The organism is Paraburkholderia aspalathi (assembly GCF_905220735.1).
Classification (GTDB): Bacteria; Pseudomonadota; Gammaproteobacteria; order Burkholderiales; family Burkholderiaceae; genus Paraburkholderia; species Paraburkholderia aspalathi.
Genome location: NZ_CAJNBA010000001.1, coordinates 1380429 through 1611114 on the forward strand (window position 1 = coordinate 1380429; position 230686 = coordinate 1611114).

General features: G+C 61.8%; 207 protein-coding genes and 2 pseudogenes (1 of these 209 running past the window's edge). 133 read left to right on the plus strand and 76 right to left on the minus strand.

Features of this window, described 5'->3' with window-relative positions:
- Positions 1-338: 338 nt before the first annotated feature.
- The 7 genes from KHO30_RS06110 to araD all read left to right on the plus strand — a co-directional run bounded on the left by KHO30_RS06110 (position 339) and on the right by araD (position 8398).
- Positions 339-1280, plus strand: a complete 942-nt coding sequence (locus tag KHO30_RS06110; RefSeq protein ID WP_211700338.1) for a dihydrodipicolinate synthase family protein — start codon at positions 339-341, stop codon at positions 1278-1280.
- A gap of 84 nt (positions 1281-1364) precedes the next feature.
- Entirely contained in the window at positions 1365-2309 is a 945-nt protein-coding gene (locus KHO30_RS06115) for an SMP-30/gluconolactonase/LRE family protein (RefSeq protein ID WP_211700339.1), read from the plus strand.
- Between the two features lie 285 nt (positions 2310-2594).
- The gene (locus KHO30_RS06120; protein ID WP_211700340.1) at positions 2595-3764 is read left to right on the plus strand and encodes an extracellular solute-binding protein; all 1170 of its coding nucleotides are present in this window, start codon (positions 2595-2597) and stop codon (positions 3762-3764) included.
- 20 nt (positions 3765-3784) lie between these two features.
- Positions 3785-4864, plus strand: coding sequence for an ABC transporter ATP-binding protein (locus KHO30_RS06125; RefSeq protein WP_093637280.1), 1080 nt, complete (start codon positions 3785-3787; stop codon positions 4862-4864).
- Positions 4865-4872: 8 nt separating this feature from the next.
- On the plus strand, positions 4873-5739 hold the full coding sequence (locus KHO30_RS06130; protein WP_200619580.1) for an ABC transporter permease: 867 nt from the start codon (positions 4873-4875) through the stop codon (positions 5737-5739).
- Positions 5739-6662, plus strand: coding sequence for an ABC transporter permease (locus KHO30_RS06135; RefSeq protein WP_211700341.1), 924 nt, complete (start codon positions 5739-5741; stop codon positions 6660-6662). Before KHO30_RS06130 ends, KHO30_RS06135 begins: the two co-directional genes overlap by 1 nt.
- Positions 6659-8398 carry an L-arabinonate dehydratase gene (gene araD, locus KHO30_RS06140; RefSeq protein WP_211700342.1) on the plus strand — a complete coding sequence of 580 codons (1740 nt, stop codon included), beginning with the start codon at positions 6659-6661 and terminating at the stop codon, positions 8396-8398. Before KHO30_RS06135 ends, araD begins: the two co-directional genes overlap by 4 nt.
- A gap of 15 nt (positions 8399-8413) precedes the next feature.
- On the opposite strand, the gene KHO30_RS06145 is transcribed toward araD, so the two are convergent.
- Complete coding sequence (locus KHO30_RS06145; protein WP_211700343.1) at positions 8414-9019, minus strand: short chain dehydrogenase; 606 nt, start codon at positions 9017-9019, stop codon at positions 8414-8416.
- A gap of 207 nt (positions 9020-9226) precedes the next feature.
- Positions 9227-9679: a DUF3005 domain-containing protein gene (locus tag KHO30_RS06150; protein ID WP_093637766.1), complete on the minus strand. Its 453-nt coding sequence runs from the start codon at positions 9677-9679 to the stop codon at positions 9227-9229.
- A gap of 324 nt (positions 9680-10003) precedes the next feature.
- On the opposite strand from KHO30_RS06150, the gene KHO30_RS06155 reads away from it, so the two are divergent.
- From KHO30_RS06155 to KHO30_RS06165, 3 genes are all read left to right on the plus strand, one after another.
- Positions 10004-10237: a hypothetical protein gene (locus KHO30_RS06155; RefSeq protein ID WP_013590843.1), complete on the plus strand. Its 234-nt coding sequence runs from the start codon at positions 10004-10006 to the stop codon at positions 10235-10237.
- A 125-nt stretch (positions 10238-10362) separates the two neighbouring features.
- Positions 10363-11298, plus strand: coding sequence for a serine O-acetyltransferase EpsC (epsC, locus tag KHO30_RS06160; RefSeq protein ID WP_211700344.1), 936 nt, complete (start codon positions 10363-10365; stop codon positions 11296-11298).
- 174 nt (positions 11299-11472) lie between these two features.
- A complete protein-coding gene (locus tag KHO30_RS06165; protein WP_244863961.1) occupies positions 11473-12276 on the plus strand; it encodes an AraC family transcriptional regulator in 804 nt (267 codons plus the stop codon).
- Between the two features lie 315 nt (positions 12277-12591).
- Here the strand turns inward: KHO30_RS06165 and KHO30_RS06170 are convergent, their stop codons facing one another.
- From KHO30_RS06170 to KHO30_RS06180, 3 genes are all read right to left on the minus strand, one after another.
- On the minus strand, positions 12592-13098 hold the full coding sequence (locus KHO30_RS06170; protein ID WP_093637260.1) for a metal-dependent hydrolase: 507 nt from the start codon (positions 13096-13098) through the stop codon (positions 12592-12594).
- A gap of 166 nt (positions 13099-13264) precedes the next feature.
- On the minus strand, positions 13265-13615 hold the full coding sequence (locus tag KHO30_RS06175) for a sugar ABC transporter ATPase (RefSeq protein ID WP_211700346.1): 351 nt from the start codon (positions 13613-13615) through the stop codon (positions 13265-13267).
- 294 nt (positions 13616-13909) lie between these two features.
- Positions 13910-15061: a porin gene (locus KHO30_RS06180; protein ID WP_093637254.1), complete on the minus strand. Its 1152-nt coding sequence runs from the start codon at positions 15059-15061 to the stop codon at positions 13910-13912.
- A 628-nt stretch (positions 15062-15689) separates the two neighbouring features.
- On the opposite strand from KHO30_RS06180, the gene KHO30_RS06185 reads away from it, so the two are divergent.
- Together KHO30_RS06185 and KHO30_RS06190 are read left to right on the plus strand one after the other, a co-directional pair.
- Positions 15690-16262, plus strand: coding sequence for a hypothetical protein (locus KHO30_RS06185; RefSeq protein ID WP_093637251.1), 573 nt, complete (start codon positions 15690-15692; stop codon positions 16260-16262).
- 190 nt (positions 16263-16452) lie between these two features.
- Complete coding sequence (locus KHO30_RS06190) at positions 16453-18411, plus strand: PhoX family protein (protein ID WP_211700347.1); 1959 nt, start codon at positions 16453-16455, stop codon at positions 18409-18411.
- A gap of 30 nt (positions 18412-18441) precedes the next feature.
- Here the strand turns inward: KHO30_RS06190 and KHO30_RS06195 are convergent, their stop codons facing one another.
- Positions 18442-18876, minus strand: a complete 435-nt coding sequence (locus KHO30_RS06195; RefSeq protein WP_211700993.1) for a hypothetical protein — start codon at positions 18874-18876, stop codon at positions 18442-18444.
- 241 nt (positions 18877-19117) lie between these two features.
- On the opposite strand from KHO30_RS06195, the gene KHO30_RS06200 reads away from it, so the two are divergent.
- From KHO30_RS06200 to ggt, 6 genes are all read left to right on the plus strand, one after another.
- Positions 19118-19813, plus strand: a complete 696-nt coding sequence (locus KHO30_RS06200) for a CDP-alcohol phosphatidyltransferase family protein (RefSeq protein WP_093637243.1) — start codon at positions 19118-19120, stop codon at positions 19811-19813.
- Positions 19810-20640, plus strand: coding sequence for a HalD/BesD family halogenase (locus KHO30_RS06205; protein WP_200652939.1), 831 nt, complete (start codon positions 19810-19812; stop codon positions 20638-20640). Before KHO30_RS06200 ends, KHO30_RS06205 begins: the two co-directional genes overlap by 4 nt.
- On the plus strand, positions 20637-21656 hold the full coding sequence (locus tag KHO30_RS06210; RefSeq protein ID WP_054040708.1) for a flippase-like domain-containing protein: 1020 nt from the start codon (positions 20637-20639) through the stop codon (positions 21654-21656). Before KHO30_RS06205 ends, KHO30_RS06210 begins: the two co-directional genes overlap by 4 nt.
- A gap of 26 nt (positions 21657-21682) precedes the next feature.
- Positions 21683-22447, plus strand: coding sequence for a phosphocholine cytidylyltransferase family protein (locus KHO30_RS06215; RefSeq protein ID WP_200652941.1), 765 nt, complete (start codon positions 21683-21685; stop codon positions 22445-22447).
- Positions 22448-22707: 260 nt separating this feature from the next.
- A complete protein-coding gene (locus tag KHO30_RS06220) occupies positions 22708-24111 on the plus strand; it encodes an MFS transporter (protein WP_211700994.1) in 1404 nt (467 codons plus the stop codon).
- A 233-nt stretch (positions 24112-24344) separates the two neighbouring features.
- Positions 24345-26078 carry a gamma-glutamyltransferase gene (ggt, locus tag KHO30_RS06225; RefSeq protein WP_093637232.1) on the plus strand — a complete coding sequence of 578 codons (1734 nt, stop codon included), beginning with the start codon at positions 24345-24347 and terminating at the stop codon, positions 26076-26078.
- Between the two features lie 141 nt (positions 26079-26219).
- Here the strand turns inward: ggt and KHO30_RS06230 are convergent, their stop codons facing one another.
- The gene (locus tag KHO30_RS06230; protein ID WP_093637229.1) at positions 26220-27266 is read right to left on the minus strand and encodes a S1C family serine protease; all 1047 of its coding nucleotides are present in this window, start codon (positions 27264-27266) and stop codon (positions 26220-26222) included.
- Positions 27267-27383: 117 nt separating this feature from the next.
- Between KHO30_RS06230 and KHO30_RS06235 the strand changes: the two genes are divergently transcribed.
- Positions 27384-27773, plus strand: a complete 390-nt coding sequence (locus tag KHO30_RS06235) for a VOC family protein (protein WP_200621760.1) — start codon at positions 27384-27386, stop codon at positions 27771-27773.
- 193 nt (positions 27774-27966) lie between these two features.
- Positions 27967-28893: a polyphosphate kinase 2 gene (ppk2, locus tag KHO30_RS06240; protein ID WP_093637223.1), complete on the plus strand. Its 927-nt coding sequence runs from the start codon at positions 27967-27969 to the stop codon at positions 28891-28893.
- A 103-nt stretch (positions 28894-28996) separates the two neighbouring features.
- Here the strand turns inward: ppk2 and KHO30_RS06245 are convergent, their stop codons facing one another.
- Positions 28997-30583, minus strand: a complete 1587-nt coding sequence (locus tag KHO30_RS06245) for an inorganic phosphate transporter (RefSeq protein WP_211700348.1) — start codon at positions 30581-30583, stop codon at positions 28997-28999.
- 415 nt (positions 30584-30998) lie between these two features.
- Here KHO30_RS06245 and KHO30_RS06250 point away from each other — a divergent pair, with 415 nt between their 5' ends.
- On the plus strand, positions 30999-31868 hold the full coding sequence (locus KHO30_RS06250) for a CHAD domain-containing protein (protein ID WP_200621761.1): 870 nt from the start codon (positions 30999-31001) through the stop codon (positions 31866-31868).
- Between the two features lie 73 nt (positions 31869-31941).
- On the opposite strand, the gene KHO30_RS06255 is transcribed toward KHO30_RS06250, so the two are convergent.
- Positions 31942-32976, minus strand: coding sequence for a VTT domain-containing protein (locus KHO30_RS06255; protein WP_200621762.1), 1035 nt, complete (start codon positions 32974-32976; stop codon positions 31942-31944).
- 344 nt (positions 32977-33320) lie between these two features.
- Here KHO30_RS06255 and KHO30_RS06260 point away from each other — a divergent pair, with 344 nt between their 5' ends.
- A complete protein-coding gene (locus tag KHO30_RS06260) occupies positions 33321-34226 on the plus strand; it encodes a DMT family transporter (protein ID WP_211700349.1) in 906 nt (301 codons plus the stop codon).
- A gap of 48 nt (positions 34227-34274) precedes the next feature.
- Here KHO30_RS06260 and folE read toward each other — a convergent pair whose 3' ends face one another.
- Both folE and KHO30_RS06270 read right to left on the minus strand, forming a co-directional pair.
- A complete protein-coding gene (gene folE, locus KHO30_RS06265; protein WP_054040621.1) occupies positions 34275-34913 on the minus strand; it encodes a GTP cyclohydrolase I FolE in 639 nt (212 codons plus the stop codon).
- A gap of 124 nt (positions 34914-35037) precedes the next feature.
- Positions 35038-35967: a LysR family transcriptional regulator gene (locus tag KHO30_RS06270; protein WP_200652946.1), complete on the minus strand. Its 930-nt coding sequence runs from the start codon at positions 35965-35967 to the stop codon at positions 35038-35040.
- Positions 35968-37121: 1154 nt separating this feature from the next.
- Between KHO30_RS06270 and KHO30_RS06275 the strand changes: the two genes are divergently transcribed.
- The 6 genes from KHO30_RS06275 (at position 37122) to pcaC (ending at position 41475) form a co-directional block, all read left to right on the plus strand.
- Positions 37122-37826: a 3-oxoacid CoA-transferase subunit A gene (locus KHO30_RS06275; protein WP_054043283.1), complete on the plus strand. Its 705-nt coding sequence runs from the start codon at positions 37122-37124 to the stop codon at positions 37824-37826.
- Between the two features lie 10 nt (positions 37827-37836).
- Positions 37837-38496 carry a 3-oxoacid CoA-transferase subunit B gene (locus KHO30_RS06280; RefSeq protein WP_093647594.1) on the plus strand — a complete coding sequence of 220 codons (660 nt, stop codon included), beginning with the start codon at positions 37837-37839 and terminating at the stop codon, positions 38494-38496.
- A gap of 33 nt (positions 38497-38529) precedes the next feature.
- Positions 38530-38730, plus strand: coding sequence for a hypothetical protein (locus KHO30_RS06285; RefSeq protein ID WP_211700350.1), 201 nt, complete (start codon positions 38530-38532; stop codon positions 38728-38730).
- A 176-nt stretch (positions 38731-38906) separates the two neighbouring features.
- Entirely contained in the window at positions 38907-40286 is a 1380-nt protein-coding gene (locus tag KHO30_RS06290; protein ID WP_211700351.1) for a 3-carboxy-cis,cis-muconate cycloisomerase, read from the plus strand.
- Between the two features lie 5 nt (positions 40287-40291).
- Positions 40292-41083 (plus strand): 3-oxoadipate enol-lactonase, encoded by a 792-nt coding sequence (pcaD, locus tag KHO30_RS06295; protein WP_211700352.1) that lies wholly within the window; start codon positions 40292-40294, stop codon positions 41081-41083.
- The gene (gene pcaC / locus KHO30_RS06300) at positions 41080-41475 is read left to right on the plus strand and encodes a 4-carboxymuconolactone decarboxylase (RefSeq protein WP_054043292.1); all 396 of its coding nucleotides are present in this window, start codon (positions 41080-41082) and stop codon (positions 41473-41475) included. Before pcaD ends, pcaC begins: the two co-directional genes overlap by 4 nt.
- 119 nt (positions 41476-41594) lie before the next feature.
- Here the strand turns inward: pcaC and KHO30_RS06305 are convergent, their stop codons facing one another.
- Entirely contained in the window at positions 41595-42296 is a 702-nt protein-coding gene (locus KHO30_RS06305) for a TetR family transcriptional regulator (protein WP_200652948.1), read from the minus strand.
- 402 nt (positions 42297-42698) lie between these two features.
- Between KHO30_RS06305 and KHO30_RS06310 the strand changes: the two genes are divergently transcribed.
- The 11 genes from KHO30_RS06310 (at position 42699) to KHO30_RS06360 (ending at position 56783) form a co-directional block, all read left to right on the plus strand.
- Positions 42699-44306 (plus strand): 6-hydroxynicotinate reductase, encoded by a 1608-nt coding sequence (locus tag KHO30_RS06310; RefSeq protein ID WP_200622090.1) that lies wholly within the window; start codon positions 42699-42701, stop codon positions 44304-44306.
- 49 nt (positions 44307-44355) lie between these two features.
- Positions 44356-45297, plus strand: a complete 942-nt coding sequence (locus KHO30_RS06315; RefSeq protein WP_093647601.1) for a UPF0280 family protein — start codon at positions 44356-44358, stop codon at positions 45295-45297.
- The gene (locus tag KHO30_RS06320) at positions 45273-45863 is read left to right on the plus strand and encodes an amino acid synthesis family protein (protein WP_093647603.1); all 591 of its coding nucleotides are present in this window, start codon (positions 45273-45275) and stop codon (positions 45861-45863) included. The genes KHO30_RS06315 and KHO30_RS06320 overlap by 25 nt, the downstream gene beginning before the upstream one ends.
- Positions 45864-45943: 80 nt before the next feature.
- Positions 45944-46528, plus strand: a complete 585-nt coding sequence (locus KHO30_RS06325) for an amino acid synthesis family protein (protein WP_093647605.1) — start codon at positions 45944-45946, stop codon at positions 46526-46528.
- An 18-nt stretch (positions 46529-46546) separates the two neighbouring features.
- On the plus strand, positions 46547-48487 hold the full coding sequence (locus KHO30_RS06330) for an ABC transporter permease (RefSeq protein WP_211700353.1): 1941 nt from the start codon (positions 46547-46549) through the stop codon (positions 48485-48487).
- A complete protein-coding gene (locus KHO30_RS06335) occupies positions 48484-49293 on the plus strand; it encodes an ABC transporter ATP-binding protein (RefSeq protein WP_093647609.1) in 810 nt (269 codons plus the stop codon). The genes KHO30_RS06330 and KHO30_RS06335 overlap by 4 nt, the downstream gene beginning before the upstream one ends.
- Positions 49290-50003, plus strand: a complete 714-nt coding sequence (locus tag KHO30_RS06340; protein ID WP_054043304.1) for an ABC transporter ATP-binding protein — start codon at positions 49290-49292, stop codon at positions 50001-50003. Before KHO30_RS06335 ends, KHO30_RS06340 begins: the two co-directional genes overlap by 4 nt.
- 73 nt (positions 50004-50076) lie before the next feature.
- Positions 50077-51276 (plus strand): amidohydrolase family protein, encoded by a 1200-nt coding sequence (locus KHO30_RS06345; protein ID WP_200622096.1) that lies wholly within the window; start codon positions 50077-50079, stop codon positions 51274-51276.
- Between the two features lie 31 nt (positions 51277-51307).
- Positions 51308-51814 carry a (2Fe-2S)-binding protein gene (locus tag KHO30_RS06350; RefSeq protein ID WP_211700354.1) on the plus strand — a complete coding sequence of 169 codons (507 nt, stop codon included), beginning with the start codon at positions 51308-51310 and terminating at the stop codon, positions 51812-51814.
- Complete coding sequence (locus KHO30_RS06355; protein WP_211700355.1) at positions 51811-55422, plus strand: molybdopterin cofactor-binding domain-containing protein; 3612 nt, start codon at positions 51811-51813, stop codon at positions 55420-55422. Before KHO30_RS06350 ends, KHO30_RS06355 begins: the two co-directional genes overlap by 4 nt.
- Positions 55423-55574: 152 nt before the next feature.
- Positions 55575-56783: an ABC transporter substrate-binding protein gene (locus KHO30_RS06360; RefSeq protein WP_200565275.1), complete on the plus strand. Its 1209-nt coding sequence runs from the start codon at positions 55575-55577 to the stop codon at positions 56781-56783.
- 879 nt (positions 56784-57662) lie between these two features.
- On the opposite strand, the gene KHO30_RS06365 is transcribed toward KHO30_RS06360, so the two are convergent.
- Positions 57663-57914 carry a hypothetical protein gene (locus KHO30_RS06365; RefSeq protein ID WP_093634903.1) on the minus strand — a complete coding sequence of 84 codons (252 nt, stop codon included), beginning with the start codon at positions 57912-57914 and terminating at the stop codon, positions 57663-57665.
- Positions 57915-58091: 177 nt separating this feature from the next.
- On the opposite strand from KHO30_RS06365, the gene KHO30_RS06370 reads away from it, so the two are divergent.
- Complete coding sequence (locus KHO30_RS06370; protein WP_211700356.1) at positions 58092-58616, plus strand: DUF6496 domain-containing protein; 525 nt, start codon at positions 58092-58094, stop codon at positions 58614-58616.
- A gap of 77 nt (positions 58617-58693) precedes the next feature.
- On the opposite strand, the gene aptA is transcribed toward KHO30_RS06370, so the two are convergent.
- A complete protein-coding gene (gene aptA / locus KHO30_RS06375; protein WP_211700357.1) occupies positions 58694-60022 on the minus strand; it encodes an omega-aminotransferase AptA in 1329 nt (442 codons plus the stop codon).
- 222 nt (positions 60023-60244) lie between these two features.
- On the opposite strand from aptA, the gene KHO30_RS06380 reads away from it, so the two are divergent.
- Positions 60245-61660 carry an aminotransferase-like domain-containing protein gene (locus KHO30_RS06380; protein WP_054040324.1) on the plus strand — a complete coding sequence of 472 codons (1416 nt, stop codon included), beginning with the start codon at positions 60245-60247 and terminating at the stop codon, positions 61658-61660.
- Positions 61661-61672: 12 nt separating this feature from the next.
- Here KHO30_RS06380 and KHO30_RS06385 read toward each other — a convergent pair whose 3' ends face one another.
- The 6 genes from KHO30_RS06385 to KHO30_RS06410 form a co-directional block, all read right to left on the minus strand.
- Positions 61673-62296, minus strand: a complete 624-nt coding sequence (locus KHO30_RS06385) for a LysE family translocator (RefSeq protein ID WP_054040326.1) — start codon at positions 62294-62296, stop codon at positions 61673-61675.
- A 124-nt stretch (positions 62297-62420) separates the two neighbouring features.
- Positions 62421-63977 carry a DHA2 family efflux MFS transporter permease subunit gene (locus KHO30_RS06390; RefSeq protein WP_093634900.1) on the minus strand — a complete coding sequence of 519 codons (1557 nt, stop codon included), beginning with the start codon at positions 63975-63977 and terminating at the stop codon, positions 62421-62423.
- 73 nt (positions 63978-64050) lie between these two features.
- The gene (locus KHO30_RS06395) at positions 64051-65211 is read right to left on the minus strand and encodes an HlyD/EmrA/EmrK family protein (RefSeq protein WP_093634899.1); all 1161 of its coding nucleotides are present in this window, start codon (positions 65209-65211) and stop codon (positions 64051-64053) included.
- A gap of 65 nt (positions 65212-65276) precedes the next feature.
- On the minus strand, positions 65277-66785 hold the full coding sequence (locus tag KHO30_RS06400; protein WP_093634898.1) for an efflux transporter outer membrane subunit: 1509 nt from the start codon (positions 66783-66785) through the stop codon (positions 65277-65279).
- 129 nt (positions 66786-66914) lie between these two features.
- Positions 66915-67349, minus strand: coding sequence for a MarR family winged helix-turn-helix transcriptional regulator (locus tag KHO30_RS06405; protein ID WP_093634897.1), 435 nt, complete (start codon positions 67347-67349; stop codon positions 66915-66917).
- Between the two features lie 139 nt (positions 67350-67488).
- Positions 67489-68397 carry a LysR family transcriptional regulator gene (locus tag KHO30_RS06410; protein WP_200619310.1) on the minus strand — a complete coding sequence of 303 codons (909 nt, stop codon included), beginning with the start codon at positions 68395-68397 and terminating at the stop codon, positions 67489-67491.
- A 244-nt stretch (positions 68398-68641) separates the two neighbouring features.
- Here KHO30_RS06410 and KHO30_RS06415 point away from each other — a divergent pair, with 244 nt between their 5' ends.
- From KHO30_RS06415 to KHO30_RS06430, 4 genes are all read left to right on the plus strand, one after another.
- Entirely contained in the window at positions 68642-69208 is a 567-nt protein-coding gene (locus KHO30_RS06415) for a TetR/AcrR family transcriptional regulator (RefSeq protein ID WP_054040330.1), read from the plus strand.
- Between the two features lie 219 nt (positions 69209-69427).
- On the plus strand, positions 69428-69853 hold the full coding sequence (locus tag KHO30_RS06420) for an organic hydroperoxide resistance protein (RefSeq protein ID WP_200619263.1): 426 nt from the start codon (positions 69428-69430) through the stop codon (positions 69851-69853).
- A gap of 37 nt (positions 69854-69890) precedes the next feature.
- Complete coding sequence (locus KHO30_RS06425; protein ID WP_211700358.1) at positions 69891-70919, plus strand: alpha/beta hydrolase; 1029 nt, start codon at positions 69891-69893, stop codon at positions 70917-70919.
- Positions 70920-71092: 173 nt separating this feature from the next.
- Complete coding sequence (locus KHO30_RS06430) at positions 71093-71803, plus strand: hypothetical protein (RefSeq protein WP_211700359.1); 711 nt, start codon at positions 71093-71095, stop codon at positions 71801-71803.
- A gap of 255 nt (positions 71804-72058) precedes the next feature.
- On the opposite strand, the gene KHO30_RS06435 is transcribed toward KHO30_RS06430, so the two are convergent.
- On the minus strand, positions 72059-74539 hold the full coding sequence (locus tag KHO30_RS06435; RefSeq protein ID WP_211700360.1) for a phospholipase D-like domain-containing protein: 2481 nt from the start codon (positions 74537-74539) through the stop codon (positions 72059-72061).
- A 160-nt stretch (positions 74540-74699) separates the two neighbouring features.
- Between KHO30_RS06435 and KHO30_RS06440 the strand changes: the two genes are divergently transcribed.
- The 3 genes from KHO30_RS06440 to KHO30_RS06450 all read left to right on the plus strand — a co-directional run bounded on the left by KHO30_RS06440 (position 74700) and on the right by KHO30_RS06450 (position 77219).
- Complete coding sequence (locus KHO30_RS06440; RefSeq protein WP_200653807.1) at positions 74700-75290, plus strand: TetR/AcrR family transcriptional regulator; 591 nt, start codon at positions 74700-74702, stop codon at positions 75288-75290.
- Positions 75291-75466: 176 nt separating this feature from the next.
- Positions 75467-76444 (plus strand): zinc-binding dehydrogenase, encoded by a 978-nt coding sequence (locus KHO30_RS06445; RefSeq protein WP_200653806.1) that lies wholly within the window; start codon positions 75467-75469, stop codon positions 76442-76444.
- A 163-nt stretch (positions 76445-76607) separates the two neighbouring features.
- Positions 76608-77219 carry a glutathione S-transferase family protein gene (locus KHO30_RS06450; protein ID WP_211700361.1) on the plus strand — a complete coding sequence of 204 codons (612 nt, stop codon included), beginning with the start codon at positions 76608-76610 and terminating at the stop codon, positions 77217-77219.
- Between the two features lie 42 nt (positions 77220-77261).
- Here the strand turns inward: KHO30_RS06450 and KHO30_RS06455 are convergent, their stop codons facing one another.
- Positions 77262-77603, minus strand: a complete 342-nt coding sequence (locus tag KHO30_RS06455) for a hypothetical protein (RefSeq protein WP_200619270.1) — start codon at positions 77601-77603, stop codon at positions 77262-77264.
- A 222-nt stretch (positions 77604-77825) separates the two neighbouring features.
- On the opposite strand from KHO30_RS06455, the gene KHO30_RS06460 reads away from it, so the two are divergent.
- From KHO30_RS06460 to KHO30_RS06470, 3 genes are read left to right on the plus strand one after another with little or no spacing between them, the layout of a single operon-like run.
- On the plus strand, positions 77826-78653 hold the full coding sequence (locus KHO30_RS06460; protein ID WP_200619271.1) for a MipA/OmpV family protein: 828 nt from the start codon (positions 77826-77828) through the stop codon (positions 78651-78653).
- Between the two features lie 10 nt (positions 78654-78663).
- On the plus strand, positions 78664-79359 hold the full coding sequence (locus KHO30_RS06465; protein ID WP_200619272.1) for a response regulator transcription factor: 696 nt from the start codon (positions 78664-78666) through the stop codon (positions 79357-79359).
- A gap of 21 nt (positions 79360-79380) precedes the next feature.
- A complete protein-coding gene (locus KHO30_RS06470; protein WP_211700362.1) occupies positions 79381-80739 on the plus strand; it encodes a sensor histidine kinase in 1359 nt (452 codons plus the stop codon).
- A 51-nt stretch (positions 80740-80790) separates the two neighbouring features.
- Here KHO30_RS06470 and KHO30_RS06475 read toward each other — a convergent pair whose 3' ends face one another.
- Positions 80791-81120: an ArsR/SmtB family transcription factor gene (locus KHO30_RS06475; protein ID WP_211700995.1), complete on the minus strand. Its 330-nt coding sequence runs from the start codon at positions 81118-81120 to the stop codon at positions 80791-80793.
- 87 nt (positions 81121-81207) lie between these two features.
- Here KHO30_RS06475 and KHO30_RS06480 point away from each other — a divergent pair, with 87 nt between their 5' ends.
- The gene (locus KHO30_RS06480) at positions 81208-82305 is read left to right on the plus strand and encodes an NADH:flavin oxidoreductase/NADH oxidase (protein WP_200619274.1); all 1098 of its coding nucleotides are present in this window, start codon (positions 81208-81210) and stop codon (positions 82303-82305) included.
- A gap of 140 nt (positions 82306-82445) precedes the next feature.
- Here KHO30_RS06480 and KHO30_RS06485 read toward each other — a convergent pair whose 3' ends face one another.
- Together KHO30_RS06485 and KHO30_RS06490 are read right to left on the minus strand one after the other, a co-directional pair.
- A complete protein-coding gene (locus tag KHO30_RS06485) occupies positions 82446-83216 on the minus strand; it encodes a DUF4410 domain-containing protein (RefSeq protein WP_093634930.1) in 771 nt (256 codons plus the stop codon).
- A 592-nt stretch (positions 83217-83808) separates the two neighbouring features.
- Positions 83809-84255, minus strand: a complete 447-nt coding sequence (locus KHO30_RS06490; protein WP_211700363.1) for a hypothetical protein — start codon at positions 84253-84255, stop codon at positions 83809-83811.
- A gap of 352 nt (positions 84256-84607) precedes the next feature.
- Between KHO30_RS06490 and phaP the strand changes: the two genes are divergently transcribed.
- The 3 genes from phaP (at position 84608) to KHO30_RS06505 (ending at position 87354) form a co-directional block, all read left to right on the plus strand.
- Positions 84608-85036 carry a phasin family protein gene (gene phaP / locus KHO30_RS06495; protein ID WP_093634883.1) on the plus strand — a complete coding sequence of 143 codons (429 nt, stop codon included), beginning with the start codon at positions 84608-84610 and terminating at the stop codon, positions 85034-85036.
- Between the two features lie 582 nt (positions 85037-85618).
- A complete protein-coding gene (locus tag KHO30_RS06500; protein WP_093634882.1) occupies positions 85619-86068 on the plus strand; it encodes a DUF2844 domain-containing protein in 450 nt (149 codons plus the stop codon).
- Positions 86069-86079: 11 nt separating this feature from the next.
- Entirely contained in the window at positions 86080-87354 is a 1275-nt protein-coding gene (locus KHO30_RS06505) for a DUF3443 domain-containing protein (RefSeq protein WP_093634881.1), read from the plus strand.
- Positions 87355-87467: 113 nt separating this feature from the next.
- Here the strand turns inward: KHO30_RS06505 and KHO30_RS06510 are convergent, their stop codons facing one another.
- Together KHO30_RS06510 and KHO30_RS06515 are read right to left on the minus strand one after the other, a co-directional pair.
- Positions 87468-88718 carry a zinc-binding metallopeptidase family protein gene (locus KHO30_RS06510; RefSeq protein WP_093634880.1) on the minus strand — a complete coding sequence of 417 codons (1251 nt, stop codon included), beginning with the start codon at positions 88716-88718 and terminating at the stop codon, positions 87468-87470.
- An 83-nt stretch (positions 88719-88801) separates the two neighbouring features.
- Entirely contained in the window at positions 88802-89011 is a 210-nt protein-coding gene (locus KHO30_RS06515) for a hypothetical protein (protein ID WP_200619277.1), read from the minus strand.
- 20 nt (positions 89012-89031) lie between these two features.
- On the opposite strand from KHO30_RS06515, the gene KHO30_RS06520 reads away from it, so the two are divergent.
- From KHO30_RS06520 to KHO30_RS06610, 19 genes are all read left to right on the plus strand, one after another.
- Positions 89032-92505 carry a transglutaminase family protein gene (locus KHO30_RS06520; RefSeq protein ID WP_093634878.1) on the plus strand — a complete coding sequence of 1158 codons (3474 nt, stop codon included), beginning with the start codon at positions 89032-89034 and terminating at the stop codon, positions 92503-92505.
- A 45-nt stretch (positions 92506-92550) separates the two neighbouring features.
- The gene (locus KHO30_RS06525; protein ID WP_211700364.1) at positions 92551-95217 is read left to right on the plus strand and encodes a circularly permuted type 2 ATP-grasp protein; all 2667 of its coding nucleotides are present in this window, start codon (positions 92551-92553) and stop codon (positions 95215-95217) included.
- Positions 95214-96104, plus strand: a complete 891-nt coding sequence (locus KHO30_RS06530) for a transglutaminase family protein (RefSeq protein WP_093634876.1) — start codon at positions 95214-95216, stop codon at positions 96102-96104. The genes KHO30_RS06525 and KHO30_RS06530 overlap by 4 nt, the downstream gene beginning before the upstream one ends.
- 213 nt (positions 96105-96317) lie before the next feature.
- Positions 96318-97067, plus strand: coding sequence for an IclR family transcriptional regulator (locus KHO30_RS06535; protein WP_200619279.1), 750 nt, complete (start codon positions 96318-96320; stop codon positions 97065-97067).
- A gap of 82 nt (positions 97068-97149) precedes the next feature.
- The gene (locus tag KHO30_RS06540) at positions 97150-97905 is read left to right on the plus strand and encodes a transporter substrate-binding domain-containing protein (protein ID WP_093634874.1); all 756 of its coding nucleotides are present in this window, start codon (positions 97150-97152) and stop codon (positions 97903-97905) included.
- Positions 97906-97922: 17 nt separating this feature from the next.
- Positions 97923-98591 (plus strand): amino acid ABC transporter permease, encoded by a 669-nt coding sequence (locus tag KHO30_RS06545; protein ID WP_175048863.1) that lies wholly within the window; start codon positions 97923-97925, stop codon positions 98589-98591.
- A complete protein-coding gene (locus KHO30_RS06550) occupies positions 98588-99361 on the plus strand; it encodes an amino acid ABC transporter ATP-binding protein (RefSeq protein WP_093634872.1) in 774 nt (257 codons plus the stop codon). The genes KHO30_RS06545 and KHO30_RS06550 overlap by 4 nt, the downstream gene beginning before the upstream one ends.
- On the plus strand, positions 99358-100362 hold the full coding sequence (hutG, locus tag KHO30_RS06555) for a formimidoylglutamase (RefSeq protein ID WP_211700365.1): 1005 nt from the start codon (positions 99358-99360) through the stop codon (positions 100360-100362). Before KHO30_RS06550 ends, hutG begins: the two co-directional genes overlap by 4 nt.
- Before the next feature lie 117 nt (positions 100363-100479).
- A complete protein-coding gene (locus tag KHO30_RS06560) occupies positions 100480-100902 on the plus strand; it encodes a MarR family winged helix-turn-helix transcriptional regulator (RefSeq protein ID WP_054040360.1) in 423 nt (140 codons plus the stop codon).
- Between the two features lie 80 nt (positions 100903-100982).
- Positions 100983-101405 carry a MarR family winged helix-turn-helix transcriptional regulator gene (locus KHO30_RS06565; RefSeq protein ID WP_211700366.1) on the plus strand — a complete coding sequence of 141 codons (423 nt, stop codon included), beginning with the start codon at positions 100983-100985 and terminating at the stop codon, positions 101403-101405.
- 87 nt (positions 101406-101492) lie between these two features.
- A complete protein-coding gene (locus KHO30_RS06570) occupies positions 101493-102581 on the plus strand; it encodes an HlyD family secretion protein (protein ID WP_200619282.1) in 1089 nt (362 codons plus the stop codon).
- A gap of 6 nt (positions 102582-102587) precedes the next feature.
- Positions 102588-104159: a DHA2 family efflux MFS transporter permease subunit gene (locus tag KHO30_RS06575; RefSeq protein ID WP_200619283.1), complete on the plus strand. Its 1572-nt coding sequence runs from the start codon at positions 102588-102590 to the stop codon at positions 104157-104159.
- Between the two features lie 10 nt (positions 104160-104169).
- Positions 104170-105600, plus strand: coding sequence for an efflux transporter outer membrane subunit (locus tag KHO30_RS06580; RefSeq protein WP_211700367.1), 1431 nt, complete (start codon positions 104170-104172; stop codon positions 105598-105600).
- A 48-nt stretch (positions 105601-105648) separates the two neighbouring features.
- The gene (locus tag KHO30_RS06585; RefSeq protein ID WP_211700996.1) at positions 105649-106833 is read left to right on the plus strand and encodes a thiolase family protein; all 1185 of its coding nucleotides are present in this window, start codon (positions 105649-105651) and stop codon (positions 106831-106833) included.
- Positions 106834-107026: 193 nt separating this feature from the next.
- Positions 107027-108304: a NupC/NupG family nucleoside CNT transporter gene (locus KHO30_RS06590; RefSeq protein WP_211700368.1), complete on the plus strand. Its 1278-nt coding sequence runs from the start codon at positions 107027-107029 to the stop codon at positions 108302-108304.
- Positions 108305-108324: 20 nt separating this feature from the next.
- A complete protein-coding gene (locus tag KHO30_RS06595; protein WP_054040364.1) occupies positions 108325-108714 on the plus strand; it encodes a cytidine deaminase in 390 nt (129 codons plus the stop codon).
- A complete protein-coding gene (locus KHO30_RS06600) occupies positions 108711-109676 on the plus strand; it encodes a nucleoside hydrolase (protein ID WP_211700369.1) in 966 nt (321 codons plus the stop codon). Before KHO30_RS06595 ends, KHO30_RS06600 begins: the two co-directional genes overlap by 4 nt.
- A gap of 289 nt (positions 109677-109965) precedes the next feature.
- The gene (panE, locus tag KHO30_RS06605) at positions 109966-110901 is read left to right on the plus strand and encodes a 2-dehydropantoate 2-reductase (RefSeq protein ID WP_200652523.1); all 936 of its coding nucleotides are present in this window, start codon (positions 109966-109968) and stop codon (positions 110899-110901) included.
- Positions 110902-110960: 59 nt separating this feature from the next.
- Complete coding sequence (locus KHO30_RS06610) at positions 110961-111260, plus strand: hypothetical protein (RefSeq protein ID WP_093634862.1); 300 nt, start codon at positions 110961-110963, stop codon at positions 111258-111260.
- Here the strand turns inward: KHO30_RS06610 and KHO30_RS06615 are convergent, their stop codons facing one another.
- The 7 genes from KHO30_RS06615 to KHO30_RS06645 all read right to left on the minus strand — a co-directional run bounded on the left by KHO30_RS06615 (position 111261) and on the right by KHO30_RS06645 (position 118171).
- A complete protein-coding gene (locus tag KHO30_RS06615; RefSeq protein WP_093634861.1) occupies positions 111261-112307 on the minus strand; it encodes an ABC transporter substrate-binding protein in 1047 nt (348 codons plus the stop codon). It abuts the gene before it with no gap.
- A gap of 85 nt (positions 112308-112392) precedes the next feature.
- Positions 112393-113520, minus strand: a complete 1128-nt coding sequence (locus KHO30_RS06620) for an NAD(P)/FAD-dependent oxidoreductase (RefSeq protein WP_211700370.1) — start codon at positions 113518-113520, stop codon at positions 112393-112395.
- Positions 113513-114946 (minus strand): NAD(P)/FAD-dependent oxidoreductase, encoded by a 1434-nt coding sequence (locus tag KHO30_RS06625; protein WP_211700371.1) that lies wholly within the window; start codon positions 114944-114946, stop codon positions 113513-113515. Before KHO30_RS06625 ends, KHO30_RS06620 begins: the two co-directional genes overlap by 8 nt.
- Complete coding sequence (locus tag KHO30_RS06630) at positions 114943-115362, minus strand: (2Fe-2S)-binding protein (RefSeq protein WP_406550457.1); 420 nt, start codon at positions 115360-115362, stop codon at positions 114943-114945. The genes KHO30_RS06625 and KHO30_RS06630 overlap by 4 nt, the downstream gene beginning before the upstream one ends.
- Positions 115362-116156, minus strand: a complete 795-nt coding sequence (locus KHO30_RS06635) for an ABC transporter permease (protein ID WP_211700372.1) — start codon at positions 116154-116156, stop codon at positions 115362-115364. The genes KHO30_RS06630 and KHO30_RS06635 overlap by 1 nt, the downstream gene beginning before the upstream one ends.
- Positions 116157-116172: 16 nt before the next feature.
- Complete coding sequence (locus KHO30_RS06640) at positions 116173-117087, minus strand: ABC transporter permease (RefSeq protein ID WP_211700373.1); 915 nt, start codon at positions 117085-117087, stop codon at positions 116173-116175.
- On the minus strand, positions 117080-118171 hold the full coding sequence (locus KHO30_RS06645) for an ABC transporter ATP-binding protein (RefSeq protein ID WP_093634857.1): 1092 nt from the start codon (positions 118169-118171) through the stop codon (positions 117080-117082). Before KHO30_RS06645 ends, KHO30_RS06640 begins: the two co-directional genes overlap by 8 nt.
- 303 nt (positions 118172-118474) lie before the next feature.
- On the opposite strand from KHO30_RS06645, the gene KHO30_RS06650 reads away from it, so the two are divergent.
- The 4 genes from KHO30_RS06650 to KHO30_RS06665 all read left to right on the plus strand — a co-directional run bounded on the left by KHO30_RS06650 (position 118475) and on the right by KHO30_RS06665 (position 123345).
- On the plus strand, positions 118475-119353 hold the full coding sequence (locus KHO30_RS06650; protein ID WP_200619290.1) for an IclR family transcriptional regulator: 879 nt from the start codon (positions 118475-118477) through the stop codon (positions 119351-119353).
- Between the two features lie 385 nt (positions 119354-119738).
- Positions 119739-120236, plus strand: a complete 498-nt coding sequence (locus tag KHO30_RS06655) for a sorbitol dehydrogenase family protein (RefSeq protein ID WP_208620657.1) — start codon at positions 119739-119741, stop codon at positions 120234-120236.
- Positions 120237-120271: 35 nt separating this feature from the next.
- Positions 120272-121915: a GMC family oxidoreductase gene (locus KHO30_RS06660; RefSeq protein WP_093634854.1), complete on the plus strand. Its 1644-nt coding sequence runs from the start codon at positions 120272-120274 to the stop codon at positions 121913-121915.
- A 2-nt stretch (positions 121916-121917) separates the two neighbouring features.
- Positions 121918-123345 (plus strand): cytochrome c, encoded by a 1428-nt coding sequence (locus KHO30_RS06665; RefSeq protein ID WP_211700374.1) that lies wholly within the window; start codon positions 121918-121920, stop codon positions 123343-123345.
- 115 nt (positions 123346-123460) lie between these two features.
- On the opposite strand, the gene KHO30_RS06670 is transcribed toward KHO30_RS06665, so the two are convergent.
- From KHO30_RS06670 to KHO30_RS06700, 7 genes are all read right to left on the minus strand, one after another.
- A complete protein-coding gene (locus KHO30_RS06670) occupies positions 123461-125059 on the minus strand; it encodes an OprD family outer membrane porin (protein ID WP_211700375.1) in 1599 nt (532 codons plus the stop codon).
- A 177-nt stretch (positions 125060-125236) separates the two neighbouring features.
- Complete coding sequence (locus KHO30_RS06675; protein WP_211700376.1) at positions 125237-126265, minus strand: ABC transporter ATP-binding protein; 1029 nt, start codon at positions 126263-126265, stop codon at positions 125237-125239.
- Positions 126262-127257, minus strand: a complete 996-nt coding sequence (locus KHO30_RS06680) for an ABC transporter ATP-binding protein (RefSeq protein WP_200572543.1) — start codon at positions 127255-127257, stop codon at positions 126262-126264. The genes KHO30_RS06675 and KHO30_RS06680 overlap by 4 nt, the downstream gene beginning before the upstream one ends.
- Before the next feature lies 1 nt (position 127258).
- Positions 127259-128173, minus strand: coding sequence for an ABC transporter permease (locus KHO30_RS06685; protein WP_211700377.1), 915 nt, complete (start codon positions 128171-128173; stop codon positions 127259-127261).
- A 3-nt stretch (positions 128174-128176) separates the two neighbouring features.
- Entirely contained in the window at positions 128177-129115 is a 939-nt protein-coding gene (locus tag KHO30_RS06690; protein WP_093634849.1) for an ABC transporter permease subunit, read from the minus strand.
- 16 nt (positions 129116-129131) lie between these two features.
- A complete protein-coding gene (locus KHO30_RS06695) occupies positions 129132-130748 on the minus strand; it encodes a peptide ABC transporter substrate-binding protein (protein ID WP_200619295.1) in 1617 nt (538 codons plus the stop codon).
- A gap of 181 nt (positions 130749-130929) precedes the next feature.
- On the minus strand, positions 130930-131502 hold the full coding sequence (locus tag KHO30_RS06700) for a cupin domain-containing protein (RefSeq protein WP_054040392.1): 573 nt from the start codon (positions 131500-131502) through the stop codon (positions 130930-130932).
- A 945-nt stretch (positions 131503-132447) separates the two neighbouring features.
- On the opposite strand from KHO30_RS06700, the gene KHO30_RS06705 reads away from it, so the two are divergent.
- The 7 genes from KHO30_RS06705 to KHO30_RS06735 all read left to right on the plus strand — a co-directional run bounded on the left by KHO30_RS06705 (position 132448) and on the right by KHO30_RS06735 (position 141496).
- Positions 132448-133989: a peptide MFS transporter gene (locus tag KHO30_RS06705; RefSeq protein WP_211700998.1), complete on the plus strand. Its 1542-nt coding sequence runs from the start codon at positions 132448-132450 to the stop codon at positions 133987-133989.
- 191 nt (positions 133990-134180) lie between these two features.
- Positions 134181-135659, plus strand: coding sequence for a MocR-like pyridoxine biosynthesis transcription factor PdxR (gene pdxR / locus KHO30_RS06710; RefSeq protein ID WP_211700378.1), 1479 nt, complete (start codon positions 134181-134183; stop codon positions 135657-135659).
- A 472-nt stretch (positions 135660-136131) separates the two neighbouring features.
- Complete coding sequence (locus tag KHO30_RS06715; RefSeq protein ID WP_007177969.1) at positions 136132-136584, plus strand: HU family DNA-binding protein; 453 nt, start codon at positions 136132-136134, stop codon at positions 136582-136584.
- Between the two features lie 412 nt (positions 136585-136996).
- Positions 136997-138406, plus strand: a complete 1410-nt coding sequence (locus KHO30_RS06720) for a circularly permuted type 2 ATP-grasp protein (RefSeq protein ID WP_054040394.1) — start codon at positions 136997-136999, stop codon at positions 138404-138406.
- Positions 138407-138579: 173 nt separating this feature from the next.
- On the plus strand, positions 138580-139530 hold the full coding sequence (locus KHO30_RS06725) for an alpha-E domain-containing protein (RefSeq protein WP_093634845.1): 951 nt from the start codon (positions 138580-138582) through the stop codon (positions 139528-139530).
- A gap of 13 nt (positions 139531-139543) precedes the next feature.
- Positions 139544-140371, plus strand: a complete 828-nt coding sequence (locus KHO30_RS06730) for a transglutaminase family protein (protein WP_093634844.1) — start codon at positions 139544-139546, stop codon at positions 140369-140371.
- Positions 140372-140623: 252 nt separating this feature from the next.
- Complete coding sequence (locus KHO30_RS06735) at positions 140624-141496, plus strand: proteasome-type protease (RefSeq protein WP_093634843.1); 873 nt, start codon at positions 140624-140626, stop codon at positions 141494-141496.
- 280 nt (positions 141497-141776) lie between these two features.
- Here KHO30_RS06735 and KHO30_RS06740 read toward each other — a convergent pair whose 3' ends face one another.
- On the minus strand, positions 141777-142964 hold the full coding sequence (locus KHO30_RS06740) for a porin (protein WP_093634842.1): 1188 nt from the start codon (positions 142962-142964) through the stop codon (positions 141777-141779).
- A 439-nt stretch (positions 142965-143403) separates the two neighbouring features.
- A complete protein-coding gene (locus KHO30_RS06745; protein ID WP_211700379.1) occupies positions 143404-144729 on the minus strand; it encodes a YihY/virulence factor BrkB family protein in 1326 nt (441 codons plus the stop codon).
- Positions 144730-144937: 208 nt separating this feature from the next.
- Here KHO30_RS06745 and KHO30_RS06750 point away from each other — a divergent pair, with 208 nt between their 5' ends.
- Together KHO30_RS06750 and KHO30_RS06755 are read left to right on the plus strand one after the other, a co-directional pair.
- Positions 144938-145477, plus strand: coding sequence for a YbaK/EbsC family protein (locus KHO30_RS06750; protein ID WP_093634840.1), 540 nt, complete (start codon positions 144938-144940; stop codon positions 145475-145477).
- A gap of 198 nt (positions 145478-145675) precedes the next feature.
- Positions 145676-147235 carry a methyl-accepting chemotaxis protein gene (locus KHO30_RS06755; RefSeq protein WP_211700380.1) on the plus strand — a complete coding sequence of 520 codons (1560 nt, stop codon included), beginning with the start codon at positions 145676-145678 and terminating at the stop codon, positions 147233-147235.
- A 192-nt stretch (positions 147236-147427) separates the two neighbouring features.
- On the opposite strand, the gene KHO30_RS06760 is transcribed toward KHO30_RS06755, so the two are convergent.
- Both KHO30_RS06760 and KHO30_RS06765 read right to left on the minus strand, forming a co-directional pair.
- Positions 147428-148018: a BPSL1445 family SYLF domain-containing lipoprotein gene (locus tag KHO30_RS06760; RefSeq protein ID WP_093634838.1), complete on the minus strand. Its 591-nt coding sequence runs from the start codon at positions 148016-148018 to the stop codon at positions 147428-147430.
- A 215-nt stretch (positions 148019-148233) separates the two neighbouring features.
- On the minus strand, positions 148234-149622 hold the full coding sequence (locus KHO30_RS06765) for an FAD-binding oxidoreductase (protein WP_211700381.1): 1389 nt from the start codon (positions 149620-149622) through the stop codon (positions 148234-148236).
- Between the two features lie 422 nt (positions 149623-150044).
- Here KHO30_RS06765 and KHO30_RS06770 point away from each other — a divergent pair, with 422 nt between their 5' ends.
- Positions 150045-151031 carry a zinc-dependent alcohol dehydrogenase family protein gene (locus KHO30_RS06770; RefSeq protein ID WP_211700382.1) on the plus strand — a complete coding sequence of 329 codons (987 nt, stop codon included), beginning with the start codon at positions 150045-150047 and terminating at the stop codon, positions 151029-151031.
- 26 nt (positions 151032-151057) lie between these two features.
- Here KHO30_RS06770 and KHO30_RS06775 read toward each other — a convergent pair whose 3' ends face one another.
- Complete coding sequence (locus tag KHO30_RS06775; protein WP_200652511.1) at positions 151058-151819, minus strand: 3-oxoacyl-ACP reductase; 762 nt, start codon at positions 151817-151819, stop codon at positions 151058-151060.
- Between the two features lie 985 nt (positions 151820-152804).
- On the opposite strand from KHO30_RS06775, the gene KHO30_RS39495 reads away from it, so the two are divergent.
- Positions 152805-153707 carry a hypothetical protein gene (locus KHO30_RS39495; RefSeq protein ID WP_280531431.1) on the plus strand — a complete coding sequence of 301 codons (903 nt, stop codon included), beginning with the start codon at positions 152805-152807 and terminating at the stop codon, positions 153705-153707.
- A gap of 237 nt (positions 153708-153944) precedes the next feature.
- The gene (locus KHO30_RS06785; protein WP_093634834.1) at positions 153945-154811 is read left to right on the plus strand and encodes a carbon-nitrogen hydrolase family protein; all 867 of its coding nucleotides are present in this window, start codon (positions 153945-153947) and stop codon (positions 154809-154811) included.
- Between the two features lie 76 nt (positions 154812-154887).
- On the opposite strand, the gene KHO30_RS06790 is transcribed toward KHO30_RS06785, so the two are convergent.
- Positions 154888-156177: an NRAMP family divalent metal transporter gene (locus tag KHO30_RS06790; RefSeq protein ID WP_211700383.1), complete on the minus strand. Its 1290-nt coding sequence runs from the start codon at positions 156175-156177 to the stop codon at positions 154888-154890.
- A 269-nt stretch (positions 156178-156446) separates the two neighbouring features.
- Here KHO30_RS06790 and KHO30_RS06795 point away from each other — a divergent pair, with 269 nt between their 5' ends.
- From KHO30_RS06795 to KHO30_RS06855, 13 genes and pseudogenes are all read left to right on the plus strand, one after another.
- Positions 156447-156794 (plus strand): FKBP-type peptidyl-prolyl cis-trans isomerase, encoded by a 348-nt coding sequence (locus tag KHO30_RS06795; RefSeq protein ID WP_233465191.1) that lies wholly within the window; start codon positions 156447-156449, stop codon positions 156792-156794.
- A gap of 352 nt (positions 156795-157146) precedes the next feature.
- Positions 157147-158220: a DUF6765 family protein gene (locus KHO30_RS06800; protein ID WP_211700384.1), complete on the plus strand. Its 1074-nt coding sequence runs from the start codon at positions 157147-157149 to the stop codon at positions 158218-158220.
- Positions 158221-158518: 298 nt separating this feature from the next.
- Positions 158519-158857 (plus strand): hypothetical protein, encoded by a 339-nt coding sequence (locus tag KHO30_RS06805; protein WP_093634831.1) that lies wholly within the window; start codon positions 158519-158521, stop codon positions 158855-158857.
- Positions 158858-159036: 179 nt separating this feature from the next.
- The gene (locus KHO30_RS06810) at positions 159037-159834 is read left to right on the plus strand and encodes an H-NS family nucleoid-associated regulatory protein (RefSeq protein ID WP_211700385.1); all 798 of its coding nucleotides are present in this window, start codon (positions 159037-159039) and stop codon (positions 159832-159834) included.
- Positions 159835-159856: 22 nt separating this feature from the next.
- Positions 159857-160342, plus strand: a complete 486-nt coding sequence (locus tag KHO30_RS06815) for a hypothetical protein (RefSeq protein WP_093634829.1) — start codon at positions 159857-159859, stop codon at positions 160340-160342.
- Positions 160343-160654: 312 nt separating this feature from the next.
- On the plus strand, positions 160655-161917 hold the full coding sequence (gene cls / locus KHO30_RS06820) for a cardiolipin synthase (protein ID WP_211700386.1): 1263 nt from the start codon (positions 160655-160657) through the stop codon (positions 161915-161917).
- A 490-nt stretch (positions 161918-162407) separates the two neighbouring features.
- Positions 162408-163244: pseudogene (locus KHO30_RS06825) on the plus strand (alpha/beta fold hydrolase); the annotation flags it as partial.
- Between the two features lie 131 nt (positions 163245-163375).
- Positions 163376-163945: a methyltransferase family protein gene (locus tag KHO30_RS06830; RefSeq protein ID WP_211700388.1), complete on the plus strand. Its 570-nt coding sequence runs from the start codon at positions 163376-163378 to the stop codon at positions 163943-163945.
- Positions 163946-163954: 9 nt separating this feature from the next.
- Positions 163955-165280: a glycosyltransferase gene (locus KHO30_RS06835; protein WP_211700389.1), complete on the plus strand. Its 1326-nt coding sequence runs from the start codon at positions 163955-163957 to the stop codon at positions 165278-165280.
- 98 nt (positions 165281-165378) lie between these two features.
- Complete coding sequence (locus KHO30_RS06840) at positions 165379-166890, plus strand: DHA2 family efflux MFS transporter permease subunit (RefSeq protein ID WP_244864001.1); 1512 nt, start codon at positions 165379-165381, stop codon at positions 166888-166890.
- Positions 166891-166900: 10 nt separating this feature from the next.
- A pseudogene (locus KHO30_RS06845) lies at positions 166901-167797 on the plus strand (glycosyltransferase family 2 protein); the annotation flags it as partial.
- A gap of 134 nt (positions 167798-167931) precedes the next feature.
- Positions 167932-169476 carry an efflux transporter outer membrane subunit gene (locus KHO30_RS06850; protein ID WP_211700392.1) on the plus strand — a complete coding sequence of 515 codons (1545 nt, stop codon included), beginning with the start codon at positions 167932-167934 and terminating at the stop codon, positions 169474-169476.
- The gene (locus tag KHO30_RS06855; RefSeq protein ID WP_211700393.1) at positions 169477-170715 is read left to right on the plus strand and encodes an HlyD/EmrA/EmrK family protein; all 1239 of its coding nucleotides are present in this window, start codon (positions 169477-169479) and stop codon (positions 170713-170715) included.
- Here the strand turns inward: KHO30_RS06855 and KHO30_RS06860 are convergent.
- The 7 genes from KHO30_RS06860 to KHO30_RS06890 all read right to left on the minus strand — a co-directional run bounded on the left by KHO30_RS06860 (position 170712) and on the right by KHO30_RS06890 (position 178373).
- On the minus strand, positions 170712-171539 hold the full coding sequence (locus tag KHO30_RS06860; RefSeq protein WP_244863963.1) for a hypothetical protein: 828 nt from the start codon (positions 171537-171539) through the stop codon (positions 170712-170714). The genes KHO30_RS06855 and KHO30_RS06860 overlap by 4 nt on opposite strands.
- 119 nt (positions 171540-171658) lie before the next feature.
- Positions 171659-172456, minus strand: a complete 798-nt coding sequence (locus KHO30_RS06865) for a MetQ/NlpA family lipoprotein (protein ID WP_408286052.1) — start codon at positions 172454-172456, stop codon at positions 171659-171661.
- Complete coding sequence (locus tag KHO30_RS06870) at positions 172450-173532, minus strand: formylglycine-generating enzyme family protein (RefSeq protein WP_211700396.1); 1083 nt, start codon at positions 173530-173532, stop codon at positions 172450-172452. Before KHO30_RS06870 ends, KHO30_RS06865 begins: the two co-directional genes overlap by 7 nt.
- A gap of 7 nt (positions 173533-173539) precedes the next feature.
- Positions 173540-175489, minus strand: a complete 1950-nt coding sequence (locus KHO30_RS06875; protein ID WP_211700397.1) for an arylsulfatase — start codon at positions 175487-175489, stop codon at positions 173540-173542.
- A gap of 173 nt (positions 175490-175662) precedes the next feature.
- Positions 175663-176217, minus strand: coding sequence for a hypothetical protein (locus tag KHO30_RS06880; RefSeq protein ID WP_211700398.1), 555 nt, complete (start codon positions 176215-176217; stop codon positions 175663-175665).
- 96 nt (positions 176218-176313) lie between these two features.
- Complete coding sequence (locus tag KHO30_RS06885) at positions 176314-176961, minus strand: response regulator (protein ID WP_054041920.1); 648 nt, start codon at positions 176959-176961, stop codon at positions 176314-176316.
- Positions 176958-178373, minus strand: coding sequence for a cache domain-containing protein (locus KHO30_RS06890; RefSeq protein ID WP_211700399.1), 1416 nt, complete (start codon positions 178371-178373; stop codon positions 176958-176960). Before KHO30_RS06890 ends, KHO30_RS06885 begins: the two co-directional genes overlap by 4 nt.
- A gap of 250 nt (positions 178374-178623) precedes the next feature.
- Here KHO30_RS06890 and KHO30_RS06895 point away from each other — a divergent pair, with 250 nt between their 5' ends.
- Positions 178624-178821, plus strand: a complete 198-nt coding sequence (locus tag KHO30_RS06895; RefSeq protein ID WP_093634922.1) for a DUF3311 domain-containing protein — start codon at positions 178624-178626, stop codon at positions 178819-178821.
- Positions 178818-180299 (plus strand): monocarboxylate uptake permease MctP, encoded by a 1482-nt coding sequence (gene mctP / locus KHO30_RS06900; protein WP_211700400.1) that lies wholly within the window; start codon positions 178818-178820, stop codon positions 180297-180299. Before KHO30_RS06895 ends, mctP begins: the two co-directional genes overlap by 4 nt.
- Before the next feature lie 353 nt (positions 180300-180652).
- Here mctP and KHO30_RS06905 read toward each other — a convergent pair whose 3' ends face one another.
- From KHO30_RS06905 to motA, 3 genes are all read right to left on the minus strand, one after another.
- On the minus strand, positions 180653-181336 hold the full coding sequence (locus KHO30_RS06905; protein WP_211700401.1) for a Pr6Pr family membrane protein: 684 nt from the start codon (positions 181334-181336) through the stop codon (positions 180653-180655).
- Between the two features lie 104 nt (positions 181337-181440).
- The gene (motB, locus tag KHO30_RS06910; RefSeq protein ID WP_211700402.1) at positions 181441-182430 is read right to left on the minus strand and encodes a flagellar motor protein MotB; all 990 of its coding nucleotides are present in this window, start codon (positions 182428-182430) and stop codon (positions 181441-181443) included.
- Positions 182431-182444: 14 nt separating this feature from the next.
- Positions 182445-183314 (minus strand): flagellar motor stator protein MotA, encoded by an 870-nt coding sequence (gene motA, locus KHO30_RS06915; protein ID WP_093634921.1) that lies wholly within the window; start codon positions 183312-183314, stop codon positions 182445-182447.
- Positions 183315-183745: 431 nt separating this feature from the next.
- On the opposite strand from motA, the gene KHO30_RS06920 reads away from it, so the two are divergent.
- Positions 183746-184759 carry a hypothetical protein gene (locus tag KHO30_RS06920; RefSeq protein ID WP_093634814.1) on the plus strand — a complete coding sequence of 338 codons (1014 nt, stop codon included), beginning with the start codon at positions 183746-183748 and terminating at the stop codon, positions 184757-184759.
- A 74-nt stretch (positions 184760-184833) separates the two neighbouring features.
- Positions 184834-186246: a DUF2252 domain-containing protein gene (locus KHO30_RS06925; RefSeq protein WP_211700403.1), complete on the plus strand. Its 1413-nt coding sequence runs from the start codon at positions 184834-184836 to the stop codon at positions 186244-186246.
- A gap of 62 nt (positions 186247-186308) precedes the next feature.
- Here the strand turns inward: KHO30_RS06925 and KHO30_RS06930 are convergent, their stop codons facing one another.
- Positions 186309-187163 carry a polysaccharide deacetylase family protein gene (locus KHO30_RS06930; protein ID WP_211700404.1) on the minus strand — a complete coding sequence of 285 codons (855 nt, stop codon included), beginning with the start codon at positions 187161-187163 and terminating at the stop codon, positions 186309-186311.
- Between the two features lie 244 nt (positions 187164-187407).
- On the opposite strand from KHO30_RS06930, the gene KHO30_RS06935 reads away from it, so the two are divergent.
- From KHO30_RS06935 to KHO30_RS06965, 7 genes are all read left to right on the plus strand, one after another.
- Positions 187408-188172 (plus strand): SDR family oxidoreductase, encoded by a 765-nt coding sequence (locus tag KHO30_RS06935; protein WP_200621282.1) that lies wholly within the window; start codon positions 187408-187410, stop codon positions 188170-188172.
- Between the two features lie 77 nt (positions 188173-188249).
- Positions 188250-188480, plus strand: coding sequence for an oxidoreductase-like domain-containing protein (locus KHO30_RS06940; RefSeq protein WP_200652600.1), 231 nt, complete (start codon positions 188250-188252; stop codon positions 188478-188480).
- Positions 188481-188530: 50 nt separating this feature from the next.
- Positions 188531-189400, plus strand: coding sequence for an NAD-dependent protein deacetylase (locus KHO30_RS06945; RefSeq protein WP_200652601.1), 870 nt, complete (start codon positions 188531-188533; stop codon positions 189398-189400).
- Positions 189401-189503: 103 nt separating this feature from the next.
- Positions 189504-190109 carry a pyridoxamine 5'-phosphate oxidase family protein gene (locus tag KHO30_RS06950; RefSeq protein ID WP_211700405.1) on the plus strand — a complete coding sequence of 202 codons (606 nt, stop codon included), beginning with the start codon at positions 189504-189506 and terminating at the stop codon, positions 190107-190109.
- A 12-nt stretch (positions 190110-190121) separates the two neighbouring features.
- Positions 190122-190772 (plus strand): DUF938 domain-containing protein, encoded by a 651-nt coding sequence (locus tag KHO30_RS06955; RefSeq protein ID WP_211700406.1) that lies wholly within the window; start codon positions 190122-190124, stop codon positions 190770-190772.
- Between the two features lie 231 nt (positions 190773-191003).
- Positions 191004-192413, plus strand: a complete 1410-nt coding sequence (gndA, locus tag KHO30_RS06960) for an NADP-dependent phosphogluconate dehydrogenase (RefSeq protein ID WP_200621285.1) — start codon at positions 191004-191006, stop codon at positions 192411-192413.
- A gap of 265 nt (positions 192414-192678) precedes the next feature.
- Positions 192679-192996 (plus strand): DUF4148 domain-containing protein, encoded by a 318-nt coding sequence (locus KHO30_RS06965; protein ID WP_093634806.1) that lies wholly within the window; start codon positions 192679-192681, stop codon positions 192994-192996.
- 131 nt (positions 192997-193127) lie between these two features.
- On the opposite strand, the gene KHO30_RS06970 is transcribed toward KHO30_RS06965, so the two are convergent.
- Together KHO30_RS06970 and KHO30_RS06975 are read right to left on the minus strand one after the other, a co-directional pair.
- A complete protein-coding gene (locus tag KHO30_RS06970; protein WP_211700407.1) occupies positions 193128-193892 on the minus strand; it encodes a DUF2968 domain-containing protein in 765 nt (254 codons plus the stop codon).
- A 168-nt stretch (positions 193893-194060) separates the two neighbouring features.
- Positions 194061-194381, minus strand: coding sequence for a hypothetical protein (locus KHO30_RS06975; RefSeq protein WP_093634804.1), 321 nt, complete (start codon positions 194379-194381; stop codon positions 194061-194063).
- Positions 194382-194629: 248 nt separating this feature from the next.
- On the opposite strand from KHO30_RS06975, the gene KHO30_RS06980 reads away from it, so the two are divergent.
- From KHO30_RS06980 to ltaE, 3 genes are all read left to right on the plus strand, one after another.
- Positions 194630-194941, plus strand: a complete 312-nt coding sequence (locus KHO30_RS06980) for a cupin domain-containing protein (RefSeq protein ID WP_054041883.1) — start codon at positions 194630-194632, stop codon at positions 194939-194941.
- Between the two features lie 146 nt (positions 194942-195087).
- Positions 195088-195852 carry a murein hydrolase activator EnvC family protein gene (locus KHO30_RS06985; RefSeq protein WP_200621288.1) on the plus strand — a complete coding sequence of 255 codons (765 nt, stop codon included), beginning with the start codon at positions 195088-195090 and terminating at the stop codon, positions 195850-195852.
- Between the two features lie 168 nt (positions 195853-196020).
- Positions 196021-197028, plus strand: a complete 1008-nt coding sequence (gene ltaE / locus KHO30_RS06990; RefSeq protein WP_200621289.1) for a low-specificity L-threonine aldolase — start codon at positions 196021-196023, stop codon at positions 197026-197028.
- Between the two features lie 60 nt (positions 197029-197088).
- Here the strand turns inward: ltaE and KHO30_RS06995 are convergent, their stop codons facing one another.
- A complete protein-coding gene (locus KHO30_RS06995) occupies positions 197089-198456 on the minus strand; it encodes an MFS transporter (RefSeq protein ID WP_211700999.1) in 1368 nt (455 codons plus the stop codon).
- Positions 198457-199211: 755 nt separating this feature from the next.
- Between KHO30_RS06995 and KHO30_RS07000 the strand changes: the two genes are divergently transcribed.
- Complete coding sequence (locus KHO30_RS07000) at positions 199212-201665, plus strand: glycogen/starch/alpha-glucan phosphorylase (protein ID WP_093634800.1); 2454 nt, start codon at positions 199212-199214, stop codon at positions 201663-201665.
- Positions 201666-201766: 101 nt separating this feature from the next.
- Here the strand turns inward: KHO30_RS07000 and KHO30_RS07005 are convergent, their stop codons facing one another.
- The 3 genes from KHO30_RS07005 to KHO30_RS07015 form a co-directional block, all read right to left on the minus strand.
- Positions 201767-202870 (minus strand): hypothetical protein, encoded by a 1104-nt coding sequence (locus KHO30_RS07005; RefSeq protein ID WP_211700408.1) that lies wholly within the window; start codon positions 202868-202870, stop codon positions 201767-201769.
- A gap of 264 nt (positions 202871-203134) precedes the next feature.
- Positions 203135-203476, minus strand: coding sequence for a hypothetical protein (locus KHO30_RS07010; protein WP_211700409.1), 342 nt, complete (start codon positions 203474-203476; stop codon positions 203135-203137).
- Positions 203477-203625: 149 nt separating this feature from the next.
- Positions 203626-204015, minus strand: a complete 390-nt coding sequence (locus KHO30_RS07015; RefSeq protein ID WP_211700410.1) for a DUF6232 family protein — start codon at positions 204013-204015, stop codon at positions 203626-203628.
- Positions 204016-204172: 157 nt separating this feature from the next.
- Here KHO30_RS07015 and KHO30_RS07020 point away from each other — a divergent pair, with 157 nt between their 5' ends.
- Positions 204173-204424, plus strand: coding sequence for a hypothetical protein (locus KHO30_RS07020; RefSeq protein WP_063499892.1), 252 nt, complete (start codon positions 204173-204175; stop codon positions 204422-204424).
- Complete coding sequence (locus KHO30_RS07025) at positions 204414-204737, plus strand: type II toxin-antitoxin system HicB family antitoxin (protein ID WP_200652609.1); 324 nt, start codon at positions 204414-204416, stop codon at positions 204735-204737. The genes KHO30_RS07020 and KHO30_RS07025 overlap by 11 nt, the downstream gene beginning before the upstream one ends.
- A 117-nt stretch (positions 204738-204854) precedes the next feature.
- Here KHO30_RS07025 and KHO30_RS07030 read toward each other — a convergent pair whose 3' ends face one another.
- Entirely contained in the window at positions 204855-205997 is a 1143-nt protein-coding gene (locus KHO30_RS07030; RefSeq protein ID WP_211700411.1) for a porin, read from the minus strand.
- 299 nt (positions 205998-206296) lie between these two features.
- Between KHO30_RS07030 and KHO30_RS07035 the strand changes: the two genes are divergently transcribed.
- The gene (locus KHO30_RS07035; protein ID WP_093634794.1) at positions 206297-207103 is read left to right on the plus strand and encodes a MetQ/NlpA family ABC transporter substrate-binding protein; all 807 of its coding nucleotides are present in this window, start codon (positions 206297-206299) and stop codon (positions 207101-207103) included.
- A gap of 159 nt (positions 207104-207262) precedes the next feature.
- Here the strand turns inward: KHO30_RS07035 and KHO30_RS07040 are convergent, their stop codons facing one another.
- Positions 207263-208378: a succinylglutamate desuccinylase/aspartoacylase family protein gene (locus KHO30_RS07040; protein WP_200621560.1), complete on the minus strand. Its 1116-nt coding sequence runs from the start codon at positions 208376-208378 to the stop codon at positions 207263-207265.
- A 311-nt stretch (positions 208379-208689) separates the two neighbouring features.
- Entirely contained in the window at positions 208690-209472 is a 783-nt protein-coding gene (locus tag KHO30_RS07045; protein WP_093634793.1) for an ABC transporter substrate-binding protein, read from the minus strand.
- Positions 209473-210177: 705 nt separating this feature from the next.
- Between KHO30_RS07045 and KHO30_RS07050 the strand changes: the two genes are divergently transcribed.
- Positions 210178-211311 carry an ABC transporter substrate-binding protein gene (locus KHO30_RS07050; RefSeq protein ID WP_425312881.1) on the plus strand — a complete coding sequence of 378 codons (1134 nt, stop codon included), beginning with the start codon at positions 210178-210180 and terminating at the stop codon, positions 211309-211311.
- Positions 211311-213104 (plus strand): GGDEF domain-containing protein, encoded by a 1794-nt coding sequence (locus KHO30_RS07055; RefSeq protein ID WP_211700412.1) that lies wholly within the window; start codon positions 211311-211313, stop codon positions 213102-213104. Before KHO30_RS07050 ends, KHO30_RS07055 begins: the two co-directional genes overlap by 1 nt.
- Before the next feature lie 11 nt (positions 213105-213115).
- On the opposite strand, the gene KHO30_RS07060 is transcribed toward KHO30_RS07055, so the two are convergent.
- Positions 213116-214606, minus strand: a complete 1491-nt coding sequence (locus tag KHO30_RS07060) for a mannitol dehydrogenase family protein (protein ID WP_211700413.1) — start codon at positions 214604-214606, stop codon at positions 213116-213118.
- A gap of 226 nt (positions 214607-214832) precedes the next feature.
- Here KHO30_RS07060 and manD point away from each other — a divergent pair, with 226 nt between their 5' ends.
- The 9 genes from manD to KHO30_RS07105 all read left to right on the plus strand — a co-directional run bounded on the left by manD (position 214833) and on the right by KHO30_RS07105 (position 223627).
- The gene (gene manD / locus KHO30_RS07065; protein WP_211700414.1) at positions 214833-216041 is read left to right on the plus strand and encodes a D-mannonate dehydratase ManD; all 1209 of its coding nucleotides are present in this window, start codon (positions 214833-214835) and stop codon (positions 216039-216041) included.
- A gap of 92 nt (positions 216042-216133) precedes the next feature.
- Positions 216134-217492 carry an MFS transporter gene (locus tag KHO30_RS07070; RefSeq protein ID WP_211701001.1) on the plus strand — a complete coding sequence of 453 codons (1359 nt, stop codon included), beginning with the start codon at positions 216134-216136 and terminating at the stop codon, positions 217490-217492.
- A 31-nt stretch (positions 217493-217523) separates the two neighbouring features.
- Complete coding sequence (locus KHO30_RS07075) at positions 217524-218570, plus strand: L-idonate 5-dehydrogenase (RefSeq protein WP_211700415.1); 1047 nt, start codon at positions 217524-217526, stop codon at positions 218568-218570.
- A 112-nt stretch (positions 218571-218682) separates the two neighbouring features.
- Positions 218683-219975: an MFS transporter gene (locus KHO30_RS07080; RefSeq protein WP_211700416.1), complete on the plus strand. Its 1293-nt coding sequence runs from the start codon at positions 218683-218685 to the stop codon at positions 219973-219975.
- 96 nt (positions 219976-220071) lie between these two features.
- Positions 220072-220902 carry a GntR family transcriptional regulator gene (locus tag KHO30_RS07085; protein ID WP_200621556.1) on the plus strand — a complete coding sequence of 277 codons (831 nt, stop codon included), beginning with the start codon at positions 220072-220074 and terminating at the stop codon, positions 220900-220902.
- Positions 220903-221292: 390 nt separating this feature from the next.
- The gene (locus KHO30_RS07090; RefSeq protein ID WP_234476751.1) at positions 221293-221601 is read left to right on the plus strand and encodes a hypothetical protein; all 309 of its coding nucleotides are present in this window, start codon (positions 221293-221295) and stop codon (positions 221599-221601) included.
- 14 nt (positions 221602-221615) lie between these two features.
- Positions 221616-221966, plus strand: coding sequence for a hypothetical protein (locus KHO30_RS07095; protein WP_234487041.1), 351 nt, complete (start codon positions 221616-221618; stop codon positions 221964-221966).
- A 98-nt stretch (positions 221967-222064) separates the two neighbouring features.
- Positions 222065-222490 (plus strand): lytic transglycosylase domain-containing protein, encoded by a 426-nt coding sequence (locus tag KHO30_RS07100; RefSeq protein ID WP_093634916.1) that lies wholly within the window; start codon positions 222065-222067, stop codon positions 222488-222490.
- Between the two features lie 129 nt (positions 222491-222619).
- Positions 222620-223627: a lysylphosphatidylglycerol synthase transmembrane domain-containing protein gene (locus tag KHO30_RS07105; RefSeq protein ID WP_211700417.1), complete on the plus strand. Its 1008-nt coding sequence runs from the start codon at positions 222620-222622 to the stop codon at positions 223625-223627.
- A 66-nt stretch (positions 223628-223693) separates the two neighbouring features.
- Here KHO30_RS07105 and KHO30_RS07110 read toward each other — a convergent pair whose 3' ends face one another.
- Complete coding sequence (locus tag KHO30_RS07110; protein ID WP_200652615.1) at positions 223694-224464, minus strand: glycosyltransferase family 2 protein; 771 nt, start codon at positions 224462-224464, stop codon at positions 223694-223696.
- 95 nt (positions 224465-224559) lie between these two features.
- Between KHO30_RS07110 and KHO30_RS07115 the strand changes: the two genes are divergently transcribed.
- Positions 224560-224850 (plus strand): hypothetical protein, encoded by a 291-nt coding sequence (locus tag KHO30_RS07115; RefSeq protein ID WP_093634783.1) that lies wholly within the window; start codon positions 224560-224562, stop codon positions 224848-224850.
- Positions 224851-224858: 8 nt separating this feature from the next.
- Here the strand turns inward: KHO30_RS07115 and KHO30_RS07120 are convergent, their stop codons facing one another.
- From KHO30_RS07120 to phnG, 7 genes are all read right to left on the minus strand, one after another.
- Positions 224859-225992 (minus strand): alpha-D-ribose 1-methylphosphonate 5-triphosphate diphosphatase, encoded by a 1134-nt coding sequence (locus KHO30_RS07120; protein ID WP_211700418.1) that lies wholly within the window; start codon positions 225990-225992, stop codon positions 224859-224861.
- A gap of 106 nt (positions 225993-226098) precedes the next feature.
- Entirely contained in the window at positions 226099-226878 is a 780-nt protein-coding gene (gene phnL / locus KHO30_RS07125; RefSeq protein ID WP_211700419.1) for a phosphonate C-P lyase system protein PhnL, read from the minus strand.
- Between the two features lie 8 nt (positions 226879-226886).
- Positions 226887-227657 carry a phosphonate C-P lyase system protein PhnK gene (gene phnK, locus KHO30_RS07130; RefSeq protein WP_054041997.1) on the minus strand — a complete coding sequence of 257 codons (771 nt, stop codon included), beginning with the start codon at positions 227655-227657 and terminating at the stop codon, positions 226887-226889.
- The gene (locus KHO30_RS07135) at positions 227654-228577 is read right to left on the minus strand and encodes an alpha-D-ribose 1-methylphosphonate 5-phosphate C-P-lyase PhnJ (RefSeq protein ID WP_200621549.1); all 924 of its coding nucleotides are present in this window, start codon (positions 228575-228577) and stop codon (positions 227654-227656) included. The genes phnK and KHO30_RS07135 overlap by 4 nt, the downstream gene beginning before the upstream one ends.
- Positions 228574-229719 carry a carbon-phosphorus lyase complex subunit gene (locus KHO30_RS07140; protein WP_093634779.1) on the minus strand — a complete coding sequence of 382 codons (1146 nt, stop codon included), beginning with the start codon at positions 229717-229719 and terminating at the stop codon, positions 228574-228576. Before KHO30_RS07140 ends, KHO30_RS07135 begins: the two co-directional genes overlap by 4 nt.
- A complete protein-coding gene (phnH, locus tag KHO30_RS07145) occupies positions 229719-230330 on the minus strand; it encodes a phosphonate C-P lyase system protein PhnH (RefSeq protein ID WP_200652618.1) in 612 nt (203 codons plus the stop codon). The genes KHO30_RS07140 and phnH overlap by 1 nt, the downstream gene beginning before the upstream one ends.
- Positions 230330-230686, minus strand: partial view of a phosphonate C-P lyase system protein PhnG gene (gene phnG / locus KHO30_RS07150; RefSeq protein WP_093634777.1) — the 3' portion only. Its footprint extends 129 nt past the window's final position; 357 of the gene's 486 nt are visible here — the last part of the coding sequence; the start codon falls outside the window, past its right edge; it ends in the stop codon at positions 230330-230332. The genes phnH and phnG overlap by 1 nt, the downstream gene beginning before the upstream one ends.

The window sequence follows — 230686 nt, forward strand, 5'->3', positions numbered from 1 at the left end:
CGATAAAGTGGGTAATTTTCTCGTAGCGGCGTTTTTGATGCTTTTGATTTGCAACATTATTGTCAAACCACTTTGAATGACTGCGCGTGTCGAGATTCCGGACAAAACCACGCCAATTATCAAATTGACAATTTCCACCTGGCCCTTCTCTATTCTCTAACAGCGGCCTGTCACCGTCTATTGTCATACGAAAGCGACACGCCGCGCTTTGCCAGCTTCGGCTCCTTCGCATCGAATTCGACGTGAGATCTCGCGATGACAACCATACGTAGGTTGTTTGACAACATTGCGAACCCGATGCTAACTTGAACACCCGGTCCCCGTATGTTTGAGGCGTCATGAACGAATCCCCGATTCTCGACAGTGAGTTCGTCGCATCGGTGATGGCCGTGCCGCCGCTCGCCCGCCGTGCCGACTACACGCTGGACGTCGCCGAAAACCGTGCTCTGATTCGCCACATCGAGGCTGGCGGCGTGCGCACCTTGCTGTACGGCGGCAATGCGAACCTCTACCACGTGGCCGTCAGCGAGTATCGGGACTTGCTGGATATGCTGGCGGGCGCAGCCAGTGCAGGCACGCGCGTGATCCCGTCAATCGGTCCCGACTACGGGAAAATGCTCGATCAGGCCCGTATCCTTGCGCAAACCCGCTACCGTACGGCGATGGTGTTGCCGCTGAGCGGATTTACGACGTCCGAAGGCGTGGAGGCCGGGCTCACGCGCATCGCCGAGGCGGCGGGCATGCCGCTCACTCTGTACATCAAGAGCGAAAACTACGTGGAGCTCGACACGCTCGCGCGATTGATCGAGCGTGGCACGCTGCTGGCCGTCAAATACGCGATCGTCCGCGACAATCCTGCGGAGGATCCGTATCTGCGCCGACTCGTGCAATCCGTGCCTGCGGCCAAGGTGGTGTCGGGCATGGGCGAGCGGCCAGCGCTCGTCCATTTGCGCGAGTTCGGTCTGGCCGCATGGACGACGGGTTCGGGATGCATTGCGCCACGTATGGTCATGGCGTTGCTGCAAGCCGTCAGAATCGGCGATGCCGACACAGCGCAGCGTCTCTATGAGGCTTTCCTGCCGCTCGAAACGCTGCGTGACGAAATCTCGTTGATCCGTGTGTTGCATGATGCAGTCACGTTTTCAAAGATTGCCGACATGGGGCCGATCTTGCCGCTACTCAGTTCGACGCCGCCCGAACATCATGCGAAGATCGATCATGCGACGCAGATTCTGCTTGCCTTGGAGCGTCAGCTCGCGCAGAAGCCGGCGTCGCATTGACCTCGCAGCGGCCGCGGTTACAAGTGCGTGCGCGGCGCGCTGCGCCCCATCTTCCCCTCAACCTCCATCGTCCAAAGCCTACGCATGACCGACACCAGCCGACGCTATCCCGATCCCTCCATTCGCGTTCTCGATCCGCGCTTCACGTCGCTGATCCTGGCGTCTGCTTCCGTCGAGTGCCTGTATCAGGGCGCGCGCTGGTCAGAAGGGCCGGTCTGGTTCGGCGACGGCCGCTATCTGCTGTGGAGCGATATTCCCAATGACCGTATCCTCCGCTGGGACGAAACTAGCAGCGCGGTGACCACGTTTCGCCAGTCGTCGAACAATGCGAACGGCCACACGCGTGATCGCCAGGGCCGCCTCGTGACCTGCGAGCACCTGACACGGCGCGTCACGCGGACCGAGTACGACGGCTCGATTACCGTGCTCGCCGACCGTTACCTCGGCAAGCGTTTCAACTCGCCGAATGACGTGATCGTGAAGTCGGACGGTTCGATCTGGTTTAGCGATCCGACCTTCGGCATCGACAGCTTTTATGAGGGCGAGCGGCAGGAGTCGGAATTGCCCGCGTGCGTGTACCGGATCGACGGCCAATCGGGCGAGGTGACGATGGTCGCCGACGACGTGCTGGGTCCGAACGGCCTCGCGTTTTCGCCGGATGAGTCTGTGCTGTACATCGTCGAATCGCGTGGCGTGCCGCGCAAGATTCGCGCGTTCGATGTCGACGTCAGCAGCAAGGGCGCCGTGCTGTCGAACAACCGCGTGCTGATCGATGCCGGTCCGGGCACGCCCGACGGCTTTCGCGTCGACACACACGGCAATCTCTGGTGCGGCTGGGGCATGGGCACCGACGAACTCGACGGCGTGCGCGTCTTCACGCCGCAAGGCGAGCCGATCGGCCATATCGCGTTGCCGGAGCGCTGCGCGAACGTGTGCTTCGGCGGACGTCATCGTAACCGGTTGTTCATGGCGGCGAGCCACGGCTTGTATTCGTTGTATGTGAATACGGAGGGCGTCCAGGGCGGGTGAGGGCGCAAGGCGTGCGGGCAGCTTGAATGCGCAGTGCACGTTCTGGTTGCCTGACAACTAACTACACGGCTCGCTCTCAAACTCCGGGTTTGCCCTTGGATTACGCGCGAAAACCGTTGAACTACAAGGATTCCGCGCAAAAATAGCCAATTTTTGAGGTAAAACCCAGTGGTGAGTATTTGCTTGACATCGGCAGTTCCGCTTCGCTATGTTCCATTGGTAGAGAGACACCGCCAGCAGCACATCTGGCCGGCGGACTTCCATACCAAGAAGCGAGGAGACGCAATGACTGTTTCAGGCAGGTTGGCGCTCAGGCTGGTGTCCGTATGTCTCGTGGCAAGCGCCGCATTGGGGTCCACCGCGCATGCGGCCGATCCGGTAACGCTCAATATCGTCGATGTAGCCGGCGACCTTCAACTCACGCAGAAGGGCTTCGAAGCCTTCAAGGCGAAGTATCCGAATCTCGTCGCCAATCTCACGTTCACCAACGCGCCCGCGCCGCAGTTGCCGGGCAAGATCAAGGCAATGCAGGCCGCGGGCCGCTCCGACATCGATCTCGTCCTGACGGGCACCGACGCACTGGCTGCCGGCATCGAACAGAATCTGTGGATGAAGTTATTGCCGGACAATGCCGCGGCCTTCCCAGGCGTGCTCGACAAATACGCGCCCGGTCCGCGCAAGATGCAGGACCTTGCTCAAGGCTTTGGTCTCGAGGTCGCCTATATGCCGGCCGGTCCGTTGCTCGAATACAACCCCGCCAAAGTGACCGATCCGCCCAGAACGCCTGAGCAACTCCTGCAATGGTGCAAGGCGCATCCGGACAAGCTGATCTACGCGCGGCCGGCGAACTCCGGTCCCGGCCGCACGTTCCTGATGGGCCTGCCTTATGTGCTTGGCGACAAGGATCCGCAAGATCCGATTCACGGCTGGGACAAGACGTGGGCCTTTCTCAAGCAGCTGAACGATTGCATTCCTTACTATCCTGGCGGCACCTCGGCGGTGATGAAAGAACTCGGCGAGGGTACGCGCGACATGACCGTGACGGTGACCGGCTGGGACATCAACCCACGCGCGCTCGGCATCGTTCCGGCGGAATTCCGCGTGCAGGCATTTGACAACATGACGTGGGTGAACGACGCGCACTTCATGGTGATTCCGAAGGGCGTGCCGAAGGAAAAACTCGACGTGATCTACAAGCTGATGAACTTCATGCTCGAACCGGCACAGCAAGCCATGACCTATGACGACGGTTATTTCTATCCCGGGCCGGCAATCAAGGGCGTAAGCATCGAGCAGGCGCCCGCGCACAGCCAGGATGTGCTGAAGAAATATGGGCGGCCGGAGTATGCAAAGCTGCTGGCTGAACGTCCGCATGTTTTGCCGCTGAACGCCACCGCAATGGTCGCGGCCTTCAAGAAATGGGACAGCGACGTCGGCGCGCAGAAGACCAAGTAGCCGCGTATCAGGAAACCGCCATGAAGCATCACTTTGAGCAGTTGCGGCTCGATTCGGTGAGCCGCAGTTTCACGAATGCGGAGGGCCAGGCGGTCGCAGCGCTGCAAGGACTCGATTTGAACATCCAGCGTGGCGAGTTCATTGCGTTGCTCGGACCTTCGGGTTGCGGCAAATCGACGGCGCTCAATTGCATCGCCGGCTTGCAGCCCTTGAGCGGCGGCGGCATCTGGCTCGACGATAAACGCATCGACGTGCTGCCGCCGGAAAAGCGCGGCTTCGGCATGGTGTTCCAGAACTACGCGCTGTTTCCACATATGAGCGTGCTGGATAACGTCGGCTTCGGCTTGAAGATGCGTGGTGTCGGTAAGAGCGAGGCCATGCGCCGGGCGCGCGAAGCATTGCAGCTCGTACAGCTGGTCGGTCATGAGCGCAAGCTACCCGGACAACTGTCGGGCGGTCAGCAGCAGCGCGTGGCAATTGCGCGCGCAATCGTGATCGAACCGCCACTGATTCTGATGGACGAACCGCTGTCGAATCTCGATACGAAACTGCGCATCGAAATGCGTGCAGAGATTCGCCGCATCCATAGCCAGCTCGAACGCGCAACGCTCTATGTGACGCACGATCAGGACGAAGCGCTTTCCATGGCCGATCGCATCGTCGTGATGAAAGAGGGTGTGGTGCAGCAGGTCGGCACTCCGAAAGAGGTCTACACGCGGCCGCAAAATTTGCACGTCGCGCGTTTCATGGGCTATCGAAACGTAGCCGAATTCACGCTCGAAAGCACGCAAGGCGATGGGGTTGCCGTGAGCGCGAATGGTGTGCGTCTGATCGGCACGCCGATGGCCGGTTTCAACAGCAAGCGCGTGAGCGTTGCGCTGCGCCCTGAAGATATGGAGCGCGCAGCACCTGGCGTGGAAAACGCCTTCGACGCGTTGGTGACCACCGTGGAATACGGCGGGCACGATTCACTGCTGCGGGTGGAGACCGCTTTCGGCGATTTGTGGGCGCGCGTCGCGGGCGAATTCGAAGAGGGCGAGCGCATCAGTCTGCGTGTGCAGCCGTCACGTGCGCTCGTCTATGACGGAGAGGCTGCTTGAACACGCCCATGCTGTCGCCGCCGCTCGCACCGCGCGATGCCAAGGCGTGGCTGGTCGCGCCGGCTTTGATTTTCATCGTGGCGTTGTTCATCTATCCGTTTGCGTATGGTTTGGTGCTGTCGTTCCGGCCGATGAACGGGGGCGGCCTGTGGGCCAACTATCTGACGTTCTTCACCGACACGTCGATGTGGCCGACCATTCTCGTCACGCTCAAGCTCGCCGTGCCGGCGACGCTGATTAACGTTGGCGTGTCGGTTCCGGTGGCGTTCGCGCTGCGCCGCAATTCGCCCTATCAGAAGCTCATCACGACGCTGCTGGTGATTCCTGTCACGCTCGGCACCGTGCTGATCGCCGACGGCATGCTCACGTACTTTGGCCCGAATGGCTGGTTTCCGCAGGCGTTGCACGGATTGCATCTGTACACGAATGAAGTGCGCCTCACGCATAACTTCTGGGGCGTGTTGATCTCGCTGATCGTGTCGGGCTTTCCGTTTGCGTTTCTGCTGACGCTGTCCTACGTGACCGGCATCGATCCGACGCTCGCGAGCGCTGCCGCCACGCTCGGCGCGAGTCCGTGGCAGCAGTTCCGTCGAATCTATTTGCCGCTGCTGGTGCCTGGTTTAACGATGGCCGCCTGTTTGTCGTTCGTGCAGGCGTTCTCGGTGTTTCCGTCGGCGGTGCTGTTGGGCGCCCCCGCGGGTCCGACGCGCGTGATGTCGATCGCCGCAGCCGAAGCCGCGTTCGAAAGCTACGACTATTCGCTTGCTTCGGCGATCGCGATGGTGATGGGCTTCGTCCAACTGCTGGTGGTCGTCGCAATGCTCGGCGCGCGCCGCTTCTTCTATAGCGGTCCGGTGACGGGAGGCAAAGGCTGATGGCTAGCGATCACCACGCCGCGCATCCTTCGTGGTCCGCGACGAAGGAAAACAACGACGGCGCCCAGCAACCCAGCAAGCGCGTGAAGCAGCGCGCCAGCGTGCCGGGCCGCATCTGGCAGGTGCTGGTGTGGGGCGCGATGGTGTTTTTTCTCGTCAACGTGGTGCTGCTGATTGCGACCGTCGCGGTGAATTCGCTGGCGACCCGCTGGTTCGGCACCTTGTTGCCGCAGGGCTTTACTCTGCATTGGTACGCACAGGCGTGGAGCGATTTTCAACTGGCGAGCGTGTTGTGGGTCACCGTCGAAGTGGTCGGCGCGGTGGTGGTCTTGTCGGTTGTACTCGGCGTGCCCGCTGCGTATGCGCTCGCCCGCGTGCAGTTTCGCGGCAAGCGCATGGCGATGCTGATTTTCCTGTTGCCCCTGATGGTGCCGCCCGTGACCTACGGCATTCCGATGGCCACCGTGATGTACAAAGTCGGCCTTGCGGGAACATTGAGCGGCGTGATTCTTGCGAATCTCGTGCCGGCGCTTCCGTTCGTGATTCTGGTGATGACGCCGTTCATCGAGCAGATCGATCCCAATCTCGAAGCGGCGGCGCGCATTTTCGGCGCGAACACGTTTCGCTATTTCCGCTATGTTCTGCTGCCCCTGCTGGTGCCCGGCATGCTGGCGGCCGGGCTGCTCGTACTGGTGCGCACCATCGGCATGTTCGAACTGACATTCTTTACAGCGGGCCCCGCGACGCAAACGCTCGTGGTCGCCTTGTACTACGCTGTATTTTCAACCGGCGTGCGCGCACCGCAATCGATCGACGCGATGGCAATGATCTACATGGCGATCACGTTGATCTGGGTGCTGATCGCGCTGCAATTCGTCAGCCCGACGCAGATCGTGTCGCGCGTGAAGGAGCAAAGACGTTGACGAAGAGAAAGAAACCCGAGGAACTGCGCAGTCACCGCTGGTACGGCTTGAACGATCTGCGCTCGTTCGGCCATCGCTCGCGTACCGCGCAAATGGGCTATAGCCGTGAGGAATACGCGGGCAAGCCGGTGATCGCGATCCTCAACACATGGAGCGAGATCAATACTTGCCACACGCATTTCAAGCAGCGTGTGGAGGAAGTGAAACGCGGCATCTGGCAGGCAGGCGGCTTTCCGGTCGAATTGCCCGTGCAGACGCTCGCGGAGCCGTTCCAGAAGCCCACCACGATGCTCTATCGCAACTTCCTCGCCATGGAAGCCGAGGAGACGCTGCGTTCGTATCCCGCCGATGGCGTCGTGCTGATGGGCGGATGCGACAAGACCACGCCCGCCTTGCTGATGGGCGCGATCTCGATGGATCTGCCGGCGATCTTTCTGCCGGCCGGTCCGATGCTGCGCGGCAACTGGAACGGTGTGACGCTGGGTTCCGGATCGGACAGCTGGAAGTATTGGGCCGAGTTGCGCGCGGGCACGATCACTGAATCGGACTGGCAATGTATTGAAGGCGGCATTGCGCGCTCGCCGGGGCATTGCATGACAATGGGCACCGCGTCGACCATGACGAGCGCTGCCGAAGCGCTCGGCTTCACGCTGCCAGGTTTCGCTTCCATTCCTGCCGTGGATTCGCGGCACGCGCAGATGGCGGCGAAAACCGGCATGCGTATCGTCGAGATGGTGTGGGAGGACTTGAAGCCTTCCGATCTGATCACCGCAGGTTCAATCGATAACGCGGTGACCACCTGCCTCGCGCTCTCTGGCTCGACCAACGCGATCGTGCATATGATCGCGCTCGCACGCCGCGCCGGGATCGAACTGACGCTCGATCGCTATGACGACATTTCGCGCCGCACACCGGTGCTGGCGAATATTCGTCCGACCGGCGCGTATCTGATGGAGGACTTTTTCTACGCGGGAGGTTTGCCGGCCATGCTCGCCGAACTGGGCGACCTGATCGACCGCTCGCAGAAAACGGTGAACGGCCGCACGCTCGGCGAGAACCTCGAAGGCGCGACGATTTTCAACGACGAGGTGATCCGCCGCCGCAGCGCGCCGCTCCTGCCCGATAACGGCCTTGCGGTGCTGCGCGGCAATCTCGCGCCCGACGGCGCCGTGATCAAGCCGGGCGCCGCCGAGCCGCGCTTGCTCGTGCACACCGGCCGCGCCGTGGTGTTCAAGGACTACAACGACATGGCCGCGCGCATCGACGACGAAGCGCTCGACATCGACGAGACCTGCGTGATCGTGCTGCAGCACGCGGGGCCGGTGGGTGCACCAGGCATGCCCGAGTGGGGGCAATTACCGATCCCGCGGAAACTGTTGCAAAAGGGCGTGCGCGATATGGTGCGTATCTCTGATGCACGGATGAGCGGGACGAGCTACGGCGCGTGCGTATTGCACGTCGCGCCGGAGTCGTTTGTCGGCGGCCCGCTTGCGCTCGTGCAGAGCGGCGATCTGATCGAACTGGACGTGCCGCGGCGCAAGCTCAACATGCTCGTAGCGGAGGAAGAACTGGCGCGCCGCAAGGCCGCCTGGGTCAGACCCGAGCCGCGGTTTACGCGCGGCTTCGGCGCCTTGCATCAGGCGCACGTGCTGCAGGCGAACAAAGGTTGCGACTTCGATTTCCTGCAGCGCGGCGGCGCGCAGACGGATGCAGGAGGCGAGCCGGAGATTCACTGAGAGCTTGCTGAAGGCTCAATACCCCACGCGATACACACGGCCCGTTTGCGCGCCTTCCACGCTGCGCAGATAGGCTTGCGCGGCACGTTCGGCGGTGACCGGCTCAAAGCCACGGAAGTAGGGCGCATAAGCACCCATCGCTTCGGTGAGCACGGTCGGGCTCACCACGTTGATGCGGATGCCGCGCGGCAATTCGATCGCGGCGCCGCGCACGAAACCTTCCAGGGCCAGATTGACCGTCGTTGCATTCGCGCCTTCGCGAATCGGCTCGTCGCCGACAATGCCGCTCGTCAGCGTGAACGAGCCGCCGTCGTTCACGTATTGCTGGGCGCCCAGCACCACATTGATCTGACCCATCAGCTTGTCGCGCAGGCCGACCCAGAACTGCTCGACGCTCATCTCCGGCAGCGGGCCGAAATGCAGCTTGCCGGTGGCGGTGACGATGCCGTCGACTTTACCAATCTCGCCAAAGAGCCGCTCGATGCTGGCCGGGTCGGTGCTGTCCACGCGATACTGGCCGCGCGTCGCGCCCACTTCGATGACTTCATGGCGTGCTTTCAATGCTGCGCTCACTGCCTGGCCGATCGTGCCGGTTGCGCCTATTACGACAATCTTTTTCATCTGCTGCTCCGTTTGGTATTGGACGTGCAGTCAATTGTGTCGGCCAACGATCGGCGGAAAAAGCCCGTTCGACTTGCAGGTCCTGCAACCCTGAGTTTCTAATCCGTAACGAAACGCGCACCGTCATTCAAACGGTGCGCACTTTGGAATGGACTGATTAATCGGCGCTGGCGGCGTATTTCAAACAAATACGCGCCGCGCGAATAGTTACTTCACCCGAAGTAATTCAATCACACGCGTGGGACGCAGATGATTGAGGGCGAAATGCATGCGGCCACGTTCGCGGCGGCTGCGGATCGGGCGCGGGTCGTCGAACAGATCATCTTCCGAATCGACGCCTTGCGGCGCGACCATGCCTTTGTCGATGACCGTGCAGCCCGGCTCGAGTGCCAGCAGCAGATGATTGCCGCCAACCCGGCTGTCGAAGCCGGCCATGCCGTCGTGCGCCTCAGGCACGCTGTTGACCAGGGTCGCGTTGGTCGTCGTAATCTCGTCCGGCGAGATCGGACTGTGACCGGCTATGCGGGCGGCCTCGAGATTCTTGCCGTCGGTGTCGACCGTGCTGTCATGCGTGCGGTCGTTATGCAGTTCCGTTGTGCTCGGGCCGGTGGTGCGCGGCTGCTTGCCGGCGTCTGCCGGCTTGTTGATATCGCTGTTCATCATGCATTCTCCATTGAAGAGGACATGGTTGAAGTGCAGCAAAACCTGTTCCGCCTCGCACAACCTCTTTGTGTGCGTGAGTTGTACCGCGGTTGCCTCGCAGTTTATGTGCAATGACATATGCGGGCATTTCACGTGACGATTGCGTCCGCGATTCTTTTCGTTTTTTTTAATGGACGCCTATTTTCTACAGAGTATGATCTTACTCCGACGAGCGAAGCGCGGTTAAATCGGCGACATGCGTCCGGCTGTTTTTACATAGCCGGCAACGAACAGACGCGCGCTACTCAAAACATCTTACGGGGCCGTCAGGGCGGGTGACACATGCATTTCGATGCTGCATTCACACATCGCGGCTACTTGCTGAATTGCGCACCGGCGCGCGCGGGCGACGGCAGCTGGCAACCTTATGTGGTCATCTCCCGCTCGAGCGACGGCGAACTGGTCGCCAACCGTTTTTTCCCCACCGACTTGCGCTTCCCTGACGAGGCCACCGCCATCGCGCACGCGCGCGACTGGGCCGTGCGCTGGATCGATGCGAGCAGCGTGACCATCTGAACCGCCCGCCACGCGCGGCCCTGCATACCGGGCAGCAGCGCGACGTTGCGCGAGCCGCGGCAAAACGCGGTAATCTCTTGGGACAATCACTCTGAACCGCGCCTATCGCGCGGCGCTGTCCTTTTATGCCTAATGTGCCTGCCCACAACTGGGGTCTCGAACAGATCGTCGAGGACCTGCGCGCGTCGCGTGAAGAACTGCATCGCACGCGGCATCCGCTCGGCATTCGCGAGCTGCCGTCGCGCGAGGCGGTGATCGGGATTGTCACCGGCTTGCGCGCCGCGCTGTTTCCCACGCATTACGGCGCCCCCGATCTAACTGACGAAACTGTCGACTACTACGTCGGCCACACGCTCGAAAGCACGTTGCGATTGCTTGCCGAACAGATTCGCCGAGCCTTGCGCTTTCTGCCTGAGTTCGGCGAAACGCCCGATGCGGATTTGAAGGAGCGCGCGTTCAACGTCGCGCGCGAGTTCGGCACGCAGTTGCCCGGTATTCGCGCGTTGCTGGTCAGCGATATTCAGGCCGCGTTCACCGGCGACCCGGCTGCGCAGCACATCACTGAAATTCTGCTGTGTTATCCGGGCGTGTGGGCGATGACGCACCATCGTCTTGCGCACGCGCTGCACCGCCTCGGCGTGCCTTTGCTCGCGCGCTTCATCAACGAGATCGCGCACTCGGCGACCGGCATCGACATTCACCCGGGCGCGACCATCGGCCCGAGTTTCTTTATCGACCACGGCACGGGCGTTGTGATCGGCGAGACCGCGATCATCGGCGAGCGCGTGCGCGTCTACCAGGCCGTGACGCTCGGCGCGAAGAGCTTCGCTGCGGATGTAGACGGCACGCTGGTGAAGGGCAACGCACGCCATCCGATTGTTGAAGACGACGTCGTGATTTACGCCGGCGCGACGATTCTCGGCCGCGTGACGATCGGACGCGGCTCGGTGATCGGCGGCAATGTGTGGCTGACGCACAGCGTGCCGCCGGGCAGCAGCGTATCGCAGGGCAAGATCCGCGAGGGCGAGCGTACGGGCACGGACGAGGGGGGCGGTAGATGAGCGGGTTGGCTCACGCGTCATCTCGCACTGTGTCGCGTGGACTAGTGCGCGGGGTGCTCTGGCGATCAGCATACGGCTCGCTGCGTGATTCAGCGTGCACACCGCCGCGTGTTGTGCCGCGCGAAACGCAAGTTAACTTTTGAGCGGCGTCCCATGTCACGCGGCCGCGTTCACATGCCTCGCTGCGCGATCGCCGGCGTCGAAGCGACGATAGCCGAAACGACGCATTCGTTTCCGCGCCACTCGCACGACCGCTTCGGGGTAGGCGTGATCCTCACGGGCGGACACCGCTCATCGAGCGGCCGCGGCGTAGTAGAAGCACGAGCGAACGACGCGATCATGGTGAACCCGGGGGAGGTACACGACGGCAGCCCGCTCGACGAGCGCGGCCGCGCATGGCGCATGCTGTATTTCGAGCCGTCGATGCTAAGCGACGCAGCGATCGAGTTAAGTGGCACGGCCACACACGAGATCGAACTAACGCAACCGGTGGCACACGACCCGCAACTGAAGATACTCTTCGAGCGCCTGTTCACAGTATCGGTGGAAGCGCAATCCGTGCCGGACGACTTGATCCGAGAGGAGACGATGCTCGAGTTGCTTGGGTATCTACTTCGAACTCACGCGACGACGCACACACGTCCGAGGTTGGCACAGACCTTGAGTCCGATTGCGAGAGCGAGGGCTAGGATCGACGACGACCCTTCATCACCGCTTACGTTGACCGACCTTGCTACTGAGGCCGGCATGAGCCGCTTCCAGCTACTGAGGGGCTTTGCGTATGAGATGGGATTACCACCGCACGCATACAGAATGCAGCGCCGGGTAATACTTGCGAGACAACTGGTCGCACGCGGCACGACATTGGCAGACGCGGCAGCTGCAGCGGGCTTTGCCGACCAGAGCCATATGACCCGAGCATTCGTGCGATTGATGGGCATGACCCCTGCCAACTACGCAGCCGCGAAGCGGCGATAAAGCGTACCAAACGGGGTTAAGAACAACGCTTCGGCGCGCGCAGCGCCGCCGGAAGAATGACACCCTTGTCACTGGCGCATGCAGGTGCACGAACCCAGATTCCAGTCGCACCACTACCCTGCGCAAACCACGGCCCCCACTTAGCATTAGCGGTTTGAGCCGCTTTCTTTTGCCTACTTTTCTTTGCGGCGGCAAAGAAAAGTAGGTGCCGCCCCGCACAGGGGCAACGCTAATAGACCACTAACAAACCAAGGAAAGGCCAAAGCCCCAAGCACACAGACAAAAAGCGCCGCGCAGGCAAAGAAAAGCCGACAACTACCCCACCCTCAAAAACCGCAAAACCGAAACCCCATGCAACCAGACATGCTCACTAACAAACCACGCGGCGACCCAAGAACCCGCAACAACAATCAAATCACACCGCCCACTATTCCAAAGATTCAAAGAATGCCGCGCAGCGACCCACGGCACTCCCAAAGGATTCGGCCAATCGGCCAACAGATGCATCACCCCTCCACAAGCAAACCCAAACGCCGCGGCAGCATAAACCGAATGCCCAAGCCAATGATAGGAACCCACGAGCAACGCGACCCACCCCACACCCCAATGCGTCAACGTACGATGGGTAATCCACAGCCTTCGCGCGCGTGACCACCACGCCACTTCCAGCCAGTCCGGCGCTGTACTCCCCGCCACCCCGGCGATGAAACTCAACAGCACGCCGATATGAAACGAACCACCGCCGCCGACGCGTGCGACAACCGCCGCCGCGATAACGCCGGCCGCAAACCCAGTCGCGTGATGTGCTTTGTTGGATGCCATCGAACCTCACGACGCAGCGCGCCGGATAAAAGCCAAGGGGCGGCTATGTTCGCAGATGAGCAGATAAAAAAATAGCCGACACGCGAGATAAAAAATCGCGCATCGGCGTGGCCTTCGATGTGGTCCTCAGTGTCGTCCTCAACAACGCCGCCGAGTGACCCGAAACTCAGGTCGCACAGCGCGCAATATCGACGCGCATTTCCGGTTCAGGTGGATCGTCCGGCGCATTCGCGGGATGCATCACCTTGATCACCGAGCCCGCGTTGTGCGGCGTCAGCGTGACGAAATACGAGTTGTTCGAATCGGAACCAACAGCGATCTCGGTCGCGTCGCCGACGCGCGACATTCGCACGCGTGACAGCTTGCTTTCGAGGCAATCGGCGATATAAGCAGGGGCGCGCTGCGAAGACACGTACATCATCGGCTGGGACGCGTCGCGGGTGGGACCGCTGGAACCACAGGCAGCGAGAAAAGCAGTGAGGGCAGCAGCGGGAGCAAGCAGGACAAGTCTTTTCATGGTCCGATCGTCGGCGTCCCCGATCGTGCACGGGAACTTGGGGCGCGGGCGAAGCGCAACGCGATTGAACACAACGTCATGCTTCGCGACGAAGCAGCCGTTCAACCGCAACGACGTTACGGCAAGGAAGGCAGCCGACCTCAGTATACCCACGGCATGCTTGTGCCGTCACTATCGCTACGCCGAAACGTAAGAACGTAAGCACCATGAAAAAAAACCCGCGCGTGATCGTGCCACGTGCGGGTTCAGTTGCAGAGCGGCCGGTACCCGCTCTGCACGTGCCATTGGAAAAACTTAGAAACGGTGACGCAGGCCGACGGCCGCAGCAACCTGGTTGCCGGTCGACGACGGCGCCAGCGTGTTGATCGCCGCCACGTTCGCGCCGAAGTTGCCGAGTTCGCCCGATGCGTGCTGATACACGCCTTCCACGTACACGTCGGTACGCTTGCTCAGCGAGTAGTCGCCTTGCAGCGATACCGTGTGCCACTTCGGATCACCCGAGCCGTTCGAACCTGACATCTTGCCGTCGGTGAACGTGTACGAAGCGGCGAGGCTCAGTGCCGGCGTCAGTGCGTACTTGCCGTTCAACTCGTAGTTGTCCAGATGCAGGTTGGTGCCTGCCACACCCGGCAGCGTTACGCCGCCGACGTCCACGCCCGTGATGCCGTCCAGTTGCGTATGCGTGTACACGAAGCCAGCCGTCGCCGGGCCGTACGTGTAGTTGATGCCCGCACCGAACGTGCGTTGCAGGTTCGCCGCGACAGCCGCGGTGCCGTCGCCTTGCGAGACTGCGCCGCTCAGGTTCGAGCTACCCGAGTTGTTCAGTTGCAGGTAAGCGGCGGCTACGCTCAGCGGACCGTTGTCGTACGAAGCGCCGGCGCTCCATGCGCGGTTGTTCGAGAACTGGCCGGCCGAATTGCTGAAGCCGTACAGGCCGCCGAATTTGAGGCCGGCGTAGTTCGCGCTCGTGTACTTCACGGCGTTCTTGATCGAGAACGAGTTGTCCAGATTGTCGTTATCGAAAGGGTGAGCGGCGAGATTGTTGCCGAAGCCCGCGCCCGCTTCGGACAGCGGCGCGAGGTAATCGACCACGGAGTCGTACTGACGGCCGAGCGTCAACGCACCGTATTGATCGCTCTGCAGACCGACGAACGCCTGACGATTGAACATCGTGCCGTTTTCCGAGTCCTGGCCGTTGTTCAGATTGAAGCCGTTTTCCAACGTGAAGATGGCGTGCAGACCGCCGCCAAGGTCTTCGCTGCCGCGCAGGCCGAAGTAGGTGTTCGACACCGAACCGCTGCCTTGTTGCCAGTTGCTGTGGCCGCCCTGGTTGTTCGAGTAGACGAGACCGGCGTCCAGCGTGCCGTACAACGTAACGCTGCTTTGTGCGTGAGCGGTGATGGCAAACGCGCCCATGAGGCCTGCTGCGATGAGGGTTTTTTTCATGTTTAGATAACTCCGGGACAGTGCGTAGAGAATCGCATTCCAGTGCTAACAGCCGATTGCGCCGGCTGCCTGACGATCCGCTGCGAAGTGTATGCCTGCTATTTATATCTTTAAGCGTGTATGGCGCAACAATGCATTTTCTAATTCGAAATAGCGGATTGAGAGTTGTGTAAGTGCGGATAAATAAAGAAAAAAATATTTGTGCGCGATGGCGTTGTAATTGTTCGTCAAATTATCGGTGTTGCTCGATCGCGACGCTCCCGCTGTGTCATATTCAGTAAGGATTTGAGCGCGATGTTGCCTGATTTTCGAATCATTCTGATTTCTGCAATGGACTCTTCCAGTTCGTATGCTCTATCCCGGCGAATTACAGTTCTACAATTCGTTTCACCCCCTGACCAGGGGTGTCTTTTTCATCTCTTTATACGCGGCTTTCGGGCCGCGTTTTTTTCGAATGTTTTATTATCGGTTTATAAGTTCCCGCGAATAACGAAATGCACTATTTCGATTGACGAGGAGCGCGCCCTGGCTTGTCCGTTCGTCAGAGGGCCACGTCCGGTGGGTGTGGGGCGGGTAGAATCGCAGGCTTGAGTTGTGTTTCCGCCCCGCGAACGTGAGTAAACCTGTAATGACCAATTCCCCCCTTCCATCGTCCGACACCGCTGCTGACTCCCCGACGGAAGGCGCGTCCGAAATCCACGCAACCTCGCTCGAGCATCTGGAAGAAGCGCTGCCCGAAATCCAGCACGAAGCGCGTCTGTGGCGCGATGACGGCTGGACCGCGCGCGTCATCAAGAACGAAGACGACGAAGGCTGGGCCGTCGCCATGATCAAGGACGGCGAAGCGGAACCGGCGCTCGTCGGCCCGTGGACGATGGGTCGCAACAAGAAAGATCCGAAGCCGCTGGACACGTCGGCATTCAACACGCTGGTGAAAACCGCATCTGAAGTGTTGCGCCGCCATGAGCAGCAACTGCGCGCCCAGTTGCACAAAGAAGTGCGCGTGGCCAGCGCGGACGGCAATGACGAACTCGACATCACGCTCGACATCGTTCCCGACGAAGACGAGCCGTACGCGCTGCTGACCGCGCTCGATACGTTCGGCGAACAGCTCGCGCAAGTGCAGGTGGCGCCGAACTTCAAGCTGAGCAAGGCGAGTGCTGCGGCGTGGGTCGAAAACGAATTCCGCCGTCCGGGCTAGATCGGCGGCGACAGGTTTCAGCTAACGAATAGCTGAATTTAATATTACTAAAGCCTGTCAATATACTTTCACATTCACTTCATAGAATCCTCGCGTCATAGCGGCGCGAGCGTGAACCATGCGGTTTTGGGTCTGAGTGCGTGCCGGCTGTGCATTCACCCACGCTACCCAAACCCTGGATCACGACAACATGGCAGAGCCGTTCGACCTTTCCCGCCGCAAGGCCCTGAAACTCCTCGCCGGTGCGCCGATGCTGCCGCTAGGCGGCCTTGCAACGGCGTCGATGCTGACCGCGTGCGGCGGCGGAGGCGACGGGCTGGCGGCGACGCCGGTCAAGCCGGTGGCCAACTTCGTCTCCGCGGCATTCAGCGGCATGGCCGCGCCGACGCTGGCGGACCCCGCCGCGATGGCGAAAACCACGGTCGCCTCGACACTCTCGGTGCAACTGAGCGACGGCAGCAGCCGTACCTTCAAGCTCGCGTACCAGCCGTTTTTCGTGACCGGCGACGTGGTGCCGAACATCAAGGGTGGCACGATCCTGGCCGGCGGCTACTTCGATATCAACAATCAGCCGATCGTCGATAAATCGGTGGCGGGCAAAGAGCGCCAGTTCTATTCGGACTGCCCGGACGGCAGTTCGCTGATTCGTCTCGACAAGCCCACGGTGAAGGGCCTTAAGGGCAATGCGGTATTCGCCGTCGTGCAGTTCGAATACGCGACCCGCGATCAGAGTCTGAAGTCGATGTATGGCCAGTTGCCGTCGCCGATCGCCGTGCTCACGCTCGATCAGGACCCGGCCACGGGCAAGCTCACGCTGGTGGGCTACCACAACGTCGATACGTCGAAGGCGCATGGCTTGTGGATCACCTGCGGCGCGAGCCTGTCGCCGTGGAACACGCATCTGTCGAGCGAAGAGTACGAGCCGGACGCCGCGACGATCGCAAGCAACAGTCAGTTCAAGGGCTTCAGCCGCAGCCTTTACGGTGACGAAACCACCGCCAACCCCTATCACTACGGCCATCTGCCGGAAGTGACCGTCAATCCCGACGGCACCGGCACGATCAGGAAACACTACTGCCTCGGCCGCATCTCGCACGAACTGATTCAGGTGATGCCGGATAAGCGCACCGTATTGATGGGCGACGACGCGACCAACGGTGGCCTCTTCATGTTCATTGCCGATCGCGAGGCCGATCTGTCGGCGGGCACGCTGTATGTCGCAAAGTGGACGCAGGTGTCGTCGAGCGGGGCTGGCGCGGCAACGCTTTCCTGGATCAATCTGGGCCACGCGACCAGCGATGAAATCGAGGCGCTCGCCAATCAACTGAGCGCGAGCGACGTCATGGACGTCGCGACCAAGGACCCGGTCGATTCGACCTACACGAAGATCAACTACAACGGCACCTTCAACTGGGTGCGCGTCAAATCGGGCATGACGAAGGCGGCGACCTTCCTCGAAACCCATCGCTACGCAGCGTTGGCGGGCGGCAGCATGGGCTTCACGAAGCTCGAAGGCACGACGGTCAATATCAAGGACAAGGTGCTGTATTCGGCGATGTCACGCATCGAGAAATCGATGGTGCGCGGTCATGCCGCATCGACCGATGTCGCCGTCGACAAGGCGATCAACGCCGGTGCGGTTTACGCGCTGAACATGAAGGGCGGCCAGCGCGACCGCAGCGGCAGCGCGATCAACAGCGACTGGGTGCCGGTGGATATGGCCGCGCCTGTTGCGCTGGTCGGCGAGGATCTGTCGTCCGCCGACGTGCTTGGCAATACGGCGAACCCGGAGCGCATTGCGAATCCGGACAACCTGAAATTCTCGGAGAAACTGCGCACGCTCTTTATCGGCGAAGACAGCGGCATGCACGTCAACAATTTTCTGTGGGCTTACAACGTCGATACGAAAACGCTCGCACGTGTGTTGTCGTGCCCGGCGGGCGCGGAGTCGACAGGTCTGCATGCGGTCGACGAAATCAACGGCTGGACTTACGTGATGAGCAACTTCCAGCATGTCGGCGATTGGGAAAGTCCGTTGCACGACAAGATCCAATCGACACTCGATCCGCTCGTGCGGGCCAACTATAAGGACCGCTTCGGCGCGACGGTGGGGTATCTGACGGCGGATCCGGCGGGGATCAAGTTGTAGGGGGCGAGTGAGGCGGCGCGACCCGCCGCCTCAACTCCGCTTGCAGAAAATCGCCGTCACGAGCGGCGCCACCCGATGCACGATCGCTGTGCTGCCGGCCTCGGTGAGCGCGGCCTGGACCTTGGATTCGCCGCCGAACACCACGACGCCATAGGCGGAGCGGGCCACGGGTTCACCGTCGCCGACGCGAAACATCGGGTCGTCTTTTTCGTAGCCGACCACCGCGAAAACGTGAAAGCCGAATGCGGTCAGGTCGGCGCCCTGCGCCGGCGAAAACGCATTGATCGAGTTGCTTTCGACCCGCATTGGCTTCGGATCGATCAACTGCTGCTGGGCGAGATCGGCAATGAACTGATGACCACTCTCATTGCAGGCGAGCGGTGCGTCGAGAGCGGCAGCATGACTGCTGAGCGGCAGCGCGGCGGCAGCCAGCGCAAGGAGTACGGACGAAAAGAAGCGTTTCATATACGTGAATGGCGGCCCGCGTTCGATGTAGTGAGTTCGCAACGGGTGGCGGCGATGCACCGCACCTCTAAAAGACATTGCGCATCGAACTAATCGGGCGTGACAGGCGCAACTGGATTCGCACTTTAACGTGATTCGGCATATCTTGCCCGGCGTCTGACACGTATCGGCAACAATAAGCGCTTAAGAAAACGTTAAGGAAGGAAGCAAGGTTTTACGATCCCGTATATATTTCCGGGTTATGAATTCGCGACCATCAATTCCAATTAACGTTCCGGCCCCCAGAACATGGGATGCGAGGCTCGCCCGCCGACTAGTCACGCCGCTCGTCAACACGTGGGTCACGCCGAACCATCTGACCACGCTGCGCCTGCTGATCGGGCTTGCCGGCGCGCTCTGTCTCGCCCACGGCGGATTTGCCTGGGCCAATGCGGGCGCCTTTCTGATCGTGCTGTCGAACTTTGTCGACCACACAGATGGCGAACTCGCGCGCATCGGCGGAAAGTCGAGCCGGATCGGTCATTTTTACGATCTGGCGTGCGACGCGCTCGTGACCGTGATGTTGTTCGTCGGCATGGGTGTCGGTTCGGCGCAGGTCGGCTCATTGAAAGTTTCACCCGGCTGGCTGGGTGCCGTGGCGGGCGTTGCGGTCGCGCTGATTTTCTTCCTGCGCATGCGCATCGAGGAGATGGCGGGCAAGGCAGGGACCAAGCAGGCAACGGTCGGCGGTTTCGAAACCGAAGACGTGCTGTACCTGCTTCCCATCGTCACGCTGACAAGCGTCGTCATGCCGTTCGTTGTGGTCGCGTCGATCGGCGCGCCGCTGTTTGCCGTCTGGGTGGTGGTCGATTACTGGCGCGTTGCGCGCCGCGCCGCACGCTCGGCGGTTGCCCCCGTCAAGGCGTCTGAAACCAGTCAAATGTGGGCCAGTGAATGAGTATGCACGCCGAAGACGACGTGATCGCAGCAAATTCAGTTGAACGTTCGCCGGCCTCTTCGTTGGCATCGTCGGCCGTGCCCGCGCCGAATGCCGATCGCGCCGTAGCGAGCCGCACGCGCACGTTCGACACACGCCGTCTCTCAAAGGATTTCACCGATCAGGGCGCGTTCCTGTATCTGGAAGATTTCCTTGCGCCCGAAGTCACCGCCCAGCTCGTGCAGAGCGCGCGCGGTCTCCTCGACGAAGTGAACCGCAACTATCTGCCGGGCCACAAGCAGGGCGGCAGCGTCAGCCGTCATACGATCGATCGTCTCGCGCCGTTCATCGCCGAACTGTATCGCTCGAAGGAGCTGATCGGCTGGCTCGAGCAACTCAGCGGCGACAAGCTGCAAGTGTCGCCTGCGGACGATCCACACGCTTACGCGCTGTACTACTACACGCGGGCCGGCGACCACATCGGCTGGCACTACGATACTTCGTACTATGACGGCCGCCGTTATACGCTGCTGCTCGGTGTGATCGACGAATCGTCATGCCGGCTCGATTACGAATTGCATACGCGCAATCCGGACGTGCCGGATCAACCCGGCTCGGTGCAGATTCCGCCGGGCGGCCTGGTGTTCTTCGACGGCGACAAACTGCGTCATCGCATCACGCCGGCCGGCGCAAACGAAATGCGTGTGTCGCTTACCTTCGAATACGTCACCGACCCGAACATGCGGCCGTGGCGCCGTTTCATCTCGAACATGAAGGACGCGATCGCGTACTTCGGTTTCCGCCAGGTTTTCCGTCAGATGACGAAACGCCGCAAGGACCCCGCATGACACGCGCGGCCCTGATTCTGCTGTCGATCGGAACGGCGCTCTTTGTCGGCCTGCTCGCGTGGCAGGGTTTCGGCTCCGTGGCCTCGGCGCTGGCCGCGGCCGGCTGGGGACTCGTGCTTGTCGCGGCGTTTCACCTCGTGCCGCTGGTGCTCGACGCCGGCGCAATCTCGGTGCTGTTCCAGCGTCAGCATGACGGCGTGCATCACAACGCGACGGTGCGCGACGCATTGTTCGCACGCTGGATCGGCGAATCGGTGAATAGCCTGTTGCCGGCTGGCCAGATCGGCGGCCCGGTGGTGATGGTGCGGCAACTGTCCCAGCGCGGCATGCGCATGCGTGACGCGGCCGCAGCCGTTACCGTCAGCACCACGGCACAGGCGGTCGCGCAAATCGTCTTCGCGTTGCTCGGGCTGCTGCTGTTCGGTGCCTACGCCGCGCACGGCGCGCTTCACGATTTGCGAACCGCTACGCTGATTGCCACTGGCGTTCTGGGCGCGATGATCGCGGGCTTCTACTATGCGCAGCGGCACGGCCTGTTCGGTCGATTGCTGGGCGTGGTCTCGAAGCTGTTCGGCAAGCGCGACTGGTCGTCGCTGATGACGCGCGCCGAAGCCGTCGACACTGCCGTGCAGGGCATCTACCGCGAGCGCGGCCGCGTCGCGGCAAGCTTCGCACTGAGTCTGGTGGGCTGGATCGTCGGTACGGTCGAGGTGTGGCTCGCGCTGCGCTTTCTCGGCCATCCGGTCGACTGGGTCGACGCACTGCTGCTCGAAAGTCTCGGCCAGGCAATTCGTGGCGCGGCGTTCATGATCCCGGGCTCGCTCGGTGTGCAGGAAGGCGGCTATCTGTTGCTCGCGCCGCTCGTGGGTTTGCCGCCGGATGCGGCGCTGGCGTTGTCGCTCGCCAAGCGCGCACGTGAAATTCTGCTCGGTTTGCCTGGACTACTGGTGTTGCACTTCAGCGAACGAAGCTGGCAACGGCGGCGCGCCACGGGGCGCGTTCCGGCTGTCGATTAATCTCCGAATTCTTTAAAGGACTGTGCATGCGTGCCATCATCCTCGCAGCGGGCCTCGGCCTGCGTCTCCAGCAACCGCCGCAGGCACAGTTCCCGAAGTGCCTGTTGCAGTTCGACGGCATGAGCCTGCTCGAACGGCATCTGCAAATGCTGGAAACCGCCGGCGTGACCGACGTCGTGCTGGCGCTCGGTTTTCAGCCGGAATCGGTGCAGGCGGAACTGGAGCGGATCAATTGGCCGCATAAGGTGGAAACGGTCCTGAACTCGCGTTACGACCTGGGCAGCGTGTTGACGGTGCACACGGTGGCCGAGGCGCTGACGCGCGGCGGCGACGTGCTGCTGATGGACGCCGACGTGCTCTACGACGAGCGCATTCTGAACGCGCTGGTGAAGGGTGAGACGGTCAACCGCCTGTTGATCGACCGTGACTTCGAAGCTGGCGACGAACCCGTCAAGCTGTGCCTGAAAGACGGCGTGCCGGTCGAATTGCGCAAGCAGCTCGCTGTCAATCTCGACTACGACACCATCGGCGAATCGGTTGGCTTCTTCCGCTTCCGTCAGGAAACCGCGCAACGTTTTGCGGAGATCGTTGCGGGCTACGTGGATAGCGGCCGGGCCAACATGCCGCACGAAGAAGCGGTGCGCGACCTGCTGCTGGAACGCAGCCAGGTGTTCGACACGGCCGACGTGACCGGCGCGCCGTGGATCGAGATCGACTTCCCGAACGACGTCGCTCGCGCAAGCACCGAGATTCTGCCGCAGCTGCAACCGCTGGTCAGTGCATCGCGCTAAGTCTCGTCAAGTCTCGCTTCTGAATTACCGCTGTATTGCATGGTGAGCCGACTGTATGCCGGCTCACCATCGCGTCGATTTTCTCCCCTTCTGTTTTTTCGCAATCAACTCAGCTTCGTTGCGCGCTCAACTATTGGGCGGCAGATAGCAATGCGTCGTCTGTGCAAGTACGAAAAGGCTTCACTTAACAACATCTGTTGTCGATGCGATGCCATAATCGCAGCTTTACACCGACGGCCTTGCAACCCGTCGTCATGCCAATGCCTCTCGCTTTAGGCACTTTCATCGTTCCGCTGATCGTCGCGTGTGCGATGTTCATGGAAAACGTGGACGGCACGGTCATCGTGACGTCGCTGCCCGTTCTGGCGCGCGATCTCGGCCAGGACCCCATCACCCTCAAGCTCGCCGTGACGGCTTATGTCATCGGCCTCGGCGTCTTCATTCCGATTTGCGGCTGGGTTGCTGACCGCTTCGGTTCGCGCACGGTGTTTCGCACGGCAATCGGCGTCTTCATGGCCGGCTCGCTGATGTGCGCGGCGTCCACGTCACTCGGCACCTTCGTGGTTGCGCGCTTCGTGCAAGGCCTCGGCGGCGCGATGATGGTGCCGGTAGGGCGCATCATCATTTTTCGCTCGGTGCCGAAGTCGGACTTCATTCGCGCGGTCAACTATCTGACGGTGCCCGCGTTGCTCGGGCCGGTAGTCGGGCCGCCGCTGGGCGGCTTCATCACGACGTACTTGCATTGGCGCCTGATCTTCTTCATCAACATTCCAATCGGCCTGCTGGGTATCTGGCTCGCGAACAAGCACATCGCCAACGTGCGTGAAGCGCATCCCGGCCGGCTCGACTGGACCGGCTTCGTGTTGTCGGCGAGCGGGGCGTCGCTGTTCATGCTGGGGCTCTCGCTGGTAGGCGGCGAACTGGTGTCCAACACGGTATCGATCAGCATGTGCGTGATCGGCGTGCTGCTGCTGGTGGTGTACGTGCTGTACGCGAATCGCGTCGAATTGCCGGTGCTCGATTTGCGGCTATTGCGCATTCCGAGTTTTCACGCGAGCGTGGTGGGCGGCTCGCTGTTTCGCATTGGCCTCGGCGCGGTGCCGTTTCTGTTGCCGCTCGCCTTGCAGGAAGGTCTGGGCATGACCGCGTTCAAGTCGGGGTCGATCACCTGCGCGTCTGCATTCGGATCGATCTTCATGAAAGCGGCTGCGTCGCGCATTCTCGAACGGTTCGGTTTCCGCACGGTGCTGATGTTCAATGCCGGTTGCGCGGGACTCGCGATTGCCGTCTACGGTCTGTTCTTTCCCGGCACGCCGCATTGGTTGATCTGGTGTGTGGTGCTGTTCGGCGGCTTCTTCCCGTCCTTGCAATTCACTTCGCTGAATACGTTGGCGTATGCGGATATTCCAAGCCGCGACGTTGGCCGCGCGACGAGCGTCGCGAGTGTGATCCAGCAAATCTCGTTGGGGCTCGGCGTGACGATTGCCGGCATCGTGCTGCAAATCTCGCATAACGTGCAGGGTCATTCGACGATCGTGTTCTCCGACTTCTGGCCGGCGTTTCTCGTGGTCGGCTTGTTCTCGTTCCTGTCGATTCCGGTGACCGCGCGCTTGCCGCAAGGCGCCGGCGACGAAATCGCACGCGGCAGCCGCGGCAGCGCCTGAGTGTTCAACCCAGCGTGCGCTGCGCTTCGTGGTGCGGCGCACCGATTGTGTTCGACGCCGATTCGAGCACGGCTACTCGCGGCAATTAGCGTCGTTAGATAGGGTAATTTTTGTGTGCTGCAACATGCACCATATGCGTGCAACAGCTTCGCAATTGACGGACCGGCATGTTATAAGCCCAAGGCAGCTTTTATTATCGTCAGATGAAGAAGTCGTCTTGGGGGATATAACCAATGAAGTTGTTTCACAACGCCAAGCCGTCCGTTAGCGGACTTGCGCTGGTCGCACTCATCTCCGTTTCGAGCGGTTTTCTCGAAGCTACTCCAGCCTTTGCCAAAGCGCCCGAGAAAGCGCAGCCGGCAGTTCTCACGGCGTCCGCCATTGCAGTGGCCGACAAGTACAGCGCCGACGCTGCGGAACAGATCTTCAAGGAAGGCGGTAACGCTGTCGACGCGGCAGTCGCGATTGCCTTCACGCTTGCCGTGACGTATCCGGAAGCGGGCAATATCGGCGGCGGCGGTTTCATGACGCTGTATGTCGACGGCAAGCCGTACTTCCTCGACTATCGCGAACGCGCCCCGCTGGCCGCGACGAAGAACATGTACCTCGACGACAAGGGCGAGGTCATCAAGGGTATGAGCCTGTTCGGTTATCGCGCGGTGGGTGTGCCGGGCACCGTTGACGGCATGTGGCAAGCGCAGCGCCGCTTCGGCAAGCTCAAATGGAAGCAGGTGCTCGCACCGGCCATTCATTACGCACGTGACGGCTTCGAAGTCAGCGAGCAGTTGCAGCAACGCCGCGACGACGCAGCGAAAGACTTTGCCGGCAAGACCAACTTCGATACCTACTTCGGCAACCTGAAGCAGGGCGTCAACTTCAAGCAACCGGATCTCGCCGCGGTGCTGCAGCGTATTTCGGATCAGGGCGCGAAAGACTTCTACCAGGGCAAGACGGCTGATCTGATCGCGGCGTCCATGCGCGGTCACGGTCTGATTACGAAGGCCGATCTGCAACAGTACAAGGCGGTCTGGCGTCAGCCGATCCAGGCGGACTGGAACGGCTATCGCGTGATTACCGCGCCGCCCCCGAGCTCGGGCGGTATCGGTCTCGTGCAGTTGCTGAAGATGAAGGCCGACATTGCGCCCGACTTCAAGGACGTCACGCTTAATTCCGCGCAATACGTGCACCTGATTGCTGAGATCGAGAAGCGCGTGTTCGCCGATCGCGCGCAGTATCTCGGCGATCCGGACTTCTACAAGGTGCCGGTCGCGCAACTGACCGACGACGCGTACATCGCCAAACGTGCCGCGGAAGTGAACCCGAATACGCCGTCGGATACGAAGAGCGTGCAGCCGGGTCTGGGCACAACGATGCCGGAGAAAGCGGAAACCACGCACTTCTCGGTGATCGACAAGTGGGGTAATGCGGTGTCGAACACGTACACCATCAACGGCTACTTTGGGTCGGGTGTGGTGGCGGATCGCACAGGCATCGTGCTGAACGACGAGATGGACGACTTCTCTGCGAAGCCGGGTGTCGCGAACATGTTCGGCGTGGTGGGCAGCGACGCGAATTCGATCGAACCGAAGAAGCGCCCGTTGTCGTCGATGAGCCCGACGATTCTGACGAAGGACGGCAAGGTGTCGCTCGTGATCGGCACGCCGGGTGGCTCGCGTATCTTCACGTCGATCTTCCAGGTGATCAACAACATCTACGACTTCAACATGCCGTTGCCGGAAGCCGTGGGCGCGATGCGCTTCCATCACCAGCTGTTGCCGCCGAACACGATTTTCTGGGAGCCGTACAAGCCGATCGACGGCGAGCTCGCCAAGCAGATCGAAGCCAAGGGCTACACGCTGAAGGGGCAGGATTTCAGCGGCGACATCCAGGCGATCAAGGTCAATGGCGATACGCCGGAAGCGGCAGCCGATCCGCGCGGCCGTGGTGTGACGCGGGTGATCCAGTAAGCGGTTGGCTTCAATCGCTTAGGTGCAGTTGAAAGTGCAGTTGAGCGGCGCGTCTTTGCTGATGCGCCGCATGCAGAAAAAAGCCTCGCGCTTAATTGAGTGCGAGGCTTTTTTATTTTCCACCACTGCCAGTCGAGTGAATCAGCTCGTCTGCTCCACCGGCGTCAAGGTCAATTCGAGCCGTTGCGCGCCGCGTAACACGGTCACGTTAACCGGCTTGTCGATACGCGAAACATCGAGCGTGCGTTGCAGGCTATCGACATCTTGCACCGCGAGCGCATCGATCGCGACGATCGTGTCATCGGTGCGCAGACCGCCGAGCGCGGCCGGGCTGCCTTTGACGATTTCCATGACGTGCACGCCGCTCTCCGAACTCAGGCCGAAATAGCGCTGCACGCGGCGCGACAGCGGCCTCGTGGTGCCGGCCACGCCGATGTACGCGCGCCGCACGCGGCCGTGCGCGAAGATCTGCATGATGACCCACTTGGCCGTATCGATCGCGGTGGCGAAGCAGATCGCCTGCGCGCCGGGAATGATCGCGGTGTTCACGCCGATCACCTGGCCGGCCGAATTAATCAGCGGGCCGCCCGAATTGCCGGGATTGAGCGCGGCATCCGTCTGGATCACGTCGTAGATCATGCGGCCCGAATTCGAACGCAGCGAGCGGCCGAGTGCGGAGACGACGCCGGTCGTCACGGTTTGCGCGAGGCCGAGCGGATTGCCGACCGCGATCGCGATCTGGCCGACGCGCAGTTTCGACGATTCGCCGAGTTCGACATGTGGCAAGGGCTCCGGCGAGCCGATGCGCAGCACGGCCAGATCGCTGCCGGGGTCGTCGCCGACCAGATCGGCATCAAATTTAGCGCCGTCGGCGAGCGTCACGGTGATGTGCGTGGCGCCGTGCACGACGTGGCTGTTGGTGAGCAGATAGCCGTCCGGCGTGAACAGAAAACCCGAACCGGTGCCGCCGCGTGCGCCGCGGCTGTCGCGCCCGGACGGCGCGCCGGGCAGTCGGCGTTCAACGGAAATGAAGGCGACCGCCTGCTGAACGCGTTCCAGCGCGCCGATCACGGTGCGGGAATAGGCGTCGAGCAGGGCGTCGTCGGATAAAGCGGTGAGTGGATCGGACCCGGGGGCGTCGGATGCGGCGCGCGACAGGTCATCGATGAAGCGTGGACGGCTTCCCATGGCGATGCTCCGGATAAACGGGAATCCAGATGCGGGGCGGCGGGCGGGTTTTTCAAGTGCGGACACACGCCATGCGAACCTGTCTGGCGCTACCATGCCAACAAGGAGATAGCCGCCATGAACTCGCCCGCAGCGTCGACAGAGTCACTCGAACCGCGCATTGAATCCCTCAGCGCCATCACGCTCGCCACCGGCAATATGCCCCGCGCGGTGCTATTTTACGAAGCGCTCGGTTTTCCGATCAAATTCGGTGGTGCGCAGGAAGCGTTTACCTCGTTTGCATTCGGCGGTTCGTATCTGAACTTGATTGTCGATACGCGTGCGCCAGTCAACTGGTGGGGCCGCGTGATCATTTATGTCTCAGATGTCGACGCGCTCTACCGGAAGGCGCTGGCAGCGGGTTTAAAGCCGTCGCTCGAACCGTCCGATGCGCCGTGGGGCGAGCGCTATTTCCACATCACCGATCCCGACGGCCACGAACTCAGCTTCGCGAAACCGTTGCGTTAGCGCCGGGTGGCCGCGCTAAACTCGCTATCATGGCTGAGCTATAAGGCGCGCAAACCGCCGGCGAGCGTCCGTCGCCCCAAGGCGTGGCGGCCGCGCTGGTAACACGGTTGACACTTCGCGCTTCGATAATCGAACCCGTTCGCGACGCGTATGCGCCGCGCGCCTAACCATTTCCGTTGCCAGGAGAGTCGCAATGAAAGAGCTGGATCCGAGACCCGAGGCCGAAGTCATGGCAGAACGGCAGCGCCGTTTCGAGGAGGACCTCATCGATGCCTACGACGAGGAACTCGAAATGGAGGTCGACGACCGTATCATTGACGGCGCGGACGGCTTCACGCCCGAGCATCGCGAGGCGCGCAAGGTGTACTTCCGCGAGCTGTTCCGTTTGCAGGGCGAGCTTGTCAAACTGCAGGACTGGATCGTGCAGACCGGCCATCGGCTGGTGGTGATTTTCGAAGGGCGCGACGCGGCGGGCAAGGGCGGCGCGATCAAACGCATCACGCAGCGGCTCAATCCGCGCGTGTGCCGCGTGGCGGCGTTGCCGGCGCCGAACAACCGTGAACGCACGCAATGGTATTTCCAGCGTTACGTGTCGCATCTGCCGGCGGGTGGCGAAATGGTGCTGTTCGACCGCAGCTGGTACAACCGCGCGGGCGTCGAGCGCGTGATGAATTTTTGCAGCGACGACGAGTACGAAGAGTTTTTCCGCTCGGTGCCGGAATTCGAAAAGATGCTGGCGCGAAGCGGCGTGCAGATTCTCAAATACTGGTTTTCGATTACGGACGAAGAACAGGAAATCCGCTTCCAGAACCGCATCCACGACCCGCTGAAGCAGTGGAAGCTGAGTCCGATGGATCTGGAAAGCCGGCGCCGCTGGGAAGCCTATACGCAGGCGAAGGAAGTCATGCTGCAGCGCTCGAATATTCCCGAGGCGCCGTGGTGGGTCGTGCAGGCGGTCGACAAGAAGCGCGCGCGCCTGAACTGCATTCACCATCTGCTGAGCCAGGTGCCGTACCACGAGATCGAGCACCCGCTCATCGAATTGCCGGCGCGGGTCTATCACGACGAATACAGCCGCCAGCCGGTGCCGTCGTCGATCATCGTGCCTGAAATTTATTGATCGATCTTCGGCTCGATTGAATGAAAAAAGCGCGGCACATGCCGCGCTTTTTTTAACTTCGCTGGCGCCGGACTTGCGCCCGGCACCAGCGATTTCAGCAGTTTCAGAACACCATCCGGAACAGCCAGTACAAGGCGCCCGCCAGCGCGATCGAGACCGGCAGCGTCAGCACCCACGCGAGGATCAGGCTGCGCACGGTGCCCCATTGCAAGCCGGAACCGTTGGCCGCCATGGTGCCGGCCACGCCTGACGACAGCACGTGTGTCGTCGAGACCGGCAAGCCGTACATGTCGGCCGCGCCAATCGTCAGCATCGCGACCAACTCAGCCGAAGCACCCTGTCCATAGGTCAGATGCTGCTTGCCGATCTTCTCGCCAACGGTGACAACGATCCGCTTCCAGCCGACCATCGTGCCGAGACCCAGTGCGATAGCCACCGCGACCTTCACCCACGTCGGAATGAACTTGGTGGCGTGATCGGTCTGCGTCTTGAAGTTGTCGATCGCCTTGGCGTCTGCCGGCGAGAAAGCCGGCTGCTTGCTTTTCTCCATCAGACGAATGGCTTCGGACGCGACATACATGTTGTTGCGCACGTTATCGACGATGTTTTGCGGCACGGTTGCTATCGATCCCGACTCGCCGACCTGCTGGCCGATCAGGTCGGTCAGTTGCTGCAAGGCCGGCACCGTGGCGGGCGTCAACTGACGCGTGCGCACATAGGCTTCGACATCGCCACGCGGATCGGCGGACGGCGCCACGCCTTGAGTGTATTTGGCGAGCGTGGCCGAGGCCTGGTGCGCGACCGCGAGATATGTCTGCGTTTCTGCCGGTGTGACGGCCTTGTTCAGTGCGTACGCCGTCGGCACCGTGCCGATCAGGATCAGCATGATGAGGCCCATGCCTTTTTGCCCGTCGTTCGAACCGTGCGCGAACGAAACGCCTGTGCAGGTCAGAATCAGCAAGCTGCGAATCCAGAACGGGGGCGGTTCCTTGCCTTTAGGCTCGGCATACAACGCCGGAACCCGCACCACCGCCTTCAGGATCAGCAGCAGCAAGCCGGCCGCGAGAAAGCCGACCAGCGGTGAAAACAGCAGCGACTTGCCGACGCCGAGCGCCTGATTCCAGTCCACGCCACTCGTGCCGTTGGCGCCGTGCATCAGCTGATTCATCAAGCCAACGCCGATGATCGAGCCGATCAGCGTATGCGAGCTCGACGACGGTAGTCCGAAATACCACGTGCCCAGATTCCAGATTATCGCCGCGATCAGCAGCGCGAAGACCATCGCAAAGCCCGCGCTGCTGCCCACTTGCAGAATCAGTTCGACAGGCAGCAGCTGCAGGATGCCGAATGCCACTGCGCCCGATGAAGTCAGTACACCGAGGAAATTCCATCCGCCGGACCAGACCACCGCAATGTTCGGCGCGAGCGAATGCGTATAAATCACGGTGGCGACCGCGTTGGCCGTGTCATGAAAGCCGTTGACGAATTCGAAGCCGAGTGCGATCAGCAGCGCGAAGCCGAGCAGGAGATAGGGCAGGAACGAGGCTTCGCGAACCGGTTCTAGATCGGTTGCCAGATGCACGGCGCAATAAGCAGCGCCGATCGCAATCACGACGAGGAAAACGATGAGGCTGAGATGACGCCCTTTTCCAGTTGCGGCGCCCGGTTGCGGGTACGAAAGTTCCGGCATGGCTTGAGCCCTAAAGTTTGTCGCGGAACTGCCGATCCTGCGGTGCCTGTGTGTCGTAATGATGACAATGGCGTGACCGTTATGCGGGACGGGCGTTCGCGGAAAGGTATATACAGATTGGCGCTACGGGAAAGGCTGCCGTCTGCGCGGCGCGGTGGAACGATAAGCAGTCCGAAAAGAACTACGCGCGAAGCGCGCCTCGGCAACGGAACGGATTTGCCGGTTCAACTGCCGCCGGGGTCGCAAATGAACTCGCGCGACCTAAGTGTTCGCTACAAATGCGACGGATTGCGGTCCATGCAACGCGCATTTGTCTTGCGGCCATCCTGGTGCAGTTTAGGCGACGCGTCGGCGGATATCCACCAGGACCTTTTTTTGCTAGGCTGACATCAAAGGGCCATCTGAAGGACATTCGATGAAGCGGGCGAGCCGGAAAATCGACAAACAGGCTGCGGACAGCAAGCCGGCCGGCGTGGAACCCTCAGCGGAGGCAGCCTTTGCGTCGTACGCGGCGCCCCTTGTCGATGACGCGATCGAACTCGCCAATGCGGTGCGCGAAGACGCATCGCCGGAAGCGCTGCACAAACTGCGTGTGTCGCTGCGGCGCTTGCGCTCGTTGTGGTGGGCGTTTGAACCCTTGCTGGACAAAGGCGAAAATACGCGTCAGCGGGCGCTGTATAAGTATTTGGCAACTGCCGCCGGCAAGACGCGGGATTGGGACATTCTGATCGAACTGATCGCGCAGGAGGAGCGCGTTGCGCATGAGATGACGCCCACGCTCCAGGCAGCGCGCGGCGGCGCGTTGGAGACGAGCCGCGAAACGCTTTCAAACGCGGACGTCAAACATTTGCTGCAAGACGCCTTGACCAGCGCCAATAAGGAATTGAACACCGCCCGTGAGCGCGTGCCGCTGCAAAAATTTGCCGACAAGCGCGTGACCGCTTCTGAACGTTCGCTTAAGAAACGTATAAAACGTGCGTCTCGAGCGAAGCGCTCCAACTACACCGCATTTCACGACGTCAGAAAGGCGGGCAAGAAAGTGCGCTATCTGCTCGAGTTTTTCGAGCCGGTTCTGAGCGGCAGCCACAAACGCACCCTGAAGCGGTTAAAGCAGATCCAGAAGCGTTTCGGCACGCTGAACGATATCGTCGCAAGCGAAATGTTGCTACGCGACAATACGGACTTGCTTGCTGGGTCCGGCGACACCGATGCAGCGCTTGACTGGCTGAAGAAGGAGCGCAAACGCAGGATGCGCGCGGCGGCAGGACTGTTGCGCAAACTGTGATGCGGCTTGAAGGGCGCTCGCACGCAAGCCGTTTTCTCAGGCGGGGCGATCACTCAGGACTTGCCCAGGTGCTTTAGCCGCGTCGTGGGGCAAACCCGCGCAGCGTTACCGCGCCGCGAACTTCACCGTAGGGCTCCGGCTTGCTTTTGCGGGTGGTCTCATCCGTTTGCGGAAGAGGTTCGACGGGAAACCCGCGCCTTTGCCAGGCGTCGAGGCCGCCCCTCAGTGCACGGATCCGCGTGTAGCCGTTCAGGCGCATCCGTTGCGTGATCTCCATGGCGGTCGCGCTGTCCGGGCAAATGCAATAAATCACCATGTCGTAGACGAGCAGCGCGCCGTCGATCTGTTCAGGCGAGTGCGGGTCGAGCGCCAGCACACCCGGGATGGCGCGCGGCGCTTCACCAGCTGAGGCGGGTGGGCGGGCATCCAGGACCTTGGGTGGTGTGATGCGCCGCCATCCAGCGAGTGTCGCTTGCGAAGCAGCCGCGGAGGCCGCGTCCGCGAGACGGCGTCGTTCGCGGCGTCGCTGCTGCAGGCGGTACACCAGATAGGCCAACGCTGCGGCCAGCAGGATGTCGAGTACCGTGCCGCCACGTGCTTTGACGAACGCGAGCAGCATATGCAATTGTCTTTCCGCCGCGGCGCCGCCGAGTAGCCAGAAGGTGGCCCACACCAGGGCGCCGACGAGGTCCCATAAAGCGTAGATGCGGCTGTCCACCGCGGTCGTGCCCATGAGCGGCGGCGTGATGAGTCCGAGGCCGGGGACGAACTTCGAGATCGACACGAGCGCTACGCCGAAGCGCTCGAATAGCGAGCGGGCCTTGTCGACCCTGGAATCGATCGCCGGGGAGATCCGGCCCAGGGCGGCGATCAGTTTGCGGCCGTAGATGCGGCCTGCGGTGAACCACGCACCGTCGCCGATGAGCGCGCCAAGCACGGCGGCAAACAGGATCGGCCAGAAAGACAGCGTGCCGGCGGCAATCGCCGAGCCCGCGAAGAGCAGCACGGGGACCGCGGGGATCGGCAGGCCGAGCCGAGTCAACAGGACGTTCACAAAAACGAACACGCCGCCCCAGGTTGACACCGCCGACGACGGAAACTCTACCAATTGCGGAACTCCTGTTGTGACGGTTGGGCCGCGCTGCGGCGGGAGCGTGTTTTGCCGGGTTGCAAAGTGCGTTCCTGAGAGCGTTTATCTATGCGCGCGTTCGGTTCGTGTCCAGGGTGGGATTCTATTTCGATCAGGATACTCGATGAGCCTGCGGGCAGCGCCGGGCTGTCCTGCCTGAGCGTAAGCCGGATTCGCGCAGGTGTTTCGTGCAGACAGATTCCTGTTCGATCTGATGGCGCTCCTTGTCTCTTTGGCGGGTGCCTTCTCTGCAATTTCGTTCAAGACTGCACGTGTCCGTCGCCGCTAACGTGTCTGCTCGTTCAACGGAACAGGACAGTAGCATGAGCTCACGGTACGTCGGATACCTGTTTTGCGCGCTGGCGATGATCGGCGTCGGCAGCACGGTGGTCGTCAGCAAATCGATCGCAAGCGGACTGCCGCCGTTCAGCGCGACCGCACTGCGCTTTGCCATCGCGTTTCCCCTATTTGTGCTGGTGATGCGCTGGCGTGGCGTACGCTGGCCACGTCTCGATCGACACGATACGTTGCTCGTGATCGCCCAGGCGGGGGCGGGCAGCGTCGGTTATACGGTGTTGCTCATCAGTGGCATGAAGCTCGCCTCGGCCGCCGATGCCGGCGTGATTGCCGGCACCCTGCCGGCTGTGTCGGCCGTGGTCGCCATGCTCGCGCTGGGTGAGCGCCCCGCGCCCGCGTTGATCGGTGCGATTGGCCTCGCCACCCTGGGCGTGCTGGTGTGCACCGTGCGTATCGACGATTTCACCACGCCGCATGCCGCCAGTTCGCTGGCAGGTAACGCGCTGGTGTTCGCGGCGATCGTGTGCGAGGCGCTCTTTATCCTGCTCAATCGCAAGTTGCACACGCCGGTCGCGCCGCTGCCGCTATCGGCGTTGATGTGCGGCATCGGCTTCGCGGTGGCGCTCGTGCCGGCGTGTTTCGAAAGGCCTTGGGGTATGCCGTTCAATGCGAGCGCCCTGAACGGTGTGCTGTACTACGCGCTCGTGCCGACCGTGGCTGGCTTTGTGCTCTGGTATGCGGGGGCGGCGCGCATCAGCGGCGCGGAAGCTGGGCTCATGACCGCGCTCGTGCCGGTGAGCGCGGTGGCGTTGGCTGCTGTCGTGTTGCGGGAGCCTGTGAGTGCGGCGCAGCTTGCGGGCGTTGCATGCGTGCTTGGCGCGGTGTTGCTGGCCACCTTCGGCCAGATGCGTACCGCGCACAGCACGGCGTGAGGCGGCAGCTAATGCCGCAGCCTGATTCGCGGTGCGACCGAAGTGCTGTCAGGTATTGGCGACCGCCACCACGCCCGGATTGCCCACGATCGACAAAAACTCGCGACGCGTCGACGGATCGGTACGGAACGTACCCAGCATGCGCGAGGTGACCATTGTGACGCCGGCCTTGTGCACGCCGCGGGTGGACATGCACTGATGGGCGGCTTCGAGAATCACGCCGACGCCTGCCGGTTGCAGCACTTCGTTCAACGTATCGGCGATCTGCACCGTCATCTTTTCCTGGATCTGCAGGCGCTTGGCGAATGCATCGACGAGGCGCGCCAGCTTCGAAATACCGACCACCCGATGCTCGGGCAGATAGGCAACGTGTGCGCGCCCAATGATCGGCACCATGTGGTGTTCGCAATAGCTTTCGAAGCGGATATCTTTCAGCACGATCATTTCGTCGTAGCCGTCCACTTCGGAAAAGGTGCGCGCGAGGATCTCACGCGGATCGATCTGATAACCCGCGTAGAACTCCTCATAAGAGCGCACGACGCGAGATGGCGTATCGATCAGGCCTTCGCGCTCGGGATTGTCGCCGGCCCAACGCAGCAGCACGCGTACTGCTGCTTCAGCTTCTTCACGGCTGGGGCGGTCTACTGCGGCCGCGGGTTTGGTTTTCTTCGCTTTGCTGCTGGCCATCCGTCGCTCCTCTGGGATTGCGCGTCGACGCTCAACGGAGCGCGCGGGTTCAATGAGTGCGGCCATTGTTCCATGTTTTAGGTCGCATCGTGTCGATGCCCCCTCTCGCGGTCAGGGCGTGTGCTTACTTTGGCCACTCGTCCATGTCGTCGTTGAAGAGTTCGGCGACGATACCGCGCAGCCAGCTCGCCCGCGGGTCGTTATGAAACTTGCGATGCCAGTGCTGCCGCAGATCGAAGCGCGGCAACGGCAGCGGCGGCTCGACCAGCGTGATCGACGCGTGCTGCGACACGTACGCGAAGCCGATGGCGTGCGGCACTGTGGCGAGCAGATCGGTGCGCGCGAGGATGAACGGCAGACTCATGAAGTGCGGTGTTTCGAGGACGGCGCGGCGCTTGATGCGCTTCTTTTCCAGGTAATGTTCGAGGACTTCCTGACTGCGTCCTTCGGCGCGCACGACGGCGTGGCCCGACGCCACGTACTGAGCCAGTGTGAGGGGCGCCTTCGCAAGGGGATGCCCCGTGCGCATCAGGCAGATGAACCGATGGGTGAAGAGCCGTTGCTGGAAGAAGTTATTGCCCGACAGATCGGGGAAATAGCCCACGGCGAGATCGACGTCGCCCGATTCGAGTCCACGTTCCACGTGCGAGGGCGAGAGCGACACCGAGCGCAGATTCGCATGCGGCGCGCGTTCGGCGAAGAGTTGCAGCAGCCGCGGCAGGAAGACGATTTCGCCGACGTCGGAGAGTGCGAGGGAGAAGGTATGGGTGCTGGTGGCCGGATCGAAGTCCTGCACGTCGAGCATGCCTTTTTCGATGCGCAGGAGCGCATCGCGGGCGGCGGGGAGGATGGCGAGCGCGCGGGGTGTGGGTTCCATGCCCTTTGAGGTCCGCACGAAGAGCGGATCGTCGAAGTATTCCCGCAGGCGGCCTAACGCGGTGCTCACTCGGGGTTGGCTGACGCCCAATTGCTCCGCCGCGCGGCTGACGTTGCGGGTGTCTTCCATTGCTACCAGGTAGGGGATTAGGTTTAGGTCCAGGTTTGTGTCGGACATGGAGGTTTTTTGCCTGCGGCGCTTTTGGGAGGTATTTGGAATCTGGATAGAGGGTAGTTTAATAATCTTGGTTTGGGATAGTGGGTTTTTGCCTGATCGGCGCTTTTTTGGCCGTGTTCTTAGGGCGTTGGCCTTTCCTTGTTCTGGCTTTGGTGCCTTTCCTTGAATTGTTAGTGGTCTATTAGTGTTGCCCCTGTGCGGGGCGGCACCTACTTCTCTTTGCTGCTGCAAAGAGAAGTAGGCAAGAGAAAGCAGCTCAGACCGCTAATGCTAAGTGGGGCCCGTGGTCTGCTAGGGGTAGTGGTGCATCTGGAATCCGTGCCCTCCCGCATTCAGCCGTAGTGACAAAGGATTCATCAGCTCCCACTCCGCACTGCGTGCGTCGCGGACGGGTATGCATGGGAAACCACGGGCTTCGATGAAGGTCTGTGGGAGCCGTCGGCTTCGCCTCGGCGAGGCGCCTCTGCGCTCACCCGGGAACCCCCACTTCAAACGAATTGTCGGTGCCCCGCAATCACGGTCACGGCTGCGGCGGCGGCGGTGCAAGGACGAGCCACGGCCCGTTGGCGAGGCGTGGGCGTTAAAACGTAGCGGGTGGTTTTATGAACGGCTCTTCGGCGCGCGCAGCGCCGCCGGAAGTATGACGCCCTTGTCACAAGCTTATGCACGGGAACGGACCCAGATTCCAGATGCACCACTACCCTGTGTGGGCTGCGGGACCCGCTTAGCAGGGGCTTCTAGCCGCTTTCTTTGCTTATCTTTCTTTGCGGCGGCAAAGAAAGTAAGTGCCGCCCCGCACAGGGGCAACACTAATAGACCACTAACAAAACAAGGAAAGGCCAAAGCCCCAAGAACACTGACAAAACGCCGAGCAGGCAAACAACACGAAGAAAAAGCCCCAAAACAAGCAAAAGCGACCCCGCGGGGCAGGCCGAATCCTATCCTTAGGGGGAATCCCCCGCCTTGACAACCAACCCAAACCACAACCATAATCGCCCTGAACGTTCGCTAATCGAATCCATGTTCATATATCGAACAAATCGGAAGTGAACAAACGCAAGAGCAAGCCCCGGCCCGGAGACCGTCCCGCACAAGCCCCTGCCTGCAAAGGCAAAGAGCCTGGCGATACGCAGCGCCCCAAAAGGAAATTCGACATGATCAACAAGATTTTCGAGTCACTTCAGTCGGCCGTCGCCGATGTCCACGACGGCGCGACCGTCATGATCGGCGGCTTCGGCACGGCCGGCATGCCGTCCGAGCTGATTGACGCGCTCATCGAACAGGGCGCGCGCGAACTCACCATCGTCAACAACAACGCCGGTAACGGCGATATCGGCCTCGCGGCGCTGCTCAACGCCAAACGCGTGCGCAAAATCATCTGCTCGTTCCCGCGCCAAAGCGATTCATATGTGTTCGACGCGCTCTATCGCGCCGGCGAAATCGAACTCGAACTGGTGCCGCAAGGCAACCTCGCGGAACGTATTCGCGCAGCAGGCGCGGGCATCGGCGGGTTCTTCACGCCCACTGGTTATGGCACCAAACTCGCTGAAGGCAAGGAAACTCGTCTGATCGACGGCAAGCATTACGTGCTGGAGTCGCCGCTGCATGCGGACTTCGCGCTGATCAAAGCATTCAAGGGCGACCGCTGGGGCAATCTGGTCTATCGCAAGACTGCGCGCAACTTCGGTCCGATCATGGCAAGCGCGGCGAAAACGGCCATCGTGCAAGTGTCGAAAGTGGTGCCGCTCGGCGAACTCGATCCGGAAAACATCATCACGCCCGGCATCTTCGTGCAACGCGTGATCGAAGTGCCGCAAGCTGCGCATCAAGCCGAACTTGCATCTGCGAACGCCGCCTGAGGAGACCGACATGAAAAAACTGACCCGCGATGAAATGGCCAAACGCGTTGCCCAGGATATCCCTGAAGGCGCTTACGTGAACCTCGGCATCGGCGTGCCGACGCTGGTGGCCAACCACCTTGGCGCCGACAAGGAAATCTTCCTGCACAGCGAAAACGGCCTGCTCGGCATGGGCCCGGCCCCCGCGAAAGGCGAGGAAGACGACGAACTGATCAACGCCGGCAAGCAGCACGTCACGCTGCTGACGGGCGGTGCCTACTTCCATCACTCGGATTCGTTCGCGATGATGCGCGGCGGCCATCTGGATTTCTGCGTGCTCGGCGCGTTCCAGGTGTCGGCGAAGGGCGACCTGGCGAACTGGCACACCGGCGCGCCCGACGCGATTCCGGCGGTCGGCGGCGCCATGGACCTCGCAATCGGCGCGAAGCAGGTCTACGTCATGATGGAACACCTGACCAAACAGGGCGAAAGCAAGATCGCAGCGGAATGCACGTACCCGGTCACGGGCGTGAACTGCGTCGACCGCATCTATACGGACCTGGCGATGATCGACGTCACCGACAAGGGCCTCGTCGTGCGCGAAATCTTCTCGGACATCGACTTCGATGCGTTGCACAAACTGACCGGCGTCCCGCTGATCGACGGCACCCAGGCGGCTCGCGCGGCCTAAGCACGGGCGCGGCGGCTGTCCGTACGAAGGCCCGTGGCGAAGTCAAACCGCTGGCCGGGCGATGGCAATGCGTATGCCGCGCATCGTGCTGCCACCAATGTGCGCGTGCGCAACGTGCTGTCGCCGATGCGCACGCCGGGCAGCGTGCAGTGTGCAGCCGCCAATACGCGGGCCGCGCAAACCGTGCAGCCGCCACTGTCCGCAGCGCTCATGAGGCAAACTTCATGCGCGTGACCCGATGTCACGAGGCCACGTTGCAAGAGCGAGCCTGCGCAGCGGCATTCGAAGCAGAATGCACCGCATCGCCGTGTGCGGTACGCTCTCGATAGAAAGCGCCAGGGGCGCGCCTCGCAGCACGCCCGGATCGCCGTGGCGAAACCTTCACTTCCGACACCCTCATCGACGCCATCATGCTCGACTCCAGCGCCCGTCTGACCGGCCTTCTTTGCGGCACACAGCCGATGAACGACATCTGGGCGCCGCGTGCCACGCTGCAACGGATGCTCGATGTCGAAGCAGCGCTCGCGCGCGCTTCGGCTGCTCATAACGTGATTCCGCGCAGCGCGGTGGCCGCGATCGAGGGCGCCTGCCAGGCCGATCAACTCGACGCCGATGCACTCGCGCGCGACGCGGCGCTCGGCGGCAACCTTGCGATTCCCCTCGTCAAACAACTCACCGCACGTGTCAAAGCGGCGGACGCCGAAGCATCGAAGTACGTCCATTGGGGCGCGACAAGCCAGGACATCATCGATACGGCAACGGTGCTGCAATTGCGCGACACCTTCGACCTGCTCGACAGCGGCTTGCAAGCGACATGCGATGCCGTAGCGAAACTCGCAGCGACCCATCGCGCGACGCCGATGATCGGCCGCACCTGGTTGCAGCAGGCGTTGCCCATCACGCTCGGCCTGAAGTTCGCGCAATGGCTCGACGCGTTGCTGCGTCATCGTGAGCGGCTCGATGCGTTGCGCGCGCGTGTGCTGGTGCTGCAATTCGGCGGCGCAGCGGGCACGCTGGCGAGTCTGCGTGACGCGGCGCCGCAAGTGACGCAATCATTGGCGCAAGAACTCAAGCTCACTGTGCCCACCTTGCCGTGGCACACACAGCGCGATCGCATCGCTGAAACAGCGGCGCTGTTCGGCATGTTGATTGGCACACTCGGCAAGATCGCGCGCGATATCTCGCTGCAGATGCAAACCGAAATCGATGAGCTGGCCGAGCCCGCCGCGGCAGGCAAGGGCGGTTCGTCGACAATGCCGCACAAGCGCAACCCGGTCGGCTGCGCCGCGGTGCTGACGGCAGCAACACGTGCGCCGGGGCTGGTGGCCACGGTGTTCGCCGGCATGGTGCAGGAGCACGAGCGCGCGCTTGGCGGCTGGCAAGCCGAGTGGGACGCGTTGCCGGATCTCGCGCGCCTTGCAGGCGGCGCGCTCGCCAACATCGAACAGATCGCCGCGGGTCTCAATGTGAATGTCCCGCGCCTTGCCGCCAATCTCAACGTCACGCACGGATTGATTCTCGGCGAAGCGGTGATGCTTGCACTTGGCGACAGCATCGGCCGGCTCGATGCGCATCATCTGGTCGAGCGCGCATCGAAAGCCGCCATTGCCGAGCGCAAGACGCTCTTCGACGTGCTCTCGGCAGACCCCGCCGTGACCGAACACCTTTCGCTCGAGCGCCTCACGCAACTGCTCGATCCCGCTCAATACGTCGGCCAGGCGCACGCTTATGTGGACGCTGCGCTGGCCCTTCATCACGCGCGCGCGAGGCGCGCTACTTCCAAGGAGTAACCGGCATGCCCTACGCCGCAGTCAACGGTACCGAGCTGCACTATCGAATCGACGGGGACCGTCACGGCAATGCACCGTGGATCGTGTTGTCGAATTCGCTCGGCAGCGATCTGTCGATGTGGACGCCGCAAGTCGCGGCGCTGTCCAAACACTTCCGCGTGCTGCGCTACGATACGCGCGGTCACGGTCACTCGGAAGCGCCGAAGGGTCCGTACACGATCGAACAACTGACCGGTGACGTGCTCGGCCTGATGGATACGCTGAAGATCGCGCGCGCGAATTTCTGCGGCCTGTCGATGGGCGGCCTCACCGGCGTCGCGTTGGCCGCGCGTCACGCGAATCGGCTCGAACGCGTCGTGCTATGCAATACGGCAGCACGCATCGGCTCGCCGGAAGTGTGGGTGCCGCGCGCCGCGAAAGCCCGTACGGAAGGCATGCTCGCGCTGGTCGACGCGGTGTTGCCGCGCTGGTTCACCGCCGACTACATCGAACGTGAGCCAGTGGTTCTGGCAATGATTCGCGACGTGTTCGTGCATACCGACAAGGAAGGCTACGCATCGAATTGCGACGCGATCGACGCCGCCGATCTGCGGCCCGAAGCTCCTGGCATCAAGGTGCCCGCGCTGGTGATCAGCGGTACCCACGATCTGGCCGCAACGCCGGCACAAGGCCGCGAACTGGCGCAAGCGATTCCGGGCGCGCGTTACGTCGAACTGGATGCCTCGCATATTTCCAACATCGAGCAGGTCGAGGCCTTCACGAAAACTGTGCTCGACTTCCTGACGGAGCAAAAATGAACGACGAAGACCGTTACGAAGCCGGACTCGGAGTGCGCCGCGCGGTGCTGGGCAGCGCGCACGTCGACCGGTCGCTTGCGAACCGCACCGAGTTGACGGAGGAGTTCCAGAACTTTATTACCCGCTATGCGTGGGGCGAAATCTGGACGCGTGAAGGCTTGCCGCGTCACACGCGCAGCCTGCTGACCATCGCGATGATGGTTGCGCTCAATCGCAGCGAAGAACTCGCATTGCACTTGCGCGCCGCGAAGAACAACGGCGTGACGCGCGAGCAGATCAAGGAAGTGCTGCTGCAAACCGCAATCTATTGCGGCGTGCCGGCGGCCAATTCGGCCTTCCACCTGGCCGATAAACTGTTCCGCGAAGACGACGCCGCAGCGGCAAAGCCGTAACGACGTTCGGCTACGGGTGCGGCGTGTAACCACGCCGTCCAGCGAATCCCGCCTACGCCGAAACGAAGCAGCTCAAAACGCGACGCGGAGCCTGAAGCGTACGTCAGACGAAACGCGCTTCAGGCCGTGCTGCTTACATCCATCACGACCGTGTCCACCGGCGACTGCAAGCGCACGGCGCGCAACACCGTGTCCTTGATGACCTCGCGCCAATGCGCGAGTGCGGCCTTGTCCATCAGCGGTTCACCGAGAAACGCCCCGAGCGTGTACTGATTGGCGTTATAGAAATAACCGAGCGACGCGATTATCAGATACACGTCACGCGCTTTGACGTCGGCGCGAAAGACGTTTTGTACCTTGCCCGCGTCCAGCAACTTCTGCACGACCGAAATCGCATAGCCCGAAATCTCCTTCAGCTTTGACGATTTTTTCGCGTGCTTGCCCTGATGCAGATTCTCGCTCGACAGCAGGGTGACGAACTCGGGGTGATCGAGGTAATACTGCCAGACGAATTCGACCATCTGCTCGAGACCGTGCACGGGATCGTCCAGATCGAGATCGAGCTTGCTTTCGGCCTCGTTGAACTGCGTGTAGATGGTCTCCAGGACTTCGACAAACAACTGTTCCTTGCTGCCGAAGTAGTAATAGATCATCCGGTCGTGCGAACGCGCGGCCTTCGAAATACTTTCGACCCGGCCGCTTGCATAGCCTTGCTTTGCAAAGACCTTGATTGCCGCTTTGAGAATCTTGGCGCGCGTGTCTTGCGCCTGCTTCGCTCGGATGCCGATAGCGCCCGGCTTGCGGGCAGCAGTGGGACTCATGGCGGTCTCGGATCTCTTTGTTAGCGTCAGGTTGAACGGCATGCGCCGCAGCCGCTTGGTGCGCTCAGGCATGGCGCGCCTTCATCATACAGCCCATATCATGCGCAACGAAATGCCCTGCAAAGTCATGTGCTTCGGCGTAGATTGATTCGTAATTCCTGCGGGGATGCCGCGCCGCAGCATTCAGACGGGTACCGGGAAACTGCGGGGAAACCACCGGGAAACTCGTTGCGCAGTCTATTTTGATCGAGTAGATTTCAAGCAAGTTTGGTGTAGTGGATGCTACACGAACGGTGAGTGGCCGCAACATGAAAAAAGCGGGTCACGCAAAAGTGCCTTTAAACAGGGACTATTTGTCAGCCGGGCAGGACCGATTGTAATGTCGTCGTATGGAACCCCACCATGACAGAACATACGAAGGTCGATTTCGGTGCGGAGCGCGTCGACGGCGAAACCGCCTCGACGCCGGGTCCGACCGTGCTCGAGAAAGCGGCGCCGCGCAGCGAGCGGATGGCGTCGAACAAGATCGAATGCAATGCGTGCCCGGTGTTGTGCCAGATTTCGGAAGGCCGCACCGGCGCGTGCGATCGTTATGCGAATGCGGACGGGCGGTTGATTCGCGTCGACCCTGTAGTGTTTCTTTCACGCGCCGCGGGTTCGCCTGAAGCGATCGCAAGCAATGCGGATACCACGGTCGAATTTGGTGCATCGTCCGAGGTGCACGATCCCGTCGCGGAACAGGCGCTGTTCGTTACCGGCGTTGGCGCATCGTCCACGTATCCCGACTACAAGCCCGCGCCTTTCATCGTTTCCTCGAAGTTGGACGACGTTGACATGATCACCGTCGTCACCGAGGGCATTTTCAGCTATTGCAGCTTCAAGGTGAAGATCGATACCGACCGCTTTCTCGGGCCGGAGCAATCGAACGTGCGGTGCCATGGCGAAATCGTCGGTCATGTGACTACGGCTGAGTACGGCTCGCAGATGCTGAGTCTCGGCGGTGTTCACCATCTGACGGGCGGCAGCAAGAAGGAAGGCCGCGTGACGTGCGACATGATGCGCGCGCTCGGCAACAAGGAAGCGGTGGAGTTGACCATCGATGGCGGTGCGAGTCTGGTGATTCGTGCGGGGGCGGCACCGATTGTCGATGGCGTCGAAGAACAGCGTATGCGGGTGGGTTGTGGGTCGGCCACCATCGGCATCTTTGCGAAACAATGGTTCGGTCACGCAGACGAAGTGGTGGTGGTCGACGATCACATCACCGGCGTGCTTACAGAACACCAGGCGGGCCGCTGCCTTGGCATGACGCCCTCAGGTCTGAAGATTCGCGGACGCAAGTCGACGCCCGGCCGTTATTTCCAGGTGGCGAATCCCGGCACCGGCTGGGGCGGCACCGACATTCAGGACCCGCTGGCGATTGTCGAAAGCTTCGATCCTGCGGTGGCGAAACCGGGCATGCGCTTGCTGATGGTGTCGACCACCGGCGAACACGCGCAGTGGTATGAACTCGATCAGAACCTCGTGCCGCGCATCGCAGCCATGCCGGACGCCGTGCGCAGCACGGTCGAACGAATCGGCGAGAACTGCGAGCCGTCGCTTGCTACGGTACTGTTTCTCGGCGGCGCGGGCGGCAGCCTGCGAGCGGGGGCCACGGAGAACCCGGTCCTGCTCACCCGCGCAATCAAACAGAGGCTGGTGAACGTAACATGTGGTGGCGCGCCAACCTATGTGTGGCCAGGTGGTGGCATTACCGTGATGGTGGATGTCTCGCGCATGCCCGATCGATCGTTCGGCACGGTGCCCACACCCGCGATCGTCGCGCCGATCGAATTCACCATGACATATGACGCGTATCGCGATCTCGGCGGCCATCTCGACGCGGTGCGTTCACTGGAAAGCGTGCTGGCGAATGGACCGGAACATACAGAAGGGGCACCGCTCGCGCGCAGGACTATCGCGCGTTATCCCGACAATCCGTGGCCGCCGGCCATGCCGCCAATGCCAGGCTAACGGCGGCGCCACCACCGGCACAATCGACACGACGAACGCGACGCGCACGATGAACCCAACCCGAACCCGGCTCGACGCGGCCCGCTGGCATTGGCAGCACGGCCCGATCGATCTGATCCTCAGCGCGGACGGCGAGCCTTCGGCCGTGCAGGCTGCTTACGAGGCGTGCTGGACGCGTTTTGTGGACGTATTGCCCGAGTTGGTCGGCGAGTTGAAGCTGCTTCGGCAGCCTGTGCCGAGCGACGCGGCGCATAGCGATTGCACGTTGAAGGGCGCTGTGGCCCGGCGCATGTGGAGCGCGTGTTATCCGCACCGCGTGCGGTATATCACGCCGATGGCGGCTGTTGCAGGCAGCGTCGCGGACGAATTGATCACGGCGTTTGCACGCGAAGGCATCTCGCGCGCCTTCATCAACAACGGCGGTGACATCGCACTCTATTTGACTGAAGGGCAGCAGTACCGCGTGGGTGTGTTCGCCGATCTGGCGGCGTTCTCCGGTGAGAAGGCGCCAGGCGATCTGGCTTTGGACGCAAACTTGATGCTCAACGCCGCCATGCCGATTCGCGGCGTCGCGACAAGCGGCTGGCGCGGCCGCAGCTTCAGCTTGGGGATCGCCGACAGCGTGACCGTGCTCGCCCGCAATGCCGCCGCCGCTGATGCCGCCGCCACGATGATCGCCAACGCCGTCGATCTGGAGCATGCGGGCATCGTGCGCAGGCCGGCTTCCTCGTTGAAGGACGATAGCGATCTCGGTGACCTGCTCGTGACCGTCGACGTGCCGTCCTTGCCGCAAACGCTGATCGATTTCGCGCTGGCACGCGGTGTCGACGCCGCGCAGCGTTTGCACGAACAAGGTTTGATCGAAGGCGCCGCGCTGTTCCTGCAAGGTCGGGCGCGCGTGACCGGTGGTACCTATGAGAATGGCGCGTTATTTACGCAGCGCGCCCGGATAACAACGGAGGCTCCGTGTTCGAAATACGCCGCGTGCTGACGCACGTCGAAGACATTTTCCATGAGTTCGGTCCCGCGCCTGCGCAGCCGCTCAGGCGCGGCGCGATTGCCGCGGTGATGACGAATCCGTTCGCCGGCCGCTACGAAGCCAGAATCGAACACGCCATGGAAGCGCTCAAGCCGATCGGCTTCGACATGGCGCAACGGCTGCTGGCGGCGATGGCCGTGCCGCACGCGGCGATCGAAAGCTACGGCAAGGGTGCAATCATCGGCTCGCGAGGTGAACTCGAGCATGGCGCGCTGTGGCACGTCCCCGGCGGCTATGCGATGCGCGAACTGCTGGAGAAAAACGGCGTGCCGACCAACGCGATCGTGCCGTCGACGAAGAAAGTCGGCGCGCCTTCCACCGCGCTCGATGTGCCGCTAACGCATGTCAACGCGAGCTACGTGCGCAGCCATTTCGATGCGATCGAAGTGCGGGTGCCCGGCGCGCCCGCCGCGGATGAACTGGTATATATCCTCGTGATGAGCACGGGCCAGCGCGTGCATGCGCGCGTCGGCGGCCTGGCGAAAGAGGCGATTGTGGGCAAGGACGGCTTGCGCTGAGCGGCGCGTGATCCACGCAATGCGTTGAGGCGAGTAAGCGGAACACTAAGCAGAACATGCATCGAAACCCGGAGATCGAAATGGCAATCAAGCTTCGCAAGCTGGTCGTGCAGGTCGATGAAACACGCATTGAAATGGGGCAGGCCATCGAGCCGCCGACACGCCGCGCAGTCGCGATTGCGGTGATCGATAATCCTTACGCGGGCCGCTATGAGGCCAAGCTCGACGCGCTGATCGAAGCCGGTGAGGAACTGGGCGCGTTGCTCGGCAACAAGTGCGTCGAAGCCCTGGGTATCAAACCGGGCGACGCGCAAAGTTACGGCAAGGCGGCGATCGTCGGCGAAGCGGGTGAACTCGAACATGCGGCGGCGATCCTGCACCCCAAGCTCGGTGCTCCGCTGCGGGTAGCAGTCGAGAAGGGCGCGGCGCTGGTGCCGTCGGCGAAAAAAATGGGTACGCTTGGCACCGCGATCGATGTCCCGCTGGGACACAAGGACGCGGCCTTCGTGCGGAGCCATTTCGATGCAATCGAAGCGCGCGTATCGGACGCGCCGCGCGCCAACGAAATTGTCGTGGCGGTCGCGGTGACGGCTTCGGGCCGGCCGTTACCGCGTATCGGCGGCTTGCAGGCGAGTGAGATCAAAGGCGAAGACGGTTTGCGCTGAGTTACTTTAAGGGTCGCGATGCTTTCGAATTTGCTGGTACAGCTGGTCAACGGACTCGCCGACGCGTCGACACTGTTTCTCGTCGCCGCCGGTTTGTCGCTGATCTTCGGCGTGACGCGCATCGTCAACTTCGCGCACGGCTCGTTCTATATGTTCGGCATCTATGTCGCGTATAGCATCGCGAGCCGTTTCGGCCATACGGCGGGCGGGTTCTGGTTGTCGGTACTGGCTGCCGCGCTGGTGGTTGCGGTGCTTGGTGCGCTGGTCGAAATGATCGTACTACGGCGCATCTACCAGGCCCCCGAGTTGTTCCATTTACTGGCGACATTCGCGCTGGTGCTGATCTTCCGCGATGCCGCGCTGTGGCTATGGGGCCCGGAGGACCTGTTCGGGCCGCGTGCGCCGCATCTGGCTGGCGCAGTTAATTTTCTCGGCCATCCGCTGCCGACCTACGATATCGCGCTGATCGTGATCGGGCCGGTGGTGTTGCTGCTGCTCTGGTATGCGTTGACGCGTACCCGTTGGGGCACGCTGGTGCGCGCCGCGACGCAGGATCGTGAGATGCTCGGCGCACTCGGCATCAATCAGGCGTGGCTGTTCACCGGCGTGTTTTTCGTCGGCGCGTTTCTCGCCGGCCTGGGCGGCGCGTTGCAAGGGCCCCGGATGTCGGCGAATCTGTCGTTGGATCTGGAGACTATCGGCAATGCGTTTGTCGTCGTGGTGGTCGGCGGCATGGGGTCGATTCCGGGTGCGTTCGTCGCGGCGTTGCTGATCGCCGAGATCAAGGCGCTGTGTATCGGCATCGGCCATGTTTCCGTATTCGGTATCGATCTGTCCTTGAGCCGCTTTACGCTCGTTGCGGAATTTGTCGTGATGGCGGTGGTGCTTGTGGTGCGGCCTTGGGGTTTGCTAGGGAAGGCGAGCGCTGCAGTGCGAGGCATGGCCGCGCCTGAAGCGCCGTTGCGGCCCGCAGGCAAGCGCCTGAAGTGGCTGGCGGCAATCGCGTTGTTGGCGCTGGTGCTCGCGCCGCTTGCTGCTAATGCGTTTCCCTACATGCCTGTGCTGCTGGTTGAGATCCTGATCGCCGTATTGTTCGCGACGAGTCTTCATTTCATCATGGGCCCTGGCGGCATGCATTCTTTCGGCCACGCGGCGTACTTCGGTTTGGGCGCATACGGCGCCGCGCTGTTTCTCAAAGTTTTGAATCTACCGATGGAAGCGGCGTTGCTGCTCGGCCCCTTGCTTGCCGTGGCAGGCGCGCTCGTGTTCGGCTGGTTCTGCGTACGTCTCTCAGGCGTCTACCTCGCGATGCTGACGCTCGCGTTCGCGCAGATCGTCTGGTCGGTCGTGTTCCAGTGGGACGACGTGACGGGCGGCAGTAACGGCATTCTCGGCTTGTGGCCGTCGAACTGGTTGGCGTCGCCGGTCGCTTTTTACTATCTGACGCTCGTCTGCGCTGTGATCGGCGTGTGGCTGTTGCGCAAGATGCTGTTCTCGCCGCTTGGCTACGCGATGCGGGCGTCGCGTGATTCTGTGTTGCGGGCCGAGGCGATCGGCATCGACGTGAAACGCGTGCAGTGGGCGGCTTTCGTCGTCGCGTCATTGTTTTGTGGCCTCGCCGGATCGCTTTATGCCTTCTCCAAGGGGACGATTTCGCCGGAGGTGATCAGCGTCAGCCGCTCAGTAGATGGCCTCGTGATGGTGCTGCTTGGCGGCTTGCAGACGTTGACTGGACCGATCGTCGGCGCAGCCGTGTTCACGTGGCTGCAGGACACCGTCGCGCGGCAAACCGATTATTGGCAGGCGTTGCTGGGCTTCGCGATCCTGCTGCTTGTGATTGCGTTTCCGCAGGGTATCGTCGGTTTCATTCGCGAGCGTTTCGGCGACGATACGGTGGATAAGGCGGAAGAGCGTACTCCATCGCCATCGCAAGGTACGGCGATCAAGGAGGGGCTATGAGCTTGCTGCGCGTCTCCGGCCTCTCCAAATCATTCGGCGGCCTGAAAGCGGTCGACGATGTTTCCTTCGATCTCGAAGCCGGCCAACTATTGGCGCTGCTGGGTCCGAACGGCGCGGGCAAGTCGACCTGCTTCAACATGGTCAACGGGCAACTACAGCCGTCGTCCGGTTCGATTCGTCTCGACGATCATGAACTGGTCGGCATGCGGCCGCGCGATATCTGGCGGCTGGGCGTCGGCCGCACGTTTCAGATTGCCGCGACCTTCAATTCGATGACCGTGCTCGAGAATGTGCAGATGGCGCTGGTCTCGCGTGAACGGAAGACTTTTGGTCTCTGGAAACCCGCAGGCTCGCGCTATGCCGATGAAGCCATGACCCTGCTCGAACAGGTCGGCATGGGCGCCGATGCGAACCGCGCCTGCGGCGTGCTTGCATACGGCGACGTCAAACGCGTTGAACTCGCTATCGCATTGGCAAACCGGCCGAAGCTACTACTGATGGACGAGCCCACTGCCGGTATGGCGCCAAAGGAGCGCAACGAACTGATGGCGCTCACCAAGCGGCTCGTCACCGAACACCAAATCGGCGTGCTGTTTACCGAGCACAGCATGGACGTTGTATTCGCGTACGCCGATCGCATGATTGTGCTCGCGCGCGGCAAGTTGATCGCCGAGGGCGACGCCGAAACGATCCGCAGCGACGCACGCGTGCAGGAAGTTTATTTCGGCACCGGCAAGACCTTCCAGCCACGCGCGCCGCTGCATGAAGCGGCAGGCGGCCATCAAGGACAAGGAGCGCTGCAATGAGCGAGCCGATGCTGAAAGTCGCCGGCCTCAATGCGTTCTATGGCCGCGCGCACATTCTGTTCGACGTCGGCCTCGAAGTCGGCCGCGGCGAAGTGGTCGCGCTGATGGGCCGCAACGGCGCGGGCAAATCGACGACGATGAAAGCGGTGATGGGTTTGCTGCCGCGCCGTCAGGGAGAGGTCCGTTTTCGCGGGCAAAACATCGCGGCGTTGCCGCCGTATCGGATCGCACGCATGGGCATGGGTTTCGTCCCTGAAGATCGCCGCGTGTTCTCCGATCTGACCGTGATGGAGAACCTCGATACAGGCCGTCAGCCGCCACGCGAAGGCGCGCCTGAGTGGACGCCGGAAAAGTTGTTCCGCCTGTTCCCCAATCTCGGTGAAATGCCAAAACGCCCCGGCGGCCAGATGAGCGGCGGCGAGCAGCAGATGCTTACCGTCTCGCGCACGCTGATGGGCAATCCGTATCTGGTGCTGCTCGACGAACCGTCCGAGGGCGTCGCGCCCGTGATCGTCGAGCAGATGGCCAACATGATTCTCGAACTCAAGCGCGAAGGGCTGTCGATTCTATTGTCGGAGCAGAATCTGCATTTCGCCGAGCTGGTCAGCGACCGCGCGTACGTCCTTGAAAAAGGGCAGATCCGCTTCAGCGGCACGATCGGCGAACTCGCAAAGAACGAAACGGTCAGGCGCGCTTATCTGAGCGTGTGATTCCATTGGCGCCGCATGCGTGCAGGGTGTGCACGCATGCGACGCCGGGCAGTCGGTGCGAAAGGAGAAGCAGATGGCAGCAGAGACGTTGACAGGCTTGTCGGGCAAGGTCGCGGTAACGAACATCGGTTTGCTGTTATCCGGCGACATCGACCAGCCGATTCTCGACGCGGACACGCTGGTGATCGACGACGGCGTGATCGTCGCGATTGGCCGCGAGAAAGATTGCGACCTCGAAGGTGCGCGGACCACGGTCGACTGTAAAGGCACCACGGTCGCGCCAGGCCTGATCGATTCGCACGTGCATCCGGTGTTCGGCGACTGGACGCCGCGCCAGAATCAGATGGGCTGGATCGAATCGAATCTGAACGGCGGCGTGACGACGATGATTTCCGCCGGCGAAGTGCATTTGCCCGGCCGTCCGAAAGACGTGGTCGGCGTCAAGGCGCTTGCCATTACCGCTCAACGCTCGTTCGAAGGAATGCGTGGCGCAGGTGTGGGCGGTGGTGTGAAAGTCATGGCGGGTGCGCCGGTGATCGAGAAGGGCATGGTCGAGGAGGACTTCAAGGAGCTCTCGGAAGCGGGCGTGAAGCTGCTCGGCGAAGTGGGACTCGGCAGCGTCAAAGGCGGCGAGGAAGCGGCGCAGATGGTCGCCTGGGCCCGCAAGTACGGCATTCAAAGCACGATTCACACGGGCGGCCCGTCGATTCCCGGCTCGGGCCTGATCGATCGGGACGTGGTGCTCGCCGCCGATGCGGACGTGATCGGTCACATCAATGGTGGCCACACGTCGCTTTCCTATCGGCACGTATGCGATCTGTGCGAGCAATCGAGCCGCGCGCTGGAGATCGTTCACAACGGCAACGAACGCATTGCGCTGCTCACCGCACGTCATGCGATCGAGTTGAAGTGTCCACATCGGATCATTCTCGGCACCGATAGTCCGGCGGGTTCCGGCGTGCAGCCGCTCGGCATTTTGCGGATGATTGCGTTGATCTCCAGTCTCGCCGATGTCCCCGCGGAAATTGCCTTCTGCTTCGCCACAGGCAATACCGCGCGGCAACGCAATCTGCGGCAAGGACTGATCGAAGTGGGCCGTCCCGCCGACCTCGTTTTCATGGACCGTGCGCAGCACACGGCCGCCGATACGCTGCTTGAGAGTGTGCAGCTCGGCGATATTCCCGGTGTCGGCATGGTGATGATCGACGGCTTGATCCGCTGCCGGCGCAGCCGCAATACGCCACCGGCGACCGAAGTGCCGGTGGTGCTTTGAACACGCGCCGTACGGCGTGGCCGGCATTGTCATGAACCGCCTGGCGCCGCTTACGCTGAATGTCAACGGCGTGACGCATCTTGTCAACGCCAGCGTGGACACGCCCCTGCTTTACCTGCTGCGTAACGACCTCGCGCTAAACGGTCCGAAGTTCGGCTGCGGACTTGGCGAATGTGGTGCGTGTACGGTCCTGCTCGACGGTATGCCGACGCGTTCCTGTGTGACGACCGCGAAGGTTGCCTTGGGGCGTGAGATCACTACGCTCGAAGGATTGGGCACGCGTGTCGCACTGCATCCAGTGCAGCAGGCGTTTATCGAAGAACAGGCCGCGCAGTGCGGCTATTGCCTGAACGGCATGATCATGACCGCCAAAGCGTTGCTCGATCGCGATCCGCATCCGAGCGTCGAGACGATCCGGCGGGAGCTGTCGCGCAACCTCTGCCGGTGCGGCACACATGTCGAGATCGTGCGCGCGGTGCAGCGCGCGGCAGAACTGCTCGCTGCGCAGACCGCCGTGCGTGAAGGAGTGCGCGCATGACAGGGCCGGATTTCAGCGTCGATCGACGTTCCGCACCGCTGTCACGACGGCAGCTCCATGACGCGCAGAGCGTGCTCATCATCACGCGGCCGCCGCAGGCGCCGGTGAAGCCTGCGATCGGTCAGCCGGGGTCGCGTTCGTCGTTCGTGCCGACCGAGGGGGACATGTTTCTCGTGGTGAGTGACGACGGCAGCGTGGTGGCGTTCAACGGCCACGTCGATCTCGGCACCGGCATCGGCACCGCGCTCGCGCAGATCGTTGCGGAAGAACTGGATGTGCCGTTGACGCGTGTGTCGGTTGTGCTCGGCCACACCAGCGAGGCGCCGAATCAGGGGCCGACGATTGCAAGCGCGACGATCCAGATATCGGCGGTGCCACTCCGCCATGCAGCGGCGCAAGCGCGTCAGTTCCTTCTGGCGGAAGCAGCCGCACGTTTGAACGTCAGCACAGAGCAGCTCGACGTACGAGACGGCGTGGTTTTCACGCGCGACGGCGGGACGGAAAAAAGCATTGGCTACGGCGAATTGATCACCGGGCGGCGCATCGAATTGGACCTTGCCACCGATGCGCCTTTGAAATCGCCGGACGCGTACAAGGTCGTCGGCAAGAGCACACCGCGTGTCGATATTCCGGCAAAGGCAACCGGTGAATTGAGTTTCGTGCATGACGTGCGTGTGCCTGGCATGCTGCATGGGCGTGTTGTTCGTCCACCTTATGCCGGTGTCGCGCAGGGCGACTTCGTGGGCAATAGCCTGCTGCATGTCGATGAAGCTTCAGTTAGCGATTTGCCTGGAATCGTCAAGGTCGTGGTGATCCGCGATTTTGTCGGCATCGTGGCTGAACGCGAAGAGGTCGCGCAGCAGGCGGTGAAGCGCTTGCATGTGCAATGGAAAGCGGTAGAGGGTTTGCCCGCGCTCGAAACCAGTGAAGAAGTGGAAGCAGCGCTAAGAGCGAATCCGGCCAATCGGCGCGATCTGGTGATCGAAGGTGACGTCGACGCAGCACTCGCGCAAGACTCTGCCCGAACGCTGGAACGCACCTATGTATGGCCGTTTCAGATGCATGCGTCGATTGGACCGTCGTGCGCGGTGGCCGACTACCGGGATGCGAAGCTGAAAGTCTGGTCGGGCACGCAGAACCCACATTCGTTGCGTGCGGATCTCGCCTTGCTGATGGCGCTCGACGAAGCGCACATCGAAATCGTGCGCATGGACGCAGCGGGTTGCTACGGCCGCAATTGTGCGGACGATGTCGCCGCCGACGCCGCGCTGCTATCGCGCGCAACAGGCAGTCCGGTGCGTGTGCAACTATCGCGTGAAGACGAGCATGCATGGGAGCCAAAAGGCGCTGCGCAGTTGATGGACGTGCGCGGCGCTTTAGATGCCGAAGGCGAGCTCGCCGCGTACGACTTCGCGACGCGCTATCCATCGAACGACGCTCCCACGTTGGCGTTGCTGCTGACCGGCACCATTTCCGCACAGCCGCAGGTATTCGAAATGGGCGACCGCACATCCGTGCCGCCATACGACTACCGGACCATGCGCATTGTTTGCGACGACACGCCGCCGATCGTGCGCGCGTCCTGGCTGCGGGGCGTGTCGGCCTTGCCGAACACCTTCGCGCATGAATCCTTTATCGACGAACTCGCGGCTGAGGCGGGCGTAGATCCGGTCGAGTTTCGTTTGAAGCATCTGACCGATCCGCGTGCGATCGATCTTGTGAAGGCAGTGGCCGAGAAAGCTGACTGGCAGCCTCTTAACATCGCCTTGAAAAATGATCAGGAAGAGGGCGACATTGCGCGCGGTAGAGGTTTTGCCTACGCCCGTTACGTGCACAGCAAATTTCCCGGCTTCGGCGCGGCATGGTCCGCGTGGGTCGCTGACATCGAAGTCAATCGCAAGAGCGGCGAGCTCGCCGTGACGCGCGTGGTGGTCGGCCAGGATACCGGCACCATGGTGAATCCTGACGGCGTGCGTCATCAGATACACGGCAACGTGATTCAGGCGACCAGCCGTGCGCTGAAAGAACGCGTGACGTTCGGCGATAACGCGGTCACGAGTCAGGAATGGGGCGCGTATCCGATTCTGACGTTCCGTGAAGTGCCGGTGATCGAAGTCGTGATGATGCCGCGGCACGGCGAGCCACCGATGGGCACAGGCGAATCGGCGTCGCTGCCTGGCGCCGCGGCGATTGCCAACGCGCTGTACGACGCGACAGGTGTGCGTTTTCGCAGACCGCCGTTCACCCCGGAGACGATTCGCGCAGCGCTCGCCGATGCGCAAGCGGAAGAAGCGGCGGCGCGCAAAAAGAAGCGCTGGCGGCTCGGTTTTCTCGGCGCAATTGCGGCGGGCGCTGCCGGCTGGCTCGGTGCATTGGCTTTGACGCCACAAGCCATTGCGCCGATTACGCCGCCACTCGCGAGCGCGTTTGCGCCTGAGCTGGTGGCGCGCGGCAAACTGCTGGCGGCGCTGGGTAATTGTGCGGTTTGCCATACCGCGCACAACGGCGTGCCGAATGCCGGCGGCAAACCACTCGATACGCCATTCGGCACCATCTATAGCACGAACATCACGCCTGACGGACAGACCGGGATCGGCACATGGTCGCTCGACGCATTCGTGCGGGCGATGCGGCAAGGTATCAGCCGCGACGGCCATCATCTGTATCCCGCGTTCCCGTACACGTCGTTCAGGAACACGTCCGACGACGATCTGAAAGCGCTCTACGCGTATCTGATGGCGCAAACGCCGGTGCGTTCCAGGCCACCGGAAACGAAGCTGGCCTATCCATTCAGCGTGCGTCCGTTGATGGCTGCATGGAACGGGCTGTTCCTCGGACGCAATACGTTTACCGCCAGTGGGACGCAAAGTGCGCAATGGAACCGCGGGGCGTATCTCGTGAACAGCCTTGGCCACTGCAGCGCATGCCATACCCCGCGTAATGCATTCGGTGCCGAGAAAACCGGCGCCGCGTTCATGGGCGGCGGCATGGCGGAAGGCTGGGAAGCGCCCGCGCTGTCGAGGCTGTCCAACGCGCCGGTACCCTGGAGCGAAGACGAACTGTTCAGTTATCTGCGCTACGGTCATGCGCCACTGCATGGCGTCGCGGCCGGGCCAATGGCGCCGGTCGTCAACGATCTGGTGGCGTTGCCCGACAGTGACATTCGCGCGATGGCCACCTATCTGGCGTCTTTGAGTCCGCTGGAGCCGAATGCGGATCCTGCGGCGATGGCGCGTCAATACGAGCAGGCCAGCACGATTACGGGCACCGCAACAGGTCTTGGTGCGCGTCTTTTCGACGGCGCATGTGCAGCCTGTCATCACACGGGCAGTGGACCGCAATTGTTCGGTGCGCATCCTTCGCTGGCGCTTAACACGAATCTGCATAGCACGACGCCTGATAATCTGATTCGCGTGATTCTCGATGGTATCGGCTCGCCTGCACGGCCCGAACTCGGTACGATGCCGGCTTACCGCGACAGTTTCAACGACGCCCAGGTCGCCGAACTGGTGACCTATCTGCGTCAGCAATTCGCCGGCGGCAAGCCGGCATGGCAGGACGTCACGGCGAGCGTTGCGAGAATTCGCGCGACGCCGCAGGCAGAGTGAAATCGCGAAACGTTTTGCATGACTCGCAGCATCGCTCGTAGCACCACTGGCAGCACAATTCGCAATACGGTTCGCCGAACGAATCGTCAAACGCTTCAACGCTTGATAAAAACGACCGCATTCCCGCAATCCTTTTGATAACGGAGAAACGCATGACCACGCGCGCAGGATGGATCTCTCGCCTCACGGTTTCAACGGTTCTATCGCTCGCGGCCGTTGGCGCGAGCGCACAGCAGACCATCAAGGTCGGCGAAATCAACAGCTACAAGGCGCAGCCGGCCTTTCTCGGGCCTTACAAGAACGGCTGGAATCTCGCGCTCGAGCAGGTGAACGCGGCGGGCGGCGTACTCGGCAAGCAGCTTGAAGTGGTGTCGCGCGACGACAACGGCAACCCGGGCGACACCATCCGCGTCGCGCAGGAGTTGATTGCACGCGAGCAGGTGCAATTGCTGTTCGGCGGCTTCCTGTCGAACACGGGCCTCGCATTAACCGACTTCGCGAAGCAGAAGAAGATTTTCTTCCTCGCGGCCGAACCGTTGACTGACAAGATCGTTTGGGCCGACGGCAACAAATATACGTACCGTCTGCGTCCTTCGACGTATATGCAAGTGGCGATGCTGGTGCCGGAGGCGGTGAAGCTGAAGAAGAAGCGTTGGGCGCTTGTGTATCCGAACTACGAGTACGGGCAATCGGCGGTGGCGACGTTCAAGAAGCTGATGACGGCGGCGCAGCCGGACGTGGAGTTTGTCGCCGAACAGGCGACGCCGCTGGGCAATGTCGATGCGGGCGCGGTGTCGCAGGCGATCGCCGACGCGAAACCGGATGCGATTTTCAACGTGCTGTTTGGCGCCGATCTCGGCAAGTTTGTGCGTGAGGGCAATACGCGTGGCTTGTTCAAGGATCGCAGCGTGGTGTCGTTGCTGACGGGCGAGCCGGACTATCTCGATCCGCTGGGAGCGGAGGCGCCGACGGGTTGGATCGTGACAGGCTACCCGTGGTATTCGATCGATACGGCGGCGAACAAGAAGTTTGTCGATGCGTATCAGGCGAAGTATCACGATTATCCGCGACTGGGGTCAGTCGTTGGGTATTCGGCGTTGATGTCGATTGCGGCGGGGATCAAGAAGGCTGGATCTACCGATCCGGATAAGCTCGCCGCCGCGTTCAAGGGGCTAGGGGTGGAGACGCCCTTCGGGCCGATTACTTATCGGGGGCAGGATAATCAGTCGACCATGGGCGCTTTTGTTGGGGTTACCGGTCTTAAGGACGGTAAGGGGGTGATGACTTCTTATCGTTACATCGATGGGGGGAGTGTGCAGCCTTCGGATGCTGAGGTTAAGAAGTTACGGGCGGCTGAATAAGGGTTCTTTTTTGCCTGTTGCGGCGGCATTGGCCGTGTTCCTGGGGCTTTGGGCTTTCCTTGTTCTGGCTTTGGTGCCTTTCCTTGATTTGTTAGTGGTCTATTAGTGTTGCCCCTGTGCGGGGCGGCACTTACTTTCTTTGCCGCCGCAAAGAAAGATAAGCAAAGAAAGCGGCTAGAAGCCCCTGCTAAGTGGGCACCGTGGTCTGCTGCGGGTAGTGGTGCGACTGGAATCCGTGCTCTCGCACATTCGGCGTTAGTGACAAAGGAGTCATCAGCTCCCACTCCGCACTGCGTGCGTCGCGGACGGGTCTGCATGGGAAACCATGGGCTTCGGTTGAGGTCTGTGGGGGCCGTCGGCTTCGCCTCGGCGACGCGCTCTGCACTCGGCCGGGAACCCCTATTTAAAATCATATGTCGGTGTGCCGCAATCGCCGCCTCAGCCACAGCCACAGCCACAGCCACAGCCACAGCCACAGCCACAGCCACAGCCACACCCACACCCACAGTTGCGGTTGCAATCACAGTGGCTGTGCAATAACGAGCCGCGGCTCGTTGGCAAGGCATGAGCGCCAAAACGCAGCGATCGGTTTTAAGAAGTACTCTTCGGCGCGCGCAGCGCCGCCGGAAGTATGACGCCCTTGTCACTGGCGTATGCACGGGCACGAACACAGATTCCAGATGCACCACTACCCGTAGCAAACCACGGTGCCCACTTAGCAGGGGCTTCTAGCCGCTTTCTTTGCTTATCTTTCTTTGCGGCGGCAAAGAAAGTAAGTGCCGCCCCGCACAGGGGCAACGCTAATAGACCACTAACAAATCAAGGAAAGGCCAAAGCCCCAGGAACACGGCCAAACAAGCGCCGCGCAGGCAAAAAAACCTACTCCTCCGCATCATGCTCAATCACAAACCGCCGCAAATAAGCCAGCACAGCGGCTTCCATCCCTCGATGATCAGCGGTGCTCTTAGACCCCGCATTTTCCTCATCGCCGAACAACGAGGACGGCGCATTATGCACATCCACTTCCTGGCCTTCGCGGAACACACGAATCTCGTGAACGTCTTCAGCGTACTCGGCAACCCAATGCACGCCTTCGATATGCGCGCCTGCGCGAACGGTAGGTATCTTCATGGACGTCTCCCGTCGGGCCGGACCAAGGCGCCAACCCTTGCTCTCACCATACGCCGTCCAGTTGCCAGGCGCGAGCCTTGTCGCCCAATTTCCTGAAGTTTCGCTGCGCCGCAGCGAACGCCCCCCGGCACACGCGTTGCTGCATGTCCAAAGCCAACAGCCAACCGGAGGACCGTCATGCCCGAACAGAAAACCATCAAGCGTGCCCAAGCCGACAAGCGTGCCGGCAAGGCATCGAGCACCCAGGCAGGGGAATTCGTCAAGGAACAGATCGATAAGGTGCGCGCCGGCAAGCACGGTGTCAGGTCGGCCAAGCAGGCGATTGCAATCGGCCTGTCCGAAGCGAGGCGTGCAGGCGTCGCCGTGAAGTCGCCAAAAAAGGGCGCCGCGAGTGAGGCGACCCGCAAGAAAGCGCAGAAGGACAACGCCGCGGGCCAGCACAAGAGCACGGCGAAGAAGAGCGCGAGCAGCGAATCGACAGCCAGGCGTTCACGTGCCGCGACCAATGCATTGAAGCGCGAAAGCACCGAGGGGGCATCGCACAAGGCTTTGTCGAAACAGACGAAATCGGCAGCGGCCAAACGGCCGGCGGCCAGTCGTTCTGCCGCTGCGAAGAAGGCCGCAGCGACCAAGGGTGCTTCAGGGCGCTCGGCCGCAGCTAAAAAGGCCGCACACACGAGGGCTTCGCGCGCGCATCGCTGACGCTATCGCTTGAGAGGGTGTGATACGGGCAACCAAAACGCGGCGCGCGCCACCCACGCGCGCCACATCTCTCAGTCTTACTGCACCGTTGCCAGTACGTCGCCCACCGTCTTGAAGATGTGCGCGATCTGCTCTTCATCGATGATGAGCGGCGGCGAGAACGCGAGGATGTCGCCGGTAAAGCGCACCAGCACACCCGCCTCGAAGCACTTCACGAACGCTTCGTAAGCACGCGCGCCCGGCGCACCGTCGCGCGGCTCGAGTTCGACGCCCGCGATCAAGCCGAGGTTGCGAACGTCCTTCACATGCTTCGCGCCGCGCAGCGAGTGAGCGGCGGCTTCGAACTTCGGCGCCATCGTTGCCGCGCGCTCGAACAGGCCTTCGCGGCGATACAGGTCGAGCGTCGCGACGGCGGCCGCGGCCGCAGCCGGGTGGGCCGAATACGTGTAGCCGTGGAACAGCTCGATCGCGCCCTGCGCGCCGGCGTTGACGATCGTGTCGTGGATCGTGCGGCTCGCGGCCACTGCACCCATCGGGATCGCGGCGTTGTTGATTGCCTTGGCCATCGTGATCAGGTCCGGCGTCACGCCGAAGTATTCGCTTGCCGTTGCTTTGCCGACGCGGCCGAATGCGGTAATCACTTCGTCGAAAATCAGCAGGATGCCGTGCTTCGTGCAAATTTCGCGCAGCTTCTGCAGGTAGCCTTGCGGCGGAATCAGCACGCCCGTCGAGCCGGCCACCGGTTCGACGATCACGGCGGCGATCGTCGATGCGTCGTGCAACGTGACGATGCGCTCGAGTTCGTCGGCGAGATGCGCGCCCCAGGCGGGCTGGCCCTTCGAAAACGCGTTGTGTTCGAGGTTATGCGTGTGCGGCAAATGATCGACCGCCGGCAGCAGCGCGCCGGAGAAGGTCTTGCGGTTCGGCGCGATGCCGCCAACCGAAATGCCGCCGAAGCCCACGCCGTGATAGCCGCGCTCGCGGCCGATCAGACGCGTGCGCTGGCCTTCGCCGCGCGAACGGTGGTACGCCAGTGCGATTTTCAGCGCGGTGTCGACCGATTCCGAGCCGGAGTTGGTGAAGAAGATGCGGTCGAGGCCGTTCGGCATCAGTTCGGCGACTTTGGTGGCCGCTTCGAACGCCAACGGGTGGCCCATCTGGAATGTCGGTGCGAAGTCGAGCGTGGACAGTTGTTCGGTGATCGCGGCGACGATTTCGTCGCGGCCGTGGCCGGCGTTCACGCACCAGAGACCCGCGCAGCCGTCGAGCACTTCACGCCCGTCCGTGGTGCGGTAGTACATACCCTTGGCCGATTCCAGCAGGCGCGGCGCAGCCTTGAACTGGCGGTTGGCGGTGAAGGGCATCCAGAAAGACGACAGGTCGTCGATGACGGGGCGCGAAGTCATGATTTTCTCCTCGAAGTGATAGCGAAACTGTAGCGTCCGCGGTTTAATGGCGGCATAAACAGTTGACGCAGTGTGGTGCTAACTGTGTTGGTGGATTTGCGCTAACTGTGTCGATCGCGCGATGATGGCGCGGTGACTTAACTTGACGCTTTATCTGACGCTTTCCGGGCCACCTTTCTGGCAACGCAGCCGGCCGTCGCGGCCGGCCTTTCAGTCCGAACCATGATCGAACTACAACTTGAGCGCGACCGACGCGCCGCTCCCACGCTCGTCGAGCAGGTCGTGCAGGGATTCGCGCGCGCCATCGAGGCGCAGTCGCTGCGTGCCGGCGCGCTGCTGCCCTCAGTGCGGCAGTTGGCGCAAAGCCACGAACTGAGTACTTTCACGGTGACCGAGGCCTACAACCGTCTCGTTTCGATGGGGCTCGTGGTAGCGCGGCGCGGTTCCGGTTATCGAGTGGCGGCGCGCGCGCAGTCCGCGCGGGCGGCCCCGACCGACTGGCAGCCGCCGAGCCTGACCGCGACCTGGCTGCTGTCGGACGTGTTCGCCGATCACTCGGTGCCGATCAAGGCAGGCGGCGGCTGGCTGCCGAACGAGTGGATCAACGAGACGGGTTTGCAGCACGCGCTGCGTGCAATGAGCCGCGTGCCGGCGGCGCGTCTCGGCGACTACGGGCATCCATACGGCTTCGCGCCGCTGCGCGAGCGGATCGCCGAGCAGCTCGACCGGCGCGGTTTGCCGGTGGACGTCTCCAACGTATTGCTCACGCAGGGCGCGACGCAAGGGCTGGATCTGATCGTCCGTACACTGCTGCGCGCGGGCGATGCCGTGATCGTCGAAGATCCCGGTTACTGCAATCTGCTGCAGATTCTCAAGCTGGCGGGGCTGGTGGTGCATGGCGTGCCGCGCACCCCGGCCGGCGTCGATACGGACGTGCTCGAAGCGCTGGTCGCGCAGCACAAGCCGAAAGCGATTTTCGTCAACACCACGCTGCAGAATCCGACCGGCGCGACCTTCGGCATGTCGGCGGCGTTCCGTCTGTTGCAGATCGCCGAGCGTCAACGCATGTGGGTGATCGAAGACGACGTCAGCCGCGAACTGGCGCCGTCGGGCGCGCCTTTGTTTGCCGCCATGGAAGGCTTGCAGCGCGTGCTCTACGTGGGCGGTTTTTCGAAAACGGTGACGCCGGGGTTGCGTTGCGGCTACGTGGTCGCCGAGCGGGCAGTTCTGCGCGAACTGGCGCGCACGAAGATGGCGGTGGGTTTGACCTCGTCGGAAGCGATCGAACGGATCGTCGACAAGGTGTTGCTCGAAGGGCGCTACGCGCGTCACGTGGAAGCCGTGAACGAGCGGCTCAAGCTCGCGCATGCGACCGTCGAAGAGCGACTCGATTCGCTCGGCCTGGAACTGTTTCATCGGCCGCGAGCCGGTCTGTTCCTGTGGGCTCGCCTGCCGATCGAAGCGGAGCGCGCGGGCGAGGTGGCGACCGCCGCGCTCCAGCATGGCATCTGGCTCGCGCCTGGCTCCTATTTCCGTCCCGACGACGCCCCGAGCGCGTGGTTCCGCTTCAACGCGCCGTACTCGACCGACGACGCGTTGTGGCGCTTCATCGAGCGAGTCGGGCAGGGTGCGATCTAGCCGGGCTCGATCTTAAACGGACTGGCCTAGCAGCTTGAGCGCGATCGGATACAGCGAGAGCACCAGCAGCAGCGCCATCGCCACATTGAAGATGCGCAGCCGCTTCGGGTCCGACAGCACTTTGCGCATCGCGGTGCCGAAACCCGCCCACAGGCAGATGCACGGAAAGCCGATCACGTAGAAGATCACCGCCATCGCGATGGCATTCACGCTGGCGCTCTCGCTAAGGTGGATCGTGGTGGCGGCGGTCAGCACCATCATCCACGCTTTCGGGTTGACCCACTGGAAGGCAATGGCTTCATGAAACTTCATGGGCCGGCGCTCGCCTTTCTTGACCTTCAATTCACCCGACGTGCCGATTTTCCACGCGAGATACAACAGGTACGCGACGCTCGCGACTTCGAGCACCGTGTACAGCACGGGGAAGTGTACGAAGGCTTCGCCCAGACCAATCCCAACCGACAGCATCAGCAGCACGACCCCGGCGCTGATTCCCGAAAGATGCGGCAGCGTGCGGCGAAAGCCGAAGTTGACGCCCGAGGCGAGCAACATCGTGTTGTTCGGACCAGGCGTGATCGTGGTGACGAGCGCGAACAGAATGCCGGCGGGGAGCGCGCTGAGACTGAGGTAGGACATGGACATGGGTGGCTCCGAGGTTGGTCGACAAGACCCTCGGAGCATTCTAGCGAACCACGCCGGTACAGTACCTATACGGTTTGTGGGATGGTGCCCGGTACGGACGACGGTACCCAGCCGTCTTTCAATGCGCAGCCGCGGCCGCGTCGCTCGAACCGCCCGCCTTGCCTGGCTTCGTGATCCAGATGAGCGGAATAATGATGATCATGATGAGCGCGGCTCCGTAGAACACGTCATTCAGCCCTAACATGGCCGCCTGCGACTGCACCGTATGGTCGAACAGCGCATACGACGCTTGCTGGCTCAGGCCAAGCGCTGAGTGGTAGGTGTTCATTTGCGCATTGAATATCGGGTTGGTCGGACTCGACTGCTGCGTCAGGATTTCATGGTGCATGATCGTCCGGTTGTTCCACACGACGCCCGCGATCGATGTGCCGATGCCGCCAAAGAACATGCGTCCGAAGGTGGACAGGCCGGCAGCGGCTGGCACTTTTTCGGGCGGTTGCCCTGACAGGATGATCACGGTCAGCGGCGCGAAGAACAGTGCCATCGGAATACCCTGCAGGAGGGTCGGCAGAATGATGTACCCCTCGCTGAGATCCGTATAGAAATACGAGCGCATGTAGTAGACGATCGCGAAGCCAATGAACGCGAATGTGCCGATGATGCGCGCATCGGAGCGCGGCAGGATCTTACCCATGATCGGCGCACCGATCACCGCGAAAATGCCCAGCGGCGCCGTTGCGAGTCCCGCATCGACTGCCCGGTAACCCAGGTACTCCTGCATCCACTGCGGAAGCAACACCAGCGTGCCGAAGAAGATGCCATACGCGACAGCAATCGAAACCGTGCCTCCAAGAAAGTTGCGCTGCTTGAAGAGGGTAAGGTCGACGATAGGGTTTTTCTCTGTTAGCTCCCAGACAATGAAAAGCGCAAGGCCCACCGCGGCAACGATAGTCAGAACGATGATTGTGTTCGAAGAGAACCAGTCGAGATCTTTGCCCTTGTCCAGCATCACCTGAAGCGACGCGACCCAGACGATCAGCAGCACCAGCCCGACAACGTCGATCGGCAGCTTTCTGGCCGGCGTATCGCGCTTGCGATAGAGAAGCCAGACCATCGCGGCAGCGAATAGGCCGACCGGGATGTTGATATAGAAGATCCATGACCAGCTGTAGCTGTCCGTGACCCACCCGCCAAGTGCCGGACCCACAATCGGCCCGGTCACCACAATCATTGAGAATAGCGAAAGTGCCAGTGAAGATTTCGCTTTCGGCCACGAACTGAGCAGCAGTGCCTGGGACATTGGAATCAGCGGTCCGGCCACGGCGCCCTGCAACACACGCGCAAGAAGCAGGATCGGCAAGGTTGGCGCGATGCCGCACAACCAGGATGCGAACACGAACAACAGTATCGAGCCGACGAACAGCCGGACCTGCCCCAGCCTCTGCGTCAGCCAGCCAGTCAAGGGAATCGCGATTGCATTCGCAGCGGCAAAGACGGTGATGACCCACGTGCCTTCGTCGACTGATACGCCGAGGTTGCCGGAAATGGTTGGAATGGCGACGTTGGCGATCGACGAATCGAGCACGGTCATGAAGCCCGCGAGACCAACGCTCAGGGAACCCAGAGCGAGTGTCGCCCCGGTCAGCGGCGGATGATTGGGATGGTTGGTGGTCATGGTGATACGGCTGTCCTGTGTCTGGCGAGAAAGGCGCGGCATCTTTCACGTGCCGCGGTCCAATGAGCGGCGGTCATTCGTTTTCGGCGATGATTCGTGCGATCGCGGCATCGGCCTCGTCGCCGTACTTCGCGAAAACGTCGGTCTTATAGGCGGACGTAGACTGCGTACCGAGTTGGGCGCCGGCAGGGTCCTTGACGTTGACATCCACGTTCATTGAAAGACCCACACGCAGCGGATGCTTTTCCAGTTCCGCAGGCGGAATCTCGATGCGTACCGGGAGCCGCTGCACGACCTTGATCCAGTTGCCGGTCGCATTCTGCGCAGGCAACAGCGCCAGTGCCGATCCGGTGCCCGGCGTAAAGCCCACCACCTTGCCGTGATAAACGACGGAGGAGCCGTAGACATCGGCTGTCAGCTCAACAGGCTGGCCAACCCGGATGTGACGAAGCTGCCATTCCTTGAAGTTCGCATCGACCCAGACCTGTTCCAGCGGCACTACCGACATCAGCGCTGCGCCGGGTGACACGCGCTGCCCGACCTGAACCGAGCGCTGTGCGATATATCCGGTCACGGGGGCCGGCAACGTGGTGCGCGCATAAGCCAGGTAGGCGTCGCGAACGTGGGCGGCGCTTGCCAGTACGTCCGGATGCTTCTCGACCGACGTGTTGGCCGTCAGCGCGCGATTGGCGCCAAGCTGCTGCCGGGCTGCTTCAAGCGAGGCCTGAGCCGAGCGGACCGCGTCACGTGCGTGTGAGATTTCCTCGTCCGACACCGCCCCCGTCATGCCAGTGGCAAGCCGGCGCTTCAGATCGTCCTGCGCTTTCGAAAGATCCGATTGGCGTTCAGCGATATCGGCGCGGTATCTGTCGTCGTCGGCATACAGGCCATGCACTCTGCGAACGGTTTGGCCCAGATTCGCCTCGGCCTGTTGCAACGCAATCCTGGCGTCCGCGGGATCGATCTGGACGATCGGTTCGCCCTTCCTGACGATTTGCGTGTTATCCGCATTGACCCCGATGACGGTTCCCGTGACCTGCGGCGTAATTTGGACGACGTTGCCGTTGACGTAGGCGTCGTCCGTATCCACGTGATGACGGGCTTCGACGAAATAGAAAGCGCCATACGCAGCGCCTGCGATCGCGAGCGAAGCGGCAAGCAGCGAGAGCAGGAGTTTGCGTTTGCCGGGCTTCTTTTCCGGCTCTTTATCCGACGATGACTGAGGTGCGTTCATGGGTAGCTCCAATAAAGTTTGATGGTCGCGCTCAGGCCGATACGCCCGAGTGCCGATCTGGTCGTTCAGTGAGTTGCCGTGCTGCCGGACGGCGCAGGAATCGGTGTCTCCGTGTTTGCGGCAAGGCCAGCCTGCGAAGCATCGAATCCGCCGCCTAGTGCCTTGATCAGCCCGATTTGCATGCCGCGGCGATTCATTTCGAGGTTCACGACAGCTGTTTCGGCTGCGAGCCGGTTGTCGTCGGCGTTCAGTACCTGCAGTTGCTGATTCAAGCCAGCCTTGTATCGAACGAGCGCCAGTTGGTAGGCTTTGGTCTGTGCATCCAGGGCCTGCTGCGCATCGACCAGTTGACGGTCGGCCGAGTGGATCTGCGTGACCTGCGTGGCAACATCGGATAAAGCGCTGATCAACGTCTGGTTGTACGTCGCGACGTCGTAATCGAAGTCCGCGTAGCGGCCCTTCAGTTGGGCGCGCAGCGCACCAGCGTCGAAGATAGGAAGATGAATCGCGGGTCCTGCCTGAAGTTGGCCGCTTCCAGCCGTCAGGAATCGCCCCCAGCCAAACGCGTCCAGTGCAGCTGATGCGGAAAGATTGACGTCCGGAAAGAACTCGGCCTTTTTTTCCTTTACATCGTGGATTGCTCCATCCACCTGCCAATAGGCCGCAACGATGTCCGGGCGCCGCGAAATCAGGTCGGCGGGCAGGTTGTCGGGAAGCGCGACGCCGGCGCCCTCTCCAAGCGATGGGTTGGCGATCTTGAGGCCGCCATCCGGTCCTTCGCCGAGCAGGGCACCCAATTGGTAGCGGACGGTTGTGATCTGTCCATCGAGGTCACTGACGCTGGAGCGGCTCGTTGCGGTTTCGCCGTATGCGGTCTGCCGCTCAACGTTGGTGTCGAGCCCCGCACCCACGCGCCCATCCGTGATTCGGCCGATATCCTCGCGATTCTTCACTTCGCGAGCCTCGATATCACGCAACGCATAGAGCTGCGCAAGATGGTTGTAGGTGCTGGCCACCGACGCGGCCAAAGAGATGCGCACCTGCTCGGCTTCGGCTTCGGCGACCTTCTCCTGCGAGACAGACTGACGAAGCCGTTCGCGATTCTTGCCCCACAGGTCGAGATCAAACGAAGCACTGGCGAGCACGTTGTTCTCGCTCTGCCAGGTGCCGTTGACCGGCGGTGGAGCGGACCCATTGTCGCTATAGCGCTCGCGCGTCCATGAATAGCTTCCCGTCACGTTTGGATAGAGTGCGGAATGGGCCGTGCCGACTGAGGCAGAGGCTTTCTCAATGCGTGCACGTGCCTGATCGATCGTTGGATTGCCGGCCAGTGCCTCGTCGATCAGCCTGGGCAGCTGCGCATCGCCGAACTGCTTGGCCCAATCCATTGCAGGCCACTGTCCGCCCTCGGCAGGCAAGCTCTCCTTCGTTTCATACTGGGTGGGCGGGGCAATCTGCTTGTCGCTCTTGATACCGGCGTAGTTGACGCATCCGGCGAGGCCAAGCGCCGCCACCGCCGAGGCTATCGTGGCAGCCCATGCGCTCGTTCGGAGCTGGGGTCGGTCGTGGTTCATGATGGTTTCCGTTTTCCTTTGGCTGATCTGGGTTGTATGGCTTTGCATTGCTTAAAGTGCATATGCACACAATAGCGTTCAAATATTTGCGTATCGATCTACGAGGTGAATAAGTCTGTTGCGTTGTGGTTATCTTTCGGACAGGTAGCTCGTCATGCGAAACAGTTCACTTCGCAGATGCGCTGCCTGTTGCTGGCCAAAACTACGTTCGAAGCTGGCCTGCGCTGTTGCCCAATGAGCGGCCGCTTCGTCGAGCTTCGTCAGTCCTCTTCGGGTGAGTACGACTCGCAGCCGCCGATTGCTTTGCGGTTCGGCAGGAGCAAGCACGAGGCCGCGCCGGAGCAGGGGTTTAAGCGCTCGAACGAGAGTCGTTCTGTCCATCACCATCGCTTTGGCCAACTCGGCCATCGTCAGATTCGTACAACGACTCAGTGTTCTGAGGACGCTGAACTGCGTGGGCGTGATGCCGGCCTCAGACAAATGACGCTCGTAAAGCTTCGAAATATGTCGGGATGCTTGACGAAGAGCAAAGCAGTCGTCGTCCGGAAGATCGTTTGAGTGCATACGCACAGAGTAATGCGGCCCCCGTCTGGAAGCGATGCTGGCTGGATTATCAGTTTGTTGTCGTTTCGTGCACCAATCGACTCATCCCGCCCTTTTATTCTTCCGGCGCGCTTCGCCGGTTGTTTTCGTCGGCGCTGAATTAGCGCGATGTCGCCAGCGTTTCGAAGAAGGCAGCCGCATAGTCAATAAACGCACGCACTTTGGCAGGCAGCAGGGTCCGGTTGCTATAAGCGAGCTGGATTTCGACGCTGTCGTCGACAAGCTGCGAACCGGTGAGCAACTGGACGAGCTTTCCCGAGGCCAATTCGTTCTCTACAAGGGCTGCCGGCACGACACCGATTCCGAAACCCTGCAGCACCATTTCCAGGTTGAAGGCGGGGCTGTTCGACGAAACATCGAAACGAAGCGGAACGCTCAGTTCGTCCTCGCCAAGCCGGAAGCCGATGGCGGGGCGACGAATGGACGGCGACATCGGCACAAAAAGGTGGCTGGCCAGTTCCGACGGATCTCCCGGCGTTGACGACGCCTGCAGATACTGCGGCGTCGCGACGATGACAACCGGAATGCGTTCGAGCAGACGCACGACCGTCGTTTCGCTCGTCAGCATGTACGGAAGAATGAGGCCAAGGTCGAACCCGTCGCCGACCAGGTCGACGGGCCGTTCAGTCAGCGTCACGTCGAGCGTGACCTTCGGATGGGCTCGCTTGAATCCGGCGATCAGGGGAACCAGCCGGCTTACCGTCGCCGTCGTATGAGCGACGAGGCGTAAGACGCCACCCGCTTCGCGTGTCTGGTTGGCTACGTCCGCTTCGAGTACGTCCAGATCGTCCAGGATACGCACGCAGCCTTCGTAGAATCGTTCCGCGGCTTCGGTGAGTGAGACCTGCCGGGTCGTCCGGTTTAACAGCCGGCATCCGATCCTCTCTTCCAGCCCCGCGATTGCCCGCGACACTGCCGGCCGGGCCAGCCCATGAATATCCGCCGCGCGGGTGAAACTCTTCAGTTCGACCACCGACCGGAAAATGCGTAGGCTTTCGATATATTCCATGATGAGATCTCGTCGACCAACTGGAACAAAGGATGGACGGAATGCCGTTTTCAGCGCCACTGGAAGTGCCTGTTGCGGGCTCTGTCTCCCACGGTACTTCGCAGGATAGGCAACGGTTGAGCCGGCGACAGAAAACAGTCTATGCCACAGCGGCTCTGCCTTCATGTCTGATAACCACGTCGCATCGACTGAAAAATTGCGAAGCCGCTTGACAGTCTATCTACGAGTAGATAAAGTTCAGTCCATGGAACCGACAACGACAGTGCGCGAACAGATCCTCGACCACGCAATCACGCTCATCATGCTGCGTGGTTACAACGGGTTCAGTTACCGTGATCTGTCCAGTCTGGTCGGCGTCAAGACCTCGAGCATCCATTACTACTTTCCGTCGAAAGACGATCTGGTTCTGGAGGCGGTGAACGCGTATAGCAACGAGGTATTGGGCGCGCTCCATGGCATTAACGCTTCATTGGCAGCGGACACAAAGCTGAGCAAGTACGCGAAGCTGTTCGGCAGGACTCTCGGTGATGGCAATCAGATCTGCCTGTGCGGCATGCTGGCTGCAGACATCGAATCACTGCCCGACAACATCCGCCAGGCCGTGCAGGCGTTTTTTAAAGCGAACGAAAACTGGCTCGCCAAGGTTCTCGCGCAAGGCGTGCAGGAAGGGACGCTGGCGGTGAACGGCAAACCGGAAAACGCGGCGCGGGCGTTGTACGCGGCTTTTCAGGGCAGTGTGCTCGCAAGCCGTCTGTTCCACACCAAGGCCCGGCTCGAAGACGTCGAGGCAACGGTGCGGATCGCGAAGTGAAGCTCACACCGCGATAGTCAGGTAATCAGGTATGAGGCGGTACGCCGCCTCTTTGTTTGGCCCACCCATCTATCTTCAAGTAGATAGATGGGTGGGGAATAAAGCGGGGAATATGACGTAGCCAGGAAAAGCCTGGTTTGTCTGTTTAATTTTTTGCGGATGAATCTATCTAGTAGTAGATAGCAAGTCCAATCACTCACTCTTGTAAGGAGCTTCACCATGTCACTCGAAAAAGTCCTCTACCGTGCCCAAGCTCATGCCACCGGTGGCCGCGATGGCCGCGCCGTGGTGCCTGCAGGCAACCTCGATTTCAAGCTGACCACGCCGAAAGAACTGGGCGGTGCGGGCGGCGAGGGCGCCAATCCGGAACAGCTCTTCGCGGCCGGCTATAGCGCCTGTTTCCTCGGCGCGATGAAATTCGTCGCGGCCCGCGACAAGATCGCCATCCCCGCGGACGTCTCGATTGATGGCAGCGTCGGCATCGGCCAGATCCCGAATGGCTTTGGCATTGAAGTGGAACTGAAGATCTCGCTGCCCGGCATGCCGCGCGAAGCGGCACAAACGCTGGTCGACAAGGCGCACGTCGTTTGCCCGTACTCGAACGCGACCCGCGGCAACATCGACGTCACCCTGACGATCGTCTAAGCCTCAGCCTCTCACCGTCACGAACCTGGAAAACATCATGAAGACCCTCAAGCCTTTGCTGCTGGCCACTGTACTTGCAACCAGCGCGACCCTCGCCGTTGCCGCAAGCCCGGCAACACCCGCCTCGCCCGATCTGGTGACCAGCCAGTTCCTGCATGCGTTGAACAGCGGCACAGGACCGGCAATCAACACGTTGACACCGGCGCAGGCGCGTCAGGTGCTGGTCGGCGCGCAGAACAGCGTCAAGGTTGACCTCTCCGGCATCGATGTGTCGAACAAGACCATCGAGCAGGACGGCATCAGCGTGCCGATCACGATCGTACGGCCGCAAGGCGCAACGGGCACGTTGCCGGTGTTCATGTTCTTCCACGGCGGCGGTTGGATACTTGGGGACTTCCAGACGCACGAGAGGCTGGTGCGCGACCTCGTCGTGCAATCCGGGGCTGTGGCGGTGTTTGTCAATTACACGCCGTCGCCCGAAGCGCGTTACCCGGTAGCGATCAATCAGGCGTACACGGCCACCAAATGGGTCGCGGAACATGGCAGTGAAATCGGTGTGGACGGCAGCCGCCTTGCAGTAGTGGGCAACAGCGTCGGCGGCAACATGGCCGCGGTTGTATCCCTGATGGCGAAGAACAAGCAGGGCCCTGCAATCCGCTTTCAAGGCCTGATGTGGCCGGTGACGGACAACAATTTCAGCGACGGCTCGTACAACGCCTATCCGGAAGGTCACTTCCTGACCCGGCCGATGATGAAGTGGTTCTGGGACGCGTACACCAAGGATCCGAAGCAGCGCAATGAGATCTACGCGTCGCCGCTGCGCGCGTCAGTGGAGCAGTTGAAGGGTCTGCCGCCAGCGCTCATCCAGGTCGCGCAATTCGACGTACTGCGCGATGAAGGCCAGGCCTATGGTCGCAAGCTCGATACAGCGGGCGACGAAGTCACGACGGTTCGCTACAACGGCACGATCCACGACTTTGGCTTGCTCAACGCGCTCGCCAACGACGCGCCGACCAAGGCTGCAACGAGACAGCTTGCCAACGAATTGCAAGCGCGTCTGAAGTAAGCCGTCCCGCCTTGATCGCGGCGTGTTGCATGACAGCACCGCGCCGCGGTTACCAGCGTTATTTCCCGCCGTATGCAAGTCGATTGCCGAACCGGCAGCCTATGGCGCTCCATGTCCGATAGCAAAATAAACGGTATATACTGTTTATACGGTTATCAACACGGAGAGACCACATGACAACACCCGTTACGAAAGAGCACACCAAGAAGGCGTTCCACTTCCCCAAGAGTTCGTCCAGGCACGCAGTAGATGGCGCCGAGCCGGTAGTTGCGGCGGAGCAGCCGGCGCAAGCGGCGCCTGCCGTCGAAAAAGCGTCCAAAGCGAAGCGCGCAGCCGCTGCGGAAGCAACGCCGGTCGTCAAGAAAGCAGCGAAAAAAGTGAAACGCGCGGCGACTGCGGAAGCGAAGCCCGCCGTCAAGAAGCCGGCCAAAGCAAAGCGCTCGGCAACTGCGGAAGCGGCCTCTGTCGTCAAGAAGGCGGCTAAAGCGAAGTCCTCGGCAGCGGCGGAAGCAAAGCCTGTCGTCGAGAAAGCGGCCAAAACCAAGCCCGCGGCCACTGCCGAAGCGGCGCAAACCACCAGGAAAGCAGCCAAGCCGAAGCGTTCCGCAACTGCGGAAGCCACGCCTGTCAGCGCTCCGGAAGCCAAGAAAGCCAAGCAGCCGAAGAAAGAAAAAGTCGTGCGCGACAGCTTCACGATGCCGAAATCGGACTACGACATGATCGCGTCGCTCAAGCAGAAGTGTCTCGACGCCGGCGTGCCGGTGAAGAAGAGCGAGCTGTTGCGAGCGGGCCTGATGATGCTGGAGTCGGCTTCGCCACAGCGCCTGCTGGCTGCGGTGTCGTCGCTCGAGACGGTGAAGACAGGGCGTCCCGCGAAGGGTTAAACCTTGCCGATGCAGGGTTTAGAAGAAAGCGTGCCCGCCCGGGCGGTGTCGGACTGCAGCACATCCGGCTGCAAGTTCTCGAGCCGCAGGGGCGGGTACGAAGCATCATCATGCCATCGCCAAATTGTTGGTAGGTGACGGACAAATTACGTCGAATCGCCAGCAGCTTGCCACCGAATCCGCCTGGCACGTTGTGCCGCCTCCGTTTTACAGAGCCGGTTTCCAGAACCGCATAGGCGTGCGTCGCCAGTCTCCTCAGCTCCCCACCGGCGAAGCCAGATAATTCCAGTCGTGCAGGAAAATCTGCTCGAAGTAAGCCGCGGCATCGGCGCTATGAATGATCAGGCCCGCATCGCGATTGCGCAGCGTGCCGTCCGCCGACCAGTTCTGGCTGCTGACCATGACGACATTTCCATCGACCACGATTCCCTTGTTGTGAACGTTCGCCTGCCGGCGCAGCACCGACGACGGGACGCCCGCCGCGACCAGCTTTTCGACCCATGCGTCGTTCTGAAACTGACTGGTGATGAGACGCACGTCGAGTTTGCGGTCGATGAGCGTCTTCACGGCCGCAATCAACGCATCATGTTGTGCATCGTCCGGGCGTCCGCTCGGATGGATATATTGGGTCTGCATGTAGAAGCGCTGCTGGGTGGACTCGATGAGCGCCTGAACATGCGGCTGATAGTTATCGGGCGTGAGTAGCGGCTGGATTTGTACGGTTTCGCTCAACGTTCTGGGCGCGAAGAACTGGCGCGGGGCTTTGCCGGCTGCAAACGCTTCGATCGGAACGTCGAGAGCGGCGTTTCCGGCTCCCGGAATATCCAGCCCCTGTGCCTTGGCATCAGTTATCGCGTCGTGGGAGACCGCATAGTCGTGCTGCAGGAATGCGCGGAACGTGCTGGCCAACGCCTTGCTCGTGACAATCACATGCCAGTCCCGATCGCTTTTCTCGGCGAGCTTGCGCGCGGCTGCCACATCCGACAGATCGATCTCCGGCTGATTGCTGTTGTTCCAGTTGCCCGAGGAGAGCCAGAAGGTATCGTCTTCGCGCACAGCGACCTTGATGTGATACGCGTTTGGATAGATCCAGACTGGTGCCTTCGGGTCGGCATTGGTGAGCGCCCATGTGCCGGCGAAGCGTTCACCGAGCTTCTTCGATAGATCGGTCTGGGTTTGCTCGTCGGTCTGGTCGGCGGTGGGATTCTTCGCGGGATGATCGAGCGTGAGCGTCAGCTTCTGGTCCCCGGCAAACGCGGACTCGACTGCGGTGAGGATGTGCTCGGACGTGAAGTCGTACATTCCCACCACCAGTTCTTCGCGAACGCCGGCGATGAAATTCGATAGCTCCGCCCATCCGGCATCGGGACTCACGTGCAGGACCAGGGAGACCTGCTCCGTCACCGCATCGAGATTCGCATCGGGCGCCGGTGTGTACGGAATCTCCACCTTGCGCGCGCGGGCAGCGACGAACGCCTGGAGCGGCGCAGGCGGACTCGCGAGTGCGTTGCCTTGTCTATCGAAGAACACCTGGTCCGCGAAATCGGGTTGCCGCAGTTCATGGCGGGCTTCAGCTAGTGCGCAATATCGCGACGGATCTAGCGTCTGCATCGATTCCATGGTGTCGGCTGCGCGTACATCGACGGGTACGCCGTCGATCTGCTTCGGCAACGCGGCTTGCAGCGCTGTGAGCCTGTCCGCCGTCACGGTGACGACAATGGCACGCATCACAGCGCGCCCAGGCGTCGCCCATTGCAAGCCGCTACGCACGGACAGCACGCCCTCTTGCCGGAACGACTCGGCGTGCGTGTCGAGCATGGTCCGGATGTTGATCGCTGGGGTTTCCCGCGCAGAAACGGTGGTGTCGGCAGGGTCCGTCTTGAGGCGAGCGAGCGCCGCCGAGAAAAGAGCCGCGCCGGTTGGCAACGCACTGGCGAATATCATGCGGCGCGCGTCCCGCCGTTCCACCGCCGGTGCGCTGGCTTTCAATTGCGAGAGCGGCTGGGGCAACTGTGTGAGGCCATCGACGAAGCTGCGCAACGACCGTCCCCCCGTCAGCGATCCGCCACCGGGTTGCCCGGATGCGAGATCGATAATTTCGGGCGCGCCGAAATGCCTGACCTGCTGCAACTTGTTGTTCTGCGGGTTGAACCAGGTGAGATAGCCATTAGGCAGCACCTGACGGGGTCGCGTGATCTTGCCACTGAAACTGTAGCGTGCGCCCGACGTGCCGGCAGGGTCGAAATAATTGGGCGTGTAGAAGTCCGAGACCAGCACGTCGTCGATCAGATAGGCGCAGGTTGCGTCTTCGGGCGGATCGCAAATCTCGACCAGGTATTCGACCTTGCCGTCACCGTCCTGCACTTCGTTGTCGATGATCGTCACCGCATTGGCCGCGGTGAGGCGGTTGCCGCCCGGATCGACCAGCATTTCAAGTATCTCGTGACTCGCCGATAGCGACCACGTATTGCCGGCCAGGACAACCGCGAACGGCTGGTTGTGCTCGGTCAGGTGAAAGCCGGCGGCCCCCGCTTGAACCTCGTCCACTACGTAAACCGGCCAGACGCCTGGATCGAGATGGTCAGTGGACTCGAGCGCGACGACCGTGCCCGACACGTTCCAGATCGGGGCGAGATCGCGGCTGATCTGCAGGTTGAGTGCCTGCGCGACACGGACGACATCGGTGTAAGGTACGGCGGCGGATTGCGATACGATTCCAACGCGGGCGGTCAACATGGCATGTCTCCTGGGTGAGGACGGAACAGCTCATACCAGCGTGACGCGTTGTTATGGCGTGGCCATGACAGCAGTGTGTCCGTCCCGCAAAGCGGACACGAACGAGTCACACATTTGCGCTCTAGACGACTGGTCTAATTGAGGCCATAATCCGGTTCCTATGAGAGCTAGCCACCCCCACATTCGCCGCCACATCCTCGACGCCGGGCGCGCGCTGATCGCGCGCAAAGGTTTTGTCGCGGTTGGGTTGAACGAGATTCTGACGACTGCCGAGATTCCGAAGGGCTCGTTCTATCACTACTTCGGCTCGAAGGAATCGTTCGGCAGCGAGTTGCTGCGGCAATACGTTGCCGACTACGCGGTGCGTCTCGACGAGCTGTTCGGTCGGCCCGGCGTCAACGGTCGTGACAAGCTGCTGAGCTATTGGGCTGCCTGGCAGCAGGAGCAACTGGATCAGGACGGCGACGAAAAGTGCCTGGTGGTGAAGCTGAGCGCGGAAGTCGGCGACCTGTCCGATGAGATGCGCGTGGTGCTGCGCGACGGCGTCGACCGCCTGATGGTGCGTCTTGCTTCCGTGATCGAAGAAGGCCAGGCAGACGGCTCGCTTTCGCCGGAGATCCGGGCTCGGGAGGCGGCCGAACTCCTGTACCACATGTGGCTCGGCGCGGCGCTCGTCACCAAGCTGCGGCAGGATGGAAGCGCGATGGCGCAGGCCATGGCGGTCACACAGAGCGTCCTGCGCGCGGTATGACATGGCTGTGGCCAAGGCTCTGATGCTGATGAGGTTCCTCGAACAGCAGCATCAACCGAAGCACTCAGAAAACCATTTGCAGAAGCACCCGGAGAAGCACCCAAAAAAGCACTTGCAGAACCCCTCACTCCGCGCAGAACGGAGCCCTCATCGTTGCACATTCCAGGAGATCGACTTTGCGTAGCGTTATCTATTCCTCTTTCGGCAATCCCGCCGAGGTACTGCAGGTCGCGGAACGTCCCACGCCGAATCCCGGCGCGGGCCAGGTGCGCATCAAATCGACCTTGTCGCCGATTCACAATCACGACCTCTGGACGATTCGCGGTCAGTATGGCTACAAGCCGAAACTGCCGGCCGTGGGCGGCACGGAAGTCGCCGGCGTGATCGACGCGATCGGCGAAGGTGTCGAACACCTGAAGCCCGGTCAGCGCGTGGTGGTGGCCGGCATCTACGAGGGCTGGGCCGATTACGTTCTGGCCCCGGCGGCAGCGGTGGTCCCGCTGCCTGACGCGATCAGCGACGAAGTAGGTTGCCAACTGATCGCCATGCCGTTGAGCGCGGTCATGTTGCTCGAATATCTGCACCTCGAACCCGGTCAGTGGTTCATCCAGAACACGGCGAACGGTGCGGTCGGTAAGACTCTGGCGATGCTCGCCAACGCGCGCGGCATCAATGGGGTCAATCTGGTCCGGCGCGAGGCGGGTATTGCGGAATTGGCCGAGGTCGGTATCGGCAATGCGGTGTCGACCGAAAGCGACGGCTGGAAGAAGCGGGTTCGCGAGATCGTCGGCGATGCACCGATTATGGCGGGTGTCGATTCGGTGGGCGGCGACGCCAGCGGTGACATCTTCGGTCTGCTTGGCGAAAACGGCACCCTGGTGTCGTTCGGCGCGATGTCCAATGAACCGATGCGCCTCAGTTCCGGCGATGCGATCTTCAAACAGGCGACCGTCAAGGGTTTCTGGGCGAGCAAGATTTTCGAGGTCACTTCGGGGGCGGATAAAGCGCGAATGATCGGCGAATTGCTGAGGCTCGCTGCGTCGGGTGAACTGAAGCTGCCGGTGGAAGCCGTCTTCGACGTCGAGAACGTGGCGCAAGCTGCAGCGGAGAGCGGGAAGAGCGCTCGCAAGGGCAAAGTGCTGTTGCGGTTCTAACGAGCAGAGGCGTGTTGCTGCATCGACGCACAAGTTTATGCCGTGCAGTGTCACGCTGATGCCCGTTCGCAAGATCCTTCCAATGCCTGCCCACGTGAATCGTCGAACGGTTTCGGGGCAGGCGTTGTCCGCGCTTTCTCTCACCGACTCAACAACCCACTCCATGATCGAAGTCCATCACCTCAACGAATCCCGTTCGCGCCGCATTACCTGGTTGCTGGAAGAACTCGGCCTCGACTACACGCTCGTTCAATATCAGCGGAATCCGCAAACCCATCTCGCTCCGCCGGAACTGATGGCGATCCATCCGCTGGGCAAGGCCCCTGTGATTCGCGACGGCGAGAAAGTGATTTTCGAGTCGGGTGCGATCGTAGACTATCTGATTCGCCGCCATGGCAACGGCCGCCTCGCCCCTGCATACGGAACCGACGAGTACGATCGTTACGCGCAGTTTCTGCACTATGCCGAAGGCTCGGCCATGCTGCCGCTGATGCTGAAGGTGTACACGGCGCGTCTTGGCGAAGGTGCGGCTCCGTTGCAACCGAGAATCGAAAGTGAGTTGCAGAATCACCTCGGTTTTCTGAATCAGGAATTGGCCGGCCGCGATTACCTGATGGGCGATGAATTGACGGGTGTCGATATCCAGCTCTCGTTCGTCGCGCAAACGTGCCTCAAGTTTTGCGGACGCGACGCGTTCCCGAATATCACTGCGTTTGTCGATCGCCTCGAGGCACGCTCCGCGTACCAGCGTGCGATGGAGAAGGGCGGCGTGTAAGCGACTGGGGGCCGCCGCTCTCCCAGCGCAGTCCCAGATCAATCAATCGATACAGTGACGCCCCTGCAGTTCCACATGTAACTGGACGAGCCACGCACGCGCGCAGTACGCGTCGATCGATGCCTGGTCGGCGGGCTCGTCGAGCAATCTGACCTGGTGTGCCGCTAAAGCCGCATCGAACGCGCGGCGTGCGCCCCATCGCAACGAAAACATGACGAGCAGTGCGAGTGCGATCGTGGCCCCGTGGTAGGGCAGCGAGGGCGGGTTGTCGTCGAACAGGCCGAACAGCACCGAAAGGGTCAGGCTCGGTATGATGGCGACGCACGTCGAGAGGCAGAGGAGCACGGCGTTTGCGCGCAGTGCGGTCGTAGTGGTGAGTTTCATCGAGTGAGATCCCGCAATCGGATAGCGGTCTCGATGCTGAACTCGCATGACTTACCTGATACTTACGGTCGGCGGGCTTTTCTGAGGCATGTGCTGCCGCGATCGTTCCCTATCCCGTGTGCTGCAACCCAATACGTCCGTTCCCACCGCTTCGAGTAAGTAACGAGTAAGTCCAGTGGTTCTAGAGTCGATGCCGCCTCATCCATCAACTCAGGACTCGACGTGAAAAAAACTCTTCGCCGTGAGCGCAGGCTGTTACTGGCTATCGCATCGTTCGCATCATTCTGGGCGTATTCGGGCACGGCCTGGGCCGACGGCCAGAGTCCGGAGCCGCCCACGGCGGACGACACAGGTTTCACCGTGCTGAACAATTCCACCAACGTGACGCATTGGGGTCTGGGCGTGGGCGCGGGCATCGAGCAGGCGCCTTACAAAGGCTACGGCACGAAATACACACCGATTCCGCTGATTTCGTTCGACAACAAATGGGTGCATGCATTTGGCACGGCTGTCGATCTGAAGATCGGCAAGTGGAGCAACGTGAGCCTCGCCTTGCGCGGACAATATGCCATCGGCGACGGCTACAAGGCGTCGGATGCGCCGATCCTGAGCGGCATGCAGAACCGCAACGGCGCGTTCTGGTACGGCCCGGCGCTTGCATGGCACACCGCATACGGCACGCTCTCGGGCGATTTTCTGGAGGGCGGCAACAAGGGCCAGAAAGCCACGATCGATTTCAGCAAGACCTTCGAGTACGGCAAATTCGAGTTCGAACCGCACGCCGGCGTGGATTGGTTGAGCAGCAAATATGTCGATTACTATTACGGCGTACGCTCGTCCGAAGCGCGCGCCGGGCGCCCGGAATATGCCGGCAAGGCGACCTACGACATCTCGGTCGGAACGCGTATCGACTACAAGTTCACGCGTCATCAGATCCTGATTCTCGACGTCGGCGTCGCGCACCTGGGCAGCGGCATCACCGACAGTCCGCTGGTGGGCAAACGCTATATTCCGCAAGCCAGGGTCGGCTACCTTTACGAATTCAACTGAGCACCACCGCATGTCGCGTGTCGCACTGATCGAAGACCACGAGCGCCTGGCCGGCATGATCCGTCAGGCGCTTTCCGCTGCAGGCATCGAGACCGATGTGTTCGGCACCATTTCGGAGGCGCATTATGGTGTGAGCCGTGCCGACTATGCGGTGCTCATCATCGATCGCGGGTTGCCGGATGGCGACGGCCTGACTTTTCTGCGGACGTTGCGCACGGCAGGGCAGATGACGCCCTCGCTCATGCTGACCGCGCGCGACGCGCTGCATGACCGCGTCGACGGATTGGAAAACGGTGCGGACGACTACGTGACCAAGCCCTTCGCCATGAGTGAACTGGTCGCGCGGGTGCGTACGCTGATGCGCCGGCCGGTGGCGCTGACGGATCTGGTGATTTCGTTCGGAGACGTCACGGTCGATCCGCAGCAACGCGCCATGCGCTGCGGCGCGCAGTCTGTTCTGCTGGCGCCTGCCGAGTTGCAGATCGTGCTGTGCCTCGTGAAGGCGGCGGGCGCCACCGTCCGGCACGCGGCGCTCGAACATGCCGCGTGGGGACTCGGCGAAGCCGTCACGCCCAATGCGCTCGAAGTCACGCTGCATCGCCTGCGTAAAAAGCTGACCACGCTCGGCGCGACGACACGGCTCGCCAATATTCGCGGCGCGGGCTTCGCGCTTCAGGTTGCGGCCGGCTCCACCGGGCAGCACTAAATCAACGGCCCATTGCTCACCATGCTCAAACACTGGATTCGCAGTTTGTCCGCGCGGCTTTGGGTGACCAGCATTGTTGCTCTCGCGATCAGCCTGACCGTGCTGGCGACGGCCGCTACCTATGCGTTCAGTCACTTCCCTCAGCAGATGCTCGGGTTGCACGAGGAAATGGAAAGCGCCACGGCGATTACCAGTGGACTCCGGTTCGACGGTGCCGGCCGTCTGGTTTCCGTGGCGCTTCCTTCGCAGAAGGCCTGGCTTTTCGAGGTTGCGCCGACGGAACTGAAGTACCGGGTACTCGACGAACGCGGCAACGTGTTGCTGGCGTCGGAAGGTGCCCAGGGGAGTGAAGCATGGATTGCGGGTGATCTATCCAGGGCCGTTGGCAATGTTCGGCGGGCGGAGATAGGGGCGAAGCCATTCGAAGTCCTGACGCTGCGGGTTGTGCGCGGCCCGGCAGTTTTCTATACCCAGACCGCAACGTCGGAGCGCTTCGTCGACGCGCTTATCGACGCCAAGGTCAGGCCGATGCCGGCGATCATCAAGACGATCATTGTCGTGGCCACGATCATTTTTGGCCTGACTTTCCCATTTACAGTGCATCGGGTGCTCAAGCCGCTCAGAGAGGCGTCGCGCGCGGCTGCGCGGATTACGCCGCGCAACCTCACGACGCGGCTCTCCGTCGAGGGCGTTCCGAGTGAAATCAAGCCGTTGATCCATGCCTTCAATGAAGCGCTCGACCGACTCGAAAACGGCTTCGCCGTGCAGCAGCAGTTTCTCGCGTCAGCCGCGCATGAATTGCAGACGCCGCTCACCTTGATCCGCGGCCAGATCGAACTGCAGCCAGGGATCAACGACAAGGAATTGCTGTTTCGCGAAATCGATCTAATGGCGCGTCAGGTTCGGCAACTGTTGCATCTCGCCGAAGTTAGCGAGTCGCAGAATTTCAGTTTCGGCGAGGTGAATATCGTCGACGTGGTGCAGGACGTGGTCGCTTATCTTGCGCGCAAGGCCGACCGCAAGAATGTGACGCTCCGGCTCGAAACCACGGTCGCGTCGCCGTCGATCTGGGCGGATCGAAGTGCGTTGTTCATTCTGCTCAAGAACATCGTTGAGAACGCGATCAATGCGTCGCCGGCGCATAGCTCGGTCGTGCTGATCGTCGATGCCGTCTCGGTGCAGGTTCAGGACGAAGGACCGGGCATCAGGCAGGAGTATCTGCCGTTTCTCTTCAAGCGGTTCTGGCGCGCGCCGGATGCCCGGCATGACGGCGCCGGACTCGGTCTCGCGATCTGCAAGGAGATCGCGACGGCTCACGAATGGCGCCTGACCGTGAGCAGTCTGATGTCAGGCACACGCTTCGCGGTGTGGTTCTCGTAGCGCCGCGCCCGTTGCGCTTGTATCGATCTTCAGCCGATTTTCAACCGGCCATCAAGCCGGTTCACTCAACGCCGGTTCATTAGCGATCTGTTTGATGATCGCCTCCATCAAGCCCGGAAAGCGGGCATCCAGCTCGTTACGCCGCAGCGAATTCTGATGCACGGTGCCGGCAACGCGCGTGCGTACCAGCCCCGCTTCACGCAGGATCCGGAAGTGATGGGAGACGCTCGACTTGGGGCGGCCACCGTCAAGGTCGCCGCAGGTGGCCTCGTCGACCGTTGAAAGCTGACGGACGATCTCGAGGCGCACGGGGTCGCTAAGAGCATGAAAGAGCCGTCCGAGCGTGAAATCCTCGGCGGCAGGATGGGTATAGGTGCGCATTGTGCAGATGATAAAGGTTTCTGCCATACTCCATAGTTCGATGTTTGTCGAACTACCGTACAAGCATGGCCACAGGAGTTTAGCCCGATGTCAGCATTATTTCAGCCCTACAAGCTCAAGGACGTTTCCTTGCGCAACCGGATCGCCATTCCGCCGATGTGCCAGTACACCGCCGAAGACGGCCTGATCAACGACTGGCACCGCGTCCACCTCGCCGGTCTGGCGCGCGGCGGTGCGGGGCTGGTGATCGTCGAGGCGACGGCGGTGTCGCCCGAGGGCCGTATCACGCCGGGCTGCGCGGGCATCTGGACCGACGAGCAGGCGCAGGCTTTCGCGCCGGTCGTTGCGTCGATCAAGGCAGCGGGCGCCGTGCCGGGCATCCAGATCGGCCACGCGGGCCGTAAAGCCAGCGCCAACCGTCCGTGGGAAGGCGACGACCACATCGCAGAAAGTGACTCCCGCGGCTGGCAGACCATCGCGCCGTCGGCGATCGCCTTCGGCGGCGGGCTGCCGAAAGTACCGAAAGCGATGACGCTTGACGACATCGCCCGCGTGCGCGAAGACTTCGTCGCCGCTGCTAAGCGGGCCCTTGATGCGGGTTTTGAATGGCTCGAACTGCACTTCGCACACGGCTACCTCGGCCAGAGCTTTTTCTCGACGCACTCCAATCAACGCGATGACGCGTACGGCGGCAACCTCGAAAACCGCAGCCGCTTCCTGCTGGAAACCCTGGCCGCTGTGCGCAAGGTGTGGCCTGAGCATCTGCCGTTGACGGCGCGTTTCGGCGTGATCGAGTACGACGGACGCGACGAGGAAACGCTCGCCGAGTCGATCGAACTGGCGAAGAACTTCAAGCGCGAAGGGCTGGATATGCTGAGCGTCAGCGTGGGCTTCTCCACGCCTGCCGCACGTATTCCATGGGCGCCGGCGTTTCTCGCGCCGATCGCAGAGCGTGTGCGCCGCGAAGCCGGTATCGCCGTTTCGTCCGCGTGGGGCATCGATACGCCGGAACTGGCGGACCGCTCCATCAAGAACGAGCAACTGGACCTGGTGATGGTCGGCCGCGCGCATCTGGCCGATCCGCACTGGCCGTACCATGCGGCGCGCAAGCTTGGTATCGAACGTCCTTCGTGGACGCTGCCGGCGCCGTACGCTCATTGGCTCGAACGTTACGCTGTCGCCTGAACGTTGCAGGACGCGTACGCTAAGCGAAGGCTCTGAAAACGTAAAAAGCGCGTAAAAAGCGCGTAAAAAGCGCGTGGCAGGGTGTGAATTTCATTCACTCTGCTACGCGCTTTTTGTCGTTCAGGCCTGCTGCGGATTGCTTATCCTTTGACGTGCTCCGTCGAGAGCCAGCCGCCGCTTACACCGATCTGCGCCACCTGTTTTGCCACCGCGTCGGCGAGGCGTTTTGCGTCCGCTGAAACGCCAGCCTTCTTGGTTTCGGAGACAGCGTGCAAGCTGCCGCCCACAGCAGCCGAAGTCGCGATGCTTCCGGCGGCTGCACCCACGCCGGCTGTTTCGACCATGCCAGGTGCTTTGCCGCTGTCGCCGGTGGCATTGAAACTTTGCACCAGCCGCGCGGTGCCGCCAGCCGGCTTGTAGAGAATCTGCACGGAGCTGCTTACCTCGCTCTTGCCGGCGCCGAGTCCAATCAGCACGCGGCGGCGGCGATTGCCCGCGTCGATCGTGTCGAAGCTGCCTTGCACGAGCAGGACGTTCTGGTCGGCCGGGGCGGGGATGTCCGAACGAATCGCGCGCAACCCCATCGATTGCAATTGATGCACGATTTCGTTGGCCACCTGCTCACGCACGGCGATCGCATCGGCTGATTGTTTTTCCGCGGCGGACGAACCGTCGAGTTGCGCCTTCAATTTCTTCAGCATGCCGCCGTTGTCCAGTTTCACCTGATCCGGATTAGTGTCGAAGGTGTAGACATAGATATTGTCCGGGCGCACTTGCGGCTGTGCGCTGGTCTGGGTCGCGTTGTTGATGCTGCCGCCGGCGCAACCGGTCAGGAGCGCGCTACCGCAGACCATCGCAACGCATGCAAAACGGGCGGCATTCTTTTTGAGGAAACTCACTGAAGTGAACATGTTCATCCTGTCGTCGGCACGCGGTGCCGTTAGCTTCGAATGCATCTTCCGATGATCGGGCAACCGTGGGATCGTTGATCATCGGGGTTGCATTCGCACACGCGTTTTCACGCAAAGCACCCTTGATCTCATGCGTCTTTTTTCGTACGCACCGGCAGCGAAACGAAGTATGGGCGAGTCACTTCCCGAACTCCATTCAACAATTATTTCGCGCAATGTCACGGCGAAACATGCGGCTGTGGGGCAGGTTTGGCATGGGGTGAATGCGACGGGAGAGTGTCAACTCAAGGCAAGTTTGACGATGCAGCAAAGAACGAAGACAAGAAGAACGGCGGCGACGGCCATATTGAGCGGATAGCGCATTGTTCACCAGGCACTAGCGTTACGGTGCTCTCATCCTAATCACCTGAGGGAAGATGAAAAGTGGGCAGTGAGGCGGCAATGTGCGACAGCTAACGCAGCGCGCCGATCGGCTGCGCTGCTTTTCGACGGAAGCGCTTCCAACCGATTTTCTATCGGGACGAATTGCCGTGTCCCTTGCTTTGGGTTGGAATTACCGGCCGTTCGACTGCGTGATAATCGAGTCCGCGCTTTATTGCTGAGCAGCCGGTTGCACCTCTGCCGGCATGCCATGCGGCTGCCTGTTCGTCGCAACGAGATCTTCCGACAGACTGGTGCGCAGCGTCGCAATCGCCTGGTCAGGATTGGCCGGCTTCAATTGCTCGCGGGCCAGCGAGTCGTACACGTAGTGACGCAGCATCGGATCTTGCGTCTTGCTCAACACCTCGTGATACACGGCGACGATCTCGCCTTCACGCCCGCTCATCGCATACAGGCGGCGCAACTGTTCCAGATCGTTGACTACCGCGAAACCCGGACCCATTGGCCCATGCGGGAAAGATGGCCCGTCGCCGTGATGCGGCTCGCCGTGCGCGGGGGCTGAAGCGGGCGGCGGTGCGGCCGCTTCCTGTGCCAGCGCGCCAGTGGCGGCCGCGGTCAAAACAGCGGCCAGTGCCGCGCTCAGCAGTCCTTTTTTCATGATGTCGCTCCCAATGAGACAGTACCGGCGCAACGTGCGCCGGTACATGGGAAACGATAGTCGACATGCCGTTTTGCCGGGTTACTGAAGCTATCTTGTAACTTACAGGGCCTTGCATCCTTCGTGGCCTAAACCGTCAAACGTTCCGGCAAAGAGACGCCCAACGCCAGGGTGTGCCCGCTGGCGCAATGTGGCCGGATGGCGCATGATTGACGCAATGTGCCGTCCGACCCCAGAAGCAGCACGCCTCTGCCGGAGACGCGGCGCACACGACGCCACTGGTGCCTATGCGGAGAAACCCATCGCGGCGAGGCACTGCGGGCGAGTATTCAACCGTTAAGGAGGATTTCGCATGAGCCAACCTGACGCCACCAATCCGTTTGGCGACTTCACCAAAATGCTGGAGCAGTTCAAGCTTCCCGGCTTCGACGTACCCGCCATCATGGAAGCGCGACGCAAGGACGTGGAAGCACTGGTTCAGGCGAATCAGACCGCATTCCAGGGTATGCAGTCACTTGCGCAGAAACAGACCGAGATGCTGCGCACCACGTTGGGCGAATTGCAGTCGCTCACCGGGCAGTTGTCGGCCGGCGGCGCCGCGCCTCCGGCGAAAGCTGCTGAACTGATCCAGCAAAGCCTGCATAAGTCGCTCGCCGACATGCAGCAGTTGGCGCAAGCCGCGTATCAGACGCAGGCTGAGTCGTATGCGGTGATCGCAAAACGCGTAGAAGAAAATGTGCAGGAGCTTAAATCGCTCTTGCAACAGCAGCAGAAAAAGTAACGGACGCGGCTTGCTGAAGCCGCAATGAACTAGCAGCGAAGTACCCGATGCCGCGGATGACCATCAAGTTATCCGCGGCATTTTTTTGCCGCTTCGAACCGTATAAGTACGCGATTTTCTCTTCACACAAAAGCAGTCCGCACGTGCCGCAATGATCAGATGAAACAGGTCCGCAGACGCGAATTATTCTGCGAACGCTTACATTATTGGTGACATGCGACACGCATTAATATTTTTCTACTGTGGCCCCGTTATTTAATGCGTGTGTTCGCTTTAAACAGGACGTGTCGGCAAAATCTGCGCTCAAGCGACGTCCCTTGGTGATCCTGTCCTCAAATATCAAACAGGTTCAAACGGCGTCGAGCAAGCAGAAGGTTTAAATCATCCCGCAAACGATTGCCATGCCCTTGCGCGGTCACTAAAGTTTCGCGCAGCCACTCCGTAGACGCATTCACGCAACCCAACCGGTGTGAATGCAGAACCGGCACCGCCGGTCAGGAGTGCGCCCCTGGATTCCCCGTTCGTGATCGGCTCATCCGCCGGCCACGAGCGTTTCACCTCGAAGGAAATCTCTTGAAACCGATGCTTTCTACAAGCATTGCTCGCGCAATGCTCGGGGCAGGCTGCGCGCTGTCGTTTGCCGCGCACGCCACGCTCGGCCAGAACGTCAGTTCTGTCGACAGCGATCAGACGAGCCTTCACGCCGTGGCTCATACGGTCACTACGCAAAGCGCGTACTCGGTGCACCTGGTGACGATGCCGTCCGGCACGCTGGTGCGCGAGTACGTCGCGCCCAACGGCATCGTCTTCGGTGTCGCGTGGCAGGGCCCGACGCTGCCGGATCTGAAAACCATGCTGGGCGCGTCGTTCGACCAGTACGTCGCCGCTACCGCAACCCGGCGTGGCACGCCGCTCGCGGTGTCCGGCAGCGATCTGGTGGTGTTCTCCGGCGGGCACCTGCGCGCGTTTGCCGGCTACGCCTATCTGCCGCAAGCGGTGCCTGCGGGCGTCGATGTCGGCGTCATTCAATAACGGAGCGAATCATGCGCCATACGTCTTCGTTCGTTACCCTCCTGTGCGCGGCGCTGCTCGCGTTGCTCGTCAGTGCCTGCGGCGGTGGAGGCGGCGGCTCCGGCGGTTCCAGCTCCTCATCGAGTTCCGGCACGACGAGCCTTTCGGCTGGTCCCACCGTCACCAATACCTCGCCTTCGCCGCAGGTGGTGGCCGCCAACGCGGTGCGCGTAACGGTCGACTCCGGCGTGAGCAATGTGCCGAACATGCCGTTCGTCAGCATCACGATTTGTGCGCCCGGCACCAGCCAGTGTCAAACCATCGATCACATCCTGGTGGATACCGGTTCGTGGGGCGTGCGCGTGTTCGCCTCGCAACTGCCCGCCTCGATGGCGCTGCCGCAACAGAAGGACGCCGCGGGCCATCTGGTTGCCGAATGCATGCAGTTTTTCGACGGCTACACATGGGGTTCGGTGAAGCTCGCCGACCTGCAGATCGCCGGTGAAAAAGCGGCCTCGCTGCCGATCCAGGTGATCGACCCGAACTACGCTTCGGTGCCGTCGGATTGCGCGAGCGTCGGCGCGTCGCGCAACACGCCGGGTACGTTGCAGGCCAACGGCATTCTGGGCATCGGCGTGTTCAAGCACGACTGCGGCGCGAACTGTGTGCAACAGGCGGTGGCCGGCACGTATTACGGCTGCAGCGGCACGACCTGCACGTCGATTCCGCTTGCTGAAGCGCTGCAAGTCGCCAATCCGATTCCGTACTTCGCCACCGACAACAACGGTTCGATGTTGAGCTTGCCGACGGTGTCGGGCGGCGCGCAGTCGGTCAGCGGGCAACTGGTGTTCGGCATCGGTACGCAGACCAACAATGCGCTGGGCAGCGCGCAGGTGATCGGCGTGAGTCCGTCGAACGGCACCTTTACGACGGTACAGAACGGCACGACGTATTCGAGCAGTATTCTGGACAGCGGCTCGACGGGTCTGTTCTTCCAGACCAGTGTGATGCCGGCATGCGCGAGCCCCAATAGCGCCTACTACTGCCCGGCGTCGACCGAGTCGTTGAGCGCGATGATCCAGGGGGTGAACGGCACGACGAGCGCGGTGAGCTTCAGCGTCGGCAATGCCACGACGATCTCGCAGACGTATAGCGGCGATTCAGCGTTGCCGCTGCTGGCGGGACCGGCCTTTGTAACGTCGTCGATTTTCGACTGGGGCCTGCCGTTCTTCTACGGGCGCAACGTGTACGCCGCCGTCGAGCAGCAGACGACGCCTGGCGGTACGGGGCCTTATGTCGCGTATTGAGTGATCGGCCAGGTTTGGCTCCGATGAAAAAAACCCGCTGCCGGTTGATCGTGCAGCGGGTTTTTTTATAGATTCTCGAAGCGTTCCACGTGCGGGGGGTGTGACTGACTGGACTAACGCCGGCGTGTGGCCCGCTTGGCGGGTGCTGCTTTGACGGCGGCGGGTTCGGATTGCAAGGGCGGCGCTGACGGCGCGATTGTCTGCATGACGGGCGCCTGCACCGGCTCTTGCGACATCATAGGTTGAGCGACGGGTTGTGGCGCAGACAGCGGCGCCGGCTTCGCCGCTTCACGTGGTTGCGTTTTATCACCGGCTGCCGCAATCACCCGATGCACGAATCGCAGCTTATCCACGACCGGCGAGGCCAGCGTGAACGGATACCCGTCGGGCATGCCGAGACTGCGATTCAGGCTGTTCAACGCATACGTGAGCGGAAACCAGCGTTTCATCAGATTCTCGAAGCTCGCGTCTTCGATGGGCGTGCGGTCGGTCAGCGTCGGCTCGCTCGGGTCGTCGGGCAGCAAGGCGAGGCCATATGAGGTCGACGTATCCAGCACGTCGACGATCAGCATGTAGTGCGCCCACGTTTCGGCCCAATCTTCCCAGGGATGCATCGTCGCATAGGCGCTGATATACGAACCCTGCCAGTCTTTTGGCGCGCCGTCGCGGTAGTAGGCCGTCAGCGCTTCGCCGTAGTCGGCGCGCTCATCGCCGAACAGCTTGCGGTAGGGCTCGAGCCAGCGCGGGTCGTTCTCGACCAGCTGGCTGAAGTAGTAGTGGCCCGTCTCGTGGCGAAAGTGCCCGAGCAGCGTGCGGTAGGGCTCTCCCATCGCGCTGCGCACCTTCTCGCGGTAGGCGTCTTCGGCTTCGGCGATGTTCAGCGTGATCAGGCCGTTGTCGTGGCCGGTCATGACGCGCTCACCGTCGCCGCCGTCCTCGAGGAATTCGAATGCCAGGCCGGATTCGGGATCGTCCTTGCGCGAGGGCACGTCGAGGCCGAGCGCGGCCAGCGTGTACAGCAGACGCCGCTTTGCCATCTCCAGCCGGTACCAGTAGAGCCGGTTGTCCGGCGCGCTCAGATTCGGAATCGTGCGCGTGAGCTGGCAGGCGCGGCACAGCGTGTCGGGCGAGTCGGCGGGGATCATCCAGTTGCAGACATTTTCGACCGCGTAGTTGTGGCATTGCCGGAACAATGCACCCTCGCCACGCGGGTGCAGGCTGCGCCAGCGGCCTTCACCGGCGTCTTCGAAAGCGCTGATTTCGGCCAGTTCAGGCACATATCCGAGCAATGCCTCGCAGCGTTCGCAACGAACGTTTTCATAGAACACAAGGTGCGAGCAGCGATTGCAGTGGAAGGTTTTCATTGATCGAACCTGGGTGGTGGGTGGCAGTCTTGGGGCGAAGCTAACGCGCAATCTTCATGCCGCATTTGCCAGACGTCACTGGTTTAACGCACATTACGTGCATGATCGTGCATCGGCGCTGCGCCGCTTTGGTGCGCGGCTGCTGAAAAGGTAAGGGAAAGGCGCGCTGATCGATCGACCGGACGGTCGACAGATGCGGCAAACTTCGCAGCAGGCGGTAATCCGGGCAGTACAGCCAGTTCTCGCGGTTTTTCGATCCACGGCATGAAGCTTGCTTTTTGGCGGGCTGCCATCCCTTGTCCAGGAGTCCGGTGTGTCCATTCGCGTCGCGTTGAATCATGTCACACATTACCGCTACGACAGGCTGGTTGCGCTGTCGCCCCAGGTCGTGCGTCTCAGGCCTGCGCCGCATTGCCGGACCCCCATCCTGTCTTATTCGATGCGGGTCGAACCGGCTGAACATTTCATCAACTGGCAGCAGGACGCGTTTGCCAACTATCAGGCGCGCCTCGTGTTCCCCGAGAAGACGCGTGAATTCAAGGTGACCGTGGATCTGGTCGCCGAGATGGCGGTCTACAACCCGTTCGATTTTTTTCTCGAACCGTCGGCGGAACGGTTTCCGTTCGAGTATGCGCCCGGCCTCGCGCTGGAGCTCGCCCCGTACCTCGTCAAGCGGCCGATGACGCCGCGCTTCGCCGAGTTCGTCGCGAGTATTGACCGCAAGCCGATGGTCACCGCCGACTTCCTCGTCGGACTGAATCAGCGGCTGCAACGCGAGATCCGCTACCTGATCCGCATGGAGCCCGGCGTGCAGACGCCCGAGGAAACGCTGGTCAGCGCCGCGGGTTCGTGCCGCGATTCGGGCTGGCTGCTGGTCGAGACGCTCCGGCAACTGGGGCTGGCGGCGCGCTTTGTCTCAGGCTACCTGCTGCAACTTGCCCCCGACGTCAAATCCATCGACGGCCCGAGCGGCACCGAAGTCGACTTCACCGACCTGCACGCATGGTGCGAGGTCTACCTGCCGGGCGCCGGCTGGATCGGCCTCGACCCGACCTCCGGCCTGCTGGCCGGGGAGGGCCATATTCCGGTCGCCTGCACGCCCGAACCCGGCAGCGCGGCGCCGATCTCCGGCGCGGTCGACGAGTCCGAAGTCGAGTTCGAGCACACCATGTCGATCGAACGGGTACTGGAGACGCCGCGCGTCACCAAGCCCTTCACCGAAGAAGTGTGGAGCGACGTCGTTAAAATGGGCGAGCAGGTCGACCAGCGCCTGACCGAGATGGACGTGCGCCTGACGATGGGCGGCGAGCCGACCTTCGTGTCGGTGCGCGATCGCGACGCCGCCGAATGGAACACCGACGCCCTCGGCCCCACCAAACGCGGCTACGCGGTCGCGCTGATGGACAAGCTGCGCTCGCGCTACGGCGCAAACGGCTTTCTGCATATTGGCCAGGGCAAGTGGTATCCGGGCGAACAGTTGCCGCGCTGGGCGATGTCGCTCTACTGGCGCGCCGATGGCGAGCCGTGCTGGCAAGACCCCACGCTCTTCGCCGACGAACGCGAGCCGGGCACCTACACGGCTGCAGACGCCCAGCGTTTCCTCGCTCATCTGGCGACCAAGCTAGCGCTCGACACGGACTGCATCCAGCCCGGCTTCGAAGACGTCTGGTACTACCTGTGGCGCGAGCGCCGTCTGCCGGTCAACGTCGATCCGCTCGACGCGCGCCTGGATGACGAGCTGGAGCGTGTGCGTCTGCGGCGCGTGTTCGACGCGGGCCTGGGCGGCGCGACCGGTTTTGTCCTGCCGCTCGCACGCGAACGCGACGTGCCGAACGAGCCGCCGAAGTGGGTCAGCGGCCGCTGGTTCTTCCGCGACGAACGCATGTTCCTGATTCCCGGCGATTCGCCGATGGGTTATCGCTTGCCGCTCGATTCGCTGCCGTGGGTGTCGAAGACCGACTATCCGTATCAGCACGCGCACGATCCGTTTGCGCCACCGGTGCCGTTGCGTCCGGCCGCGCAATTGCGCATGCAATACGACGGCGAACAGCGCACCTTGAGCGCCGCCGATGCGCGGCGTGCGGCGGCGTTGTCGTCGTCAGCGGCGGATCTGTTGAGCGGCATGGCGGGCAGTGGCGTGGTGGCCTTTGCGCCTCAGTCAGGCGACCAGCAGCCGCCGGAACGTGGGCAGTCGTCGAAGGAAACGCTGCGTACGGCGATCTGCGTCGAAGCGCGCGACCCGAAACGGGCTGCCGGTCCGAAGGCGGAAACCGAAGCGTTCGGCAGCGGCCGCTCGCTGCTGCATGTGTTCATGCCGCCGCTCACCGAACTGGACGACTATCTTGACCTGCTCGCGGCGATCGAAGCAACGGCCGCCGAATTGCAGATGCAGGTGGTGCTCGAAGGCTATCCGCCGCCGCGCGATGCGCGCCTGAAGGTCCTGCAGGTGACACCGGACCCGGGTGTGATCGAGGTGAACATTCATCCGGCTTCGAGCTGGGAGCAACTGGTCGACAACACGGAGTACCTGTATCAGTCCGCGGCCGAGAGCTATCTGAGCAGCGAGAAGTTCATGACCGACGGCCGGCATACGGGGACCGGCGGCGGCAATCACTTCGTGCTCGGCGGCGCGACGCCTGCTGACAGTCCGTTCCTGCGCCGTCCGGATCTGCTGGCCAGTCTGATCGCGTATTGGCATAACCATCCGTCGCTGTCGTATCTGTTTTCCGGGCTCTTTATCGGGCCGACGAGCCAGGCGCCGCGCGTCGACGAGGCACGCAACGACCAGGTGTACGAGTTGGAGGTGGCGTTCCGCGAGCTGCAGCGGCAGATCGATCTGCTCGGCGGACGCGACAGCGCGAACCTGCCGGCGTGGATGATCGACCGCTCGTTGCGCAACATCCTGATCGACGTGACGGGCAATACGCACCGCGCCGAGTTCTGCATCGACAAACTCTATTCGCCCGATGGTCCCACTGGCCGCCTTGGCCTGCTCGAGTTGCGCGGCTTCGAAATGCCGCCGCATGCACGCATGAGTCTCGTCCAACAGTTGCTGCTGCGCGCGTTGGTGGCGCGCTTCTGGCACACGCCGTACACGCAGCGGCTCACACGTTGGGGCACGGAGCTGCATGACCGCTTCCTGCTCGGCACCTTCGCCAAGATGGATTTCGACGACGTACTCGGCGAACTCAACCAGGCGGGCTTCGCCTTCGAGAGCAGCTGGTTCGCGCCGCACTTCGAATTCCGCTTCCCGCTGGTCGGCGAGACCACGGTGAACGGCGTCTCGCTGACGATCCGCAACGCGCTCGAACCGTGGCACGTGATGGGTGAGGAGGGCTCGCCGGGCGGCACGGTGCGTTACGTGGATTCGTCCGTGGAAAGGCTCGAAGTGCGCGCGCTCGGTTTGAACGACAACCGCCATGTGGTGACGGTCAACGGCGTGCCGGTGCCGCTTCAGCCGACGGGCCGCGTCAGCGAATATGTGGCCGGCGTGCGCTTTCGCGCCTGGGCGCAACCGTCGGCGCTGCATCCGACCATCGGTGTGGATGCGCCGCTCACTTTCGACCTGGTCGATACATGGACTGGCCGCTCGGTCGGCGGATGCCAGTATCATGTCGCACATCCGGGCGGGCGCAACTATCAGACCTTCCCGGTCAACGCCTACGAGGCCGAAAGCCGGCGGCGCGCACGCTTCTTCGCATCCGGTCATACGCCGGGGCCGCTTACGGTCGGTGTACCGCAGCGCAGCCTCGAGTTTCCGTTTACGTTGGACCTGCGCTACTGGTAACCTGGTAGACTGAAGCGGCAGCATACTTTTAAGAACGACACGACCTTGGCCTTTCAATCGACTTTTCCTTTCGAAACGTCCGCGGCACGCGCGGACGCTTCGTCCTTATTACGGCTGTTGCCGGCCTACGAAGGACATTGGGACGAGTTACGCGATGCCTCGGGCGTGTTGCGCGAGCCGTGGCGGCAATTCTTCGAGCGGCTCGGCGAAGACGGCATCGCGCGATTGGAAGATCACCGCGCCTCGGTCGCGCAGCAGATCCGCGACAACGACATCAGCTACAACGTCTACGCGGATAACGGCGAGCCGCGGCCGTGGGCGCTCGACCTGCTGCCGTTCCTGATTAGCGAGGCCGAGTGGGCGCATATCGAGCGTGGCGTGACGCAGCGCGCGCATCTGCTCAATGCCATCGTCGCCGATATTTATGGGCCGCAGACCTTGCTCGAGCGTGGGCAGTTGCCGCCTGCGCTGGTGTTCGGGCATCCGGGTTATCTGCGCTCCGTGAAGGGCTTCACGCCGCTTGGCGGCCAGTATCTGCAGGTGGTCGCCGTCGATCTGGCGCGTACGCCCGCCGGCAATTGGACCGTCATGGCGCATCGCACCGAGGCGCCATCCGGCCTGGGTTACGCGCTGGAAAACCGGCTGATCGTGTCGACGCTATTCGCCGAACCGTTCCGTGCGATGCGCGTGAGCCGCCTCGCGCCGACGTATTCACAACTGATCGCGACGCTCGCGCAGGCCGCCCAGGCCACCATGTCGCCCGACAGTTCGGGCGCCGATGGTTTGCCCCATATCGCGCTGCTCACGCCTGGTCCGTTTAGCGAAACCTACTTCGAGCACGTGTTTCTCGCGCGCTATCTCGGCGTGACGCTGGTCGAAGGCAAAGACCTGACCGTGCGTGACGACATGCTGTATCTGAAGACGCTCGCCGGTCTCGAGCGCGTGCACGTCGTGCTGCGCCGTCTGGACGATGCGTTCTGCGATCCGGTCGAACTGCGCGCGGATTCGAGCATCGGCGTGCCGGGCCTGTTGCAGGTGATGCGCGCGGGCAATGTGATCGTGTCGAACGTGCCGGGTTCGGGCTTTGTCGAATCGCCTGCCTTGCATGGTTTTCTGCCGGGCATCGCCGAAGTTTTACTCGACGAAGACCTTGTGCTGCCGAGCGTGGCCACCTGGTGGTGCGGCGAAAAGGCGGCCCGCGTCCACGCATTCGGGCGTCTGGAGGAAGCGTTCATCGTACCGACGTGGCCGGTCGCGGCACGCGATGCGCCTCCCGGGATCGAACAGGGTCGGCAACGGCTGTCGACATGGCGCGAGCGCATCGAAGCGATGCCGGACACCTATACGATCCAGCAGGCACAGCGCTTTTCCTGCACGCCGCGTTACGAAGACGGCACCATCGGCCGCCGCCCGTCGGTCCTGCGTGTCTATGCGATTGCCGACGTCAACGGTGGGTGGCACGTGATGCCAGGCGGCTTCACGCGGATGGCCGCCGAGCGCCAGGCGACGGTGTCGATGCAGTACGGCGGCAGTAGCGTCGACACGTGGGTGCTGTCGAGCCAGCCGACGTCGACCTTCACGCTGCTGCCTTCGCCGATGCAACCCGCCGACCTCGCGCGCAAGCATCGCACCGTGTCGAGCCGGGCGGCTGAGAATCTGTTCTGGGCCGGACGTTATGGCGAACGCGCCGAAAACAACGTGCGGCTGTTGCGCCTGATTCTCGGTTCGCTGGAAGGCAACGACGCCGACGCGATGTTCCCCACGCTGGTCGAGCTCGCCACGCATTGCGGTCTCGTGCAATCCGGCGATATGTTTGCGCCGAATTCGCCGCAAGTGTTCGAACGCGCGTTGGTCGCGAATCTGAGCGAGAGCACTGGCCCCACTAGCATTGGCCAGAACCTCGCATGGCAAGCACGTTCGAACGGCGAGGTGCGTGGGCGTTTGTCGAACGATCACTGGCGCACGATTCTCGCGGCGCGCAACGATTTCCGCGATGCATTGCAGACCTTGATGCCGGCTGCGGTGGGCAATGGCAACGGCAATGGCGGCGGTAGTGGTTCAGCGCCGGGCGGCGCGAATGGTAACGGTCGCGCCGAGCGCAGCGAACGCTACGATCGTTATGACCGCGTGACGCTGATGAACGCGCTTGAACGTTTGTCGGTGCAGCTATCGGCGATCAGCGGTGCGCAAGGCGACCGCATGACACGCGACGAAGCGTGGCGTCTGCTATTCGTGGGGCGGCACATCGAACGCGTGTCGGCGATGACGTCGTTTTTGCGGGTGGTCGCCGATAAGGGCCAACTCTCCACACCAGCCGGATTCGATCTGTTGCTGCAATTGTTCGACAGCACGCTGACCTATCGCTCGCTGTATCCGGGCCGTTTCGAAGTGCCCGCCTTGCTCGATCTGCTGGTGATCGAGCCCACTAATCCGCGCGGCGTCTATGGCGTCTATGAGCGCCTGCGCAAGAAGCTCGATGAGATCGCCGTGGCGGCAGGCAGCATGCGGCATCGTCCGTTTGCGGAATTGATGCCGCCCGCCGCTTCCTTGCCCGCGCTCGAATCGGTGTGCGCCATCGACGAAAACGATTCATACGCCGACCTGATTGCGGTGTGCGATCAGATTGGCGGCTACGTCGGCGCGGCGGCGCATGAGATCAGCGCGCGCTATTTCAGTCATGCCAGTACGGTGGCTTCGCAGGTGTGGTCATGAAGAACGCGCCGACAGTCTTGTCCGTCTCCCATCGCACGACCTACCACTACTCCACGTATGTGGAGACCGCCCAGCATCTCGCGACGATCCGGCCGATCGCCTGTGCGTGGCAGCGCGTGGTCTCGCACAGCGAAAAGATCGAACCGGAACCGTCGTATCAAACCAGCCGGATGGACGCATTCGGCAACGACGTCCTGTACTTCGCGCTGGACGCCCCGCACGAGCGCTTGCAACTCGTCAGCGAAACCACGGTGGCGCTCATGCCGCGCTGGACCGACCTCGACCCCGAGGAAACGCCGGAATGGGAATGCGTCGCGGACGAGTTGCGGTTTTGGGTGGGCGGCGAGTTCCGGCCTGAGGTGGAGTTCTGCTTTGCATCGCCGAACATCGTGCCGCGTCCGTCGTTGCGCGCTTATGCGCTGCCGAGTTTTCCGCCCGGCATGCCGATCGTGGCGGGGGCGATCGATCTGATGCACCGGATTCACAAGGACTTCGCGTACAAACCTTCGGCGACGATGTTCGACACGCCCGCCGAGCGCGCCTTCGAATTGAAGAGCGGGGTATGCCAGGACTTCGCGCAGGTGATGATCGGCTGTTTGCGCTCGCTAGGTTTGCCGGCGCGCTACGTGAGCGGTTATCTGCGCAACGATCCGCCGCCTGGGCAGCCGCGCCTGATCGGTGCGGATGCTTCGCATGCGTGGGTGTCCGTGTATTGCCCGGAGAGTGGCTGGATCGATCTTGATCCCACCAACGACGTGCTCGCCGATATGGATCATGTGACGCTCGCAATTGGGCGCGATTACAGCGACGTGTCCTTGCTGCGCGGCATGATCCTGGGGGGCGGGGCGCATCGGGTGGAAGTGGGCGTGACGGTGCTCGCGCTCTAAGCGGCTGCTTTTACTCGTTTTACCCCTTCAGCAAGCCACTTTCTGGTTGAACGAATCCGCCATACGTGCCGCACGTCCGCTGCGGCACGCTCTTTTATCCCGCTTTCGGGGAAAACCCTCTCTCTTCATTCCCATTCAGCGGGAATCCAATTTTTGAAATCCGAGAATGTTCTGGCATTCTGATTCCGTTATTCATTATGGGTAGTTTTCATCGTGAACGCGGAACAGGGTGTGACAGGAGCTGAACGGGTGCTGCTGGTGCTGGCCGCACTCGCCAGTCATGGCAAGGCCATGTCGGTCAAGGATCTGCTCGCTGTCACCGGTCTCGCGCAAAGCACGCTGTACCGGCAAATCGCGTTGCTCAAGCGCTGGGGTTTCGTCGCTGAAAACGCGGGGCATTACGCGCCGGGTCCGATCAGCCTGCAACTCGCGCTTGGTTTCGATGTGAATTCGCTGCTCGTCGAAGCGAGCCGCACCGAGATGCAGCAACTGGCGCGCGCTTCGCAGGAAAGCATCGGGCTGGTGGTCGCCGTCAAGCATCAGGTGATGTGCCTGGAAATGGTCGACAGCCAGCACTCGTTGCGCTGCTCGTTCGAGAAAGGCCGCGCCGTGCCGCTGAAAGCTGGGGCTTCGGCGAAATCGCTGCTGGCGTTCATGGCCGACAAGGCACGCACCGAAGTACTCGACAACCTGTTCGACAACGACCCTGCCGGCCGCGCCGCAATCGAAGCCGAACTCGAACAGATTCGCGCTCAGGGCTACGCCGTCAGCGACAGCGAAGTCGATCCGGGCGTGTGGGGCGTGAGCGCCCCGATATTTCATCGCAGCGGACGCGGCGCCGGAAGCAGCGCCTCGATCACGCTGATGGCGCCGTCCACGCGCGCGATCGGCCGCGAAAGCCAATTCATCGACGGGACGCTACGTACGGCCCGCGCTATTTCCGAGCATATGCAAACCGATTGATCGGGCAGGGCCGCTCGCGGCCGTATTCGATCTGGATACCGAACGAACTGAACTAACCGAACGAACCACAAGGAGCCCTCCCATGAAACTGAATCGACTGTTGTCCCTCGCATGCGTTACGTTTGCGGTGACGTTCGCCGGGTTTTCCGGTGCAGCGTCCGCACAGACGCCGGACGTGCTGAACGTCGCCACGGATGCGACCTTCCCGCCGATGGAGTACACCGACAACGGCGCGCGCACCGGCTTCGACGTCGACATGATGAATGCGCTCGCGAAAGCCATGGGCAAGCGTGTGCAATGGACGGATATCGACTTCAAGGGCCTGATTCCGGGCTTGATCGCACATCGTTTCGACGCGGCGATCTCCGCTATCTACATCACCGATGAACGCGCGAAAGTGGTCGACTTCACCGATTCGTACTACGCGGGCGGCCTCGTCGCGCTGGTGAAAAGCGATTCGCCGATCAAGTCGGTGACCGACCTGAACGGCAAGAAAGTCTCGGTCCAGGTGGGCACGAAGTCAGTCAACTTCCTGCGTGACAACTTCCCGCAAATCAACCGTGTCGAAGTCGAAAAGAATCAGGAAATGTTTGACCTGGTGGGTATTGGCCGTGCTGACGCGGCCGTGACCGGCAAGCCGGCCGCCTATCAGCTGGTGAAGACGCGCGGCGGTTTCCGCGTGCTCGAGAAGCCGCTGACGACCGAAGCCTACGGTATCGCCGTGCGCAAGGACGAACCGCAACTGAAGGCCGCATTCAACACAGCGCTGGCGAAGATCAAGGCGGACGGCACGTACGCGGCGATCGTCAAGAAGTGGTTCGGCGCCACGGCGCAATAACCGGCTGAGCAGACACAATGGAACTCGATTTTTCGCCGGTGATTGCCGGCTGGCCGGACATCATGCACGGCGCGCTGGTGACGGTCGAAGTGACTGCCGCCGCGCTCGCGCTGAGCTGTGTGCTGGGCCTGCTGATCGGTATTGGCCGGCTCACGCCGAAGCGGCGCATCGTCTACGCCTTCTGTACGGCCTACCTCACGTTTTTCCGCGGCACGCCGTTGCTCGTGCAACTTTTCCTGCTGTTCTTCGGCTTGCCGCAATTCGGCATTCTATTGCCGGCTTTCGTGTGCGGGATGCTTGGGCTTGGCCTGTATTCGGCGGCTTATGTGTCGGAGATCGTGCGCGGTGCGATTCAGTCGGTGGATCGCGGGCAAATGGAAGCTGCACGCTCGATCGGCATGTCGTCGGGGCAGGCCATGCGCGCAATCATTCTGCCGCAGGCGATCGTGCGGATGATCCCGCCGCTCGGCAATGAGTTCATCGCTTTGATCAAGAACTCGGCGCTGGTGTCGCTGCTGACGATCGACGATCTGATGCATGAAGGCCAGAAGATCATCAGCGTGTCGTACCGTTCGCTCGAAGTGTATCTGGCCATCGCGCTGGTGTATCTGGTGTTGACGCAGGTGACGAACTACGCGCTGCATCGTGTGGAGCGCCGCTTGCGTGCAGGAGGGATGGTGCAATGAACACCGCAAAAGTAGATGAACCTATCGTCAGCATTCGTGGGCTGACCAAATCGTTCGGTTCGCATACCGTGCTCAACGGCATCGACTTCGACATTCAACCGCAGCAGGTGGTGGTCGTGATCGGGCCGAGCGGCTCGGGCAAGAGTACGTTCCTGCGTTGCTGCAACGGGCTTGAACAGGCCGAAGGCGGCACGATCGATATCTGCGGGCATCGGCTGGTCGATCATGGTGAGATGCTCAAGGAACGCTCGCTGAATGCGCTGCGTACCGAAGTGGGCATGGTGTTTCAGTCGTTCAATCTGTTTCCGCATCTGTCCGTGCTGCATAACATCACGGTCGGTCCGCGGATGTTGCGCGGCGCCAGCAAGGCCGAAGCCGAAGCGGCTGCAACCGCGTTGCTGGAAAAAGTCGGTCTGGCTCACAAGGCGCATGTGATGCCGGCGAGCCTGTCGGGTGGTCAGAAGCAGCGCGTTGCCATTGCTCGCGCGTTGGCGATGCAACCGCGCGTGATGTTGTTCGACGAGCCGACTTCCGCACTCGATCCCGAGCTGGTCGGCGAAGTGCTGCAAGTGATGAAGCTGCTCGCGAGCGAAGGCATGACGATGGTCGTCGTCACGCACGAAATGGGTTTCGCGAAGGAAGTCGCCGACGTGGTGGTGGTGATGGACGGTGGCGTGATTGTCGAGGCGGGGCCGCCGGCTGAGATTTTCTCGGCGCCGTCGCAGCCGCGCACGCGGGCTTTCCTGCAGGCGGTGTTGTCGCGCGCATGAGAGTTCTGTTCGACGACAAGGTGTGGAGCGGCCGTTCCGATGAGGGTGAGCCTGGCGACACCCGGCGTATTTTCAATCAGGTGGTGCCATTCGGCGGCGCGCGGCGGCGTGAGGATGTTTTACGCGCAGCGCCGTCCGTTGAAAGCGATGCGACTGTGATCGTCGGCTTTGGCTCTGACGAAGGCGTGCGTCGCAATCAGGGGCGTGTTGGCGCGGCGCATGCGCCGAAGGAGTTGCGCCGCGTGCTGGCCGGTCTGCCGGCGAAGACGTCGATGACGACGCTCGCCGATGCGGGCGATGTGGTGTGCGATGACGGCGATCTCGAAGGCGCGCAGGCGGAACTCGCGAACCTGGTGAGCGACGTGCTCGCGAGCGGCGGCCGGCCGTTGGTGTTCGGCGGCGGTCACGAGGTTGCGTGGGGGACGTATAGCGGTTTGCGCTTGCATCAGGATCGCGTGGATGGGGCTCGAGCTGAGGCCGTGGCCGCCACAACCCGCAAACTACTCATCATTAACTTCGACGCCCACTTCGATCTGCGTCAGAAGCGGCCGGCTAATTCAGGCACGCCATTCGATCAGATTGCGAACGACTGCACCGAGCGGGGTGTGCCGTTCAACTACGCCTGCTTCGGCATCAGCGATCTGGGCAACACCGCTTCGCTGTTCGCGCATGCGGAGGAACTCGCCGTGCGCTACGTGCTCGACGTCGATATGCAGGAACCGCAATTGCCGCAGCGTCTGGACGACCTTCAGCAATTGCTGGATTCGGCGGACGACGTTTACCTGACTATCGATCTCGACGTGCTCCCGGCCGCTACCGCGCCGGGCGTATCGGCGCCTGCCGCGTTGGGCGTGCCCTTGTCGGTAGTCGAAGCGATGGTGCAGCGCGTGCGGGCATCGGGCAAGCTGCGCGCGGCGGATATTGCGGAGTACAACCCGTCGCTCGATCAGGACAAGCGCACGGCGAGGGCAGCGGCGCGGTTGGCATATCGGTTGCTTTAGCACTCCCTTACTCCACGAACGCCCCCGGACCGCAAACCGGCCTGTCGAACCCTCCGAGGTACTGTCTGAGCGAAAGTGGCCTTGACATAGTGCGTATGCACATATACACTCCGCAACATGACCCGTCCTCTCTCTTACGACGAATGCAACTGTTTCGCACTGCGCCAGGCGGCCCGGCACGTCACGCAAATCTACGAGCGCCATCTCGGCGAAGTAGGGCTGACGGCTGCGCAGTTCACGATTCTCGCCAAGCTCGCGCGCACACCGAACCTGCCGATGGTGGACCTCGCAGACGCCATGGTCATGGAGCGCACCACGTTGGTCCGCGCCATGAAACCGTTGCAGCGTGACGGACTGGTGGTTGCCGAATCGGCGGAGCATGACGGCCGCACGTTTCTGTTCAGTCTCACGGAGAAGGGCGAAACAACCTTCGATCAGGCGGCAATCGCATGGCGTGCCGCACAGGACGAATTCGAGGAAAAATTCGGCCACGCACGTGCCAAGGCGCTGCGCTCCGAGCTCTTCGGCATCACCGGATAAACAAAGCGTATGAGCTCGTTTCGACGAGCTTTTTTACGCCTGATTATGTGCATACGCACTCACGAAAAGGAAGCGTAGCGATGGACGGGCTTTTCGACGACGACTGCTTTGCGATCCGCCAGGCCGCACGCTATGTGTCGCAGATTTACGATCGTCACCTGGAGAACGTCGACCTCACCATCACGCAGTTTTCGCTGATGGGGCGCTTAAAGCGCGTGGGTCCGATGACCATGAAGCAACTGACCGAAGCCATGCGCATGCAGCGCACCACGCTGGTTCGCACGATCCAGCCGCTGCGGCGCAACGGGCTGGTGTCGAGCGAGACGCTTGGGGCGGATGCGCGGGCGTTGTCGATCGCACTGACGGCGGCCGGCGAGGAACGTTTGCAAGCCGGGCGCAAGCATTGGTATGCGGCGCAAGCCGAATTCGAAGATCGCTTCGGCGAGCAGCGCGCGGCGGCACTGCGTACTGAGTTGTTCGCCATTACAAAAGACCCCGTTTGAATCTGCCCCGCGTGAAGCGGGTCAAGCCGGCGCAGCACAACGCGCTTTTTTTCAAGCTTAACGAGTGCATACACACATACAGACATCATGTCCACTACACCCTCGACTATTGCTCCGCCCAGCGCGGCGAACGCCGCCAAACCGGCACGGCGCATTCCGTGGATGCTGCTCGCGGTCATCACTGTGCTCGCGGTGCTGGCGCTTGCGGCGTCGTACTGGTTCTTCGTCGGCCGCTTTGTCGAAACGACCGACGACGCGTACGTCGGCGGTGATGTGACCGTGATGTCGCCGAAAGTGAACGGTTTCGTGACGGACGTGCTGGTGCGGGACAACCAGTTCGTCCATGCGAATCAGGTGCTGATCCGGCTCGATGCACGCGATTACGACGCTCGTCTCGCGCAAGCCAGTGCGGAAGTGGAGAGTGCACAGGCGGCTGTTACCGAGTTGCAGGCGAAGAAGTCCCTGCAGCTTGCCACCATCAACGAGCAGGCCGCCGAAGTTCGCGCCTCGGGCGCCGAGCTGACGCGCAGCACCGCCGATCAGGCGCGCTATCGTGAACTCGTGAAGGACGATGCGGTATCGAACCAGGTCGTGGAGCGCGCGGATGCCGATCTGACCAAGGCGCATGCCGCGGTCGACCGCAGCAGCGCAGCCCTGATCGCGGCGCAACGGCAGATCGCCGTGCTCGACGCGCAGATCGGTGACGCACAGGCGCGCATCGCCACCGCGCAGGCGGCGCAGCGGGTCGCGGCATTGAATGTGGAGTACACCACGATCCGTTCGCCGATCGACGGCTACGTCGGTAATCGCACCGCGCGCGTCGGCTTGCTGGCGAACGTTGGCGTGTCCCTGCTGACCGTGGTGCCGTCGAGCGGACTGTGGATCGACGCCAACTTCAAGGAAGATCAGTTGAAGAAGATGCACGTTGGCGACGGTGTCGACGTCGATCTCGATGCATCGAGCAAACGGATTCACGGCGTGGTTGAGAGTCTCGCACCCGCGACCGGCGCGACCTTCAGCGTGCTGCCGGCGGAAAACGCGACCGGCAACTTTACGAAAATCGTGCAACGGGTGCCGGTGCGCGTGCGCCTCGAGGTGCCGAAGGACATGGAGGGCGTATTGCGCCCAGGCCTGTCGGCGACGGTGAAAGTGCATCTCGACGCTGCTCACGGTTAAACGATCATGACTCAGGTCCTTGCCAATCCCGCCGACCTGCCGACACGCACCAAAGTGTTCGCGTTCGTGCTGATGTGCCTCGGTTTTTTCATGGCGACACTCGATATCCAGATCGTGGCGTCTTCGCTCAAGGATATCGGCGGCGGCTTGTCCGCGAGCCAGGATGAGCTCTCGTGGGTGCAGACCGCGTACCTGATCGCGGAGATTCTCGTGATCCCGATGTCCGGCTGGCTCACGCGTGTGTTCTCGACGCGCTGGGTGTTCGCGTTCTCCGCGCTGGGCTTTACGGTCACCAGTATGTTGTGCGGCCTGGCATGGGACATCAACTCGATGATCCTGTTTCGCGGTCTGCAGGGCGCGCTCGGTGCCGCGATGATTCCGACCGTGTTCACGACGGCATTCGTGCTGTTCCCCGGCAAGCAGCGCCTGATTGCGTCCACCACCATCAGCGCGCTCGCCACGCTCGCACCGACGGTCGGTCCGGTGATTGGCGGCTGGATCACATCGCAATGGTCGTGGCACTGGCTGTTCTATCTGAATCTCGTGCCGGGTCTCGCCGTCACGCTGTTGGTGCCGAAGTACGTGCACTTCGACAACGTCGATCTCTCACTGCTGAAAAAGGGCGACTATCTCGGCATCCTGCTGATGTCCGGTTTTCTGGGTTGCCTTGAATACGTCCTGGAAGAAGGGCCGCGCAAGAACTGGTTCGGCGACGACGTGATCCTCACGTGTACCTGGGTAGCGGCGATCTGCGGATTCCTGTTCATCGTGCACGCGTTCACCGCAAAAGAGCCGATCGTCGATTTGCGCGCACTGGCAATCCGCAACTTCGGAATCGGCAGTCTGCTGTCCTTCATCACAGGTATCGGGATTTTCTGCGCGGTATTCCTGACACCGGTGTTCCTGTCACGTGTGCGCGGCTTCGATTCGTTGCAGATCGGCGTGGCGTTGCTGTCAGTGGGATGTTTTCAACTGGTCGCGATGGTCGCGTATTCGATAGTCGCGCGTTTTGTCGATATGCGCCTGTTGCTGGTGTTCGGCCTGGTGCTGTTCGGCGTCGGCTGTTATCTGTATGTGCCGCTGACCAATCAGTGGGGCTGGCAGGAATTGCTGATCCCGCAGGCGTTGCGCGGCATTGGCCAGCAATTCTGCATTCCGCCCATCGTCACGATGGCGCTTGGTTCATTGCCGATGTCGAGGCTTCGATCCGCCAGCGGGCTCTTCAATCTGATGCGCAATCTCGGCGGCGCGATTGGCATTGCCGTGAGCAGCACCATGCTCAACGATCGTTTGAATCTCCACTACGAGCGGCTCGACGAACATTTGAGCACGGGCCGTCCGGCGATCGAGTCGATCTTGCAGCAGCAAAGCGCGCACTTCGCGGCTGTCGGCGGCGATGCGCTGAATGCGGCCAACGCGGGCCTCGGCGCGTTGCATTCGCTGCTGATGCGCGAAGCGCTCGTGCTCACGTTCTCCGACACGTTCTTTGCGCTGTCGCTCTGTTTCGTCGTCGGTTTGCTGAGCGTGCTGTTCTCGCGCCCGTTTGGCAATACCGCGCCACCGCCCGATGCTCATTGAGGAAATCAGCATGAAACCAATCGTTATGAAAGTACTCGCGAGCGCGGCACTGCTGACTCTGGCGGCATGCGCGGTGCAGCCTGAAACGCACGCGGACCTGCCGCATACGGTTCAGACCGTCGCCCCGACCGCGTGGAATGTCGATGCTCCTCAAGACAGCATCAACGCCAATACATGGTGGGCGCAATTTGGCGATCCCGTCATGCATCAACTGGTGGAATCGGTGCTGACGGGCAATCTCGACGTGCAGGCCGCGGTGGAACGCGTCAAGCAGGCGCAGGATCTCGCGAAGCAGAATCGCGCGGCCTTGCTGCCTGAATTGAACGCTAGCGCGACGGCATCGGACTCTCGCCAGAACACGCCACCACCGCTCGGCTATGTGCGTCAGGCCGGCGTCGGCGTGACGGCCAGCTGGCAGCCGGACGTTTTCGGTGGCGAACGTCTCGCTGTTCTCGCAGCCGAAGCGCAAGTGTCGGGTCGGCAGGCGGCTTTGAATCAACTGCGCCTGGCACTCGCGGCGAACACGGCCGCGGCCTATATCGATCTGCGTTGGGCGCAATCGCAATTGCAGATTCTCAGCGACAACGAACAGATCCGCGCCCGTGCGCTGAAACTTACGCAGCAGCGTTTGCATTACGGATTGTCGACGCAACTCGACGTCGCGCGTGCACAGAATCAGTTAGAAGATTTGCAGGCACAGATCCCGCGTATCCAGTCGACGGTGCAGCATCAACTCAGCCTGATCGCAGTGTATTCGGGGCGCACGCCGGAGAGCGTCGACGGCTTGCTGCTCGCCAATGCACGCGACATTCCGGTGCCCGCGCAAAGCGTGCCGCAAACGCTGCCGTCGGAAGCGCTGTTGCAGCGCCCGGACGTGCGTAATGCCTACGCCACGGTCGAACAGCGCGCGGCGGAAGTGGGCGTGTCCAAAGCGCAGCGCTATCCGCAGTTCAGGCTCAATCTCGCCGATGGTCTGCTGGCCTCGTCGTACCTCGGCTTGCCGACGCTGACCGACAACCTCTTTAGCGCCGCCTTGAACGCAACGAGTCCGATCTTCAACGCCGGCCGCATCACCGCGAATATCGATGCGAGCGAGAGCCGGATGCGCGAGTCGCAACTCGGCCTGCAGCAAACCATGCTGCAGGCGCTCAAGGAAATCGAAGACAACCGCAGTGACCTGGTGAGCGGCGCGGTGCAGGTGCAACGCCTGGGCGGCGCGCTCGATGCCTCGAACCACGCGCTGCGTCTGTCGAGTGAGCTTTACAAGGGCGGCGCGACAGACTTCCTCGATGTGCTCACCGCGCAGGAGGCGTATCTGCGCGATGCCGAATCGTTGAATCAGGCCAAACGCGAGCATGCGCTCGCAGCGGTCGCGCTGTACCGCTCGCTCGGCGGCGGCTGGGATGTCCCCGAAACGGTCACGGCCGCATCGGCGAATTGATGCGCGTGGATGTGACGGTGAAAGTTGTAGTCCAACTGGAGATGAATGATGAGTACGCGTGAAGTAGTGATCTGCAATCCGGTGAGAACGCCGATCGGCGCATTCGGCGGATCGTTGAAAGAAGTACCCGCAACCGAACTCGGCGCGGTCGCGGTGCGTGAAACGCTGCGGCGCAGCGGTCTCGATCCGGCCGCGTTGGCCTCGGTGGTGCTGGGCAACGTGATTCAGGCGGGCAACCGGATGAATCCGGCGCGTCAGGCGTCGATTGGCGGCGGCGTGCCGGTGGCCGTGCCTGCGTTGACGGTCAATCGTGTGTGCGGCTCGGGCGCGCAGGCGATTGCATCCGCGGCCCAGGAAATCTGGCTTGGTCTCGGCGATGCAGCCGTGGCCGGCGGCATGGAAAACATGGACCGCGCACCGTATCTGCTCGACGGCGGCCGCTGGGGCTACCGGATGGGCAACGCGCAAATCCATGACAGCCTGCTGCGCGACGGCCTGAACGACGCGTTCTCCGGCGAGCATTCGGGCTGGCATACCGAGGACCTCGTCGCGCAGTTCGACCTCACGCGCGAAACGCAGGACCGTTGGGCCGCGCGTTCGCAACAGCGTTTTGGGCAAGCGCAGGCGCGCGGCGATTTCGACGCTGAACTGGTCGCCGTCGAAATTCCGGGGCGCAAAGGTCCGCAGCAGTTTACGAGCGATGAACAGCCGCGCCCGGATACCACGGTTGAAACGCTCGCCAAACTGCGTCCTGCATTCCGTCCGGACGGCACGATTACCGCAGGCAACGCGCCGGGCCTGAACAGCGGCGCGGCAGCCATGCTGGTCGCTGATCGTGGGTTCGCCGAGTCGCGTGGCATCGAACCGTTCGCGCGGCTAGTGGCGTTTGGCATCGCGGCCGTCGAACCGGGTATGTTCGGCCTCGGTCCGGTGCCGGCCGTGCAAATGGCCCTGGCTCGTGCGGGTTGGCAACTCAATGACGTTGAACGCTTCGAGATCAATGAAGCCTTCGCTGCCGTGCCGATCGCGGTGGCGCGCAGACTCGGCATCGCGGATGAACTCATCAATGTGCAGGGCGGCGCGATCGCGCACGGTCATCCGATCGGTGCGACCGGTGCGGTGTTGACGACACGCCTGCTTCATTCGATGCGCCGCGACGGCCTGAAACGCGGCATCGTCACGTTGTGTATCGGCGGCGGGCAGGGGATTGCGCTGGCATTGGAAGTGATTTGAGATCGGTGGCTGCGGCGCGTCGCGGTGCCACGAACCGCGATCGCGCCGCGACCGTTTTGATGCCGTTTAGATGCAACGTGCATCAATCGCGCTGCGCCGTGCAGCAGACAGTCGTTACGCGACGTTGAAAGTTTTTTCTCCAGCATCAGTTTCGTTTAGCATCATTGCCACTTTCACAAGAACACCAAGAGACATGGCACTGATCGCTCGAAACATCCTCGGTATTGCCGTACTGCTGCTCATCGCTTTCATCTTTTCAACCAACCGGCGCGCCATCCGCTTACGGACTGTAATTGCGGCGCTGCTTGCGCAGATTGGTATCGGCGCTTTCATTCTCTTCGTCCCATTTGGTAAGACGGTCCTGGCTGCCGCTGCGTCCGGCGTCAATCACGTACTCGGCTATGGCAACGCGGGCATCGAGTTCCTGTTCGGCGGCCTCGTGCAGGCGAAGATGTTCCAGGTCTTCGGCGACGGCGGCTTCGTTTTCGCCGTGCGGGTGTTGCCGGCCATCATCTTCGTGACCGCGCTCATTTCCGTGCTGTACTACCTCGGCGTGATGCGCTGGATCGTGATCGTGCTCGGCACGATATTCCAGAAACTGCTCGGCGTATCGAAGCTCGAATCCTTCTCAGCCGTTACAACGATCTTCCTTGGCCAAAGCGAAATGCCTGCGGTGGTCAAACCGTTCACGCGCGATATGACCGGTGCCGAACTGTTCGCGGTGATGTCGAGCGGCATGGCGGCGGTTGCCGGTTCGGTGCTGGCGGGTTATGCGGGCCTTGGCGTGCGGGTCGAATATCTGCTGGCCGCGTCGTTCATGGCGGTGCCCGGCGGCTTGCTGTTCGCCAAGATCATTCACCCGACCACCGAGCCGAGCCGTGTACATCTCGAGGACCTCAGCTTCGATGAAAAACGCCCCGCAAATGTGATTGAAGCCGCGAGTTCCGGCGCGACCGTGGGCCTGAAAATCGCTGTGATGGTCGGCGCGATGCTGATCGCGTTCGTCAGCCTGATCGCATTGCTCAACGGCATTGTGGGCGGCATAGGCGGCTGGTTCGGGCATCCGCAACTGTCGATGCAATCGGTGCTCGGCACGGTATTCGCGCCGCTCGCGTATCTGATTGGTGTGCCGTGGAGCGAAGCCGCAATCGCCGGCAATTTCCTCGGGCAGAAGATCATTCTCAATGAATTCGTCGCATATGCGTCGCTGTCGCCGTATCTGAAAGATGCCGCAAGCGTAAGCGGGGCCGGCTTGCAGGCGCTCGATCCGCGAACCCTTGCTATTCTGTCGTTTGCGTTGTGCGGCTTCGCGAACTTTGCGTCGATTGCGGTGCTGACGGGCGGCTTTAGCGCCGTCGCACCGGAACGCCGCGCCGAAGTCGCGCGCTACGGCCTGCGTGTCGTGCTCGCCGCGACGCTCTCGAATCTGATGAGCGCCACGATTGCGGGCATGTTCCTGACGCTGAATTGAATCGAATTGAGGATCGTTGCATGAACATGGAACAACTGCTGGAACGCGCGGGTGTCGCGCGAGAGAAGGCCTATGCGCCTTATTCGAAGTTCAAGGTCGGCGCTGCGCTCCTGACCAAAGACGGCACCGTATTCGACGGCTGCAATGTCGAGAACGCCTCGTACGGATTGTGCAATTGCGCTGAACGTACGGCGTTTTTTAGCGCGATCGCAGCGGGCTATCAGCGCGACCAGTTCGCCGCGCTCGCCGTGATCGGCGATACGGATGGACCGATTGCTCCATGTGGCGCGTGCCGCCAGGTGATCATCGAACTGGGCGGCCCCGAATTGCCGATCCGGCTCGGCAATCTGCATGGCGCCACCCGCGACACCACTGCGCGTGAACAATTGCCGGACGCATTTTATCTATGAGCAAGCACAAGGTTATCTACGACACCGATCCTGGTGTGGACGATGCGATGGCGCTCGTTTTTCAGGCGCTTCATCCGGACATCGAATTGCTGGGTCTGACGAGTGTATTCGGTAACGCCACGATCGAAACCACTACGCGCAATGCGCGGTTCCTGGCCGGACGGTTCGCGCCGGGCGTGCCGGTCGCGCAGGGTGCCGCAGCGCCGCTCAAGCGTGCGGCACCCGAACCGCTCGCCTGGATTCACGGCGACAACGGGCTTGGCAACATCGCGATCGAAACCGATGCTGAAGCAGCGCTCGACGCGCGCTCCGCATACCGCTTCATTATCGACACGGTGCGCGCCCATCCCGGCGAAGTCACGTTGATCGCGGTGGGCCCGCTCACGAACCTGGCATTGGCGCTGGCCGCAGATCCGCAGATCGCGCCTCTCGTCAAACAGGTGGTCATCATGGGCGGCGCGTTCGGCACGGACGGCGTGCTCGGCAACGTGACGCCGGCGGCAGAAGCGAACATCCTCGGCGACCCCGATGCTGCTGACATCGTGTTCGGCGCACAGTGGCCGGTTGCGATCGTTGGGCTCGATGTCACGCAGCGCACCATCATGAGCCGGGATTATCTGGCGTCGCTGCGCGAGCGCGGCGGTGCAGCAGGGCAGTTCGTGTGGGACGTGTCGCGACACTACGAAGCCTTTCATGAGCAAAGCGCGCAACTTGAAGGCATTTACGTGCACGACTCGTCGGCAGTCACTTATGTGCTGGCGCCGCACCTTTATACGACTCGCAGTGGTCCCGTACGTGTGCTGACGGACGGTATTGCCGTGGGCCAAACCATCCAGAAGCCTTCCACGATGCCGGTGCCCGCGCCGGACTGGGACAGTCGGCCCGACAGCACGGTGTGCCTGGGCGTGGATGTGCCCGGGATGCTCGCGCTTTACGAGCGCACTATCTGCGGTACGTTGTAGGGTGATCTTGCGAAGCTGCCGCCGTTTGGTAGGGGCGTCGCCTCTTCAAGTGCCGCTCTTCACGTAACCCGGCGCGAGCAAACGCCTGGCGGCGTGGCAATTGATCTGACATAAGAAATAAAGCGGAAACACCGAGGCCGCTGTGCAATGCAGCAAACCGGCCCGTCATTGTGGCCGATGCATATCGTCAATCTTTGCTACATTTCTGCAGACGTGCTGCGCAGGCGGTCTTCGAGGCCTTGGCATACCGACCCGGCGCGCGTGACCCAAATCTATCAAGAGGCAAAAGATGCGAATTCTAGTAGTAGGGGCGGGCGCCGTGGGCGGCTACTTCGGCGGACGTCTCGCAGCGGCCGGACAGGACGTGACCTTCCTGGTGCGTCCCGGCCGCGCGGAAAAGCTTGCGCGTGACGGCCTCATCATCAACAGCGCGCGCGGCAATCTCGCCTTGCGCGACGTCAAGACGATACTCGCCGGTGTCGCCGCGGAGCCGTTCGACCTGGTGCTGCTCAGTTGCAAAGCCTACAGTCTCGACGACGCGATCGATTCATTCGCACCGCTGGTCGGCGAATCCACGCTGATTCTGCCGATGCTCAACGGCATGCGCCATATCGACGTGCTCAAGGAAAAGTTCGGTGCGTCACGCGTACTGGGCGGTCAATGCGTGATCGCCGCAACGCTCAGCCCCGAGCAGCACATCATGCATCTGAACGAAACGCACGCGATCACCTTCGGTGAACTGGAAGGCGGCACGTCCGAGCGCGTAGAGGCAATTGCGGACGCGATGGCCGACGCGAATTTCGATGCCGTGGTCAGCGACAACATCTTGCTGCGCATGTGGGAAAAGTGGGTGTTCCTGGCCACACTCGCGGCGAGTACGTGCTTGATGCGCGGTTCGGTCGGCGATATTCTGGCTGCGCCGGATGGCAAGCGCATCATCGAAAACCTGCTCGGCGAGTGCCGTGGCGTCGCGGAGCACACGGGCTTTACGATGGGTCCGGACTTCGACGCTCGAGCTACCCAAACACTCTTTACACCTTCGCCGCTAACAGCTTCGATGCTGCGCGACGTCGAAAATCACTCGCATACCGAGGCGGACCACATTCTTGGCGATCTGATCTCGCGCGGCGGCGATGCGCAGAAGGGCGAGCACGGCCTATCGTTGCTGCGCATCGCCTATAGTCATCTAAAGACGTATGAAGCAAGGCAGGCCCGTACATCCTGAGTGACGGGAACGCGGGCGACGGGGACGGCAACAGCAGCCTAACGTTTCGGAGGTGAAGCATGCCGAGTCCAACCGGATCCGTACCCGCGCTCAGTGCCGCTTCGGCGACGATCTTCTCGATCGGCATCGTCTTTCTCGGCTACTGGGGCCTGTACGACCAGACGAAGTGGCACGTGTCCGACGTCTTCGTCTTCGTGTTTGCGATGATCGGCTTCGGCTGCCTCGGGCTCGTGCCTTGGATGGCGACGAGCCCCGTTGAACCGGAAAACAGCGACGTCCGCATCCGGGTTGCGCGGCACATGTTCCTTATCGGCGTGCTGTCAATCTGGCTGGGCGTGGCGATTTCGGTGATCTTCTGATTAACGCTCGATCTGCCTGTTCCAGCGCGTATCCCACTGCGCGCGGTGCGCATTGATCGTGTCCCAATCCACCACGGTCAGCTTCTTCACCATGTCGTCGACGTTACCCAGGCTTTGCTGCATCGGCGGCGTCATCTTCGCGAGACGATTGGTCGGAATCTGCTTGCCGGCCTCGGCGGCCTTGGTCTGAGCCGGCGCGGACAGCAGGAACTGCGCGAGCTTCTGCGCCAATTGCGGGTCCGGGTTGTTGTTGACCACGCACAGATCGACGAGCAGCAACACCGGACCTTCCTTCGGACTCACATAACCAACCGGAATGCCCTTGTCCTGCAGATCGCTGACGGCAGTCGGCGTCAACGGGAACAGGCCCGCTTCGCCCGTCTGGACCATTTCGGAAATCTTCGCTGAGTTCGGCACGTACTCCACCACGTTCGGGCCAACTGTCGTGGCCCATTTCGTGAAGCCCGGTTCGACGTTCTGCTCGCTGCCGCCCATCAAGCGATTGATCGCCAGAAAGCCGTGCAGCCCGAAGGTGCTGCTCGACGCGGACTGGAACACCACCTTGCCTTTGTACTTCGGATCGGCAAAGTCCATCCACGAAGTCGGCGGCGCCCAGCCTTTTTCAGCAAACAGCTTCTTGTTGTACGCAATGCCGGTCATACCGAGTTGCACGCCCGCGCCCATGTCGTCCTTCATGCGCGCGAATGGGTAGAGCTCCTTGAGCACCGGCGAATCGTCGAGCTTCTTGCACACGCCCATGCTGACCGCGCGCGCCATCACGCCGTCGTCGAGAAACACCACGTGGATTTGCGGATTGGCCTTGTTGGCGAGCAGCTTGGCGAGAATGTCCGACGAGGTGCCGGGCACCACGACCACTTTGACGTTGTTGGCTTTCTCGAAGTCGGGCAGGACCTGGCTCGTATAGGCCTTTTCCATCGGACCGCCGTTCATGCCGATGTAAATGGTCTTGGTCTCCGACCATGCCGGTGCGGCCGCACCGAATGCGCACAATGCGGCCAGCGCCGCGATCGTCTTGAACAGTTTCATTGAGGGGCTCCTGAGTTTCATTAATCGATAACGAGGCGATGACTGGGCGATAGCAAAGCGGTAAGCGGTAAGCAATAAGCGATAACTAGGCGACGGATGGCGCAGCAAGAGCAGCGAAGCGATTGATCGAAAAAGCGTCGAGCGGTGTGGCCGTGGCGCCGTCGATCACGAGATCCGCGAGTATTTCGCCGATCCCTGGCGCCAGCAAAAAACCGCCGCCCGAAAAGCCGAATGCATGCAGCAAACGCGGTACCGTGCGGCTCGCACCGATGATCGGATTGCTGTCGGGCGTCTCGCCTTCCACGCCACTCCATGTGCGAATCAGCAGCGCCTCGCGTAGCGGCGGCAGCAGGGAGCACGCATCGCGCATCACGGCGCGGGTGGTTTCCGTCGACGGTTGACCGTATTCGCCGTCGCCATGTCCGCGGCCGCCGCCGATCACGCAATTGCCGCGCGCCACTTGCCGTGCGTAGATGCCGCCGCCGTACACGCCGAGGTTGTGCGTGATGAAATGCGGCAGCGGCTCGGTAACCCACATGTTCGGGTAGATCGGTTTCATCGGTGCGGTTTCGCCGAAGTACCCGGCAACCGTATTCGCCCATGCGCCGGCGGAATTGATCAGCCAGTCGGCGCTGATGCGCGTGTCGCCGGCACGTAACTGGAAGCGTGTGCCGTCGTGATGGATATCGGTCAGTTCGGTTTGCTCGCGCACGTCCGCGCCTGCGGCGCGCGCGGCACGTGCGAACGCGGGTGAGACCAGACGCGGATTCGCATGGCCATCGGTCGCACAAAGCGAGCCGCCGACGGCTGCCGCGCCCAGCCACGGATAACGTTGCCGGAACGTGGCGCCGCTGATGACCTGCGCTTGCAGTCCGTGGCCGCGCGCCATGTCCGCCCATGCTTCGAGCGCGGCAAGATCGGCTTCGCTGCGCGCGAGCCGCAAATGTCCCGACACGGTGAATTCTCCGTCGATGCCGATCAGCTCCGGCAAGCCGTCCCAGATGCGCCGTGCACGCATGGCGAGCGGCATCTGTTCGGCCGGTCGTCCCTGGACGCGCACGCCGCCGTAGTTCACGCCGCTTGCCTGCGCGCCGCAATAGCGCCGCTCGAACAGGCCCACGCGCAAGCCGCGCCGCGCGAGCGCCAATGCTGCCGATGAGCCGACCAGTCCGCCGCCCGCAATCGCCACGTCGTAGTGCAGGGTGTCACTCATCGCGCGCCTCTTCGGGAATCTCGGTCACGTCGTCGGCATACATAGCGGGCGATAGCGGAATCGGTTTGACAGGTGGCTGGCTACGCAAGCGGCCTACGGCTTCAAGAGGTTTGCCGGTTTCTTCCGCCAGCAGCGTCAATGCTGCTTCGCCACACATGCGGCCTTGGCAACGGCCCATGCCGACACGCGTGAGCGCTTTCAGTCGGTTGATCTCGTTCGCTTCGCCACCGCGGATGCAGCGCCGCAAGGTGCCTGCATCGATTTCTTCGCAGCGGCACACGGTCATGTCGTCCGGCCATTGCGCCGCGCATTTTGCGGGTGGGGCAAATGCCGCTTCGATACCTTGGCGAAATACAGCGATACGTTGCAGGCTGCGGTCGAGGGCCACTGCGTCGCGCATGCCGGGACCACGTGGATGCGCGATGCCGAGGTCGTCGAGTAGCGCCAATGCCGTGCGACGCCCGGCGAGTTCGGCAGCGTCGGCGCCCGCGATGCCCGCACCGTCGCCAGCCAGATAGATGCCTCGCACGGTGCTGCGGCCGGCCGGGTCGAGTTCGGGTAGCCAGCAACGGTTGTGCGTATCGAAGCGGAAGCGGCACCCGGCAAGATCGGCGAGTTGGGTTTCAGGCTTGAGGCCGAAGCTGATGCCGACGGCGTCGCATGCGAGGGTTTCGGTCTTCGAGCCAACGGTTGAAGAGCGCCATTCAATCGCACTCACGCCTTGGTCGCCATGAATGCCGATCAGGTTCACATCGCGTTCGATCCGCACGCCGTGCATCTTTAGCCAGCCGACGTAGTACAGCCCTTTGGCGAACGTAGCAGGTTGCCGCGCGAGTTTCGGCGCCGCGGCAATCTGCTGCGATAGGGGACTCGCGTCGAGCACGGCCACCACTTGTACGCCTGCCTTCACGTACTGATAGGCCACGAGGTAGAGCAGCGGCCCGGTGCCAGCGAGCACCACGCGCTGGCCGATCGCACAGCCTTGCGCCTTCAAAGCGACTTGCGCCGCGCCCAGCGTGTAGACGCCTGGCAGTGTCCAGCCCGGCACCGGCAGCACGCGATCGGTGGCGCCGCTTGCGATGATCAGATGCGAAAACGGCACGCTGATTTCGCGTCCTGCGTGCAACGTATCGAGGCGACCCGGTGCACAAGCCCAGGCGAGTGTGTCGGGGCGATAGTCGAGGTGCGGAAGCAGTGTGGCCATCGTCGAGTGCAACGCTTCGGCTTTGTGCGCTTCAAAACCATAGAGCGTTTTCTTCGAGCGTTGGAACGCGCCGTTCGCGGGCGGTTGACGATAAATCTGCCCGCCCCAGCGGGCGTTTTCATCCAGCACGATGGGCTTGACGCCCGCTGCAACGAGTGTCTCGGCGGCGCGCACGCCCGCCGGTCCCGCGCCGACGATCACCACACGGTGTTCGTTGCTCATTGCGTTTCTCCGTTTGCCGTCACGACGGAGCTGGCAGCGGAAGCAGGACCGGCAACGAAAGTAACCTCAGCGAGCCGAGTAACCACCCGCATACCCTGCGTCACCAGCGTCGAGCACGCGCGCAAACGCAGACCCTCTTCGGTCCGCATCCAGCAATCCTGGCAAGCGCCGATCAGGCAGAATCCGGCGCGCGGCGCGCCGCTGAATTCGCTTTCGCGCACGCGACGTTGTTGCATCAGCACGGCGGTAAGCAGCGTATCGCCCTGCAACGCAGTGACTTCATGGCCATCGATAAAAAAGCTAAGCGGTTCACGCTGCGTCTCCGCAACGCGAACGAATTGCGCATCGCGTTTCGGCACGGCGGATTCGGAGGACGGCAAATTCGACGGCATGTTAGAGAGAGCAGTAGAAGACATCAGTGCTGGCCGATCAGAATCCGGTTGAGCCCGTACACGCGATCGAGCAGCAGCATCGCGCCGGCCGTAATGAAGATCACCAGCGCGGAAACGGAGGCCATCATCGGGTCGATCGATTCGGTCGCGTACATATACATACGTACCGGCAGCGTGACGGTTTGCGGCGAGGTGACGAAGATCGACATGGTCAATTCGTCGAAACTGTTGATGAACGCGAGCAACCAGCCGCCGGTAATGCCCGGCAGAATCATTGGGAAGGTGATGCGGCGAAACGTGGTCCATGCGTCGGCGCCGAGCGAATGCGCGGCATGTTCGACGCTGCGGTCGAGACCGCTGACCGAGGCCAGTACGAGCCGCATCACGAACGGTGTGATGATGATCATGTGCGCGAGCACGAGCCACGCGAACGAACCGGTCGCGCCGATCAGTGCGAAGAAGCGCAGCAGTGCGATACCGAGCACGAGACCGGGAATCACCAGCGGCGACAGCAATAAGCCGTTAAGAAACCCGCGTCCCGGAAAGCGCGCACGACCAATGGCCAACGCGGCAGGCAAAGCGACGATCAAAGACAACGTTGCCGACGCAAACGCCAGCTTCAGGCTATTGAAAAACGCCGAGATAAAGTCCGGGTAGTTGAGGATCGTGCGGAACCAGCGCAGCGATACGCCGTGCGTGGGTAACGTAAGCGTTTCGTCGGGCGTGAAAGCGACCAGCACCACGATCACGAGCGGCGCGAGCACGAACGCAATCACGAGCGTGTGGAAAATCAGCGCGACGGGGCCGTTTTTTCTCATGATGATCTCGCGAGGTTCAGCCGAGGCTTCTGGTGTACTTGCGTTCCAGAACCCGGTAGTAAGTGAGCATCACGATCAGATTCGCGACCAGCAACAGGAGCGCGATGGTCGCGCCGAGCGGCCAGTTGAGCGAACCGAGGAATTCGTCGTAGACGGCGGTGGCGGCCACTTTCAGGCGCCGTCCGCCGAGCAGGCCGGGAATCGCGAACGCGCTCGCCGACAGACCGAATACCATCAGGCTGCCCGACAAAATGCCCGGCGTGAGTTGCGGCAACACGATGCGGCGCAGCGTCGTGGCGGGGGAGGCCATCAGCGAAAGCGCGGCATTTTCCGTTTGCGGATCGAGCTTCTGCAACGCGGTCCAAACCGGAATCACCATGAACGGCAGCATCACGTGCACCAGTGCGATGACGATCGCGAAAGTGGTGTATTCGAGCTTGTACGGTCCCAGCCCGACAAGGCCGAACGCCTGATTCACGAGACCATTGCTGTTGAGCAGCATGCTCCAGCCGAACGCGCGCACCACGACCGAGACCAGCAGCGGCGCGAGAATGATCAGCAGGAACATCGAGCGATACGGATCGCGCATGCGCGACAGCACGTAGGCTTCGGGCGTACCGATCACGACGCACAACAGGGTGGTGAGAAAGGCGATGCCGAAGGTGCGCAGGAAGATCGTGTGGAAATACGACGATTGCAGCACTTCCTCGTAATTGCCGAACTGGAACGCGGCGAGCGGGCCGCTCGCCGGATCGAAGCGGTAGAACGTCAGCACCAGCGTCATGACGAGCGGCACCAGCACCAGCGTCGCAAACAACAGGAAAGCCGGCGCGCACATCAGCCATAAGGGCAGGAATGCGTGCCACGGGGCGCGGCGCGCGTTGCCGGTCTTCACGCTGTCGTCGTTCGACGCGGGTAGCGTACTAGCCATGATGCGCATCCCGTTGAATGAAGCGGATCGCCTCGCTATTCCAGTCGACGCCGACCGCCGTGCCTTCCGGCAGCGGCTCGGTGCCTTCGTTCTGGCAGCACACCAGCACTTCGCCGAGCCGGCTGTCCACGCGGTACAACCATTGACTGCCGAGGAAGAAGCGGCTCGTCACGGTGGCCGCCAGACGTCCCGCATTCGGCGCGCACAGGCGCAGTTTTTCCGGACGAATGCACAACGTGACCGCGTCGCCGACGCCGATCACGCGTTCGCGCGCCGGCAGTTGCGCGGTATGGCCTGTCTCCGCGAGGTCATGTCCAAGGTCGATGCGGATCGCGTCGCCGTCGCGCGACACCACGGTGCCAGGCAGCATGTTCGCCTTGCCGATGAACTGCGAGACGAATCTGTTCTCAGGCCGTTCGTACGCTTCGTACGGCGTGTCGATCTGCGTAATGCGGCCGGCTTCCATTACCACTACGCGATCGCTGATCGACAGCGCTTCCGACTGGTCGTGCGTGACCATGATGGTGGTCGTGCCGATCTTGCGTTGAATGGCGCGCAGTTCGAACTGCATGTCTTCGCGCAGCTTGGCGTCGAGGTTCGACATCGGTTCGTCGAGCAGCAACACGGGCGGCGCGATCACGATCGCGCGGGCAATCGCCACACGCTGCCGCTGCCCGCCGGACAACTCGCGCGGAAAACGGTGCGCGAGCGTATCGAGCCGTACCAGTGCCAGCGCTTCGCGCACACGTTCCTTGCGTTCGGCCTTGTCGATGTTGCGCATCTCCAGACCGAAGCCGACGTTGTCCGCGACGCTCATATGCGGAAACAGCGCGTAGCTCTGGAACACGATGCCGAGGCCGCGTTTGTTCGGCTTCATGTGCGTGATGTCGCGGCCGTCGAGCGTGATGCGGCCGCGCGTCGTTTCGACGAAGCCCGCGATCATCTGCAACGTGGTGGTCTTGCCGCAACCCGACGGCCCGAGCAGCGAAACGAACTCGCCTTTCTCAACCGACAGGTTCACGTCGGCGACTGCCTGCAGATCGCCGAACGATTTCGCTACGTCCGTGAGTGTGAGGAACGACATGATCTGGCCTTTGGATGGATCGACACCGGTTCAATCGGCTACTGCCTCGATGGAGCCGACTCTATCCAGCCAAATTGCATGGCGTCAATTTCAAATTCCGTTTGCCGGTATAAGTTTAGAAAAAATTCCGATGAACGGAATATATTCGGCAAGACTGGTATCAACTCTTCCGTTCCATGATCTCCGGAAAATCCCTATGAATCAGAATGAAGTGCAAATGGAACGGGCGTGCCGGAAATATTCCATTCACGGATAATTCCCTCTATAGTGTTCCGGTCAATGAAATAATTCGGAGCACCTGAGATGAATGCTGCCACCCAACGAGATGCCGATCCCGCACTGGCCGATGCGGGCCGTCCACCCGGCCCGGGGATGCTGGAGCGCGCTTTTGCTGTGATCCGTGCGTTATCCGAAGCGCAACCCGACGGCGGCCGCGTCACGCGTCTCGCGAAGGCGGTGGGTCTCACGCAAGGCACGGTGCACCGCATTCTTCATGCGCTGATCGCGGAAGGCATCGTCGAACAGGACGAAAATTCGAAGCTGTATCGGCTGAGCGTCGATTTCTTCGCGCTCGCCGCGCAGGCCGGCAATCCGAGCGGCATGCGCACGCTGTGCCGTCCCGCGTTGCTGCGGTTGTGCGCGAGTCTTGGCGATACGATTTTTCTGCTGGTCAAAAGCAGCTTCGATGCGGTGTGTCTCGACATCTGCGAAGGGCCGTTTCCGATTCGCTCGTTCACCGGCGATATTGGCGGGCGCGTGGCCCTGGGTGTCGGGCAGGGGAGTCTGGCGATTCTCGCATTCCTGCCGGAAGCGGAGCGCGAAGAGATCATCCGCTTTAACGTGCCGCGCATTCGCGGCTATGGCGTGCTCGACGAAGTGTATTTACGCACCGAGATCGAGCGTGTGCGCCAACTCGGTTACGCGGGTCGCAATAGCGGGGTGCTCGACGGCATGGCGGGTGTGGCGGTGCCGATTCTGGATCGCACCGGAGTGGCAGTGGCGGCGCTGAGCGTGGGCACGCTGGCGGCGCGTCTAGGCGACGATCGTCTGCCGATGGTGGTCGAGTTGCTGCGCCGCCAGGCAGATGCGATCGGCCCGCAAACCAATCCCTTCGACGTCGCGCTGCGTCGGCCGATGCATGGTTTGTCGCGGGCTATGACTACGGAGCGGATCGCCGGGTAATCCGAAACTGAAGCTGAAAGCGCAAAGGGCGTCACGTCTGGCCATAACGTGACGCCCTTCGATTTTTTTGGCTTCCGGTCATGTTCTGCCAAGGCGCTTTCATGACGGCGTCACGCGGATACAACATAAACATCTAATACCGCTGTCGAATCTCGCTTGCTAGATTGCTCCCAAGAGCTATTCTCAACAATTGAGGGCTGCATCAATGCCGGCAACGACAACCGAAGCGGGCATCACTTTCAGCAGGGCGCACGATCGAGGCGCCTTCTGATGCCGGCTACTCCTGTTCGCGACGTAGAACCGTGCTTCCAAACAACCCATTGCAGTTTCTCTGGCTGCGAGGTGACAGCATATGCCTGCTCGAGATCGTGACGACTCTCCGTCGATGTTCAACCTGTCGCGCCGCAAGGTAATCATTGGCGGCACGCTTCTGGCCGGCAGTCTCGCCGCAGGTCCGGCGCTGCCGGCGCTCTTGCCCGAAGCCGATACGCCGTTCATGCAGCTCTCGAAGCTCTTGATCCCGCACCAACTTGATGCGGAGATCGGCAAGCGTATTGTCGCTGCGCTAACCACCCTACGACCGACACTTGCCCAGGACGTGCCGGCCCTTCTCGCCATCGCGAGCAAGAAGGACGCGCGAATCGTGGAGGACTTTTTCCCCGACGTGCCAGAAGGCCCGCTTAAGGAAACAGCACTTTCGATTATCTCCGCCTGGTATATGGGCGTGGCGGTCGATGCGCCGGATGCCCAGGTATTCGCCTACGAGAACGCGCTGATGTACCAACCCACACGGGACGTCATGACGATTCCTTCGTATGCGAAGTCCGGGCCGAACGGGTGGAATGCCGACGCCCCGCCGCTCACCGATATGCCCAAATTCTGATTTCGCTCACGCGTCGAATATAAGGAAACTTCAAGATGGCAACTGATGACAGCGCCGATCTCGTCGTCGTGGGCACAGGGGTGGTGGGCTGCCTGATCGCCGAGCAGGCCCTGGACGCGGGATTGTCCGTGTTGATGCTGGAAGCTGGACCTCGAGTCGACCGCTGGCGAATCGTCGAAAATTACCGCAACCTTCCACCGAACCTTCGAACTCATTGGGACGCGCCTTATCCACCCAGACCGTGGGCGCCGCATCTCGAGACGCGCACGCCGCATGAGCAGGAAGAATACCTTCAACTGGAAGGTCCGAATGCACGTGCTTACATGCAAGGTTATGTGCGCTACGCCGGCGGCGCGACCTGGCACTGGGCAGGCATTTGCTGGCGCATCACACCGGAAGACATGCGCATGAAGAGCCTGTACGGCGTCGGTCGTGACTGGGCATTCAGCTACGATGTGCTTGAGCCTTACTACACGCGTGCGGAGTACGCGATCGGCGTGTGCGGACCTTCAGATCCTGCACTGCAATGGCCGCCGAACGCAAAGCGCTCGAGGCCCTATCCGATGGGCCCGATTCCGTTCGGCCCTGGCGAGCAGCGATTTACCGAAGTGGCTGCAAAACTGGGTCTCGTGAATCTGCCGGCGCCTCAGGCACGCAACAGTGGCGTGTCGTATCAAGGACGCCCGCCATGCTGCGGCAACAACAATTGCTTTCCCGTCTGCCCCATCGCAGCGAAATACGACGCGGCGACTGCGTTGCCCCGGATCGAGTCGAAGGGTGGCCGCATCCTCGCCAACGCTGTCGTCTATAAAGTCGAAACCGGCGAGAAGAACGCGGTGCAGGCCGTGCACTATTTTGATTCCGACAAGCAGTCGCACAAGGTCACGGGCAAGGTGTTCGTGATCGCGTGCAATGGGATCGAGACGCCGAAGGTCTTGCTGCTATCCAAAGACGAGCGCAATCCGAACGGTGTGGCGAATAGCTCCGATCAGGTTGGCCGCAACATGATGGATCAGCCCAAGCTGGTCGCCGAAGTCGAATTGAGTGAGCCGTTGTGGACCGGGGTCGGGCCGGTGCAGAGCAGCAGTATTTTGAACACGACGCAGGGTGAGTTCCGCAGCCGTTATACGGGCGCCATGTTTCGCATGGAAAACGCGGCGCGTAGCGCGATCGGCGGTGTCGCCGCCTTGAAGAAGGGACTCGTCGGAAAAGCACTGGACGCCGAGATTCGCCGGCTTTCCGCCTGTACGGCGAAGCTGACTGTCGAGCATGAACCGCTTCCTTTGCCATACAACCGCCTGACTTTGTCGAGCAAGAAGGATTGGCTGGGCATCAACAAGCCGAACATCTACTACGACGTCAGCGACTACGTTCGCCTCAGCGCGAAGGAATACACCGTGCCCTTGCTGAAGCGGCTCGCGGCTGAGCTCGGCGCGACCAAGGTGGACATATCGCCTGAGTTTCTCAACAGCGATCACATCATGGGCGGCTGCATCATGGGCGCAGATCCTGCGACTTCGGTCGTCGACGTGGATTGTCGCGCACACGATCACCACAACCTTTTCCTGCCGGGCGGCGCCGCAATGACCACCGGCGGCGGCGTTAACAGCACGATCACAATGGCGGCGCTGGCGTTGAAGGCCGGCGACGCGATCGTCGCTCAACTCAAACACGGCTAATCATGCGCAACATCCGTATTCGCCATGGCCGACTATCGGCGGCCCTTGCCGGAATGTTCGTTGCTGTCTGTGCGCATGCCGCCGACGCTCCGGATCAGACGGCGGAATTGATCAAGCGCGGAGCGTATCTGGCGACGGCATCGGATTGCGTTGCCTGCCACACCGCGCCAGGCAAGAAGCCATTTGCCGGCGGCTTGCCCATTAGCACCCCGGTGGGCACGATCTATTCGACGAACATCACGCCGTCGATGGACAGCGGGATAGGGCGGTACACAGAAGAGGACTTTTCGCGCGCGCTGCGTCAGGGTATCAGGCGCGATGGTGCCAACCTCTATCCCGCGATGCCGTACACGTCGTACGCGCGCTTGACGGACGTGGACACGCAGGCGTTGTACGCGTACTTCATGCACGAAGTGAAGCCGGTTGACGAGCCGGGCCCAACGACGAGTCTGCCGTTTCCGATGAACATCCGCGCATCGATGAAGGGCTGGAATCTGCTGTTCCTCGACACGAAACCCTATGCGCCGGACCCGCAGCAATCGGTGGAATGGAACCGCGGAGCATATCTGGTGCAAGGCCCTGCGCATTGCAGCACCTGCCATACCGCGCGTGGCTTCCTGATGCAGGAGGACATGAGCCGTGAGTTGGGCGGCGCGCAGGTCGGGCCGTGGTATGCCCCCAACATAACGTCCGATACGGTTAGCGGCATTGGCAACTGGACGAAAGAGGAGCTCGCGCAGTATCTGCATACAGGGCGCGTACAGGGAAAGGCTCAGGCAGCGGGCAGCATGGGTGAAGCCGTCGAGCACAGTTTCCAGTACCTCGATATGGCGGACATCGACGCGATCGCCACTTACGTCAAGAGCGTTCCGGCTATTCGTGATTCGGCCGATGCAGGCACGCGTTTTACTGCGGGGAAGATATCGTCGGAATTGAGTACGTTGCGCGGAGCGGACGGCATTCAAACGGTCGGCGAGGCCAACCCGAGCGGTGCGGAGTTATTCCAGGGCAGTTGTGCGTCCTGTCACTCGGCTCATGGTGAAGGCAGCAAGGACGGCTATTTCCCGAGCCTCTTCCACAACTCGGCGACAGGCGCGCGCGATCCGAACAACCTGATTGCCGCCATTCTGTATGGTGTGGATCGCAAGACATCGGCTGGGCAGGCGTTCATGCCGGGCTTCGGCGGCAAGCCAACCGACGCCATGCAGCTCACCAACCGGGACATCGCGCTACTGGGCAACTACGTGCTGAAGCAGTATGGACGCGCCGATGCGACCATCACCGAGGAAGACGTTGCCGAGATTCGCAGCGGTGGCCCCTCGTCCAACCTTATCGCGCTTGCACGAGGAGGCATGGCGGCAGGCGCGGTAGTCGTCGTGCTTATCGTGATTTTTTTCGTCGTCCGCCGTAGAAAGAGGCGCGCTGCGTGACCTGAAAAAAGTTCGATAGGCCGCGCTCTTCAGCGCGGCCAACGCCGGCAACAACTGCGGACGAGTCGCTTTGCTCAGACCTTCACGGTCCCGGCGTTCTTTCACGACCGTTGGGTCAGAACACCTTCACCGGCACATTCACGACCAACCGGTACTCCATGTTGTTGCCATCGGAGTAATAGCGCGAGGCGTTGTGCCACATCGCGATGAACGTGACCTTGGTGTCCTTGAAGCGACCGCTTTGCAGCGTATAGCTCGGAATGAAGCCGAACTCGTGATGGTGGCCGTGCACCGGTTCGCCGTTCTTCCAGTACAGGTTATGCAGCGGCGCCGACGCCGAAGCATTGTCCGCGGCACCTGCCGACGCATCCGCACCCCAGCCATATTCGCCCCAGAACATCGCCTTGAGTCCCGGCACACCGGCGTATTTGCCGTCGAACGTATAGCGCAATTGCAGCGATTGCTCATGCGGCGCGTTGTAGTCGACGTCCATCGAGTTGGTCAGGTAGATACCGTTGGTCTCGTTGACGTAGTCGAAGAACTGGTCGCCAAGCACTTGCTGATAGCCGAGCAACAGCGCATGCGGGCCGTGCTGTGCGGAAACCGACAGGCTGTACGCGTTGCTGTTGATATGCCCCTGGCGTGATGCGCCGGTGTCGTGCGTCGAGTAGATATTCGCGAGACCGCTCCACTTGATCGTGGTGGGGTCGCCGAACGATTGCGCGACCGAGCCGTAGTACTGACGCCAGACGTCGTCCGCCTGGTCGACGTACAGCGCCATTTCGCCGTTCTTCGCGTAGTGCCACGTACCGCCCACGTAGGTCAGGCGGTCGATGCGCGTGCCGCCGTACGAGGTGGTCAGGTTAGTCAGGTTTGTGTGGCCGCGTGCGTCGACCTTGGTGAAACTGCCGGCCTCGAGCGTGGTGTGAACCAGATCGTTGCTGACCAACGAGACACCGAGGAAAGTCGGCGGCAGCGCGCGGTTGTCATGCGGTTCGAGGAACGGGTTGGTGACGGTCTGCAGACCGTACTTCACGACCGTTTCTGAAATGCGTCCCTTGATGTCGTACATGCCGGGGTAAGCCCACGCGAGCTGCTGCGAGCCGCCGCCGTCCTTGCCGACGTGCACCATGTTGCCGGCGCCGTTGCCGCCGTCGAGCTTGAGCGCGGCGAACAGTGACGCGTCGAAACCGAAGCCAACCAGGCCTTGGGTGAAACCGGACTCATAGTTGGCTTGCGCGCCCTGAACCCACGCGTGACGATAGATCGCGTTGGGCGCCTGGAAGTAGTCGGAGTAGTTGCGGAACTGCAGGTTCAGATGACTATCGGCGATAAAACCTTTGCTCGCCGCCTGGCTCGACAGGGGCGTGGGTGGCGTGACTGTCTGATTGGCTTCCGCGTTGACGACGGCGTTAGTCGTGTCGGGTTGATCGTTGCGCACCTGGCCGCCCTGTTCGGCTCTGCGCTTACCGGACGTGGTGGCTTGCGCAATTTGCGGAGTTTCTGACGAGGGCGTTGCTTGCGAGCGTTGCGCAGGAGACGGAAACGTTTGCGCGAGTGTTTGAGTTTTCGTTGTATCGGAGGTGGGCTCCAATACCGCGTCGTCGGCGTAGGCGCTCGCGCCGATGGTCAGCGCGGGCAGCGTGAATGCGCAGTAAAAGAAGGTGGCTGCATTGGTTTTTTTTGACCACTTTTTTGTTCGGCTATCTTTCATGGTGTACGTCTCTGTTATTTTGGTGAATCTTTGGCTGGCGGTTAGCCAGTCCACGCTTATCGTTCGTCCCGCTGATGGCAGGACGAACGAATCCATCGGCGCGACGGCCCGCCGCGCCGGGGAATACGGTTTTAAGTTTTCAGACCTGGTTGTTTAGCGATCCCTCGAGGAGACGTCCTACGCGGCGTCCCCCACGCGAATGCACGCGACGCGTGTCGCGCTCGCGCCATGCGTGACAGCCTGCGGAATCTCGCTAGCGCAGGCTTCGATCGCATCCGGGCAGCGCGTGCGAAACGCGCAACCGGAGGGTGGGCTGAGCGGCGACGCAATCTCGCCGCGCAACAGCAGATGACGGCGTGCGCGCTCAACCACCGGATCGGGCACCGGCACGGCCGACAGCAACGCACGCGTGTACGGATGACGCGGCGTGCCATATACGTCGCGCTTGTCGCCGAACTCCATTACACGACCCAGATACATCACCAGCACGCGGTGGCTGATCGCCTTGACGACCGCGAGGTCGTGCGCGACGAACAGTAGCGACAACGACAATTCGCGCTGCAGATCGCGCAACAGGTTGACGATTTGCGCCTGGATCGAAACGTCGAGCGCCGACACTGGCTCGTCGCAGATCACCAGCTGCGGTTCACCGATCAACGCGCGTGCAATGCCGACGCGCTGGCACTGGCCGCCGGAAAACTCATGCGGATAGCGGCGCAGATGCTGCGCGTTGAGGCCGACGCGTTCGAGCATCGTCAGAACGCGCCGTTGCACGTCTGCGCGGGCGATGTCCTGGCCATGCGTGCGCAAGGGTTCGGAGACGATCTGTTCGATCGTCATACGCGGGTCGAGCGAGGCGAGCGGGTCCTGGAAAATCATCTGCACGTCGCGGCGCAAGCGCGAGGTATCGCGCTGCGCGCCCGTCAGGACGGTTTCCTTGTCGAGCCAGCGCACGCTGCCGCTCGCCACCGGCGCGAGGCCGATGATCGCGCGCGCGAGTGTAGATTTTCCGCAACCCGATTCGCCGACGAGTCCCACGGTTTCGCCGCGTCGCACGCTGAACGACACGCCGTCCACCGCGCGCAGCGTCGCTTTGCCGGACCACGGAAAACCGCCGCGCGGCACGCCGAATTGCACCTTGAGATTGTCGACCGTCAACAGCGTTGCCGGACTTTGGCCCTGGCTTGCAATGGAAGTGGCGTTCATACGTGTTGTACCTCCATGATTTCATGCACCGGGCGGTGGCACGCGCGCAACGCATCGGCAGATGTAGGCGACGCGATAAGCGCAGGCCGCGACTCGCGGCAGCGGTCGGAGCAATATGTGCAGCGCGGCGCGAATGCGCAGCCCTCGCCGACTTCGCCGGGCAAGGGCGGGTTGCCGGGAATGGTTTGCAGTGGACGATCATCGTCGTCGGTGAGGCGCGGCAGCGCGTTCAGAAGACCGATCGTGTACGGATGGGTCGGGGCGGCGAACAGCGTGGCGGCATTCGCCTGCTCGACGGTTTGGCCGGCGTACATCACCATCACGTCGTCGCACAAACCGGCCACGACGCCCATGTCGTGCGTGATCAGAATGATTGCGGTGCCGCGTTCGCGGTTCAGTTCGCGCAGCAGCTCGATGATTTGCGCCTGCACGGTCACGTCGAGCGCGGTGGTCGGCTCGTCGGCGATCAGGATTTCCGGCTCGGAGAGGAGAGCCATCGCGATCATCACGCGTTGCCGCATGCCGCCGGAGAACTCGTGCGGATACATATTGATGCGCCGCGCAGCATCGGGAATACGCACCGTTTCGAGCGTTTCGATCGCACGGCGGCGCGCTTCGCGGCGCGACATCTTGCGATGCAGTTGCAGCGTCTCGGTCATCTGCCGTTCGATTGTCAGGAACGGATTGAGCGAGGTCATCGGGTCCTGGAAGATCATGCCGATGCGGTCGCCGCGAATTTTATTCAACTCGGCTTCGTTCATCGTCAGCAGGTTCTCGCCGCGATAGGTCGCGGCGCCCGACACCTTGCCGTTGCCGGCCAGCAGACCGAGCAGCGCCATCACCGTCTGGCTTTTGCCCGAGCCCGATTCACCGACGATGCCAAGCGTGCGGCCCGCTTCGAGCGAAAACGATACGCGCTGCACCGCGTCGACGGGTGCGCCCTCGCGGCGCGTGAAGCGCACGCTCAGGTCTTTGACTTCGAGTAGCGGCATGTCAGCGGTCCTTCGGGTCGAACGCGTCGCGCAGACCATCGCCGACGAAATTCACGGAATACAGTGTGATGCACAGCATCACGGCCGGGCACAGCAGCAGCCAGGGCATCGAATCGAGTTTCTGCGCGCCGTCCTGGATCAGCACGCCCCAGCTCGTCATGGGTTCCTGCACCCCGAGGCCGAGGAACGACAGCACCGATTCGGTCAGCACGATATTCGGCACCGTCACGCTCGCGTAGACCACCACCACGCCGAACAGATTCGGCACGATGTGGCGGGCGATGATCGAACGCGAACTCACGCCGATCGCACGGGCGGCGTCGATGAATTCGCGCGAGCGCAGCGACAGCGTCTGACCGCGCACGACGCGCGCCATGTCGAGCCAGGAGAATGCGCTGATGGTGAGCACGACCAGATAGAACGCGCGGCCGAACAGCGTCATCATCAGGATGGCGATCAGCATGTAGGGGATCGCGTACATCATGTCGACGATACGCATCATCACCGCGTCGACGCGGCCACCCAGATAGCCGGCGGTGGCGCCATACGCCACGCCGATCAGCCCCGACACCAGTGTGCCGAGCAGGCCGACTTCGAGCGACACCCGCCCGCCTTGCAGCGTGCGCGCGAGCAGGTCGCGGCCGAGTTCGTCGGTGCCGAACCAGTGCATGTTTTGCAGCGTGGGCGCGAGGCTGATTGCGCCCCAGTCGCTATCGATCGGATTGTTCGGCAGGAACCACGGACCGGCCACGCAGGCAATCACGATCAGCAGCAGGACGACAAAGCCGGTGAACGCCGCGCGGTTGCGCACGAAGCGCGCGGCAGCGGTGGCGAGCGGGCCGCGCGAACGCGGCGCGTTGGCAATGGCCGCGAGCGGATCGAGCGCCGCGGCAGTCGTTTGAAATGAGCGGGCCATGGATCAGTACCGGATACGCGGATCGAGCCATGCATACGCGAGGTCGACCAGCAGATTGAACAGCACGGCGACGGCGGTCGTCAGCACGACGAGGCCGAGCACGAGGGTGTAGTCGCGATTGATCGCGCCGTTGACGACCAGCTGGCCGAGACCCGGCAGCGCGAACACCGATTCGGTGACCACGGCCGCGGTGATCGACGAGATGCAGATCGAGCCGAGCAGCGACACGACCGGCATCAGCGCGGGCTTCATCGCATGACGCAACACGATTGTGCGGCCCGGCAGACCTTTAGCGCGCGCCGTGCGGATGAAGTTGCCCGACAGCACTTCGATCATGCTGCCGCGCATCACGCGCGCGATCCCGGCGACGTTGATGATGACGAGCAGCACGATCGGCAGCACGCGATAGCGCCACTCGCCTTCGCCCCAGCCGCCGGCCGGCAACCAGCCGTGGCCTTCAGAAGTCTTCAGCAGGATCGCGAAGATCCACACCAGCACCGGTCCGAGCACGAACGGCGGCACCACATTGCCGATATTGCCGAGCACCATCACGAAGTGATCGACGAAGCGGTCACGCCGCACCGCGGCCAGCGTGCCGAGCGTGACGCCGATCACCAGTGCGATCGGCACCGATACGCCGCCGACGCCAAGACTCACCGGCAACGCTTTCCACACGAGATCGTTGACGCTCCAGTCGGCGTAGCGGAACGACGGGCCGAGGTCGCCATGCAGCAGCGAGCCGAGGTAGTGGAGGTACTGCAGCCACAGCGGTTCGTCGAGGTGGTACTTGGCGTTGAGGTTCGCGAGCACGGCCGCCGACAGGTGTTTCTCCGTGTCGAACGGCCCGCCGGGGGTGAGGTGCAGCAGCAGATAGCACGCGGTGATCACGGCGAGAATCGTCGGGATCGCCCAGAGTGTGCGGCGCAGCGTGTAAGCCAGCATGACGGTGCTCCCGCGCTTAGTGCTTGATCAGATACATGTCTTGCGTGGCGCGCTGGTCGACGTAATTGGTCGACGTGTAGCCGCCGACATACGACTTGACCAACCGGTCCGCCGAGTACTGGAAGAGCGACACCAGCGGGTAGTCGTTCATGGCCAGATCGTGCGCCTGCGTGAGCAGGGCGGTGCGCTTCGCGTCGTCGAGCTGCTGGTTGCCTTCATCGACCAGTTTGTCGACTTGCGGGTTGCAGTAGCGCTGATCGTTCTGCACGCTGTTGCAGCGTATCAGATCGAAAAACGAGTTGGCGTCGTTGTAATCGACGAACCAGCCGTCGCGCGAGGCCTGCACCTTGCCGTCGTGGCGTTGCTTGAGCAGCACCTTGTATTCGACGTTTTCGAGCTTGGCGGTCACGCCGAGCTTGGTGCGCCATTCTGATGTAGCAAACAGCGCGACTTTCTTGTGCAGGTCGTTGGTGTTGTAGGTGAGGGTGAACGTCAGCGGCTTCGCGTCCGAATAGCCTGCGGCCTTCAGCAGGTTGCGCGCGTAATCGACGCGCTTGGCCATCGGCCAGCTTGCCCAATCAGGCGTGAAAACGTTCGAGCCTTCTGTGCCCTTGGCGATCAGGCCGTACATCGGCACCTCGCCGTCGGCCGTTAGACGCTTGGTCAGCAGGTCGCGGTCGAGCACCATCGCCAGCGCCTGGCGCACGCGCTTGTCCTTGAATGCCGGGTCTTCGTTGTTCAGGCTGTAGTAGTAAGTGGCGATCTGCAGGCCGGTTTTCAGTTCGGAGCCGAACTGCTTGCTCACCTGCGCATAGATGCCCGACGGAATCGAATACGTGTAATCGAACTGGCCAGCCTGATACATGCGCATCGCTGTTTCGTCGTTTTCGATCGGCAGATAGGTCACTTTCGTGATCACGACCTTGCTGGCGTTCCAGTAGGTGCTGCTTTTGGACGCCACCAGCCGGTTGCTCGGCTGCCAGTCGGTCAGCACATACGGGCCGTTACCGACGAAATTGCCCGGACGGGTCCAGTCGCCGCCGAATTTGGTCACGGTGTCACGATTGACCGGGACCATGGCCGGCATGGCGGTCAGTTGCGGGAAGAAGGCGGCGGGCACCTCGGTGGTGACTTCGAGCGTGTACGGATCGACGGCACGTGCGGCGAGGCTCGTCAGCGGCGCTTTGCCGGCGAGAATCGCCTTGGCGTTCTTCACAAACTCGACCAGCACCGTGTATTTCGAACCGGTTTTCGGATCGAGCACGCGTTGCCATGCATAGATGAAGTCAGCCGCCGTGACCGGCTGGCCATTGCTCCAGCGCGCGTCGTGGCGCAGCTTGAAAACCCACGTAGTCGGCCCGGTGCGCGTCCACGATTGCGCAACGCCCGGCACGATCGCGCCGGCCGCGTCGATGCGCGTCAGACCTTCAAACATGTCGAGCGCGATCGTGTCGCCGGTCCAGGATTCGATATGCGCGGGGTCGAGAGATTCGGTTTCGGCCGGCACCTGGCGGGTCATTTCCTGGCTGGCGGCGAGGGTGACACCTGCGGGTACGTTGACGGCGAAGGCGGAGGGCTGAAACGTAAGGACGAGCGCAGTCAGCGCCGTCGCGTAAGCAAACGGGGTTTTCATCGGTTGAGGTCGCAGGAAAGGTCGAGAGAAGAACGCGCTGGCGCAGGGGCGCCCGGTTATCTGCGGTGCTCGGGCCGGGGCGGCCCTTGTTGCCCGTGTTGATTGCGCGACATGCAGGATTCCTTACATTTCGTAATGCAGGCGAACCCTGGCCGGATCAACCGGAAAAGGTGCCTGCCTCTTAGAACAGTCTTGGTGTGCCCACCCAGACGACTACCGACTCTTTGCGTGCGGTATTCACCCAGCTGTGCGGCACCGTCGATTCGTAATGCGCGCTGTCTCCCGCGTGCAACACAAACGTCTTGCCTTCCAGCGTCAACGACACTTCGCCGTCGATCACATAAACAAACTCTTCCCCGGCATGCGTGGTGACTTCCGAGCGTTTCTGCCCGGGCGGCATCCTCACGAGGATCGCTTCGAGCTGACGGCCGCCCGTCAGATTGGTCAGCCGTGCAAACAGATTGGCCGAGTCCGCAAAACCGAAAAACTTCAACTGATCGCCGCGGCACACCGAGCGTTCTTCGCTTGGTGTGTCGACGAAATACTGCACCGTCACCCCGAGTGCGTGGGCAATCCCGGCCAGCGAAGTGATGGACGGTGACGCCAGACCCCGTTCGACTTGCGACAAAAACGGTTTGGAAATACCCGCTGCTGTTGCCGTGTCATCCAGCGTGCGCTTGAGCCGTTGCCGCAGCGCGCGGATCTTACTGCCGAGTTCGAGTGCCGGATTCTTCTTTTGAATTGTCGTGACCATAGCAGGAGGAAATTAGCCCGTCAAAATTTGTTTGATATAAGTAAATATGGTTTGATTGCGGTCCAGGCCGGGGTGGCGGGCCGTTCAGCGCCCGGTCGTGCAAGGGGCCGCAATTTCGAGACAACGCTCTATGTTGCCAGAACCGAAATCCGCGTCAGCCGTTTTGACCGGTAATCGGCGAGAAACTGGAAGCGGATGCGGTAAAGACTGCTGTATGCAATGGATTTCGGCATTGATGCAGATTGAGTATGAGGAGACGTTAAAGGCATGACATCAAAGACTATTTTCAGCCAGGCCCCCAATGGGGAACGATGGAATATGGCGTGTAAAAACAGGTAATTGGCGTGGCATCAGTGAATTCCCTGAGTGACGAACGGTGCTTCTGTTTGCAGAATCGGGCCCGCTTGGCGGATGGGCGCATGTGTTTGTATCAGACGCAGCGCCGGCCGCTGTTTTTTATTCCGCACGCAGCGATCCTGCACGGCGGAGCATTGTCCGGCACGTTCCATCAGAACGCTCGCCGGCATGAGGACATGACTATCACTGCCGATTTTTCCTGCCGCGGGCTGCGTGCCCGCCGCCCGGCGCGGCCGCCATCTGCCGCCCGCCGGATAGCCGTTCCCCACAATGCTTTATCATTGAGCCCGTTCCGCTTGCCGGAACCCGAGCCCGATGTGGCGCAGCGTCCCTCAAGGGCAGTCCCTTCGGGACGTCCCGCGTGGCGGGCCTCCATCCCATTCCCTGGTTTTTCTGCTGGTTCTGCCGGTGCAGGCGTTTCACTTTGCGGCTTGGTTTGCAGATGAGCGCGCCGCTGGCTACGCACATGCCGATGGAAATACATGTGCCGCGTCGCGCGGGCTCCGCCGACCGCTTTCCCAGATCCAGTTTTTCGCGCCGCGTGGCCAGCCCGCGCGCCGCTGCAACCGTAAGAACAAGAGGTACATGATGAATTCGTCCAATCCGCGCAGCGCGCCGGTCTCGCAGACCCGTTCGTTCTCGACGGTCTTTCTGATCGAGATGTGGGAGCGCTTTGGCTACTACGGGATGGCCGCGCTGCTGGTCCTGTTCATGATCGACAAGCTGAACTTCACCGACAGCCATGCCACCCTCACGTGGGGCGCGTTTACGGCGCTGGTGTACGCATCGCCGTCGATCGGGGGCTGGATCGGCGACAAGATTCTCGGTGCGCGCCGTACGATGATCTTCGGCGCCGGCGTGCTGGCAGCCGGTTATCTCATGCTGGCGTTGCCCAATGAGCAATTGAGCTACATGTACGCATCGCTCGGCGTGATCGTGGTGGGCAACGGGCTGTTCAAGGCGAACGCCGCGAACCTCGTGCGCCGCATCTATGAAGGCGACGACGCGCGCATCGACAGCGCGTTCACGATCTATTACATGGCGGTCAATATTGGCTCGACGGTGTCGATGCTCGCGACGCCGTGGATCAAGGACCATTGGGGCTGGCATACGGCATTCGCGGTCTGCTGCGCCGGCATGCTGCTGTCGGTGCTGAACTACTTCATCATGTTCCGCACGCTCGCGCATATCGGTTCCACGCCGGACGCCGAACCGATCCGCTGGAAACGAGTCGGCGCGGTTGCGCTGGGCGGGATCGTGCTCGGCGCGGTCACGATGTTCGTGCTGCAGCACAAGGCGATTGCGGTAGCCTGCGTGTACACGGCGGGCGTCGCGATTCTGGCGATCTTCGGCTATATGCTGTTGAAGTGCGAACGCTCGGAGCGCTCGGGTCTGGTGGCGGCGCTGATCCTGACCGCGCAGGTGATCCTGTTCTTCGTGTTCTACGTCCAGATGTCGACCTCGCTCACGCTGTTCGCGCTGCGCAACGTCGATCCGCGTTTCATCCTGTTCGGTCAGACGTGGTTCACGTGGAGCGCCGCACAGTTCCAGGCGCTCAATCCGATCTGGATCATGTTGCTGAGCCCGGTGCTCGCGCTGCTCTATACGAAGCTCGCGAAGAGCGGCAAGGACGTGCCGGTCGCGGTGAAGTATGCGTTCGGCTTCGCGGTGGTGGCGGCCGGCTTCTTCGTCTATGCGGCGAGCGGCAACTACGCGGTGAATGGCCGCGTGTCGTCGTGGTTCATGGTGGGCGGCTATGGCTTGTATTCACTCGGCGAACTGCTGGTGAGCGGTCTCGGCCTCGCGATGATCGCGCGCTACGTGCCGGCGCGGATGAGCGGCTTCATGATGGGCGCTTACTTCGTGGCGACCGGTGTGTCGCAGTATCTGGGCAGCGTGGTGGCGAACTTCGCGCAGATGCCGGCGGGCAATCTCGATCCGCTCGAATCGCTGCCGCTGTACACCAAGCTGTTTAACGGCCTCGGCTGGCTCGCGGCCTTGGGCGCGCTGATCGCCGTGCTGCTGTTGCCGCTGATGCGCAAGCTTTCGCGTGAGCATCAGCGCTGCGGCGATGAAGCGCGTGAGAACGCGCGGCAAACGGCTGCATTGAATGGGGCAGTCGCGGAATAATCGCTTCCGGTAGTTCCACAAAAATGGCGCGCTTCTGTCATACGAGGCGCGCCATTTTGCGTTTTATGCGCGATTCCTTGTCGTAAATGTCCGGTACGTTTCTGCTCCGATGGCGCCGACCGAGGTAAGCTTGCGGTCGGCATTGGTCTTTCAGAATAAGCATTTCTCGGATATTGAAGGTAGCCACTCGGATGGACATCCATATCGCGGTCGACGGGCGTCACGATCTGTCCGGACAGATCTATCGGCAGTTGCGTGCCGGCATACTCGAAGGGCGCCTCGCCGGCGGCACGCGTTTGCCTTCCACGCGCGATCTCGCCACGCAACTGGGTGTCTCACGCAAGACGACGCTCGAGGTGTTCGAACGCTTGCTCTCAGAAGGCTATCTGAGCGCCCGGGCCGGTTCGGGTACCTTCGTCGCCGATGGTCTGGAGCGTCTGCCGGCGGAGCGCTCGTCGCATGCACGGGCGGCCGAGTCGACGCGCGAGCGGGCGAAGGCGAAACAGAAAACTGCGGCGCGCGCCCAGCCGTTGTGGGAGGAGATGCCCGAGACTCTGCCGTTGCCGCGGCCCACGGTGGCCCCACCGCTGGATTTCGTCGGCGGCGCGACCGACAAATCGCTGTTCCCCTTCGACGTCTGGCGTCGCTGCGTGAACCACGCATTGCGTGTGCAGGCGCGCGGGCCAGGCATGTATCGCGACGTGGCCGGCGAGCAGGAATTGCGCCTCGCGATCTCGCGCTACCTGGCGTTCAACCGGGCGGTCGCGAGCAACTGGGACGACGTGATCGTCACGCAAGGCGCGCAGCACGCGCTCGATCTGATCGCGCGCATCACATTGCGGCCCGGCGAGATCGCGGCGCTCGAAGACCCCGGCTATCCGCCGGTTCAGGCGTGCTTCACGGCCACGGGCGCACGCGTGGTGCCGGTGCCGGTGGACGCCGAAGGCCTGATCGTGAGCAAGCTCCCGGACAAGGCGCGGGTCGTCTACGTGACGCCTTCGCATCAGTTCCCGCTCGGCATGCCGATGAGTCTGGAACGGCGCGTCGAGTTGCTCGAATGGGCGCAGAAACGCGGCGCCGTGATCATCGAAGACGACTACGACTGCGAGTATCGTTTCGAAGGCCGGCCGATGGAGCCGCTGAAAAGTCTCGACCGTGCCGGTCTGGTCGCTTATGTGGGCACGTTTTCGAAGACGATTTTTCCGGAGCTGCGGGTCGGCTACGTGGTGCCGCCGGCCTCACTCTATGCTCCGCTTCTCAAGGCCCGCCAGATTGCCGACTGTCACGGCTGCACCCTTACGCAAACCGCGCTCGCGACCTTCATGCTCAACGGCGACTTCGCCAAGCATGTGCGGCGCATGCACAAGACCTATGCGGCGCGCCGCGCGATGATGCTGAAGCATTTGCAGGGCGAGCTCGCGCAGTGGTTCGAACCGATCGTGCCGACCGCCGGCATCCATATGGCGACGTGGCTGAAGGCGCCGTTTTCCGAGGAGGTGTTAGTGAGCGCCGCGCGTGAAGCGTCGATCGGCTTGTATGGACTCGCGCCGTTTTATCAGCGTGCGAAGCCGCAGCCCGGTTTGATGTTGGGCTATGGCAGCATCGCTGTCGAACACATCGACGCGGCGCTTACCCGGCTCGCCGACATTCTGCCGCGCCTCGCCCGCTGACGATCCAAAGCACGCTCGAATATTACTTAAGCCTATCTTTGAAACCGCCTGTGATTTTCTGTCGCAGAACAACGTTAGCCGCCCCCTGCAGAGACTTTCGCTGCAGGGGGCGTGTTTTTTCCGTCGCGTGAATCGATGTGGCGAACGTGTCGGCGAGCCTCGGTTTCGGCATCGAGCGGCGATCCGTCGACGCTTCTCCGGCGCCGAAAGTGCCTCTATTCAGGCATCGAAATGACTTGTAACGCACGTTACGTGTTCGTGTTGCAGACCAGTCCGAGGCTCGCCGACGCACGTTTACCCGCTAAAACAAGGATCAAAATGTGTTGCGCAGTCTGCGCCGCGCAACAAACCTTCGCCGTTATACACAAAAGATTCGCGCAAATCGTATTAGCGCTTGTAGAATCCGGCGTTGAAGCGTGCACATACCGTGTGCGCTTCGTGCAATTCACTGACCACTACAGGTAGGAGAAACATGCCGACTTCCGCAAAAAAGGTGGCCAAGAAGGCTGCTGCCCCGGTACCGACCAAGAAGGTTGCTGCAAAGAAAGTCCCTGCGAAGAAAGCCGTCGCAGCTAAGAAGGTCGCCGTGAAGGCGTCCAGCGCTCCGTCGCCGATCAAGGACACCTTCACGAAGGCCTCGCTGGCTGCACACGTCGCTGAACGCGCCGCTGTGGAACCGAAGACCGCCAAGGCCGTTCTGGCCGCGCTCGAAGATACGATCCTCGGCGCTGTGCACAAGAAGGGCGCTGGCGAATTCACGCTGTCGGGTCTTCTGAAGATCGTCGTGCAAGCTGTGCCGGCGAAGAAGAAGCGCTTCGGCAAAGATCCGTTCTCGGGTGAAGAGCGTTGGTTCCCGGCCAAGCCGGCTAGCGTGCGCATCAAGGCACGTCCGCTGAAGAAGCTGAAAGACGCAGCAGCAGGCTGATCGAGCTTTATGCGTTGCCGCGGGTTTTGAGCGTGGTGGTTTAACGGTGTGTTTTTAACCGTGCGCTTTTAACTTTGCGCTTTAACCGTGGTTAACGTTTGAGCCGACCCGCAGTGCGAGTTGTCCGAATCCCCGTGGATGCGAATCCACGGGGATTTTTTATGTCCGCCTGCCGTGGCTTGGCGAACTCGCCGCTGCCCGCCAAGGTGCCGCTTATGCACCGTACTAGCGCATCATGAGCCGCCGCAGTACGATGGCAGCGAGGCCATGCCGGTCGGGATGCGCTGTTGGCGTGCATGCACTGTATTTGGTACGCGAAGAGCTCAATGGCATAGCGCTTGCTTGAACGATTGTCGAACACCGAATGCGCAGCGCATTCGCCTTCTATCCGACAACAAGAGCGGGGCGTGACATGCGATGCTATGACGAGATGCGTCATCATGACGATGCCGTGCGGCCACACTACGCGCGCTTTGAGCGGTGGCTGGTAAAGCAGGGCAATGAGGCGATCGCACGCAAGCGTGCGGAAGCCGACCTGCTGTTCCGCCGGGTCGGCATCACCTTCGCGGTGAACGGCGATTTGTCCGGCACCGAGCGGCTGATTCCCTTCGATCTGATTCCCCGCATCATTCCGCGCAGCGAATGGCAGACGCTGGAAGCCGGTTTGCGCCAGCGGGTGCAGGCGCTCAATCTGTTTATCCACGACGTCTATCACGATCGCAACATCGTGCGTGCCGGGATCGTGCCGGCCGAACAGGTCTATACCAACGCGCAATACCGGCCTGAAATGCAGGGCGTCAACGTGCCGCTCGGTGTTTACGCGCATATCGCCGGCGTCGACGTGGTGCGCGCAGGCGACGAGGGCGAGTTCTACGTGCTCGAAGACAACCTGCGGGTGCCGTCGGGCGTGTCCTATATGTTGGAAAACCGCAAGATGATGATGCGGCTTTTCCCCGAGCTGTTCGTGCAGAACCGCATTGCGCCGGTCGCGCATTATCCCGATCTGCTGCTCGACACACTGCGCTCGGTGGCGCCCGAAGGCGTTGACGATCCGGTCGTGGTGGTGCTCACGCCGGGCATGTACAACTCCGCGTATTTCGAGCACACCTTCCTCGCGCAGCAGATGGGTGTCGAACTGGTGGAAGGCAAGGATCTGTTCGTTGACGACAACTATGTGTTCATGCGCACCACGCAGGGACCGAAGCGCGTCGACGTGATCTATCGCCGCGTCGACGACGATTTTCTCGATCCGCTCGCTTTTCGCAACGATTCGGCGCTGGGCGTGCCGGGTCTGTTGACCGCGTATCGAGCCGGACGTGTCGCGCTGGCGAACGCCATGGGCACCGGTATCGCCGACGACAAATCGATCTACCCGTACGTGCCGGAAATGATCGAGTTTTACCTCGGCGAGAAGCCGATCCTCAATAACGTCCCCACGTTCCAGTGCCGCAAGGCCGACGACCTCGCGTACACACTCGCGCATCTGCCCGAGTTGGTCGTCAAGGAAGTGCACGGCGCGGGAGGCTACGGGATGCTGGTGGGACCGGCGTCGACGAAAGCCGAAATCGAATCGTTCCGTGAGCGCCTGATCGCGCGGCCCGCGGGTTATATCGCGCAGCCCACGCTCGCGTTGTCGGCATGCCCGACGTTTGTCGAATCCGGCATCGCGCCGCGCCATATCGACTTGCGGCCGTTCGTGTTGTCTGGCAAGAGCGTGACGATGTGCGCGGGCGGTCTTACGCGCGTGGCGTTGCAGGAGGGCTCCCTCGTCGTCAATTCGTCGCAGGGGGGCGGGACCAAAGATACGTGGATGGTCGACTGACGCGGTTGCCAATGCGGTTGCTCATGCTGGAGTTGGTGCAGCAATTCATGCAACCGCACCCGCAACCCAACGTGCCGGCGAATTAGTCGAACCGCCGCCGGTGCACACGGATAACCAGCGCGAGCCTTTTTACTTTTACCTGGGGCTCGCGTCATCAGATACGGAACGCCGTCATGCTAAGCCGAACCGCCGATCACCTCTTCTGGATGGCCCGCTACATGGAGCGCGCGGAGAACACCGCCCGCATGCTCGACATCAACCTGAAGGCGTTGCTGCTGCCGCAAACGCCCGAACAGGAGTCGCGCGCACAACGCTCGGTGCTGCGCATTTCCGAGCTCGAAAGCGCCTTCGCGCAGCGCTACGATGAACCGACCCGCGAACATGTGCTCGATTTCATGGTGGCTGATGCGAACAATCCGTCGAGCATTCACTCGTGTTTGCAGGCCGCGCGCGAAAACGCCCGCGCCGTGCGCGGCACGTTGACGACAGAATGGTGGGAAACCATCAACGACACCTGGCTCGAATTCAACGAACGGAGTCAGTCCGGTCAGGCCGTGAGCAATCCGGGCGCGCTATTCGAGTGGGTGAAGTTCCGCTCACACCTGTCGCGCGGCGTGACGATCGGCACTGCGTTGCAGGACGATGCGTTCTTCTTCACGCAGCTCGGCACCTTCCTCGAACGCGCCGACAACACCGCGCGGATTCTCGACGTGCGCTTCGCCGACGTCGAGCCGAATTCACGCGATGCCGCCCGCCAGCTCGAAGACTTTTACTACTGGACCTCGATTCTCAGTTCGGTGTCGGCGCTGGAGATTTATCGCAAGGTGTATCGCGATGTCGTCACGCCGGCGCGGGTGGTCGAATTGATGATCCTGAACCAGCAGATGCCGCGCTCGCTGCTCGCTTCGCTCGAAGGCGTCTGCACGAATCTGGCGATGCTGCGCACGCCGGGCTCGAACCAGTGCGAGCGGTTTGCCGGCAAGCTGCGCGCCGAACTGGTGTATTCCGACATCCGGCAGATTTTCGAAGCCGGCCTGCACGCCTATCTGACACAGTTCCTGGCTCGCGTGTTCGAGCTCGGCAATCTGGTTGCGCGTACCTATCTGATGTTGCCAGTCGCCTGACGGAGTTCTTTTTATGTACCTGACGATCCGCCACGACACGTCCTATCGCTACGAAGCGACTGTCCATTATTCGATCCAGCAACTGCGTCTGACGCCGGCAAGCGGCGCCTCGCAGGTGGTGCGGCGCTGGAGCATCGATGCGCCCGGCAAGCTCGACGCCACCTTCGACGCCTACGGCAATGTGCTGCATACGCTCGTCATCAACAAGCCGCACAACGAGATTCGTCTGCACGTAGCGGGCGAAGTGGACACGATCGCGCTGAAAGATGGTCACTTGCCCGACGCGGTCGGCCCAATTCCGCTCGAGCATTTCACCTGCTCGACGCGTCTCACCGAGGCCGATGCGGCAGTCCGCGAGCTGGCTGCATCGGTGCCGAGCCTGGCGACTTCCGGCAATCTGATCGAGTTGGCCGAGCAGATCGTGCAGCGCGTGAAGTACAACACCGGCATCACCGAAGTCACCAGCACGGCCGCCCAGGCGCTCGCGCTCGGCAACGGTGTGTGCCAGGACCACGCGCATCTGATGCTGGCCTGCTGCCGCGCGCGCGGCATCCCGGCGCGTTACGTGAGCGGCTACATCGAACCCGGCGACGTGAGCGGCGGAGTAAGTCCCCTTGGGGCGGACCACGGCGCGAGCCACGCATGGGTCGACGTGTGGCTCGACGGCAAGGGCTGGATTTCCGTCGACGTCACGCATGCCGCGTTTGCCAGCGAGATTTACTGCCGGCTCGCCGTGGCGCGCGATTACGAAGCCGCCGCACCGGTGCGTGGCCGCCGGATCGGCGGGCTGGAGGAGCAGTTGAAGGTGTCCGTCACGGTCAGCGGGCAGATGCCGCAATAGCGTGGCGGGTGGGGATTGGCAGTCAACTCAACAGGCCTCCGAGGCTGCGTGACAGGCCGCCCGTGGCCGCCTCGGTCGGCCACATTCAACATCACAGGACGGCTCGCCAGAAGGGCTGGCAAGGTGTTTAAGTGAGCGTCAGCCCGCATAGCCATTCAGATTCGGCACGCGGCGGCCGTAAAACGGGGTGAGGCGCATGCGCGCCGCATTACAATAGCGCCGTTCTGTCGTTTTTTGCGGGTACTTTTCCATATGACTTACTGTGTAGCGATGTCCGTCGACGACGGGCTCGTGTTCCTGTCGGACACGCGCACCAATGCGGGCGTCGATCACATCAGCACCGCGCGCAAGATGTCGGTGTTCGAGCAGCCCGGCGAACGCATGCTTGTGCTGCTGGGCGCCGGCAATCTGTCGCTCACGCAAGCGGTGCTGCACGAGCTATCCGAGCCCGTCGATCCTTCGCAGCCTACGCTCTGGAGCGCGCCCACCATGGCCGACGCGGCCCGCGTGATTGGCCACGCGGTTCGCCGCGTGCATCAGCGCGAAGCCGATGCGTTGCAGGAATTCGGTGTCGAATTCAATTGCAGCTTCATTCTGGGTGGCCAGATCGCCGGCAACCGGCCGCGCCTGTTCATGATCTACGCGGCGGGCAATTTCATCGAAGCATCGGCCGTGAATCCGTATTTCCAGATTGGCGAGGCCAAGTACGGCAAGCCGATTATCGATCGCGTGCTGACGCCGTCCACGCCGCTCGACGAAGCGGCCAAGTGCGCGCTGATTTCGATGGATTCGACGCTGCGTTCGAATCTTTCGGTCGGGCTGCCACTGGATCTGCTGGTGTACGAGAAAGATTCGCTGCACGTTACGCGCTTCGTTTCAATCGACCACGACAATGCCTACTTCGAGATGATTCACCGCACGTGGGGTGAGCGGCTGCGTCAGGTATTCGGCGAGATTCCCGATCCGGACTGGCAGGAATCGCCTGATGTGCCGCTGCTGCAGCGTGAGCGTGCGCTGGTGCTGCATCGCGCGCCGGTGGGGGCGGACGGTGTGGAGCATGAGCTCGATGCGAAACCGGCACAGACGTTGGCGCAGGCAGAGAAGGGCAAGACGCAGCGGCGCTAGAGCGGTCGGCGTAGATTTAGAGGCCTACGGGCCGGAAGTCTCACACCAAGGTCGTCGCGAGCCTGTTAAGGGCTTGCCGGCGGCCTTTTTCATTTGTTCTACCGGTTGAGTTGATCGCGATGGACGCGCGGGGCACTCTCCATCGATTCTCGGCCTGGTCTGCATATGGCAGCGTTCGCCGCATGCGCCAGAACCGACAGACGAAAAAAAACCAGCCAAAGGCTTGCGCCCTTGGCTGGTCTTCGAACTGCGTATTGTTTCAGCAGTCCGTCAAGTTCGATTAGAACTTGTGGCGGATGCCCAGGCTAACCATTTCTTGCGAGTTGGAAGCCGAGTTGTAGCCGTACGAACCGATCGATGCGCCAGCTGCAACCAGGTTGCCAGCCGAATCACGTTGTTGGCCGCTTGCGTGTTGCCATGCGCCGACCAGGTAGATGTCCGTGCGCTTCGACAGGTTGTAGTCGCCGCCCAGGGAAACCTGGTTATACGTTGCGCTCGAGTCGCCCGTGCCCTTCGTGTAGATGTAGCCCACGCCCACCAGCATAGCCGGCGTTGCCTGGTAGCCAAGGTACACGCCGCCGACGTTGAACTTCTCGGTCGAACCGAAGCCCGAATTTGCATCCGGCTTGTATTGCGCGTTGCTGTAGCGCAGGTTGACCGTGAACGGGCCTGTCACATATTGCGCTGCGACCGAAGCGATACCGATCGACTTCGCTGCTGCGTAGGCCGTGTTGACCTGGCCGTCGAACGTACCGTCCGACGTGCTGCCGTTCCAGCCTGCCGACGGCGGCGTGCCAGCAATACGGCTAGCCAGCGTGTTGCCGTTGTCAGCGCGGAAGTAGCCTGCAGCAACGCTGAACGGACCCGTTGCATACGTTGCAGCGCCCGACCACGTTTGACCCGAACCCGTTTGACCAGCCACGCCGCCCAGAGCGTACATGCCTTCGAACTGGAAGCCGCCCCACACCGGCGAGGTGTACTTGATGGCGCTGTTCGTGCGCGAGGAGTTGTCGTTGTTATCGACGTCGCCCGGCGTTGCGAAGGTGGAGCCGAAGTAGTTGTCACCCGTCAGCGGTTGAACCAGGTCGACCAGCGGGTCGTACTGACGACCCAGCGTGAACGTGCCCCATTGGTCGCCCGTCAGGCCGACGTAGGCTTGACGACCGAACATACGGCCGCCTTGACCCAGCTTGCCGCTGTTCACGTCAAAGCCGTTTTCCAATTGGAAGATTGCCTTCAGGCCACCGCCGAGGTCTTCCGTGCCCTTCAGGCCAAAACGATCGCCTTGCAGGTTGCCGGCGACCATGGCGATCAGATTCTTGTTGTTACCGGCCGCGTCCTTCGTGTTGTGGACGTACTGGACCGACTCATCGATCAGGCCGTAAAGGGTAACGCTGCTTTGAGCATGCGCCATGCCGGTGACGCCCAGAAGCGCCAGCGAGAGGGTAGACAGTGCGACTCGTTTCATCCATTTCTCCACGCAGATGATTAGTTTGTTGTTGCGGAAAGGAGAATAGCTCACTGCCTTAACTGGTAAGAACCGGAAAAAAAAGAGTGTCTCCAAAAACCGACAAACGACGCAAAGCCTTGTATTTAAAGCCCGTTAACGATTGTTGCTGTTTCCGCAATACTGGTTGGTTGACCGCGCATTATTGTTGTTTCGTTGACAGTGAAGGTGTCGCTACCCGTAATTTAGACACTTGTTTGAATGGGCTTTGTAATCTAGTCGTCTAACTGTTTTCGCTGCTTTGCAGCATGCATATAAAAATGGAGCCGGGTTTCCCTTGACGGACGCGCTGGACAGAATTTATGCGCTATGAGCAGGCGCAACCGCTGCGGTTGCAACCCCTGGTTCAGCTTTGACGCGGTGGTGTGTCGCCGTGGCCCGCTTCAGTCTTCACGCTTATTCACGCGCCCGGGCCGTTCTCGCTGGCGTTGCGGCGCGCCACAGCCGCGGCGGCCAGTCCGGCCGCCGCCGCAAACAATACTGAAGTCCACGGATGCCGTCTGACATAGCGATCGGCGGCGACAGCCGTGCGGCCTGCTTCGACCAGCGTGACCGCGGCGACGCGTGTCGCTTGCGCTTCGGCAAGGACGACAGTGCGGCCGATCTTGACCGCGGTTGCCCGAGCTGAAGTCTTCTTTCGCGGCTCCACTTGCGGTGAAGCTGACGCTGGCGTTGCAGCGGCACGCGCCATGGCCGCAGCCGCTCCTGTTGCTCGAGCATGCCCGCCGGCAGGGGTTTCGCGGTTATCCACGCGAGGCACAGCATCGGCCGATACCGTCGATGCCGCCAGCACCGAAGCAAGCATGGCGCGGCTGCCGGGCGGCGAGTTTTCCTGCATGCCCCAGCCGCCGCGCGGATCGTGCATGCGCCCGCGCGCCGCCGAAAACTCCGCGCCGAGCAGCAGTACGGCAGCCGAGAAGTACAGCCACATCAGCAGCACGGCCAGCGAGCCGGCGGCGCCGAACGAGCTCGCCATCCCGGCATGCGCGATATACAGCGCGAACAGTTTCTTGCCCGCCGAGAACAACACGGCTGCGACGATCCCACCGACGAACGCATCGCGCCACTGCACCTTGGCGTCCGGCAGAAACTTCAGCAGTCCGGCGAAGGCGAAAGCCAGCACCAGCAGGCCGACGCCGAGTTGCAGCAGGTTGCCGATCACCACATAGGGCGAGTTGCCCCACAGCCATTTGCCGATAAATGTGATGACCGTATCGAGCACCAGAGAGACGATCAGCAGGAAGGCGACACCGAGCACGAGGCCGAACGAAATCAGGCGCACCCGCACCATCGCGATCACGCTCGACGAGCGCGGCCCGGTGTACGGCCACACCATATTGAGTGCGCTATTGAGCGACGAGAAAGTCGCCGAGGCGCCGATCGCCAGCATTGAGAACGAAATGATCGCCGCAATGCCGCCGGCGCTGCCGCTGTGATGAGCGTTCTCGACGATGGTTTGCACGCCCGCGGCGGCCTGGTCGCCGAGCAGGCCGTGAATGTGGTTGAACAGTTCGCCGCGCGCGGCGGCGGCGCCGAAGAACCAGCCGGCCACGGCGATCACCATGACCAGCGTGGGCGCGAGCGAGAAGGCCGCATAGAAGGCGATGCTGGCGGCCATGGCCGCGCAGCGGTCGTCGGCAAACTGTTTGAATGCGCCGATTGCCCAGTTGGCCTGCCTGCGCGCTACAAGCTGGAGGTTCTCGGCGGAGAGCGTGTCGATGTCCATGGTCGTGTTTCTCAAGGGGATACTGGCACGAGAAGCGCCGCGTGCGTGCCGCTGAGGTGGCCTCAATGCAGCATGTGCAGACTTCGCATCGACGCCTTTCGCAAACCTTGTGCCTGTCACTATAACAAGCGCTTCATGCCGATGCGCGCGATACGCCGCCAGCGTGTGTGCCGTTAGAATGCCGCTGGACCTTCACACTTTTATCGCTATGCACTCGCACGAACTCATCAAGCAGCTGGATATCATCCCCGCGGAACAACTGAGCGCGCATTTGCCCGCGCATGTGGTCGAGAATCTGCCGGCCCAGGGCGTGACCGTATTTGCCGTCAGCGACGACGCTTCGGACACCGTCGAATTCAGCGCGCGCTACGGCTTTGGCCTCGCGGACTGCGCCAACACGATCGTGGTCCGCTACAAGAAGGAGGGCGCCGAGCATTACGCAGCACTGGTTTCGCTGGGTTCGCTGCGTCTGGACATCAATGGCGCGGTGAAGGCGGCGCTGGGTGCGCAGCGCCTTTCGTTCGCCAAACGGGAGGCCGCCGTCGACCATAGCGGGATGGAATTCGGCGGAATTACGGCCTTCGGCTTGCCGGAGGACTGGCGTATTCTCGTCGACGCCGCGGTCATGGAGCGCGCTCAGATCGTGATGGGGGCAGGGGTGCGGGCGGCCAAGTTGCTGTTGGCGCCGGAGGTGCTGAAGCAGTGGCCGCGCTGTGAAGTTGCGTCGCTTGCGTTGCCGGCCGAATGAAACGGTGGGGCGCCCGCCGCCTCGGCAAGCCGCACCGGTCAAGCTCAGCCCCATAGTTCAACGCACGAAGGCATCAAACGAACGGATCAAACAAACGCTGAAGTTTTCCCACACTCCGCCGTTATTCCGAAGATTGACATGAACAGTTACGGTGCCTGCCCGCGCGGCGCCCGACTATAAGTAGAAAGGAAAACGGAGATGGAACGCTTTCGCCTGAAAGTGCGGCTTTGGCTCGCGCTAGCAGTGATGTGCATGGGAATTCTGGCTATCGGCCTGTGGGGCGCGTTCAAAACGCGCGACACAATGATCGCCAATCGGCAGGCCGAGCTGAAAAGCGTAGTGAGCGTGGCCTATAGCGTGCTGGATCGCTATAACGGCCTCGTCACAGCCGGCACAATGCCGCTCGCCGACGCGCAACGCACGGCCATGGCCGACCTGCGCGCAATGCGCTACGACGGCGCCGGCGGCTACCTCGTCATCGAGGACCCGCACGCAAGAGTGCTGATGCACGGCGTGCGGGCCGATCTCGAAGGCAAGGACATGAGCGGCTTCACGGACCCGCAAGGGCGCCACGTGTTCAAGGACGGCTCGGATCTCGCCCAGCGCGAAGGCGAAGGCTTCATCCACCTGCAGTTCCTGAAGCCGGGCTCCAATAAGATGGCGCCGAAGATCAACTACGTGCGGCTTTACAAGCCATGGGACTGGACGATCGTCACCGGTGTGTTCACTGACGATATCGACGCCGCGTTTTACACCACGCTCGTGCAGTACGTCGGCGCCGCGCTGATTCTGTGTCTGGTGGTGGGTGTCGTGATCGGCGTGATCCTGCGCAGCATCTTGCGGCAACTCGGCGGCGAACCGGCTTACGCGGCGCAGATCGCTTCCCGTATCGCCGATGGCGACCTCGATGTGGTCGTCGAGACAAAAGCCGGCGACAACGTCAGCCTGCTCGCCGCGATGCAGCGCATGCAGCATCGGCTCGCGCAGGCGATCACGCAGATTCGCAGCGGCGCAACGCTGATTTCGACGGTGTCCAACGAGATCGCCGCCGGCAACGCGGACCTGTCGCGCCGTACGGAACAGCAGGCGACCGCGCTCGGCGAAACCGCTTCCAGCATGGAGCAGATCACCGCGACCGTGAAGCAGAACGCCGACAACGCCAAGCAGGCCAGTCAACTGGCGCACAACGCCTCGGAGACGGCGGCGCGCGGCGGTGAAGTGGTCGGCCAGGTGGTCGAGACGATGCGTGGCATCTCGCAGTCATCGCACCGGATCGGCGACATCATTGGCGTGATCGAGGGGATTGCATTTCAGACCAACATTCTTGCCTTGAACGCGGCCGTCGAAGCGGCGCGCGCCGGTGAGGAAGGGCGCGGCTTCGCGGTGGTGGCGGGCGAAGTGCGCAGTCTCGCGCAGCGCAGCGCGGCGGCGGCCAAAGAGATCAAGACGCTGATCGAAGAATCGGCCGCACAGATCGAAGGCGGCTCGCAGTACGTGGGCCGGGCCGGTGAAACAATGCAAGAAGTGGTGCATGCGGTGCGGCGCGTGACTGACATCATGGGTGAGATCAGCGCGGCGTCGGTCGAGCAAAGCTCGGGCATCGAGCAGGTCAACATTGCGGTGGCGAGCATGGATCAAACGACCCAGCAGAACGCGGCATTGGTGGAAGAAGCGAGCGCGTCCGCCGACGTCCTGAAAGTGCAGACCGGGCAACTGGCGGCGGCCATTGCCGTGTTTACGCTGCCGGAAGGGGCGTGAACAGCGTGGAGGCACACGCGGCGCCAGGTGGAGACTGAATGAATGTCTTGGCCAAGCTGACACAGTGGCCCGGCGGAATTGTAAAACGGGTGAGTTTTACCGCAGTGTGGTCAATATGACTATGGTGAGGCGAGCCGCGCCGTGTTCGTGGTGCGCGTGACGCCGCCTGATGGAGGCGTCACGCGCGCACGCTCAGATGATCAGACGTGAGACCTTCGTGCCTTCGAGCGACACACCGGCCATCAAGCCGCCGTTCGTCAGCACAAACGCTTCGACCGGGCTGGTGGCGGTCGAGGTATCGACAGCGCCGTTTGCACCGACCTTCAGGACGGCGACCGTCGCATCTGCCCCTGCTGCCCAACCCTGGCTGCTGAGGAATTTGTCCAGCGCTTCCTGCGTCATGAACAGGAACACCAGCGCTTTGGACTGCGCGCCGATCTGCAAACCGAACGAGCCCGCGACGGTGCTGTAGTAGCCGGTAGTGCGGCCACCCACGCGCAACGACCCTTCGCCGTATTGCCCGCCAACCCAGAAACCCGCGGAAATCACCGACGGGAACACGAGCACGCCGCGCGCCTTGGCGACCAGTTCGCGCGAGCCGGTGACGTTCGCGTAGAGACGCGACAAGGTGGAGTCGACGCCAGCGTTGATCGTGTCGCGCTTGCCGGCGTTCGCCGACTCAGACGCGCTCGAGGATGGCGACGTGGTCGTGCAGCCGGCGAGGCCAAGACCCGCCGTAGCCAAAGCGGCGCTCGAGGTCATGATGAATTGTCGTCTGCGCATGATTGTTCTCCTTGTGCATAGTGAAGATTGCGTTTTCTTGTGTGACAGTGAGTGCCGTGACTTTGGCACATGCGTACGTCGGCAGCCCGTATGTCTGCTAGGCAGCATTTAGCGTGCCTGACGCCGCGGCCTGTCTATAGACAGCTGTCATGCGCTGACGTTCACCGGGGATTCACGGCGTTCAACGCCGTGTCCCCCTTGCTTCCCCACGGTTCCTAGGCCGCCGGACGGATATTCTGATTGTGGCGGAACAGGTTGTGCGGGTCATAGCGGTTCTTCACGTCGACGAGACGCGCGTAATTCGGTCCATACGCGTCGGCTATCCGTCCGCCCTCCTCCTGCGTCATGAAATTGACGTACACGCTGCCTAGCGCGAACGGTGCGGCTGCGTCGAAGAATGCGCGGGCCCAGGCGATGCAGCGCTCGTCATCGCTCGCGTCGTCCCAACGACCATGCACGTTCATTGCATATTGCGTGTCGCGGCTCGAATAGGCCGTGGCTTCGACCGGCACCCGGCTCGTCTGCGCACCGATCTGCCCGAAGAAGATTTCGCATTGCGGCGATGGCAGCTTGCCGATCGCATCGAGCAGCGCGTCGATGAGACCGTCCGATATTTTGTCGAGGTTGTGGGACTTCCAGTAGTTACGAGCGCCCGGCGTGAGTAGTGGATCGAACGCCTGTTGCCACATGGCATATGGCATTGGCCCGAGATGTTCGCCGATCGGCGTGCCGAAGCCGCGTACTGCCTCTACCACGGACGGCCCGTTTTCGATCGGGCCTGTGTAGCACATCGCGAATACGATGACCGGTTTGCCGTGCACTTCGGGTGGAAGGAACGGCAGCGGTGGCGCAAGCCGTAGAACGGCCCATACGCTCAGTTCTTCCGGCATCTGCTCTGCAGCCGTGCGGTACTGGAGCAGGGCACTTTTCGCCTGATCGATCGGCAGCACGACGAGGCCGCCGTACACGAGTGGTCCGACCGGATGCAGCGCGAACTCGAAGCGCGTTACGACGCCGAAATTGCCGCCACCACCGCGAATCGCCCAGAACAGATCGTCGTGCGAGTCCGCGCTTGCGTGCAGCAATTCCCCGTCGGCGGTGACCACGTCTGCTGAAATCAGATTGTCGACGGTCATGCCGTATCTGCGGCTCAGCCAGCCGAACCCGCCGCCTAGCGTCAGACCGGCCACGCCGGTGGTCGAGTTGATGCCAAGTGGCGTGGCGAGTCCGAACGCTTGCGCTTCGTGGTCGAAATCGGCGAGCGTGGCACCAGGCTCGACATACGCGCGCTTCGCGACCGGATCGATGACCACGGATTTCATCGGCGACAGATCGACCACGAGGCCGTCGTCGCATAGCGCGGTGCCGGCGATGTTATGGCCGCCGCTATGCACCGCCAGCGGCAGATTGTTGTCGCGCGCGAATGCTACACCGCGGCGCACGTCGGCCACGCCGGCGCAGCGCAGAATCAACGCCGGATGTCGATCGATCATTGCATTCCAGATGCTGCGGGCCTCGTCGAAACCCGCGTCGCCGGGCCGCAACAGTTCGCCTCGGATCGCGGTTTTGAGTTCTTCAGCGGCGCTGCTGGACACGCTTACCATGACACACCTCCAGACATAATGGGAGACGCTCTCGGAACACCATTCAGCTGAACAAAGCAAATTGAAAGCGTCTGGACAGGTTCAGGCTGCGTCCAGTAAACGGCCCTGCTTCGGTAAGTCAAACGAAGGTAAACCCGCGTCCACGATCGATGTCGCGCGAAAGCACGTGCGGTAAGTGTTCGTGCGCTGAGGCACGAGTCATGACTGTCGTCGTCGCCGTGTATGGTGGAAATACTTCCGGAAAAGACCGCGAGAGGAAGTGTTGGGTGTGCGCCGTGCTGGTGGCTGCGCGGCGACACTTTTGTGGGCGAAGGGTGCCATTTTTGTTTGCGTACCGTGCTGACGTGTCGATTTACATGCGGTTTCGCGCGGAGGAATATGCCCGTATCGACTCGTTCATGATCAATCGCCCGGGAGGTGTGATGTCCATGCAAGCTCTTGTTCTCAGGCAGCACAATGGCCCGCTCGAACTGACCGAACTACCGCGCCCCGAGCCTGCGCGCGGCGAGGTGCTGGTGCGAATCGTCGCGAGCGGTCTGAATCCGCTCGACACAAAAATCCGCGCCGGCGCCGCCGGGCACGCGAAACATCCGTTGCCGGCGGTGTTGGGGATCGACATGGCCGGCGTCGTCGACACAGTGGGCGCCGGTGTCGACCGGTTTAAGGCGGGTGATCAGGTGTACGGAATGACGGGTGGAGTGGGTGGCCTGCAGGGATCGCTGGCGCAATACGCATCGGTCGATGCGGATCTGCTGGCCTTGAAACCGTCCAATCTCTCCATGCGCGAAGCCGCTACGCTACCGCTTGCTTTTATCACGGCGTACTCGGGCATTGTCGATCGTGCGCATCTGCAGGCAGGGCAAACGGTGCTCGTGCATGGTGGGGCGGGTGGTGTCGGATACGTCTGCGTGCAGTTGGCGCTCGCGCTCGATGCGAAGGTCTTTGCGACCGTGAGCGAGCGTGATCGCAGCGTGGTGGAGGCGCTCGGCGCCAGGCCGATCGATTACCGTGCACAGTCGGTCGAACAATATGTCCAGTCTGCGACGGATGGTGTGGGTTTCGACCTGGTCGTCGATACGGTCGGCGGGACGACGCTTGACGCATCGTTTGCCGCCGTGCGGCATTTCGGCCATGTGGTGAGCGCGCTCGGCTGGGGCACGCATGCGCTAGCGCCGCTGTCGTTTCGCGAAGCGACCTACTCAGGTGTGTTCACGCTGCATGCGTTGCTTTCTGGCAAAGGCCGCGCGCATCACGGCGAGATGGTGAGAGTGGCGGCGCGGCTCGCGGAAGAAAACAGGCTCGCGCCCCGCCTCGACGCGCGGCGCTTTGATCTGGGCAGCGCGCAGCTTGCTTATGAAGCACTGGCCGACGGTAGCGCGCGAGGCAAAGTTGTGGTCGAGGTGAACTGAGCGGAACGTTGCTGCGCGCCGCAGGACTATCCCTTCACGAGGCCGCCGTCCACGATCAGATTCTGCCCCGTGACTGCACGCGCCCACGGCGACAGGAAGAACAGCACGGCGTCGGCGAACTCTTCAGGCGTCGTGACACGCCGCACCGGTGTCGAACTGGCGATCAGGTCGAAGACGAATTCCGGCGTGGCGGCGCTCGCGTCCGTGGTGCGCAGCAGACCACCCGACACCATGTTTACCGTAATGCCATCCGGGCCGAGATCGTGAGCGGCGGTGCGCGTGAGCGACAACAGGGCTGCTTTGGCTGCCGTGTAGTCGTGATAGGGGACCACCGGGTTCTGAAACAGATTGGTGCCGACGTTGACGATGCGGCCGAATCCGCGCGAGCGCATGCCCGCGGCCGCCGCTTGCGTCGTATTGAGCGCGCCCTTGAGTGAGCCGTCCAATTGCTGCTGGAAACGCGCCCAGTCGATTGAGTCGATTTTCGGGCGGGCGTCGCCGTCGAACTGAAAGTCGGCCAACGCGTTGTTGACCACCGACACGATGGGCTGCCCGGTTTGTGCCTGCGCCGTTTCGAACAGGCGCGCGACGGCGGTCGCATCGGTCACGTCCGCCTGGATCGGCAGGACACGATCGCCGAATTCGTCTTTCAGCGCGTGAGCCAGCATTTCGCTCTTACGGTAATTCACCACGACGCCAGCGCCTTCGCGTACCAGTGCGCGTGTGATCGCGGCGCCGAGTCCGCGAGCGCCGCCCGTTACCAGCACCCATTGTTCGGATAAAAGCATTTCTCTTCCTGTTGTCGATGAGGTTGCAATCTTCGTATTGTCGCTTGATTCGGTTTTCTCGCTCGCTTCCCCCGCCGAAACTGCTCATTCCTGGGTAAATAGTTCGTTTGCGGCTGTTCGAATCATCTGATGAAGCGATCTGGACTTGAAGTAAAAATAATAGTTTGGACTACATATCTAGAGATGATAATTTCCGATGCTGTTAAAAACGGTAATTAACGATATTTAACAGTCGTGCAGCGCAATTAATCGGAAACAGGCCAGCAATTTCGCATTGCGTGGGGTAGCGCACGGTCATCGGATGGCGCTCCGCATAACTTCAATGTCCATCGGGCCCCTGCTGTGTTCTTTTCAAGCCTTTGTTCGCGCACAGCTAGTCGCTTCTTCCGGATCACGTCAAATCGGACCGGGATTATCTGCGGATGAGATGCCGGGCGTCGCGCGCTTTTCGTGCGGTGCCTGGCAATGTCGACCGGGCTTTGAAGTTTCATTTTTAACAGCGAACAGAGATTCACTCGTTATCTGAATCTGTCTTTCGATTTATATGGTTAGGAGAATGAAATGAAAAAGCAAAACGGGGACACGCGGACGTTGGGGACAAGCAAAGCGGTATTGGCGGTTGCTGTGAGTCTTTATGCGGCGATGGCGGGTGCTCAAACGAACCCGACCGCACCTGCTGCGCCGTCCGCAAGTTCGGCGAAGCTGATGGTTGCGCAAGCATTGCCGATTGATTGTCCGTTATTCGATACGCTCGGCTGCAAGAAGGACGATGGTGGATTGCGAGCGTTTGGTGGAAGTGGGGTGGCTGCGGCTGCGGGGCTGGGGTCTGCATCGGCGTCGGGCTCGCAGAGCAGCGATGGCAGCGGGACTTCATCGACTGGAGCGGGCGCTAACGGTAGCGGAGGCGGCTCGACGTCCGGCGCGGTGGGACTCGGTGCCGGAAGTGCGGGGAGCGGTAGTGGGGGGAAGGGTGGGACGGGTAGTGGTGGAACAGGCGGTGGTGGGACGGGCGGTGGTGGAACAGGCGGTGGTGGAACAGGCGGTGGTGGGACGGGCGGAGGTGGGACGGGCGGTGGTGGGACGGGCGGTGGTGGAACAGGCGGAGGTGGAACAGGCGGAGGTGGAACAGGCGGTGGTGGGACGGGCGGAAATGGCGACGGCGGTCACGGCGACGGCGGTCATGGTGGCGGTGGTCATGGAGATGGCGGCCATGGCGACGGCGGTCATGGTGACGGTGGTCATGGAGATGGCGGCCATGGCGACGGCGGTCATGGTGACGGTGGTCATGGAGATGGCGGCCATGGCGACGGCGGTCATGGTGACGGTGGTCATGGTGATGGTGGTCATGGAGATGGCGGCCATGGCGACGGTGGCCATGGTGATGGTGGCCACGGCGATGGAGGTCATGGCGACGGAGGTCATGGCGATGGCGGTCATGGCAGCGGTGGTCATGGTGACGGTGGTCATGGAGATGGCGGCCATGGCGATGGAGGTCATGGCGATGGCGGTCATGGCGATGGCGGTCATGGTGACGGTGGCCATGGTGATGGCGGCCACGGCGATGGCGGTCATGGTGACGGTGGTCATGGCAGCGGTGGCCATGGCGATGGCGGTCACGGCGACGGCGGTCATGGAAGCGGTGGCCATGGAGATGGTGGCAAAGGTGACGGTGGCCACGGCGATGGAGGTCATGGCAACGGTGGCCATGGAGACGGTGGCAAGGGCGACGGTGGCCACGGCAACAGTGGCAAAGGCGACGGCGGCAAAGGCAGCAGCGGCCAGGGCCATGGCGGCGGTTTCGGTGGGGGCTTCGGCGGCGGTGGCGGCCATGGTGGCGGTTACGGCGGCGGACACGGCAACGGCCACTAACGCATCTTGCAATCCTTAGCGCGCGGGCGGCCGACAAACGGCCGCCCGCGCCGCTTCAATCACCTGCCTTCTTAAGTTCAAAGAACATCCACTCAACGCGACTCATGAAAACACAACCAACCTCCGCCTGATAAAGTGCCGTCCATGATTAAATACCGGGTCACGCTCACCGCATAAAACGCCAAAGCCAACCCCCGGCGGCCACACCGCATCAGTCCATTTACAACGTTGCGCATTGCGCAAAACGGAGTCTGCGTTGAACAACAAACAGGTCTCGCTGCCGCAAGCACCATTGCGAATTGCGGCGGCGCAAGCGCAACCGGTGTCCGGCGACGTCACGGCGAACATCGCCAGAACGGTCGAACTGATCAACATCGCCGCCGACCGCGGCGCGAAACTAGTGGTCTTCCCCGAGAAATTCCTAAGCGGCTACGAACCTGACCTGATTGCCGGCGACCCCGCGAAATACGCCTTCGACGAACACGACGCGCGGCTCGAACCCATTCGCGAAGTTTGCCGCGAGCGCGAGATCGCCGTAATCGTCGGTGCGGCGACACGCGGCATACGCAACGTGGACGGCCTTCATATTTCGTCGCTAGTGTTCAACCGCGCAGGCGAGCTGATCGAGTCGTATCACAAGCAGCATCTCTACAGCGGCGAGACAAAGATCTATCAGGCCGGCTTGCAAGGCTGCATGCTTGAGATCGACGGCTGGCGGCTCGCGCTCGGCGTGTGCTACGACTCCGGTTTTCCTGAGCACGCGCGCAACGCCGCTGTAAACGGCGCGCACGCTTACCTGGTGAGCGCGCTCTTTAGCGTGAAGACTGGCTATCATCAGTCGCGCATCTGGTTTCCCGCGCGTGCTTTTGACAACACCCTGTACGTGCTCTTGTCGAATCACGTCGGCACTACAGGCGGCTGGGAAACGTGCGGCGCGAGCGCGATCTGGGGCCCGTATGGCGACGTCGTGACGGAAGCGAGCCGCGATCGCGAGGAAGTGATTACCGCGCTACTCGATCCAACTGTGCTGGCCGATGTCCGAGAGCGCGAAACAATGCTCGCGGACTTCAAGGCGCACGTCGCTGAGACAGCGGGTGAGTACGTAGTGCATCGTCTGGATTAACCGCACGCGCGGCAAGATCACAAAGCGTGCCGTTACCGTCACTCGGCCTGGACGTCGAATAAGTGCACGCGAGCAATCATCCCGGCCAGAACATGCCGGCCGCAGCGAGCCCCATTGCTGCGGTAGCGATCCAGCCGAGCCAGCGCAACCAGCCGGTCACGACGAACTGGCCCATCACCTTGGGGCTGGCCGCCATCACCATCACGAGCACCATGATCGGAACGGCTGCGACGCCATTGATTACCGCGCTCCAATACAGCGCTTTGATCGGGTCGAGCCGCATGAATGTGAGCGCAATACCACCGAGAATCGCCACCGCGACCACGCCATAAAACTGCTTCGCCAGACTTACCTGCAACGCCAGACTGTTGCGCCATTTCATCGTGCCCGCAGCCGCGTAGGCGGCCGAACCCGCCAGCACCGGCAACGCCAGCAGACCCGTGCCAATAATGCCGAGGCTAAACAGCGCAAACGCCAGGTTGCCGGCAATCGGCTTAAGCGCACTGGCGGCATCGGCGGTGGTTTTTACTTCGATGTGATGCGCGTGTAGCGTGGCGGCGGCAGTAAGCATGATGAAAAACGCCACGCCGTTCGAAACGGCCATGCCGACCCACGTGTCCATGTTGATTCGCTTCAGTTGTGCGGCCGCCTGCATCGGTGCGCGCAAAAGCGATTGCTGCGCGGGATTCGAGCGGATCTCCTCGACTTCCTGCGATGCCTGCCAGAAGAAGAGATACGGGCTGATGGTCGTCCCGAGTACCGCAACCACGGTCGTCAGATAACCGCCGGACAGTTGAACCGGCGGTTTCACGATGCTCAGTCCGACTGCTTTCCAATCAATCGGAATCACGAAGATGATGGCGACGTAAGCGAACAACGTGAGTGTCAGCCATTTCAGAATGCTCGCGTAGCGTTCGTAGGGAATGAATACCTGCATCAGCAGGGAGGCCGTGCCGAACAACGCGACGTAGAGTTGGACCGGGCCGCCGATCACCAGTTTTGCGGCGGCGCCCATTGCCGCGAGATCGGCCGCGATATTGATGGTGTTCGCCGCGAGCAGCACCAGTACCGCGAGATACAAAAGCGGAGCGGGGTAGTGGCGGCGCAAATTGGTTGCGAGTCCGCTGCCCGTCACCCGTCCCATGCGGGCACTGACAAGTTGTATCGACACCATCAGCGGGTAGGTGATCAGCAACGTCCATAGCAATCCAAAGCCGAATTGCGCGCCGGCCTGCGAATAGGTGGCGATGCCGCTCGGATCGTCGTCCGCGGCGCCGGTAATCAGGCCGGGACCGAGCCTCTTCATCCAGGAGCGTTCGGCGATATCTTCGACGGCAAGTTCCGGTTCCAGGTTTTCAGTAGTCATGGCATCCGCCTGCGAAAGGAACCGTATTGAGTCGCTTGCAAAGCGCGCGTGCGCGCCGGGGCGACCCTACGTGCCGCTCGTCAGGAAGTAGCATTCTCTGTGCCACGGACTCTGCCGCTCAACTGCCTTTGCGTCTGTGATTGCCCAGCATCGGCGGTCAACGGCCTGCAACATGTCATCCGCTACAATGACACGCATTACCCACCTGGAGACTCGCTTTGAAATCTATTGTTGCTTTGGTCGCCGCGGCTGTTCTTTCTTCGACGGCGATGGCCGCTTCCACCACTGAGAAACTGCCTTCCGGCGTCATCGTTGAACATCTTACGCAGGGCACGGGCGCCCAGCCTGCCGCAGACGATGTCGTCAAGGTCAACTATCGCGGCACGCTCGCAAACGGCACCGAGTTCGATAGCTCGGCGAAGCATGGCGGTCCGGCAACCTTCCCGCTCAATCGCGTGATTCCGTGCTGGACGCAAGGCGTGCAAAAGATGAAGGTCGGCGAAAAGGCCAAGCTGACCTGCCCGTCGGCCACGGCCTATGGCGAGCGCGGAGTCGGTCCGATTCCCCCGAATAGCGACCTGACGTTTGAAGTCGAACTCGTAGGTATCGTCAAGTAATACCGCGCGAAGTGCGCTGAGACTGAACCCCGCTCCGGAGATCGAAGCGGGGTTTTTCTTTTTCAGGGCACTGCATTTGCCCACTGAAATCTATCTGTGATAAAAACCGCGCCGCTCTCGCGGTGATCTAACCTGACGTATTCACGATCAACGGGATTTCCTGAAAGGAAAGAAGTTCTCGCTTCGGTCGGCGGGCGTGGCGTATGTGTTCCCCTAAAAGTAGTGGCATTCTTTTTTTAAGTCCTGTTGCACTCGGTCGTTTACCCTCTGCGCGTGCGGCAACACTGCAATCGCCGCTTTGCGCATTCCGGAATATCTAGCCGTCATTCGTCGCGCCTCAGGAGCGTTTTCCATGAATATCGACTTTCACTACGGGGTGGTCTATATCGTCGCCCGTATCGGCGGGATGGCGCCCGCCGAGGCGCTCACGGTGGCCCATGCCTGCCAGTATGTCGACGACGCGACCACTTCAGGAATACTGCGTTTTGCCGGCGGCGAGACATTCGAGCGCTTTGCTACGGCGCACAAGCTATTCGATTACACCAATACGGAAGACGACCAGAATCGTCTGGTGTGGACGCCATTTCATTTTCTGCCTGCCGGCGAGGGGGAGACGCTCGAAGAGAAGGCGGTGTGCCGGCCGGATAGCGCAGTTGCTCGCGAGGTGGTGCGCCGGGCGATCCGGCAGCGGGGCACCGATACGGCATTGCACCGCCTGGGTGTGACGCTTCACGCGTACGTCGATACGTGGGCCCACCAGGGCTTCGCCGGTATCGAAAGCCCGATGAATCGCGTTCATATGCTGGAGGCGGAAGATTGCACGAAGGAAAGCTGGCTTGCCCGTCTTACCCGCGCAACCCGGCATCTGGTCGAACACGTCGAGGAAGATGTGCTGACGCTTGCACTGCCTGTCGGTCATGGGGCCGCTTTGCACTATCCCGATCAGCCGTGGGCAAAATGGCATTACACCGACGGTAGAAATGAGCGCGTCGACAGGCACAATCTGCCGGAGTTCATGCAGGCGGCCGAGATGACTTGCCGTGCGGTGCGCGGCTATGTCGCGGGACGGGAAGATTTTGAATCCCAGCCAGGCCTGCCGGAAGATGTCAAAACCGCACTCACGAAGCTTCTCGACACCAATCGGAATCTGGACGACAACAAGCGCCTGCAGACCATTTGCGAAGCGGTGAAAACCGATGTCATTCCAGGCCTGTCGGAGTCGGTTCCGGACTATGTGGCCAAGGGGCTCGGCTCCTGGAAATATAAGGCCACCGGTTTGCAGTCCGACGACGATAGCGGGGACCGCCCCCGGTGGAGCGACATCTTTGAGAAAAGTGATTACCGGCGCTTTCACGACGCCGTCAAAGAGCACCGTTTTGTGATTACGCAGGAGATTCTGCCGGCTCACGGATTGCGGATCGCCTGAAAAGAGGGCGCTTTTGCGCGTTATTTCAATAGCCGCCCCAGCGGCCGCATTCATGCCATTCGTGCTCGCGCCATTGCGCGCGACGCCATTCATGTTCACACCATTCGCGGCGTTCGCGCCGCTCGCGTGCGCATCAATCATAGATGAAACAGCGCTGCGAGATTGGTAACGTGGGCTTACCGGCAAAAAAATGAACTGCCGCCCTTTGAATCTCCGGATGCTTGCCTATAGTAGAAGCGGCTATTGCCGCATTGCACGGCGGCCGGCTTCTTTTGACATGGGTGACGGGGAAACAGAAATGACGCCATCGAATGCTGCAATCTATCAGGCCCAGGCTTGCACGCCGGATTCATTACGAACGCTTGCCACCTATCTCGAACTGGCGCTCGACGAGGGAGAAAGCGTGGTTCTGATGCGGATCGGCACGCAGGTGCGCAGTATCTATGTCGGCAATCCGTCCGGCACGTTGGAGGATTTGACTGATCACGGTGTAGTGGCCGCCTTCCAGGCCGACGAGATGCTTGCATTGACGCAGTTGGGACTCAACCGGATAACTGCCGACGATCAGCAGTACCGGTTCATGCGCAGTGTGAGGTATATCGCTGACCGCCAGGTTGTCGTTTTTACTCCTATTTGAGTGACTGGCCGGCAATTGGAAAGGTTAAGGAATGCGGTTATCGAGTAGTGAGCTCGAAAGGTTCGTACTCCACGGGATGCATTCCCGTGTAAACCTGATGCCTTTATAGTTGCATAGATCTGCCTTTCTCGCGCTATTCATGGCATAGTTCGATCGATTACCACATAAGGAGCAATCAAATGCCCACGTTAGAGCAAATCCAAGCAAAGCTTAAGAAGCTCCAGGCGCAAGCTGACGTCCTTATTGCCAGGAAAGCACAAGTTGCGGTCGACCAGATTCGCGAGCTGATGCTCAAGCACGGTCTCACTACCGCAGATATCGAAGCAAAGGCAAAGGCGAGACGCGCCGCGCGCGGCTTGAATGGCCATGCTGCAGGTGGCAAAGCAAAAGCCGCTGGCGCAGGTAAGTCGCTGCCGAAGTACCGCGACCATAAAACGGGCGCGACATGGACAGGTCACGGGCGTGCACCGGCCTGGATTGCCGCCGTGAAAGACCGGACTCAATTCCTGATTGAAGGCGCAAGCGAACTGAAGTCCGCGGCAAAGGCAGCGGTTACTCAGGCCAAAGGCAAAAGTAAAGGTCAGCCTAAAGGCGCACAGCCGCCCAAGTACCTCAATCCGAAAACTGGAGCGACCTGGAGTGGACGCGGGCCGGCGCCGGCATGGCTCGCCACGGTCAAGGACCGCACCAAATTTCTGATCGATGGCGCCTCGGCTGCCAGCAATGTCGCCGCAAAAAAAGTCGTGACGGCGAAAAAGGCAGTGGCGAAGAAAGGTACCGCGGCCACTAAGAAAGCTGCGGCAAAGAAAAGCACGGCTAAGCCCGCTGCAAAGAAAGCCGCGGTAAAGAAGGCTGCTGTGAAGAAAACGGCAACGGCCAGGAAAGCGCCAGGCCGCAAAGCGGGTGGTAGAGGCAAAGCCGGCGCGACGAGCGCCGCCGCAGCGCCGCAAACCTCGTCAGTGCAAGCCGGCGCGTGAGCGCAACGGAGTCGCGAAGTAGATGACCAGCATGCTCGAAGTACCCCAGCAGGAGGACCATGTCGTCCTGCTGGATTCCGTTCCTCACCCGGCAGCCGACGCCGCCGAACCATTCATTGTCGCCAGCGACCGCCGGGTGATTCTGGCTTATCCGATTGCTGAATCCGACTTCGAACGATTCGGACCATTCGATTCCGACGATGATCCATTTTGCACGGTGCTATTTCCCGACGCCGTGTTTCATCGTCTTGGGCCGCCCGGTGACGGCGATCTCGAGATACATCCACTCGCGTCGCAAGGACTCAGTGGGTACTCGGTTCACGAAGTCATGAATTCGTCGTTGGCCGCTGAGATTTCGGCCGTTACGTCGCCTGGTCCTTTGCAACGCCATTTCGTCATCACATTTCAGGGTGCGACGTTCGAATGCGTGGCGTCGGACTATACGGTGGTCGGCGTGTATGGCGCGGGTGAGATCGCCTGGCGGGAAGCCTTCTCGCTGGTCCGCTAATCTTCCTGGCGGTTATTGCCGCTTGTTGCTGCTTGTTGGCGTTCATTGCCGCTGGGTGACGCGACCTCTTTCCAGTCTGTCCCATCGCCTGAACGCTCGCCTCGCGCAGCGTTCGGGCGTTCCAATGCCTGCCCCTCCAGTCAATCGGCACACTATGTAGCAAAACACGGTCCTGGCAACGGGCACGCGCAATGCGTCCTGCCCAGGTAGTAAGAACCCGGGCTTAAGGTCCCGGCGTGCCCGCCAAACGGCAAACCACGAACTGCAGGGTGCTTGCCCGCCGCGTCCTGCCGATTAGCATCGAGGCCACGCATGCTGACGATTCCCATTACCGCCTTTGTCACGCTCGTCATCATATTGGTGATTGCCAATCTGTCGAGTGGCGAAAAGAAGATCGAACACAAGATCGAACGGCTTTATACGAGTGACGACCCGCAGTTTCTCCGTTCAATGGGCCTGCTGCTCGGGCCGCCCGTACTGTCCGGAAACCGCTTCGAGATGTTGCTGAACGGCGAACATATCTTTCCGTCGATGCTCGAAGGCATCCGCTCCGCAAGTAAAACCATCACGTTTGAAACCTTCATCTATTGGTCCGGCGAGATAGGCGAGCAGATCGCCCGCGCACTGGCGGACAAAGCACGCGAAGGCGTCGCCGTGCATGTACTGCTCGATTGGGTGGGCTCGTCGAAAATGGATAAGCGTTATCTGAACATGCTTCAAGATGCGGGCGCGGAAGTGATCCAGTATCACAAGCCGCATTGGACCGGTCTCGGGCGAATGAACGATCGCACTCACCGCAAGCTGCTGGTGATTGACGGACACATCGGCTTTACCGGCGGCGTGGGCATTGCACCGGAGTGGACCGGCCACGCACAAGACGAAAAACATTGGCGTGATACCCATTTTCGTGTGGCCGGCCCGGTGGTTGGCCACATGCAGGCTGTGTTCATGGACAACTGGGTTAAAGCGACCGGCAATGTGCTGCATGGGCCCGACTACTTTCCGGAAGTTGAAGGCGTCGGTGACGGCCTCGCGCATATGTTCAGCAGTTCGCCTTCAGGCGGCAGCGATGACATGCAGTTGATGTATCTGATGGCGATCACCGCGGCAACCCGCTCTATTCATCTGGCGAGTGCCTACTTTGTACCGGACAAGCTGACAATCAATGCGATCGTCGAGGCGGCAAAGCGCGGTGTGAAAGTGCAGATCCTCACGCCCGGAAAACGTATCGACGCGCATACCGTGCGCGAGGCGTCGCGTGCCTGTTGGGGCAACTTGCTGCGAGCGGGTGTCGAGATGTTCGAGTATCAGCCGACCATGTTTCATTGCAAGTTGCTGGTGGTGGACGAGTACCTGGTCTCGGTCGGCTCCACCAATTTCGATAGCCGCTCGTTCAAACTCAACGACGAAGCGAACCTGAATATCTACGACCACGACTTCGCGAAGCAGCAAACCGCAACCTTCGCAGACGACATCAAACAGTCGCACCAGGTCACACTCGACGCGTGGCTGCGACGGCCGTTTCCGGAGAAGCTGATCGAGAAGTTCGCGTCGCTGCTGGATACGCAGCTGTGATGCGATGACTGCGCAACGCGCTGCTGTTTCCTTTCAATAACATTTTCCCGCCCATTTCGAACATATGCTCAATGACTTTTTTTTAGCTTTTATTTTTGAAACATGTTAAAAAGCTTTCCGTCATCGTATATTGACATCAAGTCTTCACGCAGTGAGGGCAGAGTGGCAGCAACGAATGGCGTGCGGCAGAGATTGAAGCAACGCATTCGAAATTACATATAAATATATTACGAGGCATCGAACGCTCGATTGAAGCGGACCTGAGTTCAGGCACGCGTCACGAAGAGCCGGCAGGTATCACGTCGAGTGGTACGTGTTTTCGGTGCAGCAGCGGTCGTCGCGGATCGGATTTGCCGGCGTAAAGATACGTCATGGTACGTAAAGGCAAATCGCATGGGCCTGATCCCCGGTAGTACGGCCGCAAGGCGTCCGCGAGCGCGGGCGCGGTATCGGTACGCATTTGCGTTGCGCAAGTGCATGCGAATACGCCATGCCCATCGAAAAACTCCTTGTTCCGCTACCGGCGGGCCTGAAAGTCTACGTTGAACGTCACGTATTCGATCCGGCCTTCGAGAGTGTCATTCTGATCAACGGCGCGCTGGCCACCACGGCGTCGTTCGGACAGACAATCAAATACCTCGGCGAACGCTATAACCCAATTTGTTTCGATTTACCTTATGCGGGTCAATCGAAAACGCATAACGTGTGCGACTTCGTTCTGACAAAAGACGATGAAGTCGACATTCTGTTGCATCTAATAGGCTTATTCGAGCCGAGCTTCCTGCTGTCGGTGTCGTGGGGCGGGGTGGCCTCGCTGCTGGCGCTCTCGCGGGCGCGCACCAGCGTGAGGCGCGCGGTGATTGCGTCGTTCTCGCCGCGGCTCAATGCAGCGATGACAGCATACGTGACCGCAGCACGCGACCACATCGCCGCCGGCGAAAATCTGAAGGCCGCGCAGTTGCTCAACGATACCGTTGGGCAGCATCTGCCGCGCATCATGAAGCTCTATAACTACCGCTACCTCTCTACGCTGCCACGCGATGAGCAGGACCAGGTGGCCTTTCACGTCGACCAGATTCTGGCTATCCGTCCAGAGGACTATCTGCACGAGTTCCGCAACATCGAGTGCGGCCTGAAATTCCTCAACGGCGAGCTCGACGACTACACCACGCCTGAGGACGCCCGCTCGCTTAGCGCGCATCTGAAGCGCGCCGAGTTTCTCACGATCGAGCAGGCCGGGCATTTCCTCGATCTCGAAGGGCGGGCCGCACTGCGCCAGGTTCGGACGGCCATTTTCGATTACTTCGGCGCCGCGCGGATCCAGGCGCCAGCCCGTGGGCTCGATGGTTTCGACACGTTCGCCGCCCGCGCGTCCGCCATGCCGGTGCAACAACCCGCCATCGCGAACGTCGCGTTGCAAGCCACCGCCGATCACTCGTTCCAACAGGTCGAAACACCATGAATATCGCTCAGAGCATCGCTATCGTCGTACCGTGGACGCTGTGGCTGCTGTATTGGATCGCGACGTCGAACCGCGTCAAGGAAACCGCGCGCAAGGAGGCGTCTCTGTCGCGCACGTTGCAGTCGATTCCGTTGATCGGCGGAGGCGCACTGATCATCCTGCCGGACGTCAACACAGCGGCGTTGTCCTTCGATCCGCATGCGATCGGGCCGCTGCAGCTGATGGGCTTGGCCGTGCTGTTAGCTGGCCTTGCGTTTTCCGTTTGGGCGCGGCTGCATCTCGGCACCAACTGGAGCGTCTCGGTCACGCTGAAGGAAGACCACGAGCTGGTGCGCAGCGGACCCTATGGACTGGTTCGTCATCCGATCTATACCGGCTGCCTGCTGGCGCTTCTCGGTGCTGTGCTGATCGGCGCGCAATGGCGTGGCGTGGCTGGGCTAGTGCTGATTTTCGCCTCGCTGACGTACAAGGTCCGGGTCGAGGAGAGTTGGCTGACGGGTCACTTCGGCCGTGCGTATTCGCAGTATCGCCGCGACGTCGCCGCGCTGATTCCCGGTCTCTTCTGAGCGACCTGAATGGCGAAAGTCATCATCACCGCGATCGGCTCGGCGGGCGACGTGCATCCTTTGCTCGGCATCGGCGCGGCATTAGCCGCGCGCGGTCACGAGATTGTCTTCTGCACGCATCCGCCGTTCGCGGAGGCCGCCTCGCGCCAGGGTTTCGCATTCGTTTCGATCGGCACTGCGGCCGAATATGAAGCGGCGATGACGAACCCGGCGCTATGGCATCCACGTACGTCATTCCGCACGCTGTGGGCAGTGATTGCGCCGACGCTGCGTCCGCATTTCGACACGCTGGTTGCGTTGACCGACAGCGACACCGTGCTGGTCGGCACGTTGTGGGCTTTTTCCGCGCGGTTGATGCAGGAGCTGTATCGGGTGCCGTTCGTATCGGTGCAGGTCTCGCCGTCGACGCTGCTCTCCGCGCATGCGCCGCCCACACACCCACGGTTGACCATTCCGCGCGGCTTGCCATTGGCTCTAAAAACGGCGCTGCTGCGACTGATCGAGCGCCACGTACTCGACAAGATCTGCGGCCCCGCATTGAACGCGTTGCGCGTGGAACTGGGGCTCGCACCGGCGCGCCGCATTTTCGGCGAGTGGCTGCATTCGACCGATGGTGTGCTGTGTCTCTTTCCTGACTGGTTCGCGCAAGCTCAGCCGGATTGGCCGTCGCCGTGTTGCCTCAGTGGTTTTCCGCTGTTCAACGACACGGGCGTGCAGGCGCCCGATCCCCAACTCGAAGCCTTTCTCGCCGCGGGCGAGCGGCCGGTGGTTTTCACCGCGGGTTCGACCTTGATCGATCAGGCGCGCTACACGGATGCAGTGAGCGCGGCGCTGGCGGAAAGCGGGCTGCGCGGGATTCTTTTGACGCCGGATGCGCCCGCCGCCCAAACAGATGCGCAGACAGACGCACAGGGCATGCTGCTCAAGCGGCGTTACGTACCGCTGCAAAAGCTGTTGCCGCGCTGCCGGGCGCTGGTGCATCACGGCGGCATCGGCACCGCGGCGCTCGCGTATGCTGCCGGCATTCCGCAAGTGGTGACGCCGTTCGCGCACGATCAGTTCGATAACGCGCAGCGTGTCGTCGTGAGCGGTTGCGGCGTTCGGCTCGATAAGCCACTGGAGCCGCAGGCGCTTGCGCGTGCGTTGAAGCATGTGCTCGGCAGCCCGTCGATTGCGACGCAGTGCGGGCGCGTGCAGGACCGGCTTGCGTCGTTGCCGGATGGCTGCGAGGCGGCCGCACGGTATATCGAAAGTTTCGTGCCCGCCGGCGTGCGCGCGCAAAGCCTCGACCGCGTGTCTATGCCGGCACTTGCAGACAGCGGGCATAGCGCATGAGCGCCGCCACGCCATTGCCGAAGCACGCTGCGTCGGCTGACGAGGCGCACGGCGTCGGCTCCGGCATTGGCCCCGCCGGCGAGCGCAGCACACCCGGCATGCGCGGTGCGCGGCTCGCCTTGCTGACGTTCGCGTTGTCGCTGGCCACGTTTATCGAAGTCCTGGATTCGACGGTAACCAACGTTGCGGTACCGGCGATTTCCGGCGGCCTTGGCGTGTCCAACAGCCAGGGCACGTGGGTGATCAGTTCGTACTCCGTGGCTGCCGCCATCGCCGTGCCTTTGACGGGCTGGCTCTCGAGGCGGGTCGGCGAAACGCGGCTGTTCCTAGGCGCGGTGATCCTTTTCACGTTGACGTCGCTGCTATGCGGCATAGCAGGCGACTTTCATCTTCTGGTTGTATGCCGGGCATTGCAGGGGCTTTTCTCCGGGCCGATGGTGCCGCTCTCCCAAACGATCCTGCTGCGGACCTTCCCGCCGGATAAGCGTGTCGTGGCACTCGCGCTGTGGGCGATGACGGTGCTGCTCGCGCCGATCTTCGGCCCGGTGGTGGGTGGCTGGATCATCGACAACTTTTCGTGGCCGTGGATCTTCCTCATCAATCTGCCGATCGGCATCTTTTCGTTTGCGGTGTGCATGACGCTGCTGCGCCGCGATGCACCCGTCGGCAAGGCGGTGCCGATCGATCTGCCCGGCATTATCTTGCTGGTCGTCGGCGTCGGCTCGCTGCAGACGGTGCTGGATCTCGGTCACGACCGCGGCTGGTTCGATTCGCCGTTGATCCTGACGCTCGCGATCGTCGCCGGCCTGGCGATCGTGTCGCTGTTGATCTGGGAGGCGGGCGAACGGCATCCGGTAATCGATCTGAGCCTGTTCCGCGATCGCACGTTTTCGTTCTGCGTGTTGATCATTTCGCTCGGCATGATGAGCTTCTCGGTAGTCGGCGTGATCTTTCCGCTCTGGCTGCAGGCTGTGATGGGCTACACCGCGTACCAGGCCGGCCTCGCCACCGCACCGCTTGGCGTGCTCGCGCTGGTGTTCTCGATTCTGGTCGGCATTTATGCGGCCCGCTTCGACGCGCGCGTGCTCGCGACTTTCGGCTTTCTCGTGTTCGCGGGCGTGCTGTGGTGGGATGCGCATTTCACGCTGACCATGACCTTCACGCAAATCATCACGCCGGGTCTGATTCAGGGCATCGGCTTGCCGTGCTTCTTCATTCCGTTGACCGCTGCAACGCTCTCGCGCGTGTCCGACGACAAGCTTGCCGCGGCCTCGAGTCTGTCGAATTTTTTGCGCACGCTGTCGGCGGCGTTCGGCACGGCGATGAGCGTCACGCTATGGGATAACCGCGCGCTATATCACTACGACGTCGTCGCGCAGTCCGTGACGAAATCGTCCGGCAATACGCAGCGCTTCGTTCAGGGTCTGCACGGCATGGGCATCGACGGCGCGCGCGAACTCGCCACCTTGCATCACGTCGTGCAGCAACAGGCCTACATGATGGCGACCGGCGACATGTTCTACATGGCAAGCATCACCTGCCTCGTGCTCGCCGCGATGATGTGGCTCACGCGTCCGAAGCGCGGCGCGGCGATGGCTTTAGGTCACTGAGGAACTTCGAATGACGATCCTGGGCGCATTGATCATCCTGTTTCATCCGAGTGAAGAGCAGCTCGCGCGCGCGGTGGCGATGCGTTCGGCGTGCGACCGCCTGCTGGTAGTCGACAACTCGCCGTTGCCGGACGCGCGCGCCGCGATGGTGTTGGGCGAGGCGGGCGTTGCGTTGCTGCATCATGGTAATAGCAACGGCATTGCCGGCGCCTTCAATTGCGGCCTGAGCGCGCTGTTCGACGCAGGCGCGGATGCAGTCGCGCTGTTCGACCAGGATTCCGAGGCGCCAGACGCTTACTTCGCGGTGATGCGCGACCGGTGCACGTCGATGAGTGGCCGGGCATTTTTAGCGGGCCCGCGCATCTTCGATGAAAACGATCAACGCTTCCTGCCCGAACTCGCGACGAGCGGTCTGGCGGTGGAGCGGCTGTCGATACACGCCGACGCCGCGATGCAACGCTGCGCGTTTCTGATTTCGTCCGGCTGTGTGATTTCACGCGAGGCGTTCGCGCGGCTCGGCCGCTTCGATGAAACGCTTTTTATCGACCACGTCGACACCGAATACTGCCTGCGTGCGTTGCTGCGTAATGTACCGGTGTACGTGGTGCCGTCACTTGTACTGCTGCATCGGATCGGCTCACGGCGGCGCCACAAGCTGGGTTCTCTGGAATTGACGACGATGAATCACCCCGGTTTCCGCCGCTATTACAGCGCGCGAAACGCAATGCAGCTTGCGCTGCAGTATGGAATGCGCCTGCCGGTCGCCATCGTACCGAACGTGCTGACGCTCTGGCAAATCGTGCAGATTGCGCTGCTTGAAAAGGACAAGCTGGCCAAGCTCAATGCGATAGCACTGGGTCTATTCGATGGATTCTTCGGACGAATGGGGCCGCTTGAGCGCACGCGTCCGCGACTCGCGGCCAAAGTTGCCAGGACCGCGAATCTGGTTAATGCGACTAGCCCGGCGAGGCTTGGCGAGACGAATACGCCGGTAGCAGGAGAACCTGCAATGTCCCTTACCCGGCACTCATGAGACGGTCTATGCAATTCCCCAAGCCACGCACGTTGCCGTTGCTGCTGCCGCCGCTGCTGATTGCAGCAGCGCTGAGCGGTTGCGTGAGCGACGCGGGCCTGCAAGCGAACGTCAAACCGATCAAGCCATCCACCGATGCACTTTCGCAAACCATCGGGCCAGGCGCGAACGGCGCATGGCCCGCGCCTGATTGGGTCAAGCGTTACCGCGATCCGCAACTGGATGAGCTGACCGCTGAAGCCTTGCAAAACAATCCCGACCTGCAGATCGCCAAGGCGAGGGTGGGTACCGCGCAGGCGCAACTCGAACAGTTTGCTTCGCTCACCGGCCTCACCGGCACGGCGGGCGCGACAGTGAGCAAGGCCCGCTTACCTCAGCCGAACGACGTGGCTAACGTATCTGTCGGTGGCCAGCAGATTCCGGTGCAGTTGTTCAATGATCCGGTGGTGTCGCCGGCCGCGTTGTTCGCGGGCCTGAGCTTCCAGCTCGACCTGTGGGGCAAGAATGCCGCGCTGACCGGCAGTCTGCTATCCACGCGCGACGCAGCACGAGTCGATGCGGAGCAGGCGCGGCTCACGCTGACGGTCGCGCTCGTGACGCTTTATTGTGAACTCGACCGCGCCTTTGCGATGCAGGATATTCTGCTGCAGAAGCAACAGGCCGCGGATAAGGTCGATGCGGTGTTGCGCGAGCGGGGCGCGCGCGGCATCGATAACGCGTACGACTCGGCGGACGCAACACTCAAGCGAAGCCGGCTCGCCTCACAGCAGGCGCTCAACGACGAGCGCATCAAGCTGACCGAGCTGCAGATCGGTGTGTTGACGGGACGCGGCGCAGAGCGGGGTTTGTCTCTGCATCGTCCGCAACTGACCGCGGCGGCCGATGCGCCGATGCCTGCGCAATTGCCGGTCGATCTGCTGGGCCGCCGGCCCGACATCGTAGCGGCGCGTTTGCGGGCTGAAGCGGCGCTCGCCAACACCGATGCCACGCGGGCCCAGTTCTATCCCGACGTGAATCTGGTGGCGTTTGCCGGGCTGACAGCATTGACGCCCGGCGCGCTTTTCTCACGCGCGGCGTTGACCGGCTCGGTGGGACCGGCGATCTCCCTGCCGATTTTCGACCGGACCCGTTTGCACGCGCAATTGGGCGGCGATTACGCCAACGTCGACGCTGCGGTCGGCCTCTACAACAAGACCGTCGACGAGGCGCTCGGCGAGGTTGCGCGTCAGCTGACTTCCTTGCGCACGGTCGATACGCTCGCGACCGAGCAGACGCGCGCGGTGGAAGCGGCCTCGCATATCGTCGCGATCGCTGAAGAGCGGCATCGCCGCGGTATCGGCATGCAGAAGGACGTGACGCTGGCCGACCTGTCTTTGCTCGACGAACGCGCGCAGCAAGTGGATTTGCAGGGCCGCCGCAGAATGTTGCAGGTTGCGCTGGTCGGCGCGCTCGGCGGTGGCTTCGATGTACGCAAGGTGGCGGGCGCACCGATTTCTCACTATCAGACCACCTTTCCCTCCCACGCACGCATCACGGATACGCACTTCGATTGAATGCACAACGATAAACAGGCACAACATGCCGCGGGCTGGACCGAGGAGCAGGCAAACCCGGCAAACGCGGCAGGCATAACGAGCGACGCGCACGATGCGAAACGGGCGGCGCGCCAGCGGCGCTTTGCCGTTTTCTTCGGCGTGGCGGCGCTCGCCGGTATGGCGTGGCTGACGTACTGGGGCTTAAGCGCGCGCTTCTTCGAAGAGACCGACGATGCCTACGTGGCAGGCAACATCGTGCAGATCGCGGCGCAGATACCAGGCACGGTCACCGATATTCTGGTGGAGAACACACGGCAGGTCCGCGCAGGCCAGCCGCTCGTCAAACTCGATGACGCCGAAGCGGCCGCCGCATTCGCGCAGGCTAAAGCGCAGCTGACGCTCGCCGTGCGACAAGTGGCCAACGCGACGATCTCGCGCAAGCTCTACGTCCAATCGATCGACGCGCGCCGCGCCGAACTCGCATTGGCGCAGCGTGCGCTGGCGGCGCGCGACCATGCATCGGTGGAAGTCGTGTCGCCGGAAGAATTGGCGCGCGCTCGCGAAGCGGTAGCAGTCGCGCAAGCGAATCTCGCCTCGGCGCAGGTCCAGCTCGACGCTGCACGCGCGCTCGGTGGGAAATTCCCGGTCGAAGCTAGCCCGCCGGTTTTGCAAGCCGCGGCGCAATTGCGGCTTGCTTACCGGAATCTGCAACGCACCACAGTTGTTTCTCCCGTCGACGGCACGGTTGGACAGCGTTCGGTACAGATCGGCCAGCAGGTCGGTCCGGGCCTCGCACTCATGTCAATCATTCCGCTCGAGCGTCTGTGGGTCGAGGCGAATTTCAAGGAAGGCCAGATTCGCAGCATGCGCGTGGGGCAGCCGGTGCGCATCGTATCGGATGTGTACGGCTCGCAAGTGGTGTATCAGGGGCACGTGGAGGGCTTTTCGGCTGGCACGGGTAGTGTGTTTTCAATGCTGCCGTCGCAGAACGCCGCCGGTAACTGGATCAAGGTCGTGCAGCGCGTGCCGATCGTGATTTCGCTCGACCCGGCCGAACTCGCGGCGCATCCGTTGCGGCTCGGTCTGTCGATGCAGGTGTCGGTGGATACGCATGTGCGCAGCGGTCATCTGATCGGCAACGATACGCCGGCGGCCGCGCAGAGTACCCGCGTTCACGATAACGTCTCGCGCGATGCGGATGCGCTGATCGCACAAATCATCCGGGACAATAGTGACCGTGGTGGTGCTGCTGACTAGCAATCTGCGCCGCTGAGATACGCTTCGACCTCCGATACTTGAGACGGATTGCTGCTCTCGTCACCTGGGCGGACAGGTGCGGCAAGAATTGTTTTCGCGCGTTGATAAGCGCCGGCAAATGCTCGCAATTCCTGCGTAATCGGCCGGTCATCCAGCCGGCGACGTAGCAGCGCTTGTGCAATGGAGCGTTCGATCAAAGCGAGCTGGCTGTCGATATAGTCGAGGGACAACTGGTGGCAGCGTGCTGAAACACCTGCTACAGCCAATAGCGCCGGCACGATCGAAATGCTCAGAAAGCCGCCCGTGGGAATGCGCGCCAACGCGGCGGGCGACTCGAATAGCTCTTTGCGCAGCGCTTCGAATACGGCCTTGCCCCATACCTTACTTTCGGCTGCGAGTGACTCACGGCGGCGTGCGAGTGCATCTCTCGCGGCCTCGTCTTCAATGCGGCCTTCTGCGACCATCAACTTGTCATCGGCGCGGTCGCCTTCCTGAATACAATCGGTGCCGAGATAGGCGGCACTCTGATTGCGCCCGGCCAACACCAGGTGTTGCAACGTATCCGGCACGAGCGGATCGAGCGGGACTACTTCGCACGTGAGCGGTTTGCCGTCGAAGTGAATCGCACAGCGTCCATCCTCTTCCAGCGCCGGGCAGCGTGCAAGAGAAGGGTAGTCGTAACCCTGCGTCGTGAGACTGAACGTGTCGCCCGCGCGATGCAGCAGCGTATCCGCGATGGCATCGAAGGCGGCGACGTCAGTCTCCTCGAGTACGGTTTCGTATTTGCCGACCCGAAGCTTTTCACCCAATCGCTTGCGGGGCACACGCCCAATCGCAATGCAGCCGATGAACCGATCTCGATGTCGGAACAGTTCCGGCAACGACATCGCCGGCGGACTGTTGCAACATTTTCCGCACGCCGAGCATGCGAATGAAAACGTGCTCACCATGGCCGGCGTACCGAGTCCTGATAGTGCGTCAGGATGAAATGCGCGACCTCGGGTGAGTGATACGCGCCGATCAGTTGCGCGACCCACGGGTCAGTGCGGTCGCCGTCGCGCACGGTCAGCACGTTGGCATAGGGCGAGCGCGCGTCTTCGAGACCGAGGCTATCGCGTGCAGGGTAAAGACCGACGCGTGCCGCATCGCTGCTATCGATCACAGCGAAGGCCACGCTGTTCAAGCTGTCGAACAGGCGAGCATGCGGCACCTGGCGGATTTTCAGGTTCAAGCGGTTGCTCGTGATGTCGGCAAGCGTGGCATGCAAACCGGCGCTGTCCTTGAAGGTCAGCAGCGTGAAATTTTGCAGCAGGATCAAGGCGCGCGCGGTGCCTTCACGGTCGTCGGGAATCGCAATGGTCGCGCCTCGCTGCAACTGGCCGAGGTTCGTCAATTTGCGCGAATACAGCGCGATCGGAAACGTGACGGTGGTCGCGACGCTCGTCAAGGCGTAGCCGTGTTGTTTGCGCTGCGCTGCGAGGCTCGGCCCGTCTTCGAAGCTTGCAGCATCGATCTGTTTTGCGGCGAGCGCGGCGTCGATGCCATCGGGCTTGTCGAAGACGACGACGTCGAGCGTAAGGCCTTGCGTGGCGGCAATACGCCGTACTTCGTCCATGATCTGCGCGTGGGCACCGGCGGTGACGCCGATCTTGACTACCTGCGATGCGGCGGCGTGCGCAGGATGGACCCACGAAGCTGCAATCAGCAGCGCCGTTGTGATGAACGCGCGTGGTTTCACGATGCATCCCTCAAGACAGTACGAAAGCCGATATGCGAGGCCGGCAAATCCGCTTCCTGCTGTTCGCGGGACGCCGCCCGATAGCGTACGCAATAGTCGCGCGAACACAGGAACGAGCCGCCTTTGATGACCATCGGCGTGTCGTGTTTGCGGCTTGCAGGTGCGACTGCCGCGGTATCGCCATTGGTGTGCGACTGATGCGGGCCGCTGTAGATGTCTCTCGTCCATTCCCATGCGTTGCCGATCATGTCGTAGAGCTTGAAATCATTCGCCGCATAGCAACCGACCGGCGCGAGGCCAATGTGACCATCCTCATTGGTGTTCAGCACGGGAAACACGCCTTGCCAATAATTCGCACTTGGCTTGCCGCGTTGGTCGCGTGGTGCAGTGTCGAGATCCGCGCCTTCGTGGCCGGCTTTGCCCGCATACTCCCACTCGGCTTCGGTCGGCAGATCGCGGCCGAGCCAACGCGCGTAGGCCAGCGCGTCAGCCTGCGTGACCATCGTCACCGGCTGGTTCATGCGGCCATCGAGATTGCTGCCGAGCCCCGTCGGATGATTCCACGCGGCGCCCTTGACCCACGTCCACCACGCCAGATCGCGCGCGTTCATTTCTTCGCGCGTCGGCGTATGAAAAACCACGGCGCCGCCCTGGCGCTCCGAATCGCTGACGTAACCCGTGGCCTTCACGAATGCGGCGAACTGGGCATTCGTCACATCGGTCTGGTCGATCCAGAAGCCGGTGACGTGGGTTTGGCCGTCGCCGGCAGGGCGCTCGTCTTCATAGCCGAGTTTGCTGCCGAAGACGAAGTTGCCGCCATGCAGATGCACCATGCCGGCTTTCGGATCGTCGCGCCAGCGCGAAGGCAGGCCGGCATAGCGCTCGCATTGCTGTTCGGAGCCGAGCGCCACTAAAGCGCGCGAGCGGTTCAGTTCGTCGAATGCGCTCTGCTTCCCGCCGCTCAATGCCGCCGAGGCGGCCATCGCGGCGGTAAAGGCCGCGGTAAAAGCGACCGTGGCGATTGCAGCATAGGCGCCGTACAACGCCGCGGTGCTTTTCAGTTTGAATCGGACGGACATGGCGGGCTCAGTAGTAGCCGCGCGGACGCAACGGCTCGACACCGCCGACGCTGCTCATATAGCTGTTCCACTGCTGCACGAGGCCGTCGATTACCGACGGATTCTGCGTTGACACGTCCTGCGTTTCGCCGCGGTCGGCGCTCATGTCGAACAGTTGCCAGTGACCGTCCACCGGACCCAGCGGCGGTTCCGTCCACAAGGCTTTCCAGCGGCCGTCGGCGCTGCGCAGATAGCCGCGGCCGTAGGCTTCGTCGCCGAACGACGCGGTGTGCACGGCGTCGGTGGTCTGATCGTTCAGCAAAGGCAGCAACGACTGCCCGGTGATCGGATACACATAGCGGTTGTTGTAGACCACCTTGCCCTTATTCTGATCGACGCCGGTGAGCGTATTGATCAGCGGCGGCGCAGCTTGTGTGGGCGGCGAGATCTGCGCGACGGCTAGAAACGTAGCGGTGTTATCGGTCACATGCGTGAAGTCGCGCAGCGTGGGCTTCTGTGTGGTCTGACTAGGCAGGTGGACGATCAATGGCGTGGATACGCCACCTTCGCCCGAATAGCCCTTCGTCAAACGGAACGGCGTGGCGCTTACTTCAGCCCAGCGCAAGCCGTATTGCAGACGTTGTGCGTTCTGCTTGCCATTGTCGGTGCCGAGCGTCGAATAGACCGGGTCGGCGGCATTCGCTGTGTCGGTGGCGGTCGGGTCCGCGCCGGAGTCGATCGGCCAGCCTTCGGCGCCATTGTCCGACTGGAACATGATGAAGGTGTTGTCGTACTCGCCGATGTCCTTCAGATGCTGGATCAGCAGGCCGATGTTGTGGTCGAGATTTTCGACCATGCCCGCGTAGATTTCCATGTAACGCGCCTGGGCTTTCTTCTCGGCGGGCGAGAGGCTCGCCCACGTCTTGTTCACAGTGCCGGGACCGTAGTCGGTATAGCCCTGCGCGGCGCTATGCACGGCGCTTACATATTTCGCGTTGGCAGTGCCGTTGTTTGCCGTGGCCGCTGTCGCTACGAGCGTTTCCGATGCGCCGCCGTACGGCACAAAGTCATTCGGAATGATGCCGAGCGTTTTTTGCCGCGCGATACGCGCGTTGCGGATCACGTCGTAGCCGGCGTCGTATTTGCCGACGTAATTGTGCAGATACGGGTCGGGAACCTGCAGCGGCCAGTGCGGCGACGTGTAGGCCGCGTAGGCGAAGAACGGCTTGCCGTCGCCCTTGTTCGAGTCGATGTACGAGATCAAACGTTGCGTGTAGAAGTCTGTTGAATAGAACACGGCGGGGCTGCCGCCTGCGCCGCCCGGTTGTCCAGGCTGACCGGGTTGCACGTACTTGCCGTCTTCGGTGTAGTTCTGCGAATTCGCCAGTTCGTGAGCAAAGTGATTGGTCGCGGCGCCGCCGAGCAGCGCGTAGCTGTGCTCGAAGCCCCATTGATCCGGCGTCTGACCGCCACCGGTCGTGCTGCCGACGATCCCGGAGCCGATGTGCCACTTGCCGGCCATGTACGTGTGATAACCGCCGTCCTTCAACAATTGCGCGACCGACAACGCGCGGTCGTTCAAATAACCTTCATAGCCGGGCAGGCCTTTGCGTTCGTCGGTCGGCACACCCATCGTCCCCTCGCCGACCAGATGGTGATCAGTGCCGGAGATCAGCATGGAGCGCGTGATCGCGCAGACGGTGCCGGTATGGTGATTCGTCAGGATGCGGCCCGACTGGACCAGAGCGTCGAGGTTGGGCGTATTGATTTCGCCACCGAAGGCATGGATGTCGGAATAGCCGAGGTCGTCGGCCATGATGTACAGAATGTTCGGGCGCTTTTGCGCGGCTACCGGCGCAGACGCCGTCGGTCCGGGCAGCTTGTCGTCGCCGCAGGAAGCGAGTACGACGAGGCTGGCGACGGCCGCGCCGATTATACCGAGACGAAGAGTGGGGCGTTGCGATCGTTGTGTTGTCATTGTTGTGCTGACCGGATATGTCGGGTCGCCGATGTTAGCAATGACGCCAGAGTGGCCAAAGATCGATTTCTGCGTTGCTATGTTTGATTGTCGATATAGGTGTTAAAGCGTGATGGGCGATATAACGCACGACGCAACTCCGTGTGCTGCTTCGTGTGTTTTTTCGTGCGCGGCTAGTTGCCCGGGTCGATCACAGGTTTGTCCGGATCTGCCAGCGTTTTATAAGGTAGTGACGCTGCGTGCGGATTGGGTGTGGTGTCGTCGATCACGCGATCGACGTCCGCGGTTTTCGCGAGTTCCGTGAGGAATGTCTGTTTGTCGAAGCCTGGTGCGACGCAGCCTTGCACGTAGATGAAGCGGCGTTGCAGCGTGAGCCACAGCGTCGACTGTTCGCGCCAGTGGATGGCGTAATTGATGTTGGTGAGACGCCGCTGGACGGCGTCGGCGATTTCCGCGTCGTAGAGATACGCGTTCGACAGACGGCAACGGCCCTCCACCCAGCAGCTATTGCCACGCTCGATCCGGTAATGACTATCGTCGAGCCACTCCTGCTCGGTCTCGAGTGGGCCTAAGGGCACCGGGCAGTCGCTGATCGCTTTGGATATCTGAAAGAACGGATCGTGGCCGCGATTGACGCGCGCTGCTTGTGCTTGTGCTTGCGCCTGGGCATGCGTCGCGGCCATGCAGATCAGCAGACTTGCCAGGTACTGTTGGATCAGGCGCTTCATCGTCTTGGGCTCCGGGATTTTGAGCGTGGGGCAGACGGATCGACGGTTTGGATTCTCGACTACCCAGTCGAGATTATGCAGCGGCGCCTCTAAACCTCACTGACTCTTGCGACGATTTTCAACGGCGAACTTGATCAGCTCAGCCTGGCCTTCGATATCGAGCTTGCGCTTCAGATTCAACCGATGCGTTTCCACCGTGCGCACCGAGAGATCGTTGCGTTGAGCGATCTGCTTGCTCGAGAGACCTTCCGCGAGTGCATCGAGAATATCGCGCTCGCGCGGCGTGAGTCTTTCAATCGGTGATTGCGTCGCCGATGCCTGGATCAATCGAGCGCCCAGTCCCGCGCTGAAAAACGTCTTGCCCTCCAGCACCGCGCCGATTGCCTGAATGATTTCGGTGGCGGGCGAGTCCTTGAGCACATAACCGCTGGCCCCTGCGCGCACGGCCTGGGTCACGTACTCGAGGTTGTCGTGCATGGAAAGCATCAGCACGCGTATCGCCGGGAAGCGCTCATGAAACATGCCGGCCAGCGCGATGCCGTTCATTCCGTTCATGCCGACATCCATCAGCACCAGATGTGGCTCCTGGCTGGCGGCGAGCGCGAGTGCTTCCTGGGCGTTGCCCGCTTCGCCGACGATCTCGATGTTGCGCACGGCTTCGAGTCTCGCGCGCAGACCATCGCGTACCAGCGGGTGGTCGTCGACCAGAATCAGACGTGCGATGGCGAGTGACATGTCGTTCATAGCGAGGTTTCCTGCAAGGCCGGCGATTGAAGCGCAGAGGCAACGACTGGCACGCGCGCGGTCACGATCGTATGACCGGCTTGCGAGCTGAGCGACAGCTTGCCGCCCAATGTGTCCAGCCGCTCGCGCATATTGCGCAGACCCACGCCTGCGCGTGGATTGACAAGTGCGTGCGCCACGTCGAAACCGCGTCCGTTGTCCGAAATCGTCAGCGTGACGGCGTCGCTCGATACTTCCAGCGATAGCGCCGCGCTGGACGCCTGTGCGTGCCGCACGATGTTCGTGAGCGCTTCCTGGGCGATGCGGAACAGGACCGTGTTTACCGCTTCCGGCAAGGCCGCTGCATGAGTGTGGGCGATCTGCGTGAAGCCGATTTCGATGCCGGATTCGTCGCTCAACTCGCGCGTGAGTTGCTCTAGCGCGGCAGCAACGCCCAGGTCATCGAGCATCGACGGACGCAGCGCGTGAGAAATACGGCGCACTTCACGCAAGGTCTCGCCGATGCGCGCCACGCTAGTTGATAGCGCGGCTTCCGCCGCAGGCACGCGCACATCGCTGCGTTCGAAGCGCGTCAACGCCGATTCGAGCAGCAGCTTCACGGAGACCATCATCTGGCTAATGCCGTCGTGCAATTCACGCGACAGGCGCGCCCGTTCATTTTCCTGCGAGTCGACCACCTGCTGCGCGAGCCGCTTCAGTTTTGCATCGGCACTGCGATATTCGGTGACGTTGAGCACCAGTGCACACAACGCGATCACGGCGAGCCCGGCGAGTGCGATGGCATCAATCCACTGCATCGTGCGGTCGATGTTGGCCGCCGCGCGCTGATCGATGTCCGCGAGCGTGGCGTCGACGTCGTCGAGATAGATGCCGGTGCCGATCATCCAGCCCCAGCGTTCGAGCGGCACCACGTAACCCAGTTTCGACGCGAGCTTGCCCGTCGACGGACGATGCCACACATAGCGCACATAGCCGCCGCCGCGCGTGGCCGCGGCGAGCAATTGCTGGATCGTCAGCTTGCCTTGCGGATCGCGCAGCTCCCAGAGGTCGCGTCCGACGAGGTCGGGTTCGCGCGGATGCATCAGCGAACGGCCGTGCATGTCATAGACGAAGAAGTAGCCGTCCTTGCCGAAATCCATTTTCTCGAGGATGTCGAGCGCGCGGGTGCGCAGCATTGCGTCATCACGCGCGTTGTCCTGGCCGGCGTTGTAGAGCGGGGCGATCGCCGTGGTCGCGAGCTCGACGTAGTGCTTGAGTTCGATTTCCTTGCTGGCCATGTACGCGGCCTGGGTGGTCGCGTGTTGCGTCTCGGCGAGCGCAGTGGCTTCCTGGCGCACGCCAATTTCAATGCTGGCGATGGCCGCCAGAAAGGGAACGATCGCCAGCAGGACAATCTTTGCTTTGAGTTTCATCGTAGACAGGACGGCCGACAGGCTACGTAATATTACGTAGCCGGCTTACGTAGTTGCGCGCTTGTGAGAGCGTTCACGAAGGCGAATACTACATCCCCACGACGCACCGCGCCTTCCGGCGCGCAATGGTGCGGCGCACAGTTGCAAAAGCAGAACCCGGTTTTGCCGTCTAATTTCAGGTAACCGGTTTTCCGCGTGCCCGGCCACAAGTCATGGCGCGCGGTTTCAATAATAGACCTAGGAGATGTTTGTGGAGACCTCCCAATCTGCCGGCCGTTCATGGCTATGGCTCATCCTGCTGATCCCGTACATTGCGTTGCTGTGGTTGCCGTTCTATAACGACACGCGGCCCTCGTTCGCCGGCTTTCCGTTCTTCTACTGGTATCAGTTCTTGTGGGTTCCGTTGACCTCGCTACTGATTTACGTCGTGTACCGAGGTGTCAAATGAGCGATGTCACTCCTGTGAACCCGGTCGCGATGACCGTCTTTATCGCATTCTTTGTTCTCGTCACTGTCATCGGTTTTTTTGCCGCGCGCTGGAAGCGGGGCGATCTGACGCAATTGCATGAGTGGGGCCTGGGTGGCCGCCAGTTCGGCACGTTGATTTCGTGGTTCCTCGTGGGTGGCGATTTCTATACCGCCTATACCGTGATCGCGGTGCCCGCGCTGGTGTATTCGGTGGGCGCGTATGGCTTCTTTGCGCTCCCGTACACGATCATCGTCTATCCATTTGTGTTCGCGGTGATGCCGAAGTTGTGGAAGATCGCGAAGGCGAAGGATCACATCACGGCGGCGGACTACGTGCAGGGTGAATACGGCGGCAAGTGGTTCCCGGCTGCGGTTGCATTGACCGGCATTGTCGCGACGATGCCGTATATCGCGCTGCAACTGGTGGGCATGCAGGTGGTGATCAAGGGGCTCGGCGTGACCGGCGAAATGCCGCTGATCGTCGCCTTCGTGATTCTGGCGCTGTACACGTATGCAAGCGGCTTGCGGGCGCCGGCGATGATCGCGTTCGTCAAGGACATCATGATCTATATCGTCGTGATCGCGGCGGTCTGGCTGATTCCCGCGAAGCTCGGCGGCTATGCGCATGTGTTCGATGCGGCCGATACGTATTTCAAGGCCAAGGGTGGCGCGACCGGGATCATTCTGAAGCCGACGCAGTTCACTGCTTATGCTTCGCTTGCGTTAGGTTCGGCACTGGCGGCGTTTATGTATCCGCATACGATGACCGCAGTCTTGTCGTCCTCGTCGGCTAATACGGTGCGCAAGAATGCGATTTTTCTGCCGGCTTATACGTTGTTGCTGGGGTTGATCGCGTTGCTTGGGTATATGGCGATTGCGGCTGGCGTGCATGTGAAGTCAGCGTCTGATATGGTGCCGGCGCTGTTTAACACGCTGTTTCCGTCGTGGTTTGTTGGTTTTGCGGCTGCTGCTATCGCGATTAGCGCTTTGGTGCCCGCCGCGATCATGTCGATTGGGGCGGCTAATCTGTTCACTCGCAATTTGTGGCGTCCTCTTGTTTCGCCGGGTATCACGCCTGAGGCGGAGGCTTCTACGGCGAAGATTGTTTCGCTCGTTGTGAAGTTTGGGGCGCTGCTGTTTATTGTGTTCTTGCCTACGCAGTATGCGATTGATTTGCAGTTGCTGGGTGGGGTTTGGATTTTGCAGATTTTCCCGGCTATTGTGTTTTCTTTGTATACGCGGCGGTTGAATACTACAGGGTTGTTTCTTGGGTGGCTGGTTGGGATTGTGCTTGGGACCGGGCTTGCTGTTTCTCAAGGGCTCAAGCCGGTGTTTGCGTTGCATGTGGGGGATGCTGTTTATCCGGTTTATATCGGGTTGATTGCGCTCGCCGTTAATGTAGTTGTTAGTTTTGTTGTGTCGGTTTTGTCGCCGCGCAGGGTTGTGGCGGCGGTTTGATGTTGTTTGGCGTGGCTGACGCTGCTGGGGTAGTTGTTCCAGCGGTGTTGGCCTTTCCTTGTTTTGGTAGTGGTCTATTAGTGTTGCCCCTGTGCGGGGCGGCACCTACTTTTCTTTGCCGCCGCAAAGAAAAGTAGGCAAAAGAAAGCGGCTAGAAACCCCTGCTAAGCGGGTCCCGCAGCTCGCGTAGGGTAGTGGTGCGACTGGAATCTGTGTTCGTGCCACTACATGCGCTTGTGACAAGGGCGTCATACTTCCGGCGGCGCTGCGCGCGCCGAAGAGTCGTTCAAAAACCATTCGGTATTTGGAGCTTGTCTCGTCGGGGTGCGGCGGATGCTGCGGCGTGCGTCTTGTTAGCGTCTACGCCGAAAGTTAATCCCCACGAACACGGCCATCAATGTCAAAAATCCGCCGAACAGTAGGGCGGAATTGACGACAACGTGTCTGACGCCAAGCACGTCGACGTTGATGAAAGGATACGGATAAAAGTCTGACAAACTGCCGCGCCAGAAGGTAATGGCGAGGTACGCGACAGGATAGATCAGCCACAGCAGGCAATGCCGTAGCCGCAAATGGAATCGCGGTACGAATAACACCCAGTAAAGCACCGCCAGCATCGGTAAAAGGCTGTGCAACGATTCGTTGAGCAGCAGCCTGTACGCCCTCGGTGACCACATTCCGCGTAGAAGCAGGTTGTAGGCGATCCCCACAAATGCCATGTAGACAACGACCGCGGTCACGACGGTGGGCTGTCGAAAAAAATGCACGATTACCGGACTGCGCCTTCGTAACGCTACGCAGGTAAAACAGACCGCGCACGCTAATACGGTTAGATTGGTGAGGTAACTGCTCATCCGCGCAACCCCATCGAGCACGCCGAGCCCGCGGGCTAGCGTGCGGTCGATCGTCAAATCGGTTTGCGCAACGATCGAAATCCACGCGATCACGGCAATGATCGCCGCCAGCGTCACAGACGAGACGCTGGGCGTGTGGAGCGGAAGCTCGGGCTCATGGTGATGATGTGGGGCAGGGCGCATGCGAATGATTCTATACACACCACATTCGCTTTGCAGCAAGTGCGAAAAATCGCGTGAGCCGAGGTCGAAGTCGATCCGGACTCAACCTCTGCCCAATAAAAATTCTACGGCGTGCTATGTGAAACGCTGACCGGCTGCAAACGGCTCACTACTTCGGGTATAGCCGAACTTGCGGGCGATGTTTCGTCAATCGTCGTGCGGCCGCCGTCGTGGAAGAACGCGAGTTCCGCGGCCTTGTTCAGTACAAGGATACTGATGCGCCGATTGGTCGGCTCGTCGGCGACGTTGCTGTTTAGCGGCAACACATCGGCGAGTCCGCGCACCTGCAGCAGCTTCTCGCCGTGCATGCCGCCTGCTACCAACGCGCGGCGTGCGGCGTTGGCCCGCTCAGACGAAAGCTCCCAGTTTGAGTAGCCCTCTGGGCCGGCCGTGTACGGCACCGCGTCGGTGTGGCCGGCTATCGAAATGCGGTTCTCCACGTCGTTGAGCGCGGCGCCGATTTGCGTCAGGATCGTCACGGCGTAAGGCTGCAACTTTGAACTGCCGGACGGAAACATCGGACGATTCTGTGAATCGACGATCTCGATGCGCAAACCCTCGTTCGTGATCGAAATGCGGATCTGATCCTTGAATGTCTTCAGCACCGGGCTCTGTTCGATCAAAGCGGTGAGCTTCTCTTTCAATTGCTGAAGCCGTGCCGCGTCGGCGGGGGCCACGATCGGTGGGACCTTCGCCGGTGGTGTGGGTTCGGTCTGGGTTTTCTTGCCGTCGCCGGGACGGCTGTCGGTGATGTCGCGGCCGCCGCCCTGGATGACGTTCGGACGGGCCGCTGCCGTGCCCTCGTTGCCGCCGAGCAGGCTCGACAGCGGGGTGTTGAAATAGTCTTCGATGCCCTGCTTGTCGTACTTGGACGTCGAACCGAGCAGCCACATCAGCAGGAAGAACGCCATCATCGCGGTGACGAAGTCGGCGTAGGCGATTTTCCATGCGCCGCCGTGGTGGGCGCCATGGTCGCCACCCTTCTTCGAGCGGCGCACGATCACCGGAGCGCTTGTCTCGTCCTGCTGGGACGCGCGCGATCTTCTTTCACTCATGATGCCGCTCCGCGTCAGGCCGATTTCGGCATCTTGGTGGCGCGCACGGCGTCGTCGAGTTCCTGGAAGCTCGGGCGGTCGGCGGTGAACAGGACCTTGCGGCCGAATTCGACGGCGATCGGCGGTGCATAGCCGGAGAGTGAAGCGAGCAACACGGCCTTCACGCACTGGTAAGGTTTGGCTTCGGCGCGGCCCTTGGCGTTGAGCAGATCGGCGACCGGACCGATAAAGCCATAGGCGAGAAGAATGCCGAGGAAGGTGCCGACCAGTGCGCCGGCGATCATTTCGCCGAGCACGGCAGGCGGCGCGCCGACCGAGCCCATCGTATGAACCACACCCATCACGGCGGCGACAATGCCGAATGCCGGTAAGCCGTCAGCCATTTTCTGAATCGCGTTGGCCGCGACCGATGCTTCCGCATGATGCGTGGCCAGTTCTTCGTCCATCAGGTCCTGCACTTCGAGCACGTTCACGTTGCCGCCGGACATCATGCGCAAATAGTCGACGATAAAGTCGAGCAGATGATGGTCCTTCAGGACGTGCGAATACTTCTGGAACAGCACGCTCTCTTCCGGCGCCATGACGTCGGCTTCGAGCGACATCATGCCTTCCTTGCGTGCCTTCTGAAGCAGCTCGTAAAGCAGCGCGATCAGCTCGAGATATTTTTCCTTCGTATACCCACCGCTCTTAAAACACGAAGGAATCGCCTTGATCGTTTTCTTCAGCGTGGAGGTCGGATTGCTCACGACAAACGCACCGATCGCCGCGCCAAAAATACATAGCAATTCGAACGGTTGAACGAGCGCGGGAAGATGCCCGCCTACACCGACAAAACTACCGATCACAGAAGCCATTACCACTACCCAGCCGATTGCGACAAACATGCTCTCTCCGTTATCTTGCGCGACGCACGTTCGGCGGAACAGGCCCGATTTCATGGGCTTTTTCGAGTGCGTCACTCATATTCGCTATGTACCGGTAAACGGCCAGATTCGCGATGTCTGAAGTGTGCGCATCAGTGAAAAATAAAATATTCACCAACTGGTTAATCGCCTGTTTTATTTCCGGTAATTTTGTCCGCCGAATTTGATCAGTCGTTGCGGTCGCAACCAATAGTGGAGATTTGAAAACCGGGTGATTGAAGACGCGGCTGCATGACTGCATTATTCAAAATGCATGGTGTGGCATTTTTACCGGGCGGTCTGCTAGCATGGCTAACAGTTTGTAACGTCCCGGCGCTCGAAGCCGCTACGCGGCTTCTCGTCGGCTCACGAATGCCGGCAGCGACAGCGGCCCATCCGGAGATGCGAAAAACATGCGGAATCTGAATTCTGCCGGGAACATCAAGCTCACAACCAAAGCGTCCTCCTGCCTTGTCGGTATCGGGCTTCTGTTCGCGTCTAACGCGGCTGACGCCCAGGAGTTTTCCCTATTCGGCGGCGGCTCGCGCGCGGGCAGTACAAACACCTACACGTGGGCGTTCAACTATCAGGAAGGGCTCGGGCAATACTTCGCCGCGAGCTTCACGTGGCTCAATGAGGGACACATTCCCAACCATCATCGCGACGGCCAGATGATCCAGCTATGGGGCCGTATTCCCGTCGGCAGCCCGCAGTTCGTCCTGCAGGCGGGCGTCGGTCCATACCGTTACTTCGACACCACCACGGCCGTGCAAGGCGGCAGCTATTCGGACACTCACGGCTGGGGTGTCGTGTATAGCGTGCGCGCGGCGTACTACGCGTCGAGCCGGTGGATCACGCAACTGCAGTTGAATCGCGTGCATGTGCAACGCGGGCCGGATGCGACCAGCGTGATGTTCGGCGTCGGCTATCAGCTCGATGCCCCGGGCACCCCCGGTCCGCGCGACTGGGCGAGCGGCAGTACGCACAACGTCACTAACAACGAAGTGGCGGTGTACCTCGGCGAGACGATCATCAATTCGACCAGCTCGCCGACTGCACTTGGCGGCGCGATCGAATACCGGCGTGGGCTTGCGAAATACCTCGATGTGACGGTTGGCTATCTTCACGAGGGCAGCAGCAAGGTGGCGCGCCGCGACGGCTTGACCAGCCAACTGTGGGCGACGCGTGCCTTCCTCAACGATAAGGTATCGCTCGGACTCGGCGTCGGCGCCTACTATGCGATCAACGAAAACGAGAACAGCCTGACGCCGGGGCCGGGCGCCGGGAAGTTTTCCGGGCTCGTCACGATCGCCGGCTCGTATCGCTTGACCGATCACTGGAATGCGCGGATCGAATGGAATCGTGTCGTGACACGCTATGATCGCGACTCGGATGTAATTTTCGGCGGTGTGGGCTACCGTTGGTGATGGCTCACCGTGTCAGCAGAAGCAGTCTTCTAGAACCGATAGTAAAGATTCACAGAAAAAAACCGGAGAAGAGCATGAAAGCCAGCACCATCGCCGAACGGGAGGCCCGTGGCCGTGCCGCCCGTGAGCACTCGAAGCGCTCGAGCCATCGCACGGTAGGCGAGTTGCATCGCAACCCGATCGAGTTGCTCAAGCAAAGCAGCGAGGGGCGCGTCGAAAGGCTTGTGCCGCTGCGCTACGGGCGCATGTCGGTGTCGCCGTTCACCTTCTTTCGCGGCACTGCGATCATTCAGGCGCACGACCTGAGCCGTGTTCCCGACACCGGCCTCACCATGCCGATTTGCGGCGACGGTCATCTGATGAATTTCGGCGGCTTCGCGACACCGGAGCGTCAACTCGTATTCGATCTGAACGACTTCGACGAAGTCGCGACGGGTCCCTTCGAATGGGACCTGAAACGCCTGACCGCGAGCCTCGTGGTCGCCGCGCGTCATATGCGTTTGAGCCGTGGCGCAGCCGAGAATCTGGTGATGACCGCCGTCACCGAATACCGCGATCGCATGACGCAATACGCGCAATGCGGCGCGCTCGAACTCTGGTACGACCGCATCACGTTCGACCGCATGGCGGAAACCGCGCTGACTCCCGAGCGCCGCCGCATCGTGCGGCGCGGCATGGAAAAGGCCGCGAGCCGGACTCACGAAAATCTGCTGGAGAAAATGGCCGAGCACGACGGCGATCACTGGACGATCCGCGATGCGCCGCCGGCGCTGTTCCACGTGCTGGGCGCGAACACGCTGTTCACGCCTGAAGAAACCGAAGCATTCAGGGGCCACAACTGGCGCAAGATGCTCGAACGCATGTGGGGCGAGTACCTGAAGACGATGTCGCATGACCGGCGAGAGTTGCTCAGCCATTTCACCGTGCAGGACATCGTATTCAAAGTGGTGGGCGTCGGCAGTGTCGGCACGCGCTGCATGGTGGTGCTGAACGTGGATCACATTGGCAAGCCATTGTTCCTGCAGCTCAAGGAGGCGCGGCCGTCTGTGGTCGCCCAGTATTACAAGTCGGCTCCCGTGAAGCACGAGGGCGAACGCGTCGTGCAAGGGCAGCGCATGCTGCAGGCCGCGAGCGACATTTTTCTCGGCTGGGCGAACGGACCGCTAGGGCGCCATTTCTATTTCCGGCAACTACGCGACATGAAACTGTCAGCGAATATCGAGCTGTTCGACACCGACCTGCTGGAAGGTTACGCGAAACTTTGCGGCTGGATCATGGCGCGTGCGCATGCCAAGGCGAGCGGCCAGGCGATCGAAGTCAGCGCGTATATCGGTCGTGGCGACCAGTTTGCGGAGTCACTCGCAGCTTATGCCGCCAGCTACGCGGATCAGGTGGAACGTGATTACGACGTGTTCCTGAAGGCCTGCCGCAGCGGCGAGCTCGAGGCGCGCACGGACGAAGACATGGCGGCGGATTTCCGGGTGTAAGAGGGCGCGGCGTGGCTCGCCACGTGTCGGTGGCCGAGCCACGCGGCAAGATTTCTCGCAGTTCAGTCGTCGACGCGCGCTTCACGCAGCGTAACGAAGCGCAGGTGCTGTTGGCGCGCCGCTTCGATCACGCTCGGCAGGACGGCGAGTATCAGCGGTTTGCCTTCGAGGGTGAGCGCGGCGTTTCCATCGTGCAGGAGCAGGATGTCGCGCGGGGCAAGGCCCTGAAGCAGCCGATGCGTGACCACCTGGGGATCGCGTTCGCGCGTGTCGTAGCCACGCCGCGTCCACGCCGCGAGCCGCAAATCGAGTTTGCGCAGCACGGGCTCGAGAAAAATGTTGCGCAGGCCCGCCGGGGCGCGGAAGAACATTGGCCGCTCGCCGCTCAATGCCTGGAAGGTGCGCTGCGCCGCTTCGATCTCGCGCGTGAGAGCACCCGGAAACGTGATCGAAAACGTGTGCACGTGAACCTGTGAATGGTTTTCCAGCGCATGGCCGCGTGCGACGATCTCGCGTGCGAGCTCCGGGTAGCGTTGCGCTTTCGCGCCGATACAGAAGAAAGTGGCGCGCACGTTGAAAGCGTCGAGCAGATTCAGCACTTGCGGTGTGACGACCGGGTCGGGACCGTCGTCGATGGTCAGTGCGATCGCGTCTGCGTTGCGCGCGCCGGCGGGCAGGCGCGTCCAGTTCGGACCCAGCAGCGAGGTGCGCGGCAAGAGGCCCGCTACCGTGAAAATAGCGTGATTCGCAAAGATCGCGGCGAGCCACCATGGCCATGCGGCGGGTGCCAGCAGCCAGCCGGCCAGTACGAATACATGCCATGCGGCCGTGGCGGTGACCATCGCGGGATAGCCGGTGCGCGGCCAGCGGTGCTGCGGCGCGACCTCATTGCGATGCGGGGTGAAAAGTTCGTTCATAAAGCGTGCTTCCTGTCTTCCTTCCTCCGTCCTTGGAGGGCCCTGAATCGCGCGCGTGACGCGCAACAGCCAACCATACCATTGATGCGCAACGCGGCGCTGTTGCGGAAGGTAACGATAAGTAATGAAAGAAATCTGAAAGACATCATGCTTCGCGACGGCTGCGCCGTTGCCGTTGCGTTTGTGATGGGTGACCTGCTGTTGTATGGTGCTAGGGCCAAAGAAACCGAGCGGGAGAAGTGCTGTGACAGGAACGGGAATCAAGAAGGTCGCGCTGGTGACGGGCGCGGGCAGTGGCATCGGCCGGGCCTGCGCGCTCAAGATGCTGGAACATGGTTATAGCGTCGTACTCGCAGGCCGTCGCCAGGCGCCGCTCGACGCCGTGGTCGAAGAAGCGCAGCAACTCGGTGGCGATGCGCTTGCCGTGGCCTGCGACGTGACAGATGCCGATAGCGTCGCTGCGCTGTTCGACACGATCCGCTCGCGGCGCGGCCGTCTCGACGTGCTGTTCAACAATGCGGGCCGTAACGGCTCGCCGGTGGATATCGACGAGCTCGATATCGACGAATGGCGCTCGGTGGTCGACACCAATCTCACAGGCGTGTTTCTCTGCACTCGTGCCGCATTCGGTCTGATGAAAACGCAGACGCCGCGGGGCGGCCGCATCATCAACAATGGCTCGATTTCCGCGCATGCGCCGCGGCCGAACAGCATTGCCTATACGGCGACCAAGCACGCGATTACCGGCATCACCAAAGCGGTTTCGCTCGACGGCCGCAAATACGACATCGTGTGCGGGCAGATCGACATCGGCAATGCGGCGACGGAAATGGCCGAGCGGATGGCGCGCGGCGTGCCGCAGGCGAATGGCGAAATCGCGGTCGAGCCGTTGATGGACGTGCAGCACGTCGCCGACGCGGTGCTGCATATGGCGGAATTGCCGCTGTCCGCGAATGTGCAGTTCATGACCATCATGGCGAGCAAGATGCCGTTCGTCGGACGGGGCTGAGCAGGGCGCGTCCGCACGCATCGCAGGAGATCAACTTATACTGAGCGCTTCCCGCCTTCTGGAAAAAGCGATTCGCCGTGCCCCGCGCCACACCCAAGGACGACCCGCAGCCGGTGCCGCCCGCGCAGCCCGACCTCGACGATTGTTGTCATAGCGGCTGCAATCCGTGTGTCTTCGATCTCTACGATGAAGCACTGGAGCGCTATCAGTCAGCGCTCGCCGAATGGCAAGCGCGGCAGGCGGCACTCAGGGTGCAAAAGGTACAAACGGTGCAAGCGCGGCACAGCAAACCGCGTACGCGCCGCTAAACGGTGTTTCAGGTTTTACGCCAAGGCCGCAGCCATACCCCGTCCCCGTCATGACCGACCTTCAGCCCGCGCCCATCGAACCCTTCAACGAAACGCACACGCTGGACGACCTGCATACCTTCGTGCAGCGTTATCCGCGTCTGTTCGTGCTAACCGGTGCGGGCATCAGCACTGATTCCGGCATTCCAGGTTATCGCGACGACAACGGCGAATGGAAACGTTCGCCGCCGATCACGCTGCAGGAATTTCTCGGCACGGCTGCGATGCGCCGACGCTATTGGGCACGCAGCATGGTGGGCTGGCCGGTGGTGGCCGACGCGCAGCCGAATGCCGCGCATACCGCTCTCGCCCGGCTCGAGGCAGCCGGCCATGTGCCGACGCTCGTCACGCAGAACGTCGACGGTTTGCATCAGCGGGCCGGCAGCCGCGAGGTGATCGAACTGCATGGCGGCATCGACGGCGTGACGTGTCTGGACTGCGGGACGCAGCATTCGCGCGCGTCGATCCAGCGCACGCTCGAAGCCGACAATCCCGCGTTGCTGGATGTCACGGCCGAAACCGCCGCCGACGGCGACGCGCATCTGGAGTGGCACGATCTCGACGCTTTCCGCGTTCCGGCGTGCACGAACTGCGGCGGTTTGTTGAAGCCCGCCGTGGTGTTCTTCGGCGAAAGCGTGCCGCGCGAGCGTGTCGAAGCGGCTTCGCATGCGCTCGATGCGGCGGACGCGGTGCTGGTGGTCGGCTCGTCGCTGATGGTCTATTCGGGCTACCGCTTCTGCGTGTGGGCGCAGAAGCAGGGCAAGCCGATCGTCGCGATCAATCTGGGGCGCACGCGCGCCGATCCGCTGTTGTCGCTGAAAATCGCCGCGCCCTGTGCCGACACGCTGACTGCGCTGGCGGGGCGTCTGGCACTGGATTGAGCGGGCCGCCCGAGCTGCGCGCGGCTCGCACAAATCGTCGATAATCCCAATCCCACGCAGTGCCGCCCTCACGAAAAGCAACCGTCCCGCAAAAGGAACGCCGATGTTGACGACGATCGAACAGCTCGAAGCAATCTACGGTCAGCCCCACGAACGCGCAGTGAAGAAAGAGATTCCCTACGTCAACGAAGACTATCGCGCGTTCATCGAAGTCGCGCCCTTCGTCGTGCTCGCCACTGCGGGTCCGGAAGGCCTCGACTGTTCGCCGCGCGGCGACGCGCCGGGCTTCGTGCGTGTGATCAACGAACGCACGCTCGCGCTGCCGGACCGCATCGGCAACAATCGCGTCGACAGTCTGCGCAATATCATCGTTGAGCCGCACCTGGCGCTGCTGTTCATCATTCCGGGCGTCGGCGAAAGTTTGCGCGTGAACGGCCGCGGCCGCATTTCCAACGATCCGGAATTGCTGGACAGTTTTGCCGTCGAAGCTAAACTGCCGCGCACCGTGCTGCTGATCGACGTCGAAGCGGTGTACTTTCATTGCTCGAAGGCGCTGGTGCGCTCGAAACTGTGGGATCCCGCGCGTCATATCGAACGTTCGCGCCTGCCGAGTGCCGGCGAGATCCACCAGCGCATCAACGGCGCCAGTTTCGATGCCGCGACCTACGACCGTGAACTCGCCGAACGCGTGCGCACGACCCTGTACTGAAACAAACCGAACATGACTGATTCCCATCCGGCGTTGCGGCAACATTCGCCCTCCGCCGAACGCAATCGCGAACCGATCCTTGCCGTATTGCGCGAAGTGCTGCCGGCTACCGGCCGTGTGCTGGAAATCGCGAGCGGCACGGGGCAGCATGCTATCTGCTTCGCCGGCGCATTGCCCGGGCTCGACTGGCAACCGAGTGATCCCGATGCGGACGCGCGTGCGTCGATTGCGGCGTGGATCGCGCATGCAGGGCTGGCGAACGTGCGCGCACCGCTCGCTCTCGACGTGCATCAGGCGGAGTGGGGTGTGCAAACGCTGAATGCGCCCGATCAGTTTGACGCCGTGGTCTGTATCAACATGATTCACATCTCGCCGTGGAGCGCGACGCAAGCGCTATTCGCCGGCGCGAGTCGCCGACTGGTCGACGGCGGTGTACTGTATCTGTACGGCCCTTACAAACGCGGTGGCGCGCATACCTCGCCGAGCAACGATGCGTTCGATCAGCAATTGCGCAGCCGCGACCCCGCGTGGGGCGTGCGCGACATGGAAGCGGTGGTCGCGTTGGGCGCATCGGTCGGGCTCGTGTGCGACGAGCCGATCGCGATGCCGGCGAACAATTTCAGCCTGGTTTTCAGGAAACGCCTGGACGCGGCGCGGGTCTGACAGACGTTGCGTAATGCGGTGTGTGCGGTGTGTAAGCGGTGCGTCATAAAGCGCATCACCGGGCACCGCCTAAAGTTGAGGCCCGCACGCAGTGGAAAGCCTGCTCGCTGAGCGCAAATGCGCGTCAGCGAGCGGCAAGCCGGCATTTCTTTTATCCTTTCACCCTCGACGTTCCGCCGACGTTCTTTCCGGCGCGGCGTCTCGACATTTTTTGGACTCTGGAGAATTCACATGGGCAAACAGGCAATCGGCGTGGTGGGGCTAGCGGTCATGGGCCGCAATCTGGCGCTCAACATCGAAAGCCGCGGCCACGCGGTGTCGGTGTACAACCGTAGCCGCGAGAAAACCGACGAACTCATCGCCGAATATCCGGACAAGAAGCTGGTGCCGGCCTTCACGCTGGAAGACTTCGTGGAGTCGCTGGAAAAACCGCGCCGCATTCTGCTGATGGTCAAGGCAGGCGAGCCGACCGACGCCACCATCGCGTCGCTCAAGCCGCTGCTGGACAAGGGCGACATCCTGATCGACGGCGGCAATACGCATTTCACCGACACCATCCGCCGCAATCAGGAACTGGCGAAAGCCGGCCTGCATTTCATCGGCACGGGCGTGTCGGGTGGCGAAGAGGGCGCATTGAAAGGCCCGTCGATCATGCCGGGCGGCCAGCGCGACGCCTATGACCTGGTTGCGCCGATCCTCACCGAAATCGCCGCCAAGGCGCCGGACGGCGAGCCGTGCGTCGCGTATATGGGTCCGGACGGAGCGGGCCACTTCGTGAAAATGGTGCACAACGGCATCGAATACGGCGACATGCAGTTGATCGCCGAGAGCTATGCCGTGCTCAAGCAGGTCGTCGGTCTGTCGAACGAGGAACTGGCCAAGGTCTACACCGAATGGAACGAGGGCGAACTCGACAGCTACCTGATCGAAATCACCTCGAAGATCTTCAAGAAGAAAGACGAAGAAACCGGCAAGGATCTGGTCGACGTGATTCTCGATCGCGCGGCGCAGAAAGGCACCGGCAAGTGGACCAGCCAGAACGCGCTCGACCTCGGCGCACCGCTGCCGCTGATTACGGAAGCCGTGTTCGCACGCGTGCTGTCGTCGTTGAAGACTCAGCGCGTGGCCGCGAGCAAGGTGCTGGAAGGGCCGGCAGCCAAGCCGCTCGGCGCCGAGCGTGACGCGTTCATCGAATCGGTGCGCCGTGCGCTGTACTTCAGCAAGGTGATTTCGTACGCACAAGGTTTCGCGCAACTGCGCGCGGCATCGGAAGAGTACAAGTGGGATCTGGACTACGGCACGATCGCGAAGATTTTCCGCGCCGGCTGTATCATCCGCGCCCGCTTCCTGCAGAAGATCACCGACGCCTATACGAAAGACAAGGCGATCGCCAACCTGCTGCTCGATCCGTACTTCCGCGACATCGCGAAGAACTATCAGTCGGCGTTGCGCGAAGTCGTGATTGCCGCCATCAATGCTGGCGTGCCGGTGCCGGCATTCGCTTCGGCAGTGGCGTATTTCGACGCATATCGCTCGGAACGCCTGCCGGCGAACCTGGTGCAGGCTCAGCGCGATTTCTTCGGCGCGCACACGTTCGAACGTATCGACAAGCCGGGCAGCTTCCACGCGAACTGGAGCTGAGCGTTTGAATCGTGGCCCGGCGCGCGCTTGCAGCAAGGCGCGCCGGGCCACATAAGCGATTGAATTCAAGGCGGGCAATTATTGCTGATAGCTATCGTGCAGATAGCGTGGCAGCACGCTGGACCCTCTACTATTGCGAATTTCGGAATAGAGTTTCATCGTTTTAGGGGTTTCCCCTAGATGTTGCCGCTCCTAAACTTCTACTTAAGCGCTACGGGACAACGAGCCCAAAGCACATTAAATACAAGTTCTGGAGGTTTACATCATGAAGACTCTTATCTCTGCAGTTGTCGTCGCTGCCGCTCTGGTCGCTCCTGTTGCTTCGTTCGCTCAATCGAACCAGCCGCTTACCCGCGCTGAAGTGCGCGCTCAACTGGTGCAACTGGAAAAGGCCGGTTACAACCCGATCGGCGATCATGTCGATTACCCGGCTAACCTGCAAGCTGCGCAAGCCCGCGTCGATGCACAGAACGGCACCGCTCAAGCTGTGAACAGCGGCTACGGCGCACCGATCGCTGGCACCTCGCAAGCCGGCCGTCCGCTGACCGGCAACGACCGTAACTCGGTCTACTTTGGCAACTAATTCGCCGAAACTGATGTGAACGCCGCCTGGCTGACAGGCGGCGGGTAATAAAAAAACGCCGACCGGATTGCCGGGCGGCGTTTTGTCGTTTACGGCGTTGCCTCGCCGTCAGATCGATTTCAAGGCGCGCTTCAACGGTTCGGCAAATGCGGAATCCCTTCGTTGCTGGTCAGATTCAACTGATGAATCTGCCGATGCGCCTTGTTCAGATGCGCCTGCGCGGCGACGCGTTGCGCTTCCAGTTGCGACACCTCTTTGCGCACCTGATGCTGCCGGTTCGACACGGTCTGTTCCTGCGCGCCGCGCCGTTGCAGATCCGTGCGCAGCCGTTCGGCCTGCGCCTCGGAGCGCGCGATCATGCGCGCCAGCTGTTCGTTTTGCGCCTCGAGTTGCGCGCGGCGCGTTTCGCCTTCGGAGAGCCGCGTCGCCTGTTCCTCGAAGTGATGGAAGGCCGCTTCCGCGGCTTCGAGGTCGGCGGCTTTGAGCGCGCGCCACAGCGAGCCGTCCTGATACAGCGCGACGTAGTACGTCAGTTCCTTCGCGTGGAACAGCAGACTGACCGAATAGGCGAAGCTGCGGAACACGCGGAACGGCGTCAGCGCTTCTTCTTCGGCGAGCCATTCGATTTCGGCGGTGTCGGCCATCTGCACGCCGCGCGCGCTAACCTGCGAAGGCACCACCGGCACCGGCCGTAACGTCGTTACCGGCCGCGCCGGCTCGGCGACGGGGGCGGCGGGCTGGGCACCAGCGGCAGCGGGCGTGACGCCGGCCGCCGCGGCCAGCGCCGCCTCCTCGCTGTCGTCGGGCGAAACGGAATCGGCGGCGTTCTCTCGTGCGACCTGCACGAGATGCGATGGGCCTGCCAGCACGCTGCGGCGGTTCAGGAGACTTTTCACGGCGGTTCCTCCGGTTGACTCGCCCGAAACCTTCAGACGGCGTCGACAGTCAAGCATGCCGGACAATCTGGCGGTTCGGGCGGTGAGCGAAAAGTGGCGGACCGGCGGTACTAGCAACTGAGCACCGGGGTGCGCGGCAGTGCGGATGCGTTTTCCGCGAGCGCAGCTTTAATGCAAGGTGCGATGCCGGCGGCCTATTTCATCGAACAGCGCGCGGCTGGGTTCGAGGGCAAGCAACCAGGATTCGTCGTAACCACTGAGATTGTCGAGCGCCTCGCGCAGCCGTTCAATCGCCAGTGCCGGAATCTCGACGCTGGCTTCGACGCCGCTCGACAATCCCGCGATGCTGGCCAGCTGGACCAGCGCGTCGGCGGCTTCGGCGACGTCTGCCGCGAAAATCAGATGGGTGTTCAGCAACTCGACCAAACCGGGCGACGCCGCAATATCGTCGACGTTGAGTTGCACGGCCAGAAACGTGGCTTTGTTCATCCTCAACTCCTCGCTGGATCCAGGCGTTTGCGTACGGTGCGTTGCGGCAGCATGACTGAGTATAGGCGAGGGTTAAAAGGATTCAATAATCACACGAATGCGTTCGCCCGGCCGTGTGGCGGCGGTTGCGCCTGCCGCAACACCTATAATGGGGTCGGTCGAAACGCGTGATCCCGCTGGGCCGGGCGGTTTGGTATGCGGCACGGATAACGCGTCGACAGCGTCTGCTTCTCAACCCACTATTCACCATGAAGATCATTCGCAGCAAGAGCTTCACCGCGACGCGTCCGTGGGGCGCGCTCGATATCGCCAACATGGGCGGCATTACGACGCGCCTGCATTGGACCGATCAGCCGTACAAGTGGCATGTCAACGACGGCGAGGAAGTGTTCGCCGTGCTCGACGGCCGCGTGGAGATGCGCTATCGGGAAGGCGGCGTGGAACAGTCGGCGATTCTGGAAACGGGCGATGTGTTCTACGCGTCGGTGGGCACCGAACACGTTGCGCATCCGATCGGTGTGGCGCGCATTCTGGTGGTCGAGGCCGAGGGCAGTGTCTGACGGTTCCTTGGCCCATGCCGTGTCGAAGCCGTTGCCAGCGCGCACGGCGGCATAATGGATAAGTGCCGTGGCGCCCGTGGCGAGCGGCACGGCGAATGCTTGGGGCTGATTGAATCCGATTGAATCTAAGTGTCGAGGAAAATCACATGACAAGACAATGGCAATTCACGGCGACCCGGTTGCTGATCTCGGCGACACTCGGCGTGATGATCAGCGGTTGTACGTCGATGCCGTGGGAAAGCACGCCGTTCTATAGCAGTGCGCCGTCCCGCCCGACTACCCTTGGCACCGTCCCTGTGCCAGCCGGTTACTACCGCGCCAATCAGGGTGACACGCTGGCGGGCATCGCGTCGGCGTACGGTCGCAAGCCGCAGGAGATTGCGGCATGGAACGGCCTCGCAGCGAATGCGGCGGTCAATCCGGGGCAGGTGCTGCGAGTGGCGCCGCCCATGGCGTCGGGTAGCGTGGTGACGCCGCCGGTCGGTGTTGCCGGTCAGAATGGCGCTGCCGCGACGCCTGGCACGCCCGGCGTGCCGCAGCAAGGCGTGCTGCTGTGGCCGTTGCGGGGTCCCGTGCTGAAAGCCTTTGCGCCGGGCAAGTCGAACGGTATCGTGATCGGCGGCCACGCAGGCGATCCGGTCAAGGCCGCCGCGACCGGCCGGGTGGTTTACGCCGGCACGGGTATCGAGGCGTACGGTCCGCTCATCATCATCAAGCACGACGATTCGCTGATTACCGCCTACGGGCAGAACAGCACGCTGCTGGTCAAGGAAGGCGATGCTGTCGCGCAGGGACAAACCATCGGCGAAGTCGGCGTGGATAGCCGCGGCGTGGCGTCGATCCAGTTCGAAGTCCGTCAGAATGGCCAGCCGGTCGACCCGCTTGCGTGGCTGCCGAAGTCGGGTGGGTGAACCGCGCCTATTAGCGCGGTTTTCAGCGCCGCGTTAATTAATTGAATACACTGTGTGGCTCAACAGCCGGAGTCGTGGCCGTTCATCGAAGCAGATGAAGCGGTACGCGGGCCGGCGATCACAGGCTGTCATGCATTGACACAAACAGGGACACACGAGGTTTTCACCATGATCGATTTGCGCAGCGACACCGTAACCCGTCCAACTCCTGCCATGCTCGCGGCGATGTCGGCCGCCGAAGTGGGCGACGACGTCTGGGGCGACGACCCAACCGTGCTGCGTCTGCAGGCAACGGTCGCCGAGCGTGCCGGCAAGGAAGCCGGCCTGTTCTTTCCGAGCGGCACGCAAAGCAATCTGGCGGCGTTGATGGCGCATTGCGCGCGCGGCGACGAATACATCGTCGGCCAGTTGGCGCATACCTATAAGTACGAAGGCGGCGGCGCCGCGGTGCTCGGCAGCATTCAGCCGCAGCCGCTCGAGAATGCCGCCGACGGTTCGATCCCGCTCGAGAAGATCGCCGCCGCGATCAAGCCGATCGACAACCACTTCGCGCGTACGCGGCTGCTGGCGCTGGAAAACACCATCGGCGGCAAAGTGCTGCCGGCGGGTTATGTCGACGAGGCTGTGCAGCTGGCGCGTAAGCATGGCTTGTCGGCTCACCTCGACGGCGCGCGTGTCTACAACGCGGCGGTTGCATCGGGCAAGCCGGTTGCGGCGCTGTGTGAACGGTTCGATTCAGTCTCGATCTGTTTTTCGAAGGGCCTGGGCGCGCCGGTCGGCTCGGTGCTGGTCGGCAGCCAGGCGCTGATCGACGTGGCGCATCGCTGGCGCAAGGTGCTGGGCGGCGGGATGCGTCAGGCCGGCGTGCTGGCGGCGGCCTGCCTGTACGCGCTGGATCACAACGTCGAGCGTCTCGCCGACGATCACGCGAACGCCGCGCATCTGGCGGCCGGTCTGGAATCGATCGACCAGGTCAAGGTGCAGTCGATCGCGACCAACATGGTGTTTGCGCATTTTCCGCAGCAACATTGCGTACCGCTCGAAGCGTGGCTCAAGGAGCGCGGGATCCTCACGCAGATGCTGTATGCGTCGCGCTTCGTCACACATAAGGATGTGTCGCGTGCGGATATCGATACGTTTATCGCCGCGGTGAAGGGGTATTTCGCCGCGCATTGATCGATCGAAATGCCGGGAAGAAAAAACGGGCGCACTGCCACAGCAGTGCGCCCGTTTTGTTTACTTCGCCGACGCTTTCGCGTGCGCGCCTGAGCGATGCGAAGGCGCGAACAGCCGCAGTCCGCTTGCAAGGCTCGCCGCGCCGGCAAAGAAGGCGCCGGCGCTGAGCGCGAGTGTGGGCCCATGACGGCCGGCGATACCGAAGCTCAGCGCGACCAGCGCAGCGCCGGTGGTCTGCCCGAGCAGCCGGGCAGTCGCGACGATGCCGCTGGCGCCGCCGCTGCGCTCGGGCGGTGCGCTCGCCATCAATGCCTTCAGGTTGGGTGACTGGAAGAAGCCGAAGCCCGCGCCGCAAATCGCCATGCGGATGCCGATGTCGAGCACATGCGGATGCACCGGCAGCAACGCCAGCGACGCCATCCCCGCCGACATCACCGCCAGACCGATCGCGCCAAGCAGGCCCGGTGGATAGCGGTCGGACAGACTGCCTGCCAGCGGCGCGGCCAGCGCGACCACCACGGGCCACGGCGTCATCAGAAAGCCGGTTTCGACCTGGCTGCGATGCAGCACGTCCTCGAAGTAGAAAGGCAGCGACACGAACGCCAACCCTTGCGCGGCGAACGAGCACACCGCAGTTACTGCCGACAACGCAAACACCGGCCGCTTGAACAGATCGACCGGCAGCATCGGTGCGGGGTGACCGGCTTCACGACGAATCAGCAGTACGCCGAACACCACGGCGATCGCGGCCGCGCTCAGCACCAGTTGCGTTGAGGCGCGCTGGGCCGCTTCGCCGAGCGCGAAGATCAGCGCGGCGAAGGTGATCACGTTGAGGAGCGCCGCGATCGGGTCGAAGTTGTGTTTGCCGCGCTCGGTGTGCGGCAGCGCCGGCCATGCGAAGGCCAGCGCCAGCAGACCCAGCGGCACGTTGACCGCAAACAGCCACGGCCACGCGGCAACGGACAAAATCAGCGAGGCCACCGTCGGCCCGACCGCGAACGACACGCCGACGATCAACGCGTTAGTGCCGAGGCCGCGTCCGAGTCGATGCGGCGGATACAGATAGCGGATCAGCGCCGTGTTGACGCTCATGATCGCGCTCGCGCCGAGACCTTGCAGCACGCGCGCGGCGGCGAGCATCGGCAGTGTCGAAGCGAGCGAGCAGGCCAGCGACGCCAGCGTGAACAGCGCAATGCCGCCGATATAAATCCTGCGATGCCCGACGATGTCGCCGAGTGCGGCGAGCGGCAGCAGTGTCGCGACCATTGCGAGCTGGTAGGCGTTGATGATCCACACCGAAGCCGCGGGCGCCGCGTGCAGATCCGCCGCGATGGCGGGCAGGGCGGTGTTGGCGATCGCGGTATCGAGCGTGGCGAGCGCGACGGCGAGCATGATCGCGGCCATCGCGCGGCGATTGGCGGCGCTCATCGGGCCGTCCGCCGGAAAGGTCTGGTCGAGCGTGGCGCCACGGGTGGCGCTGGGTTTGTCGGACAAGGCGTGGCTCGTCGGGTTATGCATGCCGCAGCGCCGGGCGCGTCGGAGGGACGGCGCTGCGGCGTGCAGGCGGCAGGGTTGCGTGGCGTGAAGCGCGGGGCCAGAGTCCAGCGGTCAGGGCGGCGCGCGCGGCGAATGAAGTGATTGTTACAGAGACGTGGAAATCGTGCTGGGAGACCGGCAGGGCGGGGCGCTTGATCGGACGTCTCTAACGCAACTAACGGTCAAGTCCGCCCGGCATCTTCGAATCGGCGCGGCGCTTCGTTATCGCATATCGCTTCGGCATAACAGTTCAGCAGACGAGGCGCGCCGATTTGACCACGTATTGAACCGGTCAACGCATTCATCGGCACGTCACACGTCGACAAAGATAATCGTGCTGCCTCTCTCCCATGCAGTCGGCTTTCATCGCTTGATATCGTTTGCCTGTTTTGCGGGCCGATGCACGCACCCAGTGCCGCGCACAGGCTGCCTTTGCACCGCGTGCGTGCGCGGAATGCGTGTGAAATGCGTGAAGCCCCGTATGTCGGCGGGCATGGCATGTGCATGAGCACCCGCTCGCGCCCGGCGGTGTTCCTGCGCCGTAAAATGTCGTACTCTGTTTGCTAACCCGCCTGACCGACACGCGCCTCCCGTCCGTCATCTATGCGGTTCGCGTATGTCGCGTCGTTTTTTCCCCGGAGGCCTCGATGACAGCCGTCGATCTGGAATTCGACCAGCTCAACAGTACCGTCGACGCGCTACGGCGCTCAATTTCCAATCGCATGATGTACGGCGTCGGCAAGGACGCCGTCACCGCTCATCCACATGACTGGCTGCACGCCGCGGCGCTCGCCGTGCGCGACCGGCTGGTCGCGCGCTGGATGAAGACCACGCGCCTGCAGTACGAACAGGACGTCAAACGCGTCTACTACCTGTCGATGGAATTCCTGATCGGCCGCACGTTTACGAACGCGTTGCTGGCGCTCGGCATCCACGATCAGATGAAGGAAGCGCTTGCGGATCTCGGCGTCGATATGGACATGCTGGTCAATATCGAACCGGACGCGGCCCTCGGCAACGGCGGCCTCGGGCGGCTCGCCGCCTGTTTTCTCGATTCGATGGCGACGCTCGGCATTCCGGGTTTCGGCTACGGTATCCGTTACGAATACGGCATGTTCCGTCAGGAGATCGTCGACGGCGAGCAGGTCGAAGCGCCGGACTACTGGCTGCGCGCGGGCAATCCGTGGGAGTTTCCGCGGCCCGAGATCAAGTACATGGTGCACTTCGGCGGCCGCACGGTGCAGCGCGGCGAGCATGTGGAGTGGATCGATACCGAGCATGTGAACGCCACCGCGTATGACACCGTCATTCCAGGTTACGCGACAGACGCGACCAATACGCTGCGCCTATGGTCGGCGCGCGCCACCGAAGAACTCGATCTCGGTGCGTTCAATCGTGGCGACTACCGCAACGCGGTCGATACGAAGAACATGTCGGAGAACGTCTCGCGCCTGCTGTATCCGGACGACTCGACGCCGGCCGGCCGCGAACTACGGCTGCGGCAGGAATACTTCTTCGTCTCGGCGACCATGCAGGATCTGATTCGCCGCTATCAGCGCACGCACAGCACGTTTGGCCGCTTCTCCGAAAAGGTGGCGGTGCATCTCAACGACACGCACCCGGTTCTGGCGATTCCGGAACTGATGCGCTTGCTGGTGGATGTTCATCATCAGCCGTGGGACAAGGCGTGGCATCACGTCACCAAGATTTTCTCGTACACGAACCACACCTTGATGCCCGAAGCGCTCGAAACGTGGGACGTCGAGATGCTCGCGCGTCTTTTGCCGCGGCATCTGGAGATCATCTTCGAGATCAATGCGGGCTTTCTCAAGCATGTCAGCGAGCAATCGGGACACGACGGCGAGATGATCCGCCGCATTTCGCTGGTCGACGAATATGGCCAGCGTCGCGTGCGGATGGCGTATCTGGCGATCGTCGCGAGTCACAAGGTGAATGGTGTATCGAAGTTGCATTCGCAACTGATGACGCGCGATATTTTCTCCGACTTTGCGCGCATCTATCCGGACCGCTTCACCAACGTCACCAACGGCATCACGCCGCGGCGCTGGCTGGCGCAGGCGAGTCCGTCGCTCTCGTCGCTGATCGATCAGCAGATCGGCAAGCATTGGCGCAGCAATCTGTTCGAGCTGGAGCAACTGCGCAGTCTGCGCAACGACAGCGCGTTCATCGACGCCTTTCATGAAGCGAAGCGGCAGAACAAACTGCGGCTCGTGCAGCGGCTTGCGCATCACACCAAACTGCACTTTGATCCCGATGCGTTGTTCGATCTTCAGGTCAAGCGTATTCACGAATACAAGCGGCAGTTGCTGAACGTGTTGCACGTGATCGTGCGCTACAACCAGATTCGCGCGAATCCGGAGCGCGATTGGGTGCCGCGCGTGGTGATGTTCGCCGGCAAGGCGGCGTCCGCGTATCGCATGGCGAAGACGATCATCAAGCTGATCGGCGATGTCAGCGAGAAGGTGAATCACGATCCGTTGATCGGCGATCGCCTCAAGGTGGTGTTCGTGCCGAACTACGGCGTGAGCGTGGCCGAGTTGATCATTCCAGCGGCTGATCTCTCCGAGCAGATTTCGATGGCCGGCACCGAAGCGTCAGGCACCGGCAACATGAAGCTCGCGTTGAACGGCGCGTTGACGATCGGCACGATGGACGGCGCGAACATCGAGATCTGCGACGCGGTGGGACGCGACAACATTTTCATCTTCGGCCATACCGCTGATGAAGTGGACAACCTGCGCGCCACTGGCTACCGGCCGCGGCAAGTCTACGAGGAGAATCCGGAACTGCGCATGGCGCTCGACCAGATTCGCACGGGTTACTTCTCACCGGATGATCCGCTGCGCTTCTCGGACATTTTCCACACGTTGGTGGATTGGGGCGATCACTATATGGTGCTCGCCGATTTCGCTGCGTTTGCGAAAGCGCAGGACGAAGTGGATGCGCGTTTCGTCGACCGGCGCGCGTGGACCGAGAGCGCGATCGAGAACGTCGCGGGCATGGGGCAGTTTTCGTCGGACCGCACGATCGGCGAATATGCGCGCAATATCTGGCACGTGAACCCGCTCAGTATGGAGTGACGGGGTGGAGTGACGCAGGCACGTTTGTGTATGGTGCTTGCTCAAATGAAAAAGGCCGTGCGAAATTTTTCGCACGGCCTTTCTTTATCGATCGATGACTATCACGGGGCGAATCGTTCGCTCTCTTGCGCGGCATACAAACCGAACTGCCCACGCGGGAAATCGAATAACACGTCGATGTTCTGCATGGCCATCAAACCGACCACGATGCGGTTAGCGTCCGGCTTCGCCTTGACGATCGTGACTTGCGCTGTTTCGTAGCGGTGCACCCACGACCCAGTGCCGATGGCCGTCTCATAGTTGCCCTGATCGAGCACATTGCCGACATCGCCGTCACCAGTCCAGTTGGGCGCTTTGTCAGTTTCGATGCGGATCATGCCGGTGCTGCCGGTTGCGAACACCAGCGGCGCACAGAAAGTCATCTTGTTGCCCACATTCACACAGCCTCGCGGCCATTGGGCCGTGCCGTCTTTCGACATTGTCATCGGCACCGTCGTGTAGTTTTTGGTGATGGTGCTCGAGGGGCTCAACACCATGTACGGCTTCGCGAAGTTCGCGTGCACCAGATAGCGTTGACCGATGTTGCCGGGCAATGCGCGCAACGGTTGCGTGTAGCTGTTGTCGTCGGGCTGCGCGGCGCCGACGCCGACGATGCCGGAAAACGCCCAGCCGAATTCGCCGCTGTAGCCGTCCATGCCGACGCACTTGCGCGCGTTCGGCAGGCAACGCACGACGTCCACCGCTTGCGCGGCAATCGGCGTCGGGGTGGTGCCGGCGAGGCTGAACGGCACCTTCACGGCCGAGCCGAGCACCTCCACGCCGTTCGCGAACGACAACGATGTCACGCCGCCGGCGCTTGCATAGCCCGAACCGGGCAGCACCGACTTCAACACCCGCGTGCCTTGCGTACCCGTGTCGAGCGCCATGTAAACCGGCTTGCCGTCGAGTTGAACCGGCAGACCGAGGCGTGCGTGGTCTTCGTCGGCACGCTCCACGTGCAGCGGAATCAGCAGACCGTCGTTGCCGCCGTTGATCAGCGCGGCATTGGGGGCTGGCGGCGTGGGGGTGGGGAAGGTGACGGAGCAGCCAGTCAGCGCGGCGAGCGCGCCGGCTGCAACCAGTGCCGCCGAAGCTGAGCGACGAAATTGAGAAAGAAAATGAGAACCGACATGCCGGCGTGCGGCATCGAGAGACGACAGGAACATAGGATCACGCTTTGCAAAAAGGCGGGTCCCTGGCGAAGGCGATGCATCGTGGGCTGCGGGTCGGACAACTCGAACAGCACTGGCAGCAATCTCACTGGATTGCCGCGGCGTGGGCGGGAAAACCGGAACGCTTGCGGGGGCCTGCGGGAGGGAACACGCGATAACAGGAGCGGCGACTCTACACGGCCACCCGCGGGCATTTGCAAAGATGTGTAAAGGTTTGGGGGACGGCTAGCAAGTCGCCCGTGCAAGCGTTGATCTATGTCAATAGTCGCGCGGACGGCGGATTACGGTGGTTTGCGCGCGGCCGAGCGTGGCGCGGTCGAGAGCGCATGTCAGCAGGCCGATCACGTCGTCGAGGGTGCGCGAGGTGACTTCGACACGGAAGGTTACGCGCTCGTGTTGCTGGTCGACGGTCACGACGTAGAGGCGCAGATCGTCGCCGAGAGCGGTATGCAACGCGCGCCGCCCTTGTGCCGACGAGGTGCCGGGCACAGTGACGTCAATGATGACGAGCGGAACGACGACATGCGTGCGGCGGGGAAGACGTGATTCGCGCGGTGCGCGCGGGAGGGGGATTTCAGACGTTGCGACTGACGTGAGCATCTTGATTGCGCCGATTCGGCGAGGCGGCGCGCGTTGTTGACACCCAACCACTCTAACGACGCGCGCCTCAACGACGCGCAAAAGCTGCCGCGTCGCGAATCAATTTTGTGTTAACGCGCCGCGCCTCGCGTATATCGGACGGCGGCTGCTCAGGCCTTGGGCGCTACAGCGACGCTCTTCGCTTCGTGCACGGCCGCGGCAACGCGCTCCACGAACTCGCGATCGGTGCTCATAAGCGCCTCACGCAGACCATTCGCGGTCTGCACCATCAGACGATGCGTGATGTCCTGGGTCGCCCACGTGAGCCAGCCAACCACGACCAGCATCGTGCCGCACACCATGCCGACCGGCGAGCGCAATATCCCGCCGACAACAGCGCCCACGAGTCCAAGCAACGAGATCGCACGGGGCAGGGCCTTGTTCTTCTGCACGGTGACGACTTGCACGTCGACGATGTCGCGCAGCGGAAAGACCTGGCCGGCCGACGAGAGTGCGTTACGCGTGACCGACACGCCGCGGTCGTTGAAAGGGGTTTCCATCGAGTCCAATGCAAGCGGTAGCAAAGGGCGCAGCGTACCAGATGCGGCGGCAGCGCTGGAAGTGGTGGGGGGAGGAAGACGCTGCTGGCGGATTTGATCAGTGTCACACTTCGGCCGGAAGCTTGAAAAATGGTATCACTAATGGCACCATTGGTTCATGACGGAGAAAATTCTTGGCCAGATGCGCCGTGAGCCGACCAACGTCCGCTTTTCGGCGTTGCTCAAGGTATGCACGCAATATTTTGGCGAACCACGCCGCTCGGGCACGAGCCACGCAGTGTTCAAAACCCCATGGCCGGGAGATCCTCGCGTCAACATTCAAAACGATAACGGCAAAGCCAAGGCGTACCAGGTACGTCAGGTATTACAAGCCATAGAAAAGCTTACGGAGAGTCAACATGCCCGCTGATCACTACACCTATCGCGTTACCTGGTCGCCCGAGGACGGCGAACATGTCGGCTTGTGCGCGGAGTTTCCGTCCTTGTCGTGGCTTGCGCGCACGCCGGATGCCGCGTTGAAGGGAATTCGCGCTGCGGTCGCCGAAGCAGTCGCAGATATGCAGGAAGGCGGGGAGGCGGTACCGGAACCATTGGCCGAGAAGCGCTACAGCGGCGAGTTTAGAGTTCGGATCCCGCCGCAGCAGCATCGCGCGCTCGCAATGCAAGCGGCTGAACAGGGCGTCAGTCTGAATCGGCTGGTGAGTATGAAGCTCGCGGCATAAGTGTCGACGTGGGCACGCGAAAACCGCTCCCCCAAAAGAAAAACGCCCCGCAGGGCGTTTTCCAGAACCTCAGGACAGCAAGGAACTTGCGCTCCTCGCCGACCAGGTAAAACTCGCTTAGAACTTGTGACGCAGGCCTGCGCGAACTGCCAGTTGCGTGCTTGCGCCTGCCACCGGCAGGAAGCTGCTCGTGCTGGAGCCGATCTGCGCTTGCAGGCCGGTATTCTTCGACGTCTTGCCCGCAGCTGCCTGATAAACGCCCAGCAGGTACACGTCGGTGCGCTTGCTCAATGCGTAGTCGACGCTGGCGTCGATCTGGTTCCAGTGGCCGTTGGTCTGGTCCTTCGACTGCATGTACGTGTAGCCCAGCGCGCCCGTCAGTGCCGGCGTGAAGGCGTACTTGCCGCCTGCTTCGTATGCATTGAACGTCGTCATGTGACCGGTGATCTGCTCGATGTTCGTGTGCGTCCAGAGAGCCCACATCGTTGCCGCGCCGATCGAGTACTTGGTGCCAACGCCGACCGTGGACAGGTCCTTAGCCGTACCGCTGATCGCCGAGTTTGCGAGCGTCGTCGAGAAGGTGGTCGGCGATGCCGAACCCGGGTAGCGGATGTCCGTGTACGCAGCGCCGATGCCGAACGGGCCGTTCGCATAGTTCACGCCAAAGCTGTATACCGACGACGAACCGGTTGCGCCCGGCGCGCCAGCAAATGCACCAGCCTGGTTCGAGAAGCCGTACATACCGCCGAAGGTCAGGCCCGCGAAGTTCGCGCTGGTGAACTTGACCGCATTGCTGACGCGGCTCGACGTGAGCTGGTCGACGTCGTTGATGTGATAGCCGTAGTTACCCGCGACGGTCTGGCTGCCGTTGCTGTACACGCCACCCAGGAAGTCCGTCGAGAACGAGTATTGGCGACCGAACGTGAGCGTGCCGATGCCGTTCTGCGACAGACCGACGTATGCCTGACGGCCGAACAGCGAGCTGCCCTGGCCGAGCGCGCCGGTGCCGGAGTTAAAGCCGTTTTCCAACGTGAACAGCGCCTTCAGGCCATTGCCGAGGTCTTCCGTACCGCGCAGGCCCCAACGGCTGGCTTGGGCGACACCGTCGCCGTATTGATAAAGCTTCTGGGCTTGAGCGCCAGCATGGTTGACATAGGTGAAACCGGCATCGATCAAGCCATACAGCGTGACGCTGCTTTGTGCGTGTGCGGCGGTGGCGAAGACGGCGAGCGTAGCGGCGGCCAATACTTTCTTGTTCAAGACTTTCTCCGATTAAAAATTAAGCGATCACCACGCCGTACTCTTAGGTAAGGTCGTGAGATGGACCGAAATTTAAGGGAATGCAGAGTAAGGTATGTGACAGCTTTGCTTATTTTTGTAATCTGTCGCGCTGGCGCGACACTCACATAGCATTGCCAGTTGAAATCGAGCAAGGCACGTCGCGCATAAGCTTTTTCCAGATCGTGCATATAAGCGTGTGAAAAACGATTGGTTTTCAGGGGCATTTGCTGCATGCGAGGATCCGCACCTGCCAATCAAAATCGCTTGTGGGGAAATGCATGCAACGCCGGAAAATCATCCAGAATCTGCTCGCTATCGCCGCCGTTTCGCTGACGGCAACGTTTGCGCACGCCGACGACAAACAACTGAAGATCGGCACGATGAGCGGCCCGGACGCACAAATCTGGTCGGTCGTGACCAAGGTGGCGGCGCGCGAAGGGCTGAATGTGAAGGTCATCGAATTCAACGACTACGTGCAGCCGAACGCGGCACTTGACGCCGGCGACCTCGACGCCAACGGTTTCCAGCACCAGCCGTTTCTCGATAGCCAGATCAAGCAGCGCGGCTACAAGATCGTCAACGTCGGCCTGACCTATGTGTCGCCGATGGGCTTCTATTCGAAAAAGCTCAAGTCGCTCAAGGACTTGCCGGAAGGCGCGAAGGTCGGCATCCAGAACGATCCGTCGAACGGCAACCGCGCGCTGCTGCTGTTGCAGAAGTACGGCGTGATCAAGCTTAAGCCGGGCGTCGGCACGAACGGCGTCAACGCCACGCCGCTCGACGTCGCCGAGAATCCGAAGAAGATCAAGCTGGTGGAACTCGACGCCGCGCAATTGCCGCGCTCGCTCGACGACCTCGACGCGGCGTCGATCAACACGGACTACGCGGTGAAGGCCGGCTTGCAGCCGACGAAAGACGCGATCGCAATCGAGGACCTCAAAGGTCCGTACGCGAATCTGATCGCCGTGCGCGCGCAGGACCGCGACAAGCCGTGGGTCAAGAAGCTGGTCGCGGCGTATGAGTCGGATGAAGTGCGCAAATACATCGACACGCAGTTCAAAGGCGCGATCATTCCGGCTTTCTGAGCGGTTTTACAGGCGGCTTTCCGGTCGCCTTTGAGTAATCCGCTCTTTTGCAACAGACCCGTAAACGCAGAACGCCCGCTGAAATAGCGGGCGTTTTGCTTTGCAGGCGCAACTTTTACAGATGAATCCTGCGAAAGCGCGGCTTCAATTGTTCCTTAGTTAGTTGCTCAACAACGATCCGCTTCTGAACGCCTTCGCACCGGCAATGCGTGCGAATTCCAGCCCGGCCGTCGCGAAGCGCGTCAAATGCCGCGCATACAACACACCGGCTACGGTGCTCTTCAGCGTGATGACGCGATCGGTCAACGGATCGACGATATCGGCGATCTCATGGCCGACATCGACCCAGGTACCGACTTCACAGCGATACACGAGCACACCGCTGATCGGCGCGACGATCGGCTCGGCGCCGGCCAGCGGCGTGGCGGCGAATTCGAGCGCGGGCAGCGGAGCGGCCGTGCCGTCGATCACGCCACGCGAGGTCAGGTACTCGATGATCGCCTGAGCGTCGCGCTCCGCGTACTCGTACGACACGTCGCGTTGACCGCGCAGTTCGATCGTGACCGAGACCGAACCGTTCGGAATCGGGAAACGGTCGCCGTAACGGCCGCGCAGATCCGACCAGCAGAAGCTGTGGATTTCGTCGAACGGATTACCGACCGAATTCAGCGCCAGCAGCGACGCCTTGGCGTCCAGATAGCAGGCAAGCGGCTCGACTTCCGGCCACAGGTCCGGGTTCGTGTAGATGTGCATCGCGGCGTCCCAGTCGCAGTGCAGATCGAGCACGACATCGGCGTCATACGAGAGCTTTTGCAGCGCCAGACGTTGCGATTCGAGTTCGGTGACCGGCCCCTGCGCGTCGAGCGCTTCGCGCATCGCGGCGCGGATCGCCGTGCGATTGGCGTCGATGTTGTCGGTCAGGCGCGCTTCGATGCCGGGCTGAATCAGCGCCGACAATTCGTAGAAATTGCGGTTGAAGTTCTGCGCGCTGTTGGTTTCGAAGCGGCCCGTCAGATGGCCGAGAAAGTGCTGATTCAGACCGATCGGATTGGCCACCGGCACGATCACGACTTCGCCGCGCACCTTGCCGGCGGCTTCCAGCGCGGCGAGCTTGCGGCGCAACGCCCACGAAACCAGCATGCCAGGCAACTCGTCGGCATGCAGCGACGACTGGATGTAAATCTTCTGCCCGCCGCCGGGACCATAGTGAAAACTCGTCAGATTACGGGCGGTGCCGAGCGTCGGGGCAATCAGCGGATGGGTTTGGGTTTGCATGATTTTCAATCCGCGGGCATTTGGGGCGTGCCGCGCTATGTCGTTGATTACAAGGGGAAAGGGTGTTTAAAGGTCGGGCATTGGCGGGCGGGTTCGCAGCGCCTCTAGCGCACGATCTTAGCCGATATGACGCGGCGCGTGGTCTTAGGCGGCGCCGTTTGAATCGCGCGTGGCACGCGGGCCGGCCTATCCGGTTCGATCACAGTCCGGGCGGCGCGGCAAAGCGGCCCCGCAAACGAAACGGGCTCCGCGTGATGCGGAGCCCGTTTTCTGCAAGCCGGCAAGCGCGCCGTCAGGCGCGCGTGACTGGCTTAGCTGCCGTACACGTCGAAGTCGAAGTACTTCTTCTCGAGCTTCTTGTACGTACCGTCCTTGATGATGTCGGCAATCGCCTTGTCGACCTTCGCCTTCAGATCGGTGTCTTCCTTGCGCATGCCGATGCCTGCGCCGTTGCCGAGGATCTTCGGATCGTCGAGGTCCTTGCCGACGAAGTCGAAGCCCGCGCCGCGCGGCGTCTTCAGGAAGCCGATCTCAGCTTGCACTGCGTCTTGCAGCGCTGCGTCCAGACGGCCCGACAGCAAGTCGGCATAGACCTGGTCCTGGTTCTGATACGGCACAACCTTCGTGCCCTTCGCTTCCCAGTACGTCTTCGCGTAGGTTTCCTGGATCGTGCCTTGCTCGACACCAACCGTCTTGCCCTTGAGCGAATCGGCGGTCGGCAGGATGCCCGAACCCTTCTTCGCGACGAGGCGCGTCGGCGTGTTGAACAGCTTCGACGAGAAGGCGATCTGCTCAGCGCGTTGCGGCGTCATGGACATCGACGACAGCACGCCGTCGAACTTCTTCGCCTTCAGGGCCGGGATCATGCCGTCGAAGTCGTTTTCAACCCACACGCACTTGGCCTTCAGGCGCGCGCAGATTTCATTGCCGAGGTCGATGTCGAAGCCCGCGAGCTTGCCGTCGGAGCCCTTGGACTCAAACGGGGGGTAGCTGGCGTCAACGCCGAAACGGATTGTCGACCAATCTTTAGCGTGTGCGCCAATCGAGACGGTTGCAAGCAGAGCAACCGTCAAAGCCGCTAGCAGTTTTTTCACTGTTTAACTCCTCGGTGTAGTTCGAATACTCCCGTATGCGGTTGTGCCGCTGCGGGACGCCCGGCGCGACTCACGACCGGGCTTGGGTTGAAGCTGCCGGCCGGGGCGGCCAGCAGCGCGCGCCAAGCTTATCAGTTCAAAAAGATTGGGTAGCTAGTGAAACACCGGATAGCGCACGGGAATAGCTTCTAAAGCCTGAATGTGGTGGAGTTTCGACGGGGTCGTCATGCGAATTGCATGGCCTTGGGATGCTACCTGTTGTCGCGTAAAGGAGCCGTAATGAAGTTGGCTACCCACGGCGCTTTTCCGGCGTGCTTCGCACCTTGCGCTGTGCCGGCAAAACCAGTATTCAGAATGGCGCTATTACCAGCAGTTATTGCAGACTATTACGCGACCGTGATTGTTTCAATTTACCGTCGCCGAAGTTAAAGATTTCGCGAGAACAACCGTTAAATACAGATGAGCGTATTTGTTAAATCACACCTGACCAATTGTTTTTTCTCGATTGAGGCGGGGCCGGAACCAAAAATGCATTGCTTGGCGCTATGATCAACGCTCCGCACGGCTGCCTTTGCAGCGTACGATTGCACCGGTATCTGTCTGAACAAAGTCATCGAGCACTACGCCCGCGATTAAATACCGCGCGCCTGTTTGCGTTCGTCTTAATGACCTTCTGCTAAGCGGTTGTATATGCACACGATTTCGATGGCAGACGAAATGCGCTGTTTCAAACCATCGCGCCGGAGCCGAACTGCAGTCGCAGCGGCACGCGCGAAGTCACTGCGCGGCCGCGCGTTTTCCGCTTTTTTGACATTACTGATAAACGCCGCTTTCTGCTGTAGCCTTTTGTCTTCAGCACCCGTCGTGGCCGCCGACAACGTTCTGCGTGTGCTGGCATGGCCCGGTTATGCGGACGCCGACGTCGTCAAGGCTTTCGAGACGCGCTACAACGCGAAGGTCGAAGTCACGCTGGTCGATTCCGACGAGGCGCTATGGGCGCAGATGCATGCTCAGGGCACGCCGCAGTTCGATGTGCTCGCAGCGAATACTGCTGAAATCGAGCGCTATACCCGCGCGAATCTGCTGGCGCCGCTCGATCTGGCCAGTTTGCCGAATACGAAAAAACAGTTGCCGCGGTTTCAGGCGCTGTCGGCGATCGAAGGGCTGACCTCGGCAGGCAATGTATACGCCATTCCATTCACGTACTCGTCGATGGGGCTGATCTATGACCGCAAGCAGATCGCCGTTGCGCCGCGCTCGATGCGCGAATTGTGGAACCCGCGCTACCGCGGCAAGGTTCTCGACTTCAATAGCGCCCAGCATAATTTCTCGTTCACTGCGCTGGCGCTGGGCTATCCGCATCCCTTCCAGCTCGACGATACGCAGATGCGCGTGATCGCTCACAAGCTCGTCGACCTGCGCCGCAACCTGCTGACCTATTACACGTTGCCTGAAGAAGCGACCGCGTTCTTCATCCAGCACAAAGTTGCCTTGATGTTCGGTAACTACGGCACCCAGCAGGTTGAATCGTTGCGCCGCGCGGGCGCCGATGTGGGCTACGTGATTCCCGACGAAGGGGTGCTCGCCTGGCTGGACTGCTGGTCGATGACGCGTTCCGCCAAGGATCGCCCGCTCGCGCTTGCGTGGATCAACTACATGCTCGAACCGGACGTCAGTGCGTTGCTGACGCAACGCCAGGGGCTCGCCAACACGTTGACGGCGCCGGCGGAGAACGGCGACAAGGCGCATATCCTCTGGATCGGTCCGGTGGAAGATATTCAGCGGCGCGAAGATCTGTGGAGCAGAATCGTGTCCGGCGACAGGTCGGAGCGTTTCTGATGATGCGCCCCGGCCTGACATTCAAGTTATCGATTCTGCTTGCGTGCATTGGCGTGCTCGCGTCCGGTGCGACCGGTTATTACACGTATCGTGCCAACCGTACGATGCTCGTGAACGAAGCCGAACGCAGCCTGCTGACCTCAACGGAATTGTTGGGACAGCGCTTTTCCGTGGCGATCGACGATGTTGCCGCAGACGCGCTGGTGCTCGCGAGTTTGCCGTCTCTGGCGGACGTCGCGCAGACCGACAACGGCGTCGGCGCGAATGCACAGCGCGAACAGCTGGCGCAGGTGTACGCCAGCTTCATGGTTCATCACTCCGAGTATCTGCAGATTCGTTTCATTGCCCGCAAGCACTACGGACTCGAGCTGATCCGTTTCGACCGCGATGCGGACGGCCTGGTACGGGTAGAGGGGAATAACCTGCAGGAAAAAGGCCAGTTTGCATATGTTTTCGACACGCTGGCGTTCTCGCCCGGACGCATTTACACCTCGCCGATCGCGGTGAATCACGAGTACGGCGCGCATGCCGCCGAGGGCAAACCGACACTGCGGCTCGGCACGCCGGTGGCGAACGCGAGTGGCGCAGTAGTGGGCGTCGTGATTATCGATATCGATCTGGCCGGACTGCTCAACCGTTTGCAGAGCGACTTGCCGAGCGACTATCAGGTCTATCTCGCCAACGAATGGGGCGATTTCCTGGTCCATCCGGATGCCTCGAAAACGTTCGGCTTCGACAAGGGCCGCCGCGTTCTGATGCAGGACAGCTTTTCCGCCACCAAGCCGCTCTTCGATCAGTCAAAAAGCGAGGTTCTGCTGAACGGTCTCGTGCGGCCGGGGCAGGCGGCCGGCCAGGTGCTTGCTTTCGTGCGCAGACCGTTCGGCGCATCCGAAGGCAACCGTTTTATCGTGATCGGCCTTGCCAAGCCGCTCGAGGATGTCTTATCCGGCGCCACCCAGCTGGGTAACAGAATCATTCGCATGGTGCTGATCTTCAGCGTGCTGGCGCTGTTCCTGGCGATTCTGTTTGCGCGCGCCCTGACCAAGCCTTTACACATCCTCGCGTATGCGGCGACGCATCTGTTCGCCGAGCACACGATGGAAACGCTGCCGCTCAAACGTACCGACGAGATCGGCGTACTCGCGCGCTGCTTCGATCGTTTGCGCCGGGAAATCAAGTCGCAAATGGATGTGCTGCATAACAAGCAACGTGAGCTCGTGCACCTCGCTACACACGACGGGCTGACCGGCTTGCCGAACCGCATGTTGTTCATGCAGAAGCTCGAGGCGGCGATCGAGGAAGCAACAAGGCGTCAGGAAGGGCTTGCCGTGCTGTTCGTCGACCTCGACCGCTTCAAGCAGATCAACGACCAGTTCGGCCATTCGATTGGCGACAAGGTGCTCACCGCCGTGGCGAAGCGGCTGAAGAAGGTGCTTTGCACGGCGGATGTTGCCGCGCGCCTCGGCGGCGATGAGTTCATCGTGTTGATCGAGGGGCCGCGCTCCGCAGAGGCCGCACCGGGGATTGCCTCGCGCATCATGGGGGCGTTGAACGAAGAACTGGTGATCGACGGACAAAGCATGACGGTGGGCGCGAGCATCGGCATCAGCCAGTTTCCGGAGGATAGCGCCACGGTGGAGGAGTTGCTGCTCCATGCCGATGCGGCGATGTATGCAGCTAAAGCCGGTGGACGGTGTGGCTATCTGCGCTACCAGGATGTGCTGGCGGCGCGCAAGCGTGAGCAGGAGAGCGAAGGGGCAACGGAAGGCCGTGAGGCGGAGCCGACGGCCTGAAGCGCCGAATTTCATTGCAATGCTGTGATCGCTCCCCGTGCGCCGTGTTCGTGAAGCAGCTGCAATGCGTGTCGAAGCGTTTTTCTGAACTCGGGCAGGGCGGCCAGATCTTCCGGAAACACTTCACGCACAGTCAGTAACGCATCCATCAACGCTTGCGGCTCACCGTCAGCGGACGCCACGAGCGTCTTCAATCTGCCGGCCAGCGGATCGCTGATTTCGTAACGCGTGCCGTCGTCCGCGTGGCCGCGCAAAAACATCATCCAGGCCGCTATCGCCAGCGCGAGACGCGTGAACGGTTGACCCGCGCCGATCCGTGCCGCAATGGTGGCGAGCAGGCGCGGCGGAATCTTCTGGCTGCCATCCATCGCGATCTGCGCGCAGCGATGTTTCAGCGCCGGATTCGTGTAGCGCTCGAGCAGCGCATCCCGATAGGCGGCCAGGTCGAATGATGCGGGCATGGTAAGCGTCGGCGCGATTTCTTCCGTCATCATCGCGTGGATGAGATTGCGCATGGGCGGGTGTGAGATCGCTGCATCGATCGTCTCGAAGCCGCCGAGCATCGACAGATAGGCCAGCGTCGAATGCGTGCCGTTCAGCATGCGCAGCTTCGCCAGTTCGAACGGCGTCACGTCTTCCACGAGTTGCGCGCCGACTGCCTCCCATGCGGGACGTCCCCCCGCAAAACGATCTTCAATGACCCACTGCCGGAACGGCTCGCAGGGCACCGGTACGGTGTCTTCATAAACGATGGCGTGGGCCACGGTGACGCGTTCGGCATCCGTGGTGGCCGGCACGATGCGGTCGACCATCGTCGACGGAAACGCAACGTGGGCGGCGATCCAGTCGGCCAGCTCGGGATCGCGTTGCCGCGCGAACGAACAGACTACCTGGCGCAGCGCGGCGCCGTTATGGGAAAGGTTGTCGCACGAGAGCACCGTGAACGGTTTGCCGCTCGCGCTGTCGCGCCGCTCGCGCAATGCCGCGACGAGGATGCCCGGTACGGTACGCGGTTCGAGCGGGTTGGCCAGATCGTGTGCAACGGCGGGATCATCCAGCGCGACCTCGCCGGTTTTCGGGTCGCGGCAATAGCCTTTTTCCGTGACGGTCAGTGAGACGATCTGTACCAGCGGATCCGCGAGACGCGCGAACAGGGCGGCGCGATCGTGCGGCATGGCCAGCACTTCGCGTAGCGCGCGCACGACCGTCACCTTAGCGCCATGCGGGCCGCGCTCAACCACGCTATACAAACCTTGCTGCGCCATCAGCGCATCGCGCTTGTCGACATCGCCTTGCAGCGTGACACCGCAAATCCCCCAGTCACCACCCGCGGCAAGCATGGCCTCTTCGGTATAGAGGGCCTGATGCGCGCGATGGAAGTTGCCGATCCCCAGATGAACGATGCCGATGCGCGGCTCCTGCCATTGCGGTGACAGCAGATGTGATTGCAGCGTGGGCAGTGCTTGGCGGACGAGGCGAGGCAAGGTGGCTACAGAAATCATGTGACGAATTCCAGGTTGCGGAAAGGCTTCAGACCGACGCCGTTCAACGGGAAAACCCTGATTTGACGTGTCGCTATACTTGTATGGTAGCATCGTTCAAACGATTTGAGACAGGTTGACGAGTGCGATTTTCCACTGCAACCAGAGCCCAAAATCGACATGAAAACAGCCAGTCGTATGCCGCCGTTGTGCGCGGTTCGCGACTTGCCTCTGCAAGGAAGAAGTCATGAAGATCGTTCGCGCCGACGTGATCGTCACGTGCCCGGGCCGCAATTTCGTCACACTGAAAATCGTCACGGACGAAGGCGTATACGGCATCGGCGATGCAACGCTGAACGGCCGCGAACTCGCGGTCGCTTCGTATCTGAAGGACCATGTGTGCCCGTTGCTGATCGGCCGCGATCCCGGTCGCATCGAAGACACCTGGCAGTACCTCTACAAAGGCGCGTACTGGCGTCGCGGCCCTGTCACGATGTCGGCGATCGCCGCAGTGGATATGGCGCTGTGGGACATTCTCGGCAAAGTAACGGGCATGCCGCTGTACAAGCTGCTCGGCGGCGCCTCGCGCGAAGGCGTGATGGTGTACGGCCACGCCACCGGCCGCGATATTCCCGAAGCACTCGACCGTTACGCGGAACACATCGAAGCCGGCTATCAGGCGATCCGCATTCAGTGCGGCGTGCCGAATATGCGCTCGGTGTATGGCGTGTCGAAAGGCAGCGGCATGTATGAGCCGGCTACCAAAGGGGCTGTGGAGGAGCAGAGCTGGTCTTCGGAAAAGTATCTCGACTTCGTGCCGAAACTCTTCGAAGCCGTGCGCGACAAATTCGGCTTCGATACGCATTTGCTGCATGACGTCCATCACCGTTTGACACCGATCGAAGCCGCGCGTCTCGGCAAATCGGTCGAGCCGTATCGCCTGTTCTGGATGGAAGATCCGACGCCCGCGGAAAACCAGGCCGGCTTCCGGCTGATTCGCGAGCATACGGTCACGCCGATCGCCGTCGGCGAAATCTTTAACAGTATCTGGGATTGCAAACAGTTGATCGAGGAGCAATTGATCGACTATATCCGCGCGACCTTGACGCACGCAGGCGGCATTACGCATCTGCGACGCATTGCGGATTTTGCTTCGCTCTACCAGGTGCGAACCGGTTGTCACGGGCCGTCGGATCTGTCGCCGGTGTGCATGGGCGCGGCGCTGCACTTCGACCTGTGGGTGCCGAATTTCGGGGTGCAGGAATACATGGGCTTTCCGCCAGAAGCGCTCGACGTATTCCCGCATGCATGGCGCTTCGAGCGCGGCATGATGCATCCCGGCGAAACCCCGGGCCACGGTGTCGATATCGACGAAGCAGCGGCCGCGCGGTATCCCTACGACCCCGCGTATCTGCCGGTCGCACGTCTCGAAGACGGGACGCTGTGGAACTGGTAAGCGGATTTCGCTCGACTGACCCTAACTACAAAATCATGGAGACACGCGTGAACCCAGCACGTCCGCAAGCCGCCGCGCCGGCCAGCACTGCCATGCTGCGTCGCGTGGCCTTCGCCTCGACCATCGGCACCGCGGCCGAGTACTACGACTTCTTCGTCTACGGCACGGCTGCGGTGCTGGTGTTCGGCCAGAAATTCTTTCCCTCCGCGGACCCGCTGATCGGCACGCTTGCCGCCTTCGCCACCTACGCAGTCGGTTTTCTGGCGCGGCCGCTGGGCGGCATCGTGTTCGGGCATTTCGGCGACCGCGTCGGCCGCAAGAAGGCTTTGATCGTGACGATCCTGATCGTCGGCTTGGGAACGTTTGTGATCGGCCTGCTGCCGGACTATCAGTCGATCGGCATCTGGGCGCCGATTGCGCTGATCGTGATTCGCGTGTTGCAAGGCTTCGGCGTGGGTGGCGAGCAGGCGGGCGCTGTGTTGCTGACGGCGGAATATGCCCCGCCTACGCGGCGCGGCTTCTTCGCGAGTCTCGTGCAACTGGGTGCGCCTGCGGGCTTCCTGATTCCTTCGGGTCTGTTCGCGCTGCTTAGCGCGACGTTGACGCAGGCGCAATTGCTCGACTGGGGCTGGCGCATTCCGTTTCTCGCGAGCGCGCTGCTGGTTGCGGTGGGCCTGTATATCCGTTTGCGCACCGAAGAGTCGCCGATCTTCGCAACGATCCAGCGCACCAAGGCAGTGGCTTCGCGCCCCGTGGTGGAAGTGGTAAGGCAGTTCGGCCCGACGATCGTCAAAGGTGTCGGCGCGAAATTGATCGAGGCTTGCGCCTTCGCGATGTACACGATGATCGTGCTCGCCTACGGCAAGGCACACGGCATTGCGCAAAGCATGCTGCTCGAAACGGTGATCGTCGCGGTCGCGCTCGAGCTCGTCACGATTCCGCTCGCGGGTGCGCTGTCCGATCGTATCGGACGGCGGCCGACCTTTATCGCGGGTGCGCTATTGCACGTGGCGTTGGTGGTGCCGTTCTTCATGGCGATCGATAGCGGTAATCGCGCGGCGATCCAACTCGTGATGATTCTCGCCATTAGCGTGGGCCACAGCCTTTGCTATGCACCGCAAGCGGCGCTGTTTCCCGAACTGTTCCCCGCGCGCGTGCGGTGCAGCGGTATCGCGCTGATCTGGCAGATCGGCTCTTTGCTCGGCAGCGGCGTGCTCGGACTGCTGGCCGTCAAACTGATTCAGGTCACGCATGGCAATTCGCTTGCGTTGATCGTCTACGTGGCCGTGCTCGGCATTGTGTCGGCTGTATCGCTCTTTGCATTGCCGGAAACTGCGCCTCTACGCCGTGGCGGCGATCTTCACGATTGGGGCGGCGGCGAGCCGGTAGAAGCCCATTCGGCAGCGCAAACCCTCGCGTCCTCATCTTCATCTTCTTTCGCGCGGCACTGAGCGCGAGACCTTTGTCATACCGGAGTCCTTCATGCTCGCAGCCGTGCTTCACGAACCCAAACTCATCCGCATCGACGAAGTCGAGCCGCCTGTACCCGGCCCCGGCCAGGTGCGAGTACGCGTGCGCGCCGGCGGCATTTGCGGCTCCGATCTGTCGTACTACTTCAAAGGCAAGAGCGGCGATTTCGCGGTGCGCGAGCCGTTCGTGCTCGGACATGAAGTGGCCGGCGAGATCGATTCGCTCGGCGAGGGCGTGAGCGCAGAGAGTCGCCTGACACCCGGGCAGCGTGTTGCCGTCAATCCGGGACTTGCTTGTGGGACGTGCCGCTTTTGCATCGGCGGGATGCCGAATCATTGTCTGAACATGCGCTTCATGGGCAGTGCATCGACGTTCCCGCACACGCAGGGCATGTTCCGTCAGTACATCGTGGTCGCGGCGCGGCAATGCGTGCCGGTGCCGGATGGCGTCGATTTTGCGCAGGCGTCGATGGCCGAGCCGCTTGCCGTTGCATTGCATGCAGTGAAGCAGGCGGGTTCGCTCGTTGGCGCAAGCGTCTTGCTGGTCGGTTGCGGGCCGATCGGTTGCATTCTGCTGAGCGTGGCGCGCCGCGCCGGCGCCCATCGCCTGGTCGCGCTGGATCTGTCGGATCGGGCGTTGCAGGTCGCGCAGCAACTCGGTGCGGATCAGATCGTGAACGCGACGGACAGCGCCACGATCGATCAATGGTCCGCACAACGCGGCACGTTCGACGTGGTCATCGAAGCATCGGGCAGTCCCGCCGGACTCGATACGGCGCTGCGTGCGGCGCGCGCGGGCGGCACGGTGATTCAGGTCGGCAATCTGCCGGCCGGCCAGTCGCCGGTGGCGGCGAACCTGGTGATGTCGAAGGAACTCCGCTATCAAGGCTCGTTCCGCTTCACCAGCGAATACGCCATCGCTGCCGATGAAATCGCTTCCGGCAAGGTCGACTTGCGACCGCTCATGACGCATGCATTCGCGATGAGTGAAGCGAACCATGCGTTCGAAGTGGCGCTCGACCGCTCGCAGTCGATGAAGGTGCATCTGAACTTCGACTGAGCATCTCCCGTGGCATGAGGCGTTGCACCTGACCGCAGCGCCTTGCCATGCCAATCCAGCTACCTAAGCTATTCAAAACGCCCATCAAGAGGCGACCCGAAGGAGACACCCGATGATCAAGAGTCAACGCTGGTTTGTTGTCGCGCTACTGTTTCTGGCCGGCGTCATCAACTATCTCGACCGCGCGGCGCTGTCGATTGCCGCACCGCTGATCCAGAAAGATCTGCACTTCTCGCATGCGCAGTTGGGCATCGTGTTCAGCAGTTTTTTCATCGGCTATGCGCTGTTCAATTTTGTTGGCGGCGTGCTGTCGGACAAGGTCGGCGCGAAACGCGTGTTCGGCACCGCGATGGGCGTGTGGTCGGTGTTCTGCGGTGCGACTGCGTTGGCCACCGGCATCGGTTCGCTGATCGTGCTGCGTGTGCTGTTCGGCATGGGCGAAGGTCCGTTCAGTTCGTCGAACAGCAAGATGGTCAATAACTGGTTCCCACGCAAGGAAGTCGCGAGCGCGATTGGCGTGATCAGTTCGGGCACGCCGCTCGGCGGCGCGCTGGCGGGACCGGTGGTCGGCTTCATGGCGGTCCAGTTCGGCTGGCGCTGGGCCTTTGTCGCGATCATGCTGCTGGGACTCTTGTGGCTCGTCTTGTGGGCGGCAACGACCACTGAACACCCGCACGAAAACTCGCGCGTCACGCCCGACGAGATCGAACTCATCCGCGCCGGTCAGGCGGACGAACATGCGATCGCGCATTCGGCCGACGGCGAGCGGCTCGGCCTGCGGCACTTCCTGAAGAAGCCGATCATTCTCGCGACCGCCTTCGCATTCTTCTCATACAACTACGTGCTGTTTTTCTTCCTGTCGTGGTTCCCGACCTATCTGACCGAAGCGCATCACCTGAGTCTGCGCGACATGAGTTTCGCCACGGTGATTCCGTGGCTGCTCGGCAGCATCGGACTCGCGGCAGGCGGCTTCATCTCCGACTTCATCTTGCGCCTGACCGGCAAGCCGCTGCTGTCGCGCAAGATCGTGCTGAGTAGCTGTTTGGGCGCGGCAGCGGTGTGCGTCGCGTTGGCCGGGCGTGTTGCCAGTACGCAGAGCGCCGTCGCGCTGATGTCGGTGTCGATCTTCTTTCTGTATGTGACGGGCGCGGTGTATTGGGCCGTGATTCAGGACACCGTGCCGCGCGAACACGTCGGCGGTGCGGGCGGTTTTGTGCACTTGCTGGCGAATCTGGCCGGCGTGATCGGCCCCGCGGTGACGGGCTTCATCGTCGAAGCGACGCACGGTAACTACGCGAGTGCGTTCGTACTGGCGGGGGCGATTGCCGTGCTCGGCGCGGTGTGTTCGCTGGTGTGGATTCGCGAGCCGCGAGCGAGTGCCTTAAACATGAAACGTGCATGGTAGTATGGTGCGGCACACTTTAGTGGATATGCTGGTGGGTATTCATGGTGTGTGCCGTCTCTGTCGCAATTCATTCGTTGCTATTCGCTGCGTTACCCGATGCCGACCAAGAACCTCCACGCCAACACGTCTTCTTTCTCCTCCGACACCACGCTTGCACCCCGCACAAGGCGTCGCGTGAGCGTGCAGGCCGGCGCGCGTGTCGAACTACCGGATCTGACCGCCAGCGTCTCGTTCGACTCGCATGAGCCGATCGGCAAGCAGATTTTCCGTGCGCTGCGTCAGGCAATTTTTGCCGGTCAACTGGTGCCGGGCACGCCGCTCTCGGAGAAGGAAGTGTCCGACATGTTTCAGGTGTCGCGGCAACCGGTGCGGGAGGCGTTCATCAAGTTGGTCGAAGCGGGTGTGCTTCAGGTATTGCCGCAGCGCGGCACTTTCGTGAAGCGCATTTCGCCGCGTCAGGTGCGGGAAGGGCGCTTCATTCGCGAAGCGATCGAGACGGCGGTGGTGAAGAAGGCAGCCGTGTCGATCACGGACGAGCAGTTGCAGGCGCTGGCCGACAACCTTCGCGACCAGAAGCTTGCGGCGAAATCGAACGACACCGCCGCCTTCCTCGCGCTCGACGAGGCGTTTCATTATGCGATCGCCCAGGCGATCGATTGCACGGCGGCATGGGAAACGATTCAGGACATCAAGGCGCAGATGGACCGGGTGCGCTACCTGAGCTTGCCGGAGGTATCGCCGCTCGATCTGCTGATCAAGCAGCACGCGAAGATTCTGGCTGGCCTGCGCGCGCACGATCCGGGCGCGGCTGAAGAAGCGATGCGCAGCCATCTGCGCGAGATTCTGGTGTCGCTTGGTCCGATTGCGGAGCGCAATCCGGCGTGGTTCGACGCGGACGAACCGGAGCGTGTGCCGCTGTCGACTTAGGCCGATCTGCGGGCGGGCCGCCGGCTTGCTCGCTTACGGCCACATTACTGTCATGGGCGTAGCATCCCCGCTGCGCCCGTCAGCGAACTTCATGCATGACCCGCAGAGCCCCGTCCAGCGGCCTCTCCAGCCCACAATCCTCATACGAATAATCCCCTCCAAACGCGAGGCAACTTCGCCTCGTTCGACGCTTCATCGAGCGTCGAAGCAATCGTTTGCGCCGATCTTGAGGTAACTCTTTTTGATTTTCGCGGGCGCGTTTTCGACCTATCAACTTTTCCCGCGCGTCTGCCGAAAACAACTCTATAGCAACGGGATTGACTGGAGACGGGTGTGAAGCGACAGGTGTGGTTTTTGGTAGCCGTTCTCGCGCTGGCCGGGTGCGCACAGATGCCTGCGCAGAATGCCGCGCATCCTGACAAGGCGCCTAACGAAGTCATCAGCTTCGAGATTCCGCCGGATGCGCTCGGGGCGCATGACCCGCAACTCACCGCCGTGCTGACCAAGGCAGGCGCACTGGCTGCCGCGCAACCGCAATCCACGGTCGTGCTGGTCACCGCGCTGGGTCAGGATTTCGCGTACCTGAACCAGGCAGTATGGAAGGGTGTGCCTGCGCAACGCATGTCGAAGGTGAGCTTCGAGAATCGAACCGCCGGCCTGGGTCAGCCCTATAGCGTGTCGATCAGAACGGTGCAATGAAGGAGGCCATCGCGATGTTTCGAATCACCTTACTGACGGTGGCCACACTGCTCGCCACGCCTGCTTTTGCGGGCCAGCCGGGAACGGATCTGCAGTCGGCAGGCGCGTTTCCTGCCACGTTTCCCCCGGCGGCGGACAAGGTTTATCCGCCGTTGCCAACGCTTGCGATGCTGCCGCCGTCGAGTGGCGCTGATGATGATTTGCCGGTGAAGCCGACGACGCATCGAAAGAAGTCGCGTGCGCCGATCCAGACGCAGGAACGCAGGGGAGCGCCGATGCCGGCAGTCCGGCTCGTCGTGTCCGACGCTTCACATACGTACCTCGACTCCGTGCAACGGCAAATCGATCTGGCGTTGGCCAAGTAATTCGCCCGCGGCGTGGAGTTCATCACTTTTGTCGCTATCAAGCGGAAGGATGAATCGTGTCCTTGAAACTCTTCTGTGCCGCGCTAGCGTGGCTGTCGATGTGCGGCGCGGCCCAGGCGGCAGACGATTGCTTCAATGAGGCCGCGGCCTACCAGGGCGTCAATCCCTGGGTATTGCGCGCGGTTGCATGGTTCGAATCGAAGGGCGACCCGGACGCGATACACCAGAACGCGAACGGTTCGATCGACGTCGGCCAGCTGCAGATCAATTCGATTCATTTCGGCGACCTCGCACGCGAAGGCGTGCCGCACCGCGCATTGACCGATCCGTGTGTGAACGTCTACGTAGCCGCATGGCTGCTGAAGCAGAAAATGGTCAAATACGGCAACACCTGGCGCGCGATCGGTGCGTACCACTCGGAAACGCCGAAGCAGCGCGACGCCTACGCCCGCAGCATCCAGCAGGTGCTGGTCGGATGGGGGCAGTTGCCGTCGGCGCACCAATCGCTGCTCGCCGATCGCTAGTCACGAAAACGCAGCGTCGCGTGGTTATCATGAGGCCCCGGACGGCCTCAATTTCACGCACCGCGCAGCCTCATGCATGCTGCATCGTGCGGAGAAAGCAGGGCCAGGCTGTACTTGCTGAGGCCCTCGTTGATCAGATCACATACGCGTAAAGCGGCGGTGTTGGTGGCGCTTGCCGGTATCGGCCTCGCCGTCGGCGCGCCTTTCGTTCTCAATTCGCACGCGGCGTTCGCCGGACTGCGTAACGTCTCTCTGTACGTATTCGCCGCACTCGCCGCGAGTGCTGCGATCAGCGCGACGGCAAAAGCGGGCAAGCTGCATCTGATGCAGACCGCGCTCGGTTTCCGGATCAGTTTCCTGCGCACGTTTGGCATCACGCTGGCTACCGATTTCGCGTTCCTGGCGTCTCCGTTGGGTGCGGCGGGCTACGGCGTCAACATCGGCCTGCTGCAGCGCGCCGGGGCTTCATGGTCGCTGGCGACGACGGTCGTCGGCGCGGATCAGGCGCTCGATCTCGCGTTCTTCACGAGCGCCGTACCGATTTCCCTGTTGTTTGCCTTCGGGCCGCTGACGCAAGTGATTCCGCGCGCTAGCGCGCCGCTCGTGTTCGGCGTATTGGCCGGCGCCGCGTGCCTTATCGGCGTCTGCTGGATGAACCGCCGGCGTGTGGCGGCGGCACTGGACGCCGCCGGCCGGCGCGTTCACTGGCTCAACGAACGCCGCGCGAGATTGAGCCGGTTTTTCCATAGCGTTCGCCGGCAATGGCTGGAACTGGTCGCCGTACCCAAGTGGCGGCTTGCTGCGTTGTGTCTGCTCACCACGCTGCAGTGGCTGCTGCGCTATGGCGCCCTCTGGTTTATCTTGCGCGAACTCGGTTACCGCCTGCCGTTGGGTTTCGTTCTGGCCGTGCAGGCCGTCGTGCTGCATGCCGCGTTGTGGACCGGCGTGCCCGCAGGCGGTGGCACCGGCGATATCGCTCTTGCTGCCGCATTCGCGAGCTGGGTGCCCCGCGCGGGCATCGCGACGGCGCTGGTGTTGTGGCGTTTCGCGACGCTTTACAGCCCGTTGGCGTTGGGCGCGGCAGGTTTTGTTGCGCTTGCAACGAGGGGGCGCAATCCATTATCGGCCGCTGACTGAAACCTCGAGGGCCGGGTTTCAATGGCACCGTACGGCTCACGGCGCTCGCCAGCTTCGGTAAGCGCTTCAGCGCGCACTGTCGGTATCCGGCACTTTGCGCATGCGTGCCGCAAAACTCGCGCGTGAGTCCTGCTCACTGCGTAAGCGAAGCATTTGAAAGGTCTGTGAAATCAGCGCGAGCGGATAGACCGCTTTCAGGAGGTCCGCGATCATGCGCCATTCCGCACGCATGCCCCTCCAGTAGCCGAGTTTCTCGGTTTTTCGGGCTTGCGTGACGTGTGGCCAGTGCGTCACTGCAATCGGCAGACGGCGCGCGATGATGCGGCGGTTCATGAACACTTCGACCCCAAAGCGCGGCAGGCCATGAACCTCCTGCAGGACTTCGCTGAGCAGCGTTTTTTTGACCACGCGCTCGCCGGAGACGAAATCGAGGCCGATGGCGCGGAATGCGAGCAGGCTGTTCTGACGCAGGCTCATGCTTACTTGCGCGCTGCCTTGCAGGACGGGCAGGGCGAGCGCGCTGATGCTCTCGGCGGTCAGTCCCTTCAGGTCGGCATCGAGCAGCATTAGCAGTTCGCCACGCGCGGCGGCGATTCCGGCTGCCATCGCGGCGCTTTTACCGCGATTCTCGGCGCACCGGATCAGCCGCGCCGACGCGAAACGCTCGACCACGTCCGCGGTGCCATCGGTCGAACCGTCATCCACCACGATGACTTCACCGAGCAAAGGATGCGCGCAGGCCACGGCCAGCACCGTGCCGATGCGGGGCGCTTCGTTGTACGCGCAAATGACGCAGGAGATTCGTGGAGGCGGTCTGAGCGGGGCGCGAGCGGTCATGTAAAGGGCCGTAAAGGTCAACAATGGTGCATTGCAGCACGATGCTTGTTTTTCAGCTATAGTCGGGACACGGCTTACGCCCAGAGAGGTACAAAATGTACGACGCCGAAATCGCCGCCACCCTCCTGAACCGCTGGGACAAACGTTCATCAACGACCGACTTCGACACCTACCTCGAGTTGTTGCGCGAAGGCAATCTCAGTTTCACCTACCAATCCGGTCACGTGCGTGACGCCGGCATTGAAGAGGGGAGCGCATTCAATATCGAATCCCTGGTTTTCGGTGACGGCTCGCGCACCTTGCGCGTCGAAGCACCTGACCAGACACCCCGCTGGACGCGCTGGGCCGCGGTCGAACCGCTGCTGCCCGTCACCAGCGAGGCCTAACAACATCGTCAGACGATCCGCGCTCCGGCGCGATACGTTGCGCGCGGCACCGGCAGCGTGTCGAGCATCGTGACGCGCACGAAGTCAGCGCGCAAACCCGCTTCAATCGCCCCGCGGTCATGCAGGCCTGCCGTACGAGCCGGCTCGGCGGAAACCGTCGCCATGGCGCGCGGCAGGGTCCAGCCAGCCTTGCTCACCAGATCGAACACGGCCGTCATCAAACTGGACGGCACGTAATCCGAGGACAGGATATCGAGCAAGCCTGCCTTCGCCAGTTCGAGGGCCGACACGTTGCCCGAATGCGAGCCGCCGCGCACGATATTCGGCGCCCCCATGATGGTCGAAATGCCGTGCTCGCGTGCCGCCTCGGCGGCGATGCGGGTCGTCGGGAATTCGGCCAGCACGATGCCTTCGGACTTGGCCTGTTCGATGTGCTCGATCAGCGTGTCGTCATGGCTCGCCACCGGAATGCCGAGCCGGTTGCAGCGCGCAACGATCTCGTGGCGGTGCGCGTCGGCGTAACGTTCCTGTTCCACGGACAGTTCGGCCAGCGCGGTCGCCACGTGTTCGTCGCTCAGCTTGCCATTGCGCTCCTGGAAACGGCGCCATTGCTCGCGGTCGTGCCATTGGCGCTGGCCGGGCGTGTGATCCATCACCGAGGCAAGCCGCAGCAGCGGATGCCCGCACAACGAATCGAATACCTCGACTACGTCGGCCGTGGCGATTTCGCAGCGCAGATGCAGAAAGTGTTCGGCGCGCAGCAGCTTGCGCTCCGAGAAGCGCGCGAGGGATTCGGCGCACTGGGTCTGCAGATCGCGGCCGCGCAGCCCTACGTTCGAGCGCGAACCGATTGCGAGGGCGTCGAACACCGTGGTGATGCCGGCCGCCGCCACTTGCGCGTCGTGAATCACGAAGGCGGCGTCGGTATTCCACTGCACGCCCGGACGCGGCGCCAGGTGCTTCTCGAGGTTGTCCGTGTGCAGTTCGATCAGACCCGGCAACAGATAGTCGCCTTCCCAATCTTCCGCTTCGCGCGCCGAGGTCGTGCCACGCTCGACGTCGCGAATCACGCCGTCTTCAATGCGTACGACACCGGTAAATACTTCGTCTCGCGTCACGATGCGAGCGTTCCTGATCAACATCGACTTGCTCCGTAGTCTGTCCTGAGTGTTGCACCGCTGTGTTTCGACTTGGTGCTCGACTCAATGTTTCAGCTCAGTGGTTCAGTTTAGTGCCGTTTCGTGTCAGTTAGTGATGCAACTGCGGACGCAACGGCGGCTGGAGTTCAAGGCGGCGTGTGGCCACCTTGTTGCGGGTATCTTCGTCGTGAAAGATGCCGACGATCGCCGCGCCGCGCTCGCGCGCTTCAACGATCAGATCGGCGACCACGTCGCGGTTCTCCGCGTCGAGCGAGGCCGTGGGTTCGTCGAGCAACAGCAGCGGATGCTCAGCGATCAAACCGCGGGCGATGTTCACGCGCTGCTGTTCGCCACCGGAGAAGGTGGCGGGCGCGAGCGACCACAACCGCTCGGGCACGTTCAACCTCGCCAGTAGGGCTGCCGCACGTGCACGGGCTTCGTCTTCGGCCACGCCGCGCGACAGCAGCGGTTCGGCGACGAGCGTCAGCGTCGGCACGCGCGGAATCACGCGCAGAAACTGGCTGACGTAGCCGACCACGCCGCGGCGCAGGCGCAACACGTCATGCGGCTCGGCGCCGGTGATCGACACTGGCGGGCCGTTATCCGCCGCCGCATCGCGAATCGCAATCGAGCCCGCGCTGGCCAGGTAGTTGCCGTACAGACAGCGCAGCAGCGTGCTCTTGCCCGCGCCCGAAGGTCCGATCAGCACGACGCACTCGCCGCGCTCGACATCGAGCGACACGCCCGCGAGCGCTTCGATCTGCACGCCGCCCTGGCCGTGCAGCGTAAAGGTCTTGCCGATGCCGACCGCGCGCAGCATCAATGCATTGTTCTCGATGAACGCGCGTTCGGTGGCGTGGAATTCCGTGCTTGTTTCAATGGATCGCATTGTGAGCCTCAAACCGGCAGAACCGAGGAAACCAGCGTTTGCGTGTACGGATGCTGCGGATCGTCGAGCACCTGGTCCGTCAGGCCCGACTCGACCACTTCGCCGCCTTGCATGACCATCAAACGATGCGCGAGCAGCCGCGCCACGCCGATATCGTGCGTCACGATCAGCACCGACAGATGCAGCGTGGACGTCAACGTGCGCAGCAAATCGAGCAGACGCGCCTGCACCGAGACGTCGAGACCGGCGGTCGGCTCGTCCATGAAGACGAGGCGCGGACCGGTGACGAGATTGCGCGCGATCTGCAAACGCTGTTGCATGCCGCCAGAAAACGCCGCGGGAAATTCGTCGATGCGAGTGGCATCGAGTTCGACGCGCTCCATCCACTGCGTGGCGGTATGGCGGATGTCGCCGTAGTGGCGGGCGCCGACAGCCATCAACGGCTCGCCGATATTCGCGCCGGCGGAGACGCCGCTGCGCAGGCCGTCGCGCGGATTCTGCTGCACGAAACCCCACTCGGTGCGCATCAACAGGCGCCGGCGCGGTTCGGACAGGGCGAGCAGATCGAGCTTTTCGCCATGCGTGGCCGTGTAGTGGAGCGAGCCGCTATCGGTTTCGGTTTTCAGGGCGAGCGCATTGAGCAACGTGGTCTTGCCCGAGCCGGATTCGCCGACGATGCACAGCACTTCGCCGGGATACAGATCGAAGCTGACGTTCCTGCAGCCGTTGCGGCCGCCAAATTGTTTGGTGAGCGAGCGGGCGCTCAACAGCGGCGTCATGCGGTTTCTCCTTTGCGCGCTTCGTATGCCGGCAGCTCGAGGTCCTGATCGCCGCGGCGTTCGTGGCAGTAGTCGCTATCCGAGCAGACGAACATGCGCTTGCCGGCGTCGTCGACGATCATTTCGTCGAGGAAGCTTTCCGTCGATCCGCACAGCGCGCACGCGTGCTGCCACTTCTGCACTTCGAACGGATGGTCGTCGAAGTCGAGACTGCGCACGGGGGTGTATGGCGGAATCGCGTGAATGCGCCGTTCGCGGCCGGCGCCGAACAATTGCAGCGCGGGGTTCATATGCATCTTCGGGTTGTCGAACTTCGGAATCGGCGACGGCGAACTCAGATATCGGTTGTTGACGATCACCGGGTAGTCGTACGTGGTGGCGATACTGCCGTGATGGACGATGTCCTCGTACAGCTTCACGCTGATCAAGCCGTAATCAGCCAGTGCGTGCAGCTTCTTGCATTCCGTGGCGCGCGGTTCCAGCCTGTATAGCGGTTCAGGCATCGGCACCTGATAGACGAGAATCTGCTTGTCGGTGAGTGGCGCTTCCGGAATCCGGTGACGTGTCTGGATGATCGTCGCTTCGGTCGTGCGGCGCGTGGTCGCCACGCCCGTGGTGCGCGCGAAGAAGCGGCGGATGTTGACCGCGTTGGTAGTTTCGTCGGAACCCTGGTCGATGACCTTCAGCGTATCGTTGCTGCCGATGATCGCCGCGGTCACCTGAATGCCGCCCGTGCCCCAGCCGTACGGCAGGGGCATTTCCCGCGAGCCGAACGGCACCTGATAGCCCGGCACGGCGACCGCCTTAAGCAGCGCGCGGCGCAGCATGCGCTTGGTCTGTTCGTCGAGGTAGGCGAAGTTGTAGCCGTCCGCGGCGCTGTCGTATGACGCGGTGGTGTGAGATGTGGCCGGCGCGTTCATGCGGCTTGCTCCTGCTGATCGTGATCCTGATTCTTGCCCTGATCCTGGCCCTCTGCGCTGTGTTGCGCCCGCAGTCGCCGGACGAGTTCGAGTTCGGACTGAAAGTCGACGTAGTGAGGCAACTTCAGATGCTGAACGAAGCCGGACGCTTCGACGTTATCGCTATGCGAAAGCATGAATTCGATGTCCTGCGTCGGCGAGGCGAGCGTTTCGCCGAGTTCCTCGGCGCGCAACGCACGATCCACGAGTGCCATGGCCATCGCTTTGCGTTCCGAGTGTCCGAACGCGAGACCATAGCCTTGCGTGAAGGTAGGCGGCACCTCGCTGCTGCCGGCGAACTGGTTGATCATCTGGCATTCGGTGACATCGATATCGCCGATTTCAACGGCTTCGCCCAATTCGTCGAGCTCCATTTCGACGGCGATCGTGCCGAAGCGGATCTCGCCGGCAAACGGATGCGTGTGCGCGTAGCCCCGCTGGGTGGCGTAGCCCATGGCGAGCAGGAAGCCTTCGTCGCCGCGCGCGAGATTCTGCAAACGCGTGGCGCGGCTCGCGGGAAACGCGAGCGGTTCGCGCGAGAGGTCACCCGGTTCCGGCGCGTCCGGCGTGGGGCGTTCCTGTTCGATCAGGCCTTCCTTGTCGAGCAGCGTGACCACGCGCGGCATGGCTTCAACTGCGGACTGGGCGGCTTGAATGGAAGCTGGGGTCGTGGCCAAATCGTTTCCGGCATCGCCTTCGGCAAGCAGCGCAAAATCCAGCAGACGTTGCGTGTAATCGTAAGTCGCGCCGAGCATTTGCCCGCCGGGCACGTCCTTGAACGTTGCCGAAATACGGCGCTCAACCTGCATGGCTTCCGTGTCGATCGCCTGCGTATAACCGAAACGCGGCAACGTGGTGCGATACGCACGCAGCAGAAAGATCGCTTCAACCAGATCGCCCGCGGCCTGCTTGATCGCGAGTGCGGCGAGTTCTTCGTCGTAGACCGAACCTTCGGTCATCACTCGCGCGACGGCGAGGCGCAATTGCTCGCGAATCTGCGCGACGCTGAGCTCGGCCAGCCGCGTATCGCCGCGGCGCGACTTGTCGAGCAGACGCCACGATGCTTCGATCGCGCGTTCTCCACCCTTGACGGCAACGTACATCAGTTCACCTTCGCTTGAGTTGTGCGCGGCAGGCCAATCAACGTGCTGCCGCAGACGAGATAACAATCGATACCGCACGGAAAGAGCGGCGCGAGGGCGGCGCGTTCGCGCCAGAAGTGCTCGGGCAGACCGATCGGCGCGATCGTCGTGGTGTGCTGAATGCCGGGACCGCTGAGCACGATCGGTGCACCGCCTGTCAACGCTTCGACGCGGATCAGCAAGGTCACCGAGTGCTCAGGCGATTCCGCTTCGCCGAGTGCAAAGCTTTCCAGTGCCGGCATTGCGCTTGCGTCGTGGATATAGGCGAAGGCAGCAAGCCCTGGTTCGTCGACGAGCGGCGCGCCGGTATGAAAGCGCAGTGCCGAGCCCAGTGCCGAATCGGGTTGTGCGAGCCAGACGGGCGTGGCGTAGTCGCACAGGGTCAGCAGCGCGGCGAAAGCGGCGAGCGCGGCGCGAGTGGCCCGCACCTCCGGCAAACCTTTTTCGACGACGCCCACCGTGCCCGGACGCGACAGTGCGTCGAGCAGCGTGCGGAATACGGCCTGGGTGTCGTGGACCGGGTCCGCGAAGCCGGGCGTCAAGGTAGACAATGCTATCTGCGAGTTTTCCATCAATCGCCTCTGACCATCGTGAAGAATTCGACGCGCGTGGCTGCGGCGTCCTGTTGGCGTTCGGCGCGTTGCGCGGCTTGCTGTTCGGCAAACGGCGCGATCAGTTGCTGGTGCAAGGCGCTGTAATGTTCGGGCATCTGCAGCAACGCATCGGCAAGCGCGGCCAGTTCGGCGCGGCGGCGGTCACGGCCCAGATGGCACGCTACGCCGACGGCTGCGGCTGCATCACCCGTGCCGCGCAAACGCAACGTGGCGCGCGTGACGGTGGCTTCGCCGAGATTGAACGGGTCGCCGCTGCCACCGACGCGGCCGCGCACCATCGCGAGGCCGATTTCGGGTGGCCGCAGCCAGTCGTA

Bases quoted from the DNA above. Each gene is read 5' to 3' on its own strand.
- KHO30_RS06110 (WP_211700338.1), top strand. From the start codon at position 339: ATGAACGAATCCCCGATTCTCGACAGTGAGTTCGTCGCATCGGTGATG.
- KHO30_RS06115 (WP_211700339.1), top strand. From the start codon at position 1,365: ATGACCGACACCAGCCGACGCTATCCCGATCCCTCCATTCGCGTTCTC.
- KHO30_RS06120 (WP_211700340.1), top strand. From the start codon at position 2,595: ATGACTGTTTCAGGCAGGTTGGCGCTCAGGCTGGTGTCCGTATGTCTC.
- KHO30_RS06125 (WP_093637280.1), top strand. From the start codon at position 3,785: ATGAAGCATCACTTTGAGCAGTTGCGGCTCGATTCGGTGAGCCGCAGT.
- KHO30_RS06130 (WP_200619580.1), top strand. From the start codon at position 4,873: ATGCTGTCGCCGCCGCTCGCACCGCGCGATGCCAAGGCGTGGCTGGTC.
- KHO30_RS06135 (WP_211700341.1), top strand. From the start codon at position 5,739: ATGGCTAGCGATCACCACGCCGCGCATCCTTCGTGGTCCGCGACGAAG.
- KHO30_RS06145 (WP_211700343.1), bottom strand. From the start codon at position 9,019: ATGAAAAAGATTGTCGTAATAGGCGCAACCGGCACGATCGGCCAGGCA.
- KHO30_RS06150 (WP_093637766.1), bottom strand. From the start codon at position 9,679: ATGAACAGCGATATCAACAAGCCGGCAGACGCCGGCAAGCAGCCGCGC.
- KHO30_RS06155 (WP_013590843.1), top strand. From the start codon at position 10,004: ATGCATTTCGATGCTGCATTCACACATCGCGGCTACTTGCTGAATTGC.
- epsC (WP_211700344.1), top strand. From the start codon at position 10,363: ATGCCTAATGTGCCTGCCCACAACTGGGGTCTCGAACAGATCGTCGAG.
- KHO30_RS06165 (WP_244863961.1), top strand. From the start codon at position 11,473: ATGCCTCGCTGCGCGATCGCCGGCGTCGAAGCGACGATAGCCGAAACG.
- KHO30_RS06170 (WP_093637260.1), bottom strand. From the start codon at position 13,098: ATGGCATCCAACAAAGCACATCACGCGACTGGGTTTGCGGCCGGCGTT.
- KHO30_RS06175 (WP_211700346.1), bottom strand. From the start codon at position 13,615: ATGAAAAGACTTGTCCTGCTTGCTCCCGCTGCTGCCCTCACTGCTTTT.
- KHO30_RS06180 (WP_093637254.1), bottom strand. From the start codon at position 15,061: ATGAAAAAAACCCTCATCGCAGCAGGCCTCATGGGCGCGTTTGCCATC.
- KHO30_RS06185 (WP_093637251.1), top strand. From the start codon at position 15,690: ATGACCAATTCCCCCCTTCCATCGTCCGACACCGCTGCTGACTCCCCG.
- KHO30_RS06190 (WP_211700347.1), top strand. From the start codon at position 16,453: ATGGCAGAGCCGTTCGACCTTTCCCGCCGCAAGGCCCTGAAACTCCTC.
- KHO30_RS06195 (WP_211700993.1), bottom strand. From the start codon at position 18,876: ATGAAACGCTTCTTTTCGTCCGTACTCCTTGCGCTGGCTGCCGCCGCG.
- KHO30_RS06200 (WP_093637243.1), top strand. From the start codon at position 19,118: ATGAATTCGCGACCATCAATTCCAATTAACGTTCCGGCCCCCAGAACA.
- KHO30_RS06205 (WP_200652939.1), top strand. From the start codon at position 19,810: ATGAGTATGCACGCCGAAGACGACGTGATCGCAGCAAATTCAGTTGAA.
- KHO30_RS06210 (WP_054040708.1), top strand. From the start codon at position 20,637: ATGACACGCGCGGCCCTGATTCTGCTGTCGATCGGAACGGCGCTCTTT.
- KHO30_RS06215 (WP_200652941.1), top strand. From the start codon at position 21,683: ATGCGTGCCATCATCCTCGCAGCGGGCCTCGGCCTGCGTCTCCAGCAA.
- KHO30_RS06220 (WP_211700994.1), top strand. From the start codon at position 22,708: ATGCCTCTCGCTTTAGGCACTTTCATCGTTCCGCTGATCGTCGCGTGT.
- ggt (WP_093637232.1), top strand. From the start codon at position 24,345: ATGAAGTTGTTTCACAACGCCAAGCCGTCCGTTAGCGGACTTGCGCTG.
- KHO30_RS06230 (WP_093637229.1), bottom strand. From the start codon at position 27,266: ATGGGAAGCCGTCCACGCTTCATCGATGACCTGTCGCGCGCCGCATCC.
- KHO30_RS06235 (WP_200621760.1), top strand. From the start codon at position 27,384: ATGAACTCGCCCGCAGCGTCGACAGAGTCACTCGAACCGCGCATTGAA.
- ppk2 (WP_093637223.1), top strand. From the start codon at position 27,967: ATGAAAGAGCTGGATCCGAGACCCGAGGCCGAAGTCATGGCAGAACGG.
- KHO30_RS06245 (WP_211700348.1), bottom strand. From the start codon at position 30,583: ATGCCGGAACTTTCGTACCCGCAACCGGGCGCCGCAACTGGAAAAGGG.
- KHO30_RS06250 (WP_200621761.1), top strand. From the start codon at position 30,999: ATGAAGCGGGCGAGCCGGAAAATCGACAAACAGGCTGCGGACAGCAAG.
- KHO30_RS06260 (WP_211700349.1), top strand. From the start codon at position 33,321: ATGAGCTCACGGTACGTCGGATACCTGTTTTGCGCGCTGGCGATGATC.
- folE (WP_054040621.1), bottom strand. From the start codon at position 34,913: ATGGCCAGCAGCAAAGCGAAGAAAACCAAACCCGCGGCCGCAGTAGAC.
- KHO30_RS06270 (WP_200652946.1), bottom strand. From the start codon at position 35,967: ATGTCCGACACAAACCTGGACCTAAACCTAATCCCCTACCTGGTAGCA.
- KHO30_RS06275 (WP_054043283.1), top strand. From the start codon at position 37,122: ATGATCAACAAGATTTTCGAGTCACTTCAGTCGGCCGTCGCCGATGTC.
- KHO30_RS06280 (WP_093647594.1), top strand. From the start codon at position 37,837: ATGAAAAAACTGACCCGCGATGAAATGGCCAAACGCGTTGCCCAGGAT.
- KHO30_RS06290 (WP_211700351.1), top strand. From the start codon at position 38,907: ATGCTCGACTCCAGCGCCCGTCTGACCGGCCTTCTTTGCGGCACACAG.
- pcaD (WP_211700352.1), top strand. From the start codon at position 40,292: ATGCCCTACGCCGCAGTCAACGGTACCGAGCTGCACTATCGAATCGAC.
- pcaC (WP_054043292.1), top strand. From the start codon at position 41,080: ATGAACGACGAAGACCGTTACGAAGCCGGACTCGGAGTGCGCCGCGCG.
- KHO30_RS06305 (WP_200652948.1), bottom strand. From the start codon at position 42,296: ATGAGTCCCACTGCTGCCCGCAAGCCGGGCGCTATCGGCATCCGAGCG.
- KHO30_RS06310 (WP_200622090.1), top strand. From the start codon at position 42,699: ATGACAGAACATACGAAGGTCGATTTCGGTGCGGAGCGCGTCGACGGC.
- KHO30_RS06315 (WP_093647601.1), top strand. From the start codon at position 44,356: ATGAACCCAACCCGAACCCGGCTCGACGCGGCCCGCTGGCATTGGCAG.
- KHO30_RS06325 (WP_093647605.1), top strand. From the start codon at position 45,944: ATGGCAATCAAGCTTCGCAAGCTGGTCGTGCAGGTCGATGAAACACGC.
- KHO30_RS06330 (WP_211700353.1), top strand. From the start codon at position 46,547: ATGCTTTCGAATTTGCTGGTACAGCTGGTCAACGGACTCGCCGACGCG.
- KHO30_RS06335 (WP_093647609.1), top strand. From the start codon at position 48,484: ATGAGCTTGCTGCGCGTCTCCGGCCTCTCCAAATCATTCGGCGGCCTG.
- KHO30_RS06340 (WP_054043304.1), top strand. From the start codon at position 49,290: ATGAGCGAGCCGATGCTGAAAGTCGCCGGCCTCAATGCGTTCTATGGC.
- KHO30_RS06345 (WP_200622096.1), top strand. From the start codon at position 50,077: ATGGCAGCAGAGACGTTGACAGGCTTGTCGGGCAAGGTCGCGGTAACG.
- KHO30_RS06350 (WP_211700354.1), top strand. From the start codon at position 51,308: ATGAACCGCCTGGCGCCGCTTACGCTGAATGTCAACGGCGTGACGCAT.
- KHO30_RS06355 (WP_211700355.1), top strand. From the start codon at position 51,811: ATGACAGGGCCGGATTTCAGCGTCGATCGACGTTCCGCACCGCTGTCA.
- KHO30_RS06360 (WP_200565275.1), top strand. From the start codon at position 55,575: ATGACCACGCGCGCAGGATGGATCTCTCGCCTCACGGTTTCAACGGTT.
- KHO30_RS06365 (WP_093634903.1), bottom strand. From the start codon at position 57,914: ATGAAGATACCTACCGTTCGCGCAGGCGCGCATATCGAAGGCGTGCAT.
- KHO30_RS06370 (WP_211700356.1), top strand. From the start codon at position 58,092: ATGCCCGAACAGAAAACCATCAAGCGTGCCCAAGCCGACAAGCGTGCC.
- aptA (WP_211700357.1), bottom strand. From the start codon at position 60,022: ATGACTTCGCGCCCCGTCATCGACGACCTGTCGTCTTTCTGGATGCCC.
- KHO30_RS06380 (WP_054040324.1), top strand. From the start codon at position 60,245: ATGATCGAACTACAACTTGAGCGCGACCGACGCGCCGCTCCCACGCTC.
- KHO30_RS06385 (WP_054040326.1), bottom strand. From the start codon at position 62,296: ATGTCCTACCTCAGTCTCAGCGCGCTCCCCGCCGGCATTCTGTTCGCG.
- KHO30_RS06390 (WP_093634900.1), bottom strand. From the start codon at position 63,977: ATGACCACCAACCATCCCAATCATCCGCCGCTGACCGGGGCGACACTC.
- KHO30_RS06395 (WP_093634899.1), bottom strand. From the start codon at position 65,211: ATGAACGCACCTCAGTCATCGTCGGATAAAGAGCCGGAAAAGAAGCCC.
- KHO30_RS06400 (WP_093634898.1), bottom strand. From the start codon at position 66,785: ATGAACCACGACCGACCCCAGCTCCGAACGAGCGCATGGGCTGCCACG.
- KHO30_RS06405 (WP_093634897.1), bottom strand. From the start codon at position 67,349: ATGCACTCAAACGATCTTCCGGACGACGACTGCTTTGCTCTTCGTCAA.
- KHO30_RS06410 (WP_200619310.1), bottom strand. From the start codon at position 68,397: ATGGAATATATCGAAAGCCTACGCATTTTCCGGTCGGTGGTCGAACTG.
- KHO30_RS06415 (WP_054040330.1), top strand. From the start codon at position 68,642: ATGGAACCGACAACGACAGTGCGCGAACAGATCCTCGACCACGCAATC.
- KHO30_RS06420 (WP_200619263.1), top strand. From the start codon at position 69,428: ATGTCACTCGAAAAAGTCCTCTACCGTGCCCAAGCTCATGCCACCGGT.
- KHO30_RS06425 (WP_211700358.1), top strand. From the start codon at position 69,891: ATGAAGACCCTCAAGCCTTTGCTGCTGGCCACTGTACTTGCAACCAGC.
- KHO30_RS06430 (WP_211700359.1), top strand. From the start codon at position 71,093: ATGACAACACCCGTTACGAAAGAGCACACCAAGAAGGCGTTCCACTTC.
- KHO30_RS06435 (WP_211700360.1), bottom strand. From the start codon at position 74,539: ATGTTGACCGCCCGCGTTGGAATCGTATCGCAATCCGCCGCCGTACCT.
- KHO30_RS06440 (WP_200653807.1), top strand. From the start codon at position 74,700: ATGAGAGCTAGCCACCCCCACATTCGCCGCCACATCCTCGACGCCGGG.
- KHO30_RS06450 (WP_211700361.1), top strand. From the start codon at position 76,608: ATGATCGAAGTCCATCACCTCAACGAATCCCGTTCGCGCCGCATTACC.
- KHO30_RS06455 (WP_200619270.1), bottom strand. From the start codon at position 77,603: ATGAAACTCACCACTACGACCGCACTGCGCGCAAACGCCGTGCTCCTC.
- KHO30_RS06465 (WP_200619272.1), top strand. From the start codon at position 78,664: ATGTCGCGTGTCGCACTGATCGAAGACCACGAGCGCCTGGCCGGCATG.
- KHO30_RS06470 (WP_211700362.1), top strand. From the start codon at position 79,381: ATGCTCAAACACTGGATTCGCAGTTTGTCCGCGCGGCTTTGGGTGACC.
- KHO30_RS06475 (WP_211700995.1), bottom strand. From the start codon at position 81,120: ATGCGCACCTATACCCATCCTGCCGCCGAGGATTTCACGCTCGGACGG.
- KHO30_RS06480 (WP_200619274.1), top strand. From the start codon at position 81,208: ATGTCAGCATTATTTCAGCCCTACAAGCTCAAGGACGTTTCCTTGCGC.
- KHO30_RS06485 (WP_093634930.1), bottom strand. From the start codon at position 83,216: ATGTTCACTTCAGTGAGTTTCCTCAAAAAGAATGCCGCCCGTTTTGCA.
- KHO30_RS06490 (WP_211700363.1), bottom strand. From the start codon at position 84,255: ATGAAAAAAGGACTGCTGAGCGCGGCACTGGCCGCTGTTTTGACCGCG.
- phaP (WP_093634883.1), top strand. From the start codon at position 84,608: ATGAGCCAACCTGACGCCACCAATCCGTTTGGCGACTTCACCAAAATG.
- KHO30_RS06500 (WP_093634882.1), top strand. From the start codon at position 85,619: ATGCTTTCTACAAGCATTGCTCGCGCAATGCTCGGGGCAGGCTGCGCG.
- KHO30_RS06505 (WP_093634881.1), top strand. From the start codon at position 86,080: ATGCGCCATACGTCTTCGTTCGTTACCCTCCTGTGCGCGGCGCTGCTC.
- KHO30_RS06510 (WP_093634880.1), bottom strand. From the start codon at position 88,718: ATGAAAACCTTCCACTGCAATCGCTGCTCGCACCTTGTGTTCTATGAA.
- KHO30_RS06515 (WP_200619277.1), bottom strand. From the start codon at position 89,011: ATGGCAGCCCGCCAAAAAGCAAGCTTCATGCCGTGGATCGAAAAACCG.
- KHO30_RS06530 (WP_093634876.1), top strand. From the start codon at position 95,214: ATGAAGAACGCGCCGACAGTCTTGTCCGTCTCCCATCGCACGACCTAC.
- KHO30_RS06540 (WP_093634874.1), top strand. From the start codon at position 97,150: ATGAAACTGAATCGACTGTTGTCCCTCGCATGCGTTACGTTTGCGGTG.
- KHO30_RS06545 (WP_175048863.1), top strand. From the start codon at position 97,923: ATGGAACTCGATTTTTCGCCGGTGATTGCCGGCTGGCCGGACATCATG.
- KHO30_RS06550 (WP_093634872.1), top strand. From the start codon at position 98,588: ATGAACACCGCAAAAGTAGATGAACCTATCGTCAGCATTCGTGGGCTG.
- hutG (WP_211700365.1), top strand. From the start codon at position 99,358: ATGAGAGTTCTGTTCGACGACAAGGTGTGGAGCGGCCGTTCCGATGAG.
- KHO30_RS06560 (WP_054040360.1), top strand. From the start codon at position 100,480: ATGACCCGTCCTCTCTCTTACGACGAATGCAACTGTTTCGCACTGCGC.
- KHO30_RS06565 (WP_211700366.1), top strand. From the start codon at position 100,983: ATGGACGGGCTTTTCGACGACGACTGCTTTGCGATCCGCCAGGCCGCA.
- KHO30_RS06570 (WP_200619282.1), top strand. From the start codon at position 101,493: ATGTCCACTACACCCTCGACTATTGCTCCGCCCAGCGCGGCGAACGCC.
- KHO30_RS06575 (WP_200619283.1), top strand. From the start codon at position 102,588: ATGACTCAGGTCCTTGCCAATCCCGCCGACCTGCCGACACGCACCAAA.
- KHO30_RS06580 (WP_211700367.1), top strand. From the start codon at position 104,170: ATGAAACCAATCGTTATGAAAGTACTCGCGAGCGCGGCACTGCTGACT.
- KHO30_RS06585 (WP_211700996.1), top strand. From the start codon at position 105,649: ATGAGTACGCGTGAAGTAGTGATCTGCAATCCGGTGAGAACGCCGATC.
- KHO30_RS06590 (WP_211700368.1), top strand. From the start codon at position 107,027: ATGGCACTGATCGCTCGAAACATCCTCGGTATTGCCGTACTGCTGCTC.
- KHO30_RS06595 (WP_054040364.1), top strand. From the start codon at position 108,325: ATGAACATGGAACAACTGCTGGAACGCGCGGGTGTCGCGCGAGAGAAG.
- KHO30_RS06600 (WP_211700369.1), top strand. From the start codon at position 108,711: ATGAGCAAGCACAAGGTTATCTACGACACCGATCCTGGTGTGGACGAT.
- panE (WP_200652523.1), top strand. From the start codon at position 109,966: ATGCGAATTCTAGTAGTAGGGGCGGGCGCCGTGGGCGGCTACTTCGGC.
- KHO30_RS06610 (WP_093634862.1), top strand. From the start codon at position 110,961: ATGCCGAGTCCAACCGGATCCGTACCCGCGCTCAGTGCCGCTTCGGCG.
- KHO30_RS06615 (WP_093634861.1), bottom strand. From the start codon at position 112,307: ATGAAACTGTTCAAGACGATCGCGGCGCTGGCCGCATTGTGCGCATTC.
- KHO30_RS06620 (WP_211700370.1), bottom strand. From the start codon at position 113,520: ATGAGTGACACCCTGCACTACGACGTGGCGATTGCGGGCGGCGGACTG.
- KHO30_RS06625 (WP_211700371.1), bottom strand. From the start codon at position 114,946: ATGAGCAACGAACACCGTGTGGTGATCGTCGGCGCGGGACCGGCGGGC.
- KHO30_RS06630 (WP_406550457.1), bottom strand. From the start codon at position 115,362: ATGTCTTCTACTGCTCTCTCTAACATGCCGTCGAATTTGCCGTCCTCC.
- KHO30_RS06635 (WP_211700372.1), bottom strand. From the start codon at position 116,156: ATGAGAAAAAACGGCCCCGTCGCGCTGATTTTCCACACGCTCGTGATT.
- KHO30_RS06640 (WP_211700373.1), bottom strand. From the start codon at position 117,087: ATGGCTAGTACGCTACCCGCGTCGAACGACGACAGCGTGAAGACCGGC.
- KHO30_RS06645 (WP_093634857.1), bottom strand. From the start codon at position 118,171: ATGTCGTTCCTCACACTCACGGACGTAGCGAAATCGTTCGGCGATCTG.
- KHO30_RS06650 (WP_200619290.1), top strand. From the start codon at position 118,475: ATGAATGCTGCCACCCAACGAGATGCCGATCCCGCACTGGCCGATGCG.
- KHO30_RS06655 (WP_208620657.1), top strand. From the start codon at position 119,739: ATGTTCAACCTGTCGCGCCGCAAGGTAATCATTGGCGGCACGCTTCTG.
- KHO30_RS06660 (WP_093634854.1), top strand. From the start codon at position 120,272: ATGGCAACTGATGACAGCGCCGATCTCGTCGTCGTGGGCACAGGGGTG.
- KHO30_RS06665 (WP_211700374.1), top strand. From the start codon at position 121,918: ATGCGCAACATCCGTATTCGCCATGGCCGACTATCGGCGGCCCTTGCC.
- KHO30_RS06670 (WP_211700375.1), bottom strand. From the start codon at position 125,059: ATGAAAGATAGCCGAACAAAAAAGTGGTCAAAAAAAACCAATGCAGCC.
- KHO30_RS06675 (WP_211700376.1), bottom strand. From the start codon at position 126,265: ATGAACGCCACTTCCATTGCAAGCCAGGGCCAAAGTCCGGCAACGCTG.
- KHO30_RS06680 (WP_200572543.1), bottom strand. From the start codon at position 127,257: ATGCCGCTACTCGAAGTCAAAGACCTGAGCGTGCGCTTCACGCGCCGC.
- KHO30_RS06685 (WP_211700377.1), bottom strand. From the start codon at position 128,173: ATGGCCCGCTCATTTCAAACGACTGCCGCGGCGCTCGATCCGCTCGCG.
- KHO30_RS06690 (WP_093634849.1), bottom strand. From the start codon at position 129,115: ATGCTGGCTTACACGCTGCGCCGCACACTCTGGGCGATCCCGACGATT.
- KHO30_RS06695 (WP_200619295.1), bottom strand. From the start codon at position 130,748: ATGAAAACCCCGTTTGCTTACGCGACGGCGCTGACTGCGCTCGTCCTT.
- KHO30_RS06700 (WP_054040392.1), bottom strand. From the start codon at position 131,502: ATGGTCACGACAATTCAAAAGAAGAATCCGGCACTCGAACTCGGCAGT.
- KHO30_RS06705 (WP_211700998.1), top strand. From the start codon at position 132,448: ATGAATTCGTCCAATCCGCGCAGCGCGCCGGTCTCGCAGACCCGTTCG.
- pdxR (WP_211700378.1), top strand. From the start codon at position 134,181: ATGGACATCCATATCGCGGTCGACGGGCGTCACGATCTGTCCGGACAG.
- KHO30_RS06715 (WP_007177969.1), top strand. From the start codon at position 136,132: ATGCCGACTTCCGCAAAAAAGGTGGCCAAGAAGGCTGCTGCCCCGGTA.
- KHO30_RS06720 (WP_054040394.1), top strand. From the start codon at position 136,997: ATGCGATGCTATGACGAGATGCGTCATCATGACGATGCCGTGCGGCCA.
- KHO30_RS06725 (WP_093634845.1), top strand. From the start codon at position 138,580: ATGCTAAGCCGAACCGCCGATCACCTCTTCTGGATGGCCCGCTACATG.
- KHO30_RS06730 (WP_093634844.1), top strand. From the start codon at position 139,544: ATGTACCTGACGATCCGCCACGACACGTCCTATCGCTACGAAGCGACT.
- KHO30_RS06735 (WP_093634843.1), top strand. From the start codon at position 140,624: ATGACTTACTGTGTAGCGATGTCCGTCGACGACGGGCTCGTGTTCCTG.
- KHO30_RS06740 (WP_093634842.1), bottom strand. From the start codon at position 142,964: ATGAAACGAGTCGCACTGTCTACCCTCTCGCTGGCGCTTCTGGGCGTC.
- KHO30_RS06745 (WP_211700379.1), bottom strand. From the start codon at position 144,729: ATGGACATCGACACGCTCTCCGCCGAGAACCTCCAGCTTGTAGCGCGC.
- KHO30_RS06750 (WP_093634840.1), top strand. From the start codon at position 144,938: ATGCACTCGCACGAACTCATCAAGCAGCTGGATATCATCCCCGCGGAA.
- KHO30_RS06755 (WP_211700380.1), top strand. From the start codon at position 145,676: ATGGAACGCTTTCGCCTGAAAGTGCGGCTTTGGCTCGCGCTAGCAGTG.
- KHO30_RS06760 (WP_093634838.1), bottom strand. From the start codon at position 148,018: ATGCGCAGACGACAATTCATCATGACCTCGAGCGCCGCTTTGGCTACG.
- KHO30_RS06765 (WP_211700381.1), bottom strand. From the start codon at position 149,622: ATGGTAAGCGTGTCCAGCAGCGCCGCTGAAGAACTCAAAACCGCGATC.
- KHO30_RS06770 (WP_211700382.1), top strand. From the start codon at position 150,045: ATGTCCATGCAAGCTCTTGTTCTCAGGCAGCACAATGGCCCGCTCGAA.
- KHO30_RS06775 (WP_200652511.1), bottom strand. From the start codon at position 151,819: ATGCTTTTATCCGAACAATGGGTGCTGGTAACGGGCGGCGCTCGCGGA.
- KHO30_RS06790 (WP_211700383.1), bottom strand. From the start codon at position 156,177: ATGACTACTGAAAACCTGGAACCGGAACTTGCCGTCGAAGATATCGCC.
- KHO30_RS06795 (WP_233465191.1), top strand. From the start codon at position 156,447: ATGGCCGCTTCCACCACTGAGAAACTGCCTTCCGGCGTCATCGTTGAA.
- KHO30_RS06800 (WP_211700384.1), top strand. From the start codon at position 157,147: ATGAATATCGACTTTCACTACGGGGTGGTCTATATCGTCGCCCGTATC.
- KHO30_RS06805 (WP_093634831.1), top strand. From the start codon at position 158,519: ATGACGCCATCGAATGCTGCAATCTATCAGGCCCAGGCTTGCACGCCG.
- KHO30_RS06810 (WP_211700385.1), top strand. From the start codon at position 159,037: ATGCCCACGTTAGAGCAAATCCAAGCAAAGCTTAAGAAGCTCCAGGCG.
- KHO30_RS06815 (WP_093634829.1), top strand. From the start codon at position 159,857: ATGACCAGCATGCTCGAAGTACCCCAGCAGGAGGACCATGTCGTCCTG.
- cls (WP_211700386.1), top strand. From the start codon at position 160,655: ATGCTGACGATTCCCATTACCGCCTTTGTCACGCTCGTCATCATATTG.
- KHO30_RS06830 (WP_211700388.1), top strand. From the start codon at position 163,376: ATGAATATCGCTCAGAGCATCGCTATCGTCGTACCGTGGACGCTGTGG.
- KHO30_RS06835 (WP_211700389.1), top strand. From the start codon at position 163,955: ATGGCGAAAGTCATCATCACCGCGATCGGCTCGGCGGGCGACGTGCAT.
- KHO30_RS06840 (WP_244864001.1), top strand. From the start codon at position 165,379: ATGCGCGGTGCGCGGCTCGCCTTGCTGACGTTCGCGTTGTCGCTGGCC.
- KHO30_RS06850 (WP_211700392.1), top strand. From the start codon at position 167,932: ATGCAATTCCCCAAGCCACGCACGTTGCCGTTGCTGCTGCCGCCGCTG.
- KHO30_RS06855 (WP_211700393.1), top strand. From the start codon at position 169,477: ATGCACAACGATAAACAGGCACAACATGCCGCGGGCTGGACCGAGGAG.
- KHO30_RS06870 (WP_211700396.1), bottom strand. From the start codon at position 173,532: ATGTCCGTCCGATTCAAACTGAAAAGCACCGCGGCGTTGTACGGCGCC.
- KHO30_RS06875 (WP_211700397.1), bottom strand. From the start codon at position 175,489: ATGACAACACAACGATCGCAACGCCCCACTCTTCGTCTCGGTATAATC.
- KHO30_RS06880 (WP_211700398.1), bottom strand. From the start codon at position 176,217: ATGAAGCGCCTGATCCAACAGTACCTGGCAAGTCTGCTGATCTGCATG.
- KHO30_RS06885 (WP_054041920.1), bottom strand. From the start codon at position 176,961: ATGAACGACATGTCACTCGCCATCGCACGTCTGATTCTGGTCGACGAC.
- KHO30_RS06890 (WP_211700399.1), bottom strand. From the start codon at position 178,373: ATGAAACTCAAAGCAAAGATTGTCCTGCTGGCGATCGTTCCCTTTCTG.
- mctP (WP_211700400.1), top strand. From the start codon at position 178,818: ATGAGCGATGTCACTCCTGTGAACCCGGTCGCGATGACCGTCTTTATC.
- KHO30_RS06905 (WP_211700401.1), bottom strand. From the start codon at position 181,336: ATGCGCCCTGCCCCACATCATCACCATGAGCCCGAGCTTCCGCTCCAC.
- motB (WP_211700402.1), bottom strand. From the start codon at position 182,430: ATGAGTGAAAGAAGATCGCGCGCGTCCCAGCAGGACGAGACAAGCGCT.
- motA (WP_093634921.1), bottom strand. From the start codon at position 183,314: ATGTTTGTCGCAATCGGCTGGGTAGTGGTAATGGCTTCTGTGATCGGT.
- KHO30_RS06920 (WP_093634814.1), top strand. From the start codon at position 183,746: ATGCGGAATCTGAATTCTGCCGGGAACATCAAGCTCACAACCAAAGCG.
- KHO30_RS06925 (WP_211700403.1), top strand. From the start codon at position 184,834: ATGAAAGCCAGCACCATCGCCGAACGGGAGGCCCGTGGCCGTGCCGCC.
- KHO30_RS06930 (WP_211700404.1), bottom strand. From the start codon at position 187,163: ATGAACGAACTTTTCACCCCGCATCGCAATGAGGTCGCGCCGCAGCAC.
- KHO30_RS06945 (WP_200652601.1), top strand. From the start codon at position 188,531: ATGACCGACCTTCAGCCCGCGCCCATCGAACCCTTCAACGAAACGCAC.
- KHO30_RS06950 (WP_211700405.1), top strand. From the start codon at position 189,504: ATGTTGACGACGATCGAACAGCTCGAAGCAATCTACGGTCAGCCCCAC.
- KHO30_RS06955 (WP_211700406.1), top strand. From the start codon at position 190,122: ATGACTGATTCCCATCCGGCGTTGCGGCAACATTCGCCCTCCGCCGAA.
- gndA (WP_200621285.1), top strand. From the start codon at position 191,004: ATGGGCAAACAGGCAATCGGCGTGGTGGGGCTAGCGGTCATGGGCCGC.
- KHO30_RS06965 (WP_093634806.1), top strand. From the start codon at position 192,679: ATGAAGACTCTTATCTCTGCAGTTGTCGTCGCTGCCGCTCTGGTCGCT.
- KHO30_RS06975 (WP_093634804.1), bottom strand. From the start codon at position 194,381: ATGAACAAAGCCACGTTTCTGGCCGTGCAACTCAACGTCGACGATATT.
- KHO30_RS06980 (WP_054041883.1), top strand. From the start codon at position 194,630: ATGAAGATCATTCGCAGCAAGAGCTTCACCGCGACGCGTCCGTGGGGC.
- KHO30_RS06985 (WP_200621288.1), top strand. From the start codon at position 195,088: ATGACAAGACAATGGCAATTCACGGCGACCCGGTTGCTGATCTCGGCG.
- ltaE (WP_200621289.1), top strand. From the start codon at position 196,021: ATGATCGATTTGCGCAGCGACACCGTAACCCGTCCAACTCCTGCCATG.
- KHO30_RS06995 (WP_211700999.1), bottom strand. From the start codon at position 198,456: ATGAGCGCCGCCAATCGCCGCGCGATGGCCGCGATCATGCTCGCCGTC.
- KHO30_RS07000 (WP_093634800.1), top strand. From the start codon at position 199,212: ATGACAGCCGTCGATCTGGAATTCGACCAGCTCAACAGTACCGTCGAC.
- KHO30_RS07005 (WP_211700408.1), bottom strand. From the start codon at position 202,870: ATGTTCCTGTCGTCTCTCGATGCCGCACGCCGGCATGTCGGTTCTCAT.
- KHO30_RS07010 (WP_211700409.1), bottom strand. From the start codon at position 203,476: ATGCTCACGTCAGTCGCAACGTCTGAAATCCCCCTCCCGCGCGCACCG.
- KHO30_RS07015 (WP_211700410.1), bottom strand. From the start codon at position 204,015: ATGGAAACCCCTTTCAACGACCGCGGCGTGTCGGTCACGCGTAACGCA.
- KHO30_RS07020 (WP_063499892.1), top strand. From the start codon at position 204,173: ATGACGGAGAAAATTCTTGGCCAGATGCGCCGTGAGCCGACCAACGTC.
- KHO30_RS07025 (WP_200652609.1), top strand. From the start codon at position 204,414: ATGCCCGCTGATCACTACACCTATCGCGTTACCTGGTCGCCCGAGGAC.
- KHO30_RS07035 (WP_093634794.1), top strand. From the start codon at position 206,297: ATGCAACGCCGGAAAATCATCCAGAATCTGCTCGCTATCGCCGCCGTT.
- KHO30_RS07040 (WP_200621560.1), bottom strand. From the start codon at position 208,378: ATGCAAACCCAAACCCATCCGCTGATTGCCCCGACGCTCGGCACCGCC.
- KHO30_RS07050 (WP_425312881.1), top strand. From the start codon at position 210,178: ATGGCAGACGAAATGCGCTGTTTCAAACCATCGCGCCGGAGCCGAACT.
- KHO30_RS07055 (WP_211700412.1), top strand. From the start codon at position 211,311: ATGATGCGCCCCGGCCTGACATTCAAGTTATCGATTCTGCTTGCGTGC.
- KHO30_RS07060 (WP_211700413.1), bottom strand. From the start codon at position 214,606: ATGATTTCTGTAGCCACCTTGCCTCGCCTCGTCCGCCAAGCACTGCCC.
- manD (WP_211700414.1), top strand. From the start codon at position 214,833: ATGAAGATCGTTCGCGCCGACGTGATCGTCACGTGCCCGGGCCGCAAT.
- KHO30_RS07070 (WP_211701001.1), top strand. From the start codon at position 216,134: ATGCTGCGTCGCGTGGCCTTCGCCTCGACCATCGGCACCGCGGCCGAG.
- KHO30_RS07075 (WP_211700415.1), top strand. From the start codon at position 217,524: ATGCTCGCAGCCGTGCTTCACGAACCCAAACTCATCCGCATCGACGAA.
- KHO30_RS07080 (WP_211700416.1), top strand. From the start codon at position 218,683: ATGATCAAGAGTCAACGCTGGTTTGTTGTCGCGCTACTGTTTCTGGCC.
- KHO30_RS07085 (WP_200621556.1), top strand. From the start codon at position 220,072: ATGCCGACCAAGAACCTCCACGCCAACACGTCTTCTTTCTCCTCCGAC.
- KHO30_RS07090 (WP_234476751.1), top strand. From the start codon at position 221,293: ATGCCTGCGCAGAATGCCGCGCATCCTGACAAGGCGCCTAACGAAGTC.
- KHO30_RS07095 (WP_234487041.1), top strand. From the start codon at position 221,616: ATGTTTCGAATCACCTTACTGACGGTGGCCACACTGCTCGCCACGCCT.
- KHO30_RS07100 (WP_093634916.1), top strand. From the start codon at position 222,065: ATGTGCGGCGCGGCCCAGGCGGCAGACGATTGCTTCAATGAGGCCGCG.
- KHO30_RS07110 (WP_200652615.1), bottom strand. From the start codon at position 224,464: ATGACCGCTCGCGCCCCGCTCAGACCGCCTCCACGAATCTCCTGCGTC.
- KHO30_RS07115 (WP_093634783.1), top strand. From the start codon at position 224,560: ATGTACGACGCCGAAATCGCCGCCACCCTCCTGAACCGCTGGGACAAA.
- KHO30_RS07120 (WP_211700418.1), bottom strand. From the start codon at position 225,992: ATGTTGATCAGGAACGCTCGCATCGTGACGCGAGACGAAGTATTTACC.
- phnL (WP_211700419.1), bottom strand. From the start codon at position 226,878: ATGCGATCCATTGAAACAAGCACGGAATTCCACGCCACCGAACGCGCG.
- phnK (WP_054041997.1), bottom strand. From the start codon at position 227,657: ATGACGCCGCTGTTGAGCGCCCGCTCGCTCACCAAACAATTTGGCGGC.
- KHO30_RS07135 (WP_200621549.1), bottom strand. From the start codon at position 228,577: ATGAACGCGCCGGCCACATCTCACACCACCGCGTCATACGACAGCGCC.
- KHO30_RS07140 (WP_093634779.1), bottom strand. From the start codon at position 229,719: ATGTACGTTGCCGTCAAGGGTGGAGAACGCGCGATCGAAGCATCGTGG.
- phnH (WP_200652618.1), bottom strand. From the start codon at position 230,330: ATGGAAAACTCGCAGATAGCATTGTCTACCTTGACGCCCGGCTTCGCG.